At 70.4% G+C, this 221436-nt stretch carries 230 protein-coding genes, 4 tRNA genes, 4 pseudogenes and 1 CRISPR repeat array (1 of these 239 cut by a window edge); of the genes and pseudogenes, 148 read left to right on the top strand and 90 right to left on the bottom strand.

From position 1 onward, the window contains the following. Positions 1-91: 91 nt before the first annotated feature. The 4 genes from ACZ6BG_RS13700 to ACZ6BG_RS13685 form a co-directional block, all read right to left on the bottom strand. Complete coding sequence (locus ACZ6BG_RS13700; RefSeq protein WP_469000007.1) at positions 92-493, bottom strand: hypothetical protein; 402 nt, start codon at positions 491-493, stop codon at positions 92-94. A gap of 211 nt (positions 494-704) precedes the next feature. Next, on the bottom strand, positions 705-896 hold the full coding sequence (locus ACZ6BG_RS13695) for a hypothetical protein (RefSeq protein WP_468450424.1): 192 nt from the start codon (positions 894-896) through the stop codon (positions 705-707). After that, a complete protein-coding gene (locus tag ACZ6BG_RS13690) occupies positions 893-1414 on the bottom strand; it encodes a hypothetical protein (RefSeq protein WP_469000005.1) in 522 nt (173 codons plus the stop codon). Before ACZ6BG_RS13690 ends, ACZ6BG_RS13695 begins: the two co-directional genes overlap by 4 nt. Before the next feature lie 20 nt (positions 1415-1434). Next, complete coding sequence (locus tag ACZ6BG_RS13685) at positions 1435-1725, bottom strand: WhiB family transcriptional regulator (RefSeq protein WP_469000004.1); 291 nt, start codon at positions 1723-1725, stop codon at positions 1435-1437. 241 nt (positions 1726-1966) lie between these two features. Here ACZ6BG_RS13685 and ACZ6BG_RS13680 point away from each other — a divergent pair, with 241 nt between their 5' ends. Together ACZ6BG_RS13680 and ACZ6BG_RS13675 are read left to right on the top strand one after the other, a co-directional pair. Further along, complete coding sequence (locus ACZ6BG_RS13680; RefSeq protein WP_469000003.1) at positions 1967-2413, top strand: helix-turn-helix domain-containing protein; 447 nt, start codon at positions 1967-1969, stop codon at positions 2411-2413. A gap of 36 nt (positions 2414-2449) precedes the next feature. Then, complete coding sequence (locus ACZ6BG_RS13675; RefSeq protein WP_469000002.1) at positions 2450-2884, top strand: hypothetical protein; 435 nt, start codon at positions 2450-2452, stop codon at positions 2882-2884. A 275-nt stretch (positions 2885-3159) separates the two neighbouring features. Here the strand turns inward: ACZ6BG_RS13675 and ACZ6BG_RS13670 are convergent, their stop codons facing one another. The 5 genes from ACZ6BG_RS13670 to ACZ6BG_RS13650 form a co-directional block, all read right to left on the bottom strand. Then, positions 3160-4347: a lipase family protein gene (locus tag ACZ6BG_RS13670; RefSeq protein WP_469000001.1), complete on the bottom strand. Its 1188-nt coding sequence runs from the start codon at positions 4345-4347 to the stop codon at positions 3160-3162. 107 nt (positions 4348-4454) lie between these two features. After that, entirely contained in the window at positions 4455-5543 is a 1089-nt protein-coding gene (locus ACZ6BG_RS13665; protein ID WP_469000000.1) for an AraC family transcriptional regulator, read from the bottom strand. Between the two features lie 120 nt (positions 5544-5663). Continuing rightward, the gene (locus ACZ6BG_RS13660) at positions 5664-6197 is read right to left on the bottom strand and encodes a DUF6879 family protein (protein ID WP_468999998.1); all 534 of its coding nucleotides are present in this window, start codon (positions 6195-6197) and stop codon (positions 5664-5666) included. A gap of 45 nt (positions 6198-6242) precedes the next feature. Then, positions 6243-6440: a hypothetical protein gene (locus tag ACZ6BG_RS13655; RefSeq protein WP_468999997.1), complete on the bottom strand. Its 198-nt coding sequence runs from the start codon at positions 6438-6440 to the stop codon at positions 6243-6245. Continuing rightward, positions 6437-6910 (bottom strand): hypothetical protein, encoded by a 474-nt coding sequence (locus tag ACZ6BG_RS13650; RefSeq protein WP_468999996.1) that lies wholly within the window; start codon positions 6908-6910, stop codon positions 6437-6439. Before ACZ6BG_RS13650 ends, ACZ6BG_RS13655 begins: the two co-directional genes overlap by 4 nt. Before the next feature lie 223 nt (positions 6911-7133). Between ACZ6BG_RS13650 and ACZ6BG_RS13645 the strand changes: the two genes are divergently transcribed. The 3 genes from ACZ6BG_RS13645 to ACZ6BG_RS13635 all read left to right on the top strand — a co-directional run bounded on the left by ACZ6BG_RS13645 (position 7134) and on the right by ACZ6BG_RS13635 (position 10799). Further along, on the top strand, positions 7134-8252 hold the full coding sequence (locus ACZ6BG_RS13645) for a helix-turn-helix domain-containing protein (RefSeq protein ID WP_468999995.1): 1119 nt from the start codon (positions 7134-7136) through the stop codon (positions 8250-8252). Between the two features lie 11 nt (positions 8253-8263). Next, positions 8264-8845, top strand: coding sequence for an HD domain-containing protein (locus ACZ6BG_RS13640; RefSeq protein WP_468480334.1), 582 nt, complete (start codon positions 8264-8266; stop codon positions 8843-8845). A gap of 94 nt (positions 8846-8939) precedes the next feature. Continuing rightward, positions 8940-10799 (top strand): AMP-dependent synthetase/ligase, encoded by a 1860-nt coding sequence (locus tag ACZ6BG_RS13635; RefSeq protein ID WP_468999994.1) that lies wholly within the window; start codon positions 8940-8942, stop codon positions 10797-10799. Here the strand turns inward: ACZ6BG_RS13635 and ACZ6BG_RS13630 are convergent. After that, complete coding sequence (locus ACZ6BG_RS13630; RefSeq protein WP_468999993.1) at positions 10796-11380, bottom strand: winged helix-turn-helix transcriptional regulator; 585 nt, start codon at positions 11378-11380, stop codon at positions 10796-10798. The genes ACZ6BG_RS13635 and ACZ6BG_RS13630 overlap by 4 nt on opposite strands. An 86-nt stretch (positions 11381-11466) precedes the next feature. On the opposite strand from ACZ6BG_RS13630, the gene ACZ6BG_RS13625 reads away from it, so the two are divergent. After that, on the top strand, positions 11467-12165 hold the full coding sequence (locus ACZ6BG_RS13625; RefSeq protein ID WP_468999992.1) for an SDR family oxidoreductase: 699 nt from the start codon (positions 11467-11469) through the stop codon (positions 12163-12165). Positions 12166-12241: 76 nt separating this feature from the next. Next, complete coding sequence (locus ACZ6BG_RS13620; RefSeq protein ID WP_468999991.1) at positions 12242-12667, top strand: tautomerase family protein; 426 nt, start codon at positions 12242-12244, stop codon at positions 12665-12667. Positions 12668-12709: 42 nt separating this feature from the next. Here ACZ6BG_RS13620 and ACZ6BG_RS13615 read toward each other — a convergent pair whose 3' ends face one another. Both ACZ6BG_RS13615 and ACZ6BG_RS13610 read right to left on the bottom strand, forming a co-directional pair. Then, a complete protein-coding gene (locus ACZ6BG_RS13615) occupies positions 12710-13024 on the bottom strand; it encodes an AzlD domain-containing protein (RefSeq protein WP_468999989.1) in 315 nt (104 codons plus the stop codon). Positions 13025-13173: 149 nt separating this feature from the next. Beyond that, a pseudogene (locus ACZ6BG_RS13610) lies at positions 13174-13908 on the bottom strand (AzlC family ABC transporter permease); the annotation flags it as partial. Between the two features lie 176 nt (positions 13909-14084). Here ACZ6BG_RS13610 and ACZ6BG_RS13605 point away from each other — a divergent pair. Beyond that, a complete protein-coding gene (locus ACZ6BG_RS13605) occupies positions 14085-14690 on the top strand; it encodes a helix-turn-helix domain-containing protein (RefSeq protein ID WP_468999988.1) in 606 nt (201 codons plus the stop codon). A gap of 126 nt (positions 14691-14816) precedes the next feature. Here the strand turns inward: ACZ6BG_RS13605 and ACZ6BG_RS13600 are convergent, their stop codons facing one another. After that, positions 14817-15791, bottom strand: a complete 975-nt coding sequence (locus ACZ6BG_RS13600; RefSeq protein WP_468999987.1) for a MurR/RpiR family transcriptional regulator — start codon at positions 15789-15791, stop codon at positions 14817-14819. 124 nt (positions 15792-15915) lie between these two features. Between ACZ6BG_RS13600 and ACZ6BG_RS13595 the strand changes: the two genes are divergently transcribed. From ACZ6BG_RS13595 to ACZ6BG_RS13570, 6 genes are read left to right on the top strand one after another with little or no spacing between them, the layout of a single operon-like run. After that, on the top strand, positions 15916-17136 hold the full coding sequence (locus ACZ6BG_RS13595; protein WP_468999986.1) for a C45 family autoproteolytic acyltransferase/hydolase: 1221 nt from the start codon (positions 15916-15918) through the stop codon (positions 17134-17136). A gap of 50 nt (positions 17137-17186) precedes the next feature. Next, positions 17187-18836 carry an ABC transporter substrate-binding protein gene (locus tag ACZ6BG_RS13590; protein WP_469000296.1) on the top strand — a complete coding sequence of 550 codons (1650 nt, stop codon included), beginning with the start codon at positions 17187-17189 and terminating at the stop codon, positions 18834-18836. 5 nt (positions 18837-18841) lie between these two features. Further along, complete coding sequence (locus tag ACZ6BG_RS13585; RefSeq protein WP_380854383.1) at positions 18842-19801, top strand: ABC transporter permease; 960 nt, start codon at positions 18842-18844, stop codon at positions 19799-19801. Further along, positions 19798-20652, top strand: a complete 855-nt coding sequence (locus ACZ6BG_RS13580; RefSeq protein WP_468999985.1) for an ABC transporter permease — start codon at positions 19798-19800, stop codon at positions 20650-20652. Before ACZ6BG_RS13585 ends, ACZ6BG_RS13580 begins: the two co-directional genes overlap by 4 nt. A gap of 50 nt (positions 20653-20702) precedes the next feature. Continuing rightward, a complete protein-coding gene (locus ACZ6BG_RS13575) occupies positions 20703-21818 on the top strand; it encodes an ABC transporter ATP-binding protein (protein WP_469000292.1) in 1116 nt (371 codons plus the stop codon). Then, positions 21815-22630, top strand: coding sequence for an ABC transporter ATP-binding protein (locus ACZ6BG_RS13570; protein ID WP_468999984.1), 816 nt, complete (start codon positions 21815-21817; stop codon positions 22628-22630). Before ACZ6BG_RS13575 ends, ACZ6BG_RS13570 begins: the two co-directional genes overlap by 4 nt. Before the next feature lie 299 nt (positions 22631-22929). Here the strand turns inward: ACZ6BG_RS13570 and ACZ6BG_RS13565 are convergent, their stop codons facing one another. Continuing rightward, the gene (locus tag ACZ6BG_RS13565) at positions 22930-23133 is read right to left on the bottom strand and encodes a cold-shock protein (protein WP_052580872.1); all 204 of its coding nucleotides are present in this window, start codon (positions 23131-23133) and stop codon (positions 22930-22932) included. A gap of 376 nt (positions 23134-23509) precedes the next feature. Between ACZ6BG_RS13565 and ACZ6BG_RS13560 the strand changes: the two genes are divergently transcribed. Further along, positions 23510-24322, top strand: coding sequence for a menaquinone biosynthetic enzyme MqnA/MqnD family protein (locus ACZ6BG_RS13560; protein ID WP_469000290.1), 813 nt, complete (start codon positions 23510-23512; stop codon positions 24320-24322). A gap of 44 nt (positions 24323-24366) precedes the next feature. Here the strand turns inward: ACZ6BG_RS13560 and ACZ6BG_RS13555 are convergent, their stop codons facing one another. Next, positions 24367-25383: an alpha/beta hydrolase gene (locus ACZ6BG_RS13555; RefSeq protein ID WP_468999982.1), complete on the bottom strand. Its 1017-nt coding sequence runs from the start codon at positions 25381-25383 to the stop codon at positions 24367-24369. A gap of 223 nt (positions 25384-25606) precedes the next feature. Here ACZ6BG_RS13555 and ACZ6BG_RS13550 point away from each other — a divergent pair, with 223 nt between their 5' ends. Both ACZ6BG_RS13550 and ACZ6BG_RS13545 read left to right on the top strand, forming a co-directional pair. Continuing rightward, positions 25607-27412, top strand: coding sequence for a serine/threonine-protein kinase (locus tag ACZ6BG_RS13550; RefSeq protein WP_469000287.1), 1806 nt, complete (start codon positions 25607-25609; stop codon positions 27410-27412). A 147-nt stretch (positions 27413-27559) separates the two neighbouring features. After that, entirely contained in the window at positions 27560-27838 is a 279-nt protein-coding gene (locus ACZ6BG_RS13545; protein WP_051811534.1) for a WXG100 family type VII secretion target, read from the top strand. Positions 27839-27956: 118 nt separating this feature from the next. On the opposite strand, the gene ACZ6BG_RS13540 is transcribed toward ACZ6BG_RS13545, so the two are convergent. Both ACZ6BG_RS13540 and ACZ6BG_RS13535 read right to left on the bottom strand, forming a co-directional pair. Next, positions 27957-32408, bottom strand: a complete 4452-nt coding sequence (locus ACZ6BG_RS13540) for an FtsK/SpoIIIE domain-containing protein (RefSeq protein ID WP_468999981.1) — start codon at positions 32406-32408, stop codon at positions 27957-27959. A 125-nt stretch (positions 32409-32533) separates the two neighbouring features. Next, complete coding sequence (locus tag ACZ6BG_RS13535) at positions 32534-32791, bottom strand: hypothetical protein (protein WP_468450476.1); 258 nt, start codon at positions 32789-32791, stop codon at positions 32534-32536. Positions 32792-33063: 272 nt separating this feature from the next. Between ACZ6BG_RS13535 and ACZ6BG_RS13530 the strand changes: the two genes are divergently transcribed. The 6 genes from ACZ6BG_RS13530 (at position 33064) to ACZ6BG_RS13505 (ending at position 38863) form a co-directional block, all read left to right on the top strand. After that, positions 33064-33867 carry a hypothetical protein gene (locus ACZ6BG_RS13530; RefSeq protein ID WP_468999980.1) on the top strand — a complete coding sequence of 268 codons (804 nt, stop codon included), beginning with the start codon at positions 33064-33066 and terminating at the stop codon, positions 33865-33867. Between the two features lie 113 nt (positions 33868-33980). Beyond that, a complete protein-coding gene (locus ACZ6BG_RS13525) occupies positions 33981-35201 on the top strand; it encodes a mucin-2 (RefSeq protein WP_468999979.1) in 1221 nt (406 codons plus the stop codon). A gap of 77 nt (positions 35202-35278) precedes the next feature. Further along, positions 35279-35875, top strand: a complete 597-nt coding sequence (locus ACZ6BG_RS13520) for a hypothetical protein (RefSeq protein ID WP_468999978.1) — start codon at positions 35279-35281, stop codon at positions 35873-35875. 133 nt (positions 35876-36008) lie between these two features. Further along, positions 36009-36857, top strand: a complete 849-nt coding sequence (locus ACZ6BG_RS13515) for a hypothetical protein (RefSeq protein ID WP_468999977.1) — start codon at positions 36009-36011, stop codon at positions 36855-36857. Positions 36858-36893: 36 nt separating this feature from the next. After that, entirely contained in the window at positions 36894-38186 is a 1293-nt protein-coding gene (locus ACZ6BG_RS13510) for a PE-PGRS family protein (protein ID WP_468999976.1), read from the top strand. Between the two features lie 68 nt (positions 38187-38254). After that, positions 38255-38863, top strand: coding sequence for a hypothetical protein (locus ACZ6BG_RS13505; protein ID WP_468999975.1), 609 nt, complete (start codon positions 38255-38257; stop codon positions 38861-38863). Positions 38864-38945: 82 nt separating this feature from the next. Here the strand turns inward: ACZ6BG_RS13505 and ACZ6BG_RS13500 are convergent, their stop codons facing one another. Together ACZ6BG_RS13500 and ACZ6BG_RS13495 are read right to left on the bottom strand one after the other, a co-directional pair. After that, positions 38946-39260, bottom strand: coding sequence for a hypothetical protein (locus tag ACZ6BG_RS13500; protein WP_030363306.1), 315 nt, complete (start codon positions 39258-39260; stop codon positions 38946-38948). A gap of 148 nt (positions 39261-39408) precedes the next feature. Beyond that, entirely contained in the window at positions 39409-39945 is a 537-nt protein-coding gene (locus ACZ6BG_RS13495) for a hypothetical protein (protein WP_468999974.1), read from the bottom strand. A gap of 162 nt (positions 39946-40107) precedes the next feature. On the opposite strand from ACZ6BG_RS13495, the gene ACZ6BG_RS13490 reads away from it, so the two are divergent. Beyond that, positions 40108-40740, top strand: a complete 633-nt coding sequence (locus ACZ6BG_RS13490) for an AAA family ATPase (RefSeq protein ID WP_468999973.1) — start codon at positions 40108-40110, stop codon at positions 40738-40740. Positions 40741-40903: 163 nt separating this feature from the next. On the opposite strand, the gene ACZ6BG_RS13485 is transcribed toward ACZ6BG_RS13490, so the two are convergent. Continuing rightward, the gene (locus tag ACZ6BG_RS13485; RefSeq protein WP_468999972.1) at positions 40904-41836 is read right to left on the bottom strand and encodes a S1 family peptidase; all 933 of its coding nucleotides are present in this window, start codon (positions 41834-41836) and stop codon (positions 40904-40906) included. Between the two features lie 704 nt (positions 41837-42540). Here ACZ6BG_RS13485 and ACZ6BG_RS13480 point away from each other — a divergent pair. The 16 genes and pseudogenes from ACZ6BG_RS13480 to ACZ6BG_RS13405 all read left to right on the top strand — a co-directional run bounded on the left by ACZ6BG_RS13480 (position 42541) and on the right by ACZ6BG_RS13405 (position 58948). Further along, on the top strand, positions 42541-43272 hold the full coding sequence (locus ACZ6BG_RS13480; protein WP_468999971.1) for a hypothetical protein: 732 nt from the start codon (positions 42541-42543) through the stop codon (positions 43270-43272). 18 nt (positions 43273-43290) lie between these two features. Then, positions 43291-44142 (top strand): hypothetical protein, encoded by an 852-nt coding sequence (locus ACZ6BG_RS13475; RefSeq protein ID WP_468999970.1) that lies wholly within the window; start codon positions 43291-43293, stop codon positions 44140-44142. Then, a complete protein-coding gene (locus tag ACZ6BG_RS13470; RefSeq protein ID WP_030363315.1) occupies positions 44139-45446 on the top strand; it encodes a CpaF family protein in 1308 nt (435 codons plus the stop codon). Before ACZ6BG_RS13475 ends, ACZ6BG_RS13470 begins: the two co-directional genes overlap by 4 nt. 7 nt (positions 45447-45453) lie before the next feature. After that, positions 45454-46467, top strand: a complete 1014-nt coding sequence (locus tag ACZ6BG_RS13465) for a type II secretion system F family protein (protein ID WP_468450501.1) — start codon at positions 45454-45456, stop codon at positions 46465-46467. Then, the gene (locus ACZ6BG_RS13460; protein WP_468999969.1) at positions 46464-47393 is read left to right on the top strand and encodes a type II secretion system F family protein; all 930 of its coding nucleotides are present in this window, start codon (positions 46464-46466) and stop codon (positions 47391-47393) included. Before ACZ6BG_RS13465 ends, ACZ6BG_RS13460 begins: the two co-directional genes overlap by 4 nt. An 86-nt stretch (positions 47394-47479) precedes the next feature. Beyond that, entirely contained in the window at positions 47480-47731 is a 252-nt protein-coding gene (locus ACZ6BG_RS13455) for a hypothetical protein (protein WP_030363318.1), read from the top strand. 67 nt (positions 47732-47798) lie between these two features. Continuing rightward, positions 47799-48233: a TadE family protein gene (locus tag ACZ6BG_RS13450; RefSeq protein WP_469000285.1), complete on the top strand. Its 435-nt coding sequence runs from the start codon at positions 47799-47801 to the stop codon at positions 48231-48233. 56 nt (positions 48234-48289) lie between these two features. After that, positions 48290-48721 (top strand): TadE/TadG family type IV pilus assembly protein, encoded by a 432-nt coding sequence (locus tag ACZ6BG_RS13445; RefSeq protein WP_468999968.1) that lies wholly within the window; start codon positions 48290-48292, stop codon positions 48719-48721. Then, positions 48718-49185: a TadE/TadG family type IV pilus assembly protein gene (locus tag ACZ6BG_RS13440; protein WP_468999967.1), complete on the top strand. Its 468-nt coding sequence runs from the start codon at positions 48718-48720 to the stop codon at positions 49183-49185. Before ACZ6BG_RS13445 ends, ACZ6BG_RS13440 begins: the two co-directional genes overlap by 4 nt. 111 nt (positions 49186-49296) lie before the next feature. Continuing rightward, positions 49297-52332 carry a BTAD domain-containing putative transcriptional regulator gene (locus ACZ6BG_RS13435; protein WP_468999966.1) on the top strand — a complete coding sequence of 1012 codons (3036 nt, stop codon included), beginning with the start codon at positions 49297-49299 and terminating at the stop codon, positions 52330-52332. Positions 52333-52408: 76 nt separating this feature from the next. Continuing rightward, on the top strand, positions 52409-53140 hold the full coding sequence (locus ACZ6BG_RS13430; protein WP_468999965.1) for a prepilin peptidase: 732 nt from the start codon (positions 52409-52411) through the stop codon (positions 53138-53140). Between the two features lie 172 nt (positions 53141-53312). Further along, positions 53313-54512: a cyclic dehypoxanthinyl futalosine synthase gene (gene mqnC / locus ACZ6BG_RS13425; protein WP_468999964.1), complete on the top strand. Its 1200-nt coding sequence runs from the start codon at positions 53313-53315 to the stop codon at positions 54510-54512. 7 nt (positions 54513-54519) lie between these two features. Further along, on the top strand, positions 54520-55062 hold the full coding sequence (locus ACZ6BG_RS13420) for an imidazolonepropionase-like domain-containing protein (protein WP_468999963.1): 543 nt from the start codon (positions 54520-54522) through the stop codon (positions 55060-55062). A 167-nt stretch (positions 55063-55229) separates the two neighbouring features. Then, complete coding sequence (locus ACZ6BG_RS13415) at positions 55230-55925, top strand: demethylmenaquinone methyltransferase (RefSeq protein ID WP_468450517.1); 696 nt, start codon at positions 55230-55232, stop codon at positions 55923-55925. Positions 55926-56071: 146 nt separating this feature from the next. Continuing rightward, positions 56072-56140: pseudogene (locus ACZ6BG_RS13410) on the top strand (zinc-ribbon domain-containing protein); the annotation flags it as partial. Between the two features lie 138 nt (positions 56141-56278). Further along, positions 56279-58948 carry a hypothetical protein gene (locus ACZ6BG_RS13405; protein ID WP_469000313.1) on the top strand — a complete coding sequence of 890 codons (2670 nt, stop codon included), beginning with the start codon at positions 56279-56281 and terminating at the stop codon, positions 58946-58948. 79 nt (positions 58949-59027) lie between these two features. Here the strand turns inward: ACZ6BG_RS13405 and ACZ6BG_RS13400 are convergent, their stop codons facing one another. Then, complete coding sequence (locus ACZ6BG_RS13400; RefSeq protein ID WP_469000282.1) at positions 59028-59327, bottom strand: PASTA domain-containing protein; 300 nt, start codon at positions 59325-59327, stop codon at positions 59028-59030. Positions 59328-59512: 185 nt separating this feature from the next. Further along, entirely contained in the window at positions 59513-60037 is a 525-nt protein-coding gene (locus ACZ6BG_RS13395; RefSeq protein WP_469000280.1) for a GNAT family N-acetyltransferase, read from the bottom strand. Positions 60038-60188: 151 nt separating this feature from the next. Here ACZ6BG_RS13395 and ACZ6BG_RS13390 point away from each other — a divergent pair, with 151 nt between their 5' ends. Further along, positions 60189-61472 (top strand): geranylgeranyl reductase family protein, encoded by a 1284-nt coding sequence (locus ACZ6BG_RS13390; protein ID WP_468999962.1) that lies wholly within the window; start codon positions 60189-60191, stop codon positions 61470-61472. Between the two features lie 490 nt (positions 61473-61962). Further along, positions 61963-62236: direct repeats of the CRISPR family, unit length 29 nt; unit sequence GTGGTCCCCGCGCATGCGGGGGTGGTCCC. Between the two features lie 208 nt (positions 62237-62444). On the opposite strand, the gene tgmC is transcribed toward ACZ6BG_RS13390, so the two are convergent. The 24 genes from tgmC to ACZ6BG_RS13270 all read right to left on the bottom strand — a co-directional run bounded on the left by tgmC (position 62445) and on the right by ACZ6BG_RS13270 (position 81963). Next, a complete protein-coding gene (tgmC, locus tag ACZ6BG_RS13385; RefSeq protein WP_468999961.1) occupies positions 62445-63605 on the bottom strand; it encodes an ATP-grasp peptide maturase system methyltransferase in 1161 nt (386 codons plus the stop codon). Next, positions 63602-64567: an ATP-grasp ribosomal peptide maturase gene (gene tgmB / locus ACZ6BG_RS13380; RefSeq protein WP_468999960.1), complete on the bottom strand. Its 966-nt coding sequence runs from the start codon at positions 64565-64567 to the stop codon at positions 63602-63604. The genes tgmC and tgmB overlap by 4 nt, the downstream gene beginning before the upstream one ends. Before the next feature lies 1 nt (position 64568). Then, positions 64569-64835 (bottom strand): putative ATP-grasp-modified RiPP, encoded by a 267-nt coding sequence (gene tgmA, locus ACZ6BG_RS13375; RefSeq protein WP_468999959.1) that lies wholly within the window; start codon positions 64833-64835, stop codon positions 64569-64571. Between the two features lie 89 nt (positions 64836-64924). Then, positions 64925-65704: a hypothetical protein gene (locus ACZ6BG_RS13370; protein ID WP_468999958.1), complete on the bottom strand. Its 780-nt coding sequence runs from the start codon at positions 65702-65704 to the stop codon at positions 64925-64927. A gap of 202 nt (positions 65705-65906) precedes the next feature. After that, positions 65907-66095, bottom strand: coding sequence for a hypothetical protein (locus tag ACZ6BG_RS13365; protein WP_468999957.1), 189 nt, complete (start codon positions 66093-66095; stop codon positions 65907-65909). Between the two features lie 227 nt (positions 66096-66322). Continuing rightward, a complete protein-coding gene (locus tag ACZ6BG_RS13360) occupies positions 66323-66850 on the bottom strand; it encodes a hypothetical protein (RefSeq protein WP_468999956.1) in 528 nt (175 codons plus the stop codon). Next, a complete protein-coding gene (locus ACZ6BG_RS13355) occupies positions 66841-67077 on the bottom strand; it encodes a DUF7848 domain-containing protein (protein WP_468999955.1) in 237 nt (78 codons plus the stop codon). Before ACZ6BG_RS13355 ends, ACZ6BG_RS13360 begins: the two co-directional genes overlap by 10 nt. Continuing rightward, on the bottom strand, positions 67077-67217 hold the full coding sequence (locus ACZ6BG_RS13350) for a hypothetical protein (RefSeq protein WP_468999954.1): 141 nt from the start codon (positions 67215-67217) through the stop codon (positions 67077-67079). The genes ACZ6BG_RS13355 and ACZ6BG_RS13350 overlap by 1 nt, the downstream gene beginning before the upstream one ends. Positions 67218-67356: 139 nt before the next feature. Then, on the bottom strand, positions 67357-68541 hold the full coding sequence (locus ACZ6BG_RS13345) for a helix-turn-helix domain-containing protein (protein WP_468999953.1): 1185 nt from the start codon (positions 68539-68541) through the stop codon (positions 67357-67359). A 112-nt stretch (positions 68542-68653) separates the two neighbouring features. Next, positions 68654-68908 carry a hypothetical protein gene (locus ACZ6BG_RS13340; RefSeq protein WP_468999952.1) on the bottom strand — a complete coding sequence of 85 codons (255 nt, stop codon included), beginning with the start codon at positions 68906-68908 and terminating at the stop codon, positions 68654-68656. Next, on the bottom strand, positions 68905-69168 hold the full coding sequence (locus ACZ6BG_RS13335; protein WP_468999951.1) for a hypothetical protein: 264 nt from the start codon (positions 69166-69168) through the stop codon (positions 68905-68907). The genes ACZ6BG_RS13340 and ACZ6BG_RS13335 overlap by 4 nt, the downstream gene beginning before the upstream one ends. A gap of 83 nt (positions 69169-69251) precedes the next feature. Further along, positions 69252-70043: a peptidoglycan-binding protein gene (locus ACZ6BG_RS13330; protein ID WP_468999950.1), complete on the bottom strand. Its 792-nt coding sequence runs from the start codon at positions 70041-70043 to the stop codon at positions 69252-69254. Positions 70044-70113: 70 nt separating this feature from the next. Next, a complete protein-coding gene (locus ACZ6BG_RS13325; protein ID WP_468999949.1) occupies positions 70114-71709 on the bottom strand; it encodes a right-handed parallel beta-helix repeat-containing protein in 1596 nt (531 codons plus the stop codon). 46 nt (positions 71710-71755) lie between these two features. Beyond that, positions 71756-73918, bottom strand: coding sequence for a hypothetical protein (locus tag ACZ6BG_RS13320; protein WP_468999948.1), 2163 nt, complete (start codon positions 73916-73918; stop codon positions 71756-71758). Beyond that, positions 73915-75969 (bottom strand): phage tail protein, encoded by a 2055-nt coding sequence (locus ACZ6BG_RS13315; protein ID WP_468999947.1) that lies wholly within the window; start codon positions 75967-75969, stop codon positions 73915-73917. Before ACZ6BG_RS13315 ends, ACZ6BG_RS13320 begins: the two co-directional genes overlap by 4 nt. Before the next feature lie 1510 nt (positions 75970-77479). Next, a complete protein-coding gene (locus tag ACZ6BG_RS13310; RefSeq protein WP_468999946.1) occupies positions 77480-77953 on the bottom strand; it encodes a DUF7426 family protein in 474 nt (157 codons plus the stop codon). Next, entirely contained in the window at positions 77953-78504 is a 552-nt protein-coding gene (locus ACZ6BG_RS13305) for a phage tail tube protein (RefSeq protein WP_468999945.1), read from the bottom strand. The genes ACZ6BG_RS13310 and ACZ6BG_RS13305 overlap by 1 nt, the downstream gene beginning before the upstream one ends. 14 nt (positions 78505-78518) lie before the next feature. Beyond that, entirely contained in the window at positions 78519-78950 is a 432-nt protein-coding gene (locus ACZ6BG_RS13300; RefSeq protein ID WP_468999944.1) for a minor capsid protein, read from the bottom strand. Further along, positions 78947-79300 (bottom strand): hypothetical protein, encoded by a 354-nt coding sequence (locus ACZ6BG_RS13295; RefSeq protein ID WP_468999943.1) that lies wholly within the window; start codon positions 79298-79300, stop codon positions 78947-78949. The genes ACZ6BG_RS13300 and ACZ6BG_RS13295 overlap by 4 nt, the downstream gene beginning before the upstream one ends. Further along, positions 79297-79608 carry a hypothetical protein gene (locus ACZ6BG_RS13290; protein WP_468999942.1) on the bottom strand — a complete coding sequence of 104 codons (312 nt, stop codon included), beginning with the start codon at positions 79606-79608 and terminating at the stop codon, positions 79297-79299. The genes ACZ6BG_RS13295 and ACZ6BG_RS13290 overlap by 4 nt, the downstream gene beginning before the upstream one ends. 2 nt (positions 79609-79610) lie before the next feature. Continuing rightward, positions 79611-80009, bottom strand: a complete 399-nt coding sequence (locus tag ACZ6BG_RS13285) for a head-tail connector protein (protein WP_468999941.1) — start codon at positions 80007-80009, stop codon at positions 79611-79613. Positions 80010-80013: 4 nt separating this feature from the next. Next, complete coding sequence (locus ACZ6BG_RS13280) at positions 80014-80265, bottom strand: hypothetical protein (protein ID WP_468999940.1); 252 nt, start codon at positions 80263-80265, stop codon at positions 80014-80016. Then, complete coding sequence (locus ACZ6BG_RS13275) at positions 80262-81272, bottom strand: major capsid protein (protein ID WP_468999939.1); 1011 nt, start codon at positions 81270-81272, stop codon at positions 80262-80264. The genes ACZ6BG_RS13280 and ACZ6BG_RS13275 overlap by 4 nt, the downstream gene beginning before the upstream one ends. A gap of 19 nt (positions 81273-81291) precedes the next feature. After that, on the bottom strand, positions 81292-81963 hold the full coding sequence (locus ACZ6BG_RS13270) for a hypothetical protein (protein ID WP_468999938.1): 672 nt from the start codon (positions 81961-81963) through the stop codon (positions 81292-81294). A gap of 530 nt (positions 81964-82493) precedes the next feature. On the opposite strand from ACZ6BG_RS13270, the gene ACZ6BG_RS13265 reads away from it, so the two are divergent. Further along, positions 82494-83159: a hypothetical protein gene (locus ACZ6BG_RS13265; protein WP_468999937.1), complete on the top strand. Its 666-nt coding sequence runs from the start codon at positions 82494-82496 to the stop codon at positions 83157-83159. Positions 83160-83245: 86 nt separating this feature from the next. Here ACZ6BG_RS13265 and ACZ6BG_RS13260 read toward each other — a convergent pair whose 3' ends face one another. The 14 genes from ACZ6BG_RS13260 to ACZ6BG_RS13195 all read right to left on the bottom strand — a co-directional run bounded on the left by ACZ6BG_RS13260 (position 83246) and on the right by ACZ6BG_RS13195 (position 95149). Next, the gene (locus tag ACZ6BG_RS13260; protein ID WP_468999936.1) at positions 83246-83380 is read right to left on the bottom strand and encodes an Rmf/CrpP fold protein; all 135 of its coding nucleotides are present in this window, start codon (positions 83378-83380) and stop codon (positions 83246-83248) included. A 32-nt stretch (positions 83381-83412) separates the two neighbouring features. After that, complete coding sequence (locus ACZ6BG_RS13255) at positions 83413-85656, bottom strand: phage minor capsid protein (RefSeq protein WP_468999935.1); 2244 nt, start codon at positions 85654-85656, stop codon at positions 83413-83415. A gap of 462 nt (positions 85657-86118) precedes the next feature. Further along, positions 86119-87597 carry a phage portal protein gene (locus tag ACZ6BG_RS13250; protein ID WP_468999934.1) on the bottom strand — a complete coding sequence of 493 codons (1479 nt, stop codon included), beginning with the start codon at positions 87595-87597 and terminating at the stop codon, positions 86119-86121. Then, positions 87557-88000 (bottom strand): HNH endonuclease signature motif containing protein, encoded by a 444-nt coding sequence (locus ACZ6BG_RS13245; protein WP_468999933.1) that lies wholly within the window; start codon positions 87998-88000, stop codon positions 87557-87559. Before ACZ6BG_RS13245 ends, ACZ6BG_RS13250 begins: the two co-directional genes overlap by 41 nt. Positions 88001-88065: 65 nt before the next feature. Continuing rightward, complete coding sequence (locus tag ACZ6BG_RS13240) at positions 88066-89298, bottom strand: PBSX family phage terminase large subunit (protein ID WP_468999932.1); 1233 nt, start codon at positions 89296-89298, stop codon at positions 88066-88068. Beyond that, a complete protein-coding gene (locus ACZ6BG_RS13235) occupies positions 89298-89744 on the bottom strand; it encodes a helix-turn-helix domain-containing protein (RefSeq protein ID WP_468999931.1) in 447 nt (148 codons plus the stop codon). Before ACZ6BG_RS13235 ends, ACZ6BG_RS13240 begins: the two co-directional genes overlap by 1 nt. 239 nt (positions 89745-89983) lie before the next feature. After that, a complete protein-coding gene (locus tag ACZ6BG_RS13230; protein WP_468999930.1) occupies positions 89984-90769 on the bottom strand; it encodes a hypothetical protein in 786 nt (261 codons plus the stop codon). Continuing rightward, positions 90766-91617: a hypothetical protein gene (locus tag ACZ6BG_RS13225; protein ID WP_468999929.1), complete on the bottom strand. Its 852-nt coding sequence runs from the start codon at positions 91615-91617 to the stop codon at positions 90766-90768. The genes ACZ6BG_RS13230 and ACZ6BG_RS13225 overlap by 4 nt, the downstream gene beginning before the upstream one ends. Continuing rightward, positions 91607-92608 (bottom strand): DNA-methyltransferase, encoded by a 1002-nt coding sequence (locus ACZ6BG_RS13220; protein WP_468999928.1) that lies wholly within the window; start codon positions 92606-92608, stop codon positions 91607-91609. Before ACZ6BG_RS13220 ends, ACZ6BG_RS13225 begins: the two co-directional genes overlap by 11 nt. Continuing rightward, complete coding sequence (locus ACZ6BG_RS13215) at positions 92605-92859, bottom strand: hypothetical protein (RefSeq protein WP_468999927.1); 255 nt, start codon at positions 92857-92859, stop codon at positions 92605-92607. Before ACZ6BG_RS13215 ends, ACZ6BG_RS13220 begins: the two co-directional genes overlap by 4 nt. Further along, positions 92856-93662 (bottom strand): zinc finger domain-containing protein, encoded by an 807-nt coding sequence (locus tag ACZ6BG_RS13210; protein WP_468999926.1) that lies wholly within the window; start codon positions 93660-93662, stop codon positions 92856-92858. The genes ACZ6BG_RS13215 and ACZ6BG_RS13210 overlap by 4 nt, the downstream gene beginning before the upstream one ends. Further along, the gene (locus ACZ6BG_RS13205; RefSeq protein ID WP_468999925.1) at positions 93659-94066 is read right to left on the bottom strand and encodes a hypothetical protein; all 408 of its coding nucleotides are present in this window, start codon (positions 94064-94066) and stop codon (positions 93659-93661) included. The genes ACZ6BG_RS13210 and ACZ6BG_RS13205 overlap by 4 nt, the downstream gene beginning before the upstream one ends. A gap of 629 nt (positions 94067-94695) precedes the next feature. Beyond that, complete coding sequence (locus ACZ6BG_RS13200) at positions 94696-94983, bottom strand: hypothetical protein (protein WP_468999924.1); 288 nt, start codon at positions 94981-94983, stop codon at positions 94696-94698. A 13-nt stretch (positions 94984-94996) separates the two neighbouring features. Further along, a complete protein-coding gene (locus ACZ6BG_RS13195; protein WP_468999923.1) occupies positions 94997-95149 on the bottom strand; it encodes a hypothetical protein in 153 nt (50 codons plus the stop codon). A 166-nt stretch (positions 95150-95315) separates the two neighbouring features. On the opposite strand from ACZ6BG_RS13195, the gene ACZ6BG_RS13190 reads away from it, so the two are divergent. Further along, entirely contained in the window at positions 95316-95786 is a 471-nt protein-coding gene (locus ACZ6BG_RS13190) for a hypothetical protein (RefSeq protein ID WP_469000311.1), read from the top strand. Then, positions 95774-95938, top strand: a pseudogene (locus tag ACZ6BG_RS13185) (transposase family protein); the annotation flags it as partial. The gene ACZ6BG_RS13190 and the pseudogene ACZ6BG_RS13185, both read left to right, overlap by 13 nt. 8 nt (positions 95939-95946) lie before the next feature. Here the strand turns inward: ACZ6BG_RS13185 and ACZ6BG_RS13180 are convergent. The 3 genes from ACZ6BG_RS13180 to ACZ6BG_RS13170 all read right to left on the bottom strand — a co-directional run bounded on the left by ACZ6BG_RS13180 (position 95947) and on the right by ACZ6BG_RS13170 (position 98281). Beyond that, positions 95947-96399 (bottom strand): hypothetical protein, encoded by a 453-nt coding sequence (locus ACZ6BG_RS13180; RefSeq protein ID WP_469000307.1) that lies wholly within the window; start codon positions 96397-96399, stop codon positions 95947-95949. Positions 96400-96695: 296 nt separating this feature from the next. Then, on the bottom strand, positions 96696-97157 hold the full coding sequence (locus tag ACZ6BG_RS13175; RefSeq protein ID WP_468999922.1) for a hypothetical protein: 462 nt from the start codon (positions 97155-97157) through the stop codon (positions 96696-96698). A gap of 179 nt (positions 97158-97336) precedes the next feature. After that, entirely contained in the window at positions 97337-98281 is a 945-nt protein-coding gene (locus tag ACZ6BG_RS13170; RefSeq protein ID WP_468999921.1) for a LuxR C-terminal-related transcriptional regulator, read from the bottom strand. Between the two features lie 203 nt (positions 98282-98484). Between ACZ6BG_RS13170 and ACZ6BG_RS13165 the strand changes: the two genes are divergently transcribed. Next, complete coding sequence (locus ACZ6BG_RS13165; RefSeq protein ID WP_468999920.1) at positions 98485-98736, top strand: hypothetical protein; 252 nt, start codon at positions 98485-98487, stop codon at positions 98734-98736. 88 nt (positions 98737-98824) lie between these two features. Further along, the gene (locus ACZ6BG_RS13160; RefSeq protein ID WP_468999919.1) at positions 98825-98992 is read left to right on the top strand and encodes a hypothetical protein; all 168 of its coding nucleotides are present in this window, start codon (positions 98825-98827) and stop codon (positions 98990-98992) included. A gap of 95 nt (positions 98993-99087) precedes the next feature. Here ACZ6BG_RS13160 and ACZ6BG_RS13155 read toward each other — a convergent pair whose 3' ends face one another. Continuing rightward, the gene (locus ACZ6BG_RS13155) at positions 99088-100770 is read right to left on the bottom strand and encodes a recombinase family protein (protein ID WP_468999918.1); all 1683 of its coding nucleotides are present in this window, start codon (positions 100768-100770) and stop codon (positions 99088-99090) included. Positions 100771-100974: 204 nt separating this feature from the next. Next, entirely contained in the window at positions 100975-101811 is an 837-nt protein-coding gene (locus ACZ6BG_RS13150) for a C40 family peptidase (protein ID WP_468999917.1), read from the bottom strand. Between the two features lie 897 nt (positions 101812-102708). Between ACZ6BG_RS13150 and ACZ6BG_RS13145 the strand changes: the two genes are divergently transcribed. The 15 genes from ACZ6BG_RS13145 (at position 102709) to recQ (ending at position 121235) form a co-directional block, all read left to right on the top strand. Further along, positions 102709-103068, top strand: a complete 360-nt coding sequence (locus tag ACZ6BG_RS13145; protein ID WP_003992243.1) for an NADH-quinone oxidoreductase subunit A — start codon at positions 102709-102711, stop codon at positions 103066-103068. A gap of 13 nt (positions 103069-103081) precedes the next feature. Continuing rightward, positions 103082-103636: a NuoB/complex I 20 kDa subunit family protein gene (locus ACZ6BG_RS13140; RefSeq protein WP_016640165.1), complete on the top strand. Its 555-nt coding sequence runs from the start codon at positions 103082-103084 to the stop codon at positions 103634-103636. After that, entirely contained in the window at positions 103633-104364 is a 732-nt protein-coding gene (locus tag ACZ6BG_RS13135) for an NADH-quinone oxidoreductase subunit C (RefSeq protein ID WP_468999916.1), read from the top strand. Before ACZ6BG_RS13140 ends, ACZ6BG_RS13135 begins: the two co-directional genes overlap by 4 nt. A gap of 55 nt (positions 104365-104419) precedes the next feature. Further along, a complete protein-coding gene (locus ACZ6BG_RS13130) occupies positions 104420-105748 on the top strand; it encodes an NADH-quinone oxidoreductase subunit D (RefSeq protein ID WP_468999915.1) in 1329 nt (442 codons plus the stop codon). 32 nt (positions 105749-105780) lie between these two features. After that, positions 105781-106602, top strand: a complete 822-nt coding sequence (nuoE, locus tag ACZ6BG_RS13125; RefSeq protein WP_469000278.1) for an NADH-quinone oxidoreductase subunit NuoE — start codon at positions 105781-105783, stop codon at positions 106600-106602. Then, a complete protein-coding gene (nuoF, locus tag ACZ6BG_RS13120; protein WP_468999914.1) occupies positions 106602-107972 on the top strand; it encodes an NADH-quinone oxidoreductase subunit NuoF in 1371 nt (456 codons plus the stop codon). Before nuoE ends, nuoF begins: the two co-directional genes overlap by 1 nt. Further along, a complete protein-coding gene (locus ACZ6BG_RS13115) occupies positions 107969-110482 on the top strand; it encodes an NADH-quinone oxidoreductase subunit G (RefSeq protein WP_468999913.1) in 2514 nt (837 codons plus the stop codon). Before nuoF ends, ACZ6BG_RS13115 begins: the two co-directional genes overlap by 4 nt. Continuing rightward, on the top strand, positions 110482-111873 hold the full coding sequence (gene nuoH / locus ACZ6BG_RS13110; RefSeq protein ID WP_469000275.1) for an NADH-quinone oxidoreductase subunit NuoH: 1392 nt from the start codon (positions 110482-110484) through the stop codon (positions 111871-111873). Before ACZ6BG_RS13115 ends, nuoH begins: the two co-directional genes overlap by 1 nt. 10 nt (positions 111874-111883) lie before the next feature. Then, the gene (nuoI, locus tag ACZ6BG_RS13105) at positions 111884-112594 is read left to right on the top strand and encodes an NADH-quinone oxidoreductase subunit NuoI (protein ID WP_469000273.1); all 711 of its coding nucleotides are present in this window, start codon (positions 111884-111886) and stop codon (positions 112592-112594) included. Beyond that, positions 112591-113478: an NADH-quinone oxidoreductase subunit J gene (locus tag ACZ6BG_RS13100; RefSeq protein ID WP_468999912.1), complete on the top strand. Its 888-nt coding sequence runs from the start codon at positions 112591-112593 to the stop codon at positions 113476-113478. Before nuoI ends, ACZ6BG_RS13100 begins: the two co-directional genes overlap by 4 nt. Further along, a complete protein-coding gene (gene nuoK / locus ACZ6BG_RS13095) occupies positions 113475-113774 on the top strand; it encodes an NADH-quinone oxidoreductase subunit NuoK (protein WP_030359114.1) in 300 nt (99 codons plus the stop codon). Before ACZ6BG_RS13100 ends, nuoK (ACZ6BG_RS13095) begins: the two co-directional genes overlap by 4 nt. A 15-nt stretch (positions 113775-113789) precedes the next feature. Next, on the top strand, positions 113790-115691 hold the full coding sequence (gene nuoL, locus ACZ6BG_RS13090) for an NADH-quinone oxidoreductase subunit L (RefSeq protein ID WP_468999911.1): 1902 nt from the start codon (positions 113790-113792) through the stop codon (positions 115689-115691). Positions 115692-115696: 5 nt separating this feature from the next. Beyond that, complete coding sequence (locus ACZ6BG_RS13085) at positions 115697-117268, top strand: NADH-quinone oxidoreductase subunit M (RefSeq protein WP_468999910.1); 1572 nt, start codon at positions 115697-115699, stop codon at positions 117266-117268. Beyond that, positions 117265-118914 (top strand): NADH-quinone oxidoreductase subunit NuoN, encoded by a 1650-nt coding sequence (nuoN, locus tag ACZ6BG_RS13080; protein WP_468999909.1) that lies wholly within the window; start codon positions 117265-117267, stop codon positions 118912-118914. The genes ACZ6BG_RS13085 and nuoN overlap by 4 nt, the downstream gene beginning before the upstream one ends. A 305-nt stretch (positions 118915-119219) precedes the next feature. Continuing rightward, the gene (recQ, locus tag ACZ6BG_RS13075; RefSeq protein WP_468999908.1) at positions 119220-121235 is read left to right on the top strand and encodes a DNA helicase RecQ; all 2016 of its coding nucleotides are present in this window, start codon (positions 119220-119222) and stop codon (positions 121233-121235) included. A gap of 260 nt (positions 121236-121495) precedes the next feature. On the opposite strand, the gene fahA is transcribed toward recQ, so the two are convergent. Further along, complete coding sequence (fahA, locus tag ACZ6BG_RS13070) at positions 121496-122791, bottom strand: fumarylacetoacetase (protein ID WP_468999907.1); 1296 nt, start codon at positions 122789-122791, stop codon at positions 121496-121498. Between the two features lie 197 nt (positions 122792-122988). Between fahA and ACZ6BG_RS13065 the strand changes: the two genes are divergently transcribed. Next, positions 122989-124257 (top strand): carboxylate--amine ligase, encoded by a 1269-nt coding sequence (locus tag ACZ6BG_RS13065; protein WP_469000271.1) that lies wholly within the window; start codon positions 122989-122991, stop codon positions 124255-124257. Positions 124258-124308: 51 nt separating this feature from the next. Then, on the top strand, positions 124309-125526 hold the full coding sequence (locus tag ACZ6BG_RS13060; RefSeq protein ID WP_468999905.1) for an FAD-dependent oxidoreductase: 1218 nt from the start codon (positions 124309-124311) through the stop codon (positions 125524-125526). Positions 125527-125675: 149 nt separating this feature from the next. Here ACZ6BG_RS13060 and ACZ6BG_RS13055 read toward each other — a convergent pair whose 3' ends face one another. Next, positions 125676-126008, bottom strand: coding sequence for a hypothetical protein (locus ACZ6BG_RS13055; RefSeq protein WP_468999904.1), 333 nt, complete (start codon positions 126006-126008; stop codon positions 125676-125678). Positions 126009-126108: 100 nt separating this feature from the next. Beyond that, positions 126109-126705 (bottom strand): MarR family winged helix-turn-helix transcriptional regulator, encoded by a 597-nt coding sequence (locus ACZ6BG_RS13050; RefSeq protein ID WP_468999903.1) that lies wholly within the window; start codon positions 126703-126705, stop codon positions 126109-126111. A 97-nt stretch (positions 126706-126802) separates the two neighbouring features. Here ACZ6BG_RS13050 and ACZ6BG_RS13045 point away from each other — a divergent pair, with 97 nt between their 5' ends. From ACZ6BG_RS13045 to ACZ6BG_RS13015, 7 genes are all read left to right on the top strand, one after another. Continuing rightward, complete coding sequence (locus tag ACZ6BG_RS13045) at positions 126803-127939, top strand: questin oxidase family protein (RefSeq protein ID WP_468999902.1); 1137 nt, start codon at positions 126803-126805, stop codon at positions 127937-127939. A gap of 604 nt (positions 127940-128543) precedes the next feature. Then, positions 128544-129350, top strand: a complete 807-nt coding sequence (locus tag ACZ6BG_RS13040) for an HAD family hydrolase (RefSeq protein ID WP_468999901.1) — start codon at positions 128544-128546, stop codon at positions 129348-129350. 704 nt (positions 129351-130054) lie between these two features. Next, the gene (locus ACZ6BG_RS13035; RefSeq protein ID WP_380854288.1) at positions 130055-131065 is read left to right on the top strand and encodes a polyprenyl synthetase family protein; all 1011 of its coding nucleotides are present in this window, start codon (positions 130055-130057) and stop codon (positions 131063-131065) included. A 157-nt stretch (positions 131066-131222) separates the two neighbouring features. After that, entirely contained in the window at positions 131223-132269 is a 1047-nt protein-coding gene (locus tag ACZ6BG_RS13030; RefSeq protein ID WP_468999900.1) for a CHRD domain-containing protein, read from the top strand. 330 nt (positions 132270-132599) lie between these two features. After that, entirely contained in the window at positions 132600-133865 is a 1266-nt protein-coding gene (locus ACZ6BG_RS13025) for a LolA family protein (RefSeq protein ID WP_468999899.1), read from the top strand. Positions 133866-133987: 122 nt separating this feature from the next. Further along, positions 133988-134941, top strand: coding sequence for an ABC transporter ATP-binding protein (locus tag ACZ6BG_RS13020; RefSeq protein WP_468999898.1), 954 nt, complete (start codon positions 133988-133990; stop codon positions 134939-134941). Further along, a complete protein-coding gene (locus tag ACZ6BG_RS13015; protein ID WP_468999897.1) occupies positions 134928-135929 on the top strand; it encodes an ABC transporter permease in 1002 nt (333 codons plus the stop codon). The genes ACZ6BG_RS13020 and ACZ6BG_RS13015 overlap by 14 nt, the downstream gene beginning before the upstream one ends. A gap of 45 nt (positions 135930-135974) precedes the next feature. On the opposite strand, the gene ACZ6BG_RS13010 is transcribed toward ACZ6BG_RS13015, so the two are convergent. The 3 genes from ACZ6BG_RS13010 to ACZ6BG_RS13000 all read right to left on the bottom strand — a co-directional run bounded on the left by ACZ6BG_RS13010 (position 135975) and on the right by ACZ6BG_RS13000 (position 139292). Continuing rightward, positions 135975-136589, bottom strand: a complete 615-nt coding sequence (locus ACZ6BG_RS13010; RefSeq protein ID WP_468999896.1) for a flavodoxin family protein — start codon at positions 136587-136589, stop codon at positions 135975-135977. A gap of 96 nt (positions 136590-136685) precedes the next feature. After that, positions 136686-137648, bottom strand: a complete 963-nt coding sequence (locus ACZ6BG_RS13005; RefSeq protein ID WP_468999895.1) for a M28 family metallopeptidase — start codon at positions 137646-137648, stop codon at positions 136686-136688. Positions 137649-137816: 168 nt separating this feature from the next. Further along, the gene (locus ACZ6BG_RS13000) at positions 137817-139292 is read right to left on the bottom strand and encodes a hypothetical protein (RefSeq protein ID WP_468999894.1); all 1476 of its coding nucleotides are present in this window, start codon (positions 139290-139292) and stop codon (positions 137817-137819) included. A 164-nt stretch (positions 139293-139456) separates the two neighbouring features. Between ACZ6BG_RS13000 and ACZ6BG_RS12995 the strand changes: the two genes are divergently transcribed. After that, a complete protein-coding gene (locus tag ACZ6BG_RS12995; RefSeq protein WP_468999893.1) occupies positions 139457-140344 on the top strand; it encodes a TIGR03619 family F420-dependent LLM class oxidoreductase in 888 nt (295 codons plus the stop codon). A 116-nt stretch (positions 140345-140460) separates the two neighbouring features. Here ACZ6BG_RS12995 and ACZ6BG_RS12990 read toward each other — a convergent pair whose 3' ends face one another. After that, a complete protein-coding gene (locus ACZ6BG_RS12990) occupies positions 140461-141093 on the bottom strand; it encodes a GNAT family N-acetyltransferase (protein ID WP_468999892.1) in 633 nt (210 codons plus the stop codon). A 188-nt stretch (positions 141094-141281) separates the two neighbouring features. Here ACZ6BG_RS12990 and ACZ6BG_RS12985 point away from each other — a divergent pair, with 188 nt between their 5' ends. Further along, complete coding sequence (locus ACZ6BG_RS12985; RefSeq protein WP_468999891.1) at positions 141282-141773, top strand: allene oxide cyclase barrel-like domain-containing protein; 492 nt, start codon at positions 141282-141284, stop codon at positions 141771-141773. 219 nt (positions 141774-141992) lie between these two features. Here the strand turns inward: ACZ6BG_RS12985 and ACZ6BG_RS12980 are convergent, their stop codons facing one another. Next, positions 141993-143030 carry a helix-turn-helix domain-containing protein gene (locus tag ACZ6BG_RS12980; protein ID WP_468999890.1) on the bottom strand — a complete coding sequence of 346 codons (1038 nt, stop codon included), beginning with the start codon at positions 143028-143030 and terminating at the stop codon, positions 141993-141995. Between the two features lie 51 nt (positions 143031-143081). Between ACZ6BG_RS12980 and ACZ6BG_RS12975 the strand changes: the two genes are divergently transcribed. Continuing rightward, positions 143082-143510 (top strand): cupin domain-containing protein, encoded by a 429-nt coding sequence (locus ACZ6BG_RS12975; RefSeq protein WP_468999889.1) that lies wholly within the window; start codon positions 143082-143084, stop codon positions 143508-143510. Between the two features lie 55 nt (positions 143511-143565). Here the strand turns inward: ACZ6BG_RS12975 and ACZ6BG_RS12970 are convergent, their stop codons facing one another. Beyond that, on the bottom strand, positions 143566-144015 hold the full coding sequence (locus tag ACZ6BG_RS12970) for a VOC family protein (protein WP_468999888.1): 450 nt from the start codon (positions 144013-144015) through the stop codon (positions 143566-143568). A 111-nt stretch (positions 144016-144126) separates the two neighbouring features. Between ACZ6BG_RS12970 and ACZ6BG_RS12965 the strand changes: the two genes are divergently transcribed. Then, positions 144127-144714: a CGNR zinc finger domain-containing protein gene (locus tag ACZ6BG_RS12965; RefSeq protein ID WP_469000269.1), complete on the top strand. Its 588-nt coding sequence runs from the start codon at positions 144127-144129 to the stop codon at positions 144712-144714. Positions 144715-144752: 38 nt separating this feature from the next. Here ACZ6BG_RS12965 and ACZ6BG_RS12960 read toward each other — a convergent pair whose 3' ends face one another. Continuing rightward, positions 144753-145199: a winged helix-turn-helix transcriptional regulator gene (locus tag ACZ6BG_RS12960; RefSeq protein WP_468999887.1), complete on the bottom strand. Its 447-nt coding sequence runs from the start codon at positions 145197-145199 to the stop codon at positions 144753-144755. 103 nt (positions 145200-145302) lie between these two features. Between ACZ6BG_RS12960 and ACZ6BG_RS12955 the strand changes: the two genes are divergently transcribed. Beyond that, a complete protein-coding gene (locus ACZ6BG_RS12955; RefSeq protein WP_468999886.1) occupies positions 145303-146868 on the top strand; it encodes an MFS transporter in 1566 nt (521 codons plus the stop codon). Here the strand turns inward: ACZ6BG_RS12955 and ACZ6BG_RS12950 are convergent. Beyond that, positions 146808-147683 (bottom strand): AraC family transcriptional regulator, encoded by an 876-nt coding sequence (locus ACZ6BG_RS12950; RefSeq protein ID WP_468999885.1) that lies wholly within the window; start codon positions 147681-147683, stop codon positions 146808-146810. The genes ACZ6BG_RS12955 and ACZ6BG_RS12950 overlap by 61 nt on opposite strands. 167 nt (positions 147684-147850) lie before the next feature. Here ACZ6BG_RS12950 and ACZ6BG_RS12945 point away from each other — a divergent pair, with 167 nt between their 5' ends. Continuing rightward, entirely contained in the window at positions 147851-148702 is an 852-nt protein-coding gene (locus tag ACZ6BG_RS12945; RefSeq protein WP_468999884.1) for an NmrA family NAD(P)-binding protein, read from the top strand. Here ACZ6BG_RS12945 and rarD read toward each other — a convergent pair. Together rarD and ACZ6BG_RS12935 are read right to left on the bottom strand one after the other, a co-directional pair. Then, on the bottom strand, positions 148699-149643 hold the full coding sequence (gene rarD / locus ACZ6BG_RS12940; protein WP_469000267.1) for an EamA family transporter RarD: 945 nt from the start codon (positions 149641-149643) through the stop codon (positions 148699-148701). The two genes, ACZ6BG_RS12945 and rarD, sit on opposite strands and share 4 nt — an antisense overlap. A 204-nt stretch (positions 149644-149847) precedes the next feature. Continuing rightward, positions 149848-150708 carry an SDR family oxidoreductase gene (locus tag ACZ6BG_RS12935; RefSeq protein ID WP_468999883.1) on the bottom strand — a complete coding sequence of 287 codons (861 nt, stop codon included), beginning with the start codon at positions 150706-150708 and terminating at the stop codon, positions 149848-149850. Positions 150709-150818: 110 nt separating this feature from the next. Between ACZ6BG_RS12935 and ACZ6BG_RS12930 the strand changes: the two genes are divergently transcribed. Beyond that, positions 150819-151196, top strand: coding sequence for a winged helix-turn-helix transcriptional regulator (locus tag ACZ6BG_RS12930; protein ID WP_468999882.1), 378 nt, complete (start codon positions 150819-150821; stop codon positions 151194-151196). A gap of 83 nt (positions 151197-151279) precedes the next feature. Here the strand turns inward: ACZ6BG_RS12930 and ACZ6BG_RS12925 are convergent, their stop codons facing one another. The 5 genes from ACZ6BG_RS12925 to ACZ6BG_RS12905 all read right to left on the bottom strand — a co-directional run bounded on the left by ACZ6BG_RS12925 (position 151280) and on the right by ACZ6BG_RS12905 (position 158403). Next, complete coding sequence (locus ACZ6BG_RS12925; protein WP_468450599.1) at positions 151280-152362, bottom strand: 2-oxoacid:ferredoxin oxidoreductase subunit beta; 1083 nt, start codon at positions 152360-152362, stop codon at positions 151280-151282. After that, positions 152355-154289 carry a 2-oxoacid:acceptor oxidoreductase subunit alpha gene (locus ACZ6BG_RS12920; RefSeq protein WP_468999881.1) on the bottom strand — a complete coding sequence of 645 codons (1935 nt, stop codon included), beginning with the start codon at positions 154287-154289 and terminating at the stop codon, positions 152355-152357. The genes ACZ6BG_RS12925 and ACZ6BG_RS12920 overlap by 8 nt, the downstream gene beginning before the upstream one ends. A gap of 318 nt (positions 154290-154607) precedes the next feature. After that, positions 154608-155267 (bottom strand): LuxR C-terminal-related transcriptional regulator, encoded by a 660-nt coding sequence (locus ACZ6BG_RS12915; RefSeq protein ID WP_469000265.1) that lies wholly within the window; start codon positions 155265-155267, stop codon positions 154608-154610. Positions 155268-155649: 382 nt separating this feature from the next. After that, positions 155650-157044, bottom strand: coding sequence for a sensor histidine kinase (locus tag ACZ6BG_RS12910; RefSeq protein WP_468999880.1), 1395 nt, complete (start codon positions 157042-157044; stop codon positions 155650-155652). Between the two features lie 174 nt (positions 157045-157218). Beyond that, on the bottom strand, positions 157219-158403 hold the full coding sequence (locus tag ACZ6BG_RS12905) for a sensor histidine kinase (RefSeq protein WP_468999879.1): 1185 nt from the start codon (positions 158401-158403) through the stop codon (positions 157219-157221). Between the two features lie 260 nt (positions 158404-158663). On the opposite strand from ACZ6BG_RS12905, the gene ACZ6BG_RS12900 reads away from it, so the two are divergent. The 13 genes and pseudogenes from ACZ6BG_RS12900 to ACZ6BG_RS12840 all read left to right on the top strand — a co-directional run bounded on the left by ACZ6BG_RS12900 (position 158664) and on the right by ACZ6BG_RS12840 (position 170784). Beyond that, on the top strand, positions 158664-159065 hold the full coding sequence (locus tag ACZ6BG_RS12900) for an NADH-quinone oxidoreductase subunit A (protein WP_468999878.1): 402 nt from the start codon (positions 158664-158666) through the stop codon (positions 159063-159065). After that, on the top strand, positions 159056-159682 hold the full coding sequence (locus tag ACZ6BG_RS12895; protein ID WP_468999877.1) for an NADH-quinone oxidoreductase subunit B: 627 nt from the start codon (positions 159056-159058) through the stop codon (positions 159680-159682). The genes ACZ6BG_RS12900 and ACZ6BG_RS12895 overlap by 10 nt, the downstream gene beginning before the upstream one ends. Next, entirely contained in the window at positions 159679-160932 is a 1254-nt protein-coding gene (locus tag ACZ6BG_RS12890) for an NADH-quinone oxidoreductase subunit C (RefSeq protein ID WP_468999876.1), read from the top strand. The genes ACZ6BG_RS12895 and ACZ6BG_RS12890 overlap by 4 nt, the downstream gene beginning before the upstream one ends. Continuing rightward, positions 160929-161897, top strand: coding sequence for a complex I subunit 1/NuoH family protein (locus tag ACZ6BG_RS12885; protein WP_468450613.1), 969 nt, complete (start codon positions 160929-160931; stop codon positions 161895-161897). Before ACZ6BG_RS12890 ends, ACZ6BG_RS12885 begins: the two co-directional genes overlap by 4 nt. After that, the gene (locus tag ACZ6BG_RS12880) at positions 161897-162505 is read left to right on the top strand and encodes a NuoI/complex I 23 kDa subunit family protein (protein WP_468999875.1); all 609 of its coding nucleotides are present in this window, start codon (positions 161897-161899) and stop codon (positions 162503-162505) included. The genes ACZ6BG_RS12885 and ACZ6BG_RS12880 overlap by 1 nt, the downstream gene beginning before the upstream one ends. Then, a complete protein-coding gene (locus ACZ6BG_RS12875) occupies positions 162502-163146 on the top strand; it encodes an NADH-quinone oxidoreductase subunit J family protein (protein ID WP_468999874.1) in 645 nt (214 codons plus the stop codon). Before ACZ6BG_RS12880 ends, ACZ6BG_RS12875 begins: the two co-directional genes overlap by 4 nt. Beyond that, positions 163146-163559: an NADH-quinone oxidoreductase subunit NuoK gene (nuoK, locus tag ACZ6BG_RS12870; RefSeq protein WP_468999873.1), complete on the top strand. Its 414-nt coding sequence runs from the start codon at positions 163146-163148 to the stop codon at positions 163557-163559. The genes ACZ6BG_RS12875 and nuoK (ACZ6BG_RS12870) overlap by 1 nt, the downstream gene beginning before the upstream one ends. Next, positions 163556-165601, top strand: a complete 2046-nt coding sequence (locus ACZ6BG_RS12865; protein ID WP_468999872.1) for an NADH-quinone oxidoreductase subunit 5 family protein — start codon at positions 163556-163558, stop codon at positions 165599-165601. Before nuoK (ACZ6BG_RS12870) ends, ACZ6BG_RS12865 begins: the two co-directional genes overlap by 4 nt. A gap of 6 nt (positions 165602-165607) precedes the next feature. Next, complete coding sequence (locus ACZ6BG_RS12860) at positions 165608-167242, top strand: NADH-quinone oxidoreductase subunit M (protein WP_468999871.1); 1635 nt, start codon at positions 165608-165610, stop codon at positions 167240-167242. Continuing rightward, positions 167239-168777 carry an NADH-quinone oxidoreductase subunit N gene (locus ACZ6BG_RS12855; protein ID WP_468999870.1) on the top strand — a complete coding sequence of 513 codons (1539 nt, stop codon included), beginning with the start codon at positions 167239-167241 and terminating at the stop codon, positions 168775-168777. The genes ACZ6BG_RS12860 and ACZ6BG_RS12855 overlap by 4 nt, the downstream gene beginning before the upstream one ends. A gap of 173 nt (positions 168778-168950) precedes the next feature. Then, complete coding sequence (gene htpX, locus ACZ6BG_RS12850) at positions 168951-169814, top strand: zinc metalloprotease HtpX (RefSeq protein ID WP_030359066.1); 864 nt, start codon at positions 168951-168953, stop codon at positions 169812-169814. Then, positions 169811-170191, top strand: a pseudogene (locus ACZ6BG_RS12845) (YccF domain-containing protein); the annotation flags it as partial. The gene htpX and the pseudogene ACZ6BG_RS12845, both read left to right, overlap by 4 nt. A gap of 326 nt (positions 170192-170517) precedes the next feature. Further along, positions 170518-170784, top strand: coding sequence for a GlsB/YeaQ/YmgE family stress response membrane protein (locus tag ACZ6BG_RS12840; protein ID WP_030359052.1), 267 nt, complete (start codon positions 170518-170520; stop codon positions 170782-170784). Positions 170785-170876: 92 nt separating this feature from the next. Here the strand turns inward: ACZ6BG_RS12840 and ACZ6BG_RS12835 are convergent, their stop codons facing one another. After that, positions 170877-171365, bottom strand: a complete 489-nt coding sequence (locus tag ACZ6BG_RS12835) for a YajQ family cyclic di-GMP-binding protein (protein ID WP_030359047.1) — start codon at positions 171363-171365, stop codon at positions 170877-170879. A 203-nt stretch (positions 171366-171568) separates the two neighbouring features. Between ACZ6BG_RS12835 and ACZ6BG_RS12830 the strand changes: the two genes are divergently transcribed. Together ACZ6BG_RS12830 and ACZ6BG_RS12825 are read left to right on the top strand one after the other, a co-directional pair. Beyond that, positions 171569-171650 (top strand) — tRNA-Tyr (locus tag ACZ6BG_RS12830). Positions 171651-171767: 117 nt separating this feature from the next. Next, positions 171768-171992 carry a hypothetical protein gene (locus ACZ6BG_RS12825; protein ID WP_468999868.1) on the top strand — a complete coding sequence of 75 codons (225 nt, stop codon included), beginning with the start codon at positions 171768-171770 and terminating at the stop codon, positions 171990-171992. 26 nt (positions 171993-172018) lie between these two features. On the opposite strand, the gene ACZ6BG_RS12820 is transcribed toward ACZ6BG_RS12825, so the two are convergent. Together ACZ6BG_RS12820 and ACZ6BG_RS12815 are read right to left on the bottom strand one after the other, a co-directional pair. Continuing rightward, the gene (locus ACZ6BG_RS12820) at positions 172019-172675 is read right to left on the bottom strand and encodes an SDR family oxidoreductase (protein ID WP_468999867.1); all 657 of its coding nucleotides are present in this window, start codon (positions 172673-172675) and stop codon (positions 172019-172021) included. Positions 172676-172816: 141 nt separating this feature from the next. Next, positions 172817-174223, bottom strand: coding sequence for an amidohydrolase family protein (locus tag ACZ6BG_RS12815; protein ID WP_468999866.1), 1407 nt, complete (start codon positions 174221-174223; stop codon positions 172817-172819). 302 nt (positions 174224-174525) lie between these two features. Here ACZ6BG_RS12815 and ACZ6BG_RS12810 point away from each other — a divergent pair. The 6 genes from ACZ6BG_RS12810 to ACZ6BG_RS12785 all read left to right on the top strand — a co-directional run bounded on the left by ACZ6BG_RS12810 (position 174526) and on the right by ACZ6BG_RS12785 (position 176752). Further along, a tRNA-Thr gene (locus ACZ6BG_RS12810) sits at positions 174526-174598 on the top strand. 49 nt (positions 174599-174647) lie between these two features. Further along, a tRNA-Met gene (locus tag ACZ6BG_RS12805) sits at positions 174648-174720 on the top strand. 89 nt (positions 174721-174809) lie between these two features. Further along, a complete protein-coding gene (gene rpmG / locus ACZ6BG_RS12800) occupies positions 174810-174974 on the top strand; it encodes a 50S ribosomal protein L33 (RefSeq protein WP_003956487.1) in 165 nt (54 codons plus the stop codon). Positions 174975-175112: 138 nt separating this feature from the next. Then, positions 175113-175577, top strand: coding sequence for an FAS1-like dehydratase domain-containing protein (locus ACZ6BG_RS12795; protein ID WP_468450664.1), 465 nt, complete (start codon positions 175113-175115; stop codon positions 175575-175577). A gap of 2 nt (positions 175578-175579) precedes the next feature. Next, complete coding sequence (locus ACZ6BG_RS12790; protein WP_468450666.1) at positions 175580-176008, top strand: MaoC family dehydratase; 429 nt, start codon at positions 175580-175582, stop codon at positions 176006-176008. A 171-nt stretch (positions 176009-176179) separates the two neighbouring features. Then, positions 176180-176752, top strand: coding sequence for a TetR/AcrR family transcriptional regulator (locus ACZ6BG_RS12785; RefSeq protein ID WP_468999865.1), 573 nt, complete (start codon positions 176180-176182; stop codon positions 176750-176752). Here the strand turns inward: ACZ6BG_RS12785 and ACZ6BG_RS12780 are convergent. Continuing rightward, positions 176710-176841, bottom strand: coding sequence for a hypothetical protein (locus ACZ6BG_RS12780; RefSeq protein WP_468999864.1), 132 nt, complete (start codon positions 176839-176841; stop codon positions 176710-176712). The two genes, ACZ6BG_RS12785 and ACZ6BG_RS12780, sit on opposite strands and share 43 nt — an antisense overlap. Before the next feature lie 43 nt (positions 176842-176884). Here ACZ6BG_RS12780 and ACZ6BG_RS12775 point away from each other — a divergent pair, with 43 nt between their 5' ends. Both ACZ6BG_RS12775 and ACZ6BG_RS12770 read left to right on the top strand, forming a co-directional pair. Beyond that, complete coding sequence (locus ACZ6BG_RS12775) at positions 176885-178318, top strand: DHA2 family efflux MFS transporter permease subunit (protein ID WP_468999863.1); 1434 nt, start codon at positions 176885-176887, stop codon at positions 178316-178318. A 148-nt stretch (positions 178319-178466) separates the two neighbouring features. Further along, positions 178467-179528, top strand: coding sequence for a UDP-N-acetylmuramate dehydrogenase (locus ACZ6BG_RS12770; RefSeq protein WP_468999862.1), 1062 nt, complete (start codon positions 178467-178469; stop codon positions 179526-179528). Between the two features lie 27 nt (positions 179529-179555). On the opposite strand, the gene ACZ6BG_RS12765 is transcribed toward ACZ6BG_RS12770, so the two are convergent. Together ACZ6BG_RS12765 and ACZ6BG_RS12760 are read right to left on the bottom strand one after the other, a co-directional pair. Further along, entirely contained in the window at positions 179556-180575 is a 1020-nt protein-coding gene (locus tag ACZ6BG_RS12765; protein ID WP_468999861.1) for an adenosine deaminase, read from the bottom strand. A gap of 129 nt (positions 180576-180704) precedes the next feature. Next, complete coding sequence (locus tag ACZ6BG_RS12760) at positions 180705-181931, bottom strand: pyridoxal phosphate-dependent aminotransferase (protein WP_468999860.1); 1227 nt, start codon at positions 181929-181931, stop codon at positions 180705-180707. 193 nt (positions 181932-182124) lie between these two features. On the opposite strand from ACZ6BG_RS12760, the gene ACZ6BG_RS12755 reads away from it, so the two are divergent. The 48 genes from ACZ6BG_RS12755 (at position 182125) to truA (ending at position 220651) form a co-directional block, all read left to right on the top strand. After that, positions 182125-182197 (top strand) — tRNA-Trp (locus tag ACZ6BG_RS12755). A gap of 106 nt (positions 182198-182303) precedes the next feature. After that, the gene (gene secE / locus ACZ6BG_RS12750) at positions 182304-182591 is read left to right on the top strand and encodes a preprotein translocase subunit SecE (RefSeq protein ID WP_030359036.1); all 288 of its coding nucleotides are present in this window, start codon (positions 182304-182306) and stop codon (positions 182589-182591) included. A 77-nt stretch (positions 182592-182668) separates the two neighbouring features. Continuing rightward, positions 182669-183637 (top strand): transcription termination/antitermination protein NusG, encoded by a 969-nt coding sequence (nusG, locus tag ACZ6BG_RS12745; RefSeq protein WP_468999859.1) that lies wholly within the window; start codon positions 182669-182671, stop codon positions 183635-183637. Positions 183638-183903: 266 nt separating this feature from the next. Further along, entirely contained in the window at positions 183904-184431 is a 528-nt protein-coding gene (locus tag ACZ6BG_RS12740) for a hypothetical protein (RefSeq protein ID WP_468999858.1), read from the top strand. 214 nt (positions 184432-184645) lie between these two features. Then, entirely contained in the window at positions 184646-185080 is a 435-nt protein-coding gene (rplK, locus tag ACZ6BG_RS12735) for a 50S ribosomal protein L11 (protein ID WP_030359033.1), read from the top strand. 107 nt (positions 185081-185187) lie between these two features. Further along, a complete protein-coding gene (gene rplA / locus ACZ6BG_RS12730; protein WP_030359032.1) occupies positions 185188-185910 on the top strand; it encodes a 50S ribosomal protein L1 in 723 nt (240 codons plus the stop codon). Positions 185911-186130: 220 nt separating this feature from the next. Beyond that, positions 186131-187030 carry an SCO4651 family lipoprotein gene (locus ACZ6BG_RS12725; protein WP_468999857.1) on the top strand — a complete coding sequence of 300 codons (900 nt, stop codon included), beginning with the start codon at positions 186131-186133 and terminating at the stop codon, positions 187028-187030. Between the two features lie 128 nt (positions 187031-187158). Further along, entirely contained in the window at positions 187159-188016 is an 858-nt protein-coding gene (locus ACZ6BG_RS12720; protein WP_468450685.1) for an SCO4651 family lipoprotein, read from the top strand. A gap of 334 nt (positions 188017-188350) precedes the next feature. Next, entirely contained in the window at positions 188351-188878 is a 528-nt protein-coding gene (gene rplJ, locus ACZ6BG_RS12715) for a 50S ribosomal protein L10 (RefSeq protein ID WP_030359029.1), read from the top strand. Between the two features lie 111 nt (positions 188879-188989). Beyond that, entirely contained in the window at positions 188990-189379 is a 390-nt protein-coding gene (gene rplL / locus ACZ6BG_RS12710) for a 50S ribosomal protein L7/L12 (RefSeq protein WP_016645187.1), read from the top strand. Positions 189380-189978: 599 nt separating this feature from the next. Further along, positions 189979-193464 (top strand): DNA-directed RNA polymerase subunit beta, encoded by a 3486-nt coding sequence (gene rpoB / locus ACZ6BG_RS12705; protein ID WP_016645186.1) that lies wholly within the window; start codon positions 189979-189981, stop codon positions 193462-193464. Positions 193465-193558: 94 nt separating this feature from the next. Continuing rightward, positions 193559-197470, top strand: coding sequence for a DNA-directed RNA polymerase subunit beta' (locus tag ACZ6BG_RS12700; RefSeq protein WP_030359027.1), 3912 nt, complete (start codon positions 193559-193561; stop codon positions 197468-197470). A gap of 105 nt (positions 197471-197575) precedes the next feature. Then, positions 197576-198118, top strand: a complete 543-nt coding sequence (locus ACZ6BG_RS12695; RefSeq protein ID WP_468999856.1) for a DUF1707 and DUF4190 domain-containing protein — start codon at positions 197576-197578, stop codon at positions 198116-198118. 298 nt (positions 198119-198416) lie between these two features. Beyond that, positions 198417-198788 carry a 30S ribosomal protein S12 gene (gene rpsL / locus ACZ6BG_RS12690; protein ID WP_003948652.1) on the top strand — a complete coding sequence of 124 codons (372 nt, stop codon included), beginning with the start codon at positions 198417-198419 and terminating at the stop codon, positions 198786-198788. A 2-nt stretch (positions 198789-198790) separates the two neighbouring features. Beyond that, on the top strand, positions 198791-199261 hold the full coding sequence (gene rpsG / locus ACZ6BG_RS12685) for a 30S ribosomal protein S7 (protein WP_003974303.1): 471 nt from the start codon (positions 198791-198793) through the stop codon (positions 199259-199261). Positions 199262-199300: 39 nt separating this feature from the next. Then, complete coding sequence (gene fusA, locus ACZ6BG_RS12680; protein ID WP_468999855.1) at positions 199301-201427, top strand: elongation factor G; 2127 nt, start codon at positions 199301-199303, stop codon at positions 201425-201427. A 153-nt stretch (positions 201428-201580) separates the two neighbouring features. Then, the gene (tuf, locus tag ACZ6BG_RS12675; RefSeq protein WP_030359024.1) at positions 201581-202774 is read left to right on the top strand and encodes an elongation factor Tu; all 1194 of its coding nucleotides are present in this window, start codon (positions 201581-201583) and stop codon (positions 202772-202774) included. Positions 202775-203286: 512 nt separating this feature from the next. Then, entirely contained in the window at positions 203287-203595 is a 309-nt protein-coding gene (rpsJ, locus tag ACZ6BG_RS12670) for a 30S ribosomal protein S10 (protein ID WP_003948644.1), read from the top strand. A gap of 14 nt (positions 203596-203609) precedes the next feature. Beyond that, the gene (gene rplC, locus ACZ6BG_RS12665) at positions 203610-204254 is read left to right on the top strand and encodes a 50S ribosomal protein L3 (RefSeq protein ID WP_030359023.1); all 645 of its coding nucleotides are present in this window, start codon (positions 203610-203612) and stop codon (positions 204252-204254) included. A 7-nt stretch (positions 204255-204261) separates the two neighbouring features. Further along, on the top strand, positions 204262-204918 hold the full coding sequence (gene rplD, locus ACZ6BG_RS12660) for a 50S ribosomal protein L4 (RefSeq protein WP_468999854.1): 657 nt from the start codon (positions 204262-204264) through the stop codon (positions 204916-204918). After that, complete coding sequence (gene rplW, locus ACZ6BG_RS12655) at positions 204918-205334, top strand: 50S ribosomal protein L23 (RefSeq protein WP_468450707.1); 417 nt, start codon at positions 204918-204920, stop codon at positions 205332-205334. The genes rplD and rplW overlap by 1 nt, the downstream gene beginning before the upstream one ends. Before the next feature lie 39 nt (positions 205335-205373). Next, the gene (rplB, locus tag ACZ6BG_RS12650) at positions 205374-206210 is read left to right on the top strand and encodes a 50S ribosomal protein L2 (RefSeq protein ID WP_016645178.1); all 837 of its coding nucleotides are present in this window, start codon (positions 205374-205376) and stop codon (positions 206208-206210) included. Positions 206211-206222: 12 nt separating this feature from the next. After that, entirely contained in the window at positions 206223-206504 is a 282-nt protein-coding gene (gene rpsS / locus ACZ6BG_RS12645) for a 30S ribosomal protein S19 (protein ID WP_003992359.1), read from the top strand. A 41-nt stretch (positions 206505-206545) separates the two neighbouring features. Continuing rightward, the gene (gene rplV / locus ACZ6BG_RS12640) at positions 206546-206893 is read left to right on the top strand and encodes a 50S ribosomal protein L22 (protein WP_030359020.1); all 348 of its coding nucleotides are present in this window, start codon (positions 206546-206548) and stop codon (positions 206891-206893) included. Beyond that, positions 206893-207732, top strand: coding sequence for a 30S ribosomal protein S3 (gene rpsC / locus ACZ6BG_RS12635; protein WP_087885483.1), 840 nt, complete (start codon positions 206893-206895; stop codon positions 207730-207732). Before rplV ends, rpsC begins: the two co-directional genes overlap by 1 nt. A 5-nt stretch (positions 207733-207737) precedes the next feature. Continuing rightward, the gene (rplP, locus tag ACZ6BG_RS12630; protein WP_005313579.1) at positions 207738-208157 is read left to right on the top strand and encodes a 50S ribosomal protein L16; all 420 of its coding nucleotides are present in this window, start codon (positions 207738-207740) and stop codon (positions 208155-208157) included. Beyond that, the gene (rpmC, locus tag ACZ6BG_RS12625) at positions 208157-208381 is read left to right on the top strand and encodes a 50S ribosomal protein L29 (protein WP_010036720.1); all 225 of its coding nucleotides are present in this window, start codon (positions 208157-208159) and stop codon (positions 208379-208381) included. Before rplP ends, rpmC begins: the two co-directional genes overlap by 1 nt. Further along, positions 208381-208668 (top strand): 30S ribosomal protein S17, encoded by a 288-nt coding sequence (gene rpsQ / locus ACZ6BG_RS12620; RefSeq protein ID WP_030039759.1) that lies wholly within the window; start codon positions 208381-208383, stop codon positions 208666-208668. Before rpmC ends, rpsQ begins: the two co-directional genes overlap by 1 nt. Positions 208669-208805: 137 nt before the next feature. Next, positions 208806-209174, top strand: a complete 369-nt coding sequence (gene rplN / locus ACZ6BG_RS12615) for a 50S ribosomal protein L14 (protein ID WP_003974257.1) — start codon at positions 208806-208808, stop codon at positions 209172-209174. Positions 209175-209176: 2 nt separating this feature from the next. Continuing rightward, entirely contained in the window at positions 209177-209500 is a 324-nt protein-coding gene (rplX, locus tag ACZ6BG_RS12610; RefSeq protein ID WP_016645174.1) for a 50S ribosomal protein L24, read from the top strand. Next, positions 209500-210057: a 50S ribosomal protein L5 gene (rplE, locus tag ACZ6BG_RS12605; protein ID WP_030567269.1), complete on the top strand. Its 558-nt coding sequence runs from the start codon at positions 209500-209502 to the stop codon at positions 210055-210057. The genes rplX and rplE overlap by 1 nt, the downstream gene beginning before the upstream one ends. 5 nt (positions 210058-210062) lie before the next feature. After that, positions 210063-210248 (top strand): type Z 30S ribosomal protein S14, encoded by a 186-nt coding sequence (locus ACZ6BG_RS12600; RefSeq protein ID WP_003956452.1) that lies wholly within the window; start codon positions 210063-210065, stop codon positions 210246-210248. A 211-nt stretch (positions 210249-210459) separates the two neighbouring features. After that, positions 210460-210858, top strand: coding sequence for a 30S ribosomal protein S8 (gene rpsH, locus ACZ6BG_RS12595; protein WP_158989430.1), 399 nt, complete (start codon positions 210460-210462; stop codon positions 210856-210858). Positions 210859-210882: 24 nt separating this feature from the next. Next, positions 210883-211422: a 50S ribosomal protein L6 gene (gene rplF, locus ACZ6BG_RS12590; protein WP_030359016.1), complete on the top strand. Its 540-nt coding sequence runs from the start codon at positions 210883-210885 to the stop codon at positions 211420-211422. A gap of 3 nt (positions 211423-211425) precedes the next feature. Continuing rightward, complete coding sequence (gene rplR / locus ACZ6BG_RS12585) at positions 211426-211809, top strand: 50S ribosomal protein L18 (RefSeq protein WP_037664020.1); 384 nt, start codon at positions 211426-211428, stop codon at positions 211807-211809. Between the two features lie 38 nt (positions 211810-211847). Then, complete coding sequence (gene rpsE, locus ACZ6BG_RS12580) at positions 211848-212453, top strand: 30S ribosomal protein S5 (protein WP_005313527.1); 606 nt, start codon at positions 211848-211850, stop codon at positions 212451-212453. A gap of 2 nt (positions 212454-212455) precedes the next feature. Then, positions 212456-212638, top strand: a complete 183-nt coding sequence (rpmD, locus tag ACZ6BG_RS12575) for a 50S ribosomal protein L30 (RefSeq protein WP_005481207.1) — start codon at positions 212456-212458, stop codon at positions 212636-212638. A 2-nt stretch (positions 212639-212640) separates the two neighbouring features. Beyond that, entirely contained in the window at positions 212641-213096 is a 456-nt protein-coding gene (rplO, locus tag ACZ6BG_RS12570) for a 50S ribosomal protein L15 (protein ID WP_289946941.1), read from the top strand. Between the two features lie 252 nt (positions 213097-213348). Then, positions 213349-214662 carry a preprotein translocase subunit SecY gene (gene secY / locus ACZ6BG_RS12565; protein ID WP_468999852.1) on the top strand — a complete coding sequence of 438 codons (1314 nt, stop codon included), beginning with the start codon at positions 213349-213351 and terminating at the stop codon, positions 214660-214662. Then, complete coding sequence (locus ACZ6BG_RS12560) at positions 214662-215315, top strand: adenylate kinase (RefSeq protein ID WP_468450713.1); 654 nt, start codon at positions 214662-214664, stop codon at positions 215313-215315. Before secY ends, ACZ6BG_RS12560 begins: the two co-directional genes overlap by 1 nt. Before the next feature lie 98 nt (positions 215316-215413). Continuing rightward, on the top strand, positions 215414-216250 hold the full coding sequence (map, locus tag ACZ6BG_RS12555; protein ID WP_468999851.1) for a type I methionyl aminopeptidase: 837 nt from the start codon (positions 215414-215416) through the stop codon (positions 216248-216250). 219 nt (positions 216251-216469) lie between these two features. Then, positions 216470-216691: a translation initiation factor IF-1 gene (gene infA, locus ACZ6BG_RS12550; protein WP_003948620.1), complete on the top strand. Its 222-nt coding sequence runs from the start codon at positions 216470-216472 to the stop codon at positions 216689-216691. Positions 216692-216750: 59 nt separating this feature from the next. Beyond that, positions 216751-216864 carry a 50S ribosomal protein L36 gene (rpmJ, locus tag ACZ6BG_RS12545; RefSeq protein WP_003948619.1) on the top strand — a complete coding sequence of 38 codons (114 nt, stop codon included), beginning with the start codon at positions 216751-216753 and terminating at the stop codon, positions 216862-216864. A 220-nt stretch (positions 216865-217084) separates the two neighbouring features. After that, positions 217085-217465, top strand: a complete 381-nt coding sequence (gene rpsM, locus ACZ6BG_RS12540; RefSeq protein WP_030359010.1) for a 30S ribosomal protein S13 — start codon at positions 217085-217087, stop codon at positions 217463-217465. A gap of 65 nt (positions 217466-217530) precedes the next feature. Continuing rightward, entirely contained in the window at positions 217531-217935 is a 405-nt protein-coding gene (gene rpsK, locus ACZ6BG_RS12535; RefSeq protein WP_003948617.1) for a 30S ribosomal protein S11, read from the top strand. Between the two features lie 114 nt (positions 217936-218049). Continuing rightward, positions 218050-219072, top strand: a complete 1023-nt coding sequence (locus ACZ6BG_RS12530; RefSeq protein WP_016645160.1) for a DNA-directed RNA polymerase subunit alpha — start codon at positions 218050-218052, stop codon at positions 219070-219072. Between the two features lie 136 nt (positions 219073-219208). Next, on the top strand, positions 219209-219697 hold the full coding sequence (gene rplQ, locus ACZ6BG_RS12525; protein WP_380854178.1) for a 50S ribosomal protein L17: 489 nt from the start codon (positions 219209-219211) through the stop codon (positions 219695-219697). A gap of 87 nt (positions 219698-219784) precedes the next feature. Then, the gene (truA, locus tag ACZ6BG_RS12520; protein WP_468999850.1) at positions 219785-220651 is read left to right on the top strand and encodes a tRNA pseudouridine(38-40) synthase TruA; all 867 of its coding nucleotides are present in this window, start codon (positions 219785-219787) and stop codon (positions 220649-220651) included. Positions 220652-220672: 21 nt separating this feature from the next. Here truA and ACZ6BG_RS12515 read toward each other — a convergent pair whose 3' ends face one another. Further along, on the bottom strand, positions 220673-221436 hold the 3' portion of the coding sequence (locus ACZ6BG_RS12515; protein ID WP_468999849.1) for a hypothetical protein. The gene runs 85 nt beyond the window's last position; only the last 764 of its 849 coding nucleotides appear in the window; its start codon lies off the right edge, out of view — the gene reads right to left on this strand; it ends in the stop codon at positions 220673-220675.

Below are 221436 nucleotides of genomic sequence, written 5' to 3'. Positions count from 1 at the left end.
TGAACTCCTCGGGGTGATGGGTGGGTTGCGGGCATGACGAAGGCCCCGCCGGACGTCGACAGGGCCCATGGGTGAGCAAGGAGGTGCGGGGTCAGGCCAGGCGCAGCCTGAGCTGGACGGTGGCCAGATAGCGGTTGCCGCGCGGTCGGTTGAAGTCCGGCAGCCAGCGTGGTCCGTCGGACTCGGAGACGTCGGTGACGACCGCGGTGCCGTACGTCGTGCCGGACAGTTCCAGGACGCAGGCGCGGGCCGCGAGGGCCACCGCGTGCGCCGTCGTCTTGTCCGGGCCGTACACCTCCAGGTCGAGCAGCGGCTGGTCCAGGTGCTGGTCGTCGAGCCAGGCGCCGCCGACGCGGGAGACGAGGACGGCCTTCTCGGTGCCGTCGAAACCGGCGGGCGGACGGTTGTCGACCGTCGTACCGGCCAGCTCGGGGCGGTTCTTCAGGAAGTCGACGACCAGCCGTTCCGCGTCGGGGAAGGTCAGGACGCTCACATGGATGCTCCCTTCTCAAGGGTGCGGGGGCAGCAGAAAGCGGCAGGTCCGTCGCCCCGGGGTCGGGGCGCAGCTCTGCCGCTGCCTCAAGTGTGAAGGGTGCCGGTCACGTCCGCAACTCACGTACTGGGTAGTGGAGTTGGCGTAAACGCGCGAAGGCGGGGTCACCGGTCCGCACCGGTGACCCCGCCTCCAGCTGAAGAGCGACGAGCTACACGCCCCGCCCCCGAACCACCCGCTCCGCCGCGAACACATCCTCCAGGCGGTACAGATGCCGCCGCCCCTGCCGCCCCGCCGCCGCCAGATGCCCGAGCTGCACCCACTTCCGGATCGTCGCGGCCGCCACCTGCACCTCGGCCGCCGCCAACTCGCCCGTGACCAGGGCTCCTCCGTGTCCGCTCATCCGCCTGTCCCCTCCTCGCCCTCGAGTACGTGCCGGCACACGGGGTTCACGCACATCACGAGCGCCCGCTCTGGGAGGGCCCGCAGGGACACCGAGTCGCAGGCGGGGCAGCGGCCCGCGACGCGGACCAGTTGCTCGGGGTCGCCGAGGACGCGGGAGCAGCGGTGGACCATGCGGCGGGCCTCGTCGGTGACGTGCGCGGTGAGGTCCGCGTGTGCGGTGACGCGGTCGAGGAGCCCCGCGATGCGACGCAGGCGTACGGGTACGGGCGCGGGCGCCACCGGACGCAGGCCGAGCCGGTCCCGTACCGCCTCCTCCAACTCCACGACCCCGTCGGTGACATCACGGATCGCGTCCGAGACGCAGAGCCGCACGGGGGTGGAGGTGCCGCCGACGCGGGCGGCGCCGGGGCGTTCGCGCAGGGCGCTGCCGGGGCTCGGCGCGAGTTCGCCGAGGAGGTCGGGGAAGCGGCGGGCCAGTGCGCCGAGCCACACTGCCGGGCCGTCGCTGGCGGGCATGGGCGGAGGTGTGCGGCGGCTCACGCGGCAGTCACCTCGCGCCCGTTGCGCCATAACCGGCCGCCGCTGACCCCGTCGAACCAGGTGTGCGCGGGGTTCACCACGGCTTCGCACTCCTTACGGATGGGGCACTGGTTGCAGGCGCGCAATACCTCGGCCGCTTCGGAGGGGACGCGTGCGAATACGGAACGTTGCGGAAGTTGGGCGCAGGCGGCGGACCTGCGCCAGTCGAGCCGCTCGCCCGTGGGGGCGGAGTCGGGGGAGTCGTTCCAGGTCAGGGCGGGTGGCTGCGACGTTGTCCGAGCAGGCATGTGTAAGCCCTCCCAAGAGGTGGGAACAATCGTTCGAGTGTGGCGAACGAGCTCTCAGCGTTGCATGGTGCGTGTGCGCACGCAAGCGGATGCCGGTCGGAGTGGAGGGGTGCCGTGCCGTACCAACTGTCCTGTGCAGCAGGGCTGTTGACAGGATCTCCACGAATGCGTGCGAGCACGCACACACGAGGGTGCGTGCGCGCTCGGTACGCTGCCCTCGCTACGAGGGGAGAGCGATCACATGCGTTCGAGCGTGGGGGAGGGCGCGGGCCGCGGCCGCGGCGACGGACTTGACGAGTTCGCCGCGTGGGTCGAGGAGCTGATGCGCCGGCGCGGCTACGACATCGACAGTCCGCGGGGCGGCGGCAAGTCCAAACTTGCCGACGACGCGGGCGTGCACCGCGCGGGCGTCAGCCGCCTGTTGCAGCGGCAGAGCATGCCGGACCTGGAGACGATGCGTCGCCTGGCCGTCGTCCTCGACGTGCCGCTGCGCGACATGCTGATCCGGTCGGGGCGGCTCACGGAGGACGACCTTCCGCTGTCCGGAAACCGGCGGTACGACGGTGCGGCGGCTGAATCCCGGATGAGTCCCGAGGAGGCGGCCTGGAGAATGGAAGTTCCCGTGGAACAGCGGGAGTTGTTCGTGAGAGTGGTACGGCAGTTCCTGCCGGAGGGCGGCGGTACGTAGGACCGGACGGTCCGAGGGGGCACTGAGGAGGGGGAGATGGACAAGGCGGGGGACGGTCCGGCTGGGCCGGACGGCGCGGCGGAGCCCGGTCGGCGGCTCGTGGCCGAACTGTTGGCCGAGCTGAGCCGCAAGGTGGCCGACGTGGGTGCGGAGCACGTGCGCGTCGTCACCGACGAGGAGATCGAGTGCGAGCGCGCACGCTGGTTCCGCGAGGGCTGGCGGCACGCCGGGGCCGCGGGGTCCGCCCGCCACGAGGCGGGTGACCGCGTCGGGGGCGGCGGGCGCGAGTCCGCGCGGGGTGCGGGGCACCCCGATACGGAGGGGTTGTCGGGGCCGCCTGTCCGCGTGCCCGGGGTTCCGGGGGCGGCCAGGGCCCCGGGCGCGAGGGCTCGGGGTGTGCCGGGCGCCGACCCGGGTGACCCGGCCCGCCCCGCTCGCGTACCGCGCTTCCCGTACGCGGAAGACACCTGACGGCACCGGTCGGCGCCCGACCCGGCGCCGCCCCGTCCGGTTGCTGGACGCCGAAGGCCGGGCAGGCGCCGTTGCGGGCGCCCGCCCGGCCTGGGTGCCCCGGCGCCGACGCGGGCCGTGCCGTCGGCACCGCGCCGTCAGCGAGGGGCCGTCAGCGAGAAGCTCTCACCGAGACGCTGTCGGTGAGGGGCCATGAGTGAGGCGCCCTCAGCGGCGCCCTCGGCGAGGCGCCCCCGGCGGAGGCACCCCCAGCGAGGCACCTCAGCGACGCACCCTCAGCAGTTCCCCCGCACAGGCTTCCCCGCGAACCGTTCCGCCAGCCACTGCGCCGCCAGCGGCGACTGGGTGATGACGCCGGTGACGTGTTCGCCGAGCGGGACGGTGTGCCACTCCACGTTCGCCTTCCGTGCGCACCAGTCCTTGCGGACCTGGGCGCCGACGCCGTACGGGATCAGCTCGTCGGCGAGGGCGTGGTAGAGGTACACCGGCGCGTCGGGGGCGCGCGTGCCGACCTGGGACTCGCGCAGGCGCTGCTGCCAGTCCGGCTGGTCGAGGGGGTTCTTGACCGTCATGTCCTTGATCCGTTTGAACGAGCCGAGGAGCGCACCGTCCGCCACGCAGGTGTTGCGCAGCGCGCCGATCAGCGCCTTGCCCGCCGGGTTCAGGTACGACTCCAGCTTCAGCTCGGGGAACGCCGCGTTCTGGCCGATCGCCGCCATGAAGATCAGCCCCGAGCCGTACGAGCCGTCGTTGAAGGCGGCCACCTTCTGCAGGTCCCCGGGCACGCCGCCGGTCGCCGTGCCCTTGACCTTGAGGTCGGGAGCGTACGAGCCGTGCAGTTCGGCCGCCCACGAGGAGGCCTGGCCGCCCTGCGAGTAGCCCATGATGCCGACCGGCGAGTCCTTCGACAGGCCCGCCTCGGGCAGCCGAATCGCGGCGCGCGCGGCGTCGAGGACCGCCTGGCCCTCCGCCCTGCCCACCGTGTACGTGTGGTCGCCGGGCGTCCCGAGGCCCTCGTAGTCGGTCACGGCGACCGCCCAGCCGCGCAGGGTGAGCTGCTGGATGAGGTTCGCCTCCATCGTGGTGCCGCGGGGGAACCCGGCGCTCGGCGCGCAGTGGTCGCCGACGCCGACCGTGCCGACGGCGTACGTGATGAGCGGGCGCGGGCCGGTGCGGCCGTCCTGCGGCACGATGACCGTGCCGGAGACGGTGTTCGGGGCGCCCTTGGCGGTGGTCGAGCGGTAGTGGATCTTCCAGGCCTTGGTGTTGGTGGGCTGGCCGGGGAGGGGGTGGAAGGCGCTCGGCTCGGAGCTGACGATGTCGCCGGGGGCGGCGGCGACGCGGGCTTCGGTGTCCTTGGCCGTGTCCTCCGCGTGCGCGGTGGTCGTGAGGGTCGCGGCCGAGAGGCCTGCCGCGGCCATCAGGGCGAGGGCTCTGAAACCGGTGCGGGTGCGTACGTGCATGCGGCTCTCCCAACGGATCGTGGGGGACGGGAAGTTCCAGCGAACGGGACGACGTGCAGGCGTCGACCGTAGTGACTCGTGAGTAAGGTCTGTGCTGACGCGAAAGCTCAGCTTCGTTGACCTGGTGTATCAGCCCCGGCCGGGCGGGGCGGTGAACCCGCGCCGCGCGCCCCCGGCGCGTCGGCGCCGACGGCCCCGGGCGCCTCCGCCCGGTACGCCCCCGGCGTCGTCCCCGTCCACCTGCGGAACGCCCGGTGGAACGCCGTGTCCTCGGAGAACCCGAGCCGCGCCGCGAGCCGCGCGATCGGCTCGCGCCCCTCCGCGAGCCCCGCGATCGCCGCGTCCCGCCGCACCGCGTCCTTCAGCCGCTGGTACGACGTCGACTCCTGCGCGAGCCGGCGGCGCAGCGTCGCCGGGCTGACCGCGAGCCGCGCCGCGATCTCGCCGAGCGACGGCAGCCGCGGCGAGTCCCGCAGCGCCACGGCCAGCGCCCGCCGCACCTGCTCGGCGACCGTCGTCCCGTACTCCCGCCGCGACAGCAGGTCGAACGGCGCCCGCCGCAACATCGCCGCCAGCGCGTCCTCGTCCCGCACCAGCGGCGCGGCCAGCCAGTGCGGGGCGAGCCCGGCGCCGGTGCGCTCCGCGCCGAACCGGACGGGGCAGCCGAACAGCTCCTCGTACTCGTCCTTGTGCGGGGGCGGCGGATGCCCGAAGTCGGCCCAGCGCAGCTCGATGCGGCGGCCGATCAGCCAGCTGCACAGCCGGTGCCAGATGATGACCAGGCACTCGGCGAGGAAGAAGTCCTGGTCGAGGTCGTTGCGTACGGTGAAGACGACACCGTCGGCCGTGCGGGTCAGGGCGAGGTCCGGGCCGCCGGGGAACAGCCCGTAGAACGTCACCCCGCGCTCCATCGCCGCCCCCAGATCACGGCAGCCGAGCGCGGCGTAACACATCATCGCGAACGTCCCCGGCCTGCTCGGCGACGACCCGAGCCCCAGGAACTCGTCGTCCGTCGCCCGGTACAACTCCCGGAACAGCCAGGCGAATTGCGTCGCCGTGATGCGCGCCCGGTCGTCCCCGAGCAGCAGCGGTGGAATCTGCGCGGCCTGCAACAGCGGCACGGTGTCGACACCCGCGCGCTCGGCCCCGCGCAGCACGGCCCGCACATGGTGCACGGTGATCGTCCGCCTGGCCATGGCGTCGACGGTAGCTGGCGGGGACGTGGTCAAGAAGGGGACGGGGGCGTGCGGCGGGGGAGCTCGGGGGGTTGGCTGAATCTCAGTGGACCTCAGTGGACCTCAGTGAACTCACTGGACTCAGTGGATCTCGTACTGCTCGTGCGGGACGGCGCGGTCCCAGACGGCTTCGAACGCGTCCACGCATTGGTCGACGATGCCCGGTTCGGAGCGCAACTCCATGTCGGGGTCGGCCCAGTTTCCGTCACCGGTGAAGTGGTTGAACAGCACGCGCGTCCCGTCGAAGATCCACAGGTCCGCGCCCGGCAGCATCAAGTCGACGGCACGCGGGCGGGGCAGCCATCTGACCTGTTCCCCGGCTGCGACATTGACGACAGCCCCGGTGTGCTCGTAGCGGATGTAGTCGGTGACCGGTTCGGACACGATCCGCGCACGGCGCACGACCACGCCACGGGCGACCGCTCCGGAGATCATGTCCACCCAGGGCGCCCAGTACGCCGAGCCGGGATCGACGTCCCGGCGGCCGGTTCGCAGCCAGGAGCGGAAGTCCTCGGCCTCGTCGCCGACGGCGTACTGGTCACGCATCTCCAGGTGCACCGCCGAGTGCTGCGCGGCCTCGAGGAGTTCGTCGAAACTGAGCGTGTTCTGCGGCATCGCAGGCCTCCCTCAACCGCCCTGACCTTTCGGTCCTTTCACACCTCACCACACCCCTCCGGAGCGTGCCGCCCGATGGGCGCGCAGGGAAGCGCTCTGAGTCGCCTTCCATGCCCGGCGCATGCGGTTGCCGTCGTCGCAGTAGTGCGCCGTCCGGCAGGAGGGGCACCCCCACAGGTGGCCGAGGTAGCCCCGGTAGAGCTTCGTCGCCCGCTCGTCGAGGTCGGCCGTCGTGGGGTTCACGGCTCCACCGTCCGCAGCGGGTCGGCCGTCATGAGCAGGGCGCCCAGGTGCCCGGGGTCGCACAGGTCGCCGGGCGCCGACGGCGGGACCACCCAGCGGGTCAGCGTAGTGAGGGGGCGGCCGAGGCGGGGCACACCGAGGAGCGTGTTCGTGCCGAGCCGCTCCTCGGTCCCGTGCCACGGGGCGTCCGTGGCGATGAGGACGTAGTACGGGCCGTGGGTGCTGCGGACGTCGCGGATGACGGGGCCGTCGAGCCAGTCGCTCAGGAACGCCGCGACCGCCTGCGGCTCGCCGCTACCCACGGCCGCGTGCACGCGCTCGGCGGCCACGCGGATCGCGTCGAAGCGACGGCCGAGGGGGATCAGGGCGAGGCCTTGCTGCGCCCAGGCGAGGTGGACGAGGTCGGGGCGGGGGTCGGCTCCGGCGAGCCATGCGGCGATGGGCTGCCGGTTGCCTTGGGGTGGGGTCATCCGAATGCCTCCCCGGAAAGCAGCGGGCTGCCGCCGACGCGAGGGGTCGGCTTTCTCCCTTCCTCACGGTCGGGCGAGATGCGTTCTACGGCGTTCATGGCGTCACCAATCCCACTACTCTGAGTTGCCGGTCATCACTCCTTGACCGTAGGCAGCGGAGATCGTCGCCAGAAGTGACCGTAGGTACGGGTAAGTGCCCGCTGGACACGGGCGAGGGGGCGCCATGAAGCACCACGCGCGGTCAACCCTGACCGGTGGTCGGGGAACGCCCGAACGCACCCGTGCGGGCATCGTGTCGGGGTACGTCTTTCGCGTGATCCGCGAGCAGTTGGGGCACACGCAGGACGGCTTCGCCGAAGCCTTCGGGGTTTCCCCCGACACCATCGCGGGCTGGGAGTCGGGGCGCCGCCCGCTCACATCGGTGCCGGTCGGACAGATGCTCGTCCACCGGCACCGGCTGATGCACATGGGCACAGCCGCGAAGCTTCTGAGCGCCCTCGACCGGGCCATGGAGGCCGACGTCCTGCTGTCCAGCGCCCTCGACGACGAAGCGGCCGCCGACAGCAGTCCGCTGGGCGCCTGGGTCATGCAGCGCGACCTCATCGAGGTCCTGACGTGGCCGCTCAACGGCGTAGCGCCCGCACCCGTACGCAACCTCCCCGCGCCGCCGCGCCCCCGCCGAGGCCCCGTGCCGACGGCGCCGGAGCTCGCTCCCGAGGATCGCACTCGGTTCTTCACCCGCATGCGGCAGACGGCCGAACAGGCCCGGGGCGGCAGGGACTTCCTGCTCCGACGGCAGGCCTTGTACCTCGCTGGATTCGACCGGGCCACCGACACCTCCGAGTGGCTGGCCCACCAGCAGCGACTCGAACGACCGGGCGACTGGCTGAGCCGCTGGCTCAACTCCCGTTCTGTCGCCGCCTTCGAGGCCCGCCAGGGCGACCGGGACCGGATGGTGCATTTCATCACCCGTACCCTCGGCGACGACGACATGGCCGAGGCGGCGAACCTGAACTACTGGGCGTACTGGATCGGGGAGTCGACTCACATCCAGTTGTCGGACGACTTCATCGCCTCGCCCACGCCCGGCCCCTGGCAGGGCGACCGCCTTCTGGATCACCTGGTCCGCGGGCTCACTCCCCGACACGGGTTCTTCGACCTCAACGTCCACACGCTGTGGACACTCGTGGCCGTCCGTCCGAAGTTGCTGCGCACGCCATCGGCCACGAGTGCCGCCCTGCGCGAGCGACTCCCTGTGATGTTGGATGACTTGCAGCTCGCGCCGCAGGCTCGGCGTGAGCTGGAGGGCATTCGGTACGCAATCCGCCTCGCCGAGGCGTGAAAGGGGACACCGTGGCTGACCAGGACCTGAAAGAGGTCGCCCACTTCCTGTGGGAGGCGGGCACGCTGAAGTCCGCGCGCCGAACGGGCTGGTGGATGGCAGGCGTTCGGGACCCCGAGAGCGTGGCCGAGCACGCGTGGCGCACGTCCGTCATCGCCTCCGTCATCGCGACGCTGGAGGGCGCCGACGCGGCACGCGCGGCTCACATGGCGGTGTGGCACGACTCTCAGGAGACGCGCACGGGCGATGTGAACCACCTGGGCAAGAAGTACGCGGCCCCAGGAGACGCCGAGGCGGTGACCGCCGACCAGACGGCCGGGATGCCCGAGGTTCTGCGTACCGCTGTGCGCGCTCTGGTCGCCGAGTACGAGGCGAAGGAGACGCCCGAGGCCATCTGCGCGCGGGACGCCGACAAGCTGGAGTGCATGCTCCAGGGCCTGGAGTACAGGGGCCAGGGATACGCCGGCGCACAGCGGTGGATCGACAACAGCCGCGCCCGCATCGTCACGGAGTCCGGGCAACGGCTGGCTGACGAACTGCTGGCCCAGACGCCTCTCGACTGGCTCCGCGCGGCCATGGGCGAGAAGGGCTGACCCTGGGAGTACCCACACCCCTGAGCACCCCGGCCAACCCCGCTGACGTTTCGCGTCATCCCGCCCGCCCCCCCGTCCTCCCTAGCGTCGAGCCATGACTCCCCCTTCCGCGCCGCCGCAGGCCGAACGTCCCCGGACCCTGTCCGTCCTCGCGGAGTGGGCGGCCGACCGCCACGGCGGGCTGCCCGCGCTGCGGTTCAAGCGGGACGGCGACTGGCAGGAGGTCTCGTACGAGGGGCTGCGCGCCGCCGTACGTGATGTGGGCCTCGCCCTCCTCCGCCTCGGCGTCGCCCCCGGCGACCGCGTCGCCATCCTCGGCGAGACCCGCGCGGAGTGGACGTACGCCCACTTCGGCGCCTTCGCGGCGGGCGCCGTCGTCGTGCCCGTGTATCCGACGGCGGGCGACGACGAAGTGGCCTGGGTGCTCGGTGACTCCGGGGCCTCTGTGGTGCTCTGCGAGGACGCGGCGCAGGCCGCCAAGGTGGAGCGGCTGCGGGGGAAGCTGCCGGGGGTGCGGCGGGTGGTGGTGATGACGGGGGCGGAGGCGTATGCGGGGGCCGGAGTGACCGGCGGCGGCGGGCCCGGGGCGGCCGTCGGGTCCGGGGCGACCGTGGGGTCCGGGGCGGCCGTGGGCGCCGGGGCGACCGCCGACGCCGAGTCCGGGGCCGCCCTCCTGGAGCGGGCCGAAGCCCGCACCCCCGGCGACCCCGCCACCATCATCTACACCTCCGGCACCACCGGACCCCCCAAGGGCTGCGTCCTCACCCACGGCAACATCGGCGCCGTGCAGGACGCCTCCCTGCCGCTCATCGAGGGCGGCCCGGGCGACGCCACGTACCTCTACCTCCCCCTCGCCCATCTCCTCGCGCAGCTCATCGAGTTCACCACCCTCATCGAGGGCGGCACGCTCGTGTACTTCGGCGGCCGCGTCGAGGACGTCGTCGCCGAGCTCGCCGAGGCGCGGCCGACCCATCTGCCGTCCGTACCGCGCCTGTTCGAGAAGATCCACTCGGTGGTGCTGTCGCTCGCCGAGTCGCAGGAGGGCGGGCGCGAGCGCTTCGAGGAGGCGGTGCGGATCGGCGTACTCGCGGCCGAAGGGGCCCTGCCCGACGAACTGCGCGACGCGCACGAGGCCGCCGACAAGACCCTGTACGGGCCGGTCAGGCAGGCCCTCGGCGGGCGCGTGCGGTGGGCGCTGACCGGCGGCGCGCCGATCGCCCCGCACGTCCTGGACTTCCTGCGGGCCTGCGGCATCCGGGTCTTCGAGGGGTACGGGATGACCGAGTCCGGCGGCGTCATCAGCCTCAACCACCCGGCCGCCGTGCGGTACGGCACCGTGGGGCGGCCCATCGCGGGCTGCGAGGTGCGCATCGCGGACGACGGCGAAGTGCTCGCCCGCGGCGCCAACGTCTTCCCCGGCTACCACGCCGACGAGCCCGCCACCCGCGCCGCCCTCGACGACGACGGCTGGCTGCACACCGGCGATCTGGGCGCCCTCGACGAGGACGGCTATCTGCGCATCACCGGCCGCAAGAAGGACCTCATCATCACCTCGGCGGGCAAGAACCTCACCCCGTCCCTCACCGAACTCGCCATCCAGGCATCCCGGTTCGTCTCCCGCGCGGTGATGGTGGGCGACCGGCGGCCCCACCCTGTCGCCCTGATCACCCTCGACGCCGAGGAGGTCACGGGCTGGGCGTCCCGGTCGGGCCTGACCCTCACCGAGCCGGTGTCGGCCGACCCGCGGGTCCGCGCCCTCGTCCAGGAGGCGGTCGACGCGGCCAACGCCCGGGTGTCGCGCCCGGCGAGGATCCGCGCCTTCGCCGTCCTGGAGGAGGACTTCTCCGTGACGGACGGGCTCCTGACACCGAGCCTGAAGGTGCGGCGGCGGGCGGTGGTGGAGCGGTACGGGGCGGTGGTGGAGAGGTTGTACGAGGAGGGTCGGAACGCCTAGGGCCGGTCCGGGGGCGTGTCCGACGGCCGGTCCGACGGTCGGTTCGACGGCGTGCTCGGTGGCGTGTTCGGCGGGGGCCCGTCGGGCGCGCCCCGGCCGCGCCGCAGGGCCGGGTTCAGCCGGATCTCGATGTTGTCCGACGTCGTCTCCGGGACGGGCTCGGCGGTCACGCGTACCCCCATCGCTCGGCCGGTGTCGGTCTCGACGAACTCCAGGGGCGGGCGGCCGTCCTGCAGATGCTTGTCGCCCCACTGCATCAGCGACAGGAACACCGGCAGCAGGTCCTCGCCGGCCTCGGTCAGGCGGTACTCGTCGCGGGCCCGCCTGCCCGGCTCCCGATAGGGGACGCGCGCGACGACCTGCGCGGACTCCAGCTGCTTGAGCGCCCGCGACACCGCCGGGGCGGAGGTCCCGATCCGCGCCACGAAGTCCTCGAACCTGGTGGTGCCGTAGAAGCACTCGCGGACCGCCAGGAACACCGTCCGGGTGCTCAGCAGGCCGAGCACCCGCTCCGCCGAACACCCGTCGCCGATCGACCAGGCGTCCCGGTCGCGCAGCCGCTCCTCGAACTCCATCGCCATGCGCCCCATTGTAACTAACGCTTGCGTTATCCAGGGGTGCGTGCTTGCATCTCACTAACGACATCGTTAGTCAGGTGGAGGATGCTGTGGTTGCAGTAGCGGGCAAGGTGGCTGTGGTCACCGGCGGCCGACGTGGGCTCGGGGCGGCACTGGTGGACGAACTGCTGGCGCGCGGGGCGCGAAAGGTGTACTCCACCGCGCGCTCGGCGTACGTCGACGACCGCCCGGAGGTGGTGACCGCCGAACTGGAGGTCCGCTCCGCGGAGTCGGTCGCCGCCCTCGCGGAAGTCGCCGCCGACGCCGAGATCGTGTTCAACAACGCCGGGGTCCTGCTGCCGGCCGCGCTGCTGACGGGCGACATCGAGAACGCCACGAGGACCTTCGACGTCAACGTCTTCGGGCCGCTGCGGGTGGCGCGGGCGTTCGCGCCGATCCTCGCCGTCAACGGCGGGGGCGCGCTCGTCAACATGCACTCGGTGCTGTCCTGGCTGGCCGGAAGCGGCGCCTACGGAGCGTCCAAGGCCGCGGCGTGGTCGGTCACGAACTCGCTCCGGGTCGAACTGGCGGCCCAGCACACCCAGGTCGTGGGCGTGCACGCCGGATTCATCGACACCGAGATGGTCTCCGCCGTCGAACGGCCGAAGGCCTCGCCCGCCGAGATCGCCGCGCGGATCGTCGACGGCCTGGAGGCGGGGCGCGCGGAGGTGCTCGCCGACGACGTCACCGTCACGGTCAAAGCGGCGCTCTCCGGTCCTGTGGAGCACCTGACCTTCTCGGCCGCCTGACGTCCTGACGTCCTGCCGTTCTGGCGTCTTGCCGTCTTGCCGTCCCGTTCCCGTACGCGAGGAGTGCCGAACCGCCATGCCCCTGTGGACCATTCACCACACCCCCGGAACCTTCACCGACGACGAGAAGCACCAGCTCGCCGCCCGCGTCGCCGACCACTACGAAGCGGTCGGACTGCCCCGGTTCTACGTCGTCACGCTGTTCCACGAGACCCGGCCCGAGGACTTCTACGTCGGCGGGGAGCCCGCCCCGGCCGGGGTCCGCGTCACCATCGACCACATCGCCCGGCGCAACCCCGACCAGGAGGCCCGCCGCCGTACCGCCCAGTGGATCAGGGGCATGCTCCAGCCGCACCTCGAACGGCACCCGGGACTGCACTGGGAGTTCCACGCCGACGAGACCAGCGAGGACCTCTGGATGATCAACGGAATCGTGCCGCCCCCGGGGGGCTCCGACGCAGAGAAGAAGTGGGCGGAGCTGAATTCGGCGTCCGCGTACTGATCGGGTGGGGGGCTGCTGTCGCACGTCGTCCCTGGCGGGGTCCTAGGACAGCCCCACCAGCCGCAGCAAGGCCGTCGCCCCCGCCGCACCCATCACGACCAGCGCGAACGGCGCGCGCCGCCACGCAAGTACGCCCCCGACCAGCACCCCCAGCGGACGCGCCCAGCCCGCGAAGTCCTGCCCCTCGGTGAGCGCACCGGTGGCGAGCAGCGCGACGAGCAGCACGGTCGCGCCCACGGTCAGCAACTCCTGTACGCGGGCGGGAAGTTCGACGCGGCCGTGCAGGAGGGGTCCGGCCAGGCGGAAGGCGTAGGTTCCGGCGGCGAGGGCGAGGACGCAGGCGAGGTAGGCGTTCATGAGGGGGTTCCCGGGGAGGCGGGGGCGGGCTCGGGGGTGGGATCTTCGGGGGCCTGGGTCTTGGCCTGGGTCTTGGCCTGGGTCTGGGCCCGATCTGGATCCTGGGCCTGGGCCTGGGCCGGAGGCGCGGCCGTCTCCGGCGCCGCGGCCGCGGTAGTCGTCGCCTTGCCCGGCCGTCGCCGCATCGCCACCAGCCCGACCAGCGCGAGCAGCACCGGCGCCCCGGCGGGCAGGACCGGAGTCGCCGTCACCGCGATCACCGCGCCGAGCGCCCCGGCCCTGCGCGCGTTCCCGCTGTCCCGCACCGCGGGCATGACCAGCGCGAGCAGCACCGCGGGGAACGCCGCGTCGAGCCCGAACCGCCCGGTGTCGCCGAGCGCCGACCCGGCGAGCGCGCCCGCGAGCACGCTCACGTTCCACACGGCGAACAGGCCGAGCCCCGATATCCAGAACGCGGCCTTGCGGCTTCCGCGGTCCGGCTGGGCGAGGACGAATGCCGCCGTCTCGTCGGTGATCAGGTGCGCGCCCACGAGGCGGGCCGCCCAGGAGCGGCCCAGGCTGTCGGCGACGGCCAGGCTGAAGGCCGCCGTACGGGAGTTGAGCAGCAGCCCGGTGGCCGCCGCGGCCGCGGCGCCGCCGCCACCCGCCAGTACGGCGACGGCGCTGAACTGGGCGGAGCCCGCGTACACGAGCAGGGACATGGTGACCGGCACCCAGAGCGGCAGGCCGTCCGCGACGGCGATCGCGCCGAAGGAGATGCCGACGACGACGTCGGCGGCCCAGACGAGCGCGATGTCGCGCAGGACGCCCGGGGGCAGGTCGGAGAGGCGGACGAACCCCGTCGTTCGCTCTGAGGGGTCATCCGTTCGGTGTGGCGAACGCATGCCGCGTAGCATGTGCAGACGGCGAGGCGTTCGTCAAGTCGAACGATTGGTACCCTGTGCCGAACGAATCGATCGGAAGCCCGTATCGGAAGCCCGTATCGGAAGCCCGTATCGGGAGTCCGGGCCGGGAGTCCGGACCGGCAGCTCAGACCGGCAGCTCAGGGAGTGTGCAGCGCATGACCGACCTCGGCGACGGCGCCAGGGACCCCCGGCCGGGCGGCGCGCGCCCGCCCGCGGGCCTGCCCCGCGAGTGGATCGCCGCGTCCCTGCGCCGGGAGCGCACCCGCGCCGGACTCTCCCTCTCCGAGCTGGCCAAACGCGCCGGAATCGCCAAGTCCACGCTGTCCCAACTGGAGGCGGCGACGGGGAACCCGGGCATCGAGACGGTCTGGGCGCTCGCCGTCGCCCTCGGCGTGCCGTTCAGCGTGCTCGTCGAGTCGCCGGGCCCCGCCGTGACGGTGATCCGCGCGGGCGAGGGCCCGACGATACGGGCCGAGGAGGCCTCGTATGCGGGCACGCTCCTTTCGGCGGGCCCGTCCGGCGTGCGGCGCGACATCTATCACGGCGCCATGGAGCCCGGCTCCGTGCGCGAGTCCGAGCCGCACATCCCCGGCTCGGTGGAGCATCTGATCGTCAGCACGGGCCGGGTGCTCGCGGGCCCGTCCGGCGAGCGGGTGGAGCTGGGCCCCGGTGACTACATGTCGTACCGGGGCGACGTCCCGCACGCGTACGAGGCGCTGGTGCCCGGCACGACGTTCGTGCTGGTGATGCAGCACGTGTGAGGCGTCCGGCCGGGGTGCCCGGGGCCTGCGTCCCGCGAGTGCGTCCGGTGCCTTCGTCCCGTGGACGCGTCCAGCGCGCGGCCGGGCCCCGCGCCTGCGCCCCGCGGGCGCGTCCCGCGCCCGCGCTCAGCCCCTGCGCCGCTTGTGCCCCAGCAACTGCTCCCGCAGCGCGGTGAGTTGATGTGACGTGTCCACGGCCCGCGCCTCGTCCAGCGTCGTCAGCGCCAGCAACAGCACGTCCGCGACCACGAGAGCCGTGAGCGCCTCGGTCGTTATGCCGGTGGGCGTGTGCGGCGCCGTCAGGACCGCGTCCACCCGCCCCCCGAACACCTCCGCCAACTCGTCCGTCACCAGCACGATCCGGGCCCCGACCGCCCGAGCCCGGTCGATCAGGACGTCCAGCTCGGGAAGCGCCCTGCCCGGCTGGAAGATCACCACCGCGTCCCCCCGCCGCAGCGCGAGCAGGTCGTCGGCGAGCGCGAACCCGGTCGCCCCCACATGCCGGGCCCGCCGCCCGATGCGGCCGAGCGCCAACGCCAGGTGCCGCGCGGCCAGTTCGGACGCGGCGACCCCGAAGCAGTGGATCTCGCCCGCCTCGGCGAGCACCCCGACCGCCGTGCGCAGCGCCTCGTCCGGGGTGAGGCGGCGGGCGTGCTCGATGCGCTCCTGCGCCTCGTCGAACACCTCGTCCCAGATGCCGCCGAGGTCCCGCCCGACGTGCGCGATGCGCTGGGCGAGGCGCACCTCCGGGGCGACGCTGGAGGTGAAGTCCGCGGTGAGGTCGCGCTTGAGCGCGGGCAGGCCCGCGTACCCCAGGCGCTGGAGGGCGCGGACGACCGTGGCGTTGCTCGTCCCGCTGGCCGAGCCCAGCTCCTGCGCGGACGCGAAGAGCAGGGACTCGGCGGGCGCCCCCGCCAGATACTGCGCCACCGCGCGCTCCGACGCGGACAGCGTCTCCCACTGATCCCGCACGGCGGCCCGCAGCCGGGCCAGGCCGCCCGCGCCGCCGTCCCCGCCGGGCCCTGCCTCGCCCGCCCCTGCCGCGCCGCTCCCGCCGCCCGCGCCGCCGTCCTCGCCCTCCGGCATCCCTGAAATCTTCATTACAGCTATTGACTCCCGTGTGATGCCCGTTACTCTCCTGGACAACGCATTCCAAGGAGAGAGAGTTCCGTAACCGACGTTACAGGACGGCGGTCCCGGGGACCTCTCCGTCGCGAGGAGAAGCATGGCACCGCGCACCGCCCCCGCAGGCCCGACCGACCCGCTCGTGGCCGACCCGTCCAGAACGCTCCCGGTCGTCGAGATCGCCGGCACCCCCACCGCCCGCGGCCGCCAGTACGGCGAGGCGGTCCGCCCCCAGCTGCACGCGGCGCTCGCGTACTACGAGGCCGCGTTCGGCCAGTCGGCCGGGCTGACCTGGGACCAGGTGACGGCACGGGCCGCCCGCTGGCTGCGGCCCGTGCGGGAGTACGCGCCGGACCTGGCCGAGGAGATGGCCGGGATCGCCGAGGGCGCGGGCGTCGGCCTCCTCGACGTCCTCGCCCTGAACGCCCGCGGCGAGGTGATCTACGACCGCTCGTTCAAGGACATGGTCGGCAGCGCCGCGCCACAGGCCGCCGCCGAAGCCGCCGAAGTCCCCGACGGCTGCACATCCTTCGCCGCCTACGGCGAGGCCAGCGGCGACGGCCACGTCTACGCCGGGCAGAACTGGGACTGGCGCGCCGGAGTCGCCGACACCGTCGTGATGCTGAGGATCGTCCAGCCCCCGAAGCCCACCCTGATCATGCAGGTGGAGGCCGGCCAGATCGGCCGGCAGGGCGCCAACTCCGCCGGGATCGCGCTCAACGCCAACGGCCTCGGCGGCCGCTTCAGTGACGCGGTCGGCCTGCCGCAGACCGTCGTACGCCGTCGCGTCCTGGACCAGCACGCCATCACCGACGCCGTCGACGTGCTCTGCCGCGCCCGCGCCCACATCGCCTCGAACGCCCTCCTGACCTGCCGCGAAGGCTTCGCCATCGACCTGGAGACGACGCCCGCCGGGCACGGCTGGATGTATCCGACCGACGGACTCCTCGTGCACGGCAACCACTACCAGGCCGGTGTCCCCGCCGCCCTCGCCGCCGAGTACCGACCGATGTCCCCGGACTCGCTGATCCGCGTCCCGCGCGCGGAGCAGGGCCTGCGCGCCCTGCGCGCCGCCACCGGACCCGACGAGTCCCTGAAGATCATCAAGCAGGCCATGTCCGACCACCTGGGCCACCCCGAGTCGCTGTGCACCCACCCCGACCCGCGCCGCCCGCCCCTCAAGCACTGGGCCACCCTCGTCTCCTCCTGCGTGGACCTGACGACCGGCGACTACCGCGTCACCGCGGGCACCCCCTGCGACCGCGACTACCAGCACCTTCCGTGGAACCTCTACGACGGCCCGTACGGAGAAGCCAGATGACCACGAAGCGCCCGCAGCGGCCCTCGCGCCGGATGCGGCCCCCGCGCCCGATGCGGCCCCCGCGCCCGCGCGCCGTCGGCGCCGGGCTCGCCGCCCTGGCCCTGCTCGGCGCCGCGGGCTGCGCCGGAGCCGACACCTCCGCCCTCGGCGGCAAGCCCGCCGACGCCGCGAAGCTCAAGCTGTCCCCGACCACCCCGCCCGCCCGCGGCCAGCTCGACCGCGCCGACTGGCTCCTGGAGGACGAGCCCGACTCGCTCGACCTCGACACCCAGGGCACCAGCGCGGGCCGCGTCGTCCTCACCAACGTCTGCGAGCGGCTCTACCAGCTCCAGCCCGACATGAGCGTCAAGCCGTTCCTCGCCGAGAAGGCCCGCACGCCCGACGACCGCACCCTCGTCCTGACCGTCCGCGACGGCGTCACCTTCCACGACGGCTCGAAGCTCACCGCCGCCGACGTGCTGTGGAGCCTGAAGCGGCACGCCGACCCGGACATGGAACAGGCCGACGAGTTCGGCAACGTCCTGGCGATGAAGAAGACCGGGCCGCGCGAGATCACCGTCCGCTTCAAGGAGCCCGACGCCCTGTTCACCAAGGCGCTCGCCGGGGACGCTGGGATCGTCTGGAACCCCCGCCAAGTGCGGGCTGCGGGCAAGGAGTTCGGCACCCCGGGCCACGGCGACGCCTGCTCGGGTCCGTACCGCCTGAAGAGCTGGAAGTCCGGCGACTCGCTCACCATCGAGGCGTACGAAGGGTATTGGGGCAAGCAGCCGCTGACCCGCCGTGTCGACTTCCGCTGGGCCTCCGACAGCGCCCTCGTGAACGCCCTGAAGACGGGCGCCGCCGACGGCACGTACGCCGAGTCGCCCAACACCGCCGCCGCCCTGCGCACCACCAAGGGCCTCAAGCAGTACTACGGCCCTTCCACCGCCTCCCTCGTCCTCATCCCGACCGCCCGCGGCGGCCTCAAGGACCCGGCGATCCGGCGCGCCCTGTCCCTCGCCCTGGACCGCGAGGGCATCGCCAACTCCGGGTACGGCGGGCTCGTGCAGCCGTGGGCGTCGCCGGTCGGGGCGGGCGCCTGGGGGTACGAGAAGCGGCACTTCGCGGCCGCCCAGCGGAAGCTGACGGCGGTCGCGCCGGTCTCGCCCTCCTCCGACGACATCGCCGAGGCCCGGAAGCTGGTCAAGGAGGCGGGCGCCCCGGACGACCCGATCGTCATCGGCACCGACAGCAGCCAGGGCCGCACGGTCGTCGCCAACGCCACCCGCGCCGCCCTCCAGCGCATCGGCCTGAAGGCACAGATCAAGACGGTCCCGCCGGCCCAGTTCGAGGAGTTCTACAGCGACCCCGGCGCCCGCGCCGACATCGACGCCCTCGTCGGCGACTGGTACATCTCCAAGTCCGACCCCATGGGCTTCTACGACAACGGCCTGTCCGACTCCTCCAACAACTGGGTCGGCTTCAAGGACGCCACGTACGACCGTCTGACGCGCCGCGCCCTCGGCACGCTCGACGACGAGCGCCGGGCCCGGCTCACCACCGACATCCAGCGGCGGTTCGTGAACGCGGCCGTCTGGATCCCCGTGGCGCAGGTGCCGACCGCGCTCGTCCTCAGCGACGAGCTGACCGGACCGCCCGCGTCCCAGGCGTACCTCTACTACCCGTGGGCCGCCCAGCTCGGCCCGCGAAAGGCCGGGTGAGCCCCATGGCACTTCGCCTCGCACTCCGCGTCGGCCGCCGCGTCACCGGCGTGCTCGCGACGCTCCTCGCCGCCTCCTTCGTCATCTTCGCCGCCGTGTACGCGGCGCCGGGCGACCCCGCCGTGTTCCTCGCGGGCGGCCGCGACAAGCTGACACCGGAACGGCTCGCGCAGGTCCGCGCCGAGTACCACCTGGACGAGCCCCTGTTCGTCCAGTACGGCCGCTGGCTGTGGGACTGCGTCCACCTGGACCTCGGCCGCTCCTTCAAGTACAGCGACCAGGTCGCCGACCTGGTGGCCGCCCGCTTCCCCACCACCCTCCAACTCGTCCTGTACGCCACGGTCCTGTTCGTCGTCCTCGGCGTGGGCGCGGGCGTCCTCGCCGCCGTGAAGCGGTCCACGTGGGTGGACTCGGCGGTGGTGGGCGCGACGACGCTGGCCGCGTCGGTGCCGTCGTTCGTCGCGGCCATCGCGCTGGTGTCGTTCTTCGGGGTGCGGCTCGGCTGGTTCCCGGTGACCGGGAGCGGGTCCGGATTCCTGGACACGGTCCGCCATCTCACGCTGCCCGCCCTGTCGTTGGCGCTCGGCGCGCTCGCCCTCGTCAGCCGGGTCACCCGGCAGGCGATGGTGGACGCGGCGGCCTCCGACCACGTGGAGGCGGCCCGCGCCTCCGGCGTCCCCGAGCGGGACATCGTCCGCCGGCACGTCCTGCGCAACGCGCTCGGCCCCATCGTGACCATGTGCGGCCTGGTCATGGCGGGCATGCTCGCCGGAACCGTCGTCGTGGAGACCGCGTTCGGCCTCAGCGGCATCGGCTCGCTGCTCGTCGGAGCCATCAACACCCATGACTTCCCCGTCGCCCAGGCCGTCCTGCTCCTGATGGTCACCGGATACATCGTGGTCACGACGCTGGTGGACGCCGTCCACCCGCTGCTCGACCCCCGCGTCGAAGGAGCGGCCCGATGACCGCGATCCTCACCGAAACCCCCGCCCCGGCCCTCGCGGCCGTACGCGGACGCCGTCCCGTCGGCGTCCTCGTCGCGGGCACCCTCCTCGCCCTGGTTGTCATCGCGGCCGTGTGCGCCCCCCTCCTCGCGCCGTACGCCCCCGACACCATCGACCTCTCCTCCTCCCTCGTCGGCACCGGCCGCGACCACCTCCTCGGCACCGACTCCTCCGGCCAGGACCTGCTCTCCCGGGCCCTGTACGGAGCCCGCAGCAGCCTCATCGCCCCGCTCGCGCTGCTCGCCGTCGCCGGGGTCCTCGGCGTCACCCTCGGCGTGCTCGCCGCGTGGCGCGGCGGCTGGGTCGACGTCCTCGTCTCCCGCCTCACGGACGTGATGTACGCCTTCCCGGGCCTGCTGTTCACCGTCCTGATCATCGCGGTCTTCGGCGCGGGCATGACGACCTCCGTCCTCGCCCTAGGCCTCGCCTTCACGCCGACCGTCGCCAAGTACACGCGCTCCCTGGCCCTTTCGGAGGCCCGCAAGCCGTACATCGACGCCTACCGCGTCCAGGGCATGGGCGGCCCGCGCATCTGCGCCGCCCATGTCGTCCCGAACCTCGCCCGCGCGATCCTCGGCTACCTGGTCGTCCTCTTCGGCGAGGCCCTGATGTCCCTGGCGACCCTCTCCTACCTGGGCTTCGGCGCCCAACCCCCGTCCTCCGACTGGGGCTTGATGGTCCAGGAGGGGCAGGCCGCGATCGTCCAGGGCGCGATGCTGCCCGCACTCGTGCCCGGCACGGCCATCGCCCTGGTGGTCGTGTGCTTCAACGTCGTCGGCGTCTGGGCCGCCGACCGTCTGGGGAGGCAGTGATGAGCGAATTCCGTCCCGGGGGTACGTCCGCTCCGGTGGCCGAGGCCTCGATGGAACCCGGCGTCACGGTGGAGTCCGGCGCCTCGGCGGAGCCCAGTGCCCTGCTGGAGGTCGTGGACCTGACCCTGCGGCTGCCCGGCGCCGCCCGGCCTGTCCTCGACTCGGTGTCCCTGACCGTCGCGCCCGGCGAAGTCGTCGCCCTGGTGGGGGAGTCGGGCTCGGGCAAGTCGACGACGGCGAAGGCCGCACTCGGGCTCTTCCCCGCCGGGGCGGTGGCCTCCGGTTCCGTACGCTTCGACGGCACCGAAGTGCTCGGCCTCACCGGCGAACGGCTGCGCGCCCACCGCGCCGACGGTGTCGCCCTGGTCCACCAGGACCCGCGGGCCGCCCTCAACCCGGTGCGCCGCATCGGGGACTTCCTGGTCGAGCGCGGCGCCAGCAGGTCGGAGGCGGTCGAACTGCTCGCCTCCGTGGGGCTGCCGGACCCGGCCCGCCGGGTGCGGCAGCGGCCGCACGAGATGTCCGGCGGGATGCTCCAGCGCGTCGCCATCGCGGGCGCCCTCGCGGCCCGCCCGCGCCTTCTCCTCGCCGACGAGGCGACCAGCGCGCTCGACGTCACCACCCAGGCCGACATCCTCGCCCTGCTGCGCACCCTGCGCGCCGAGCACGGCCTCGGGCTCCTCTTCATCACCCACGACCTGCATCTGGCGGCCGCGTACAGCGACCGCGTGTACGTCATGTACGCGGGCCGCGTCGTCGAGTCCCGCACGGCCTCCGCCCTCTTCACCACCCCCGCCCACCCCTACACCCAAGGTCTCCTCACCTGCTCCCCGACCCTGGGCGACACCCTCACGCCCCTCCGCCCCATCCCGGGCCGCCCCCCGTCCCTCTCGGACACCTTCACGGGCTGCCCCTTCGTCACCCGCTGCCCCGAGTCCCACCCGACCTGCGAGACCTGGACACCGGAGCCGGTGCACCTGCCGGACGGCGGCATTGCGGCCTGCGCCCTCGTGAGCGCCGAGCCGGGTCCCGCTTCCGGCGCTGTGGGCCATCGTCCCGCTGGGCGAGTGGGGTCTCCTCTGAGCGAGCCGAGTCGAGAGCTCGGGGACGGGCGGGCACAGCCCCAGGCCGACGGCGCCGACACGGACAAGGTGAACCACGCATGAAGCCCCACCTGCTGGAAGCAGACAGCCTCAGCAAGACCTACCCCCTGCCGGGCGGCGGCTCCCACCGGGCGGCGGCCGATGTGACCTTCACCGTCCCCCCGGGCGGAGCCCTCGGTATCGTCGGCGAGTCCGGCTCCGGCAAGACGACGGTCGCCAGGATGCTCGTGGGCCTGGTCCGCCCGGACCACGGCACGATCACGGTGGCGGGCAGGGCGAGGGAGCCCCGCCCCCCGCGGGGCAGGGCGGCCCGCCTGGCCAGGGCGAGGGAGATCCAGATGGTCTTCCAGGACCCCTACGTCTCCCTGGACCCCCGGCTGACGGCGACCCAGTGCCTCCGGACGGCGCTGCGCCTGCACGACCGGGGCGAGGCGAAGGCGGCGGAGCTCCTGGACCGGGTGGGCCTCGGCCCGAGGGAGGCGGACGCCCGCCCGAGGGACCTGTCGGGCGGTCAGCGCCAGCGCCTGGCCATCGCGCGGGCCCTTGCGGTGGACCCCAGGATCCTCGTCCTGGACGAGGCGGTGGCGGCGCTCGACGTGTCGATCCAGGCCCAGATCCTCCAGCTCCTGGCGGAGATCAGGGCGGAGACGGGGGTGGCGCTGGTGTTCGTGAGCCATGACCTGGCGGTGGTGCGGCACGTGACGGACGAGGTCCTGGTGATGCGCCGGGGCAAGGTGGTGGAACGGGGACCGACACCCCGGGTCCTCTCGTCTCCCGAGGACCCGTACACCCGCCTCCTCCTGGCCTCCGTACCCACCGAAGGCTGGGACCCGACCACCGCGGCTCGCGCCCGCGCGTCCCTGGACCCGACATAGCCCTGGCAGCACGCCCCGCGCGGGCGGGGCACCTCACCCCCGATCGGCCTTCGGCCTCGTCCTCAAACGCCGGACGGGCTGAAAGATCCCCCGTCGGACGGGCGGCGTCCCAGCGCAACCAGGGACATCTCAGCCTGTCCGGCGCTTGAGGACGAGGCCGAAGGCCGATCCACGCCCAGCACGGCGCCCCCGCCAGAAAAGGCAGGAGCCCCGCTGCTCCCACGAACGTGGGAGCGCAGGGCTCCTTGGGTACTGCTTCCGTCCGGATCAAGCCTCCCTTGTGGGAGGCAAGCCGCCCCTTAGATGGGGGTGACGTTCTCCGCCTGCGGACCCTTCGGGCCCTGCGTGACGTCGAAGTTCACGGCCTGGTTCTCCTCGAGGGAGCGGAAACCGCTGGCGTTGATCGCGGAGTAGTGTACGAAGACGTCGGGGCCTCCGCCTTCCTGGGCGATGAAACCAAAGCCCTTTTCGGCGTTGAACCACTTCACGGTTCCGGTAGCCATAAGCCCTCCTTGGGCCAAAGGGTTGCCCTGCTCCAGAACCTGCGATTGTTGAAACAACTGCAAAAGTCTGAAAACGACGAGAGCCCGCGGGTCACATGCTCCGCAGGCTCTGTACTGCAAGGGAAACCAAACTGCAACTTGCGGTGAGCTTAGCACGCAGGCACCCGGAAGCAATAGGGATCAAGATCACGTCACCCGGAGGTTTGACGGGATCTTCAGCAGGGTTGACGGAGGGCGCTCCGGGCCCCCGGCGACAGCGCCGCGCCGCGACGGGTCTAGCCTCACCGATGTGGACAATTCTCCCGCTGACACCCCGGACGGGGGGCCCTCGGACGGGGCCGCCTCAGCCCGCACCGCGAGGCCGCGCGTCGGCCACATCCAGTTCCTGAACTGCCTGCCCCTGTACTGGGGCCTGGCCAGGACCGGCACCCTGCTCGACTTCGAGCTCACCAAGGACACCCCGGAGAAGCTCAGCGAGCAGCTGGTGCGCGGGGAGCTGGACGTCGCCCCGGTGACCCTGGTCGAGTTCCTGAAGAACGCCGACGACCTCGTCGCCTTCCCGGATCTGGCCGTGGGCTGCGACGGCCCGGTGATGTCCTGCGTGATCGTGTCGCAGGTGCCGCTGGACCGCCTGGACGGGGCGCGGGTCGCCCTCGGCTCCACCTCGCGCACGTCCGTGCGCCTCGCGCAGCTGCTGCTCGCGGAGAAGGTCGGCGTACGTCCCGACTACTACTCGTGCCCGCCCGACCTCGGCCTGATGATGCAGGAGGCGGACGCCGCTGTCCTCATCGGCGACGCGGCGCTGCGCGCGAACCTCATCGACGGCCCGCGGCTCGGCCTGGAGGTCCATGACCTGGGCCGGATGTGGAAGGACTGGACGGGCCTGCCGTTCGTCTTCGCGGTGTGGGCGGCGCGGCGCGACTACCTGGCGCGCGAGCCGGAGGTCGTACGGGAGGTGCATCAGGCGTTCCTGTCCTCGCGGGACCTGTCCCTGGACGAGGTCGCGAAGGTCTCGGAGCAGGCGGCGCGCTGGGAGGCGTTCGACGCGGGCGTGCTCGAGCGGTACTTCACGACGCTGGACTTCCGCTTCGGGGCGGCGCAGCTCGCGGGGGTGGCGGAGTTCGCGCGGCGCGTCGGGCCCTCGACCGGGTTCCCGGCGGACGTGAACGTGGAACTGCTGCGGCCGTAGGGCCGGTGGCGGCCCCGGGTGCGTGCGCCCCGGGGCCCGGCCGGTCAGGCGGCGGGCACGGGCGCCTTCATGTGCTTGCTGATCCACTGGATCGGCCCGTTCCCCATCCCGGGCACGTACGAGTGGGCGCTGTGGGTGCCGCCCTGGATGACGTTCAGGCGCGTCTTGACCGGGCCCTTCCCGTACTCCTTCATGAACGCCTCCAGGTTCGCCTGCCCCTTCTCCGCCGTCCCGACCTGGAAGGCGATGTCGACCTCGGGGCCGCCGCGCGCGATCAGGCGCCGGGCGAGCCGCTCCGGGTCGTTGGCGAGCCGCTCGGTCTCGTGGCCCCGCCACAGGGGCGAGTCGGGCACCGTGTCGGGGCCGCTCGCGATGACCGCCCGGAACCGGTCCGGGCGCTTGAGGACGGACTTCAGGCCCACGAATCCGCCCGAAGAGGAACCCATGAAGGCCCAGCCGTCACGCGAGTCGAAGGTGCGGAAATTCGCCTTCACGAAATCCGGTATGTCCTCCGTCATCCAGGTGCCCATTCGCGGCTGCCCCGGTATGTCACTTCCGTCGTAATAGAACTTGTCATCGGGATTGAGTACGGGCATCACGACGACGAACGGGAGGCTCTTTCCCTGGCGTGACCACTTGGCGATGGAGCTCTCCAGCTTGAGGTCCGTGCCCATCCAATAGTTATTGGGGTAGCCGGGGCCGCCGGGCAGCGCGATGAGCACCGGGAAGCCGCTGTGCGCGTACTTCGGGTCGAAGTATTGCTTGGGCGCCCAGACCCATACCTTTCCGGTGAACCCCGACTTCTTGCCGCGCAGGGTCGTCACACCGATCTTGGTGCCGTCTTCGAGGGTGCTTTCCGTGGTGAAGTCCGCGCGCGGCCCCGTCGGCATCCGGCTGCCGTCGGCCTTCGCCCGCCGGGCGGCGCCCGCGTCCCCGGACGAGGACGCCTTCGGGTTGTCGAACCTGACCGGCTCGGGCTTGTCGGACGAGCAGCCGGTGAGGGCGGCCGCGGCCAGTGCGGCGGCCATGAGGGCGGCGAGGCGGGTCGGGCGGCGGTTCATGGCGCTCCAGGGAGTCCGGACAGGCGTACAGGGGCAATCTGGTCATTTACGGATGGATAGATGGCGTGGGGGCGCGCTGCGTTCCCGTCCGCGCGCCCGTGTGCCCCACCGCATTACGCTGGCCGTCGACACGGGCACGCGGCGGACACCGGCGGACGCCGGGGCACACACCGGCGGGCGCCGTGTGGGCATGCGATCAGCGCGTCTGGGGGAGGCCTTCGCCATGCACCCGCTCGAAGCGGACGAACCCGCCGTCATCGGCCCCTACCGACTGCTCGGACGCCTCGGCGCCGGCGGCATGGGACGCGTCTATCTGGGCCGCAGCGCCGGCGGCCGCACCGTCGCCGTGAAGGTCGTCCACCCGCACTTCGCCCTCGACGAGGAGTTCCGCGCCCGCTTCCGGCGCGAGGTCGACGCGGCCCGGCGGGTCGGCGGCGACTGGACCGCCCCCGTCCTGGAGGCCGACCCGGAGGCGTCGGTGCCGTGGGTGGCGACGGCGTACGCGGCCGGGCCGTCCCTGACCGAGGCCGTGCGGGACGGCGGCGCGCTGCCCGAGCACTCGGTCCGCGTCCTCGGCGCGGGCCTCGCCGAAGCCCTCGCGCACGTCCACGGCCTCGGCCTGGTCCACCGCGACGTGAAGCCCTCCAACGTCCTGCTCACCATGGACGGGCCCCGCCTCATCGACTTCGGCATCGCCCGCGCCACCGACGGCACCGCGTCCCTCACCTCCACGGGCGTCTCCATCGGCTCGCCCGGCTACATGTCCCCGGAGCAGATCCTCGGCAAGGGCGTCACCGGCGCCGCCGACGTCTTCTCCCTCGGCGCCGTCCTCGTCTACGCGGCGACCGGCGGCACCCCCTTCCCCGGCGACTCCTCCGCCGCGCTGCTCTACAAGGTCGTCCACGAGGAGCCCGAACTCGGCGCCCTCACCGGCGACTTCCGCGACCTGGTGGCCGCCTGCCTCGCCAAGGACCCCGCCGCCCGTCCCACCCCCGCAGACCTGGCCCGCCACCTCGCCCCCGAGGGCGCGGCGCCGCTGGTGGCGGCGGGCTGGCTGCCCGGCGCCGTGGTGGAGCGGGTGAGCCGGAGCGCGGTGCGGCTGCTCGACCTGGAGGTGGACCACGCGGGGGGCGTGAACGGCTCGGGCGGAGCGGCGGTGCCGCCGTCGGGGCCGGTGCCGTTCACGGGGGCGAGCGCGGGGGCAGGGGCGGAGGCGGGGGTGTTCGGGCCGCCGGACGCGTCGTACGCGCCGGGAGGCCCCTCGACGCCGTCGGCGCCGCCGACGCCGTCGGGCCCTTCGGGCTCCCCGGCGCCGTCGGCCGCGTACGATCCGGGCCCTTCCGCGCTGTCCCCCGCGTACGAGCAGAAGAGCGCGTCGGCGCCGCACGGAGCCGGGACCCCCGCGACCACCGACACGGCCCCGTCCGACGCGCCGCCCTCCGGCGGGCTCTCGCTCTCCGTGGCGGCGACCTCGGCGCCCGCGCGGCCCGACGGCCGTGGACGCAGGGTGAGTTGCACGGTCGCGCTCGCGGTGGCCGGGGCGCTCGCGGCGGTCACGGTGGGGTCGGTGTTCGTGTTCAACCTGCTGCCGGGGGGCGACGGCGGCGCCAAGGACTCGGCGGGACGGCCGCCGAGCGCGACGGGGGACGCGGGCGACGACTCGCAGGTCGAGGGCGCAGTGCCCGCGCGCTACGTCGGCACGTGGCGCGGCAAGGCGTCGGCGCGCGACGGTCTCGTACCGCTCGGCACGTTCGAGGTGACCGTGCGCCAGGTGCCGAAGGCCGGGGACCGCGTCGGCGCGGTGACGCAGACGGACCTCATCGGCGACAAGTGCGTGGACAACCTGACCCTGAAGTCGGCCACACCCAGGGAACTCGTCGCCACCGGCGTCGGCGACAAGTCCAACCCGAAGCAGTGCTCCCAGGCCTCCCACACGGTGCGGTTGCGACCGGCCGGCTCCGGGCTGCGGTTCACCTCCGAGGACCCGAAGGCGGGGGATCCGGCTGCGCGGTTGGTCAAGGTCGGGTGACATATGTGCACCTGAAGGGCTATGGGGGATTAGTCGTTGGGTGGGAATTGCGGGGAACTCGGGGGCGGTAAACCTGGGATTGACAGGTGCGGTAGCGTCCCACGTGGCAGTTGAGATTCTTTACTTTCGTGATACGGGGAGGTACCGATGGCTGACGACATCGACCGCGGTGCAAAACTCGAGAAGCTCCAGAAGCTGTACGAGGCGTTCCAGAAGAAGGAGGGCGAGGTCCGTGACCTCATCCACCTCCTGGACGGTCAGGCCAACGACAGCCACGGCTTCTGGAAGGGTCCGGGCGCCGACCGGTTCCGCGACGACTGGCGTGAGTTCAAGCCGCAGCTGAACCGCCTCGCGGACTCGCTGGGCGACGCCTACAAGTCGGCCAAGAACAGCCACGACCGGATCGAGCAGGCGACGTCGGTCTGACGTCGCACACTCGCTCCGACGTGGCGCTCTGACGCCGCGGTACGCGCATGAGGGGGGCCACCGGCAACGGTGGCCCCCCTCACGTGCGTTGTGGGTCCCGAAGCGGGCGCCCCGTCGCTCAGGCGTCGAGGATCGCCTGTACCGGCATCATCTGCCCGCCGCGCACGAGGATGCCGCGGCCCGTGGGACCGCCGCCCGAGCCGGTCGGCACCCGGACGTTGAACAGTTCGCCGTCCGACGCGCTCTGCGGGGCCAGGATCAGGCCCTGGCGGGAGCGGCGCGCCTCGACCACGAAGCCGCGGTACTGCGAGCTGAGAGTGTCCGTGGCCCCCGCCGCGATGACCGCGATGCCGCCGTCCCTGCCGTTCTGCGCGACCTCCTCCAACGGCCGGTCCAGGGAGCCGTCGTAGAGCATGTCCGCGTCGTCGGCCACGACGGCGTACTTGCCGTCCGCGCGCTCGATCAGCTCCTTCAGGTCGCGTTCCGAGCTGTCGGCGGTCAGCACGCCGAGCACCCCGGCCTCGCCCTCCAGTGATCGCAACGGCGAACGGCGGGGCGTGACGAGGATCAGCGGCGTCCGGCTCGCGAGCAGGGTGCGCGCGGCCACGAGGAGCGCCGTGGAGCGGCCCGACTTGGGCGGTCCCGCGATCACGAAGCCGGGGCCCGACTCCTCCAGGTCGATGCCGATCGGCTCCAGTTCGTCGCCGCCCACGCAGAACAGCGCCCACAGCGGCGACGGCGGCACGAACGCCGGGTCGAGGGCGCGGGTCTGCTCCAGCGTGATGCGCATGGGCAGTTCGTCCACGCGCAGCGGGCGGCGGTCGCGCGGCGGCGTCGGGTGCCCGCGCTGTGCCTCCTGGGCGATCTCCCGCAACGCGGCGACCTGGGCCTGGCCGGAGGGGTCCGGGGCCAGGAGGGCGATCTGGCTCTCCTGGACGCCGTGGTCGGTCAGGCGCAGGGCGCGCCCGGACGGCATGTCCTTGGGCACCTCACGGGCCGAGAGGCCCGCCAGGGAGTACTCGTTGGCGTCCGTGAGCCGCAGGATCAGCTTGTCGGCGAACGACGGTGAGATCTGCCCGCTGAAGCCGCTGCGGTCGGCGGTCATGACGACCTTGACGCCGACCGCGGCGCCCTCCCGGAAGATCTTCACGATCATGTCGACGAGCTTGCCGTAGTCGATGCTCTCCAGGGCCGCGACATAGCCCTCCCAGTTGTCGACGAGCAGCACCATCCACGGCAGCCGGTCCGCGGGCGCGGCGGTGGCCCGCTGCTCGGCCGCGCTGGACAGGCCCTCCAGGGCGAGGAACTGCTGCCGCCGTGAGATCTCGGCGGAGAGCCGGTCGAGCAGGCGGCGCACCCGGTCGGGCTGGTCGCGGGTGACGATGGCGCCGCAGTGCGGCAGATTGGCCAGCGGGAGCAGCGCGTTGGCGCCGCAGTCGATGCCGTACATGTGCACGTCGGAGGGCGAGGTGTCGCGCGCCAGCGAACCGGCGAGGCTGCGCAGCGCCGTGGACCGGCCCGAGCGGGCGCCACCGGCCAGCATGATGTGCTCGCCGTGCACCAGGTCGAGCGCGAGGGGCGTGCGGCGCTGCTGCGCGGGCAGGTCGGTGAGGCCGATGCGGATGGGCGCCACCTCGTCGGCCGCGCGGGGCTCCTCCTCCGGTGCGTCCGGCAGGTCGCCCAGCCACAGCAGGTCGGGCAGCGGGGGCAGCCACGGGCTGCGCTGCTCGCCGAAGCCCATGAGCTCGGCGCCTTCGCGGATGGCGCCGACCAGCACGCTCAGGTCCGTGACCAGCGTGCCGTCGTCGTCGTTCGTGGCGAGCCGGGGCGCGGGGCGGCCGACGGAGGCCCAGTCCACGGGGAACGCGGTCGCCTTCGGCCGGTCGGAGTCGTTGCTGGGCCTGCGGCCACCGATGCGCGCCGACTGCACGGCCACCAGGGACTGCGCCCCGGACCGTACGTAGGCGCGGCCGGGCGTGGACTTGGCGATGGCGCCCGCGTCCGGCGCGTCGATCACGTCGGAGGACTCGCCGCCGTCGGTCACGCGCAGGGCGATGCGGAGGTTGGTGTTGGCGCGGATGTCGGCGCTCACCACACCGGCGGGCCGCTGGGTGGCCAGGATGAGGTGGACGCCGAGGGAGCGGCCGCGGCGTGCGATGTCGACGAGGCCCGCGATGAAGTCGGGGAGTTCGGCGACGAGGGACGCGAACTCGTCGATGATCAGGACGAGCCGGGGCATCGGCTCCAGGTCGGGGCGGATCTTGCGGGTGTCGTTGTAGTCCTCGAGGTCCTTGGTGCCCGTGTCGAAGAGGATCTCCTCGCGCCGCTTGAGTTCGGCGGCGAGCGAGGCCAGGGCGCGCTCGGTGAGGTGGGCGTCGAGGTCGCTGACCATGCCGACGGTGTGCGGCAGTTGGGCGCAGTCCTGGAAGGCGGAGCCGCCCTTGTAGTCGATGAGGACGAAGTTCAGGGCGTCGGGGCGGTTGGCGAGCGCGAGCGAGGCGATGATCGTCTGCAGCAGCTCGGACTTGCCCGCGCCGGTGGTGCCCGCGACCAGGGCGTGCGGCCCGTCCTTGCGGATGTCCAGGGTGAAGACGCCGTCGGCGGCGATGCCGATGGGCACCGATGTGGTGGAGCCGCCCTGCCGCCAGATGTCGGCGACGTCCGCGCCCGCCGGGTCCGGCATGCCGAGCAGCGACAGCAGGCGCGCCGCCGTCGGCAGGGCGGCGTCGGCGTCGTCCTGGCTGACGTCGCGCACCGGTGCCAGGGACCGCGTCACCAGCTCGCACCACGCGCCGGACACCTGGTCGGCCAGGACGTCCCCGATGTCCTCCAGGCCGCCGCCGCTGATCCGTACGTGGCTCGGCCGGTCCGGCAGGCCGATGACGGCCGCCTTGCACTCCTCCGGAAGCAGCCGGTCGTCCTCGTCGACGCAGATCGCGAAGATGCCGTGCTGAGGGCCCTCCTGGAGCAGCTGAGGTACGCCGGGCATCCGCCGCAGCAGCCGGGCCCCGTCCAGGACGACCAGCGTGAACGGGTCGGGGCGCAGCCGGTTGGACGCCCCGAAGTCCGACGAGCTGGCCTTGCGGCGCTCCAGCTCGGCCTGCAGTTCGTGGATGCGGCGGCCGACCAGCTCGGGCTCCGCGCCGACGAGGGACAGGCAGTCCTGGCCGCTCTGGGGCGCCGTGTGCGGCAGCCAGTGCGCCCAGTCCCAGGCGTCCTTGGCGTCGGGGGCGGCGGAGAGCACGACGAGGGAGAGGTCGCGCGGGCTGTGCAGGCCGGTGGCCTGGGCGAGGAGCCAGCGGGCGACGGCGAGGCCGATGCGGCGCTCACCGGCCACGCCGATCACGCCGAGCTCGGGCAGCGGCAGGACCACGGGGACGTCGGCGATGAGGGGCGGCTGCGGCGGGTCGTCGAAGCTGCTGCCCTTGGCGGCCCGCAGCTCGATCTCGGCCTGCTGCTCGGCGAGGCCGACCCGCAGTTGCAGCACGTCCGGGTCGACGAGGCGCCGCTCCCAGAGGCGGCGGCGGGGGCCGGTCGCGTACAGGAGGAGTTCCGCCGGGTCGGGGTGGGCGGCGCGGCGGGCCCGCTGGTCGGCCTTGCCGAGCTCGATCACCTGCGCGTCGAACTCGACGAGGGCGCGCCGGTACTCCTTCACTTCCTGCTTGTACTTCTTGCGCGTGTGGCGGGCCTCGCTGAACCAGTAGCCGAGCATCATCAGCGGGCTCATGGCGCAGAACAGCAGCGTGTAGACCTGTCTGGTCATGAAGTACATCGTCAGACCGAACAGGGCGGGGATGAAGGAAGTGATCAGCTGCAGCCGCGGCCCCTCGCCCTTGACCGGCTCGGCGGGCACGGTGAGCCTGGGGCGGTGCCGCAGCGGGGAGAAGCGGGGCGGGCGGTTGTAGGCGTAGCCGCCGTCGTCCGTCGGCGCCAGGTGCGCGTCCGGCGCCTCGGCCTCCGCCAGGACGAGCCGGGTGTCGCCGACGCGGATGAGCTGGCCCACGGGCCAGGGGCAGTCGGTGGCGACGGGCGAGTCGTCGAGGACGAGGGGCACGCCGTCCTGCGGGTGCAGCGTGACCTCGCCGCCGACGTTCACCGACAGGCGCAGGGCGAGGGCGGGGACGGACGGGTCGGCCACGGGGAGCGTGCAGGTGGGGGCGGAGCCGACGCTCACCGTGCCCGCCTGGACACGGGTGATGCGGCCGGTGTCAGGGCCGCCGCACACCCGCAGTTCGTACCGTCCCGCGGGCTCGCCGGCCCGCAGGAACGGGCCGATGGAGTCGTCCGTGGTGACGCGCACGCCGTCGCGCAGCGCGGAGGACGCGGGGGCCGCGGGGTCGTGCAGGGTCCCGTCCACCCACAGGCTCGGTATGCGCCCCGTCCCCGTCGCCTTGGGCGTGCCGGGCCCGACTCCGAGGGTCCCGGGGAAGCGCCCCGTGACCACATTGCTGGAGTCGGCCGCGACGGTCAGGCAGGCCGCGGCGTCGGCGACCGTCGCGTCCTCCTCGACCGCCAGGAACACGTCCTGCGCCGCCGCGCCCTCCCGCACGACGGTCACCATTACCCGCATACCGACAAATTCCTCTCGGCCTCAGCCCGCACTCACCACAAACACGACAAAGCCCCGCGAGAACTCCCGCGCGCCCTGAATCGCCCCTGCTTACCCTTGCATACGCCTACTCGCCCTTACTCGTCTTACTTGTCCTTCTTGGCGTCCTTGACGGCCTGGTCGCATTGCCGGGCCACTTCCCGCAGCGCCTCGGCGACGTTCTCGCATTTGGTCTTCCAGCCCCCCAAGTCGCCGCGCACATCGTCCGCGTGCGGCCCGGCCCACTGCTTCATCTGCTTCGTCGAGAAGTCGCGCGTGGCCTTCGGAAGGTCCTCGATATGATCCGCGAGGCTACGCAACTGCCCCGCCCTTTTGGCCTGTTCCTGCAGCTCTGGATCCGCCACCGCGGCTACCTCCCCGTTGGACTGCCGATACCGGTACGAGAGTACTCAGAGGGTCTCGACGGTGTCGAAGGGCAGGCGCGCGAAGGCATGCGGGCGGGAGTTCTCCGGGGAATTCGAGAGAGCACATGGAGTTGAGTTGCCTGCTTTGAGGGGCTTGGCCGCATATCGCCATTGGCGGAACTGCGACCCCTGTGGATAGCGTCAATCCGTCGGACGAGTCCGAAAACCGTAAGCCAGCGGTTCAGCGGTACAGAGGTTCAGAGGAGTAGAGAATGCCTGCGATGGATCCGGCCCGGCGGCGACTGCGCCTCGCGGACGCGCACATCAGTGTGCTTGGACTCCTGGTGGAGGAGGGTGAGGTTCCGGACGAGCTGGCGCAGGCGCGGGCGGAGTTGCGGGACGCGGGGATCCTGGACGCGGACGAGAAGATCTCGGCGGAGCTGTATCCGCTGGTGTCGACGCTGATGGAGCCGCACGTCATCGCCCGGGTGGAGACGACGGGCCCGCAGGGCGTGTCGACCAGCGGAGCGGTGGTCGGCAACGACTTCGTCTTCGCGCACGAGGGCTGGCCGGGCGAGGAGGAGTCGGAGTACGTACCGGTGGAGCCGGAGATGCTCGTCTTCGCGCTGTCCCGGATGGTCGACCTGCACAAGGACAACGCCGACGCCGCCGACGTCGGCGAGGAGATCGTCTCGACGATGGGCGTGCTCGACGCCGTCCTCGACCGGATGGAGTCCGAGGGGCACGAGGAGTACGAGGCCGTCGCGGAGGCCGTGCAGGCCCCGGTGCGCCTGGCCGAGGTCCTGTCGCACCTCAACTGCATGTGGCGGATGACCGTGGCCTGGCCCGGCGGCGAGGACGTCCCGGACGGCCTCGGCGTCTCCGCACTCGCCGTGTGGGACTGCGGCCTGGAGGGCTACTGGGTCCGGGAGGCACCGGCCGAGCCGGTCCGCGAGGGCCAGGTGGACGAGAGCAGCGAGCTGAAGGTGCGCCGCGTCACCGCCAAGGAGCTCTGGGAGCGGATCACGGACCTCCTGCCCGATCAGGATCAGCTCCTCGTCGACCCGGCCGCGTAGCGCCCGACGGTCGTCCGAATGGAAGCCGAAGCGGCCGTCCGCGGGGCAGTCGCCGAACCAGCGAACGCGATGCAGTCAGGTTGGACTCAGGGGGACAAGTGACGGACAGCTCCATGCGCTTGGCCAAGCCGGCGGATCTCGAGCAGTTGGCGAAGCTCATCGACGGCAAGGGCAACTTGCAGGACCGCCTCGACGAGGCCTTCACGCGCGCCTCGACGCTCGGCGTGCGGGACAAGCTCGCCCCGATCAACCCGATGACGTCCTGGGTGACGAAGACGGCCCCCGACCTGCGCAGGCGGGCGGCCATCATCAGGGCGGGGGACGGCGACCCGCTCGCCGCCGCCCTGTACGCGGGCTTCACGCAGGAGCAGCTGAAGGACGCGAACCTGCCGCCGGACATCATGCTCATCGCGAACGCCTCGGTGGCCAACGGCGGGAAGTTCGACCCCAGCTGGCTGAAGAAGGGGGAGCACGAGACCCTCAGCGACTGGGTCACCCGCATCAAGGGCGAGGCCGTCGCGAAGGTCACGGGCAACGAGAACCTGGGTGAGGTCGTCAGCGACTACATCGAGCTGACGGCGTTCGCCTCCACGGTCCCCGGGGCCTTCAAGGTGGCGGCCGCCGGCACGCTGGGCCTCTACAAGTACTTCAAGAAGGGCGAGTTCCTGAAGGCGCCCGGAACGACGCTCGCGCAGATCCTCAAGGGCAAGGCGCCGAGCTACATTCCGTCCGGCATCGCCCGGCAGGGCGCCGCGATCGGCGCCAGGACACCGTCGGCGATCCTCAACGTCCTGACGGGAGCCGACAACTACGCCGCCCTCGCCGGCAAGCAGTGGGCGTGGGAAGCGAGCCTGCTCAAGGTCGGGAAGAACGCGGCCGCCCTGAAGACGGCCACGGGCGGCAGCCGCCTCGCGGCCTTCGCCTCCGGTGCGAGCGCGGCGGCGAGGACCTCCGGCTGGTGGCGCGCCACCGGCATCGCCGGCAGCATCGCCGCCACCGGCATCGGCGCGTTCGACCTCGTCCAGCAGGGCAACCCGATCGAGGCCTTCAAGCGGGACAAGGCCGGGTACATCTCGGACGTCTCCGGCGTGGCCTTCAACGCCTCCCTCACCGCCGCCATGATCGCGCCCAACCCGGTGACCATCGGCGCCGCCGCGGTCACGGGTGTCGTCTACGGCGTCTCCTCCGTCATCGACAACTGGGACAAGGTCAAACAGTTCCCCGGCAAGGTCGCCGAGGCCGGGACCTGGGCGAAGAACAAGGTCGGTGAAGGGGTGAACAAGGTCAAGGAAGGCGGCAAGAAACTTTTGAAGTCACTCAATCCGTTCGGTTAGCGCGGCCACCCGGCCGCGGTGTCCGTACGCGGCCGGTGTTGAGCGGCCGCGGCGTGGAGAAGTGGGGAAGGTCGGGAATGGTGAGCGGCGGGTTTTCCTTCGAGCTGCGGCGCGGTGAGCCGACGGGCCAGGTCAGGCTCCGCGACCGGGTCTACTGGTGGACCGGCGAGGTCGGCAACCTGGGAGGCGTCGAGCTGGCCTACCCGGCGCGCGAGGTGGTGCCCGTGGCCGACCAGGGGTTGTACGTCGGCACGGCGGTACGCGGCGACAGCATCCCGCCGTCCACCTTCCAGGGCCTCGGCTACACCGTGCAGCCGCGCCTGGCCCGCGGCGTGCTGACCGTCGCGGGCCAGACCGCGACGTTCTCGCGCAGCGCGTGGAGCACCGACCGTCGGGGCCGGGCCCTGCGGATCGCGGCGCTCGGGCGGGAGTACACGTACCGCGAGGACCGGAACAAGAGACATCACACGCTGGAGCGCGCCGGCGCCTCCGTCGTGATGACGCGCTCCGGGTGGAAGAACCCGAAGACCATCTCCGGCACCACCGCCGGGGCGACGGACTCGGTGGACCTGAGCCTGGCGATCCTCTTCGAGGGCGTCTACACCCGCAACTTGTCGCTGGGCGGAGCGATGATCTCCGCCCCCGGGCGGATCTTCTCCCGCGTCGGTTCCTGAGCGCGCCCGCCCGTTCGGCAGGGGCCGCCCGGGGCGCGGGCGGCCCCCCGCCGCGCCCCGGCGACTCCACCCTCTCGACACCGCACCCACCCCGCCATCAGGGGCGGGACCCGCGCAAGCGAGACTGAGGGGCATGCCTTCACTCGACAGCTCCCGCGGCCGCTTCAAGTTCGCCGACCGCCACATCGCCGTCTTCGCCCACCTCCTGGAGAAGGAGACCCCGCCCGCCGAGCTGCACCACTCCCTCGGTGAGCTTCAGCAAATCGGCCTCGTGGGCGCCGAGGGCGAACTCTCCCCGCTGCTCATGGAGTTCCTCACCACCCTCGCCCGGCCGCTGGTGATGATCCAGGCCGAGGTCACCGGCCAGCACGGCACGCTCGTGCACGGTGTCGTCGTGGGGCAGGACGCCGTGTACTCCCACGACGCGTGGCCCGGCGACGAGGAGTCGGAGTACGTACCGATCGAGCCGAAGACCCTGGTGTGGGAGCTGGCCCGCAAGGTGAAGCTGCGCCGGGGCGAGCAGGACGAGTCGGCGTTCGCGGGCGTCACCGAGATCACCACGACGATGGGCGCGCTCGACGCGGTGTTCGCCGCGCTGGAGAGCGGCGCGAGCGACGACCTGGACGCGGCGAAGGCCACGGCCGTCTCCGCCCTGGCCGCGGCGAGCGACCTCACCGACCCCGAGCTGACCGCGCTCGTCGACCTCACCCTGTCCCTGGACTCGACCTGGCGCGTGACCACGGCCTGGGGCGACGAGCGCGCGCAGGCGGCGGGCGAGTCGGTGCGCAGCGTCGCCGTGTGGGACTGCGGCCCGCACGGGCACTGGCTGCGGGTGCAGCCGGAGGAGCCCGTCAAGGAGGGACAGGTCGGCCCCGAGAGCACGCTGCGGCTCGTCCGCTCCAGCGCCGGCGAGGTCTGGGACAAGCTCGCCGACCTGCTGCCGGACAAGGCGGAGCTGGTCGGCACCGGAGCGTCGGCCTAGCGCACACGGTCACGCACGTACTCAGGGGGATGAGAAATGCGGAACGTCAATCCGGATGACCTGGACCAGCTCGCCAAGCTCATGGACGGCAAGGGCGGCCTCGCGGACAAACTGGACGAGGCCTTCACCCGTGCCTCGACCCTGGGTGTCACCGACAAGCTGGGCCCCATCAAGCCCATGCGGTCCTGGGTCACCACGACCCCGCCCGACCTGCGCAAGCGCGCGACCCTCGTCCGCGGCGAGCAGCTCTTCGAACGCGGTCACCGGGAGACGTACAGCGACTGGCTGGCGCGGATCGAGGCGTACTACCTGGCCAAGGTGCCCGGGTTGAAGGAGTTCGGCGAGAAGGACATCGAGACGTTCATCAAGACCGCCATGGAGGTCACCGGCGCGGCCAAGATCGGCGGACTGACGCTGGCCGCAAGCCTCGGCATGGGCAACGTCTTCCTCAAGAACTCCTGGAAGCAGGGCCTGCTGCGGGCGGCCGTGGAGTCCTCCTGGCTGGGTAGAGGGTCCTTCCGCGCCGCCCTGCAGCGCCGCCTGCTGCAGATCCCCGCCGGTGAGCTGCGGTCGCTGTCGGCGCCGGGCAGCTGGCTGCCGGGACAGCTGGGCAACTTCTTCACCCGCAGCAGGCTCTACCAGCAGGCCAGCCGCGTTCCGTTCACGGCGGGGCTGCGCGCGGACCTGCTGTCGCGGGGCTGGGACGCGTTCCGCACCCTGCCCGGGGTGCGCTCACCGCTCGCCACCCGGGGCATCAACTTCCTGGTCGGCTCGGACGCGCTCGCGGCCCGGTACGGCGGGCTGACGCACTCCGGGGCGTTTGTGACACGCGCGGGGCAGGCCAGCCTGTTGCGGATCGGGCGTTCGGCCGCGTACTTCCAGCGGCTCAACAACGCCCGCCCCGCCGTCATCGCGGCGGGCAAGACGGCGTCCCCGTTCCTCAAGGGCCTCGGCGCGGCGAGCAAGGCGGGCGGTTTCCTGCGCGTCGCCGGTGTCGGCGCCAGCGCCCTGTCCACCGGCGTCAGCGCGGCCAACGTCTGGGCGCAGGGGAATCCCGTCGAGGCATTCAAGAAGAAGGGCGCCGGCTATGTCGCCGATGTGGCGGAGGTCGGCTTCAATGCGTCCTTGACGGCGGCGATGGTCGCGCCCAACCCGTTCACCATCGGCGCGACGGTGGTCACCGGCGTCGTCTACGGCGGGGCGAAGGTCGTCGAGCACTGGGACGACATCAAGGAAGGCGCGGGCAAGGCCAAGGACTGGGTCGGGGACAAGGCGAAGGACTTCGGAAAGAGCGTCGCGAAGTCAAAACTGAACCCCATGAACTGGTAGCCGTGCGAGCTGTCGCAGGCCCTTGCTCCACCGTCAGCCCTCTGCACCACAATCCACAATGAGGAATCATGTCGGACTTTCAATTCGAGCTGGAGTGGTACCGGGGCAAGAAGCTGCCCGGCCACGCCGAGAAGGTGCACGGGCTGACCGGGACGGTGGGCTCTTTCGGGGACGTCACCGTCGAGGTCGAGTGGCGCAAGCCCGGCCTCAAGGGCGGCAACCGGCAGTACGAGACGCGGTTGTACGGGGAGCGGATGCCCGACGTGGTGTTCCGGACGGTGGGGCCCGCACGGCCGAACCTGCGGAACGCCCGGTTCGACGTGGCCGGTGAGCGCGTGCCGCTCGACTTCAACGCGAAGGCGCTCCGGAACAAGGCGCGGGCGCTGCGGATGACGTGCCAGGGGCGGTCGTACACGTACGTGGTGACGGGCTTCGAGCGCGGGGCGGTGCTGAGTCGCCCCGGGGTGGAGATCACCATGACCCGCGGCAAGAACCCGCGGGGCAAGGGGAACGGCAGCTTCGGCGCCGTGACGGGCGAGGCGGAGGCGGACGCGCTCGACCTGGCCCTGGCGATCGCCTTCGAGCACATCGACACGCGTGAACTCACGGCGTCGGAGCGGGTGTCGGGGCTGCTCGGCAAGGTGCTGGACCCGCGGCCCGGAGAGTCCAGCTACTAGCCGGTGCCCGGGCCGGGCACCGGCTTCAGCGACGTGGCCGCACGCCAGTGGCCTCAGTGACGTGGCTTCACGCCGAAGGGCCTCAGCACAGCGGCAACCCGTCGAACTGCGCCGCGAGCCCCCGCTTGGTCTTGAACTTCTGCCCCGGCTTGAGGGTGTTGCAGCCGGAGTCCGGGGCGAAGGACCACCTGACCTTGACCCGCTTCGTCGACGAGCACTTGTTCGTGACGTACGCGGTCTGCGAGATGATCCCCTTGTCGACCTTGACCTTGACACACGAGGGGGCGGCGGCGCGGGCCTGCGCCGGTGCCGCGTGGGCCGTTCCGGTCATGGCGAGCACGGCGAGGCTGGTGGCCCCGACGGCTATGGACCGCTTTGCGAGCGAAAGCTTGCGCAACTCGATGTCTCCGATCGGTGAACGGGTCCCGGCCCGCCACCCGACCCTGTTCGGGACAGGGACGTCTGCGGCAGCGAACCGGCCTTGGCCCGCCAGACTCTACTGGCCGGATTCCAGCGACATCGAGCCACTCCTCAACAGCTGTGCATCAGTACTGCTGCGGTGGAGCGGCCGGGTGCAGCGGAGCGGACAGGGCCTGCAGGAATGCGGCGCGGTCGCGGGTGGCGACGGTCAGGAACTCACCGCGCCGGGTGGCGATGACCACGCTGTCCATGCCCATCGGCATGCCCCAGGCGCCGCCCATGAGCCGGGGGTTGGCGTGGCTGCCCCGGGCGTCGGGGGAGAGGGCGTTCGGGGTGTTCAGGGAGGTGGCGTAGCGCTGCGGGGCGCTGGGGAGCTGGCCCTGGGCGGCGGCGCGGACCGACGCCGGGTCGATGTCTGTCAGCGGCAGGCGCTCGCGGCCGACGCGCAGCGTGGTCGCGTCGATCTCGATGCGGTGGTAGATCCGCTTCGATATCGGTACGGCGAGACACGGCAGCAGCAACAGGAGGAACAGCCCGGAAACGCCGAGCCAGACGCCGAAGTCGTCGGGCAGGGTTTCCACCCCCATGTAGCCAATTCCGGCCAGATAGACACCGATGCACACACCGGACCAGGTCTTGGGGGATTTCTCGACGTACGTCATGTTCCATTCCTTGTCGGATCCGGCCGGGTGAGAGGCGCTACGGGCGATACGACGCTACTCAAACGGCCGACTGTTTCGCCAGAGCGAACGCTGTGAACGGCGTGAACGGCACGGCCGAGAGGTGACGGTCGGCCGACGCCGACGTGGGCGTACCGTCGCCCCATGCTTCTCTGGCTCAACGGCCCCTTCGGCGGCGGCAAGACGCAGACGGCGTTCGAGATCCAGCGGCGGCTGCCCGGGAGTGTGGTGTGCGACCCGGAGTACGTCGGGTTCGGGCTGCACCGGATGATGCCGCCCGCGCTGCGCGGGGACTTCCAGGATCTGCCGGTGTGGCGGCAGGCGGTGTACGACGTGCTCGATCTGACGCTGGCCAAGCACGAGGGGACCGTGATCGTTCCGATGACGGTCGTGGAGCCCGCGTACTTCCAGGAGACCGTCGGGCGCCTTCGTGAACGCGGTCACGACGTACGGCACTTCGCGCTGCTCGCCGACCGGCACACCGTCCTGAAGCGGCTGCGCGAGCGCGGTCTCGGGCATGTCGTGCGGGTCGTCGGCGGGCGGGACGCCCCGCTGCGGCGCGAGAGCTTCGCCGTCTCGAAGCTCGACCTGTGCCTGGAGCGGCTGCGGGAGCCGGAGTTCGCCGAGCAGATGTGGACGGATCACGTGTCCGTCGCCCGGAGCGCCGAGCGGATCGCCGCGTCGGCGGGACTCACCCTCGTACCGAACACGGACAGCGCCGTGCGGGGGCGGCTGCGGCGGGCGTGGACGGGCGTCAAGCACATGCGGTTCGACTGAGGGGGCGGGGAGGGCAGGGCAGGGCGGGGTGAGGCGCGGGTTTTCGCGCCGCGAGGGCCGGATTTCGCGTCGCGCCGTCGTCGCCGCCCGCTGGCTTGCGCGTCGCGCCGTCGCGGCCGCCCGCGGCTCACTGGAGACCGCGGGCGGCCACGACGTCACTTCGTCACCGGCGCCCCAGCGCCCGCTTCAGCCGCTTGCCGGACGGCGACTCGTCCAGCGTCTTCCACAGCTTCGCCGAACTGGTGGACGTGTAGACGCCGGGAGCGCCCTGGTCGCCGCAGCCGTCGCCGTAGGAGACCACGCCGATCTGGATCGGGTCCTGGCGGCCGGGCACGGTGCGGAAGATGGGGCCGCCGCTGTCGCCCTGGCAGGAGTCCTTGCCCTCGACGCCGGCGCAGAAGTTGACCTTCGAGCTGTAGCCGTTGTAGCTGACCTTGCACTCGTTGTGGGAGAGGATCGGCACCTTGACCTGGCGGAGCCGGTCCGGGGTGTGGGTCATCGCGGTGTCCGTGTTGCCCCAGCCCGCGACGGTCGCCTTCTGGCCGGGCCGCAGCAGCGAGTCGGTGCCCTGGGTGGGCAGCTTGACCGGGCTGATGCCGCGGACGGGCTTGTTCAGCTGGATGAAGGCGATGTCGTACGCCTCCTGCCCCTTGAGGTAGCGGGGGTGGACGACGATGCTGCCCCGGCTGCCGGTGCCCGTCGTCCTGGCGTTGCGTATCTGGCCCTGCCCGCTCTTGGAGAGGACGGTACGGCCGACGGCGACCTGCACGGTCTTCGCCTTGACCGGCTTGCCCGCGTCGTCGACGAGGCAGTGCGCGGCCGTCATGACGACGTCCGGCGCGATGAGGCTGCCGCCGCAGAACTGGCGGTCGAGGGCGCTGCCGGAGCCCTTCTCCAGGACGGCCACCATGAACGGGTAGGCGTCATTGGAGACTTCGGTGCCGCCGACGATGGCGTTGGCGGCGGGCGCGCTGGTCGCCACCAGGGCGAGGGCGGTCGCGGCCGTCGCGGAGGCGAGGGCGGCGCGGGCCGCGCGGCTGGTGCTGGTGGTGTCGTCGGCCGCGCGGGTGGGACGTGAGGGAAAGGAAAGTCTCATGGGGGTTGAATTTCTCTTTCGATGGATTTGTTGAGTTTTGCAGCGCCTTGTGGAGTCGGTGAGGACCCGCATACGTGGAGATTCGGGCGCCGCAGAAGGAGAGGGCGTCGCGCGAGGGTGGGTTCATCCCGGCGCACGGTTCTCCCGGCAATGGTTCGAGCAAGTCGGATAGTTCGGGCATGTCGCCCTGTCGACCGGCCTGTCCGGCAAATTTGTGCGGAGGTTCTGAGGAGGTGTGGCGATCGTCCGGTGCGGCCGCCCGTGCGCCACGGTGACCTGTGCTCGTCGGCTCATGTTCCGCTCTGTGCCCCGGGAACCACTCCCGTCCCTCCTGACGTCGTTCTGGTGCCTGACGGATAGGCGTTCGGGGTGCGGAGGGGTGGGCGGGGCGAAGGATTCCGTTGGCGGGATGTCGTCGCCCGAAAGGGTTGCGCGTAAAGCGAGTTGGTTCGCAATTGCATATCGGGATGCGTTGACGTACTCCCGGTGTGACGTCGGAACCAAGGGGCCCGCATTGCGCGTGAATAACGATGAACCGTGTGAGCTTCGCGATCCATAACGCGCCTTGAGGGGCTTATGTGCTGCTGATACGGTGCGATGGCTTGACACCGCGCCTGGGGCTGACGGGCCGATGGAACCCCGGCCGAGGCGTATGCGGGTGTCTCAAATGACGGATTTTTCTGGGTCGTACGGGGAGCGGTTGCGTGAAGATCCAAGAGCGTACGGGGGCGGGCAACAACCGTTCCGCCGTGTCGGCTCCGGCAGGCGTCGGTGAGCGCCTTCCCACTGCGCCTCGCGAGCGCAAACCGGCGCTGGCCGCTCTGGCCGTCCTGCTGATCCTGGTCGGCGCGCTCGGCGCCACGGTGCTCGTGCTGCGCGCGGGGGACCGGATCGAGGTCCTGAAGGTGACGAAGGACATCTCGGCCGGTGAGTCGGTCACGCGGGACAAGGTGGACACGGTCCTGGTCAACGAGGACTCCGGCCTGCACTACATCAAGGAGTCCCAGCTCGGCGCGCTGAAGAAGCTCAAGGCCAGGAGCACCATCTACAAGGGATCGGTCATCGTCGGCGAGATGTTCGACGACAAGGGCGGACTCCCCACCGGCAAGGCCTCGGTGGGCCTTGCCCTGAAGGAGGGCCAGTACCCCTCCACGCTGAAGCAGGGCGACAGGGTCGCCCTCTACCGCGTCGCCGCCAACGGCTCCTCCAGCTCCAACGACGACGACAAGGGCACCGGTGGCGGCAGCTCGTCCGGGCGCACCCCGCTGGTCGCGGACGCCCGCGTCGGCCTCGTGAACAGCAAGTCGGACGCCACCATCAGCACCGGCAACCTGAGCATCACCGTCCTCGTCGACAACGAGGACGTCGCCGCGGTCACCAGCGCCGCGTCGCTCGGTGAGGTCGCCGTGGCGGTTGTCCCCGGCACCGCCAACTAGAGGGCGGGCAACGGACACATGGCCCTCATCGCTCTCGCCGCCGACAAAGGCTCCCCCGGAGTCACCACCGCGGCCGTGGCGCTCGCGGCGGTGTGGCCCCGGCGGGTCCTGGTCGCGGAGACCGATCCCGCGGGCGGCGACCTCGTCTACCGCAGCGCCGCCGCGCACGGCGGCCCGCTCAACCCCAACACCGGCATGCTGTCCATCGCCGCGACCGCGCGCCGCGGCCTCGTACCGGACCAACTCTGGGACCACACCCAGCCGCTGTCCGGCGGCCTCGAAGTCCTCGTCGGCCTCGGCATCTCCGAGCAGGCCGCCGGGCTCGTCGGGATCTGGCCGACGCTCGGGCGCGCCTTCGCCCAGCTCGCCGACTCCCCGCAGGCCCCGGCCGACGTCATAGCCGACTGCGGCCGCGTCGCGGGGGACAGCCCGGCGATCGAGCTGTTCCCGCACGCCAACCTGGTCCTGCTGATCTCGCGTACGGAGCCGGAGGCCATCGCCCGCGTACGGGACCGGGCCGCCGCGCTGTCCGCGAAGCTGCACGGCGGCCCGCGCGGTGCCGCCACCCTCGCCACCCCGCTCATCGGCGTCGTCCTGATCGCCGACCCGGGCAACTCGGGCAAACTGGTGCACCAGGTCAACGAGATGCTGATGGCCGCGCAGACCGGCGCCCGCGTCGTCGGCACCCTCGCCGACGACCCGGCGGGCGCCGACCAGTTGGCCGGGCGCAAGCGCGGCCGGCTCGACAAGTCGATGCTGATCCGGTCGGCCCGCAAGGTGACCGTCGACCTGTACCAGCAGTACGGCGCGGCCTGGGCCAATCCGGCCGCAGGCCCGGCCGCGGGCCCGACGGCGGGTGCCGGGCGATGAGCGCCGTCGACCACCAGCTGGTGAAGCGGTTCCGGCAGGACGCCGGTGACCGCATCGCCGAGCAGCGCCGCCTCGACCAGGTCTCCGGCGTCACGCCGATGACCAGCGAGGACGAGCGGCAGTACGCCCGCGCCGTGATCGCGCAGATCCTGGAGGAGTACGCCCGCGGCGAGATCAACGCCGGGCGCACCCCGCTGGACGCCGAGACCGAGGAGCAGTACGCGGCCGCCGTGCACGCCGCGCTCTTCGGTGTCGGCCGCCTCCAGCCGCTCCTGGACGACCCCGAGGTCGAGAACATCGACATCAACGGCTGCGACCAGGTCTTCGTCGGGTACGCCGACGGGCGCGAGGCCAAGGCCGAGCCGGTCGCCGAGACCGACGAGGAACTGATCGAGCTCATCCAGATCCTCGGCGCCTACTCCGGTCTGTCGTCGCGGCCCTTCGACTCCGCCAACCCCCAGCTCGACCTGCGCCTGCCCGACGGCTCCCGACTCTCGGCCGTGATGGACGTGGCCCGGCGGCCCGCGCTCTCGATCCGGCGCGCGCGCATGGGCAAGGTGTTCATGTCCGACCTGGTCGGGAACGGGACGCTCACACCGGACGTCGCGCACTTCCTGGCCTGTGCCGTGCGGGCCCGCAAGAACATCATGATCGCCGGGGCCACGAACGCCGGGAAGACCACGCTCCTGCGCGCCCTCGCCAACGAGATCCCGCCGCACGAGCGCCTCATCACCGTCGAGCGCGCCCTGGAGCTCGGCCTCGACACCTTCGCCGATCTGCACCCCAACGTGGTGGCGTTCGAGGAGCGCCTTCCCAACTCCGAGGGGCAGGGCCAGATATCCATGGCGGAGCTGGTCCGCCGGTCGCTGCGCATGAACCCCTCCCGCGTCATCGTCGGTGAGGTCCTCGGCGACGAGATCGTGACGATGCTGAACGCGATGTCCCAGGGCAACGACGGCTCGCTCTCCACGATCCACGCCAACAGCTCCAGCGAGGTCTTCAACAGGATCTCGACGTACGCGCTCCAGGCCTCCGAGCGGCTGCCCATCGAGGCCAGCCAGATGCTCGTCGCGGGCGCCGTGAACTTCGTCGTCTTCATCCAGCGGCGCAACAACTACCAGACCGGCGGCAAGCTCCAGCGCATGGTGACCTCCGTCCGCGAGGTCAACGGCGTCGACGGGCGCGTGCTCTCCAGCGAGGTCTTCGCGGAGGCGCCGGACGGCCGGATCGTGCCGCACGCGCCGATCGCCTGCATGGACGACCTCGCCGCATTCGGCTACCGGCCCGCCGGGCAATGGGGGTGAGCACGACATGAACGCACTCGGCTCCATGGGCGGCGTGTTCTCGCTGCCCGTGCTTTACGGCCTCGCCTGCGGTGTCGCCGTCGGCGGCGGACTCGCGCTGCTGCTCGTCGCGATCCGCGGCCTGCCCGTCAAGGCGGCCCACGAGAAGCAGCGCGCCAGCCAGCGGATGAACGAGCTCGTCCGCTTCGTCGGGCAGCGCGGCTCCCTCGCCATCGGCGTCGGCCTCGTCGTGCTGCTGCTCACGCGCTGGGCGGTGGCCGGCATCGCGTCCGGCGTCCTCGTCTTCTTCTGGGACAAGCTGTTCGGCGGCGCCGCCGAGGAGCGGCTGCAGATGAAGCGGGTCGAGGCGCTCGCCGCCTGGACCGAGTCACTGCGCGACACCATCGCGGGCGCGGTCGGCCTCGAACAGGCCATCCCGGCGTCCGCGCGGGCGGCGGCCCCCGTGCTTCGGCCGCACCTCGACGCCCTCGTCGACCGGCTGCGGGCGCGCACCCCGCTGCCCGAGGCCCTACAGGTCCTCGCCGACGAGATCGACGACGCCTCGGCCGACATCATCGTCGCGGCGCTCATCCTCAACGCCAAGCTGCGCGGCCCCGGCCTGCGCCAGGTCCTCGGCGCGCTCGCCAAGTCGGCGCGCGAGGAGGTCGACATGCGCCAGCGCGTGATGGCGCAGCGCGCCTCGACCCGGCGCTCGGTGCAGATCGTCGTCGCCGTCTCCATCGCCTTCGTACTCGGACTCTCGATCTTCAACCGCGAGTTCGTGTCGCCGTACAGCACGCCCGTCGGCCAGCTCGTGCTCGCCTGCGTGTGCGGTCTGTTCGCGCTCGGCTTCTGGTGGCTGCGCAAGCTGTCGACGGTCGAGACGCCGGATCGTTTCCTCGTCCGCGACGAGCCGGGTGTGCAGTTCGTACGTCCCCGGGGACCGGGCGGCACGCCGCCCGGCGCCGTGGGCCCCGAGGGCGCGCCGGGACAGCAGCCGCTGCCGCCGCACGCCAACTCCACCGAGGGGGTACGCCGGTGAACCTGACCATGCCGATCGTCATCGGCGCGACGCTGGGCCTCGGCATCTTCGCCCTCGTCCGCGCCCTGATGCCGTCCAAGCGCAGCGCGGTCGCCACGGTCGCCCGGATCGACGCGATGCGGGCGCGCGGCGCGGCGTACGAGTCCTCGCACCGCACCGCGGACGCCGAGGACACCGGGCGCCTCGGCTCGCTGCGCGCCCGGGTCGGCGCGCGGGCCGCCGAGTTCTACGTCCAGCAGGGCTGGGAGCTGCGGTCGCTGCGGGCCGACCTGGCGGTGCTCGACCGGAGCTGGGAGAAGTTCCTGGCGACGAAGGTGCTGCTCGCGGCCGCCGGCATCTTCTTCGGCCCGTTCCTGTTCGCGATCATCTGGACCCTCGGCTTCGGCCGCAGCCCCATCATCCCGGTGTGGCTGGCGCTGATGTTCGGGGTGCTCTTCTTCTTCCTGCCGGACCTCGAAGTGCGGCGGGACGCCCAGGAGAAGCGGCGTGACCTGCGGCGCGTCATCGGCGCCTATCTGGACCTGGTCTCCATGAGCCTCGCGGGCGGCCGCGGCCTGCCCGAGGCGCTGATGGCGGCGGCCGAGGTGTCCGACGGCTGGGCGACGCAACGTATCCGCAACGCCCTGTCGGACGCCCGGATCACCGGCATCAGCCAGTGGCAGGCGCTCGGCTCGCTCGGTGAGCAGTTGGGCGTCGAAGAGCTCAAGGACCTCTCCGCGTCGCTCGCCCTGGTCGCGGACGACGGCGCGAAGGTACGCGAATCGCTCGCCTCCCGCGCCGAGACGATGCGCCACCGCGAGCTCGCCGAGATCGAGGGCAGCGCGGGCGAGAAGTCACAGTCGATGCTGGTGGCACAGCTGTTGCTGTGCGCGGGATTCCTGGTGTTCCTCATCTTTCCGGCGGCGATGCGCGTGTTCCAGGCCTGAACCCCTGAACCCCGCGACGGGGCAAAAGTCGATCCACAGACCCGTACATCCCCCCACACACCCTGTTTTCGAGAGGACAACTCACCATGAACGGACGGAACTTCAGCACCGGCATCCCGGCGGTCGACTTCCTCGTGACCTTCCTCCAGGGCCGCGTGCAGCGCGCCCGCTCCGGCGAGCTCGACCGCGGCGCGTCCGCGGTCGAGTGGGTGATCATCTCGGCGGTCGTCGTCGCGATCGTCGGCGTGGTCGCCGCGATCATCAACAACGCGCTCAAGGGCGGCGCCGACAAGGTCAGCGACTGCATCGAGGGCGCCGACGCCAGCAAGACCTGCTGACCGGACGGCTGCAGCGGACATGAAGGACGACGGGGGTGGGAGCGGGCGAGGGGTGAACCGCGACCGGATGCCGGGATTCGTGCGCCGAAGAGTGGAGGCCGCCTCCACCCGCGGCGAATCCGGCATGACCGCGATCGAGTTCGTGCTGCTCACCCCGGTCCTCTTCTTCCTGATCTTCGCGACGGTGCAGTTCGCGCTGTACTTCTTCGCGGACCACGTGGCCCAGGCCGCGGCCCAGGCGGGCGCGCGCAAGGCCCGCGCCACGGCCGACGGGAACCCGGGCGGCTGGCGGGGCGAGGCGACCGACGTCGTCGACGCCTACATCCGTCAGCTCGGCCCGAAGCTCGTCCTCGGCCCCGACGTGCGGACGCTCCAGCCGGAGCAGAACACGGTCGGCGTGGAGATCACGGCCGACGTGCCGTCGGTGTTCCCCGGGCTCGACCTGAAGGTGCACGCGCAGTCGTCGGGGCCGGTGGAACGGTTCGTCGAGGAGGAAGGGTGATGCGGGGGGTGCGAGTGCGGGTGCCTGTGCGGTGTGTGGGGCTCGGGAGGCGGGTCTTGGCCGCGGGCCGGCGGCTGTCGGGCGACCGGGGACTGTCGGGCGACCGCGGGCTCTCGACCGTCGAAGTCGTCATCCTGGCGCCGGTGATGATCCTCTTCATCCTGGTCCTGGTGGCCTTCGGGCAGCTCGTCGACGGCCGGGGGGCCATCGACGGGGCGGCCCGGGACGCCGCCCGCGCGGGCTCCATCCAGAAGGACCAGGGGACGGCGATGGCCGAGGCCCGCAAGGCGGCCAAGGCGGACCTGGAGGACGTCTGCTCGGGCCCCGTCCACGTCGTCCAGAAGAGCGCGGGCTTCCAGCCGGACACGCTCTTCACGGTCGAGGTGAGCTGCGAGGTGCGGGGCCTGGAGATGCTCGGCCTGGACATCCCGACGACGTTGGAGGCGAGCTTCAGCTCTCCGCTGGATCCGTACCGGAGGTCGGCGTGAACGCGGCATGCGCGCGGGTACGCGGCTGGGCCGGCGCCCGCCGATCCCGCCTGGACGACCGGGGCTCGGGCGCGGGCGCCGTCATCGTCTTCGCGCTGGTCTTCCTCACCCTGTCCGCGTTCGTGATCGACGGCGGCCTGTCCATCTCCAAGCGCGAACGCGCCGCCGACATCGCCGAGCAGGCCGCCCGGTACGCCGCGCAGGACCTCGACACCGAGGGCCTGTACGAGGGCGCGAAGGGCGCCCCCATCAACTACGAGAACTGCGACGCCCGGGTCAAGAAGTTCGCCCGGGAGATGGGGCTGACCGGCCCCGACGTGGCCGCGACCCACTGCGTCACCGCCACCGCCGAACAGGTCGAGGTCGAGGTCGAGATGACCTACAGCCCGGTCTTCACCGGGATGTTCTTCGGCGGCGACGTGACGGTGCACGGGCGTGCGGCGGCGGAGAACGAGATCGGTTAGGCGGCTGCCGAGAGTTATCCACAGCCCCTGCCAGGGCATCGGCACCTTCCGTAACATCGCCGAGTACGAACCCACTCGGCCCACACAAGGATCAGGACCAGGACACCCGCCATGGCGCGACGAACCACCCCAAGCTCGACGGGTCCGCGGAACCGGACGCCTCAGCCCCTGCCGGGGCGTCGGCGCTCGGCAGGGGACTTCGTCAAGGCGTTCCTCGCCTTCGTGGCCCTCGCCGCGCTGGTCGTCGGCGTGCCCGGCGCGCTCGCCTACTTCGTGGGCTGGCCGCTGCCCGGCGGGGCGCCGTCCCTCGACTGGCTCCAGCAGGAGATCACCGTCGGCACGTTCGTCAACGTGCTGACCGTGGTGGTCTGGCTGGCGTGGGCCCAGTTCACCGCGTGCGTCCTCGTGGAGGTGAAGGCGGCGCTGTCCGGCGTCGGGATGCCGGGGCGGGTGCCGGGGGCCGGGGCGAGCCAGGTGCTCGCGCGCCAGCTCGTCGCGGCGCTGCTGCTCGTGGGCGCCACGGCGGCCAGCTTCGCACCGGGGCTCTCGCAGTTCGGGCAGTCCCTGGAGGGCAACCAGAAGCCGGCCGCGGCCGCCGCGCAGCAGACGCCGGGTGTCCTCGGACAGGACCAGCAGTCCGCCGCGGCCGGCGCCGCGGGCGCCCTCGCCGAACAGGCGGGCCAGGCAGCGGCCCAGGCGGGCACGGGGCAGGACGGGGACACGAAGTTCTACCGGATCCAGCCCCCGGAGGGCCGCCACCACGACTCGCTCTGGGAGATAGCCGAGCGCCACCTGGGGGACGGGCGGCGGTACAAGGAGATCTACCAGCTCAACAAGGACCGTGAGCAGCCCGACGGTTCGCGGCTCTCCGAGGCCAGCCTGATCCGGCCCGGCTGGATCATGGAAATGCCTGCCGACGCGCACGGCGGCGAGCTGGTGCAGATGCCCGACGAGGCCCCCAAGGTGTCCGAGGAGGTCCGCGAGCAGATCTCGGACTACGCCAGGACCGGGGACCAGCGGCAGGGCGGCGGCGCGCAGGAGAGCGGCGGCGACCGGCAGGGCAGCGGCGACCGGCAGGGCGGCGGGGGTTCCGTCGACCAGGACACGGCGCACATCACGATCCCCGAGCAGCGGCCGGACGGCGGCGGGCGCGAGGACGGGAAGGACGGACAGGGCTCCCAAGGCGGCGAGGAGACCGGCCGGGAGAGCGGTACGCCCGCCGCGGCCGAGTCCGACGACTCCGGCTTCGGGCTGCCCGAAGCGCTCATCGGTGCGCCGCTGCTCGCCGCCGGACTGCTCGGCGCCCTCGGCCGCCGCCGACGGCACGCGCTGTGGCAGTCGGCGATGGGCGCCGTCGGCCTGCGCCGCGGCATGGAGCCGCCCACGCCGACCGGCTCCGCCGCCGACGCCCAGGACGCGCTGCTCGTCGGCGCCGACCCCGAGGGCGTCCGCCTGCTCGACCGGTCGCTGCGCGGGCTCGCCGCCGCGCTGACGGAGGAGTCCCGCCCACTGCCGACGGTGTACGCGGCCTGGCTCAGCAACGGCGATCTGCACCTCCAGCTCGCCCAGGCCTCCGGTCGGCCGCCCGCGCCCTGGCAGCTCGGCCAGGACGAGACGTTCTGGACGCTCGCCCGCGCGGACGCCGAGCGGTTCGGAGACGTGGACGCCGCCGCGCCCTACCCCGGTCTGGTCTGCCTCGGCACCATGGACGACTCGCGCCTGCTGCTCAACCTGGAGGCCGTGCCCGGCATCGTGTCGCTCGGCGGCACCCAGGCCGACCGGGCGGCCGTGTTCGCGTCCGTCGCCGCCGAACTGGCCACCAACGGCTGGTCGGACCGCATGACCATCACCCTCGTCGGCTTCGGCGAGGACCTCACGGCGCTCGCGCCGAACCGGCTGCGCCACCTCGAGGACGTCGAGGCGCTCATCGAGACGATGGAGGCCGAGACCCGGCAGCGGCGCGGCGCGCTCGGCGCGGCCGGGCACGACTCCGTGCTCACCGGCCGCACGGGCCCCGCCCAGCACACCCGCTGGGCCCCGCACCTGGTGCTGCTCGCGGACGGGCCGAGCCCCGAAGACGCCGTCAAGCTCGCCGAGCTGGCCGCCGACGCCAGCCGCCTCGGCATCGGCTACGTGGTCGGCTCCGACTCCGGCGAACTGCCCGGCGCCGCCTGGGAGATGAAGGTCACCGGCGAGGGCAGGCTGCTCGCGCCGCTGCTCGGCCTCGAACTGGAGGCCCAGCTCCTGCCGGACGCGCTGCGGCGCGCCGTCGTCGAGCTGTTCGTCGCGGCCGACCCGCGGCCCGAGGGCGGCGGCGACGGCTCCGACGGCGGGGCCGCGGCCCCGCCGCCGTTCCTCGTCGACGTCAGCGAGCAGGGGCGGCCCGCGGTGTACGCGCGCCTCGTCGGCAGCTACGAGATCATCGGCCTGGAGACGCCCGACGGTGAGCGCAGCCCGCTCCTGCACGAGGCGCTCGCGCTGCTTCTGCTCCACCGGGAAGGGGTGCACCCGCGTGTGCTCGCCTCCGCGCTGTGGCCGCGGGGTGTCACCGACGACGTGCGGGACGCCCTCGTCGACCGGCTGCGGGACTGGCTCGGCAGCGAGCCCGACGGTTCGCCGCGGCTGCGCGTCGACGCGACCGGGCGTCTCACCCTCGCCAAGTCGGTCGTGTCCGACCTGGACGTCCTGCGGTCGCTGTACCACGAGGCGACGCAGGGCCGGGGGTCCGGCAACCGCGCCGTGCGCGGGCGGATGCTCACCGACGCGCTCGTCCTCGTCCGGGGGCCGCTGCTCGCGGACCGGGCCGAGGGGCGGTACGGCTGGCTCACCCACGAGATCATCGACGCCCAACTGCCGTTGCTCGTCGCCGACATCGGGCTCGCCCTGTCGGAGTTCCACCTGGAGAAGGACCGTGCCGAGAAGGCCATCGAGGCGCTGAACGCGGCGCTCGGCTCCGCGCCGGGCGACGAGCGGCTCTGGAACGAACTGCTGCGGGCCACCCACGCCGTGGGCGACCCCGCGCGGCTCCAGGCCCTCGCCGTGGACCTCGTCGCCCGGAGCGGGGCCCGCGGGGTTCCTCCCCGGACGGAGGCCCTCCTCGACGAGTTGCTTCCGGGGTGGCGGGCAGGCCTCGCCTCGGCGGGGTGAGCCCGCCCGCGGCGCCGCGGCGACCCTCGCCACCGCCCCGCAGACCTCACGACCCGACCCCGAACCGGAGCGCACCGTGCAGCAGACCCTGATCGTCGTGGGGGCCGTCCTCTGGGGCGCCGCCGCGGGCCTGCTGTCGCCGCGCGCCGCGTACCGCTTCTCCGTCCCGCCGGGCGAGCCGTGGCAGACCCGCTGCCCGAGCGGCGAGCACGAGGTCAAGGGATGGCTCGGCCCCTGGCCGGACGGCTGCGGGAACGAGGGGTACCGCAAGGGACGCGCGCTGCTCCTCACCCTCGTCACCGCCGCGGCCTGCGCCGCCCTCGCCACGGCGACAGGACCTCGGCCGGAACTCGCCGTGTGGCTGCTCCTCACCCCGCCCGCCGTCGTCCTCGCGGCGGTCGACTTCGCCGTGATGCGCCTGCCGGACGTCCTGACCCTGCCGATGGGCGCGGCCTCCCTCGCCCTGCTCGGCGTCGCCGCGGCCCTGCCGGACCACGGCGGCTCCTGGACGACCGCGGCGCTCGGCGCGCTCATCCTGAGCGGCGGGTACTTCGTGCTGTTCCTGATCAATCCGAACGGCATGGCGTTCGGCGACGTGAAGCTCGCGGTGGCGCTGGGCGCGGTCCTCGGCTGGTACGGCTGGGGCGTCCTGCTGCTCGGCACGTTCGCGGGCTTCGTCTTCGCGGGCGTGTACGGCGGCTGGCTCGTCGCCGTGCGCAAGGCGGGGCGCAGGACGGCGATCGCGTTCGGCCCGTTCCTGCTGGGCGGCACCTTCGCCGGTCTGCTGCTCGGGGCGTACGCGGCCTAGCCTCCGCACCGCGCCCCACACGAGCCACGCGTACCGCACCCCGCCCGGCGCGAGCCGTCCACCCGCCGCCGCCCGGAGGCGCCCCGCTCCCCACCGCAAGAGGCCCAGGGGCCTGGCGTACGCTGAAGAGGATCTGTCCGCCCCATTTGGACCTTACGAAAGGGACGCCCCGGTGACCGAGAAGGCCGACCTTCAGTCCGTTCTCGACCGCGCCGCCGCCGGCGGACGGATCAGCGCCGAAGAGGCGCTCGACCTCTACCGCGACGCCCCGCTGCACGCGCTCGGCGCCGCCGCCGACGCCGTACGCCGCCGTCGCTACGCGGGCACCGAGCGCATCGCGACGTACATCATCGAGCGGAACATCAACTACACGAACGTCTGTGTGACGGCGTGCAAGTTCTGCGCCTTCTACGCCGCCCCGAAGGACACCAAGAAGGGCTGGACCCGCGACCTCGACGACATCCTGCGCCGCTGCGCGGAGACGGTCGAGCTGGGCGGCACGCAGATCATGTTCCAGGGCGGCCACCACCCGGACTTCGGCGTCGAGTACTACGAGCACCACTTCAGCGCCATCAAGAAGGACTTCCCGCAGCTGGTCATCCACTCCCTCGGCGCGTCCGAGGTCGAGCACATGGCCCGCATCTCCAAGGTCTCCGTCGAGGAGGCGATCCAGCGGATCAACGCCGCCGGGCTCGACTCCTTCGCGGGCGCCGGCGCCGAGCTGCTGCCCGAGCGCCCCCGCAAGGCCATCGCCCCGCTCAAGGAGTCCGGCGAGCGCTGGCTGGAGATCATGGAGACGGCGCACGGCCTCGGCGTCGAGTCGACGTCCACGATGCTCATGGGCACCGGCGAGACCAACGCCGAGCGCATCGAGCACCTGCGCATGATCCGCGACGTACAGGACCGCACGGGCGGCTTCCGCGCCTTCATCCCGTACACGTACCAGCCCGAGAACAACCACCTCAAGGGCCGCACGCAGGCCTCGATCTTCGAGTACCTGCGCATGATCGCCATCGCCCGGATCTTCCTCGACAACGTCGCGCACATCCAGGGCTCCTGGCTCACCACCGGCAAGGAGGCCGGCCAGCTCACCCTGCACTACGGCGCGGACGACCTCGGCTCGGTCATGCTGGAGGAGAACGTGGTCTCCTCCGCCGGCGCCAAGCACCGCTCCAACCTGGCCGAGATGATCGACATGATCCGTACGGCGGACCGCGTCCCGGCCCAGCGCGCCACGACGTACGAGCACCTCGTCGTCCACGACGACCCGGCGAACGACCCCGTCGACGACCGCGTCGCCTCGCACATCTCCTCCACCGCGATCGAGGGCGGCACGGCCCACCCGGAGCTCAAGCTCCTGGCCGCGAACTGACGCCGTCGTGCTGACGGTTCACCGGGTACGCGGGGTCGCGGCCGCCGCGGGCGACATCGTCATCGGACACGCCGTCGCCGTCGACGGCGCCCGGTTCGCGGCCGTCGGGCCGTACGAGGAACTCCTCGCGGCGTACGAAGGGCGGGCCCGCGTCCGCGACTGGGGCGACGGGATCCTGACCCCGGGCCGCTTCGAGCCGGACGCCGTCGCCCTCCTGGAGTCCACGTACTGGCCCGACCCCCGCGAGGCCGAGGCCCTGGGCACCGAGCCCCTGACCGGCGAGGCCCTCGCCGCCCTGGACATGCCGGAAACCCGCTGGGGCGCGAGCGCGAGGCGGGGCGTGCGGCGCCTGCTGGCGGAGGGCACCACCGCCCTCGCGGGCCCGTTCACGCACCCTGCGGTCCGCACAGCCGTGACCCGCTCCGGCCTGCGCACCCACCCGGTCGCGGCACCCACGGCCGGGGGAGACGCGGACTTCGCCGTGATGACCTCGGACGGCACCTGCCTGGCGACGTCGATCGGCGGCCGCCTGGTCCATCGGAGCCGCTGAGGCGCCGGTCGAGATGGCGCCCCCTAAGGGGCGCGGGGAACTGCGCGAGCAACCCGAACCAACCCGCACCCGTCAGAGCACCGCACACGGCAGACGCTTTCGCGGGAAGCCCGCCGCAGGCGAAGCCCACCCCCAGGGAAGAAGCCGGGCCTGACACAATGGGCCGGGTGACCCGAGCCTCCTTGGACAAGCAGCCGCACGAAGTCGCCTCGATGTTCGACGACGTGGCGGAACGGTACGACCTGACCAACGACGTGATCTCGCTCGGCCAGGCCAGGCTCTGGCGCAAGGCGGTCGCGCAGGCGGTCGACGCGCGCCCCGCGCAGAAGGTCCTCGACCTCGCCGCGGGCACTGCCACCTCCTCGCAGCCCTTCGCGCAGGCGGGCGCGTACGTCGTCCCGTGCGACTTCTCGCTCGGCATGCTGAGCGTCGGCAAGCAGCGCCACCCGTGGATGCCGTTCACCGCGGGCGACGCGATGAAGCTGCCCTTCAAGGACGACACCTTCGACGCCGTCACCATCTCCTTCGGCCTGCGCAACGTCCAGGACACCGGCGCCGCGCTGCGCGAGATGTACCGCGTGACCCGGCCCGGCGGACGCGTCGTCATCTGCGAGTTCTCCGAGCCCACGTGGGGCCCGTTCCGCACGGTCTACATCGAGTACTTGATGCGCGCGCTGCCGCCCGTCGCGCGCACGGTCTGCACCAACCCGGACGCGTACGTCTACCTCGCCGAGTCCATCCGCACCTGGCCCAACCAGCCCGAACTCGCGGCCCTGTTGCAGGACGCGGGCTGGTCGAAGGTGGCCTACCGGAACCTCACGGGCGGGGTGGTCGCGCTGCACCGGGGGTTCAAGCCGAACTAGCCTCCTCGCAGGAGAGTTGACGGGAACCGTTCGCCGGAGAAGATGTGTCAGTTGATATGTCCCGGCCACTTGCCGTGGTCGGGGCGTGACGGTCGGCACACGCCGATCACGTCCCCTGATATATCTCCCCATAACGGAGCGTCCCGATGGCGTCGAACTGCCCCGACTGCGGGGCTCCAGCTCCCGACGAGGCCCGCTTCTGCATGAGATGCGGGCGCGAACGCACACCGGTTCCCGCGGAGCCGGAGGACGCGGTGCCGGAGGATGCGGTGCCGGAGAACGCGGTGCCGTCCGAGGCTCCTCCCTCCGACGAAGCCGCCAGCACCGAGAAGCGCGTGAGCACAGAGAAGCGCGTGAGCACAGAGAAGGCCGCCAAGGCTCCCAGTACCGAGAAGGCCGCCAAGGCCGAGAAGGCCATCAGTACCGACAAGGCGCCCCCGGCCGACGCACCCGAAGTCCCCGCTCACCCCGCGACCCTGGTGGTTCCCCCAGCCCCTGAGTCGCCCGCGGCCCCCGCTCCCGCCACCCCGGCCGCACCTCCGGCCCCGGCCGCCACCCCCGCTCCCGCGGCCCCGCCGCACACCCCGCCTCCGGCCGTCGCGCCCCCGCTGGCCCCGCCTCCGCCCGCCCCGCCGCCAGGCCCCGCCGCGCCCTCGCCCGTGGGTGCCTTCATCGGGCGGGCCGTGCGCGGCGACTGGGCCGGGGCGGCGCAGGCCGCGCTCTGGCCGCTCGCGCTGTTGCTGATCACCGCCGCGGGGTGCGCCATCCCCACGTACGGCCAGGACAGCGACGACATCGTCGTCGGCTTCGCCGACCGGATGCGGATCTCGCTCGCGGCGGCGCTCCAGGCCGTGGGCGGCGACGTGACCCTGAGCGGCCGCGAGGAGCGGGGCTTCGACGGCTCCTCCTCGTCCTCCTCGTACCAGTCGTCGGAGTCCGCGATCGACGGCACCGTCTCGGTGCATCTGGTCCCGCTGACGGTCACGGCGTTGTTCGTCGTCGCGCTGCTCATCGGCGTACGCATCCTCCACAACCGGCTGCGGCACCGCGCCGCCGTGTACGGCACGGGTGGTCCCGGTACGACGGCGGGGCTCGAAGCGGCCGTCCGCGTGGGCGTGTTGACAGCTCTGGGCGTGCTGGTGCTCGGTCTCTTCGCGCAGCCGGAGATCCGGGACGTCGAGGTGTCGTCGGCTCCGTTCCTCGCCATGCTCGGCGCGCTCGGGCTCGCCCTCGTAGTGTCCGCCGGGGTCCTGCACCGCGACGACCTCGCGCACTGGCTGGCCGTGCGCCCCGGCGCGCAGTCGTTCGTGCGCGCCGCGGGTGTGGCCCTGCGCGCGCTCGCCATCGTGCTCGTTCTAGCCTCCGCCGTCGGCTACTTCGCCTTCACCCAGATCGATGATCTGTCGGACTCGTCCGACACACGCGACTCCGGCGTCTCGCCGTACCTCGTCGCGCTCCTGGTGCTGCCGAACCTCGGCATCGCGGCGCTCGGCGTCGGCTGGGGCGCGCCGCTGGAGGCGGAGGTGGACGGGAGGCGCTCGGCGTACGGCGACAACTCCGAGAGCCGCTCCTTCGCGCTCTCCGAGCTCGGTGACCTGTTCAACTCGGGCGCGGTCGTGGGTGTGTTGGCTCTCGGCCTGGCGTGCGCGCTGACGATCGGTGTGCTCGCCGCCCGCCGGTGCGCGGGCCGTGGCGAGCAGATCCTGGCCGGAGGGCTCTTCTTCGGCCTGTACCTGCTGCTCGCCGCGATCGGCGGCTTCGGCGTGGAGACGTCCGCGAAGGAGGTCGGGTACGGCGGCGACTCCGCCACCGCCGGTCTCGAAGGCGGCGTGAGCCTGCCGGACGTGCTGCTGTTCGGGCTGCTGTGGGTGGCCGGTGCGCTGGTCGTCGGGCCGCTGCTGGTGCGGATGGCCGGGCAGGGGGGTGGGGTGGGCGGGCCGCCGACTCCGCCTGGGCCGCCTGGTTCCGGTGGGTCGTCTGGTTCCGGTGGGCAGTTCGGCTCCGGTGGGTCGTCTGGTTCCGGTGGGCAGTTCGGCTCCGGTGGGCTCGGTGGTCCGGCCGGTGGTCCGGGGCCGGTGCCCGACCCGCACGCCGCGCCGACCCAGAGCGGCATCCCGGCCCAAGGGCCCCCGGCCCCGGGCGCCCCGCCGCACGGCACCCCGCCGCACGGCGCCGCCCCCACCCCGTACGACCCCCACGCCTTCCAACTCGGCCTCCCGGGGGCGCCCCGGCCCGGTTCCGGTGGGCCGCGCGGGCGGACCGGCGTCTGGGTGGCCACGCTCGTCGGCGCCCTCGTCATCGGCGGCGGCACCGCGGCCGGGCTGCTGATCTGGCAGGACGACGGCGGCGGCAAGGGCGACGCCAAGGGCAAGAACGAGAGCCCGGCCGTCAGCCGCACCGACGACACCGTCCCGTCGCCCAGCTCGGAGGAGCCCACCGGCGACACCGTCGGGCCCTCGACGCCCGATCCGACGACGGACACCGGCAGCACGGAGGGGACCACGGACGGGAGTTCGGCAGGGAGTACGGGCGGCGGCTCGGACGACAGCACCGACGACAGCCCCGTGCCCGCCGGTTCGGAGCGGGTGACCGACATGAAGGGCTTCTCGTTCGCCGTGCCCGACGGCTGGAGCCGTGAGCGCGGCGACAACCCGACCCAGATCACGTACGCGGGGCTGACCGGCCCGGAGAACTTCCAGATCGGCGTCATCGACAACGCCGACTACACCTCGTACGGAAACATGAAGGACATGGAGGAGCACGCCAAGAAGGACCCGGACAAGTCGGACTACCGGCGCCTCCGCCTGGAGGACACCACCTTCCAGGGGCGCCCGGCCGCGGTCTGGGAGTACACGTACACGGACCGGGCCGACCGCACGATCCACGCGATCGACCACAGCTACATCGCGGACAACGGCACCGAGTACGCCCTCCAGCTCTCCTGGCGCGAGGACTTCTGGCCCGCCGGGCACGGCGCGAAGACGCACCAGACGGCGCTGGACACCTGGCACCTCACCAGATAGGGCTCCGGCGCACGGAGCACCGGACAAGGCTCCGGCGCACGGAGATCGAGGCGGCGCGCGCCCCGTGGCGCGCGCCGCCTCAGCCGCTTCCGGGGCTTCCGACGCCCACCTCCGGCTGACCCGGCTCGTCCAGCTCCCGCCGCAACCCGCCACCGGGCGGGCCCGGGAGCCGCGGCTCGCGTACGCCCGCGCCGCCCCCGCCCTCGTGCGGCCCGAGGTCGAACCACACCGTCACGACGGCTCCGCGCGGGACCTCGGCGTCGGGCGGCGGGTGCTGGCGTACGACGTGGTCGAGGACCAGGTCGCGGAAGCCGGGCCGGTCCGGGGCCGTGAGCACCACGCCGTGCTCGGCGGCCGTCTCGCGCGCGTCCATCGCCATCAGCCCGACGAAGCGCGGTACGCGCACCGGCGGCCCGGCGGGCCCGGGTGTACTCAGCACAGGCGTCACCCCCCAGCGGTATGGGCAGGGTAACTCCGGCACGCGCGAGGGCAACCCCGGCCGACCCGCCATCCCTGCCGGGACGAGGGCAACCCCGGCCGAGGGCAACCCCGGCCGGGCGCGCGCTACAGCGAGAGCCGGTAGCAGTACGCCGTCACGCCCGTGCTGGGCGACGTGAACGTCTCCGCCCGCTCCATGCCGAGGCGCCGCGCGACCGCCATGGACCGCTCATTGCGTATGTCGATCATCGCGACCACCGACCGCACGCCCGCCGCCCGCACCCGCTCCAGGGTCGCTCGGGCCGCCGCGGTCGCGTAGCCGTGCCCCCACGCCGTGCGCGCGAGCCGCCAGCCGATCTCGATCTCGCCCGTCGGACCCCACTCCCGCGGCCACGGCATGGCACCGGCGAAGCCCACCGGATCGCCCTCGGGGTCGAGCAACGTCCACAGACAGAAGCCGAGTTCCGCGTCGTGTCTGCGCTGGCGCGCGGTCAGCTCCTCGTACGTGGACCGCTCCGAGCTCCAGCCGCCGACGTACCGCATGACCTCGGGGTCGTCGAAGAGGCGGTGCCAGACGAAGGCGTCCTCGTCGGTCGGGACGCGCAGCCGGACGGCCGGGCCCGGGGCGCGCGCGGCGCCCGCGTCGTTCAGGGGGCTCGCGTCGCCCCTGGGGCCCGCTTCGCTCACGTCGCTCACATCGCTCACAAGTGGCCCTTCGCCTGGTTGATCGGTACCGCCTCATAGACTGCCCATATCCCGTGCCGGTCGGCACACAGATTTCGAGCCTTGGGGAGAACCCGCCGTGACCGAGCCCCTCTCCGAACACACCGCTGACGTCATCGTCGTCGGGGCCGGGCCAGCCGGTTCGACCACGGCGTACTACCTGGCGAAGGCCGGCCTCGACGTGCTCCTCCTCGAAAAGACCGCGTTCCCGCGGGAGAAGGTCTGCGGTGACGGGCTCACGCCCCGCGCCACCAAGCAGCTCGTGTCGATGGGCATCGACATCTCCGAAGAGGCGGGCTGGCTGCGGAACAAAGGGCTCCGCATCATCGGGGGCGGCGTACGGCTCCAACTGGATTGGCCGGATCTCGCCTCTTACCCGGACTACGGCCTTGTCCGCAAACGCGACGACTTCGACGAGCAGCTCGCCCGGCAGGCGCAGAAGGCGGGCGCCCGGCTGCACGAGCGCTGCAACGTGGGCGCCCCGATCATCGACGACCGCACCGGCCGCATCACCGGCGTGCACGCCAAGCTCGGCGAGGACAAGACGCCGGTGACCTTCCACGCGCCGCTGGTCGTGGCCGCGGACGGCAACTCCACGCGCCTGTCGCTCGCGATGGGCCTGCACCGCCGCGAGGACCGCCCGATGGGCGTCGCCGTGCGCACGTACTTCACCTCGCCGCGCCACGACGACGACTATCTGGAGTCCTGGCTGGAGCTGTGGGACCGCCGCGGCGCCCAGGACCGGCTCCTGCCCGGCTACGGCTGGATCTTCGGCATGGGCGACGGTACGTCGAATGTCGGCCTCGGCGTCCTGAACACCTCGGCCGCCTTCAAGGAACTCGACTGGCGCGAGATCCTCAAGGCCTGGTGCGCCTCGATGCCCGAGGACTGGGGCTACACCCCCGAGAACATGACGATGCCCATCCGCGGCGCCGCCCTGCCGATGGCCTTCAACCGCCAGCCGCACTACACCCGCGGTCTGCTGCTCGTCGGCGACGCGGGCGGCCTCGTCAACCCGTTCAACGGCGAGGGCATCGCCTACGCCATGGAGTCCGGCCAGATCGCGGCCGACGTCATCGTGCAGGCCCACGCCCGCGCCACGCCCGCCCAGCGCGAACTGGCCCTCCAGGACTACCCGAAGACGCTCAAGGAGGTCTACGGCGGCTATTACACGCTCGGCCGCGCCTTCGTGAAGCTCATCGGCAACCCGAAGGTCATGAAGATCGCCACCCAGCGGGGCCTCACCCACCCGATGCTGATGAAGTTCACCCTGAAGATGCTGGCGAACCTCACGGACCCGCGGGGCGGCGACGCGATGGACCGCATCATCAACGGCCTCAGCAAGGTAGCTCCGCGTTCATGATGATTCAAGGCGGTCGCTCTCAGACCTGCTGATTCCGGCTTGATACACCTACGGGACGACCGTACCGCCCCGTGGGTGTATCGCTGGCTGCCCAGGCTCTGCTGTGCCGTTGTGCCGTGGCATCGACGGATGCGTGTTCGGCCCGGATGCATGATCCTGGACGTGTGTCCGTCCACCCGCCTGTGATCGTTCACCCACCGTCCCCCTCAGGAGGTCGGCGGGTGACCATTGGTGATCAGATCGTGGGTCTGGCGATGGGGCCGGACGACCTCTTGGAGTTCTTGCGTCGCGCAGGCCTGGACCCGGATGCGGTGGACTTGTCCGATCCGGCGTTGATCGAGTGGCGTGGGGGTGACTTGGGTGAGTGGGGGCCGGGGGCGATCGGGTGATGCTGCGCGTGCATGACAGAGGCGTTGGGGGAGGAATGTCCGTTTCTCTGCAAGTGGTCGAAAATCGCGGTTCGCTCGGCTAACGTGCCTGGTCAGTTCCGGTGGTCCCCGCGCATGCGGGGGTGGTCCCAACACGACACGCAACCACACACGTTCCCTGCTGTGGTCCCCGCGCATGCGGGGGTGGTCCCGGGAGCGGGAAGCCGAAGAGCCCTGCTGTCTCGTGGTCCCCGCGCATGCGGGGGTGGTCCCCAGTACGTGCGCGACAACCTGAACGCGACAGCGTGGTCCCCGCGCATGCGGGGGTGGTCCCGCCACCCCGTACCCGGTCGACCTGCACCCCGAGGTGGTCCCCGCGCACGCGGGGGTGGTCCCCCGAAGGACCCCTTCGACAAGCTCTTCGGCGAGTGGTCCCCGCGCATGCGGGGTATTCCGACGTTGATCGAATGGCGGGGCGGGGGACCTGATCACTGGGGGCCTGGGCGCGGTGCTTAGTGCCTGTGCTCGTCGCGGGTGGCGCCTGCTCCCCCCGCCGGGCGACAAGGGCGCCGACGGGTGGAGTGTGCGGGCAGTCGTGGGTCGTTCAGACGGGGAGTGTCCAGCTCGGCCCCTGCGGATTTCGGAGCCAGACGCGTTGGGCGTCTGGTGTGATGGTCAGCCCGAACTCGGACAGGTGCGGGGCGCCCGCGCCCTGCCATGTCTTGATGGCGTCCTCGACCTTGTCCCACAGCTTGAGCGGTCCGCGCTGGATCACGGTCCAGCCCTCGCCGTTGTCGGCCGTGCGGACCCGTGCCTGTGATCCGCTGGCTACGTCGAGCAGCACCTGTTCGGCTCCTGCGCCGAGGTGTTCCGCCGTGGGGGCGGCGAGCTGGGCGACGAATCGGCCGGTCCAGTCGTCGAGCAGGGCGGGGTCGATCCGGCTCGGGCGCTCGTCCCCCGGCAGCAGCTCGAAGGGTCCGTGCGGTGGGTGGTCGTGGGGGCGGGCGATCATGAATGAGGTGTAGCCGGGCAGGAAGCGGCCCTGTGCGTTCCCGCTTCCCTCGGCTGTGAGGTGGACGAGTCCGTACGCGGTGCCCCAGCCGGAGAGGGTGGTGAGCAGGGTGCCGCCGGGGGTGATCTGCTGGAGCAGGCCGTAGGGGATGTGGCGCATCGAGCAGAACGCGATCACGACGTCGTACGGGGCCTGTTCGGGGTGGCCGCGCAGGCCGTCGGCTGTGATGAGGGTGGGGGCGTAGCCCGCTTCGCCGAGGGCCTTGCGGGCGCGCTCTGCGGCGTCGGCGTCGGTCTCGATCGAGGTCACGTTGTTCTCGCCGGTGATCTCGCAGGCATAGGCGGTGGAGAGGCCCGTGCCGGTGCCGATGACGAGTACGCGTTTGCCCCGGGTGATGCCGGCCTGCTCGATCATCCACAGGATGACGCCGGGCAGGGTCGAGGACGAGGTCGGGCTGCCTCCGGTGACAGGGCCGGGGGCGTTCTCGGCGAGTACGCCGTCGATCTGGGTCACCCACGTCTGGTTCTGATACGTCAGGCGCAGCCACTCGTCGGCGGGAGTGTCGTCGCGGCGGGTCGGTGTCCAGATGGTGACGCCGGGCTGACTGCTCGGCTTGTAGATCGCGCTGCCGAGGAACAACTCGCGGGGGACGGTCTCGGCCGCGTGGTGCACCTGCGGGTCGTGCAACATGTCGTCGGCGACGAGTTCCTCGACGAGGCGGCGGCGTAGTTCGGCGGCGGTTTCCTGGGTCATGTGGTGTGGCCCTTCTGGAGGGTGTCGGCGAGTGCGCTCGTGATGGCGCGGGTCGTGCCCTTGTCGACGAACGCCCATTGCCCGTTGGGGTTGCATTCGAGGAACCACCATTGGCCCTGGGCGTCGAGGGCGAAGTCGAAAGCGCCGAAGTGGAGCCCGAACGTATGAAGGAAGGCCCGCGCGGTGTCGAGTACGGGGCCGGGGACAGCGATGGGGGAGCAGGTGATCAGGCTTTGGTCCTGGCGCCAGTCGAGGTGCGGGCCGTCGGTGTCGATCCGGCTCGCGAAGGCTTCGCCGCCGACCATGGCGAGGCGGACGTCGGCGATCTTCGGTACGCAGGCTTGGAAGAGGTGAGGGCAGAGTGCGATCGAGTCGTCCAGCTCGTCCGCCTGGACCGTGCGCACCCAGACGGTTCGGTTCCGGCCGTCGTCGCACGCGAGGTGTACTCGGTGCACGGGTTTGTAGATCACTGTCTTGTGCTGGGCGACGAACCGCGCGGCGTCCGACGGTACGTCTGTGATCAGCGTGTCGGGGAGCATGAAGCCCAAGCGGGCTGCGGTGGCGAGCTGAAGCGCCTTGTTCTCGGCATCGCGGTTTCGCGTGGGGTGGTTGACGTACAGGGCCCCTGGGAGTACGTGCAGCACCCCCATGTAGCCGCGCCGTGACTGCTCGATCGCGAACCGATGCTCGGGAGTCTCAGCCTCGTGCGGGGCGCTGAACGATGTCGGGCGACGCCAGAAGACGGCACGGACCCTCGACAGGTCGAGGTGCCGAGTCGCGGTGGTGACATCCCCAGTGAAGGCACCGCGTTCGATCCGGGCACTCATGGCGGCGGGGCCGGAGAAGTCGGCAGCAGGATCGAGCCGCACGGCCGGGACACCCCGGCCGTGCAGCTCTTCCAACACCAGATCTGCCGTGACGTCACCGAGCGCGGTGACGACGAGGACCGGTGCGTCGGCCATGTCAGTCCGAGTCGCTGTCTTCGGTGAGGTCTTCGTCAGAGGGCGGGGGCGGGTTCTTGCCTCCCCCGTCGGATGACGTCGCCGTCCGGTTGGCTGTGGTTGTCCCGGTGCCGTGGCCGTTTCCTTCGACGCGGTTTCCGCTCGCGTCGAGGTATCGGGTTGTCTGCGTGTCCGGATCAATTTCCGTGTGTGCATAGGGCACTTGGGTGACGTCGGGGTACAACGCCAGCCGCTGGACACCCCAAGGCGCCGCTGTGGGAGTGGGCACGTTCTTCCTCCGAGATTGATGGGTCGTCGGGTCGTGCGCTCCGTCCTCGCGTAGTGCGTGGAGGGAAGTCTGACGCAGGGACAGGTGCTCTAGGCGGGGCGTTGGCGGGTGGCGAGGGTGGGGGAGCCGGGGGCGCGGTGGGAGCGTTGGTGTTCGGGGTGGTCTGCGGGGGCTCCACGGGGTGGGTAAATGCTGGTGACGGCGGGTTTCGCGCTGTGCTCGCTGGGGGCTGTGGTGATGTTCCAGATCAGGCCGGAGCGGTCTTGCACGAAGTGGTGGCCCGGTGTGTTCTCCCAGCGTCCGTAGACGGTCGCTGCTTCGTCGGCCATGGCGTGAAAGGTGTGGGCGAAGGTCGCGGCGGCGATGTCCTGGCGGTCGAAGTGGTAGCGGCCGTAGAAGGCGACGGCGGTCGGCAGGAAGGTGAGGGGGAGGGCGGCGGCGCGGCGCAGGATGCCGCGCCATCCGTGCGGTGTGCCGGGCTCGGGCAGGGGCGGGCGGTTGTCGAAGTGGGGGAGCCAGGCGCGGGTTTCATGCGGAGGGTCGGTGAGTTTGGGGCATTGGTTGTCGGGGTGGCCTGCGTCGTAGTGCTGGACGATCTTGCCGGTGTTGTTCCAGAAGAAGGTGTGGCACTGGTCGTCGCTGAGCCGGTAGTAGCCGCCGGTGGTGTGGCGTTCCCACAGGCCGGTGGTTGCGAGGTCGTAGAGCATGGGGCGTAAGAGGCGTGGCGCGACGCAGAACTGCACGTCGTGGTGGTCGTGGAATTCGTGGGTGACGCGGCCGTGGATGGGGCTGTTGAAGGCCTGCTGCGGGGTCATGGGGGCGCCGATCAGCTCCCAGCGGGTGTACCTGGTGCCCTTGGAGCGCTTCAACGGAGGGTCTTCCTTCCGGGGAGGTGTGGGCCTGTGGGGGCCTGGCGGTGGGGCGGGAGGTCTGTGGCGAGGGGGCCCGAGGGGGTGTGGGGTGCGCAGTCCGGGCACGCGAACTGAGTTAAGGCCTGGCCGCTGGGGCTGGCGATGTCGCGTACGGGCACCGCGGCGGCGGACACGCGTCCGCATCTGCAACAGGTGGCGCTCATATCGCGACGGCGGTGATGTCGTAGTCGATGCCCATGCTGGCCAGGGCCGCGGCCGTCCGGCGCTCCCGCTGAAGGTGCCGTTCGCGTTGGACGTTTTCGCGGTGCGTGCGGTGTTCGTGGGCGAGGAGGTAGGGCCGGACGAGGGCGACCTCCTCGCCGGTGAGGTGGCCGCGCCGCTCCTGCACGTGTCGGGGCAGAGGTATGGAGGAGGTGGGGGCCGGTACCGGTGCGGATCGAGCTGCCAGAGACGCCGGGGGATGGCGCCTGGGGGTGCGGGGGCTGAACAGGGCTCTTAACGTGCGGGCGATAAGGTCGCGCATTGGGTCGTCAGCTCCTGTGTAGCTGGTGGCCTCGCCTCGGCGGCCGGTCCTACGCGGTCGCCGAGGCACTCTTTTTGGGTGGACCCGCACCCCTACTGCGGGGTGTCCGGCCGCGTGGGGAGGGCCGAGACAGGGCGTCCGCGGTAGGGGGCGGGGGCATAGGGCGCGCAGTCGTGGGGGCCGGCGCGGGTGAGGAGTGGGCGGGCCGAGAGGCTGTAGCAGCCGTGCCGGTCCATGACCGCGAGGCGGAAGACCGCGCCCTCGCCGAGGACGTCGAGCGCCTGGTCGTGCAGCTCGATGTCGTAGGGCCACGCGCGCAGCGGGGTGGCCGGGTCGGACGGGTCGTGCTCGACCACGCGTATGGCGCCGATCTTGTGGGGTCCTTGGAGCCACACCGTGTCGAGGGGAGGGTCGATGCGGTCGGCCAGACGCGGCGCCCACACGTCGAACCACCGCATCGCGAGACGCGGGGACGGAGCGACGTAGCCGTCGAGAACCCACTCCCGGGCCGCGGCGAGGGTGGCGGGACCTCCGCCGATCGTGACCTCGCACCACACCGCCACGGGCCGCACCAGCGGCGCGGGAGCCGTCGGCGGTACGACGGCGGGGTTCACAGCCACTGCCCGGGGCGCACGCGGTAGGGCAGTGTGACGTGTTCCCGGTAGTCGAGATGCGCGGGAAACTCACGAACGTGGTCCAAGACCCAGTCCTGCGGTGCGACGTGGTCCTCGCTGACCGGGCTCGTCGCACCACACACCATGCATTCCATGGACCGGGCGATCGGCTCGGCGTCCGGCTCCCGGTTCGGTGCGATGGTGTGCTCACGAGGGCGGTAGATGGTGCCCATCACTTCCGCTCCTTGCCACGCAGGACCACCTCGTGCGCGGCAAGCTGACGCTGCAACTCGGCGGAGCGGGCTAAGAGTTCGTCGGTGGAGGGCGGCGAGGTGCTGGGCGCGGCCTGCTCGGCCGAATCCTGGTCCGACATGCGGGGCCCCTCAACAGGTGAGCTGGGCGGTCATTAACGCCACTCCGTGGCCGGTGTGGCTGTCATCGCATGCTGGACCCACGTAAAAGCCCTGACTATCACGGGGTGTTGATAGTCAGGGCCAGAGGGTGACGGTTGGTTATGCTCCCAGCCAGGAGCCGTAAGAAAGGAAGCTGTCGGGTAGCTGGCGCTTCGCGGCTTCCAGCCCGGCGTACGTCTCGCGCACCGTGGGGTGATATCGCGCCTGTTGAGGTGCGGCCTTGCGGGAGGCCAAGAGGTTGGTGAACGCGGCGTCGATGTCGCCTGTCCACATCTGTGCACGAGCGAGCTCGGCGTAGTGGTGGCTGCGGCGCGAGGCCGGCCAGTCCTTCGGGAAGCGGACGGTGCGGCCTGATGTGACGGCATCTCCGTACTCGTCGAGTTCGGCGGCGACGCTCACCCGGTGTACGGCCACGTTGGTCGGACCGAAACTCAACCAGTGCACCTTGACGGCCTCGCCGGTCTGCCCGGCCATGCGCTCGGCCTCCGCCAAGTGCCCGTCTGCGCGGCCCTTATCGTGTGCTCGACCGGCCATAACGGCTGCACCCAGATGCAGTTGCCCGGTGACGACGTCGCGTTCGCGGCCTGGGTCTGCCTGTTCCAGGATGCTCAGCCCCATGTCCACGAGGCGTTCACCGGTGCGGAATTGTCCCTCGCGTAGGTACGTCAGGGCGCGCATGTAGCGGTACATGCCGCCGAATACGGCGTCCGAGGCGCGGTGGGCCGCCCAATCCATTCGGGATAGGGCGATTGCGGCGAGGTCGGCGAAGCCTAGCTTCGTCGCAACGTCGTAGGCCGTGCGGTAGGTGCTCGCAAGGAGCAACCAGCCTTCGGACGTGGCGGAGCTGTGCGCTGCGGTGGTGACCTCCTGAATCAGCCCTGACACCCGACTCGCAACGTGCTTGATCTCCCCGGCGCGGACCGCAACGAGGAGCTCCTCGGCATCGTCTGCGAGGAGTTGGTGCGGTCGTGGATGGATGTCCGGGTCCGGTCCTAGGTCGTAGACGTCAAGTGCCTCGCGAATGGGGCGTATCAAGACGTCCAGCTCATCGGCTCGCAGCTCGGTCATGTACGGCTGGCCGGTGATGGTGGAGACGTCCACACGCATTGCGCGGGCCACGCTGGCAATGACGTGAGGACTGGCAGCGATTACGCCCTGCTCGGTCTTCGTGAGGGTGCTGTATGGCACCTGAGAGAGGTCTGACAGAGCGCGTTGGGTGAGGTGGCGCTCTAGTCGCAGACGCTTGATGCGAGTGCCGGTGTGGTCATGAGGTAGAGCGTGCATGCTGGCTGGCTCCTGTCTGACTCGACGCTTGAACGGTACCCGTTCGGCTTCGCAGAAGGCTTGCCAGCACAGCGAAAAGCCCCCTCCGCCCTGAGGCGGAGGGGGCAAGAGTTCAGTGGAGGAGTTGCCAGGCGGTCAGGGACAGGCTGATGACGGCGACGAGTGCGGTGAGAGAGGGGAGCGGCCAGCGGTTCCGCTCCAGGGCCTCGACGCGGGTGTCGAGGTCGTCGAGGGCGCGGTCGGTCTGTTCGCCGCGTTGCACGAGGAGGGCGAGGGAGCCGTCGACGCGGGCGAACCCCTCGGCCATGGTCCCGCGCAGTCGCTCCAGCTCGACCGCAACGGACGGGCCCGGCGAAGGGTCGCTCACCGGCTCCCCCCTCGCGTGCGGTCGAGGCCGAGCAACTCGTCGTCGCGGTGTGGAACCGCGCGCAGCCACCGGGGCAGTAGGTTCTCGACCACCGGCAGGGCCATCACACGCGTGATGCCACCGGCGACGGCAAGCGCGACACCGATGCCGGCTGCGGTCTGGGGGATGCCTGCGGCCTCGATGATGAGCGGGAGTCCGGCGGCGAGGGCGAGCACGGTCTGCACCACCGTGCGGATGGTGCGGCGAGCGGCGTCGGTCATGGGGGTACCTCATTCCGTAGAAGGTGAAGGGGGGAAGTGGGCCGCCCGCGGGCGGCGAGCGGCCCGTCGGGCGACGGCAGGAGTCAGGCCTTGGGGACCTTGAGGGCGGCCCACTGCTGCGGGCCGGGCCACCCGTCGCAGTACTCGGGGGCGTCGCCGAGCTTGCGCTGCCACTTCCGGAAGGAGGCGCGGTCGGCGGCGGTCCACCGGGGTCCGGGACCTTCGGCGTAGGCGGAGCAGCCTTCGGCGACCAGGCGGTGGCCCATGGCGGTGACGATCGGCGAGCGCGGACTCGTCTTGAACCACTTCTCGCCGGGGAACGGCTCGAACTGCCGTGGGGGCTCCGGGTTGCTGCCGCCGGGGCGCGGGGCGCCCTGCTTGACCCACGCGTACAGGGGTCCGCCGGGGCATGCGGTCGGGTAACCGTCGCGGTGGCCCTTGATCTCGCGTCCGGCGTCGCCGCTGGAGCGCAGCCACTCGACGGCGTCGCGCAGTCCGGCGAGTTGGGCGTCGGTCGGCTTGGTCAGGCCGGAGTTGCCGAGCATGGCGCACACCGCGTAGTGCGCCGAGTTCAGCGTGGCGTTGCCGTTGGCGCCAGTCTTCTTGTGGGTGCCGCGTCCCTCGTACACGTAGCCGTGCGGGCAGACGAGGGCGTTGTACGCGATGTCGGAGTAGTTCTCCTGGGTGTTGGCGAGGTGGCTTGCCTGAAGGGCGCGCATCCGGGCCGCGCACTGCTTGTGGTTCTCCGGGCGCGCGAGGGACGCGGGGACGGACGTCCCTTCGTAATGGATCTTCACGCCGCGCGTGCTGCGTATGTAGGTCAGGTCGTAACGGGAGGGTCGGGCGCGCCACTGGGCACGCGTGACGAACTTCAAGGGCACTCCTTGGAGCAGGCATGAAAGAGCCCCCGGGCGCGGCGCGCGGGGGCGTACGGACGGTGCGGGTTCAGGTGAGGTCGGCGGCCGACGTGCTCGGCGATGTCGAGCTGTCGTTCATGGCGGCGTTGCCGGTCCATGTGGAGCCGCGGAAGTCGTTGCCGTAGCGGTGCACGAAGGTCACGCCCGCTTCGGCAGAGAAAGCGTGGATGGCCTCGGCGCCGCTGCCGTAGGGCCTCACCTTGTTGCCGGTGACGGTGACCGACGATGCGGGTGACGAGATCCGGATGCCGTAGTACGTGGCGTTCTTCGCCCGGCCGGGCGCGCGGACGTAGTTGGTCTTGAGGTGGATGTCGTTGCCGTCCGAGACGAGTAGCCCGGTCTGGCCGATCTCGCGGACCTGGTTGGCGGTTGCGCTGGAGTGGTCGCAGCGGGTCAGGGCGATGCCGTTGGCGTCTATGCCCCACGCCTGGTTGCCGGTCACGGTCAGGTTGCCGCTGTCACCGGCGGATATGCCCGTGCCGGTGACGTTGGTGATCACGTTGGGGCCGATGGTGGCGCGGCTGGTGCGCTGGACGCGGATGCCGTTCTGTCCCTTGGCGTTGCCGTCGAGCGTGTTGCCGGTGACGGTCAGGTTCAGGATCAGGCCGGAGGTTTCGCCGAGTGCGGTGATCACGTCGTCGTAGCCGGTGCCGCCGCGGAAGGTGTTGCCGGTGACGGACAGATTCCTCATGTCCTGCGAGGCGTTGGTCTGCGTGCCGTCGGGCAGCTTGGTGTCTTCCTTGTCGGTGAGGATGACCGTGCGGAGCCGTACTCCGGAGCCGCACCCCTGGAACGTGCAGGCGGTGACGTTGGAGTCTTCCCAGTTGTAGGCCGAGACTGCGTACTGCGGGATGTCCTCGAACGTGCACCCAATGATCTTGATGCGGCGGTGCCACCGGGTGATCGTCGCCGAGTGCGAGCCGATCCCGCGCGGCCATGCCGTCGTGCCCGCGGTGCCGGACGCCCCGAAGTAGCAGTTACGGATGGTGATGTCTTCGGCGGCCGCGTGATCGTATGGGCCGAAGCCACCGAACACTCCGCTGCTCTTGGCCAAGTCGACCTGCACAGCCTCGCTGAAATCCCGCTGGCCAGTGTCGACGTACCCGAGGAAGCGGCAGGTGTCGATGGTGCCGCGCTTGGTCGAGTTGAGCTCGATGGCGTGGTACCCGGCAACGTCACGGATTTCGAGGTCGCGGATGGTGATGTCGCGGGCGTGGCCGATGCTGATGCACATGGCGGGCGCCTTCAACCCGGGGGCGGAGCCCTGGCAGTCCCAGATGCCGCCCTCCACCACGATGTTGCCGTGCCCGGTGTACCCGCCGAAACCTTGCCCCGGGTCACCGTTGATCAGCATCGTCTCGGCGATGCCGCGCACGAACCTGGCGCCCGGCAGCAGCGTCAGCCTTGTGTTGCGGTAGATGCGCAGGGGGAGGCTGGCGAGCAGGTACGTGCCGGGTGGCACCACGATCCATCCTCCGCCGAGCAACTTCGCTGCGGTCAGGGCGGCTTGGATGCCGGGGGCGTCGTCGACCGTGCCGGACCCGGTTGCCCCGTACGAGGTGACGGTCAGCGACTCCGACAGCCGCTCCAGCATGTATTGCAGGCGCCCGGCGGTGACCTGCATGCCGGGCACCCACTGATCGATGGGCGTGGACAGGGGCGACTTCCCTTCACAAGGCGACGAGCGCGGGGCGGGCGAGCTGCACGGCGGCGCCCGCGCGGTGGGGCAGTGCGACGTCGTTGGTCGCGCGGGTCACGGTGAGGACCTGCTCGCCGGGGCGTGCCCCCGGGCCAACTGCGGTGATGTCGAGTTGTTCGCCGCCGATGCGGACCGGAATCGGGTACAGGGCCGGGGCGGTGGCGCTGGTGGGCCAGGGCGGGCCCGCGGCGGTGCGCACGGTGATCTGTGTGGTGGTGGTGTCGGCGTCGGCGGTGAGCTCGACGGCGTCGGGCCCGGCGGTGGCGTACTCGGCGTGGTCGGTGGTGGCGACCAGCCACGGCCCGCCGGGCGAGCACGAGAACTCGATCTCCCAGGCGCGCGGGGCGAGCACTTCGGTGTAGCCCTCGACGATGAGCTCGACGCGCTCGGGCGGGAGCCATGGGGGCGGGTGGGTGATGGTGAGGCGGTCGCCGACGTCGACCGTGGCCACCGGTCCGACGAGGTGCGGTGCCTCGTGCAGGGCGACGGACACGGCCGGGTAGCGGGGTGCGTCCCAGGTGCCGCGGTGCAGCCGCCACCACGCCATGGGCGCGCATTGCACGTCGTCGGCGAGGGCCAAGGAGACCTGTTCGGCGTACCGGCCGATGCCCTGCGGCGGTGGCTGCACCGAGAGAGGGCCGTCCTCGCGCACCGCGCGGGCGAAGCTGCCTCCGGTGCGCTGCACGGTGATGTCGTTACGCGTGGCCTGATCGTCGTCGACGGGTTCGAGGGGAGCCTCGACCTCGCGCTCGGCGTAGTCCAGGGTGAGCGCGACGGGCTGTGTGTAGTGGGTGGCGCGGGTTCGGTAGGCCAGGCCGAGACGCTCGCGCGGCTCGTAGAGGCGGCCGTCGTCGGCGTCGGCGACCTCCTGCCACAGGTCGAGGAGCGCGGCGACGCGCTGCGCGCCCACACGTGTGGCAAGGGCGCCGGTCCGGCCGGTGGAGTCGAGCGGGATCTGTTCCTCGCGGGCGAGGCGCTCAAGGCGCGCTCCCGCGCCCTCACCTGCCCACGCGATCATGGCTGACCCGGTGTTGGCGTAGGCGTTGAGGCGGGTGGCGAGGACGACGTGGCCGACCGCGAGCTCGCCGGAGGCGTCGCCGCCCATGCTGATGTGGGTGATTCGGCCGGACGCGCCGCTCACGGTCGTGCCCGACCACTGCGGTACACCGCCCCCGCCGGTCATCGACCAGGTGTCGACGTCGAGGTAGTACAGGCGCCACCCGGTGGAGATGCCGCGGTCTTCGAGGTCGAGTCCGAGCGTGAGGCGGCGTCCGGCGAGGGTGTCGCCGCCACCGACCAGGCGCACCAACTCGACGCCCCCAAGCGTCCGGCCGTACAGGCTCAGTCGTTGGTCGGGGCGCAGGGTGATGGTCCAGCGGGCGACGAGCCCGGTCGAGGCCACCGTGCACAGCGGGATCTCATGCTCGGGCGGCGTCTGGGGGATGACCACGACCACGCGGAGCGCGGTCTCGGTGGTGAGCTTGTAGCGGGGCACGGTGGCGGTGAGCGCGCCCTCGCCGAGGGTGGGCAGCGCATCGGAGGCTGCATACCCGCTGTAGGCGGCCGGACGTACCCCGGGGACGCTGATGCGCATCGGGGCGGCGCCGGGCAGAGCGGAAGCGAACTCCGAGGCTTCTGCCCCGTCTTCGAGCGGCCAGTACGCCACGATGCTCGTGCGCGAGGGGTGGGTGAATTCGCGGCGCATCGACGAGTGCAGGGGTGCGGCGCCTTGGCCCAGGCGGCGCAGGATGCCGGCCGCTTGTACGGGCACGGTGACGTCGTGCGGGGTGCCCCAGCGCATGGGCCATGCCGGGACCTCGCCCACGAAGCGGATCAGGCGCGGGCTCGCGGGGTCGGGCTGGATGGAGACGCGTACGGGGGTGTTGCGGCCCAGGAGCCCGTATAGGTCTGAGCGGGGATTGCGGGGCGAGTAGCGGCCCGACCTGTTGTCGAGGACGAAGGAGCACGTTGACGCGTCGGTGCGGGCGCCTTCGTCCGGGCGCCCGCGCGTGATCGTGATCGGCGACTGGGTGAACACGTGCGCGGTGATGTCCACCCACGCGGCGCCGAGCAGCAGTTCGACGCGCGCGCCGAGCGCGGAGTCGGGGAACGCCACAGGCTCACCCCCGCTCATGTGCCGAAGGCTGTCTGTACGCTGCCGCGGCCGTCGACGCGGACCATGCGGCGGATGACCCTCTTGAACTCGGCGTCGGCGCCGGTGACGTCGAGGACCAGGCGCCCGCCGTCGGCTCCCCCTGCTGTACGCGGTGCGGTGGCTGCGTAGGCGGCGGCGGTGGCCTGTCCGGGGGTGGGGGTGGCGACGAGGGTGCGCATGGTGCGGTCGATGGCGGGGGCGCCTGCCTCGATGCCCTCGACGATGCCCGCGGGAATCCAGCGCCCGACTTCATCCGCCATGAGGCGTGAGGGGCTTCCGATCCGCAGGGCCCGGGCGACCGGGCCGGGGATGACGGATTTCGCCCATCCGGTGATCGTGCTCTTCAGCCACCCGCCCATGGAGCGGATGCCGGCCCATAGACCGCGCACGACGTCGCGGCCGTGCCCGCGGAGCAGTCCGCCGAGGGAGCCGATTCCGGCGGCGATGCTCCGGGGGAAACCGCGCGCCCACGCCAGGAAGGCGGTCGCCTGTTGCCCGGCGGCCGAGCGGAAGGCACCGAAGCCTCGGGAGGCTGCGCCGCGGAGCGTGCCGGGCAGGCCAGCGAGCGCGGACGCGGTACGGCTCGGCAGTCCGCCGAGCCACGACGTCAAGCTGCTGATCTTCTCGGTGGCGGTGTCCTTGACTCCGCCGAACCAGGCGGCGGCTTTGCCCGGCAAGCTGCCGAACCACGCGAGCGTGGTGTCGATGGCGGCGACCGCCGCACTCGCCGCGGACCGGATGAGCCCCCACGCGGCCGACCACGCCTGTTGGAACCAGTCGGTTTTGGTCGCGATGATCACGATGGCCGCGACGAGGGCGACAATCCCGGCGATGATCCAGAACACCGGCGAGGCATACATGGACGCGTTCAAGGTCCACTGAGATGCGGTCCAGATCCTGTTGCGGACGGCGACGACGGTCTGCGCGATGGCCCAGGCCTTCGAGGCCACGGTCACCGCGCCGATCGCCACCGCAAGCGCGGTCAGGACCGGGGTGGGGGTGGCGCTGACGATCTGCGCCAGGACGAGCGCGATCTGCGTTCCCACGCCGATGAGCGGGCCGAGCGCGACGAGCAGATCAAGGGAGGCCCCGGCGAGACTGCCGAGGGTTTCGCCGCCCTCGTCCGCCAGATTGAGGAAGTGCTCGAACCCCTCGGACCCGGCAAGGCTGCTGCCCCAGTTGGCGAACGCCCCGGACATGTCCACCAGTCCGCCAGTGATCCCGGCGGAGGCAGGCAGGAAGGCTTGCAGCAAGCCACCGAAGCCCACGCCGAGGTTCTTGACGACGGCCAGCAGGTCCCGCAGTGCGGGCCCGGAAGCCGCGGCCGTGTCCGTGGCCCACTCCTTGAAGCGGGCAGACTCGACCCCTTCCTCGACGTCGTCGAGGAAAGACGAGAACGCCCCAGACGCGGCCTCGACGAACGGGGTCAAGGTCGGGAGCAGACCACGCAGGGTCGTGATGCCCTTGGTGACGACGGGCATCGTGGTGGCGCTGAGCGCGTCCGACCACTGCTGATAGTCCGACTTCAGGCCGAGGAACGCGCGCGCCGTCTGCTGTGTGGCGGGCGGTAGTTCGGCGAGCGCCGCGGTGTAGGCGGCCTGTTTCTCGGCGGCATCGGCCGCGCCCTCGGCCGCCGCCTTCTCGGCTTCCTCGGCGAGCTTGGCGACCTCCTGTACGCCATCCATCTGCGGCCCGACCGCAGCGGAGAAGGCTTTGACGGCCAGCCCTGCGGCGGCGGCGCCCGCGGCCAGCCCGCCGAGCGCGGCCGTGGCCGCGGCGACCGCGGGCACGGCCGCGCCGAGCACTCCGAAGCCAACTGCAGCACGCAGCGCACCGGAGCGGACGCCGTCGCCGAGCTCGCCGCCCATGGCCGCACCCTGGGCGGCAAAACGCCCCCGAAGATCCCGAAGCCATCCGCTGGCAGACCTGGCGAGGTCACTGAGACCGGCCTCGGTCCGGGCGATCCCGCGCCGCGCGCCGGAGTCGTCGAGGTTGATGACTCCGAACAGTTCGCCGATACGCAAGACCACGGGCGCCCACCTCCCGTCGGGTGTCAGGACGTGGGCGCAGTAATTCCTACATGCGGTCCTAGCAGAGTGGCGCGTGGAGAGATTGGCCCCGATTTACGGGGGTGAAGCTTCCCCTTATGAGTTATCTCAGATCGTTGCCGACTCTAAGAATATAGGAGTATGCAGTGACAGGGCGAGGTGCGGTAGAGAGTGTGGCGGCCGCAGCGGAAGCAGCGAGCAAGGCGCCTATAAGGTCGCCTTGCTTCGCAGTCCATGTTGCACCAATGGCAGCCAGGCCAGTCGCGACAGATGTCCGTCGGAGCCACTGACGTGTGGCTCGTTTCAGCCCTTCCTCCTCTTCCTGAATCTGCCGAGAGCGCTCTCGAACCTCTTGTTGAAAGTGCGAGTCGGAGAGGTTGCCGTGCATATGGACTAGTTCGCGCAAGCCCTTGGCGTAAGCGCGAAATTCTGTCCTGTGCTGAGCTCGGAAATCTAGTACTTCGTCGAGAGGGACGGTGGATAAATCTGCGCCAGCCCCACGTAAATCCGAGGTTATTATCTGGCCGGGACGAAAAGGTCTGTTAGTGCTAGGTGGGTGTTCAAATGGGCGGCTAAGAGAGCAGTGAAGCCATCTGGAGGCTTCCGAGTGCCCTGAATCGGAAACTGGCGAGAGTGTAATTTCGCCAAGCGACTGAATGTCGCTTTGGAGAGCTTTACAGTAGGCCATGAAGATCAAGAGTCGGGCGGTTGGCTCGACGTCGTAAAGTCGCGAATCTATCCAGAACCGATCTGCGTCATAGGTGTGGCGCGAGGCGATTCCTCGTCTGATCAGCATCTGAGTTAGCCGATCTGCTTCGGTTCCCGAATTCACCCCCCAGTTGAAATGCCCGATCTCGCTATATCCGGCATCTGGGTCCGGTATGAAAGTTTCTAGGATTCGATAAAGATCTTCCGATAGATTGCGGGCTGTGGACGGCTGGAGCGCTGTTTCTGGCGGCAGATTTACCAGAAGTCGCTTTTCGTGTAGCGGCTGCGCGAGATCGGGGCTCATGCGTATAAGCCGCTCTGCGATGTCGTGAGGCAGTGATAGTGCGACGCCGTCAAAGAATAGAAGCATCGATTTCATGAAATTAGATGAATTCGAAGGCCATAGCCAGCCGTGTGGATAGTAGGCATATTCTTTGGAGGCGTCTCGCTGTAATCCCAAGGTGTCCTCCGTGGAATTTGCGAAGCCCGTCGATAGCCGGAGTTGATCTGGGGTTTCTGCCTTAGATTCTATGGTCTCGATGCGTCTTCGTGTTAGGGTTCAGCAAAGTATCTTGCTCGGGAACTAGTGCACGGGGCTACCGGTCGGTGCTCGGTGCGAGGTGGCGGGCGAGTCGGGAGTCGGCCGACAGCAGACCGAGGACGCGCACGCGGAGCCATCGCCAGGAGCGGGAGCGCATCATGTGCGGGTCGCCGAGATCGATTCCGTATGTCTCGTGCAGGTCCGCCTCGATCAGCGGCCATTCGTCGAGGAGTTGAGCCCAGGTCAGCGACGGCGCTTGCGCGCGCGGGGCCGTGCCGGGCGGGTACTCGTACCACTCGTAGAGCCCTGAGGCTGCGTCGTATTCGCCCCGTCCGAGCGGCGCTGCTGCCGGTTGGGCGGGGTCAGGCGGTTTGGGTCGCCGCCCGCGGACCAGACGCGTTCAGCCGTCGCCTTGTCGTGGACGATCCACGTGATGACGGTCTGCGCGGCTGCCTTGAGGGCGGGGAAGTTGACGTTGTCGGCCCGCATCGTGTCGTAGGCGGTTCCGAGCAGGTCGCGGTACAGGGCCTCTTCGTCGGCGTCGCCGAGGAGTTCGGTATCGACGTCGGCACCGTTGGCGACCTTGGCGGCGGCCCGCATGAGGCGCTGCACGCGCACCCCGGTGTCGGCCGACGGCGGAGGAATGGTGTAGCTGCGGTTGCCGATCGGCAGCACAAGAGGTTCGTTCAGGAACTCGTCGATGGCTTCACATGCCACTACGCGGCCCTCCTCGTCTTGTCCGTGGTCGGCGGCTCGTCGGCTGTCGGGGCGAGCGTGCCGCCGGAGGGCGGGGCAACGGGGTTGGCGATCTTCCGACGCGGCCCCTTACCGGTCAGCGTGGCCTTGACGGTGTCGAGGTCGTCCGGGGCTCCGCCTTCCGGCTCCCAGGTGACCAGGGCGAACCCCTCGTACGCCTCGTCGCGGCCCTCGCGGTCGAAGTAGCGCACGTGCACGCGGGAGGCCGCACCGAACGACTCGGACGCGAGCCGCAGCCGCTCTTGGGCGGGGTTGAAGACGCGGGTTTCGGGGTGGCAGCGGTGGGCGAGCTTGGTCTCGATGGACCATGCGAGCTCGGTCACCGTGGAGTCGGCCCACCCCTCGTCGTCGTAAGTGGTGCTTTTCTGCTGCGTCGGCTCGACCTTCGGCGCGAACTCCAGAACGCCCGGGATGAGGGTCCACGCCGGTGTGGTGGTACCGGTGTTGAGTTCGAGCCGGTAGCGCCTGGCCAAGGCGGTCTCGGTCTCAGCCGGTGGTGTGGGCGTACTCAAGGGGGAGGGTCCTCCTATTCGAGGCGTGAGTGCGGCCGGTGGCCGCGAACGCGGTAGTTGCTGGTGCGCTCAAAGCGGCCGACGGGATCGGCGCCGAGCGAGGCGGCAGAGACGCGGTGCGCGAGCGTGATCCGGACCGTGGCGAGGGCGAGGTGCCGCAACCCGTGCAGGACGGCGAACACCTGCTCGTCGAGGGCAGCGGCCTCGCGCGGATCGGTCCCGGCGCGGGTGCGCACCTGCACGGCGAACGCGGTGTCGGTCAGGGCGGGGGATTCCTCGGCGGCGTAGACGGTCAGGCAGATGACGCGGTCGGGCTGCTCGGGCATGACGGTGTCGGTGAGCGCGGTCTCGCCCGCCGCGTACACCCCATCGGGCCGGTAGGCGGCGACCTGGTGCTCGGCGAGCAGCCGCGCGAGACCGTCGACGACTTCGGCGACGGCGCTCACCGGAGCGCGCGCCGTACCTGCGCGGCGATGATCGCCTTGACCGTGGCGGCCTCGTCCGCCATCGGGCGTTCGAGGTACTTCGCGGACCGTCCGGGCGCGTGCCGGTAGGTGAGCTCTTCGTGCTGCCGGATCGCGTACGGGGTGTCGAAGGAGACGGCGGAGGTCAGGTCGGCCTCGTCGACGGATGCGGTCCCGGAGCGTTCCAGGGTGGCCTCGTCGAGGGGGACGAGCTTGCGTGCCTCGGCGAGGACGTGCTCGGCGGCGAGCCGCAGTCCGCGCACGGCACCCTCGCGGGTGGCGCGCAGGGCCGCGTCGCCGCTGAACGTGAGGCGGGTGCGCTGGGGGCTCATTCGCACATCACCTCCGTGCAGGCCGGGACCGGCAGGCCGGGCGCGGTGTGGTGCGCGACCGTGATGGCGGTCGTGGTGCGCCCGGTGGGCAGGGTGAGGCGGGAGCCGGGCGGGCACACGAGGCCGGGCTTGGCGATCACCTGTGCGGTCGAGGTGACGTGGCGCCCGTCCGGGGCGCGGACTTGGCGCACGGTCTCGGCGACGAGCGCGGGCACATCGGCAACGGCCGGCCCGAACCTTTTGCCGTACGCGGAGTCGCCGAGATACGGCTCGACGACGACACGGTGCCGCAGCAGAAACCGCGGCACGCTCACCACGCGATCACCCGCCCCGGGGTGAGTCCGGCCCGGCGCAGCGCGCGCACGGCCCGCGGGGCGAGCTCAGCCTCGCCGGTGGCCGACGAGGTCCTGCTGCGCCCGGACAGGGACACAGGGCCGATCGAGACGGAGTCCCAGACCCCGCCCGCTCCGGTCCCGTCGTCCCCACTGGTGATCCAGTACTCGACCTGCGCGCAGACGGCATCGCTGAGTGCGGCGGCGATGCGCGGGTCAGTGGGGTTGCCGTCGTCGTCGCCCTGATAGACGGCGGTCAGCAGTGCCGAGTCGAGGTCCTCGCCCGCGCGGGCGAGCAGCCGCACGGCGTCCGCTGGGGCGGGGGTGCCGAGCCATGCGGCGAGCTGTTCGGGGGTGGCGTAGGGGCGGCGGACCAACGGCTCACCCCCTCTTGGAGCGGGCAGCAGAGCGGCCCGCCGGTTTGTCCGGTGGGCCGTCGGGAACCTCCTGCACGATGGTCGGCGGCGGGTCGTCGCCGAGTGGCTCAATGCGGTATCCGGCGCCTTGGCAGTAGCCGATGACGGCCGGGTCGCTGGTGGTGGCGGTGCCGTCGACGAACAGCAGCCCGCCCGGCCCATCGCCGGTGTAGTCCTCGATGGGAGCGGTAATGCGCATCGTGTTCACGAGCATCACGCGCTCTTGATGTTGCGGAAGACACCGGCCGCCTTCGTCGCCTTGAGTACCGGGGCGAGCGGACCCATTTCGACTTCGCCCGTCTTCACAGCGCCCGCCTGGCCGAACTCGGGCAGCCACGTGGACACCAGCGGGGCGCCCCCGCCGACACTCGCCCCGTGGAACCCATCGAGCCCGTACCGCACGGCGTACAGGTCACCGAGTCCGGTCACGTTCCCGCCGCTACCGGCGCCGTCCGGGTCGCGGGTGACGAGGCCGATCACGTCGGTGTTGCTTCCCGCCTTGCTCTTGAGGTCGGTCAACGGGATGCCGTTGTAGGCGACCACGGGGCGGCCGAACGCATCGGTCGTGCGGTCGAGTTGGTCGCACCAGGCGGCGATGCGCTTGAACAGCGCGAGCGTCTTGCGGTTGCCGTAGATGACATCCGGGGTGTCGTCGAGGGTGGCGAGCCAGTTGTCGATGTGCGTCTGCGCGACGAGCGCGGCGGCCTTGTCGTTGATCGCCGTCCAGTCGACGAATCCGGCGGGGACGCCGTTGTTCAGCGGCAGGTACTCGGTCGAGCTCCCGGTGAGGATCTTCGACAATCCGTCGAACCCGTTGGTCTCGACGGCCTTGTCGCCGTTGATCACGGCGTCGGCGAACTTGGCGCGGCTCGCCTTGATGAGCTGCTGCATGTTCAGCGTCACCGCGCCCGAGGCGGCCGGGCCGATACGCGAGATCACCCGGTCGATGCGGAAGCTGCCGCCAAGCGGCGTGAGCTCGGTGTCGTAACGCCGGGTCTCCACCTCGGCCGGGGCGTACTCGGTGTTCAGCGCACGGAACTCCGCGGTGCGCTGCGTGATCAGGCGCCGGTACCCGTACGTCAGAGTGTCGCCGCCGGTCGGGGAAACGACGTTGTCGAAGGTGAGGCGGTCGAGGATGTCGCTCGACTTCCGGAACTCGTCGATCACGTTCACGTCGACGTCGTCCTGCGCGTTGTTGCGCGCCTCGGTAAGGGATGTGGGCAAAGCGTTTCTCCTAGGTCGTTCAGGCGCCGCTCATGTGGGCGGCGACGGCGTCGTGCAGGGTGGCGGCGCGGCGCTCGCCCGCAGGGGCGCCGTTGAACTCGGCTCCACCACGGGTCGGTTGTGCGGCGGGGCGGTACAGGTCGGGGTCGGTGTCCACGGCCGCTTTGATCGCGGTGGCGAGCTGTTCGTCGAACTTCCCGTCGCCTGGGTCGAGGGCGGCGAGGGCGGCGGCGAAGCTGCGGGAGTTGAGCAGCCGGTCGGCCCGCGCGCCCTGTGCTGCTGCGGCCTTGTAGGCGGCGAGCTCGACCTGCGCGGCGCGCAGATCGGCGGCGGCCTGGCCGAGTTGCTTGTCGCGGTCGGCGACCGAGGCGGCGAGCGCGGCCGGGTCCTGCCCGCCCTGCTCGGCGCCCGGGTTGAGCGCCTTGTTCACCGCGTCGAGTGCGGCGCGCAGTTGGTCGCGCTCGGCGGCGGCCTCGTCCGCGCGCTTGGTGACGTCGGCGAGCTGCTGCTCGGCGGCGGGCGGCTCCGGGGGACCGGCAGGCGGGGCGCCGGGGGCGGTGCCCGGGTCGCCGCCCTCGCCCGAGCCGCCCTGGATAGGCCAGATCGGGCGGCCGTCGCGCCGATAGCCGAGGGCACGCAGCCCATTGCGGGGGTGGGTGGGCAGGGAGTTGACGAGGGAGCGTTCAGGCATGGTTGGTTGTCCCTTCGAGGCAGGGATAAAAGGGATTTGAGTTATTTCGAGTTAGCTGAGTGAGGGCTTTTTTTCGCCAGTAAAGTGTCGAGGTTGACGTGGTCTCTAATGCGCAGTAAAAAGACCTAAAAGGCACATTCGGGTTGAGGGGGGAGTGATCAATGGTGAGTAGAATTTCCGCAGCTCAGGAAGGGCCCCTTTGGGATCTGGCGGTCCAACGCGGAACGGTGGACCCTGAGTTTCGCAAGAAACTTGTAGAGCGGCCTGGCGAGGCACTGCAAGAACTGGGGATCTCGGTCGAAGGGCTCGAAATCACCGTCCACGAATGGGATGAACGCACGCGAATCCTCGTACTTCCCCCGCTCGTGCCAGGGGTAGAAGAAGCGGCGGAGGCTCCTCGGGAGCCCTTATCGCCAATCGGTGAGAATCCACCCTCGGCCCCAATGGTCGGAATCGCTGCTTGCGCTCTTTCTGATCCCAGCGATGACCGCGTCAACTATGGCCTCGAAGTGCCAGTTGGAGGCTGAGTGATGGCGCAGTTGACGAACAACGTCTGGGGTGTCGTCCTCATACTCGAGCACGAGGATGTAGCGGCCGCAGTTGAAACCTCCAACCGGGGCGGCGATTTATCTGCTCTATTGGCAAGCAAGGTGCCAGGAATACCGGCACTCGTGCTAGCCGTCGTCGCAGCTTACCTTCGCGGTCAAGCTGCCCTTATGCAGCAACTCGACAGGGGTAACGGCGTCTATCTGACTATGCCCTACTTTGCCCCGGGCCTCGTGGTTCCCACCACGCGTCCTGTTCAAGCAATCGGGCTGCCGGCGGACTGGGCGACTCGCCCTTCTGGAGATTTCAAGACCGAAGATTCGGCCGACCTGATCTCCTACACGATCACCCCCAACGCCATCGGCGCTGACGCTATTGAATTCGTGCTGACTTCTGACAGCTCGGCTATGTGGCGGAAGACTCTCGTGATTCGAGACGGGCTGGGCTCGCAATGGGACGTGACAATTGACCCCAGTCAAGGAAACTTTACAGCGCAAAACGGCTTGTGGTCCGATCAAGTGAAGAACAATCAGCAATTCTCGCTGTGGAAGGCCAAGCAGTTCAGGATAATGGTCTGGGTTCTTGATTTCGGGAACCTGGATAATCTTCAGCCGGGGAGTCGAGTGACTTTCAAGTGGCTGCGAGACTGAACGCGGGTTTAGGGGTAAGTGCTCGGCATGTTTTCGTGAATATGCTGCGCGCTTGCCCCGTCGCTGTCTTAGCGTTCCTGTTGTTGTCATTGTTGATCTTCGCTCGCGACGTAGCCACGTATCCAGGCGAGGCGTAGCAGGCAGTCGGTGGGGTGTGGGCAGTCGGTCGACGGGCGGCCGCTCGATGCGGCCTCGCGGCCTGCTTGCTCGGCGTTGAGCATGTCCTCACGGAATCCCAACGCGCCCCCCTTTCCTAGCGTTTGCGGCGCTGGTCGTGGACGGCGTGCCGGGCGGTCTCGGCCGCGTCGCTGCGCACCCCGGTGACCTGCTCGGTGAACTCGGCGAGAGTGATTCTCGGGCTCACCTCGTCCCAGAACCTGATCAAGTCCTCGGACGCGCGGGCGTAGGCGACGTGTGCGGGGCCGGAGAACAGGCTGTACGGGTCGATGCCTGCGGCGGTGGCCTTCTTGTTCAGGAGGAATCCGCGGGTGTAGTCCTCGGCGGCGAGCAACTGCAAGTGCACGTGCTCGCGATACATCTCGCGTATCTCCTCGCGGGAGTAGGCGAGTTTGGCCTCGCGCTCGGCGAGCTCCTTCTCGTACGCCCAGCGTTCGGCGGCGGACATGTCCTCGGTGCCGTCCGGGCCCTCGGTGACGTCGGCCCCGTAGGCGCCCCACTGGTCGGGGTCCTCGGGCTGTGGATCGCTCAGGCGCGCGGGCCGCATGGCCTCGTCGAGGGCGGTCCGGTTGGCGAGGTAGTCGGCGACGCTCGCCCCGGTGGCCATGACGGGCGGGACGACCGGGTACCGGCGGTCGAGCTCGGCCGCCAGGCGGGCGGCCTCATCCGGGCGCGCGTACCGGATCGCCCACGCAAGCACCTCGTCGCCGAAGGGCGAAATATCCGGGGCGAGCTGCCCGCTGGGGAAGACGGCGGCGAGCAGTTGGCGGCGGTCCGCCTCGGCGGCGAGTGCGGCGAACTCCGCGGGGCCGGTGGCGGTACGGGCGCGGTGCGCGAGCTGTTCGTCGGACAGGCCGACGAGGTCGGGCCGGACCCCGGGCAGCGCGGCGGCGACGTCGCGCCGGTCCATCTCCGCCGTGACGCGCAGCACCTGCTCGTCGCCGAGACGAGCCAGGACGCGCGCGAGCTCACGATCCGAGAAGGGCGTCAGGTCCTCGGCGAGTTGCCCGCCGGGGCGGATGCGGTCGAGCAGCGCCTGCTCGTCGCGCCGGTCGAGCTCGGCCGCAGCCCGGTCAAGGTCGCGTCCGTCGAGCAGACCGGTACCGACCGCGTCGGCGACCTGCTGCTCGCTCATCTCCCCCGGGGTGCGCTCGTCGCCCGCCCGTAGGCGCGCGGCCTCGACCGCGGCGGCGGGCGGCGCGGGGCGGCCGTAGGGGAGGTTCCCGGCGCCGATGGCCTCGCGTTCGCGCTTGCGGCGTAGCTCGGGATGGGCGGCCAGGTGGTCGCGCATCTTGGACTGCCACAGGCGCACGCGGGCGTCGGCCGCGCGTTTGGCGGCCGGGTCGACCGCGGCGGCACTGCGGACCTTCCATCGTCGGATGGCGCGCTCGATCGCCCGCTGTCGCTGCGTGGCCTCGTACCCGTCGAGGTCCTGCGCCTGCTCGACGGGCAGCACGGTCACACCAGGCAGGTACGCGCTGATGCTGTGGCGGCAGTTGGGGTGTTGCAGTCCGGCGAGCCGTGCCTCGTCGAGCGATCCGGCGATGCGCACGCGTATGGTGCGGCCGTCCTCGACGGCGTGCTCGGCCTCGATCGTGCGGGCACCGTCGGGACCGTCGAGGGCGAGAATCGTGCCTTCCCAGCGTTTGCAGAGCGGGCACTCGTGTGGGGCGTCGGAGACGACCACGAGGTCGAGGTCGGCGGCGCGCAGCCGGTCGGCGTGCGCTTCGACGGCGGCACGACCGGTGCTCGTGCGCACCGCCATTTCGGCGTAGGTGGTCATCGACCATGTACGGCCCGCCTTGTCGGTGAAGCTGCCGATGCCCCGGTCGGTGAACTGCTGCACCGCGCGCTGCGTCGCCTGCCTGCGAGTGTCGATGCCGAGCAGCGGCGTGCCGGAGACAGCAGCGACCACCTTCCGGTAGACGTCCTCCACGGCCCGGAGAATCCCGCGGTGCGTAGCGGTGACGAGCTGCACCGCCTCGGCCGCGAGCCGGTCAACGCTGCGCGTGTTCGGGGTGGCGTCGGCGGCGCGCCGGGCGTCGGCATCCGACAAGGCGCCGAGCTCAGCGAGCCCCGCCCGCGTCCCCACGTCGTACGCCTCGGTGACTGCCTGGAAAACGGCGAGCTCCATAGCGCTCGCGAGGGCGTCGACAACCGACTGCGCCGCGCGCCGCAAGGGCTGCACCGCGGCGAGCTTGGCCACGGCCCACCCCGGGGCGTCGAACCCGTCGGCCAACTGCCGGGCGATCAGTTCGAGCAGCCGCAGCTCGGCGTCGGCGTACAAGTCCCGCACGCCAGAGGAAAGGCTCTCCGCCATTCCAGGGTGAATCGGCACGCTCACCCCCGCCAGATATTTCGGCTAAATGCCGAAAAGCCTGCAAGTGGGGGTTAGATAAGAATGCATGACGTGAGTCACATTGGAATCCGGTGATCCGGCGTCCCGAATCCGTCACGCTGGTGGAGCGGGCTTAAGGGGGAGGGTCGGGCAGGGCCTGTGAGCTGCGCGTTTATCAAGGAATGGCGTTGATGAAAGTACACATTGAAATAACAATACGCAATACCCTGAGGCTGTGTGTACCCGGGTACCCGGGGCCCTCCATGTGTGATGTCGAGTAACGTCCCGGGGCTATGGAGCAAGTGCAGATCTTCTCTGGCCCGTTATTCGCGTATGCCCTACTGCTGGCCATGCTGATGGCTGTAGCGCTGGTGCACCCTGACCCGGAGGTGAGGGCGCGGGCGGAACAGCTCCTAGCGCTACTCTTCGGCGCGCGGTGACGACCTATGCGAGGGCACCGGTCTGCATGGGGTCGGGCACGGTGCGCCCGGTCTCGGCGAGGATGCGGTCGGCCTCTTCGCGCACGGCGGTGTCGTCCCACTCCGGGTGAAGGGCACGGACACGGGTCTCAGCGCTGATGGCCTCGGCCTGAGTCAGCAGGGCGAGGGTCTGCGCGGTGCTCGCCGGGTCCTCGCTCACCACCGGGGCGAACTCGATGCGGGGCCGCTCGGGGATCACGCTCGGGGTGTAGAGGCGCCGGTCGAGCATGAGCAGGGCGTGCAGCATGTCGGCCAGGGCGGGTGTCCAGTAGCGCACCTTCTTGGCGCGGGTGGTGAGACTGCGGCGCTCACGGGCTTTGATCTCGGTGGCGGTGACGGCGGCGCCCTGGTCGCCAAGCCCGAAGGTCTGAGCCGAGTATCCGGCGCTGCGGATCGCTTGCCGGGTGATGGCCTCGGCGGTCTGAGTGTGCTCGGCGACCCTGATCTCGAACTGCGACAGGGTGATGCCCGCGCCCTGTTCGGTCGGGGGGATGGAGAGGGCCTGCCAGATTTCCCGGTCGTCGTCGAAGCTCGCGCCGCGGCCCGGTCCGTGATCGCGCAGGTACGCCTCGGGCACGAGCAGGCGTGCGCGGGCGAGGCGGAGATCGCGTATCCACGAGGTCCATGTCGTATCGAGCGCGTCGAACAGGTCATACAGCGGGGCGGCGTAGTCCGAGCGTCCGAACGGGCTGCCGCGGTGGCGCCGGTTCGGCCGGATGTTGGGGACGTAGGCCGCGGTCAGCAGGCTGATACCGGTCTCGATGGTGTCGCCCTGGGGGCTGAGGGAGTGGGCGAGGTCGGCGACGTCGGGGTGCTCGGTGAGCGGCACGCGCTCGCCGAGGCGGTCCGGCCCGCCCTGGTAGAGGGCGTGCTCGATGCGGCCGGGGGCGTGTCGTTCGAGGTGGCGCCATACGGTGGCGGAGTCCGAGGCGAGCTCGTGCCAGAACGTCACCGCGGCGAGGCGCCCCCAGCGCCATTCCGGCACGGCGGCATCGGCGTGCATGACGGTGAGCAACGGCCGGTCGGCCAGCGCCCGGTCCCAGGTCGCTCGGAGGTAGACCCCGCCGAGTGCCGAGGCGACCTCGGCCGCCTCGATCAACGTGTTGGCGATGCCGTCGGTCTCGGTGAGATCGTCGAGCCGCGCCTGCGTGCCGGTGTCGGCGACGGTGAACGTGGGCGGCTCGCTGAACAGCAAGTCGGCCGAAGCGGTCGCGATGTCGCCCGCAAGCGGAATGTGCAGAGGGGTCTCGCGCGCGCCCTGCTGCGCATGACGGTTGCGCCCCCACAGGCGGCGTCGCCCGTCCTTGCGCAGTGCGTTGTCGTGGTAGACCGTAGCGAGCTTCTTGTGATCGCCGGAGTACCACGCATCATCGACTGTGATCTCGGCATACGGTGCGGCGAGTTTAGGCGGTGGCCACGGGGCGCCGTTGGCAGGCAGGGGCACGCTTCACCCCCCGCCTGCGGTCGGCGCGGCATGTGCGGCAGTTGCGGGCGCCGTTCGGGGCGACGTAGGTGTTCGCCGCATCGAAGGCATGGCCGCGCAGACAGTGCGTGCGCCGCGCGTTGCGCGCGGCCGGACCCTCGCCGCGCAGGACGTTGGTCCGCGTGGTGACGGGTTCGAGGTGATCGGGGTTCACACAGGCCCGGTTGCGGCACAGGTGATCAAGTACGAGTCCATCGGGGATCGGGCCGCGCACGGCCTCATAGGCGACGCGGTGCGCGTGCAGCGGGCGGCGGGCGATCCGGACCTGGCCGTAGCCGTTGGGCTTGATGTGCCCGGTCCATTCCCAGCAACCCCGGTCGGCGGCACGGACCTTGTCGAGGAACCGGTCGACCCAACTACGCATGGCGCCCCCTCGGTCATGGCGGAGCCCGGGGCCCCGGCGGGGCGGCCGGGGCGGTGATAGGTCGGTTACGTGTGGGTGGCGAGTAGCGGGCGCCACTCCTGCGCGGTGGAGTGGACGGCGTAGCGCAGCGCGTCGAGTGAGTGGTCGTCCTTCTTGACGGGCTTGTCTTCGCCGCGCGCGGCGGCGGTGTCATCCCACACGTAGCCGGGCAGTTCCTCGCGCAGGGCGGTGCACGAGCGGTGGATGCGCAGCAGGCCGGAGTCGAGGGCGACCGATACCGAGCGGATGCCGTCGAGGACGGTGTTGCTCGCGCCGGCCACCCCGGGGTGTCCGTCGGTCCACATCTGCACCAGGAAGCTCGCGGCCGAGGGGTCAATGAACGTCCACTCCGGCGTGATGTCCTGCTCAGCGAGCCACGCGCGCACGGCGCGGGAGTAGGCGGCATCCGTCATCTGCCGGTGTGCCTTGCGCGCGTTGTGGCGCCACTCGCCCGTGACGTACAGGCGGTCGTCGTCGCCGAGGCCGAGCAGGAGCGCCGAGAAGGGCGCGGTGGTCCCGTAGTCGATGCCGCACCAGTAGCGGCGCATCGGGGGCAGCTCGTCGACGACGTGCTGCTGCTCGTCGTAGCAGTCGTAGATCGCGCCCTCGGCGACGACCCACTCGCCCAGGATCATGCGGCGGCGCCACAGGCCGGTGAACTCCGTGGCCAGCGCGGCGACGTACTGCTCGGAAAGGCTCGGGTTGTCGGCGAGCTTAAAGTGAAACGCGGCGAGGTCGAGCTCGTGCGCGCGGTCGAGGTAGTCGGTCCGTAGCCAGTGTTTCGGCGAGTCCGGGTTCGTGGACCCGAGCAACATGGCACCGGGGACAGAGAGGCGGGCGAGGAGTTGCCGGAAGAATTCCGGCGGGAGCAGGGTGACCTCGTCGCAGTAGGCGAGGGCTGCGGTCATGCCGCGCAGCCGTCCCTCGGCGCGCGCGTCCGAGGCACCGACGAGATGCACCACGCGCCCGAGGATGGTCGCGGTGGTGGCGCCGCGGGTGTGGTGCACTTCGGAGGCGACGTTGCCGAACAGCGACGGATCGGCGAGGACGTCGAGGCAGTTCCGCTCGATGGTCTGCAAGCTGCGCCCGCAGATGACGACGAGGCCCGAGGCGGGCGCGCGCCGCAGGGCGAGCAGGAAGCGCACAAGGCTCGCGATCGTCTTGCCCGACCGCACCGAGCCGTGCCAGATGTTGATCCGGGCCGTGGCACGGCGGATCGAGCCGAGTTGCTTGTCGGACAGCGGCAGGGGGCCGGTCATCAACCCCCCTCGCCATCACCCCCGCTCTGCCCGAGCAGGGCGTCGGCGAGGCGGTCGAGCATCGAGCCGCCACTCGTACCCGTGCCGATGTGACGGGCGAGCTCGGCGACACGGGCGTGCACGTCGGTCAGGGCACGGGCGGCGGTGGCGTGGTCGCGGGCATCGCGTGCCGACTCGGCCCCGGTCGTCTTGGCGACTTGTCCGAGGGCGCCGTCGAGGGCATCGTCGGCGAGCTGCTCGCGCCGTACGGCAGCGTCCGCCCGATGGGCTTCGGTGGCCGCAGCAACGCGGGCGCCACCGGAGAAGGTGAGACCGAGCTCGTTCGCGATCTTTGAGACGCTCGCGGCGCCGCGCCCGATGGTGCGCGCGATCTGGTTGCGGCTCTTGCCCTCGCCGTGCAGGCGCCGCACCGCTTCGCGGTCGCGGTCGGTGATCGGCTCGGCCACGCGCTCACCTCCGGACTGCGGGCATGCGTACGCCCCGCCGCGGGGGGGGGCGGGGCGTACGAGTTGAGGGGCCGAAGTTTCCGGGCACGCCGGAGGCGCCTCCAACATTAGGTCACGAATTGATAACGGCGCAACCTGTCTGGCGGGTCACCAAGACGGTTCCTCGGGTGGACCAGATCAGCAAGGGCGAGTAGCCGTGCGGCCCGAGCTGTACCCCGGGCCGCACACCTCGCCACTCCCTACGCCGCGGCGGCGAGATCCACCCCGAGCGCGACGACCAGGGCGGGCAGATCAACCCACGCCCACACGCGCCGCCCCCGCTCGTCGACCGGGACGGGCGCGGTGCACTCCGGCCCGGTCGAGCAGGTCACCCTCGGCTCGGTGTCCGGCCCGGTATGCAACTCAAGGTCGCCGCCGCACCACGGGCACGCCCGATCCGGCACCAGGGTGCTGCGGGTGTCGAGGCCGAGGGTGCGCAGCAGGCGGCCCTCTGCGATCCGAGCCGTGCGCCTCGCCTCGTGCAGCAGGTACGAGGGCAGAGGAGCGAACGGCGGGGCAGCGAGGGTCCCGTCGAGCTGCTGCTCGGGGGTGGTGTCCTCGTCGAGCACGCGGCCCTCGACCCACACGCACGCGAAGTGCAGACCATGCGCCCTCGACCCATGGGCGCGCCGGATGTCGGCGGTGCCCGGGTCGGGGAACTCCCAGCGCCGCGCGTCACGACTGCTCGGTGCGGTGTTCTGGACGGCGGCGGCGAGGGTGTCGGCGAGGTCGAACACCTGCCGCTCGATGGCGATTCCGGTGTCGAGGGCGTCGAGGTTGGGCGGAGCGGGGTGTTCGCGCAGTACGAGCGGCGCACGGTCCTCGACGACGAGCTGCTCGTCGGCGGCGCGCATGGTGTGGGCGAGCTGCCGCGGGGGCCACACGTCGGCGGGCGGGGTCTCGATGGCGAGCAGCAGCTCGGCCCACTGCTCCCGGATGGTGCGCAGGGCGGCGACGGTCTCATGCACCGTGCGGGCGTAGGTCATCGGCGCCCCTCTGCGTCGAGGTCCTGCTCGGCCTCGCCGGTGCACGCGTGTCGTATGTCCTCGACGAGCTGCTGCTCGCTGACGGGCAGACGGGCGGCGAGGGCGTCGACGAGCTGCTCGACGTGGGCGAGGCGGGCGGCGTACAGGTCGCGGTCGGTCTCGGTCTCCACGAGGCACTCGTCGGCGGCGGCCACGGTGCGGCGGAGTCGCTGCGCGGCGACCTGCTGTCCCCCGGCGCTGCGCTGGAACGTGTCGCATTCGGTGACCTCGGCTTCGACTGCGCCGCGCAGGGCTGCGGAGTCCGCGGGGGTGAGCATGCCTCGATCGGCGCGGGCGAGCAGCTCGCGCAGGTGGTCACGGCGTGCGGTGCGCTCGGTCTCGCGTGCGGCACGGCGGTTGCGGCGTGAGTCACGGTGGGCGGGCGCGGTGGTCATCAGGCAGGCTCCCTTGCGTGGGGTGACAGGGATTGGGCACGTACGGCGGCGGTGCCGACGGGGGGCGGGGACGACGAGGGCGAGGTCGTCACGACGCCAGGGGTCATGGGCGAGCCAGGGGTAACCGGCAGACAGGACAAGCACGGTCCCTTCGGGCTCGTCGGCCGCCAGACGGCACACGTCGCACAAGCACGTCGGGTCGTACGCGGCGGGCGCGGCGGGGTACGCCTCGGTCTCGTACCGGGGCCGGGCCAAGCCGGGCGGGCTCGGGACGATCGCGGCGAGGATCACGTCACCAGCGCGGACCTCCCGCGCGCGCAGGATGCGGGCCGCGCCCGGATCGGTGCCCGTGGGCGCGTACTCGGCGTCGTCCGGCCGCAGGGTGACGAGGACCGGGAAGAACTCAACTTGCACGCCGCGCCCCCGGGGTGGAGCCCTTGTCGAGGCCGTCGGGAAACGGCAGCACGCCTTGCGCGAAGCGGGAGCGGGACAGGTCGAGGTAGGCCGGGTTGAGGTCGATGCCGACGAAGCGGTGCCCAAGCTGCCGCGCAGCCACGCCTGTCGTGCCACTGCCGCTGAAAGGGTCGAGCACGACACCGCCGGGCTTGCACCCGGCCTTGATGCACCGCAGGGGCAGATCGATGGGGAACACCGCCCCGTGCGCCTGCGGGTTGGGGCGCGTGGCGATCGTCCACACGTCCCCCGGGTTGCGCCCCTTGGCGCCGTCCGGCGTCCACGGGGCGGCGCCGCTCGTCGGTTTGTTCGCCCCCTTCCGCGCCCGCCGCGACGGCGCCCGGTCGCCGGTGTACGGCTCGCGGATCGCGTCGAGGTCGAACCAGTACCGCGGACCCTTGCTGAACATGAACACGTGCTCATGACGGCCCGAGAGACGGTCGGTGACGTTCTCCGGCATCGCGTTGGGCTTGACCCAGATCACGTCATTGCGCAGCGTCCACGGCGCGGCCAACTGCACAGCGAGTGCCACGCGCCACGGAAGCCCCAACAGGGCTTTGGTCGGCATGCCCTTGACGCGCCTTCGCTGCGCCGGACGGCCGGTCTCTTGCTTGCGCTGCCCGCTCATGCCGGGCCCGTGCCAGCGTTCGTTGAAGCCAGTGTTCGGGGTGCCGCGGCCGGTGCTGTAGGAGTCGCCGAGGTTCAGCCACAGTGTGCCGTCGTCGGCGAGCACGCGGTGCGCCTCGGCGAACACGGCGGCGAGGGTGGCGACGTACGCCTCGGGACTCTCCTCCAAGCCGTACTGCCCCGGTACGTCGTAGTCCCGAAGGCCGTAGTACGGCGGCGACGTCACGATGCAGTCGGCCACGCCGGTCGTCATGGTGGCGAGCACGTCGAGGGCGTCGCCCTGGTGCAGGGTCACGGTGTCGTCCGCGTAGTGGGCGGCGGTCATCGGGCGGTGCCTCCGTTCACCTGGGCACGGCGGGCGCGGCGGGCGCGGCGGACGACGAAGCGCCGAGCGGCGCGGGTCTCCCGCGCGCGAGGCGCGACCGGTCGCGCGAGCCTGTCGGTCTTGATCTCCCACCCGTCCGTGCTCAGTCGGTCGGTGAGGGACTGCGCAGTGCGCGCGGCGACGTCGGGGTGAACGTCGAGTTCCTCGGTCAGGTGGGCGGCGAGGGCGTCTCGCGCGGCGGCGGGGGTCATCGGTGCTGTCCTCCCGTCATGTGACGGGCGCGGCGCTCGCGTGGGGCGGGTGGCTGGCACATGAGGCGGGCGAGGCGGACCTGCTCGGCCTCGGCCTGCTCGTCCTGGTCGCCGAGTTGGGCGACGACGGCCTCGATCCGGGAAGGGTGCACGCCGCTGATCTCGCGGTGTCGTCGGTAGCCGCTGCGGCAGCGGGTGCCGGCATCGGCGCGGCAGTGCGGGCACTTGGCGCCGAGCGGGTCGGGCAGCCCCTCGGCGACGAGGGCCTCGCGCCGGGCCTGCGCGGGCCGGAAGGCGGCGAGGTCCCGGGCGACGTGCTCGGGTATGTACCGGCCTGGCCCGGTGCCGACACCGGCGACGAGCGCGGCGAGACGTTTCTGCTCACCGGTGTTGATCTCGGCGTGGTACTGGGCGGGCGGGGCGTGCCCGGTTGCGACGGCAGCCCGGGTGCCGAGGAGTTCCTCGCGCCATGCCTGCGGGTCGTCGGGGTCGGCCGCGGGGACCGGGTCGGTGTGCCGGTTCATGAGCGCGGAGCGGTGCGGAGCCCATGCGGCGAGCAGGTCGTGCGGCTCTACGGGCCGGTACTGCGCGCTGTGGTCAGAGCCGTGCCGTTCGTAGTAGTGCTGGACGGCGCGCGCGGCGTCCCAACCGGTCGTGCCCAAGGTGGCGGGGACATCGGCGAGGGCGGACGTCCACTCGCTGATGGTGCGGGCGGCCTGTTGCGGGTCAGCCAGAGCGCGGCGCACACGGGAGTCGAGACGCCCGGCAAAGGCGAGGAGGGCAGTCAACTGGGCGTCGATCACTGGGCGTTCTCCTTCTGCGCGTGCAGCAGGGCCAGTCCCGCCGCGAGATGGTCGGTGTAGGCAGCGGGCGCGCTGCTGCGGAGTGGTACGACGTTCGGGCTGGGGCGGGCGGCCGGAGTGCGGTCGAGGTCGCCCCAGACCTTGAGCCAGTAGCGGGCCGGTTTGGCCTCGGTACCGGGGGTGGTGCGGCGGGCGGCGAGGTCGACGAGGGACTCGACGCCGTGCTGCTGCACGAGCCGGTAGACGTCGCGCTGTTCGCCGAGGCCGAGCGTCCAGCGGACGTGGATTCCAGCGGCGGCGAGGGCGTCGCCGAGCGGGTGCAGCTCGGGTGTCAGCGGGGACCGGGTCGCGCGTGGCTGCTGTTCTGCTTGATGCTTGCGTTCATATGCGTTCTGGGGTCTCAAATCGCTACCCCTGGGGGTCTCGTTTCGCGACCCCTCCGGTCTCAGATCGCTACCCCCCGGGGTCTCGTTCTCGGACCGGTCCGGATTTGCTACCGGTCGCGGTTTCGGACCCCCATACGGGGGCGTATCGGACTCCGCTCGAACGTGCCCAACGGCGTGCGGCAGCTTGTAGACGGTCTCGCCGCGCGGCCCCCGACTGTCCTCGGAGACCTTGAGCTCGCCCGAGATGACCAGCCGGTCGACGGCACGGATCACGGACGAGCGGGCCGCTCCGGTGCGCTGCACGAGCATGGTCGTGCCCGCGTAGGCGGTGCACTGCCTATCCGGGCACTTGTCCGCGATGGCGAGCAACACCATGCGGGCGGTGCCGCGGGCGGTTGACCGCGTCCATACCCAATCCATGGCGTCGAGGCTCAACAGTCCTTCTCCTTACGGGCATTGGCGACCCTGGAGGCTCGGGCCGGTGGGCGAGGGCGGCGGGGGAGTGCAGCGGGCAGCGATGGCCGATCACGTAGCGGCGCACACAGTCGAGGGCGCGGCAGTAGCGGCCGGTGCCGCCGTCCCAGTGCCCGCACAGGACAGGGGCGGCGGCTCCGTGGCTCACTGCTTGTGTGCTCGCTGCGCGGTGGTCACTTCGCATCGCCCACGTACCGGGCGTAGACCAGGTGCTCCTTCCGCTTCTCCCTGCCCTTGCCGACGAGGACCGTGCACGCGACGGCCTCGAACGAACCCGCGGGCGCGTATGCAGCGAGCCGCGCAGACTTGATGGCCTGCGCTGCGGACGAGGCGCGGCTGATCGATTCCGGCCTGCGCACTACGCCCCACACGAGGGGCCGCTCGCGCAGCTCGTCAGCGATGCGGGCGTGCTTGGTGTTCTTGTGCTGGGGCGGCGGCCCGATGAACTCAATGTCGCTCACGTGCTGAACTCCCTCATGCTGCGGTCGCCCGCTGCCCGGCCTTGTCGGCGCGGGCGCGGTGGATGTGCGGGGCGAGGACTCGGCGGACGAGGTCGAGCTGCTCGGGCGTCGGCTCCGGCCACTCGTCGGCATCGGGCGACGTGATGTGTGGCACTCGGTCGGCCATGGCTCCCCCTTCCATGTGTGCGAGAACTCGAACAGCTACAGGCGCAGACAGCCCACTTATAGGCCGTACGTCTGTTTCTGTTCTCGAACGCGATCAACCGTAAGTGGGGTAGATGCGCACGTCAATGCACATCTTGGGGTGTTCAGTACAGGTGATGGCTGGTTAGATGAGCCTGTTTGTGTTTCTCGACGAGAACAGGAGCGGGAACGTGACGGAGCCGGAAGAGGGCGCCGGAACTCCCTTCGCCGATCTTGTGCGCGAGGCGCTCAGGCCCAAGGGGATGACCTTCCGGAAGCTGGCCGCGGGCGCAGTGGACTCCGCGAGCGGACACACGATCTCGCCGTCGACAGTCTGGAAGGTGGCCGACGGCCAGCCGATCCGGATCGAGCGCAAGGTCGTGCGCGCTTTCGCCGCAGGCCTAGGGCTGCCGCTGCGCACGGTGCAGCTCGCCGTCGCCGAGGAATACATCGGCCTCGTCGCGGACGACCCGCTGAACGCCTCGACTTCACAGGCGACGGTCGTGGTCGCGCACGTCCCGGGCCTGGCGGCGGAGGACATGCCGAAGGTGGGGGAACTGCTCAAGCGCTTTGCGTCCGGGGAGGGGCCGGCGCCAGAGGAGACGTCCCGCGGTGCCTAAGGCTGTCCCGTAGCGGCTGGCGGGTACGCCGTCGGAGCCGGCCGTGGAGTTTGCCGCTCGCGGACCGGGTGCTGCTGGGCATGGTGTACTGGCGCGCCGGCCTGGCCCTGCGTCAACTCGCCCCGCTCTTGGGGATCGCGAAGTCGGCGGCTGGCGGACGTCACCGGGAGCGGGTGTACGTCTGCTTTGGCCTGATCCCGTCGGTGCGCCGCAGCTTGTTCTCGCCCACCAGGGTCAGCGTCGAGGGGCTGCCCGCCGTGCAGTGTCTATCCGGTTTTGAGGCCACTGTAGAGCCGCTCAGTCGGACGCTGCCAAGCATGACGGAGTCCAGCCGTGCTTTGAACACACAGTGGTACCAGTCTCCCGTTTCCGTCGGTCCGTCCGCCGTCATGGTCACCACTGTGTCGCCCGCGTATCCCTGCCGAATCACCATCGTCCGGGTGCTGAGGCCGCCGTCACCTTCGACCGGCATCTCCCAGGTACCGAGGTACTTCTCCGGCACCACGCCCGCCGGGCTGGTGGCCGGGGGCTGCTCCTCCACGGACGAGTCCTCGTGGTGGACGTAGGCGCCAAAGGCAATGGCTATGACGGCAGCGGCCGTAGCGGTGGCCAAGACGAGTCCACGGCGTGGCCGTTCTCTGGCCGGAGGCCTTTCGGGCGCGCTGAGTATCGCCAACGGGGGCAGCGCGGACAGTGGGCTGCCGCCCGCACTTTCCGCTTCCGCCCTCTGCGCCGGAGCCTCGGCTTTCGCGGCTGGAGGCAGGCGGTATGCGCGGACGCCGATGACCGCGGCGGCGGCCCTGCGCGCCAACGTGAGGTCTTCCGCAAGGGGCAGGGTGCGAGCGTGGCTCGGGCGCCGGTCGACTCCGATCGTGGCCGCGGCGGCCCGACGGAGCAGCGTGGGCCGAGTCATTCGGCGCCCCTCGGGCCTGCGGCCGGACGCCGGGGGCCGGCCTGCTCGTTCGGCGGCGCGGTCGCCGGTGGCTGGGTGCCTTGCGGCTGGGGGTCCTGCGGTGCGTTGGAGCCACCGATGACGACCTCCGCCAGCCGGGTGTGCTTGAGCTGGACGAGGATCAAGGGCGCCGACGCCCCGACGGCGAACGTCGCGAAGCCCCCACTTACCTGGCCCCAGGCCGTCATGAACGCCGCCACTCCGGCCCCCAGCACGATGTGCACTACGGCCGCGATGCTCTGGCCCGCGATGTCGTAGAACGCACCGAACGAGGGAGGCGTATCCTCGGCCTCGTGCTCCTCGGAGAGCCGGAACTCCTGCCGTCGCAGGAGCCATTCGGACATGCAGTCGTATGCGTGCACGATGCCGCGCACTGCTCCGCCGGCCGCGCCGATCAGAAGCAGAGTCGCAGTGTCCACGTGTCCTCAGCCCATGCAGAGAGACTTAGACGGTCAATATAAAAGCTACGGACCTCCTCACTGCATGAGAAGAGGAGCGCCCAAGCCAGGCGGTCTAGGGCCTGCTCCCGGAGTTCTGCTGCCAGGCATGCCTGACGTCCGTCAGCGCCACGACAGCCACATCGGTTACGTGACAACCGCTAGTCGAGTTCTCGCTCAGCGCTCGCGGTCGGCGAACCCCACCAGGCCATGAGCTGATACACCGTCTTCAACTCCAGCCGCCTGCACAGGCGGCGCAAATGCGTGTTGACCGTCTTGGTGCTGTAGCCGAGCAGCGATGCCGCCTGCTGCTGATCATGACCACCTTGGAGCATGCGTAGGATGGTGCGCTGAATCTGCGTCGTCACCGTGCCCGACTCAGGCGCATCGGTGTACCACTCTTCGGCCCGCGTCCACTCCAGCTCGACATAATCGGCGATGAAGGCGCAGATGGCCGGTGAGCGCACGACATACCCACCCTCAACGACCGCTCGGCCCTCGGCGTGGTCGGCGATGACGGCGAACTTCCTGTCCATGACCACGCAGCGCATGAACATCTGCGCCCGGGTGCGGTAGCCGCCGCCGAGCGGGGACATGACGTCGACCCTCTGCCGTACGGCCGGGTTGCTGCGCGCGCTCACGTGGTACAGCGTCCGCATCGTGACGCCGCGCCTCAGAGCGTCAGCGTCGCGGTACATGCTCTTCTCCAGCACTGTGCGTGGGCGCTCCCCGGGCTGCGCGGCCAGGATCTCGGTAGCGGCGGCGTCGACCGCCGTGGCGATGGCCTCGTTGACGGCGTCCACGCCGTCCAGCCACTGAACGGCCCTGTCCCCTCGCGGTTCTTCGCGCGGGTTCATCGACCGCAGGTCGGCCAGCAAGGCGGGTATCTCGGCGATCCGGGCGACGGACTGCCCGAGCGCATCGCTCTCCGTCTTCAGCAACCGCCGGGCGACACGCCCCACGGGCACCAGCAGGTAGCGGCCCTCTTGCAGAGGCTCACGGATGACCAGGCCCACGGCGAGCAGCTTGTCGAGCTCGGGCGTGCGCCGGTCGACGAGCCCCCCGTCGGCGATGTGCCGGTACAGGTCGCGTTCGCGTTCGGACATTGCGAGAGAGTCGTGAAGGGCATGTGCAGTCGAAGTGACCACCGGATTGTCCACTTTTAACCCTTCGCCTTCTTGAACTTCCGGTCTTGCACCAGGCAGTTCACTTGAACGTTGACCCATTGGTCATGGAGCGTAACCCTTCGTAGGCGCATATGACGCACGACTGTTCGATAGGCAACATCAAACCGAAGGGGAGGCCAAGCATGGTCCGTACCAAGAGATTCCGGAAGCTCCTCGCACCCCTACTTCTCGCCGCTGCACTTGCAACCGGCTACTCCCTCACAACCTCCGACGAGCCGAGCCACCGCGTCCGCGCCGACACCTCTTGGGGCACCACCACCGACGACACTTCCTGGGGCTCCCCCGGTTCCGACGTAGATCCGGCCGCAAGCACTGCCACCCCCCAGACCGTCGAACGCGCCCCGCAGGTCAGCGGCGACACCTCGTGGGGCTGAGCAGCCACCACACCGCATCAAGCACGCCATGAACGCGCACGCCCCTCCACCGAGGCGCACCGCGCAAGGGGGGGCGAACGTGATCACCGTGATTCGAACCCGCCTCGACGACGGCGCACCCGCAGTCGTACGAGCAACCGCTGAAGACCTCACCATCGCTCTGGACGACCGGCACATCACCCCCCACGGTGCCGAAGCTCTGGAACTCGCGCTCAACGGCCTGGCCGGCCCCGGCGCACAGCAGCCCCTCACGTAGCCGTGACGGCACACCCGTCCGTGGGCATCAGGCAGTGCCGTACAACTCGCGAGGGCCGCGCGGTCGGTTCCGCGCGGCCCTCGTGACTTGTGGTGTTACGCCGCAGAAGGCAGACGCGGAACCACGGTTACATGCTCCTCGACCGGGATGTGTCCTCCTCGTGGGGCTTTTCTCAAGCGAACATCGAGTAGGGTCTCGGCGATGAGTCGCCGCTGAGCAATGGGCACCTCAGCCCACGCTGCGGCAACTTCCTCGGGCGTCGTGGCAACCAAGTCCCGCACCATTGAAGGGGCCTTCAACGACTTGGCCGCCTTCTCGGCTTCGTCGATCTTCGGCAGCAGCCCCGCCTCGATCACAGCAAGTGTCTCCGCAGACGTCTTGCCATCGATTGCACTCTTGCGAAACTCCTGCAAACGCCCTCGCAACAACGTGACCTCGGCGTCTGCCTCTGCTGCCTGCTTCATCAGTTCGTCATCACCCTTGGTGTAGGCCTCGACGAACTGCGGCGACGACAGCCACTCGAACAGCTTCCGCTCTACGTACTCATCTATCGGCGCAGTCGTAGCGGAGACGTGATAGCCCTTGCCCCCGAACTTGCCCTCGACCTTCGGCTGCATGCAGCGGTAATAGGGCCCGTATTCATTACGCCCTGAACCAACCTCGACGGAGCACACGTCACAGACCATGCTCCCTGAAAGCCAGTTCACGGCACGCCCTGGCCGCGAGTTGTGCGGCTTCCCCTTGCGCTCCTTGATGATCGCCAGGCAACGTGCATGGGTGGACTTCTTCACGATCTTCGGCCAAACACCTTCGGCCGTCGCCTTACCGTGATGGGTGCGGACACCGATGTAGCGCGGGTGGCTGGCGTAGTCCACGATCGTCGCCGCGTGCCACCGGGCGAGCAGCAGGGGCTCTTGCCGCTCATTGAAGTCCTGCGAAATGGAGAGCTGTGCCTCGCCTTCCTTGAGGCGCTGCTGCACCTCAGACTGCAAGTGGGCATGCTCCTTGATCCGCTGAACCCAGGCGGCATGTATTGAGGCATTCTCGGGCAAATCTTCACGCCACTCGGCCAGGCGCCCGATGTGCTCTTTGCGCCACTGCCGAGCAGGGGGCGTCACGCCCCGCAGGTTGAAGTCGCGCGCGATGACGGAGTAGGCGTCACCTGCCGCAACCCGCTTGCACAACTCACCAATGACCTTGGCCTCGGTCGGCTCAACCTCGATCCGCAGTAGGGCGCGGGTCCGTGGGTCGTAGACACGTCGGTACCCGTACCCTTCCTGTCCATGAGGGCGCCCGTTTGCAGCGTTGGCTCGCAACGTCCGTAGGACGTTGTTCCTCATCTCCTCGACTTCGTTCTCGCCGAGCAGAGCATGCAGGCCGGTTTGGAGGCGATCGTCCTTATTGGTCAGGTCGTAGACCTTGCCGCCGTAGCACCACAGCACCCCATTGGTGGCGCAGGCGTCGCGGAGTCGCGCGTACACGGCTAGGTCGCGCTGAAGGCGAGTGGATGCCCAGGCGAACACGATGTCGAGACGCTTTTTATTGATCCACTCGATCATGCTCTCGAACTCTTCGCGCTCCTGGGCGCGGTAGATCGAGGCGGAACGGTCGTCGTCGACGAACTCCTTGACGATGGGGACCCCAAGACGATCCGCGTCGGCCTGCCCGGCGTCGAGCTGCTCGCGTACGGATCGGCCTTGGCTCTTCGTCTTACCGCGGTACGCACTCTTCCGTGCGTAGAGCCCTCCCCTTAGCCCCTTCAAGCTCTCCAAGTTCATCGGCACCCCCTAGTTCCCTCAGTATGTCCCTAACTAGGAAGAACCAAGGTAGCCCCCAAGGCCTGACCCGGCCCCTCTGGGCCCCGCGTGGACGCGCGTGGGGCCCGGGAGCCCTTGGCCCCACCGGTGCCGCACGTCGAAGGGCCGGAACCCCGCTGGGGGTTCCGGCCCTTCGCGCGTACGTCGTGGACGTACGCGAAAGCGTCAGAGGACGCGCACCGCTCCCGAAGCCGGGTAGCCCGACAGGTCCTGGATCACGACGCCCTTGCTGGGGTTCGCGGCGTCCAGGTACTGGCCGTTGCCGATGTAGACACCGACGTGGTACGCGGAGCCCGCGCCGCCCCAGTAAAGGATGTCGCCCACCTGGATGTTGGAGAGCGAGACCGGGGTGCCGGCCGTCGACTGCGCCTGGGAGACGCGCGGCAGGTCGACGCCGACCTGCTTGAACGCGGCCTGGACGAGGCTGGAGCAGTCCCACGCGTTGGGGCCCGAGGCACCCATGACGTACGCGTCGCCGAGCTGCGCCTTCAGGAAGCTGATGACGGTCGAGACGCTGCCGCTGGAGGGCGCGGAGGCGTTGGAGGACGACGAGCCCGCGGACGAGCCGCCGGAGGAGGGCGCGGAGGACGTGCTGAGCTGGGTGCGCTCGGAGTCCCGCGCGGCGCGCTCCTGCGCGGCCTTGCGCTTGGCCTCGGCGTCGGCCTTCTTCTTGGCCTCCGCCTTCTTCTTGGCCTCGGCCTGGTCCTTGGCCGCCTGCTTGGCGGCCTTCACCGCTGCGGCGTCCTGCTGGGCGCGAGCCTCGTAGCTGTCGGCGGTCTGGGCCGTCGCGTCAGCGGACTGGGCGATCTGCGCGGACAGATCGGCGGTCAGGGTGGGCAGCTCGATGGTCTCGGTCACCGGCTCGGCGGCGTTCGCCGTACCAGCGGCGGCGGCCACTGCCAGGGTGCTGAGGACGCCACCGGCAACTCCGGCGCGCAGAGCCATCTTCGACGCGCTGCGGCGGGGCTTCCGGTGGCTGGGTATGTGAGCGGTGTGGGACATGAGAACAACCGCTATCAGGGACACCCGGTTCCCTTCAAGAAACGTGTGCTGCGCCACAGTTGCCCGGCGCGCGACCGAATCCCGGGCGTGTCGCATCTTATTGACGCCGTAACGGGCAATGCGGACAGTGGTGATCACGCCTGTGATCATGGGTTTTCCGCGTTACGTCCGAATTGCCCCTGGGATACCACCCCCTACGTCGGTTGGCCAAGCCCGGTTGTTTGGCCGGTAGTTCGTGTGTGGCGCAGGTCACCTCGGGTGGCTCGATGAACCTCCCCGAGACCTCGCCGAGACCGGCCTGAGATCTTCCGCTCGCGCATCGGTGCCATCGGCCCCTCTCGCGCGCACGTGCACGCGTGCGGGGTGCAAGGTGCACGCGTGCCGGGTGGAGAAGGTGCATGCGTGCCGGATGAAGCGCGTGCGTGCGTACGTGGTGAAGCTGATGTCGGCGCCCTCGCGCGCGCGGGTGACGCGGTGCCCGACTCGTGAATCGATGCACACGTCCACACCCGTCCACATCTCTGCCGCCAAAGTGTGAACGCGCTCCTCTATCAAGCGCTCGTGTCCAGCGCCAATTTGCCTGTAGCGGCCATCTCTTGATAGTGCAACCCCGCCTCGACCAGGCCTTACGCGTCAGGATGTCACCTCTGGTGATCACTCAGGCGCTTCGCGTGCGAAGATCACCGCTCATCCGACTTCATGATCCTTCGTCAGGTGGTGGAGATCACAAAGCCGTTGTCGTACCCCGTGTCGCAGATCACAGACCGGCAGGCATAAGATGCGGGGCAGTTGGGCTTGTGACCTGCTTCACATGTGAGCGATCTTCGCGTGCGAGTGATCTTCGCGAGTCCGATGCAACCGCCAGCAGTCAGTGCCGACTGAGAGGAGCGAGGAGCGGTGAACGCCTATGCGCCCATCCTCGTACTGGGAGCCCTCGGGGCAGGCTTTGCGATCTTCTCCGTGGTCATGGCCACGCTTATCGGTCCAAAGCGGTACAACCGCGCGAAGCTCGAGGCCTACGAATGCGGGATCGAGCCGACCCCCACGCCGGCCGGCGGCGGGCGCTTCCCCATCAAGTACTACCTGACGGCGATGCTCTTCATCGTCTTCGACATCGAGATCGTCTTTCTCTATCCCTGGGCCGTCACCTTCGACGCCCTGGGGATCTTCGGGCTCGTGGAGATGCTGCTCTTCGTGCTCACCGTCTTCGTCGCCTACGCGTACGTCTGGCGGCGCGGCGGCCTGGAATGGGACTGAGGAGCCACTGAGCATGGGACTCGAAGAGAAACTCCCGAGCGGATTCCTGCTGACCACCGTCGAGCAGGCCGCCGGGTGGGTGCGCAAGTCATCCGTCTTCCCCGCCACGTTCGGCCTCGCGTGCTGCGCCATCGAGATGATGACGACCGGCGCCGGGCGCTACGACCTGGCGCGCTTCGGCATGGAGGTCTTCCGCGGCTCGCCGCGGCAGGCGGACCTGATGATCGTGGCCGGGCGCGTGAGCCAGAAGATGGCGCCCGTCCTGCGCCAGGTCTACGACCAGATGCCGAACCCCAAGTGGGTCATCTCCATGGGGGTCTGCGCCTCGTCGGGCGGGATGTTCAACAACTACGCGATCGTGCAGGGCGTGGACCACGTCGTCCCGGTCGACATCTATTTGCCCGGCTGTCCGCCCCGGCCCGAGATGCTGATGGACGCGATCCTCAAGCTGCACCAGAAGATCCAGACCTCCAAGCTCGGCGTGAACGCCGAGGAAGCGGCCCGCGAGGCGGAGGAGGCGGCTCTCAAGGCCCTCCCCACCATTGAGATGAAGGGTCTGCTGCGGTGAGCGACGCGCACGTGAACGGCACCGGTGAGCACCCCGAGGGCGCGGTGCCCGCCCCCCGTGAGACCTCCGGCGACGTCATCGGCGTCCGCAGGGGCATGTTCGGCGCCGACAACGGCGGCGACACCTCCGGGTACGGCGGCCTCGTCCGCACCATCACGCTGCCCGGCGCCTCCTCGCGCCCCTACGGCGGCTGGTTCGACGAGGTGGCCGACGAACTCGAAGGCGCCCTGGAGGAACAGGGGCTCGTCCCCGAGAACGCCATCGAGAAGACGGTCGTCGACCGCGGCGAGCTGACCTTCCACATCGCCCGCGAGCACCTCCTGCGGGTCGCGCGGACCCTGCGCGACGACCCGGCGCTGCGCTTCGAGCTGTGCACCGGCGTCAGCGGCGTGCACTTCCTCGAGGACAAGGGCCGCGAGCTGCACGCCGTCTACCACCTGCGCTCGATCACCCACAACCGCCTGATCCGCATCGAGGTCAGCGCCCCGGACGCCGATCCGCACGTCCCCTCACTGGTCGCCGTCTATCCGACGAACGACTGGCACGAGCGCGAGACGTACGACTTCTTCGGGCTGATCTTCGACGGCCACCCGGCCCTCACGCGGATCATGATGCCGGACGACTGGCAGGGCTTCCCCCAGCGCAAGGACTACCCACTCGGCGGCATCCCCGTCGAATACAAGGGCGCCCAGATCCCGGCTCCGGACCAGCGGAGGTCGTACTCGTGACTGCCCACCCGTCTCCCGGCCACCACCCCTCAACGACTCCCTCCGGGAGGCCCCTGTGACGCACTCAGCTCCCCACGCAACCCCTCGCGCCACGACGGAAGGCACCGTCTACACCGTCACCGGCGGCGACTGGGACGAGGTCGTCCAGTCCGCGGCCAGGGCCGACGACGAGCGCATCATCGTCAACATGGGTCCGCAGCACCCCTCCACACACGGCGTGCTCCGGCTCATCCTGGAGATCGAGGGCGAGACGGTCTCCGAGGCCCGCTGCGGCATCGGCTATCTGCACACGGGCATCGAGAAGAACCTGGAGTACCGCACCTGGACCCAGGGCACCACGTTCGTCACGCGCATGGACTATCTGACGCCGTTCTTCAACGAGACGGCGTACTGCCTGGGCGTGGAGAAGCTGCTCGGCATCGAGGACCAGATCCCCGACCGCGCCACGATCCTCCGAGTGCTCCTGATGGAGCTGAACCGGATGTCCTCGCACCTGGTCTGCATCGCCACCGGCGGCATGGAGCTCGGCGCGACGACGATCATGATCTACGGCTTCCGCGATCGTGAACTCATTCTCGACATCTACGAGCTGATCACCGGCCTGCGCATGAACCACGCGTACATCCGGCCCGGCGGACTCGCCCAGGACCTGCCGCCCGGCGCGGTGGACCAGATCCGCGAGTTCGTGAAGAAGATGCACAAGAACCTTCCGGAGTACGACAAGCTCGCCACCGGAAACCCCATCTTCAAGGCCCGCATGCAGGACGTCGGCTATCTCGACCTGGCCGGCTGCATGGCCCTCGGCGCCACCGGCCCGGTCCTGCGCTCGGCCGGCCTCCCGCACGACCTGCGCAAGGCCGAGCCCTACTGCGGCTACGAGACGTACGACTTCGACGTCCCCACCGCCGACACCTGCGACTCCTACGGGCGCTTCCTGATCCGCCTGGAGGAGATGCGCCAGTCGCTGCGCATCATCGAGCAGTGTCTGGACCGCCTGGAGCCGGGCCCGGTCATGGTCGCCGACAAGAAGATCGCCTGGCCCGCCCAGCTGGCCCTCGGCCCCGACGGCCTCGGCAACTCGCTCGACCACATCAAGAAGATCATGGGCACCTCCATGGAGGCCCTGATCCACCACTTCAAGCTGGTGACGGAGGGCTTCCGGGTACCCCCGGGACAGGCCTACGCCGCCGTGGAATCGCCCAAGGGCGAACTGGGCGTGCACGTCGTCTCCGACGGCGGCACCCGCCCCTACCGGGTCCACTTCCGCGACCCGTCCTTCACCAATCTGCAGGCCATGGCGGCGATGTGCGAGGGCGGCCAGGTCGCCGACGTCATCGTCGCCGTCGCGTCCATCGACCCCGTGATGGGAGGCGTCGACCGGTGACCACCAGTTCCCAAGAGGGCGTCAGCCTGGGCATGCCCCAACTGCCCCCGCCGGACTACCCGGACGATGTCCGCGCCCGCCTCGAAGCGGACGCGCGCGAGGTCATCTCCCGCTACCCGGACTCCCGCTCGGCGCTCCTTCCGCTGCTGCACCTGGTGCAGTCGGAGGAAGGCCATGTGACCCGCACCGGCATGCAGTTCTGCGCGGACATGCTGGACCTGACCACCGCGGAGGTGACGGCGGTCGCGACCTTCTACACCATGTACCGCCGGGGGCCCTCCGGTGACTACCAGGTCGGCGTCTGCACCAACACGCTGTGCGCGGTCATGGGCGGCGACGCCATCTTCGAGGCCCTCCAGGAGCACCTGGGCGTCGGCAACGGCGGGACCACCGACGACGGCAAGGTGACGCTCGAGCACATCGAGTGCAACGCCGCCTGCGACTTCGCCCCCGTGGTGATGGTCAACTGGGAGTTCTTCGACAACCAGACCCCGGGCAGCGCCAAGCGCCTCGTCGACGACCTGCGCTCCGGCGCCCGGGTCGAGCCGACCCGCGGCGCCCCCCTGTGCACCTTCAAGGAGACGGCCCGGATCCTCGCGGGCTTCCCCGACGAGCGCCCCGGCGCCGTCGAGGCGACCGGCGGCGCGGGCCCCGCCTCGCTGATCGGACTGCGCCTGGCCAAGGGCGAGGCGCTCCCCGCGCGCGTGGTCCACCCGCGTGCGGGCGGACCGGAGAGCACCCAGCCGCACGACCCGTCTCCCAGCGAGCACCTCAGCTCGCACGACGCGCCGCAAGAGACCTCGGCATCCGACCCGGCCCACCCGGCCGGACCGAGCGCCGAGGAGGGGGAGTGATGACGTTGGCCGCCGAGATCGACAACGAGACCAGCCCGGAGAAGCTGCTCGCGCCCGTCCTCTCCGCCTTCTGGGACGAGGACAAGTCCTGGACGCTGGACACCTACCGCCGCCACGACGGCTACGAGGGGCTGCGCAAGGCCCTCGCCATGGCCCCGGACGACCTGATCGCCTATGTGAAGGACTCGGGCCTGCGCGGCCGCGGCGGCGCGGGCTTCCCCACCGGAATGAAGTGGCAGTTCATTCCGCAGGGCGACGGCAAACCGCACTATCTAGTTGTCAACGCCGACGAGTCGGAGCCGGGGACCTGCAAGGACATCCCGCTCCTCTTCGCGAACCCGCACAGCCTCATCGAGGGCATCGTGATCGCCTGCTACGCGATCCGTTCTTCGCATGCGTTCATCTATCTGCGGGGTGAAGTCGTCCCCGTGCTGCGGCGGCTGCACGAGGCCGTCCGTGAGGCCTACGCGGCGGGCTATCTCGGCAAGAACGTCCTCGGCAGCGGACTCGACCTCGAACTCACCGTGCACGCGGGCGCGGGCGCGTACATCTGTGGTGAGGAGACCGCGCTGCTCGACTCGCTCGAAGGCCGCCGTGGCCAGCCGCGACTCCGTCCCCCTTTCCCTGCGGTCGCGGGCCTCTACGCATGCCCCACTGTTGTCAACAACGTCGAGTCCATCGCGTCGGTTCCCGCGATCCTGAATCGCGGAAAAGACTGGTTCAAGTCGATGGGCAGTGAGAAGTCGCCCGGCTTCACGCTCTATTCGCTCAGCGGGCACGTCACCTCGCCCGGCCAGTACGAGGCACCGCTCGGCATCACGCTGCGCCAGCTCCTCGACATGAGCGGCGGCATGCGCCCCGGCCACCGCCTCAAGTTCTGGACGCCCGGCGGCTCTTCGACGCCGATGTTCACCGACGAGCACCTCGACGTGCCGCTCGACTACGAGGGCGTGGGCGCCGCCGGATCCATGCTCGGCACCAAGGCCCTGCAGTGCTTCGACGAGACGACCTGCGTGGTGCGGGCCGTGACGCGCTGGACCGAGTTCTACGCCCACGAGTCCTGCGGCAAGTGCACGCCGTGCCGCGAAGGGACGTACTGGCTCGTGCAGTTGCTGCGCGACATCGAGGCGGGCAAGGGCGTCATGTCCGACCTCGACAAGCTGAACGACATCGCCGACAACATCAACGGCAAGTCCTTCTGCGCCCTCGGTGACGGCGCCGCCTCGCCGATCTTCTCCTCGCTGCAGTACTTCCGCGAGGAGTACGAGCAGCACATCACCGGCCGGGGCTGCCCCTTCGACCCCGCCAAGTCCACGCTCTGGGCCGACCGGAGCGGCCGGTCCGACACCCACACGGAGGTGAACGCATGACAGTGACCACCAATAGCGCTCCCTCCGGGGGCGGGGAAGCGGCCGTTCCGCCGGAGGACCTGGTCTCGCTGACGATCGACGGCATCGAGATCAGCGTCCCCAAGGGCACCCTGGTGATCCGCGCCGCCGAACTCCTCGGCATCGAGATCCCGCGCTTCTGCGACCACCCGCTGCTCGACCCCGCCGGTGCCTGCCGCCAGTGCATCGTCGAGGTCGAGGGCCAGCGCAAGCCGATGGCCTCCTGCACCATCACCTGCACCGACGGCATGGTGGTGAAGTCGCAGCTGACGTCGCCGGTCGCCGAAAAGGCGCAGCGCGGTGTGATGGAGCTGCTGCTCATCAACCACCCGCTGGACTGCCCGGTCTGCGACAAGGGCGGCGAGTGCCCGCTGCAGAACCAGGCCATGCAGGTCGGCGACCCGGACTCGCGTTTCGAGGGCAAGAAGCGCACGTACGAGAAGCCCGTGCCGATCTCCACACAGGTGCTGCTCGACCGTGAGCGGTGCGTGCTGTGCGCGCGCTGCACCCGCTTCTCCAACCAGATCGCGGGCGACCCGATGATCGAGCTGATCGAGCGCGGCGCGCTCCAGCAGGTCGGCACGGGCGACGGTGACCCCTTCGAGTCGTACTTCTCCGGGAACACCATCCAGATCTGCCCGGTGGGCGCGCTCACCTCGCACGCGTACCGCTTCCGGTCGCGCCCCTTCGACCTGGTGTCGTCGCCGTCGGTGTGCGAGCACTGCGCGGGCGGCTGCGCGACGCGGACGGACCACCGGCGCGGCAAGGTCATGCGGCGGCTCGCGCAGGACGACCCCGAGGTCAACGAGGAGTGGATCTGCGACAAGGGGCGCTTCGGCTTCCGGTACGCGCAGAAGCCGGACCGGCTGACGACGCCACTGGTGCGGGACGCCGACTCCGGGCAACTGGTACCGGCTTCGTGGCCCGAGGCGCTGGAGACGGCTGCCAAGGGGCTCGCCGCCGCCCGCGGGCGGGCCGGAGTGCTGACCGGCGGACGGCTGACCGTGGAGGACGCCTACGCGTACAGCAAGTACGCGCGCGTGGCGCTCGGTACGAACGACATCGACTTCCGCGCGCGGGTGCACAGCAGTGAGGAGGCCGACTTCCTCGCGGCGCGTGTCGCCGGGCGCGGCCGGGACCTCGACGGCACCGGCGTCACGTACAGCACGCTGGGGAAGGCCCCGGCCGTGCTGCTCGTCGGGATGGAGTCCGAGGAGGAGGCGCCCGGCGTCTTCCTGCGGCTGCGCAAGGCCTGGCGCAAGCACGGCCAGCGCACCTTCTCGCTCGCCACGTACGCCACCCGCGGCCTGGAGAAGGCCGGTGGCACGCTGCTGCCGGCCGCGCCAGGTACCGAGACCGAGTGGCTGGACGCGCTCGCCGCGGGCGTGGGCCTGGCGGACGACGGCGCGAAGGCCGCCGAGGCGCTGCGCTCCGAAGGCGCCGTGATCGTGGTCGGGGAGCGGCTCGCGGCGGTGCAGGGCGGGCTCACCGCCGCCGTGCGGGCCGCGTCCGCGACCGGCGCCCAGTTGGTGTGGATTCCGCGCCGCGCGGGCGAGCGCGGGGCCATCGAGGCGGGCGCCGTCCCGTCGCTGCTTCCGGGCGGCCGCCCGGCCACCGACCCGCGCGCGCGGGACGAGGTCGCGGGGGCCTGGGGTGTCGCCGAACTCCCGCACCGCTACGGCCGGGACACCGGCCAGATCATCGAGGCCGCCGCGACCGGCGAACTGGGCGCGTTGCTCGTCGCGGGCGTGGACGTCGCCGACCTGCCCGACCCGGCACGCGCGCGTGCCGCACTCGACGAGGTCGGCTTCCTGGTCTCCCTGGAGCTGCGGCCGAGCGAGGTGACGGAACGTGCCGACGTGGTCCTTCCGGTGGCCGCCGTCGCCGAGAAGCCGGGCACGTTCCTCAACTGGGAGGGCAGGGCCCGGCTTTTCGAGGCCGCGCTGAAGCCGGACCAGATGACCCGCAAGTCGTCCCCGGCGGACGCCCGTGTCCTGCACATGCTGGCCGACGCGGGCGACATCCACCTGGGCCTGCCCGATCTGCTGACCATTCGGCGCGAGCTGGACCGACTCGGTGGCTGGGACGGGCCGCACGCCACCGAGCCGCTGGAGACCGGCGCCCAGCCGCCCCGGCCCGCCGCCGGTGAGGCCGTCCTCGCCGGTCACCGGCTGCTGCTCGACCAGGGCCGCCTCCAGGAGGGCGACGACGCGCTCGCCGGGACGCGGCACGCCGCGGTGGCCCGGCTCTCGGCGGCCACCGCGGCCGAGATCGGCGTCAAGGGCGGCGACACGCTCACCGTCACCGGTCCGGCGGGCGCGACCACGCTGCCGCTCCTTGTCACCCAGATGCCCGACCGGGTGGTCTGGCTTCCGCTGAACTCGACCGGGGGAGGCGTCATTTCGGACACCGGCGCCCGCCCGGGCGATCTGGTCCGCGTCGGCCCGGCCGGCCTGGTGGCCCCCGCCGAGGCCACGGAGGTGACGTCGTGATGCTTCAGGCAGTGCACACCGCGCAGGCATCGGTGCCGCTCGCGGCCGAGGACCTGTCGATGTTCGGCAGGGACCCCTGGTGGCTGATCGGCCTCAAGGCCGTCTTCTGCTTCGCGTTCCTGATGCTGACGGTGCTGTTCTCCATCGTGTGGGAGCGCAAGGTCGTGGCCTGGATGCAGCTGCGCATCGGCCCGAACCGGCACGGCCCCTGGGGCATGCTGCAGTCCCTCGCGGACGGCATCAAGCTGATGCTCAAGGAAGACCTGATCGTCAAGCGCGCGGACAAGGTGGTCTACGTCCTCGCGCCGGTGGTCGCCGCCATCCCCGCCTTCATGGCGATCGCGGTGATCCCCTTCGGGCCCGCGGGCAACGAAGTGTCGATCTTCGGGCACCGCACCACGATGCAGCTCACCGACCTGCCGATCGCGATGCTCTACATCCTCGCGGTCGCCTCGGTCGGCATCTACGGCATCGTCCTCGCGGGCTGGAGCTCCGGTTCGACGTACCCGCTGCTCGGCGGTCTCCGCTCGTGCGCGCAGATGATCTCCTACGAGATCGCGATGGGCGCCGCGTTCGCCTCCGTCTTCCTGTACTCCGGGTCGATGTCGACGTCGCGGATCGTCGAGGCGCAGGAGGGCCGCTGGTACGTCCTGCTGCTCCCGGTGTCGTTCCTGATCTACATCGTGACGATGATCGGTGAGACCAACCGCGCTCCGTTCGACATGCCGGAGTCCGAGGGCGACCTCGTCGGCGGCTTCAACACCGAGTACTCGTCGATCAAGTTCGCGATGTTCATGCTCGCCGAGTACATCAACATGGTCACCGTCTCGGCCGTGTCCGTGACGCTCTTCCTGGGCGGCTGGCGGGCCCCATGGCCCATCAGCACCTTCTGGGAGGGCGCGAACCACGGCTGGTGGCCGATGGCCTGGTTCGTGCTCAAGGTCCAGCTGTTGCTGTTCTTCTTCATCTGGCTGCGCGGCACGCTGCCCCGTGTCCGCTACGACCAGCTGATGAAGCTCGGCTGGAAGGTCCTCATCCCGGTGTCGGTGGTGTGGCTGATGCTCGTCGCCACGGTGCGGGCGCTGCGCAACGAGGACTACGACTTCAGCGAGATCGCGCTCTACGTAGGCGGCGGAGTGCTCGCCCTGTTGTTGCTCTCCGTACTCGTGGACATCTTCCGCGACAAGCGCGAGAAGCAGGAGGCGGCTCAGACGTCCGAGTCCGAGGCGTCCGGTGCCTTCGACCCGATGGCCGGGGGATTCCCGGTGCCGCCGCTGCCCGGACAGACCCTGCCACCGGTGCCGCGCCGACGCTCGCGCCAGGAGCGGGAGTTGATTGTCAGTGGTGGGCCCGATACTCAAAGTGACGGAAAGGAGGCGTCCGATGGCTGAGCAGTCGAACATGCCGGACCGGCCGAAGCGCTCGCAGCTGCCCGAGCAGCAGCAGGCGGCCGACCCGCAGCAGTCGAACCAGTCCAACCAGGGGTTCCAGAACCCCGTCGCGGGCTTCGGCGTGACCTTCAAGGCCATGTTCAAGAAGCGGCTGACCGAGCAGTATCCGGAGCAGCAGAAGACCACCGCACCCCGGTTCCACGGCCGGCACCAGCTCAACCGCCATCCGGACGGCCTGGAGAAATGCGTCGGCTGCGAGCTGTGCGCCTGGGCCTGCCCCGCGGACGCCATCTACGTGGAGGGCGCGGACAACACGGAAGAGGAACGCTACTCCCCGGGCGAGCGGTACGGCCGCGTCTACCAGATCAACTACGCCCGCTGCATCCTCTGCGGCCTGTGCATCGAGGCGTGCCCCACGCGCGCGCTGACGATGACGAACGAATTCGAGCTCGCCGACAGCAGCCGCGAGAACCTGATCTACACCAAGGAGCAGTTGCTCGCCGGCCTCGAAGAGGACATGGTCGACTCGCCGCACGCGATCTACCCCGGCATGGACGAGGGCGACTACTACCGCGGTCTGGTCACCCAGGCCGCGCCGGGCACGGTGCCCCAAGTGGCCGTCTCCAAGGGCGAGAAGCCCGCCCCCGAGGACGAGGCCTTCGAGGGATCCGGTTCCGGCGAAGGGGCCGGGGCCTCGCGCGAGCAGGGGGTGGACGCATGACCGCCCTCGCGGCCTACACCACCTCCACCGGCGAGGCCTTCCAGTTCTGGGTGCTCGGCACGGTCGCCGTGATCGGCGCGCTGTGCACGATCCTGATGCGCAAGGCGGTGCACAGCGCGCTCTGCCTCGCCGGGACCATGATCATCCTCGCGGTGTTCTACCTGGCCAACGGCGCGTACTTCCTGGGCATCGTGCAGATCATCGTCTACACAGGCGCGATCATGATGCTGTTCCTCTTCGTGGTCATGCTCGTCGGCGTCACCGCCGCCGACTCCCTGAAGGAGACCATCAAGGGCCAGCGCTGGCTGGCCGCCCTGTGCGGATTCGGCTTCGCCATCCTGCTGTTCGCGGGCATCGGCAACGCCTCCCTGAAGGACTTCAACGGCCTGGCGAAGGCCAACGAGGGCGGCAACGTGGAGGGCCTCGCCTCCCTCATCTTCACGAAGTACGTCTTCGCCTTCGAGATCACCGGCGCCCTGCTGATCACGGCGACGGTCGGCGCGATGGTCCTCACCCACCGTGAGCGCACGGAGCGCGCCAAGACGCAGCGCGAGCGCGCCGAGGAGCGCGTGCGCGAGGGCAAGCACCTGCCGCCGCTCCCGGCCCCGGGTGTGTACGCACGGCACAACGCGGTGGACATCGCGGGCCTGCTCCCGGACGGCACTCCTTCGGAGCTCACGGTCAACCAGACGCTGCGTGAGCGCGGCCAGATCCGCGACGTCTCCTCCGAGGCGCTGAACGACCTGCGGGCCCTGGAGCAGCGTGCCTCGGACCGCCTGGAGCGGCCAGGACCGCTCCGTACGGACAGCGGCAGGGCCGGCGAGTCCGCGTCCGATCCTGTCGCCGCCGCGGCGGGCGAGCAGACCGAGGAGGCGTCGAAGTGAATCCGGTCAACTACCTGTATCTGGCGGCCCTGCTGTTCGCCATCGGCGCCACCGGCGTGCTGATCCGGCGGAACGTGATCGTCGTCTTCATGTGCGTCGAGTTGATGCTGAACGCCTGCAACCTCGCGTTCGTCGCCTTCGCCCGGCTGCACGGCAACTTGGACGGCCAGATCATCGCCTTCTTCACGATGGTCGTCGCGGCGGCGGAGGTCGTGGTCGGGCTCGCGATCATCGTGTCGCTGTTCCGCTCCCGTCACTCGGCCTCGGTCGACGACGCCAGCCTGATGAAGCTGTAAGGGGTCGCTAGAACCGTGAACACAGAGAACTTGATTGCGCTGCTTGTGGCGGCGCCTCTGCTCGGAGCGGCCGTACTGCTGTGCGGCGGGCGCCGCCTCGACCGGGTGGGCCACTGGCTCGGCACGGCGCTCGCGGCCGTCTCCTTCGTGATCGGGCTTGTGCTCTTCACCGACATGCTGGGCAAGGGGGCCGAGGACCGGTCCCTGCGCCAGCACCTGTTCAGCTGGATCCCCGTCGAGGGCTTCCAGGCGGACGTCGCCTTCCAACTGGACCAGCTGTCGGTGACGTTCGTCCTGCTGATCTCCGGCGTGGGCACCCTGATCCACCTGTACTCGATCGGGTACATGGAGCACGACGAGCGGCGCCGCCGCTTCTTCGGCTATCTGAACCTGTTCCTCGCGGCGATGCTCCTGCTGGTCCTCGCCGACAACTACCTGCTCCTGTACGTCGGCTGGGAGGGCGTGGGCCTCGCCTCGTACCTCCTGATCGGCTTCTGGCAGCACAAGCCCAGCGCGGCCACGGCGGCCAAGAAGGCCTTCCTGGTCAACCGCGTCGGCGACATGGGCCTGTCGATCGCCATCATGCTGATGTTCACCACCTTCGGGACGTTCGCCTTCGAGCCCGTCCTGGGGGCCGCCGAGGAGACGAGCGAGGGCAAGCTGACGGCGATCGGCCTGATGCTGCTGCTCGCGGCCTGCGGCAAGTCCGCGCAGGTGCCGCTGCAGTCCTGGCTCGGGGACGCGATGGAGGGCCCGACCCCGGTCTCGGCCCTGATCCACGCGGCGACGATGGTGACCGCCGGTGTGTACCTGATCGTGCGCTCCGGAGAGATCTTCAACGGCGCGCCGGACGCGCAGTTGGCGGTCACCGTCGTGGGCGCCGTGACGCTCCTCTTCGGTGCGATCGTCGGTTGCGCGAAGGACGACATCAAGAAGGCCCTGGCCGGGTCGACGATGTCCCAGATCGGCTACATGATCCTGGCCGCGGGCCTCGGCCCCATCGGCTATGTCTTCGCGATCATGCACCTGGTGACGCACGGCTTCTTCAAGGCCGGGCTCTTCCTCGGCGCCGGTTCGGTCATGCACGGCATGAACGACGAGGTGGACATGCGGAAGTACGGCGGCCTCCGGAAGTACATGCCGGTGACCTTCGTGACCTTCGGTCTCGGCTATCTCGCCATCATCGGCTTCCCCGGCCTGTCCGGCTTCTTCTCCAAGGACAAGATCATCGAGGCGGCGTTCGCCAAGGGCGGCACGGAGGGCTGGATCCTCGGCTCCGTGGCGCTGCTCGGCGCGGCCATCACGGCGTACTACATGACGCGCGTGATGCTGCTGACCTTCTTCGGAGAGAAGCGCTGGCAGCCCGACGCCGACGGCAAGCACCCGCACCCGCACGAGTCCCCGAAGTCCATGACGATCCCGATGATCCTGCTCGCCTTCGGCTCGGTGTTCGCCGGTGGCTTCTTCAGCATCGGCGACCGCTTCATGCACTGGCTGGAGCCGGTCACGCACCACGACCACGGCGACTCCCCGCTGAGCGCCGCCACGGTCACGGGCGCCACGATGGTGGTCCTGGTGATCGGTGTCACCCTGGCCTGGTTCCAGTACGGCCGCAGGCCGGTCCCGGTGGTCGCCCCGCGCGGCTCGCTGCTCACCCGCGCGGCCCGCCGCGACCTGCTCCAGGACGACTTCAACCACGTGGTCCTGGTGCGCGGCGGCGAGCACCTCACGCGCTCCCTGGTGTACGTCGACCACACCCTGGTGGACGGCGTGGTCAATGGCACGGCGGCCTCGGTCGGCGGGCTCTCCGGACGGCTGCGCAAGCTGCAGAACGGCTACGCCCGCAGCTACGCGGTCTCGATGTTCGGCGGCGCGGCGGTCCTCATCGCCGCGACCCTGCTGATGAGGGCGGTCTGATACCGATGTCGTTTCCTCTGCTGACAGCGACGGCCGCGCTTCCCGCGGTCGGCGCGATCGCCACGGCGGCCGTCCCGGCCGCCCGGCGGACCGCCGCCAAGTGGCTCGCGCTGTTCTTCTCGCTGGCCACACTCGTGCTGGCCGTCGTGGTCGCCGTCCGGTTCGACCCGGACGGTGACCGCTATCAACTGACCGAATCGCGCGCCTGGATCAAGGACTTCGGGGTGCGGTACGAGCTGGGCGTCGACGGCATCGGCGTCGCCTTGATCGCGCTCACCGCCCTCCTGATCCCCTTCATCATCCTGGCGGGCTGGCACGACGCGGATCCCCTGGAGACGAAGTCGTCGCGCTGGCGGCCGACTCAGGGCTTCTTCGCCCTGATCCTGGCCGTCGAGGCGATGGTGATCATCTCCTTCGAGGCCACCGACGTCTTCCTCTTCTACATCTTCTTCGAAGCCATGCTCATCCCGATGTACTTCCTCATCGGCGGCTTCGGAGACCGCGCCCACGCGGGCAGCGACGAGAACGCCTCTGCACAGCGCTCGTACGCGGCCGTGAAGTTCCTGCTCTACAACCTGGTCGGCGGCCTCATCATGCTGGCCGCCGTGATCGGGCTCTACGTAGTCGCCGGAAACTTCTCGCTCCAGGAGATCGCCGAAGCGCGGGCCAACGGCTCGCTGGACATGGCGACCAACACCGAGCGGCTGCTGTTCCTCGGTTTCTTCTTCGCCTTCGCGGTGAAGGCCCCGCTGTGGCCGCTGCACACCTGGCTGCCGAACGCGATGGGCGAGGCCACGGCCCCGGTCGCCGTGCTGATCACGGCGGTGGTCGACAAGGTCGGCACGTTCGCGATGCTGCGCTTCTGCCTCCAGCTTTTCCCGGAGGCGAGCAAGTGGGCGACGCCCGTCATCCTCGTCCTCGCGCTGGTGAGCATCGTCTACGGAGCGCTGCTCGCCGTCGGCCAGCGCGACATCAAGCGCCTGGTGGCGTACGCGTCGATCTCGCACTTCGGGTTCATCATCCTCGGCATCTTCGCGATGACGTCCCAGGGGCAGTCCGGCGCGACGCTCTACATGGTCAACCACGGTCTCTCCACGGCCGCCCTGATGCTGGTCGCCGGCTTCCTGATCTCGCGCCGCGGCTCGCGTCTGATCGCGGACTACGGAGGAGTGCAGAAGGTCGCTCCGGTGCTCGCGGGCACCTTCCTGATCGGCGGTCTGGCCACGCTGTCGCTGCCGGGGCTCGCGCCGTTCGTGAGTGAGTTCCTGGTCCTGGTGGGCACGTTCGCGCGCTATCCGGCGGTCGGGATCATCGCGACCTTCGGCATCGTGCTGGCCGCGCTCTACACCCTCGTGCTCTACCAGCGGACGATGACGGGCCCGGTGAAGCCGGAAGTCGCGTCGATGCCCGACCTGAAGGTGCGCGAACTGGCCGTGGTGGCCCCGCTGATCGCCCTCCTGATCGTCCTCGGTGTCTATCCGAAGCCGGTCACGGAGCTGGTTAACCCCGCGGTCAAGCACACCATGTCCGACGTCCAGAAGAAGGACCCCAAGCCCGAAGTGGAGGCCGCCAAGTGAGTGCGACAGCCGTCCACAGCCTGTGGACAACGGCGGCCGAGCCGATCGACAAGATCGACGCGCCGAACATCGAGTACGGCCAGCTGGCACCGACCCTGATCGTCATCGGTGCCGCCGTCATCGGAGTGCTCATCGAAGCCTTCGTGCCGCGCAAGTCCCGTTACTACGCCCAGCTGTTCGTGTCCGTCGTCGCCCTCGCCGCCGCCTTCGCCGCGGTCGTCGCCCTCGCGGCCGGGGGCTACGGCACCACGAAGGCCCGCATCGCGGCGATGGGCGCCATCGCCGTCGACGGTCCCGCGCTCTTCCTCCAGGGCACCATTCTCCTCGCCGGTCTGGTCGCGATCTTCACCTTCGCGGAGCGCAGGCTCGACCCGGTGGCGCACGGCAACCGCGTCGACTCCTTCGTGGCGCAGGCCGGAGCCGTGCCCGGCAGCGCGGGCGAACAGGCCGCAACCAAGGCCGGGTTCGCCACCACCGAGGTGTTCCCGCTGGCGCTGTTCGCCATCGGCGGCATGCTGGTCTTCCCCTCGGCGAACGACCTGCTGACGTTCTTCATCGCGCTGGAAGTCTTCTCGCTGCCGCTGTACCTGCTGTGCGCCCTGGCGCGCCGCAAGCGGCTCATGTCGCAGGAAGCGGCCGTCAAGTACTTCCTCCTCGGCGCCTTCGCCTCCGCGTTCACGCTGTTCGGCATCGCGCTGATCTACGGCTACGCGGGCTCGGTGTCGTACGGCACGGTCGCCAAGGTCGTCGACGGCACGATCACCACGGTCGACCCCGCCCTCGCGGGCACCATGGGCAACGACGCGCTGCTCCTCATCGGCTCCGCGATGATCGTGATGGGCCTGCTCTTCAAGGTCGGCGCGGTGCCGTTCCACATGTGGACACCCGACGTCTACCAGGGCGCGCCCACGCCGGTGACGGGCTTCATGGCGGCGGCGACGAAGGTGGCCGCGTTCGGCGCGCTCCTGCGGCTGCTTTACGTCGTGCTCCCTGGCCTGCGCTGGGACTGGCGGCCGGTGATGTACGGCGTCGCCGTGATCACGATGCTGGGCGGTGCGATCGTCGCGATCACCCAGACCGACATCAAGCGGCTCCTCGCGTACTCGTCGATCGCGCACGCGGGCTTCATCCTCGCGGGTGTCATCGCGACCACGGAGGACGGCGTCTCGTCGGTGCTGTTCTACCTGGGCGCGTACTCCTTCGTGACGATCGGCGCGTTCGCGGTGGTCACGCTGGTGCGGGACGCGGGCGGCGAGGCGACACACCTGTCGAAGTGGGCGGGGCTCGGCCGCCGCTCACCACTGGTCGCCGCGGTGTTCGCCGTCTTCCTCCTCGCCTTCGCGGGCATCCCGCTGACCTCCGGGTTCTCCGGGAAGTTCGCGGTGTTCAAGGCGGCCGCCGAGGGCGGCGCTGGCGCGCTGGTCGTGGTCGGTGTGATCTCGTCCGCGATCGCGGCGTTCTTCTACATCCGCGTGATCGTCCTGATGTTCTTCAGCGAGCCGAAGGCGGACGGCCCGACGGTCGCCGTGCCGTCGCCGCTGACGATGACGGCGATCGGGGTCGGCGTGGCGGTGACGCTGGTGCTCGGTGTGGCGCCGCAGTACTTCCTCGATCTCGCCAGCCAGTCGGGAGTCTTCGTCCGGTAGGCGGGGCTTCGGCTCCGTCCGCCTCGTGTACGTGCCGCCCGGTGTCCCGCAAGCTCGCGGGAGCCGGGCGGTGGCGTGTGCGGGGCCTGGCGGGGCACGGGCCTGGCGGACGGGCGTCTGGCGGGGCGACGCGGGCTGCCGGGCGGCGCGGCGGCGGGGGCGGCGCATTCCTCACACCGCGCCGCCCGGCCTGTGGATAACTTCGTGGGCTGTCGGCGCGGCCCCCTATCGTGGACGCAGTGGTGGAAGCACGCGGTGGTCGAGGCGTGACGTACGGGGGCTGGGCGATGTATGGGATCGGTGGCATGACTGAGATGGACGAGGGCGCGAGTCGGTTCGCGGAGCCGGACCCGTTCGACGACCCCTTCGGGGCCCCGGAGGAGGACCCGTTCGGCGACCCCGGCGAGGATCCGTTCGCGGACGCGCACCTGGGCGCCGGACCGGGCGCGGGCCCCGGTGCGGGCTCAGGCCCGGTCGCCACGGGCAACGCGCTGGAGACACTGCACCGCGTCTTCGGGTACGACTCCTTCCGCGGCGAGCAGGAAGCGATCATCGACCATGTGGTCGCGGGCGGCGACGCCGTCGTCCTCATGCCGACCGGCGGCGGCAAGTCCCTGTGCTACCAGATCCCGGCCCTGGTCCGCCCCGGCACCGGCGTCGTGGTCTCCCCGCTCATCGCGCTGATGCAGGACCAGGTGGACGCGCTCAGGGCGCTCGGGGTGCGGGCCGGGTTCATGAACTCGACGCAGGACTTCGACGAGCGTCGGGTGGTGGAGGCGGAACTGCTCGCGGGCGAGCTCGACGTGCTCTACCTGGCACCGGAGCGGCTGCGGCTGGACACCACCCTCGACCTGCTCTCGCGGGCCACGATCTCCGTCTTCGCCATCGACGAGGCGCACTGCGTCGCCCAGTGGGGCCACGACTTCCGCCCCGACTACCTGGCCCTGTCCGTCCTCGGTGAGCGCTGGCCGGACGTGCCCCGCATCGCCCTGACGGCGACGGCGACGGACGCCACCCACCGCGAGATCACGCAGCGCCTGTCCATGCCGGACGCCAAGCACTTCGTGGCGAGCTTCGACCGGCCGAACATCCAGTACCGGATCGTGCCGAAGGCGGACCCGAAGAAGCAGCTCCTGACGTTCCTGAAGGAGGAGCACGACGGCGACGCGGGCATCGTCTACTGCCTCTCGCGCAACGGCGTGGAGCGGACCGCCGAGTTCCTGAGCGCGCACGGCGTGCGGGCGGTGCCGTATCACGCCGGTCTGGACGGCGGGACGCGTGCGCTGCACCAGTCGCGGTTCCTGCGCGAGGACGGCCTGGTGGTGGTCGCCACGATCGCCTTCGGCATGGGCATCGACAAGCCCGACGTCCGCTTCGTCGCCCACCTCGACCTGCCCAAGTCGGTCGAGGGGTACTACCAGGAGACGGGCCGCGCGGGCCGCGACGGCATGCCCTCCACGGCCTGGATGGCGTACGGCCTCCAGGACGTCGTCCAGCAGCGCAAGCTCATCCAGGGCAGCGAGGGAGACGAGGCGTTCCGGCGCCGGGCCGCCGCGCACCTGGACGCCATGCTGGCGCTGTGCGAGACGGCCCAGTGCCGCCGCGCCCAGCTCCTGACCTACTTCGGCCAGGACCCCACCGCCCAGTCCTGCGGGAACTGCGACACCTGCCTCACCCCGCCGGAGACCTGGGACGGGACGGTGGCCGCGCAGAAGCTCCTGTCGACCGTCGTGCGGCTCCAGCGGGAGCGCGGCCAGAAGTTCGGCGCCGGCCAGATCATCGACATCCTCCTGGGCCGTCGAACCGCCAAGATCATCCAGTTCGACCACGACCAGCTGTCCGTCTTCGGTATCGGTGGGGAGCTCGCCGAGGGCGAATGGCGGGGTGTGGTCCGGCAGTTGCTCGCCCAGGGGCTGCTCGCGGTCGAGGGGGAGTACGGCACGTTGGTGCTGACCGAGGCGAGCGGCTCCGTGCTCGGGCGGCAGCGGGAGGTGCCCCTGCGCAAGGAGCCCAAGAAGCCCGCTGCCGCGGTGCGCTCCGGGGGCAAGGGCGAGCGCAAGGCACGGGCCGCCGCCGCGGTGGCCGAGCTGGCGCCCGAGGCCGTGCCCGTTTTCGAGGCGCTGCGGGCCTGGCGGGCGGCGCAGGCTCGGGAGCTCGGGGTGCCTGCCTATGTGATCTTCCATGACGCGACGTTGCGGGAGATCGCCACGGTGCGGCCCGCCTCCGTCGGGGAGCTGGGGGGCATCGGCGGGGTCGGTGAGAAGAAGCTCGCCACGTATGGGGAGGGTGTGCTGGAGGTGGTGGCGGGGGTGGGGGAGTAGGGCCTCGCGGGTGCGCCCCAGTCCCGCCCCTTTCCCGAAACCGGGGGCTCCGCCCCCAGGCCCCCGCTCCTCAATCGCCGGAGGGGCTGTATATCTCGCCGGTGCGGCAGGGTTTCAGCCCGTCATGGGAGTACCCCCTGCTCCTTAAGAGCTTGGGGGAGTTCGAGGACGAGGCGCGGAGCGCCGACAACGGGGTCCGGGGCGGAGCCCCGGGTTCGGGAAGGGGTGGGGTTGGGGAGCCCCCGGCAAGGCCCCCAGCCTCAGCCTCGCGCAGCCGCGATGCGCCCCGTGACCTCGCCCAGGCCCACCCGGGTCCCCCCGGGGCCGGGGGCCCACGCGGTCATCGTGACGACGTCGCCGTCCTCCAGGAACGTCCGCTTGCCGTCGGGGAGTTCGAGCGGATCACGTCCGTTCCAGGTCAGCTCGATGAGGGAGCCGAACTGTTCGGGGGAGGGCCCACTGACGGTGCCGGAGCCATAGAGGTCGCCGGTGCGCAGGGAGGCGCCGTTGACGGTCATGTGGGTGAGCTGCTGGGCGGCGGTCCAGTAGACGGTGGAGAAGGGGGGTTCGGAGATGACGTGGCCGTTGAGGGAGACGGTGATGCGGAGGTCGTAGCCGCCGGGCTCGTCCGCGACGGACTCGGCGGAGTCGTCGAGGTAGGGGAGCAGGGGCTCGGTGCGCGCGGGCGGGGCGACGCGGGCGGCGTCCAGGGCCTCCAGGGGCGTGATCCAGGCCGAGACGGAGGTGGCGAAGGACTTGCCGAGGAAGGGGCCGAGGGGGACGTACTCCCAGGCCTGGAGGTCGCGGGCGGACCAGTCGTTGAGGAGGCAGAGGCCGAAGACGTGCTCGCGGAAGTCCGTGAGGGGCACGGGGGTCCCGAGCGTGGACGGCGCGCCGACGACGAAGCCGACCTCGGCTTCGATGTCGAGCTTGGTGGACGGGCCGAAGACGGGCGCGGTGTCGGCGGGCGTCTTGCGCTGACCGGTGGGCCGCACCACGTCCGTGCCGGAGACCACGACGGTGCCGGACCGGCCGTGGTAACCGATGGGCAGGTGCTTCCAGTTGGGGGTGAGCGGTGTGGGCGCGTCCGGGCGGAACATCCGGCCCAGGTTCGACGCGTGGTGCTCGGAGGCGTAGAAGTCGACGTAGTCCGCGACCTCGAAGGGCAGGTGCAGGGTGACGTCGGAGAGGGGGTGGAGCAGCGGTCGGACGGTGTCGCGGTGGGCGGGGACCGTCACCCAGGCGGTGAGGGCGCGGCGGACGTCGCTCCAGGTGCGGCGGCCGGCGGCGAGCAGCGGGCCCAGGGTGGGCTGGGCGAGCAGCGAGACATAGGGCGAGCCGAGGGCGGCGGCGGCCGCGCCCGCGTCCAGGACGTACGAGCCGACACGGACGCCGACCCGACGGCCGTCCGAGGCGGCGGAACCGGGCGCTGATCCGGGCGCCGACCCGGATGCGGAGTCCGTGGCGGACCCGGCCGGAGAGAAGACTCCGTACGGAAGATTGTGCGGGCCGAAGGGGTCGCCCTCGGGGAGGTCGAGCGGGTTCTGCTCGGACATGCGTGCCTGCCTCGCTTTCCAATCTGAGTGCTCCACACGTTACGTGGGAAGCCTCGCCGGGGGCAGTGTCTAAAGAGTTCGCAATGTCCGGATAAACCAGGAGTGGAATGACCCATTCCTGCATAGCTTCCTTTGGGGGACACGGACAGGGGTGGGTCCGGTTCGGCGCAAACGGACACGTGGGGGGACCCGTGACCATGGCAAGCGGCGGCGTCGGGTTAAGGCCGGACCGTGAAGTGCCCGGACTGATAGTCAAGTTCGGCGACTATCCGTTGCACCACGGCGGTGTGGGCGCGATCCGCAGCCTGGGGCGGCTCGGCATCCCCATGTACGCGATCACCGAGGACCGGCACACGCCCGCGGCCGCGTCCCGCTACCTCACCCGTGCGTTCCCGTGGCCGACCACCGGCGTCGAGGATCCCGCGTATCTGGTGGAGGGGCTGCTGCGCATCGGGCGGCGGATCGGCAGGCCGACGGTGCTGATCCCGACGGACGAGGAAGCGGCGGTGCTGATCGCCGAGCACCAGCGGGAGTTGAGGGACGCGGACTTCGGGGGGTTCCTGGTCCCGCCGGTGGCGCCCGCGCTGCCGCGGCGCCTCGCCAGCAAGCAGGGGCTGCACGAGCTGTGCGTGGAGCACGGCCTGTCGTCGCCCGCCTCGGTGTGCCCGCAGAGTCAGGAGGACGTGGAGAAGTTCGCCGCGACGGCCCGGTTCCCGGTCGTGGCCAAGAACAGAGAGGCGTTCCGGCGCCGTGAGCAACCCGCCGTGAACGGCACCACTCGCATCAACACGCCCGAGGGACTGCTGAAGCTGGCCTGCGGCTGGGGCGAGCGGCCCGGCGTGATCCTCCAGGAGTATCTGCCGCGCGAGCAGGCCGAGGACTGGGTCGTGCACGCGTACTTCGACGCGGACTCCACCCCGCTCGCCCTGTTCACCGGCGTGAAGGTCCGCTCCTGGCCGCCGCACGCGGGGATGACGGCGATGGCGTACGTCGTCGACAACCCGGAACTCGCGGACCTCGCCGCGCGTTTCATCAAGGAGATCGGATTCACCGGCGTCATCGACCTCGACCTCCGCTTCGACCGCCGCGACGGTCAGTACAAACTGCTCGACTTCAACCCACGCATGGGCGCCCAGTTCCGCCTCTTCGAGAGCGAGTCGGGGATCGATGTCGTCAGGGCGATGCATCTGCATCTGACCGGCCGTCCCGTCCCCGAGGGGGAGCAGCGCGCGGGACACCGCTATGTCGTGGAGAACATCGACCTGCCCGCCTATCTCGCCTACCGCCGCAGCGGCTATGTGACACCGCACGCGCCGTCCCGTGCCAGCGGCACGGAGCTGGCCTGGCTCGCGGCGGACGACATGCTGCCGGTCTTCACCATGCTCGCGCGCTTCGTACGGCCAGGAGCGAAGCATCTGTTCCAGCTGTGGCGGACCAATCGCCGCGGCGGCACGACCACGAAGTGACGGTGCGCCGTGCGACGGCACGGCGCACACAACGTCCTGGGGAGGGACTTCGTGAACCAATCAGTGCAACCCGTCGCCGTCATCGGAGCGGGCCCCTACGGTCTGTCCACAGCGGCGCATCTGAGGGCCCGGGGCATCCCGGTGCGTGTGTTCGGCGAGCCGATGGTGAGCTGGCAGGCGCACATGCCCGCGGGAATGCTCCTCAAGTCGACACCCGTGGCGTCGAACATCGACGCCCCGCAGCCCGGCCACACCCTCGTCGACTACTGCGACGCGGCGGGCCTGCCCCGGCTGATCACGGACGAGGACATCATCCCCGTCGAGACGTTCGTCGGGTACGGCCAGTGGTTCCAGCAGAAGATCGTGCCCGACCTGGAGCGGGTTCGGGTGGTCTCCGTCGACCCCCGGCCGGCCGGGGGCTTCGAGTTGAAGCTCGACTCCGGGGAGCAGTGCACCGCCCGCGCGGTCGTCGTCGCCACCGGCCTGTCCGGCCTGTCGAGGCTGCCGTTCGAGCTGGCCGCGGCCGTGCCGGACGGCCCCTCGCCCGCGGGCCCCGTCTCGCACAGCGCCCAGCACCACGACCTCACGCGGTACGCGGACCAGGACCTGCTCGTCGTCGGTGCCGGGCAGTCCGCCCTGGAGACGGCGGTGCTCGCGGCGGAAGCGGGCGCGCGGGTGCGCGTGGTGGCGCGCGGGCGGCGCTCGGTGGCGTTCGGCGGGCCGCCCTGGGAGCAGCCGAAGCTGCGCCCGGAGTCCCCTTTCGGCCGCGCCTGGTCGCTGTACGCGTTGAGCTACTACGCCGGGGGGTACCGCCACCTTCCTGCCACCGCCCGGCACTTCCTCACCCGCCGTGTCCTCGGCCCGCTCGGCGCCTGGTGGCTGCGGGAGCGGTTCGAGCGGAAGGTCGAGGCGCGCGAGGTGCGGCGCATCGTGACGGCGGGCACCCGCGACGGCCGCCCCGTCCTCAGCGTCGAGACCCTGGGCGGCCGGGCCCGGGAGCTGGCGGCCGACCACGTCATCGCCGCGACGGGCTATCGCGTGGACCTCGCCGCCCTCAGCTTCCTCGGCCACGGCCTGCGCGCCCGCATCGCCACCAGCCGCGGCACGCCCAAGCTGGGCGCGGGCTATGTCTCCTCGGTCCCCGGCCTGTACTTCACGGGCATGCTCGCCGGGTCGTCGTACGGACCGGTGATGCGGTTCGTGTGCGGCACGGAGTTCGCCTCGCCGCGGCTCGCCCGGCATCTGGCGGCGGCTCACCAGGGGGCGTGAGGGAGGCCCCGGCGCGCAGGGCTCGGCGGTCGACCATCACCGTCCGGGCTCGGTGCCCGACCATCACCGCCGGGCTCGGTGCCCGGCCAGCACTGGACGACTGACATCCGGGCTGTCCGGGCTCAGCGCCCGACCATCGCCACCCGGCCTCAGCGCTCGATCACCGGCATGGGCGCGGGCTGGGCGTCGCGCATGCGCTCCGGCGTCCAGTACTCCGCCGCGGCGGTCCCGCCGTGCTCGACCTCGCTGCTCGTGGTGTCCGAGTTCGTGGTGTCCGGCCCCTTGCCGGGCGTCTTGCCGGGCGTCGCGGGGGACTCCTCGCCGGTCTTCGTGTCCGACACCGCGGCCCCCGCGCCCGGGCGTGACTCCCGGCCGGTGCTGTCCGAGTCCGCGGCCGATGCCTGCCAGGTGAGCAGCGCTGTGAGCAGCGCGGCGGAGGCGGTGGCGGTGAGGGCGAGCTTGCGGGCCGGACGGAAAGTCATGTCGTTCCTTCGTGCCAGGTGACGTACGGAGGCCTTCCCGCGTACGGAAGACCGGCTTGCCCCTGTGCGACGTGCGCGCGGCGCGAACGGTTCCCCGCCGCTACTGCTGCACCTCCCGCACCCAGGCCCGCAGCCCGGCCATGAACCCCTCCCGCTGCTCGGCCGGGAGCCCCGCGAGGGCGCGGAGCAGCGGCTCGCCCCGGCGGGCCACGAACGACTCGAGGAGCGGGCGGTACTCCTCGGCGAGGGACACAAGGACCCGGCGGCGGTTCGTCTCGTCCGGGGCACGCGTGACGATGCCCGCCCGCGCGAGGCCGCCGACCAGTTCGCTCGCCGTCGGCAGGGACACCTGGAGCCGGTCGGCGATGCCGCTGACGGTCAACGGCCCGTCGGCCGCCAGGAGCTGGGGCAGCACCGCGCCATGACGTGGGGTCAGGCCATGGCTGTCCATGGCCTCGCGCAGCGGCTCCGGCATCAGCGCGCTCACCGCCGCCCCCCGGAAGTACGGCTCGAGCAGCGGCACGAGTCCCACGATCCGGATCTCGACGGAGGTGAGGGGGTGGGCGGATCCGGCCCCCGGCTTCGCCGGTTCCCGCCGCTCCGCTCCCTGCCGCTCCGCTCCCTGCCGCTCCGCTCCCTGCCGCTCCGCTCCCTGCCGCTCCGGTTCCCGCTTCTCCGGTCCTTGCGCGCTCTGCATTCCGCGAGTGTAGTTGGTTTGGATACTCGAACTGTTTGGGTATCCAAAGTGTTACGAGCCCTGTGGGGACCACGAGCTTTCTGAAGGTGAGCGAGACATGCCGTCGATCAGCTACTACGAAGCCGTCAATGACGCGTTGGAACGACTTGAGGACCTCGGGTACGAGCGCGGTGTGGGCGTAGACCTCGCCAACCACGGGCCCATGGGCGCAGAGGCCGTCGCGGTGCTCGGGCGCGGCGACGAGGTGGCCCGCTGGATCGGGCGCTATCGCCGCGCGCTCGACCACCACGAGCCGCCCGCCGCGCGCTTCGCCCTCGATCCCGCCGACGAGGCGTCGTGGCGGCCGGCGCTGGGTGATTTCGGTCGTGCGGGGGACTGGGAGCGACTGTTCGCGCGTGAACTCGCCACAGCGCCCTGGCGGGACGTCCTCGCCCGCTGGTGGCCGCGCCTGCTCCCCGGCCTCTTCGCAGGTCTGACGCACGGCCTCATCCGGACGGCGCACGCGGTGCGCGGTCTCTCCGTCGCCGGGGAGGCGCCGACGCGGCTGCAACTCGACGAGCTGGCCAGGGGCCTGGCGTACTGGGCAGCCCGGCACCGGGCGCTGCCCGGAAGCCCCGCCCTGCGCGGCTCCCACTCCGTCCCGGCGGCCGTCGCCGCGCTGCCCCGGGTGCCACAGGACGGCCCGCGCGGACCGTCCGTCGCCCTCGGCCGCATCGATGCCATCGAACGACTCCCCGGGTACACGGAGTCGTTGGAGTGGCTGGCGCCGCACCCGGCGTCCCGCCTGCTCAGCGACATGACGCTGCAGTTCGCGGACGTGTATCTGGGCCACCCCGAGGTCTTCCCGGTGCCCCTCGTCCACGGCCTCACCGCACCCGCCGCCACCCGCCTCGTGCTGCCGCACCTGCCACAGGAGTTGTACGAGCCGACGCTCGCCCGGCTGTGGCAGGTCCAGTCGGCCTTCCTCCTCGCCTTCACCACCGACCGGCGGGACGAGGAGTCGACGGCCTGGCGGGCCGAGACGGACGACCTGCCCCCGCTCGACGAACTCGGCGCCCGGGCCGTCGAGCACGGCGACGAGCACGTCATCAAGTTCACGGAAGCCTGCCTGCGGGAGTACGCGCTGCGGCCCGACCCCCGCTATCCGGCGGCGGCGCACGCGGCCCAGCGCCGCATACCTCGGCTTGACGCGGGCGGGGGCGTGGCGGGGGTGTCGGCGGGGAGGGCGGACTAGTCGGCGGGAGTGAGCCCATCGGCGGGGTGAGCCCAGGGGAGGCGATGGTGAGCGAGAAGTGGCGGTGAGGCGAGAGGGGGCGTCGAGGCGGGCAGGGGCGAGTCGGTGAGAGGGGTGGCGGGCCAAGGCGCGGCGGCACCCAGCGCGGACTGCCCGCCCGCGTGGGGGAGTTCGGGCCCGGCGTGAAGGTGTGCGCGCGGCCGTGGGCCGGTGCGGCGCGAATCGGGTGATGCGGGGCCTGTCCGGGTGGGGCTGGTGCGGGCCGGTGCAGGCCGGGTGGGAGCCGGTGCGAGCCGGTCCCGGTGGGGTCCGGTGTGGGCCGGTCCGGGGCGGTCCGGGTGGGGCCGGTGCGAGTTGGTCCGAGCCGCTCCAGGTGGGGCCGGTGTGGGGCCGGTCCGGCTAGGGGCGATCCCGGGCCGCCTCGTTCCGGTGAACCGGGGGCGGGCCGACAGGGCCAGCGCGCAGATGCGCTCCGGGCGCGTGTCACCGGGCGTATCCGGGCCCACACCCCGGTGTCTGCCGGGAGTGCGCCGGGCGCACCCGAACCGTCACAGCTCCTGCCACACGGCTTACCGACCGGCGTCAGATCCGTATTCTTCGGATCATGGCCGTTCCCCTCGCATATGCCCTCATCGCCACTGACCTCGACGGAACCTTGCTGCGCTGCGACGACACGGTGTCCGACCGGTCGCGCAGGGCGCTGGCCGCCGCGAGCGAGGGCGGCGCACGGCACCTCGTTGTCACCGGACGCCCCGCGCCCCGCGTGCGCCCGCTCCTGGAGGAGCTCGGCTGCGACGGGCTCGCGGTGTGCGGACAGGGTGCCCAGCTGTACGACGCCGGGAGCGGCCGCATGGTGTGGTCGGTGACGCTGGACCGGGAGCTGGCCGAGGCCGCGCTCGGGAAGATCGAGGCCGAGGTCGGGCAGGTCTTCGCGGCGGTCGACCAGGACGGCGTCGACGGCCTGACGCTGATCGAGCCGGGCTACGAGATGCCGCACCCGACGCTGCCCGCCGTGCGGGTGCCCCGGCGCGATGTGCTGTGGGAGGAGCCGATCAGCAAGGTGCTCCTTCGGCATCCGGCGCTGGCGGACGACGAGTTGGCGGAGGTGGCCCGGGGCGCGGTGGGGTCGCTCGCGACCGTGACGATGTCCGGGCCCGGCACCGTGGAGCTCCAGCCGTGCGGAGTCACCAAGGCGACGGGTCTTGCCCTCGCGGCGGAGCGGCTGGGGCTGACTGCCGCCGACACGATCGCCTTCGGGGACATGCCGAACGACATCCCCATGTTCGTGTGGGCCGCGCACGGGGTGGCCATGGCCAACGCCCACCATGAACTCAAGGCGGTGGCGGACGAGTTGACCGCGTCCAACGAGGAGGATGGGATCGCGGTGGTGCTGGAGCGGCTGTTGGGGTGAGGGCGGTCGCGTGGCCCGCGCGGTGCCGCGTCCCGGCCTCCGGGGTCCTGTGTCCCGGCCTCCGGGGCTCTGTATCGCGGCCTCCGGGGTCCTGTGCCCCGGTCTCCTGGGTGCCGCGCACCGGCGGTCCCCGGGCCCCGTACCCGCCGGTCTCCAGGCCCCCTGTCCCGGCCGCCTCGCCCGCCCCCGGCCCTCGCCCGCCCCCCACCCCCGGGCCCTCGCCCACCCGAGCCCTTGGCCCCCGCCCACCCCGGGCCCCTGGCCGCCGCCCCCGTCCGGACCATGGCCGGAAACGTACACACGCCGGATCTCTGGCCGGATGTCGTCAGCGCCCTCCGGCGGGGTCCGGGGCCGGGTGGGTGGGGCGCGCCGGTGCCGCACCGGCGGTCAGCCCCGGCTCGGCTCGGGGGCCGACGGCGTGCCGGGAGTGAGACGAGGGGCGGGACGGGTGGTGGTCGGGCGTCCGATGGGGGGAGGCATCACTCCCTTCATGTGGGGCACATCGTTCTCTGTGGAGTATTTCGGTCATTCCATGTCTATCGGGCACGCTGGTCTCCTCTGCTCGGGCAGGCGCTCGCTGTGATCGAAAGGCGACCGGATACGCTGACTTGAGTGATGGCAGCGACACATCGACAAACCGTGTCATCGACGAATGATCGACCGAGTGATCGACTTGTGATCGTCAGCAGACAGGAGAACCCCTCGTGACCGTCGTCGGGCCCTTCGGGCTGAGCGTGCGGGACCAGGCTCTCGAAGCCGATGTCCAGGCCGGGTTGGCGGCTGTCGAGGAAGGCCTGCTCGAGGCCACCAAGAGCGAGGTCCCCTTCATCACCGAGGCCGCGCAGCATCTCGTGCGCGCGGGTGGCAAACGTTTTCGGCCACTCCTGGTGATGCTCACGGCGCAGTTCGGCGACCCGTACGCCCCCGGTGTGGTGCCGTCCGCCGTGGTCGTGGAGCTGACGCACCTCGCGACGCTGTACCACGACGACGTGATGGATGAGGCCGATGTGCGCCGCGGGGTGGCCAGCGCCAACCAGCGCTGGGGCAACTCCGTCGCGGTCCTCACCGGCGACTTCCTGTTCGCGCGCGCGTCCCACACGCTGGCCGACCTCGGCCCCGAGGCCGTCCGGGTCCAGGCCGAGGCGTTCGAGCGGCTCGTCACCGGGCAGATCCTGGAGACGGCGGGACCCTCGGACGGGCGTGACCCCGTCGATCACTACCTCGAAGTGCTCGCGGGCAAGACCGGCTCGCTGGTCGCGGTCGCCTGCCGGTTCGGCGCGATGATGTCGGGGGCCGACGAGACGGTCGTGGACGTGCTCACGCAGTACGGGGAGCGGCTCGGGGTCGCCTTCCAGCTCGCCGACGACGTCCTGGACATCGCGTCCGAGTCCACCGAGTCCGGGAAGACGCCCGGCACCGATCTGCGGGAGGGAATCCCCACCCTGCCGGTGCTTCGGCTGCGGGAGCGGGTCGCGCGGCTCGGGCTCGCGGAGGATGTCGCGCTGTGCGAGCTGCTCGACTCCGACCTCACGGATGACGCGCGGCACGCCGAGGCGTTGGCCCGGCTGCGGGTGCATCCGGCTCTTGAGCTGGCCCGGCGGGACACGGTGCGGTACGCCGAGGAGGCGCGGGCCGCGCTGGCCCCGCTGCCCGAGTGCGACGCCAAGGCCTCGCTGGTCGAGCTCTGCGACCTGGTGGTCCACCGCGCGGGGTGAGGCTCGGGGCCCCGTCCCCTGCCGCGCCGGGTGGCGTGTGACGCAGGTCACGTGAAAATGCTCAGCCTGGATTGAGTCCAGGCTGAGATCCGTTCCGTACTCATGCCCAGAAGCTGACGCAGGGGGCGTCGGCTGAGGAACGGGGAGATTTCACGTCATGGGCACAATCAGTACTTCCACGAAGGACCGCGCTTCCACGAAGAACCGTCGCCGCGCCCTGCTCGTCACCGGTGTCGCGGTCGCCGCGGCCGCCGGGGTGGCAGCCGCCGTCCTGCCCGCGACGGCGGACAGCGGGAGCGGGTCCCAGGGCTCCAAGAGCGCCGCGCACGGCACCTCGCACGGCGGCGATGCCGTCGAGGTGCGGAGCGGCACCGCGAGCCGCGGCGGCGCCCTCTTCGTGGCCAGCATGAACGGGGCCAACGAGGTGCCCGTGCAGGGCGGCCCCGCCGTCGGGGACAAGGACGGCGCGGCCCTGCAGTTCGTGAAGGTCAAGGGCGACAAGGTCAGCGTCACCGTCAAGTGGCGCGGCACCGCCAAGCCGACCGCGCTCCACATCCACCAGGGCGCCAAGGGCACCAACGGCGGCATCAAGGTCGACTTCACCAAGCTGCTCGCCAAGGCCGAGCACCAGCGCGTGACCGGCACGGTCAAGGTCACGGACGCCGCCCTGCTCGAGCAGCTCAAGGCGGACCCGAACGGCTTCTACGCCAACCTGCACACCGCCGAGTTCCCCGGCGGAGCCGTCCGCGGCCAGCTCCACAAGGTCACCGCGAACGTCTCCCTGGACGCGGCCGCGCGCAGCTTCCAGGCGTCCGTGGTCAAGGGCAAGCAGATCTACGAGTGCAAGAAGGCCGAGGACGGCTCGGGCGGCTTCACCTTCCAGCAGCGCGACGTCCGCGCGACCCTCGGCGGCCACATCGCCCACGACTTCGTCGCGCCGAACTCCGGCACCCCGCGCTGGGTCGCGCCGGACCGCAGCGGCGTCACCGGCAAGCTCATATCCAGGACGCCCAACGGCGCGAAGAACATCGCCGAACTCGACCTGGAGGCCAAGCAGGTCGGCAAGGAGCGCGGGCTGCTCGCCGGTACGACCGAGATCCTGCGCCTGAACACGGTGGGCGGCGTCCAGCCGTCCGGCGGCTGCGCCGAGGGCAAGGTCGTGGCGGTGCCGTACGGCGCCGACTACGTCTTCGTACAGCGCTGAGACCTGCGGAGACGGGCTCAGGGGCAGATCCGGGCCATGTGACGTACGTGTGCGGAACTCCCCCCGTGACGCACGGTCGTCACCATCCCGGGCGGTGCCTCCCCCTACGGGACGGGGGAGGCACCGCCCTTTTTTGTCATCCCAGAGCAGTACGCGGAGTTGCTCCCGGGGTCTGACGCTTCCGCGTGGCCGATTTGGTCGGATGGAGACAGACGAAGACAGGTACCGACAACCACATCCTGACCAATTCGGGTGAGAATGGCGGCGCGGGGTGGACGAGTGCACGCGAGGAACGAATCGCCGCCGCCGACGACGGAGGTAAGGCACACAATGGCACCGTACGAACCGGAGCAGGACACCACCGAGGCAGACGAGCTCAGCGCGGGCCGCCGCAAGGCCGTGCGCTATGTCGTCCCGCTCGCGGTGGCGGGGGTGGCCGCGGCGACCATCGGGCTCGTCCCGGCACTCGCCACCTCGGGTGACCCGGATCTGCCGGACATCACCGCACAGGAACTCATCGAGAAGATCGCCGCGTCGGACACCGAGCAGCTCTCCGGCACCGTGAAGATCAGCACCGACCTGGGCCTGCCGTCGTTCGGCTCCGGCATGACCGGCGGTTTCGCGCCGGGCGCCGGGGGTGGCGGCGGGGACGACGAGGGCGGCAAGGGCGGCAAGAGCGCCGCCGACCCGAGCGCCAAGCTGATGGAACTGGCCTCCGGCACGCACACCCTGCGGATCGCGGCCGACGGCCCCGACAAGCAGAAGCTGTCGGTCCTCGACGACGCCGCCGAGTACAGCCTGATCCACAACGGCGACGACGTCTGGGCGTACGACAGCGCGTCGAACGAGGCGTACCACTCCAAGGACGGCGGCAAGGCCGGCGCCCGCCCGGGCAAGGGCGACAGGGGCGACCGGAAGGACCTGCCGAAGGAACTTCCCGCCACGCCCAAGGAGTTCGCCGAGCAGGCGCTGAAGGCGGCCGACAAGTCCTCGACGTCCGTGAAGGTCGACGGCAGCGCGCAGGTCGCGGGCCGGGACGCCTACCGCCTGGTCCTGAAGCCGAAGGACTCCGGTTCGACGGTCGGCCAGATCACCATCGCGGTGGACGAGAAGACGGGTACGCCGCTGAAGTTCACGCTGTCCCCGGCCGGCGGCGGCGCCGCGGTCGTCGACGCGGGCTTCACGAAGGTCGACTTCGCCAAGCCGTCGGCGTCCACGTTCGACTTCAAGCCGCCGAAGGGCACGAAGGTCACGCGGGCGGACGACGAGGCCAAGAAGCCCGGGCACCCCGGCGGGGACGTCAAGGGCGAGGGCCCCGAGGGCCTGAACGTCATCGGCGACGGCTGGACGTCCATCGCCGAGCTGAAGCTGCCGGGCGGCCAGGGCCTGCCGACGTCGGCCGCCGGTTCCGACGAGGTGCCGCAGGAGGCGGCGAAGTTCCTGGACTCCCTCGGCGACAAGGTGAACGGCGACTTCGGCTCGGGCACGGTCTTCAAGACCCGCCTGATCAACGCGCTCGTCACCGACGACGGCAAGGTGTACGTCGGCGCGGTCACGAAGGACGCACTGGTCAAGGCGGCGAACGCGGCGCAGTAGGGCCGGGAGCCGTGAGCACACGCACATGAGCACGTGAGAGCGGGCGGCGGTTGGGAGGTACCGGACCGGTACCTCCCAACCGCCGCCCATCGTTCAGCCCATCGTTCAACGGGAGGAAGCCGGTGCCGAGCACCAACGGCGGGGCCAGGGGCAGCGTGATCGAGACGTCCGGGCTGACCAAGCGGTACGGCAAGCACCTCGCCGTGGACGGCCTCGACCTCAGCGTCCCGGGCGGCAGCGTCTTCGGCTTCCTTGGCCCCAACGGCTCCGGCAAGACCACGACGATCCGGATGCTGATGGGCCTGATCGAGCCGACTTCCGGCCGCGCCAAGGTCCTCGGCCGCCCCATGCCGTTCGAGACCCGCAGGGTGCTTCCGCACGTGGGCGCGCTCATCGAGGGCCCCGCGCTGTACGGCTTCCTGTCGGGCCGCGACAACCTCCTGCGGTACGACTCCGCCGACCCGACCGCCGACCCCCGCACCCGCCGGGCGCGCGCCGACGCGGCCCTGGACCGGGTCGGCCTGACCGCCGCCGCGGGCAAGAAGGCCAAGGCGTACTCGCTCGGCATGAAGCAGCGCCTCGGCCTGGCCGCCGCCCTGTTGCAGCCGCGCGAGCTGCTCGTCCTCGACGAGCCGACGAACGGGCTCGACCCGCAGGGCATGCGGGAGATCCGCTCCCTGGTGCGGGAGCTGGCGTCCGACGGCACCACCGTCTTCCTCTCCTCGCACCTCCTGGACGAGATCGAGCAGGTCTGCACGCACGCGGCGGTGATGGCCCAGGGCCGTCTGATCACGCAGGGCCCGGTCGCCGAACTCGCGGCGGGCGCGCGCGGACGGCTCACGGTGACGACCCCGGACACCGGTGACGCGGCCCGCGTCCTGAAGGAACTCGGCGTGGCCGACCTGGTCGTCACCGAGGACCGCGTCACGGGCGAGCCACCCGGCACGGACCTCGCCGACGTGAACGCCGCACTGGTCGAGGCGGGCGTCCGCGTCCGTGGATTCGGCGTCGAACGTGCCTCCCTGGAGGACGCGTTCGTCGCGCTGACGGGAGAGGGATTCGATGTCGCGGGCTGAAGTGACGGCCGGGGCGGACGGAGCCGACGGGGTGAGGCCCGCGACGGCGGGGGCCAAGGGCGCAGGACAGCCGGGCGGCCCGCGTCCCACGAAGGCGCACCACCTTGCCGAGGGGCGACCCGCCGGCCCGCGCCCCGTGCGCCTCGCCTGGACCCTCGGCCTGTTCCGCAGCGAGCTGGCCATCACCTTCCGCCGCTGGCGCACTCTCGCGCTGCTCGCGGTGCTGGCCGCCGTGCCCGTGCTCGTGGGCATCGCCGTGAAGATCGAGACGAGCGACGGCGGCTCCGTCGGCGGCGGCGGGCCGGACGGGGGCGGCGGGCCCGCGTTCATCGCGCAGGTCACCAACAACGGCCTGTTCCTGGTGTTCACGGCGCTCGCCGCGACCCTGCCGTTCTTCCTGCCGATGGCGATCGGCGTCGTCGCGGGCGACGCCATCGCGGGCGAGGCGAGCGCGGGGACGCTGCGCTACCTCCTGGTGGCGCCCGCGGGCCGCACCCGCCTGCTGCTCGCCAAGTACGCCACCGCGCTGACGTTCTGCCTCGTCGCGACGCTGGTGGTGGCGGCGTCCGCGCTGGCGGTGGGGGCGCTGCTGTTCCCCCTCGGGGAGGTCACGACGATCTCCGGGACGCGGATCGGCTTCGGTGACGGGCTGCTGCGGGCCCTGCTGATCGCACTGGTCGTGGCCGCCTCACTGATCGGGGTCTCGGCGCTCGGCCTGTTCGTGTCGACGATGACGAGCAGCGGCATCGCCGCCATGGCGACGACCGTGGGCCTGCTCATCACCGTCCAGATCGTCGACCAGATCCCGCAGTTGCACGCGATCCACCCGTATCTGTTCTCGCACTACTGGCTGTCCTTCGCCGACCTGATGCGCGACCCGGTCTACTGGGACGACCTGGTGAAGAACCTCGGCCTCCAGGCGCTGTACGCCGGGGTGTTCGGCTCGGCGGCCTGGGCGCGGTTCGGGGCGAAGGACATCGCTTCCTAGGGCCGACCGGCGGACAGGCCCTGGGCCCCTGGCCTCCGCGCGAGGTCACTCCTCCTCGTACGAGGACTCGCCGAACGGGAACCGGGCCAGCGGGATGTCCTCCTGGGCGAAGAACGTCTTGGCGCGCGCCAGGGCCTCGGTGTCGTTCAGGACGTGCCCGGGGCGGGTGCCGTTGCCGAGCAGGACGCCGCCGAAGCGCATCGGGAAGAACGCGGCGGTGTTGCGCAACGTGCCGACCAGCGGGTCCGCGGCCGCCTCGTTGCGGTCCGCGAGCGCCGTCACGCCCCACAGCGTCCGGCCCGCCAGGGTTGCCTTGAAGTCCAGCTCGGGGACCTCCAGCCAGGCGTCCCAGTAGTCCAGGTAGCGCTTGACGGTGGCCGACACCGAGTACCAGTAGAGCGGCGACGCGATGACGATGTCCGTGGCGGCGAGGGTGGCGTCCAGGAGCAGCGCCTCGGTGTCGCCCTCCGGACGGGGCCGGGCGCGCGGGACGTTGTCGTCGTGCCGCAGGTCCTGGAAGTCCGGGAGCGGGTGGTCGGCGAGGTCGATCCAGCGCTGCTCGACGTCCGACGGCAGCTGTTCGGCGGCCTTGCGGGCCAGGATCTCGGTGTTGCCCCGCGGGCGGGCGCTGCCGTGGACGAAGAGGAACGAGCGGGTCATGGGTGCCCCCTGGGCGCATATGCTTGCGTACGAGGAATGCTTGCGTGCGCACTATATGCACACGCAAGCATTCTCGTCCAGGGAGGCAGGGGGAGGCTAGGAGGACAGCCCCCACACCGCGTACGCGACGGCGTCACTGTTGCGGTCGATCGCCGTGTTGTTGATGTTCGCCGTGGTGTCGCACGACGAGTGGTAGCAGCGGTCGAACGCCTGGCCCGCCGTGCCGCCCCACTTCTGGGCCTGGGCCGAGGACTTGGCGGTGCTCGCGCCGGAGAAGATGCCGCCGACCGGGATGCCCGCGTTCTTGAACGGCGCGTGGTCGGAGCGGCCGTCGCCCTCGCGGTCCGGCTCGGTGCTGACGTTCAGGCCCGCGTAGTACGTCTTGAAGGTCCGCTCGATGGTGGGGTCGTCGTCGTACACGAAGTAGCCCGGGTTCGGCGAGCCGATCATGTCGAAGTTCAGATAGCGCTTGATCTTCGTGCGCTCGGCCGACGGCAGGCCGCGGACGTAGTTCGAGGAGCCGATCAGGCCCAGCTCCTCGGCGCCCCACCAGGCGAACCGCAGGTGCTTGGCGGGCTTGTACTGCTCACGGGACACCGCGAGCGCGGTCTCCAGGACGGCGGCCGAGCCGGACGCGTTGTCGTTGATGCCCGCGCCGCGGCTGACGCTGTCGAGGTGCGAACCGGCCATGACGATCTGGTTGGCGTCGCCGCCGGGCCAGTCGGCGATCAGGTTGTAGCCGACGCGGCCGCTGGTGGTGAACTGCTGCACGGTGGTGGTGAATCCGGCGGCGTCCAGCTTGCCCTTGATGTAGTCGATCGAGGCCTTGTAGCCCGCGCTGCCGTGCGACCGGTTGCCGCCGTTGGCGGAGGCGATCGACTGCAGTTGCGAGAGGTGGGCCTTGACGTTGGCCACGGGGATGTCCGGGGCGGCCGCGCGCGGTGGCGCGGTCGTGCCCGTGGATCCGGTGGCCGCGGTGGATATCGCGCTGGTCGTCAGAAGTGCGGCGGCGGCTATGACGGCCGCGGCCGCGCTGCGTCCGGTGACGGAGAGTCTCATGTGGGGGGCTCCGGCTTTCCGTGAGTTGAATTCCGAATGAGCCTGGAGTGCCCGATGGTGGAGTGGTGTTGAGTTCACGTCAAGAGCGGGATCCGGACGGGGTGTTCCGCATACCGGTTCGCCGACTCACCGCGCCGGGCCCCCAATCCCCGCCCGCGCGCCGGAAGTTCACAGGTCAGGCGGTACGAGAACGCGCCAGCCGCGGGCGTACGTGTCCGGCACCGCGACCCGCTCCCAGTCCCTGGCCCAGGCCGGCGCCGGATGCTGCCGAAGCACCAGCACGCCGGGCCGTCGTCGGTCCCCGGGCCGCCGCTCGTTCGCGCGCGGGGCGGGCTCGCAGCCGGCCACGTACGCCAGCGGGATCACCGACGTGTTGCCGCCGAGCAGACAGGGCGGCCGCACCCCCCGCTCGCGCACGACCGCGGCCACCCGCGCCCAGTCCTCCCGCGCCTCCGACTGGATCCGGGAGGTGGAGCTGACGAGGGAGCCCTGCATGGCCAGATGCCCGGCGACGAGCCCCGCGAGCACGCCCCCGGCGAGCGCGGGCCGCCGCGCCGCCCGGGCCCACCGCACCGCCGCGAGCACCCCGAGCCCCGCGGGCACCGCGAGCAGCGCGTGGGTCGGCAGCAGGAACCGGGGCGCGGTGTACGGCACCACGAGGACGTAGGGCAGCGCCGCGCACAGCCCCACGGCCAGGGCGAGCTGCCCGGCCGTGGCCGTCTGCCGCAACCGCCGCGCCGACCACAGCCCGAGGGGCACGAACGCGGCGAGCAGCACCCACCAGGTCAGTGAGGGCACCCGCACCCCGTCGCCCTCGCACGGACGGCACAGCAGGGGCCCGTCGATCGCCGTGAACTGGTGAAGGAGCGAGTCCGTGAACCGCAGCCCGCCCTGCACTTCGCTCGCGTCGCTGAGCCGTTCGCGTACGCCACCGAAGCGAACGTACGCCTCGATCGCCCACGGCAGCAGACCCGCCCCGAGGCCGCCGAGCACGGCGAGCGCCCGGCCGCGCGAGCGCCACAGCGGCACCAGGACGGCGGCGGCGAGCAGCGGCGCGGCCACGGAGACGCCGTCGTTGGGCCGCATCAGGGTGGCGACGAGGATTCCGGCGGCGATGCCCGCGTACGTGCGCGGTCCGGGGCGGCGGCGCAGGAAGAGGCCGACGGCGCCCGCCGCGCCCATGGCCGTGTAGTGGTTCGGCATGGCGGCGTCGGCGTAGAACACGGCCGTCCACAGGCTGCCGTACAGCGCGGCCGCGACCCCCGCCACGTACGGCAGCCGCGGCACGGACCGCAGCCACGGCCGGAAGCCCAGGTACAGGGCGGCCGTCGCGAGCGCCGTCAGCCACATCCGCAGCAGTACGACCGAGTCGCTCCAGGAGGCGACGGGCGCGAGCAGCACGGGCACGCCCCGGGTGCGGGGCGCGCTGAACGGCACGCCGGGCGCGTGGTCGGGGGCGTAGGGGCCGAAGCGGCTCGCATAGACGAGTTCGTCCCAGCCGAGCCGCAGGTCGAGGGGGACCAGGGCCAGGGAGGCGAGCGCGAAGAGGGCGCACACGGCGACGAGCAGCCGGTGGGCCACCTGTTCGCGGTCGCGATGGACGGGGCGGTGGCGCTGCGGTTTCCACTGCTCGACGACGGACACAGGACCACGGTAGGAAACGGGGGCGCGGTGGCGGCAGTACGCGTGCCGCCGGGCGTGGCGCGGGGCGGTCCCGTGTGGCGCGATGACGCCGGTGCGGCGGGCGTGGCGCGGCTCACGGCGTGGGCTGTTCGGGCGAAGGACCCCTGCGCCGCCAGGATGAGCCCATGCACATAGGTATCGCGCTGCCGCAGTACGGAACCCACGCCCGCGCCGAGGTCATCGCCTCCTTCGCGCGGGACGCGGAGGCCGCCGGGTTCGACTCGCTCTGGGTCGGTGACCGCTCGCTGACCCCGGTCGAGCCCAGTGACCTCTACCCCGGGCACACCCCGGACCACCCGTATCCGGCCGAGTACAAGACCTTCCTCGACCCGCTCGTCGTGCTCACCGTCGCCGCCACCGCGACCACCCGGGTCCGGCTCGGCACGAGCACCCTCAACGCCCCCTGGTATCCGCCCCTGTTGCTGGCGCGCTCGCTCACCTCCCTGGACCAGGTCAGCGGCGGCCGCCTGGACGTCGGCATCGGCATCGGCTGGCTGCGGGACGAATACACGGCCGTGAACGCCGACTTCGGCAAGCGCGGGGCCCGCCTGGAGGAGATCCTCGACGTCCTGGAGGGGATCTGGGCGCAGGAGGTCTTCGGGCACAAGGGCGAGCACTGGGAGATCCCGCGCTCGTACGTCGGGCTCCGCCCCGCGCAGCCTGCCGGACCGCCGCTCTACCTGGGCGGGTTCAGCCCGGCCGCGATGGCGCGGGTCGGCCGCAGGGCCGCCGGGTGGGTCGGCGTCTCGCTGCCCGCCGAGGCGCAGGCGGGGCTGTGGGGGATCGCGCGGCGCGCCGCCGAGGACGCGGGCCGGGACCCGGACGCGCTGCGCCGCCAGATCCGGCACAACCCGAGGCCCGGGGCGACGGGCGAGGAGATCGCCGCCGTGCTGCGCGGAGTGCGGGACACGGGGGCGGAGAGCTGCTTCGTGGACCTCCAGCAGTGCGTGCGGGAGCCGGAGGAGGCGCTGGAGCTGGGAAGCGCGGTGCTTGAGCGGGTGCGGCGGGCTTAGGGGGCTGCCGCACTGGCCTGGCCCTCGTACCGGCCTCCGGTGGGACGGCCCCGTACCGGCCCCCCCGCGGTGAGGCCCCGTACCGGCCCGGTCTCGCGGCCGGTACGGGGGAGTCCTCAGGCCGCCGCGGGGCGGCGCATCGCCCACAGGGTCGGGCCGCCGCCCGGCAGCTCGACCTCGCCGAGCACGGTGAAGCCGAAGTGCTCGTAGACCGGGAGGTTGGTCGGCTTGGACGACTCCAGGTAGACCGGCAGGCCGTCCGCGTCGGCCTTGGCGAGGCCCGAGCGGAGCAGGGCGGAGCCGTGGCCCTTGCCCTGGGCGGCGGGGTCGGCGCCGACGACGGCCAGGTACCAGTGCGGCTCCTTGGGGCCGTGCTCGGCGGCGAGCTCGACGGCCTCGCGGAACAGCGGCGCGCGGTCGCCCAGGATCTCCGTCAGCTCCTGGATGGTCTCCGCGCCCGGAACGGCCTTGTCCTGCGCGCCCGGCGGCACCCAGAACGAGGCGGCCGACTCGGTGCGCTCGCAGACGCCGTGGCGGCCGTACTGCCGGGTGAAGATCGTGGCGAAGTAGCGGCCGAGACCCGCCTCGCGCGTGGCCTCGTCCGGGAAGAACCAGCGCATCATCGGGTCGTCGTCGAAGGCGAGCGTCAGGGTGCGGCTGATCGCGGCGGCGTCGTCGAGCGTCGCGGGCCGCGGGGAGTTGGCCGCACCGGCCGCATTCGTTGTATTGGTCATCGACATGCGGCTCATTGTGCACTCGGTGATCTTCGGTGCTCTGGCCAGGGGTATCTCTTCGCGTCTCGTTCGACGCCCGGTGTTGAACGACACCATGCCGCCAGCGCTATGACGTCATGGCGATGTTGGTCTTGGACGGCTCAACTCGCTGGTCATAGCGTCGAGTTGTTCGTACACGCAGATCGCCATGAGGAGTTTCCAGCATGGGGAAGAACAGTAACCGGCCCCTGTTCAAGAGAATCGCCGCCCTGTCGCTGGCCACCGTGGCGGTCGGCGTCTTCGCCGCGGGGGGCGCGAATGCCGATGCCTCGAAGAAGAGCCGGGTCGAGGTCATCGAACTCCAGCTCAAGGACCTTGAGTACGAGTCCGTCGATCTCGGCGACCCGGGGCCGAGCCTGGGCGACATGAGCGTCTACTGCGCCACCGCGGTGGAGAACGGCCGCGACGTCGGACGGGGGGCCGGGACGTCGCAGGTCGTGAACGTCGGCGGTGGGAAAGTCACGTCGCAGGCCGTGATCACGATAGAGCTCAAGCGTGGCTCTCTGACGATGCAGTCGCTGCGGCCGGACGAGGCGAGTTCGCTCGACATGGCCATCACCGGCGGCACGGGCGCTTTCAAGGACGCCCGGGGCAGTGTTCGCTACTGGGACATCAACACGCCGAAGGAGAGGCTGCGCGCCGAGATCCTGCACTGACGGAGAACCGGATCACCGTGCCCGCAGCCCCCGCACCGCCAGATCGACCACCGCCGTGAAGGCGTCATCGAGTGCGAACGGTTCGACGACGCCTACGACCGCACCGAGAGTGCTCTGACCCTCGTGTCACCGGCAGGCCCCGTCGCCGAGTTCCTCCTCTGCGTCGACCAGGACCGCGCCCGGTGCCGCTGGGACGGAGCAGCAGGTTGAGACTCAAGCTCAGGGGCCGAAGCGGCGGCGGTACGCCGAGGGGCTGAGGCCCGTCTCGCGGCGCAGCCGGGCCCGCAGGTTGGCCGCCGTGCCGAGGCCGCTGCGGTGGGCGACCACGTCGAGCCGCTCCTCGCCGCGCTCGATGAGGCGGCACGCGAACGCGGTGCGCTCGCCGTTCAGCCAGGCCAGCGGGGTCGTGCCGAGCTGCGCGCGGAAGCGCCGGTGCAGCGTCGCCGGGCTGACGGCGGCGCGCGCGGCGAGGTCGGGGACCGTGAGGGGTTCGCCGAGCCGCTCCTGGGCCCAGGCGAGCAGTGGCGCGAGCGACTCGTCGGGTACGTCGGGGACGGGGCGCTCCACGAACTGGCGCTGGCCGCCGTCCCGGTGGGCGGCGAAGACCAGGCGCCGCGACACGGAGTTGGCGACCTCGGCGCCGAAGTCGCGGCGCACGATGTGCAGCCCGAGGTCGAGCGCGGCGGCGCTGCCCGCGGCGGTGAGGATGTCGCCGTCGTCGACGAAGAGGACGTCGGGTTCGAGCCGGACGGCGGGGAAGCGGCGCCGGAAGTCGTCCGCCCACTGCCAGTGCGCGGTGGCCGGGCGCCCGTCCAGGACCCCGGCCTCGGCCAGCGTGAAGGCGCCGCTGCAGAAGCCGACGAGGCGGGCGCCGCGCGCGTGCGCCCGGCGGACGGCGGCGAGGACGGCGGGGCGGCGGGGGACCTCGGTGTCGGGGCGGTTCGGCACGATCAGGGTGTCGGCGGTGTCGGCGGCGTCGAGGGCGGCGACCTCGGTGAGGGTGAAGAAGCCGTCCCGCATCAGGGTGCGCGGCTCGGGCGAGCAGAGCGTGAACTCGTACAGCTCACGGCCGAGTTCGGGCCTGCGCAGGCCGAAGATCTCGGAGGCGCAGCCGAGCTCGAAGGGGTTGGAGTTCTCGTCGACGATGACGACGACGCGGTGGGGGCGGTCGTCGGAGGGGGCGGCGGCGTGGGCCGGGCGGGCTTCGGCGCGGGGCGGGCCGCCCGCCTCAGCCCCATGAGAGTTTCCTTGCGCCATATGCGATTTCTAGCACTCGTGACGGCCCCGGCCAAGGCCCACGATGAGTCCATGACCCACGAGTCCATGACCCACGAAACCGCCGCCCACAGCCGCGAGCCGATCGACCTGCATGACGCCCTGGCCTCCTTCGACGCGCTGTGGAGCCCCCGCGTCGTCACCCGCGTCAACGACTACGACGTCCGCGTCGCCAAGGTCGAGGGCGAGTACCTCTGGCACGTCCACGAGGACACCGACGAGTTCTTCCTGGTCGTGGAGGGCGAGCTGGACATCGCCCTGCGCGACGCCGCGGGCGAGCGCACCGTCACGCTGCCCCGGGGCTCCGTCTTCACCGTCCCGCGCGGCACGGAGCACAAGCCGATCGCCCGCACCCGCGCCTCGATCCTGCTGTTCGAGCCCACGGGCACGCTGACGGTGGGGGACCGGCACGAGGAGGTCCCGGACTACGTGGACGCGACGACGGGGCACGCGCTGGGCTGACAGCGGGCCACGCCGGCCGCCCCGCCGTCCCCCGACTCCCGCGCCCCCTCCCGCCCTACTGCAGGCAGAACTCATTGCCCTCCGGGTCGGCCATCACCACCCACTCGCCCCCCTGCTCCTGGACGTGCCGCAGCGCGGTCGCGCCGAGCGCCTCCAGGCGGGCCTGCTCCTTCTCGCGGGTGCCGGGCGCGGCGTGCACGTCCACGTGCAGCCGGTTCTTGCCGGACTTCGCCTCCGGGACGCGCTGGAAGAGCAGCCGCCGCCCGAGGCCCGTGCCGGTGTCCTCGTCGTACGGATCGTCCGGATGCCGTACGGCGATGAGATCGCGGAAGCTGCGGCGCCCCCGGAAGTCGACGGTCTCCGCCTCCGTCACGGCGCCGAAACCGAGCAGTCGCTCGATCAGGGCGCTGTTGTCCTCGACCTCGTACCCCAGCGTCTCGCCCCAGAAGGCGGCCTGGGCGTGCGGGTCCTGTGCGTCGATCACGAGTTTCCAATGCAGGGTCATGCCCTCATGGTAACCACTTATACTGGTTACGTGGTGGACGAGAAGCGAGAAAGCCGGGAAACCCGAGAGAGCACGGAGGCGGGCGGGGAGGGGCGGCCGCCGGGCGTGATCATGCGGCCGCCGGACGGGCAGGTCTACCGCTTCGACCCGGGGGCGCTCTGCCTGGAGCTGCTCGCGACGGGCGGCCCCGGCGAGTTCGCCCGCTTCGAGACGCTGCGCGAGCCGTCGGACCTGGCCGCGTGGGCGGCCGCGAGCCGCCTCGGCGGGTGCCCGGAACTGACCGTCACGGAGGCGGAGTTGGCGTCGGTCAGGGACCTGCGCGACGCGCTGTTCCTGTTCACGGCCGACCACGCCCACGGCCGCCCCTGGAACCCCCGCCACCTCGCGGCGCTCAACGCCGCCGCGGCCGAGCCCCCGCTCACGGCCCGCATCGAACCGGACGGCACCCGCGCCTGGACCCCCGGCGCCACCGGAACCCAGCTCCTCGCGACGGTCGCCCGCGACGCCGTCGACCTCTTCACCGGCCCGTACGCCCCGCGCGTACGCGAATGCGCCGCCCACAACTGCTTCCTGCTCTTCGTGGACACCTCACGCCCGGGGCGGCGGCGCTGGTGCGCGATGGAGCGCTGCGGGAACAGGGCGAAGGCGCGCACGCACCGCGCGACGCGCGCCGCCGCGGCGGACCCGGACAAGCCCTAGGGGAGCCCGGCCGCCGCGTTCCTCAGGTCCACAGGCCCTTAGGGGAGCCTCGACTCCTCCTCCGCCTCCCGCTCGTCGTACGCCGTCCGCGCCGCCGCGATCTCCCCCTGGTGCTGTTCCGTCCACGTCACCAGTGACTGGATCGTGTGGTGCAACGTGCCGCCGAGGGGCGTGAGTTCGTACTCGACGCGCGGCGGGACCACCGGATGCACCGTGCGGAGCACCAGGCCGTCGCGCTCCAGTTGGCGCAGGGTGACCGTCAGCATGCGCTGGCTGATGCCGTCGATCTCGCGGCGGAGTTCCGTGAAGCGCAGGCGGCGGCGGTCCAGGAGCGCGATCACGAGGAGCGACCACTTGTCGGCGACGCGGTCGAGGATCTGCCGGACCTGGCAGTCCTCGCGGGTGTCCCACTGGAAGGGATCGGCGTCCCCGTAGTCCACGGTGCCTTTGGAGTTACTCGGTGACTTCAAAGTGCCTTCTTCCATACCTGTCGATGGTGCCCCACGATTCCCTTGGTTACAAGAAGGAACCGGCCGTCGGTTGAGTAACCGACACCCGAGGCCGACACCCCGAGACCAAGGAGTCCTCATGGGCGCCCGCGCCTGGGCACTGCTGCTCGTGCTCTGCGGAACGATCTTTCTGGAGGGCATCGACATCGCGATGGTCGCGATCGCGATCCCCTCGATCAGGTCCGACCTGGGCCTGTCGACCGGGATGGCGGCCTGGGTCGTCAGCGCCTACGTCCTCGGCTACGCGGGCTTCACCCTGCTCGGCGGCAGGGCGGCCGACCTGCTCGGCAGGCGGCGGATGTTCCTCACCTGGCTCGGGATCTTCATGCTCTTCTCGGGCCTCGGCGGCTTCGCGACCGAGGGGTGGATGCTGGTCGTCGCGCGCTTCGTCACCGGCGTGGCCGCGGCGTTCATGACGCCCGCCGCGATGTCGATCATCACCACCTCGTACGCGGAGGGCCCCGATCGCGACAAGGCGCTCCTTGTCTTCGCCGGGACCTCGGCGGGCGGCTTCTCGCTCGGCCTGGTCGTCGGCGGGCTGCTCACCGAACTCGGCTGGCAGTGGGTGTTCTTCACGCCGGTGTTCTTCGCGGCCGCGGTCCTCGCCGCGGCGCTCCGGCTCATCCCGGCGGAGCCGCCCCGCACCGGTACCGGCCCCTCGCGCCGATTCGACCTGCCGGGCGCCGCGGCGGCGGCCGGGGCCATGCTGCTGCTCGCCTTCGGTGTCGTACGGCTCGAACACGGCTTCGCGGACTGGCCGTTGACGGTCGCCGCGGCGGCCGCGGGGCTGCTGCTCGTCGGGGCGTTCGTACGGGTAGAGCGGCGCACGGCGGACCCGCTGGTGCGCCTCGGGATCTTCCGTACGGGGTCCGTGGTGCGGGCCGGGCTCGGGGCGCTGCTCTACCTCGGGGCCTTCATGGGCTTCCAGTTCGTCCTGACGCTCTACCTCCAGGACCTGCGCGGCTGGTCGTCCTGGCAGACCGCCGTCGCGATGATCGTCCTCGGCTGCGACGTGATCCTCTCGCCGACGCTCACCCCGCGCCTGGTCCGGCGGTTCGGCAACGCGCGCGTGATCCTCGGCGGCTTCCTGACGGCCACCGTGGGGTACGGACTCTTCCTGCCGGTCGGCGCGGACTGGCCGTACCTCGCGATGTTCCCGACCCTGCTGCTCGCGGGCACCGGCTTCGCCCTCACCCTCGGCCCGCAGATGATCGCGGCGACGGACGGGGTCGCCGAGCGGGAGCAGGGCCTGGCCAGCGGACTGCTCCAGACCGCCACGCAGTTCGGCGCGGCGATCGGCATCTCGGCCGTGACCGCTGTCCACGGCCTGGTCTCCGGGGGCGCGCACGCGGGCTCGGGCGGGGGAGCGGACACCGGGGCGGACCTGGCGGCGTTCCGCTGGGCGCTGGTGGTGCCGGTGGTCATGGCGGCGCTGGGTGTGGTCGTGGCGATGGTCGGGGTGCGGACGAGTCGGGGTGGCGGGCGGACCGGCCGAAGTGGCGGGCGGACCAGCCGGGGTGGTGGGCGGGGCGCCGTCGCCCGGCCCGCCGCTGCTCAGGCCGCTCGGCCCGCCGCTCAGCCCGCTCAGCCCGCCGCCCTGAGCGCCCCCGAGTCCCCCCGACGCGCCGTCAGGGAGGCCCGGTAGCCGCTCGGCGTGACCCCGCGGATCCGCTTGAAGGCGTCGCTGAAGCCGAACCCGTCGGCGTACCCCACCCGCGCGGCCACCGCCGCGACCGTGGCGCCCGGCTCCGCGAGGAGGTCGGCGGCGAGGGCCATGCGCCACTCGGTGAGGTACGCCATCGGGGGCACTCCCACCAGGTCGGCGAAGTTCCGGGCGAAGGCCGCGCGGGACACCCGGGCGCACCCGGCGAGGGATGCCACCGTCCAGGCCCGGCCGGGGTCGTCGTGCATGGCGCGCAGGGCCGGGCCCACCACGTCGTCGCCGAGCGCCCGGTACCAGGCGGGCGGCCGTGCCTCGGGCAGGTCGAACCATTCCCGCAGGGTGCAGGCGAGCAGCCAGTCGAGCATCCGGTCCATCACGTACTGGCGGCCCGGCCGGTCGGCGGCCACCTCCTCGGCGATCAGCTCGATGATCGTCAGGCACTCCTCCCCGCCCGGCACGACGAGCAGCGGCGGCAGCGCGGTGAGCAGCCGCCGCCCGCCGGCCCCGTCCCACTGGTAGGCGCCGGTGACCAGCTCGGTCTCGCCGCTGTCGGCGGCGGCGACGCTGTACGGCGCGGACGTGCTGACGGCGGCGGACCCGGCCGTGACCGTCCTCGGGCCGCCGACCCCGCAGACTCCGGGTCCCGGTGTCACCCGGGCCTCGCCCCGCAACACCATCACCAGCGTCAGCGCGGCGGGCTCCGGCGGCTCCGACTCCCACGGCCCGCTCAGGACCGTACGACTGAACCGTGCGCCGTCGGCGCGGATGCCACGCAGCAGATCCCCCAGAGCGTCCATGCGGTCCACCGTAATCGCAGTGCCGCGGCGGCGGGACGGGCTGCCGTGCCCGTGGGGCGGGGGCCGGCGGCCGCCGGACGGGCTCCCGCGGTCGTGTGAGACGGACGCCTATGGGGCCAAGACGCGCGCCCATGTCACCAGGAACGGCACGGAGGTTGGCTTGCCGCATGACGACAACACCTCACTCCGACCGCACCGAACCCCTCCTCCTCGTCCTCGGCGCCACCGGCAAGACCGGCCGCCGCGTCGTGCCCCGGCTGCGCGCCGCGGGCCACACCGTGCGCGCGGTGTCCCGCTCCGGCGAGACCCGCTTCGACTGGCACGACCGGACCACCTGGGCCCCGGTCCTGTCCGGCGTGACCGGCCTCTACCTGATCGCGCCGGAGGACCCGGACCCCGTCGACGACTTCGTGGCACAGGCCGTGGCGGCGGGCGTGCGCCGCTTCGTGGTCCTGTCCGGGCGCGGCGCCGACGTGTCCGGCGAGTCGTTCCTGCCGGGCATGGCGCGGGCCGAGCGGGCCGTCGCGGACGCGGGCGTCGACTGGACGGTGGTCCGGGCCAACAACTTCGCGCAGAACTTCTCCGAGGACTTCTTCCACGCGCCGCTCCTCGCCGGCCGCCTGGCCCTGCCGGTCGGCGAGACGGTGGAGCCGTTCGTCGACGTGGAGGACATCGCGGACGTCGTGGTGGCGCTGCTCACCGAGGACGGCCACACGCACCGCGTGTACGAACTCTCGGGCCCGCGCGCGCTCACCTACGGCGCGGCGGTCGCGGAGATCGCGGAGGCGTCGGGCCGCCCGATGCGCTACGAGGCGATCACGGCGGAGCAGTTCCTGGCGGAGCTGACCGCCGACGGCGTGCCCGCGGCCGCCGCCCAGGAGTTCACCGACCTCTTCACGTTCGTCGCCGAGGGCCACCTCTCCTCGCTGGCGACCGGCGTACGGGACGTGCTCGGCCGTGAGCCGAAGGACTTCAGCGCGTACGTGAAGTCGGCTGCCGCGGCGGGGGCCTGGAGCTAGCGGGAGGCGGCCGAGGCGGTCGAGCCGGTCGCGTCGGCCGAGCCGGTCGCGTCGACCGGGGCCGTCGCGGCGGCCGACGCGACCTGGGTGGCCAGCGCGGCCGCCCGCACCGCGTTGCGCCGCGCGGTGCGAAGCCCGTCGAAGGTCAGCAGCACCAGCGCCAGCCACACCAGCGCGAACCCGGCCCACCGCTCGGGCGGCATCGCCTCGTGGAAGTACAGGATGCCGAGCAGGAACTGGAAGACGGGCGCCAGGTACTGGAGCAGCCCGAGCGTGGACAGCGGCACCCGGATCGCGGCGGCGCCGAAGCAGACCAGCGGCGCGGCCGTCACCACACCCGTGGCGGCGAGCAGCGCGGCGTGCCCGAAGCCCTCGCCGGCGAACGTGGCCTCGCCCCGCGAGCCGAGCCACACCACGAAGGCGAGCGCGGGCAGGAACTGCACGGCGGTCTCGGCGGCGAGCGACTCCAGGCCGCCGAGGTTGACCTTCTTCTTGACCAGGCCGTACGTGGCGAAGGAGAAGGCGAGCACGAGGGAGATCCACGGCGGGCGGCCGTAGCCGAAGCCGAGGACGAGGACGGCGGCGAGGCCGACGCCGACGGCCGTCCACTGCACCGGGCGCAGCCGCTCGCCGAGCAGCAGGACGCCGATCGCGATGGTGACCAGGGGGTTGATGAAGTAGCCGAGGGAGGCCTCGACGACATGGCCGGAGTTCACGGCCCAGATGTAGACGCCCCAGTTGAGGGTGATCACGGCCGCGGCCACCGTCACCAGGCCCAGCTTGCGCGGCTGGCGCAGCAGTTCACCGGCCCAGGCCCAGCGGCGCACGACGAGCAGGGCGACGCCGACCACGATCAGGGACCAGGCCATGCGGTGGGCCAGGATCTCGCCCGCGCCCGCGGGCTTGAGCAGCGGCCAGAACAGCGGCACGAGGCCCCACATGCCGTACGCGGCGAAGCCGTTGAGCAGCCCTATTCGTGCCTCGGCCTTCGCCTGCGCTGGGGTCACGGCTCCTCCTTCGTGCGGGGCAGGCGCTCGCTGCCGAGCACGAAGGTAGCGCCCCCGGGGCACGGCTGTCATGTCCGTATCGCAATACGGTCATGACAGCCTGCCCGCGGGGTGAACCGGGAGTGGTCCTGGTGGGGTTCAGCCCTTGAGCGCCGCCGCGATCGCCTCGCCCATCGGCGTCGTCGGCCGCCCGATCAGCCGGGCCAGATCGCCGCTGCCGCCGACGAGCAGACCGCGCCCGATCGCCGCGTCCACGTCCACGAGGATCGCGGCGATCGGCTCCGGCATCCCGGCGCCGGTCAGCACGGCGAGGTGCTCGGCGGGGGAGACCTCCTTGTACGTGACGGGCCTGCCGGAGTGCGCGGCGACCTCGGCGGCGTACTCGGCGAAGCTCCACGCGGTGTCCCCGCTCAGCTCGTACGCGGCGCCCTCGTGGCCCTCGCCGGTCAGCACCGCGACGGCCGCCGCGGCGTAGTCGGCGCGGGCCGCCGAGGCCACCCGGCCCGCGCCCGCGCTGCCGATGACGGTGTCGTGGGCGAGCACCGGAGCCAGGTGCTCCGTGTAGTTCTCGTGGTACCAGCCGTTGCGCAGGAACGTGTACGGAAGGCCGGAGTCGAGCACCGCCTGCTCGGTGACCTTGTGCTCGGCGGCCAGGTCGAAGTCGGCGTCGGGCCCGCCGAGCACGCCCGTGTAGACGAGGTGGGCGACCCCGGCGGCGCGCGCCGCGTCGATCACGGCGCGGTGCTGCGGCACCCGCCGGCCGACCTCGCTGCCGGAGATCAGGAGCACCTTGTCGCCCGCGGCGAAGACCCCGGCGAGCGTCTCGGGCGCGCTGTAGTCGGCGACGCGCAGCTCCACGCCGCGCGCGGCCAGGTCGGCGGCCTTCTCCTTGTCCCGTACGACGGCCGCGATCCGGTCGGCGGGCACGCCCGCGTCCAGCAGGCCCGCGACGACGAGGCGGCCGAGGTGGCCGGTGGCTCCGGTGACGACGATGCTCATGGCGAAATCTCCTATTTACCCTGGTCAGGGTCGTTGCGATGCGGTATGCCACTCACTCTAGCTCCGGCACTAACTATCCGTAAGTACCCACTTTGAAGTAAGGTACTGGCATGGCCGTAAGTACCAGCATCCGCAACGCCCAGGGCGAGCAGATGTGCCCGCACCGCCTCGTCCTCGAGCACGTCACCAGCCGTTGGGGCGTCCTCGTCCTGATCGCCCTCGCGGAGCGGTCGTACCGCTTCAGTGAGCTGCGCCGCGAGATCGGCCGCGTCAGCGAGAAGATGCTGACCCAGACCCTCCAGACCCTGGAGCGCGACGGCCTGGTGCACCGCGACGCCAAGCCGGTCATCCCGCCCCGCGTCGACTACTCCCTCACCGAGATGGGCCACGAGGCGGCCGCGCTGGTGCGCGCGCTCGGGGGGTGGGCGGAGCAGCGCATGGACGACGTGCTCGTGGCGCGCGAGGAGTACGACGCGGCGCGGTCCTGAACGCCGAAGCGGCCCGGTCCTTGGATCAGGACCGGGCCGCTTCGGTGTTCGGAACCGGGCGCTCGCGCGCCGAACGGGCGGGGCTAGCCGACGACCGTCCAGGTGTCGCCACCGGCGAGCAGCGCCCCGAGGTCGCCCTTGCCGCGCTGCTCGATGGCCGCGTCGAGCTGGTCGGCCATCAGCGTGTCGTACACCGGCCGGTCCACGCTGCGGAAGACGCCGATGGGCGTGTGGTGCAGCGTGTCGGGGTCGGCGAGGCGGGACAGCGCGAAGGCCGTGGTCGGGGACGCGGAGTGGGCGTCGTGGACCAGGATCTGCGACTGGTTCTCCTCCGTCACCGCGACGACCTTCAGATCGCCCGTGGCCGGGTCCCGCACGACGCCCTTGGAGCCTTCGGTGCCGAAGCGGATCGGCGCGCCGTGCTCCAGGCGGATCACGGCCTCCTCGGCCTGCTGCTTGTCCTTCAGGACCTCGAAGGCGCCGTCGTTGAAGATGTTGCAGTTCTGGTAGATCTCCACCAGCGCCGTGCCCGGGTGGTCGGCGGCCTGGCGAAGCACCTCGGTGAGGTGCTTGCGGTCGGAGTCCACCGTCCGCGCCACGAAGGACGCCTCCGCGCCGATCGCCAGGGACACCGGGTTGAAGGGCGCGTCGAGCGAGCCCATCGGCGTCGACTTGGTGATCTTGCCGACCTCGGAGGTCGGGGAGTACTGCCCCTTGGTGAGGCCGTAGATCCGGTTGTTGAACAGCAGGATCTTCAGGTTCACGTTGCGGCGCAGCGCGTGGATGAGGTGGTTGCCGCCGATGGACAGCGCGTCGCCGTCACCCGTGACGACCCAGACCGACAGGTCGCGCCTGCTGGAGGCGAGGCCCGTCGCGATGGCCGGGGCGCGGCCGTGGATGGAGTGCATCCCGTACGTGTTCATGTAGTACGGGAAGCGGGACGAGCAGCCGATGCCGGAGACGAAGACGATGTTCTCCTTGGCCAGGCCGAGCTCGGGCATGAAGCCCTGCACGGCGGCCAGGACCGCGTAGTCACCGCAGCCGGGGCACCAGCGCACTTCCTGGTCGGACTTGAAGTCCTTCATGGACTGCTTGCCCTCGGCCTTGGGCACGAGCTTCAGAAGCGTCTCGGAACCTGTGGGCCCCTCGAGCGTGGTGTCAGCCATCGATGGCCTCCTTGAGAGCCGTGGCGAGCTGCTCGGCCTTGAACGGCATGCCGTTGACCTGGTTGTACGAGACCGCGTCCACCAGGTATCGGGCGCGGACGAGCGTGGCGAGCTGACCGAGGTTCATCTCGGGGATCACCACCTTGTCGTAACGCTTCAGGACCTCGCCCAGGTTCCTCGGGAACGGGTTGAGGTGGCGCAGATGCGCCTGCGCGACGCTCTGCCCGGCGGCGCGCAGCCGGCGTACCGCAGCCGTGATCGGCCCGTACGTCGAGCCCCAGCCGAGGACGAGCAGCCGGGCGTCGCCGCTCGCGTCGTCGACCTCCAGGTCGGGCACCTCGATGCCGTCCACCTTGGCCTGCCGGGTGCGGACCATGAAGTCGTGGTTGGCCGGGTCGTAGGAGATGTTGCCCGTGCCGTCCTGCTTCTCGATGCCGCCGATGCGGTGTTCGAGGCCCGGCGTGCCCGGGATCGCCCACGGCCGGGCGAGGGTCTTCGGGTCGCGCAGATAAGGCCAGAAGACGTCGGTGCCGTCCTCCAGGGTGTGGTTGGGGCCGGAGGCGAACTGCACGCGCAGGTCGGGCAGTTCGTCGGTGTCCGGCACGCGCCACGGTTCGGAGCCGTTGGCCAGATAGCCGTCGGACAGCAGGAAGACCGGCGTGCGGTACGTGACGGCGATCCGGGCCGCCTCGATGGTCGCGTCGAAGCAGTCCGCCGGGGTGCGCGGGGCGACGACGGGCACCGGGGCCTCGCCGTTGCGGCCGTACATCGCCTGCAGCAGGTCCGCCTGCTCGGTCTTGGTCGGCAGGCCCGTGGACGGGCCGCCGCGCTGGATGTCGACGATCAGGAGCGGCAGCTCCAGGGACACCGCGAGGCCGATGGTCTCCGACTTCAGCGCCACACCGGGGCCGGAGGTCGTGGTCACGGCCAGCGAGCCGCCGAACGCCGCGCCGAGCGCCGCGCCGATGCCCGCGATCTCGTCCTCGGCCTGGAAGGTCCGCACGCCGAAGTTCTTGTGCTTGCTCAGCTCGTGCAGGATGTCCGAGGCCGGCGTGATCGGGTACGAGCCCAGGTACAGCGGCAGGTCCGCCTGGCGCGCGGCCGCGATCAGGCCGTACGACAGGGCCAGGTTGCCCGAGATGTTGCGGTACGTGCCCGTGGGGAACGCCTTGGCCGCGGGCGCCACCTCGTAGCTGACCGCGAAGTCCTCGGTCGTCTCGCCGAAGTTCCAGCCCGCGCGGAACGCGGCGATGTTCGCGGCCGCGATCTCCGGCTTCTTGGCGAACTTGGTCTTCAGGAACTTCTCGGTGCCCTCGGTCGGCCGGTGGTACATCCACGAGAGCAGCCCGAGCGCGAACATGTTCTTCGACCGCCCCGCGTCCTTCCGCGAGAGGTCGAACTCCTTCAGCGCCTCGACCGTCAGCGTGGTCAGCGGCACCGGGTGCACCTGGAAGCCGTCCAGCGAGCCGTCCTCCAGCGGCGAGGTCTCGTACCCCACCTTCTGCATGGCCCGCTTCGTGAACTCGTCCGTGTTCACGATCACCTCGGCGCCGCGCGGCACGTCGCCGATGTTCGCCTTCAGGGCCGCCGGGTTCATCGCGACCAGCACGTTCGGCGCGTCGCCCGGGGTGAGGATGTCGTGGTCCGCGAAGTGCAGCTGGAACGACGACACACCGGGCAGCGTCCCGGCGGGGGCGCGGATCTCGGCGGGGAAGTTCGGCAGCGTCGACAGGTCGTTGCCGAAGGATGCCGTCTCGGAGGTGAACCGGTCACCCGTGAGCTGCATGCCGTCACCGGAGTCACCCGCGAACCGAATGATCACCCGGTCGAGACGGCGCACGTCCTTCTCGCTCGCAGCGGCCTTGCGCTGCTCCCCTACGACGGCTTCGTCGGCCTGCTCGGCCGGGCTACTGACCTGGCTGGTCACTGAACTGGACCTCCCTCGAGGCGGCTGTGCGGGAGCGGCAGGCCGCCCTGCCCTCCCATCGCCCACCCTACGTCTGTAAGGGTCACCTTCTTAGGGCCGCTCGCATGGTGGACGCACCTTTGAGACGGCTGGATGCCCTGGTTTGTCATGCTGTGACTCGCCCCCCGGCCTTTCATGAAGACGCTCTCCGCTCATCCTTTGGTTCTAGGACCGTGCTGCGGTGGTGCGGTGTCGCTGTGCGTGACCTTGTCCCGGTGGCGGGACGAAGGGCCCCTCGGTTCAGGAGCCGGGATCAGGAGCCCGGTGCAGGAGCTGGGGTCAGGAATTGAGATAGGTCAGGACCGCGAGTACCCGCCGATGGTCCCCGTCACTGGGCGAGAGCCCGAGCTTCAGAAAAATGTTGCTGACGTGCTTCTCGACCGCCCCGTCGCTCACGACCAGCTGGCGCGCGATGGCCGAGTTGGTCCGCCCCTCCGCCATCAGACCGAGGACCTCCCGCTCGCGCGGGGTGAGCCCCGCGAGGACGTCCTGCTTGCGGCTGCGCCCGAGCAACTGCGCCACGACCTCCGGGTCGAGCGCGGTGCCGCCCTGGGCGACGCGCACGACCGCGTCCACGAACTCCCGGACCTCGGCGACCCGGTCCTTGAGCAGATAGCCCACGCCCCGGCTCGACCCGGCGAGCAGCTCCGTCGCGTACTGCTCCTCCACGTACTGCGAGAGCACGAGCACGCCGAGCCCCGGATGACGCTGGCGCAGCAGCACCGCCGCGCGCACCCCTTCGTCGGTGTGCGTCGGCGGCATCCGCACGTCCGCGACCACCACGTCCGGCAGCGTGCCCTGTGCCGCCAGCTCCGTGATCGTCTTGATCAGCGCCTCCGCGTCACCGACCCCCGCGACGACGTCGTGCCCGCGGTCGGTCAACAACCGGGTCAGGCCCTCCCTGAGCAGCACTGAATCCTCGGCGATGACCACCCGCACCTTGTCCTCCACGATGTTCTGGACCCCCACAGCCTGTCCCCGCCCCATTGACAGGCTCCAGCATCCCAGCATTCGGACGAGCCCGCGCCGGGCTGAGGTGAAGAGTGTCGTACGACTCCGAGAAGGGCTCCGCCAAAAGCCGGGGGCGACCGATCAGCCCGTCCGGCGTTTGAGGACGAGGCCGAAGGCCGATCGGCGCAGGCTGTCCCACCCGCACGATCGGCCTGCTCCGGCAATTCTCAGCCCGTCCGGCGTTTGAGGACGAGGCGCGAAGCGCCGGTCGGGGGCGGACTGTCCCACCCGAAGGGGACACCCACCCCCGCGGTCCAGGGGCGAAGCCCCGGTTTCGGGAAGGGGCGGGCCTGGGGCGCCCCGCGAGGGCTCAGCCCCGCCAGGGCAACTCGGCCGTGATCAACGTAGGCCCGCCCACGGGCGACTCGACCACCAGAATCCCGTCCACCGCGTCAAGCCGCTCAGCGAGCCCCGCGAGCCCCGACCCGGCGGAGACATCGGCCCCACCCCGCCCGTCATCGCCGACCTGCAACATCAGCCGATCCTCGACCTTCCACACATCCACAGAGGCCCGCCCCGCCCCACTGTGCTTGCTGATGTTCTGCAGCAGCTCGGACACGGTGAAGTAGGCGATCCCCTCGATCGCGGCGGCGGGCCGCGCCGCCAGGTCCACCTCGACCTCCACCGGCACGGTGCACCGCGCGGACAGCGCGGACAGCGCGGCGTCGAGCCCCCGGTCGGTGAGGACGGCGGGATGGATCCCCCGCGCCAGATCCCGCAGCTCCTGCAGCGCGACCTTCACCTCGCCGTGCGCCTCGTCCACCATCCGCGCCGCCGCCTCCGGGTCCTCGGCCAGCTTCTCCTTGGCGAGGCCGAGGTCCATGGCGAGGGCGACGAGTCGCGCCTGCGCGCCGTCGTGCAGGTCCCGCTCGATGCGCCGCAGGTCCGCCGCGGCGGTGTCCACGACGACCCCCCGGTCCGACTCCAGCTCGACGACACGTGACACCAGGCGCGAGGGGCCGAGGAGGCCGAGGACGAGCAGCCGGTCGACGGTGGTCAGGGCGCGGACGATCCAGGGCGTGGCCAGCGTGACGAGAAGGCCCGTACCGGCGGTGAGGCCGATTTCAAAGGGGTTGTCCAGGTATATCCGGTGGCCGTCGTCGCCGTAGAGCTGGATCCCGTCCTGCCCTCCGTAGACCGGGAACAGCCAGAACCACAGCGGGTACGTCAGCATCGCCCAGCCGTACGTCCAGAAGAGCGCCGTCACCACGAACGAGAACATCGCCCAGGGCATGTGAAGGAGCGAGTACAGGACGTGCCGCCAGGAGACACCGCTCTTGAGGACGGCCCCCATCCATGCCATGGCGCCCTTGTCCCGGGGCTTCAGCGGGTGCGGGTCCTTGACGTCCACGCCGAGCAGCGTCCGGGCCCGGATCCGCTCCAGGGCGCCGAAGCCGCGGCAGGCCATGAGCCCCAGGGCGAGCACGGGGATGCCGACGAACGTGATGAGCAGCCCCACCCCGACCGACAGCATCGTGATCGCGAAGATGAAGCCGATGATGCTGATCGGGAACGACAGGAGCACGTACAGGAGTTCGCGCCAGGTGCGCCCCTCCAGCGGTGCGCGCAGGGCGACCGGGAGGCGGTGCAGCCGGCCCTCGCCGCGCCCGTCGCCCCGGTGGCTGCCGTGGCTGCCGTGGCCGCGGTGGCCCTCGACGTCGGCTTCCATGACGTGTCCGTACCCCTGTCCGTAATCCGTGGCCATCAATGTCATCCGTTCTGCTCGGCCCCGCGCGGGTTCTTGCCCGCTCCGCGTGAGCTTCCCCTTGTCGTACCCCCAGAGTGCGCTCCGGCGCCCGGTTGCGACCATGGAGTGGGTCGGCGTCTTGAGCGGGGGGTTTTCCCTACCTCGCGGGGGTGCGCGGCACCCTGAGGGCCCTCAGCCCTCGCTCCGGTCGCGCCACGGCAGCTCCGCCGTGATCGTCGTCGGTCCGCCTGTCGGCGAGTTGATGACGAACAGGCCGTCCACCGCGCCGAGCCGGTCCGCGAGGCCCGCCATGCCGCTGCCGCCGTCCAGGCTCGCGCCGCCGCGGCCGTCGTCCCACACCTGTATCAGCAGGCGCTGCTCGGAGCGCCACACCTCGACGCTCGCGGTCCGCGCCCCGCTGTGCTTGCTCACGTTCTGCAGGAGTTCGGAGACGGTGAAGTACGCGATGCCCTCGATCGCGGCCGCCGGGCGCGTCGGCAGGTCGGCCGTCACCTTCACCGGCACCGTGCACCGGGAGGCGACCGACGAAAGGGCGGCGTCGAGGCCGCGGTCGGTGAGGACGGCCGGGTGGATGCCGCGCGCCAGGTCCCGCAGCTCCTGGAGGGCCAGCTTCACCTCGCCGTGCGCCTCGCCGACCATCGCCGCCGCTGCTTCCGGGTCCTCGAGGAGCTTCTCCTTGGCGAGGCCGAGCCCCATGGCGAGGGCGACGAGCCGCGCCTGCGCGCCGTCGTGCAGGTCCCGCTCGATGCGCCGCAGGTCGGCCGCGGCGGTGTCCACCACGACTCCGCGGTCCGACTCCAGCTCGGCGATGCGCCGCTCCAGTTCGTCGGAGCGCGACAGCAGGCCCCGCACCATCGCCCGGTCGGCGTTGGCGAGCAGCCGCGCGATGAACGGCAGCACCGGCCACAGCACGAACACGCCGACGGACATGACGGTGAACGTCACCAGGGCCCACGGCAGCCGGATGAAGCAGTACAGCATCGTGCGCCAGCCCACCGGGTCCTTGAGGGTGGACCAGAGCCAGGTGAGGAAGCTGCCGTCGCGCCGTGACGGCGACGGCATCGGGCTCGGCTCCTCGATTCGCACGCCGAGAAGCAGCCGCGCCCGCCAGCGCTCCGCCTTGCCGAGCAGGCGCGCGCCGAACAGCGCGAACGCGAGCAGCGGCAGACCGATCACCGTGACCGACAGCGCGCCGCCGATGCCCAGCGCCGCCACCACGTACACGAAACCGGCGATCCCGATCGGCAGGTTCACCAGGAGATGCACGATCTCCTTCCAAGTGTGCACGTCATAGGCGAAACGGGCAGGCGGTGGGCCCTGTGACGGGGCTTCCGAGGTCGTGGTGCTCGCGGTCATACCGCAAAGGGTGCCCGGCTCGCCGCGCTCGCGCCATGAGGGGGACCGCCGGATCGCACTGTGGATAACCCCACCTCGCCAGTGCTTGGCCATGACGGTCTGCTTACCGCGTCTTTAGCAGGCCCTAGACTCCCGTGCGTACAGATCGTCGAACGGACGTGACGGCAAGCTGCTTCGTGGACCCGGTGTGACGGCGAATCGGCGAGACACGGGTGAGACGTGAGCGATACACGCGTGAGTTTCGGGAGTGAGGGGCTGAGGTGCCAGTGACGACGCACCACACGGACGTCGCGGCGAGCTACTTCGAGTCGTACTCCGTCGTCGGGCTGCTCGCCGTCGTGGGCGTGCTGTTCGTCGCCGTGGCCTTCGGCGCGGGCCGGCTCCTGCGGCCGGTCGTGCCGACCCCGGAGAAACTGCTCACCTACGAATGCGGCGTCGACCCGGTCGGCGACGGCTGGGCCCACACCCAGGTCCGCTACTACGTCTACGCGTTCCTCTACGTCATCTTCGCCGTCGACTCGATCTTCCTCTTCCCGTGGGCGACGGTCTTCGCCGCGCCCGGATACGGCGCCGCGACCCTCGTCGAGATGTTCATCTTCCTCGGCTTCCTGGCCGTGGGCCTGCTGTACGCATACAAGAAGGGCGTCCTCGCATGGACGTGAACCAGCAGCCCGCGGCGGAGCCCGTGCTCCTCCCGGAGCCGAAGCGCCTTGGCGTCCTGTCCCGCCTCGCCCCCGAGCCGATGAAGGTGGTCCTCAACTGGGGCCGCCGCTACAGCCTGTGGGTCTTCAACTTCGGCCTCGCCTGCTGCGCCATCGAGTTCATCGCGGCGTCCATGGCCCGGCACGACTTCATCCGCCTCGGCGTGATCCCGTTCGCGCCCGGCCCGCGCCAGGCCGACCTGATGGTCGTCTCCGGCACGGTCACCGACAAGATGGCGCCCGCGGTGAAGCGTCTGTACGAGCAGATGCCCGAGCCCAAGTACGTGATCTCCTTCGGCGCCTGCTCCAACTGCGGCGGCCCCTACTGGGACTCGTACTCCGTCACCAAGGGCGTCGACCAGATCATCCCCGTCGACGTGTACGTCCCCGGCTGCCCGCCGCGCCCGGAGGCGCTGCTCCAGGGCATCCTCAAGCTCCAGGAGAAGATCGCCCGCGAGTCGCTCGGCGAGCGCTACGGAGCGAACGGGACGCGGCCGTCCACGACGGCGCTGCGAAGCGGCCTGGTCGCGCCGCCCGCGCCGGGCGCCGCGCCGGTGACGGGGGAGGACGCCGGATGACCGGCTGGCTGCCTGCTCCCGTCGAGGAGCTGTTCGGCGCGGAGGCGAGCGCCGAGGAGTCGTACGAGGTCCTGACGGTGGACGTGCCCGTGGCCTCCTGGCTCGACGCCCTGCGGACCGCCCGCGACGACCTCGGCTGCACCTACTTCGACTGGCTCAGCGCCGTCGACGAACCGGGCACCGGCTTCCGCGTGTCCGCCCACGTCGTCGCCCTTGCCCCGGTGCGGAGGCTGCTCGTCCGCACGACCGTGCCGCACGAAGCCCCTGCCCTGCCGACCGCCGTCGACGTCTACGCGGGCGCGGCCTGGCACGAGCGCGAGACCCACGAGATGTTCGGCGTCGGCTTCGACGGCCACCCCCATCTCGTACCGCTGCTGCTGCCCGAGGGCTTCGAGGGCCATCCGCTGCGCAAGGACTTCGTGCTGGCGGCGCGGGTGGCGAAGGCGTGGCCCGGGGCGAAGGAGCCGGGGGAGTCCGCGGCGGGAGCTGCGCACGGTGGGCCCAAGCGGCGTCAGATGCTGCCGCCGGGCGTGCCCGACCCCAACGAGTGGGGCCCGCTGAAGGGGCAGCTTCCGGCCGCTCCCGCACGGCCCGCGCGCGGGGCGGGGCGGGCCGCGGGGGAGCGCCCGGCTCGGCGCACGCGGACCGCGGGCGAGGGGTCCGCAAGCCAGGCGGAGGCGGCTCCGGCACGGCGGGCACGCAGTGTCTCGCAAGGGTCGGCTTCGCAGCGGGCGGAGGGTGCCGCGGGGGAGGCTGCGGCTCCGGTGACCCCGGCCGGCCCGGCGACCCCGGCCGACTCGACGGCCCCTGCTGCTCCGGCGACTCCGGCCGCGGAACCTGCGGAGCCCCCGAAGGCGAAGGACGAGGCCCCCTGGCACAACGCCCGCCCGGCCTTCGACGAGACCGAACCGGAAGCCGCGCAGCCCTCGAAACGAGAGGCTCCGGGAGCACCGAAGACTCCGGGAGCACCGGAGGCTCCGGAAGCATCGAAGACTCCGGAAGCACCGAAGGCTCCGGAAGCATCGAAGACTCCGGAAGCACCGAAGACTCCGGAAGCACCGAAGACTCCGGAAGCACCGAAGACTCCGGGAGCACCGGAGGCGCCGGAAGCACCGAAGACTCCCGGCGCCGCAAAGGCTGCTGAGGCCGCGGAGGCTCCCGAAGCCCCCGAAGCCCCCGAAGCCCCCGAAGCCCCCGCCGAGCCCACCGCCCCCGACGACCCTGACAACCGCCCAGGAGGCCCGCAGTGAACGACGCCCTCGACGTCACGCTGCGACTCCTCGTCGTCTTCGTCGTCTTCCTGACGTTTCCCCTGATCATCGGCCAGACCGAGCACAAGGTGATGGCCCACATGCAGGGCCGCCTCGGCCCCATGTACGCGGGCGGCTTCCACGGCTGGGCCCAGCTCGTCGCCGACGGCGTCAAGTTCGCCCAGAAGGAAGACATCGTCCCGGCCGACGCCGACCGCCGGGTCTTCCAGCTCGCCCCGGCCGTGGCCCTGCTGCCGTATCTGCTCGTGCTGCTCGCCATCCCGATCGGCCCCGGTGAGGGCGCAGTCGGGCAGGTCGTCGACGCGGGCATCTTCTTCGTACTCGCCGTCATGGGCGTCGGCGTCCTCGGCTCCCTGATGGCGGGCTGGGCGTCGGCCAACAAGTTCTCCCTCCTCGGCGGCCTGCGCACCGCGGCCCAGCTCCTCGCGTACGAGCTGCCGATGCTGCTCGCCGCCGCGTCCGTGGCGATGGCCGCGGGCACGGTCTCGCTGCCCGGCATCGTGGACGCCTTCGAGTGGTGGTGGCTGCCCTGGCAGATCGTCGGCGCGATCGTCTTCTTCGTCGCCGGACTCGCCGAACTCCAGCGCCCGCCCTTCGACATGCCGGTCGCCGACTCCGAGATCATCTTCGGCGCGTACACCGAGTACACCGGCCTGCGCTTCGCCCTCTTCCTGCTCGCCGAGTACGCCGGGATCGTCGTCCTGTGCGGCCTGACCACCGTCCTGTTCCTCGGCGGCTGGCACGGGCCGTGGGGCGCCGACGGGCTCGGCTGGGTGTGGACGCTCCTGAAGACCGCCGTCCTCGCGTTCATCGTGATCTGGCTGCGCGTCACCTACCCCCGCCTCCGTGAGGACCAGCTCCAGAAGCTCGCCTGGGTCCTCCTCGTCCCGCTCGCCCTCGCGCAGATCGCGCTCACCGGAATCGTGAAGGTGGCGATCAACTGATGCCCCCGGTCCCCGGTTCAGGCCTCGCCAAGGGCCTCGCCGTCACCCTCCGCACGATGACGAGGAAGACCGTCACCGAGCAGTACCCCGAAGTGCAGCCCGAACTGCCGCCCCGTACCCGCGGCGTCATCGGCCTGTTCGAGGAGAACTGCACGGTCTGCATGCTGTGCGCCCGCGAGTGCCCGGACTGGTGCATCTACATCGACTCCCACAAGGAGACGGTCCCGGCCGCCGCCCCCGGCGGCCGCGAGCGCAGCCGCAACGTCCTCGACCGCTTCGCCATCGACTTCTCCCTCTGCATGTACTGCGGCATCTGCATCGAGGTGTGCCCCTTCGACGCGCTGTTCTGGTCCCCGGAGTTCGAGTACGCCGAGACCGACATCCACGAACTCACCCACGAGCGCGACAAGCTCCGCGAGTGGATGTGGACCGTCCCCGCCCCGCCCGCGCTCGACCCGGGAGCCGAGGAGCCGAAGGAACTCGCCGCCGCCCGCAAGGCCGCCGAGAAGCTGGCCGCCGAGGCCGCGAAGCCGGCCGCCGAGCCGGAGACCGAGGCGGCCCCCGAGCCGAAGCCGGCCCCCGAGGCCAGGCCGGAGGGGGACGCGTGAACCTCCACATCGCCGCCGACGCCCCCCAGGGCTTCCTCTCCCCGACCGGCGTCGAGATCGCCTTCGTGCTCGTCGGGCTCGTCACCCTGGGCGCCGCGATCATCACCGTCACCACCCGCCAGCTCGTGCACGCCGCGCTCTGGCTGGTCGTCGCGCTCGGCGGCCTCGCCGTCGAGTACCTGCTTCTGACCGCCGAGTTCATCGCCTGGGTCCAGGTCCTCATCTACGTCGGTTCCGTCGTCGTCCTCCTCCTCTTCGGCCTGATGCTCACCAGGGCGCCCATCGGCCGCTCCCCGGACGCCGACTCGGGCAACCGGCCCGTCGCGCTCGCCGTCGCCCTCGCCGCGGCCGGCGCCCTGGTCTGGGTCGTCGTGGACGCCTTCCGCACCCAGTGGATCGAGCTCGACAAGCCCCAGGGCACCACCGACGTCACCGGCTCGATCCTGTTCCGGCACTGGGTTCTGCCCTTCGAGGCGCTCTCGGTCCTGCTCCTCGCCGCCCTCGTCGGCGCGATCGTGCTGTCCCGCAAGTCCAAGGACGAGCAGGACGACAACGGCCGCCAGAACCGACACGGCCCCAAGGCCCCTGAGGCACCGGCCGACCAGAAGGACCAGAAGGACCAGAAGGAGAGGACCCGCTGATGCACCTCGCCTATCCCGCCGTCCTCGCCGTCCTCCTCTTCTGCGTAGGCCTGTACGGAGTGCTCGCCCGCCGCAACGCGATCCTGGTCCTGATGTCCGTCGAGCTGATGCTCAACGCCGTCAACCTCAACCTCGTCGCCTTCGACGTCTGGCTGCGCGACGCCCTGCACTCCGGCCAGGCCCTGACCCTGTTCACCATCGCCATCGCCGCCGCCGAGATCGGCATCGGCCTCGCGATCGTCCTCGCCGTCTACCGCAACCGCGGCACCTCCGCCGTCGACGACCTCCGCGACACCGCCGAACTGCCCGACGGCGGCGACGGCGATGACTACGGCGACTCCGAAGGCGCCGCCGCCGAGGAACCCGACGAGCCCGCCCCCGGGGCGTCGCAGAAGGCTGAGGCCACCGCGTGACCACGACCACCCTCGCCGTCCTCGTCCCCCTCCTGCCGTTCCTCGGCGCCGTCGCCGGACTGCTGCTCGGCCGCACGGTGCCCGGCCTCGTCCGTCCCCTCGCGGTGCTGCCCGCCCTGACGTCGCTCGGGCTCGCCGCCGTCGTGGCCGTGCGCCAAGGCGGCGACGCGGCCGTGGACGCGGCCACCCAGCTCACGCCCACCGGCTCGGTCCCCATCGACCTCGCCCTGCACATCGACGGCTTCGCGGCCCTCGTCGCCGTCCTCGTCGGCGTCGTCGCCTCCTGCGTGCAGATCTACTCGACGGCCTACCTGCACGGCGACCCGCGCTACCCCTCGTACGCCGCCCTGGTCTCCCTCTTCACCTCCGCGATGCTGCTCGTCGTCTACTCCGGCGACCTGATGGTGCTCCTGGTCGGCTGGGAGATCATGGGCATCTGCTCGTACTTCCTCGTCGGCCACTACTGGGAGACGCCCGAGGCGCGCGCGGCCTCCCTGAAGGCCTTCCTGGTCACCAAGCTCGGCGACGTCCCCTTCCTGATCGGCCTGTTCGCCCTCGCCGTGGACGCGGACTCGTTCCGGATCACGAAGATCCTGGCCACCGTCGCGAACGGCGACCTCGACCACCCCACCCTCATCGCCCTGCTGCTCCTCGCGGGCGTCGCGGGCAAGTCCGCGCAGTTCCCGCTGCACACCTGGCTGCCCGACGCGATGGCGGGCCCGACGCCCGTCTCCGCGCTCATCCACGCCGCGACGATGGTCGCCGCCGGCGTCTACTTCATCGCCCGGCTCCTCCCGGTCTTCGCCGCCTCGGCCGCCGCCCTGGTCGTCCTCGCCGTCATGGCCGCCGTGACCATGGCCGGCTCGGCCCTCGCCGCGCTCGCCCAGGACGACATCAAGCGCGTCCTCGCGTACTCGACGATCGGCCAGCTCGGCTACATGACCGGCGCCCTCGCCGTCGGCGACCGCGGTGCCGCCGTCTTCCACCTCCTGTCGCACGGCGCCTTCAAGGCGCTCCTGTTCCTCGCCGCGGGCGTGATCATCCACGCCGCGGGCACCAACTCGCTCGCCGCCATGTCCCGCATGAAGGACCTGCGTGACCGCGTCCCCGACGCCTACTGGACGATGACCGTGGCGCTCCTCGCGCTCGCCGCGATCCCGCCCTTCAGCGGCTTCTTCTCCAAGGAGGCCGTCCTCGGCGCCGCCGAGCACACGGCCACCGGCCACGCCGAGTCCGCCCCCGCCGCGGCGGGCTGGATCGTCCTCGTCGCGGGCCTGGTCGCGGCCCTCCTGACCGCCGCGTACGCGACCCGCCTGTGGCTGCTCGCCTTCCGCTCACCCGTCGCCCACCGCCCTTCCGACGAGGCGCTGCGCGCCGCCCCGTCTGATGGGGGAGCGGAGGCACCGGACCACGGCAGGCAGCCGGTCGCCATGACCGCCGTGCTCTGGGTGCTCGCCGTTCCGTCGCTGGCCTTCGGCGTGACCGTCGGTGTCCTCCCGGACTGGTTCGACGGCCACAAGCTCGCCCCGACCCTCACCACCTCCGTCCTCGGCACGGGCGTCGCCCTCGTCGGCGCCCTGGTCACGTACGGCGCGTGGCGGCACACCACCGCGCTCGCCGCCCGCGTCCCGATCGGCGCGGTCGCCGCGCACCCCGACGCCGACGCGGGCCAGGTCGAGGCGGAGGCCATCGCGGCCCACGCTCCGGCGTACGGAGACGTCGCGAGCGCCCCCGACCCGGCGGACCCGGGCCGCCTCCTGCTCGGCCCGCTGCACCGCCACGCCGCCGTCGGCTTCCACCTCGACGCCCTCTACGCGGCCCTGTTCGTCCGCCCCGTCCAGGCCGGCGCCCGGCTCGTCCGCTTCCTCGACCGCGAGGTCGTCGACACGTACGTACGCGGCGCGGGCACCGCACCCCGCTGGCTCGGCGCGGCCGTCCGCCGCGCGCAGACCGGCAACGTGCAGACCTATCTGAGCGCGCTGCTCGCGGGCACCGTCGTCCTGGCGGTCGCCGCCGTCCTCGTCGCCACCGCCGGAGCGTGAGCAGCCGTGATCGGTATCAGTGAGTCAGTGATGCAGTTCCTTCTCGCGTTGATCGTCGTCGGCCCGCTCATCGGCGCCGTGGCCGCGCTCCTCCCGGCCCCGCCCGGGCTGAAGGGGAAGTCCCCGGACCAGGCCGTGCTGCGCCACGGCGTGACCGTGACCGGCGCGGTCCTGCTCGCCGCGATCGTCCTCGCGCTCGGCTTCGACCACGACCATCCGTCGAAGATGCAGGCCACGACGGACATCAGCTGGATCCCCGCACTCGACGTGCGCATCCATCTCGGCATCGACGGCATCTCCCTCCCCCTTCTGGTCCTGACCGCGCTGCTGACCTTCCTCTGCGCGCTGTACTCCTACTTCAAAATGCCGACCGGGCCGTCCCCCAAGGCATTCGTGGCGCTGATCCTCGTCCTGGAGTCCGGCACCCTCGCGACCTTCGCCGTCCTCGATCTGCTGCTGTTCTTCCTCGCGTTCGAGATGGTCCTCATCCCGATGTACTTCCTCATCGCCCGCTGGGGCGGCGCCCAACGCACGCAGGCCGCCTGGAAGTTCATCCTCTACACGCTGCTCGGCTCCGTCGTCATGCTGCTCGGCCTGCTCCTCATCGGGCTGAGGGCGGGCACATTCGACATGGTGGCACTCGCCACTGACAACGACCGGCAGTTGAGTACATCCGTGCAGGTCATCGCCGTTCTGGCGATCGGGATCGGGCTCGCGGTCAAGACGCCGATGTGGCCGCTGCACAGCTGGCTCCCCGACGCCCACACCGCCGCGCCCACCGTCGGCTCGGTCCTGCTGGCCGGTGTCCTGCTGAAGATGGGTACGTACGGGTTCGTCCGGATCCTGCTGCCGATCGCGCCCGACGGAATGGAGACGTTCGCGCCCTATCTCGCCGCGTTCGCCGTCGTCGGGATCATCTACGGATCCCTCGCCTGCCTCGCCCTCGCCAGGCCCGGCGCGAAGGGCGACCTCAAGCGCCTCATCGCGTACTCCTCCGTCGGCCACATGGGCTTCGTGCTCCTCGGCATCTCGACCATGACGCCGACCGGCGTGAACGGCGCGCTCTTCGCCAACATCGCCCACGGCCTCATCACCGGCCTGCTGTTCTTCCTGGTCGGCGCGCTCAAGGACCGCACGGGCACGAGCGACCTCGACGCCCTCTCCCTCCCGTCACCCGGCCACCGCCCCTCAACGAGCGGCTCCGCCGCGCAGGACTCCTCCCAGTCCGGCGCCGCCCTGTACGGCAAGGCGCCGCGCCTCGGCGGCCTGCTCGCCTTCGGCGCCGTCGCCTCGCTCGGACTGCCGGGACTCGCCGGGTTCTGGGGCGAGATGCTCGCCCTGTTCGGCGCGTTCAAACCCGCCGACGACCTCAGCCGCCCCGCCTTCCTCACGTTCATGGCCATCGCCGCGTTCGGCACCCTGCTCACGGCTGCGTACATGCTCATCGTCGTACGCCGCGTCTGCATGGGCCCGATGTCCGCGACCCAGGAGGCACCGCGGCTCACCGACGTCCAGGGCTACGAGTTCGCCGCCTGGACCCCGCTCGTCGCCCTCACCGTCCTCGCCGGCCTCTGGCCCGCGGCCCTCCTCGGCCTCACCGACCCGGCCGTCCAGCAGCTCCTCGCAGGAGGCAAGTCGTGATCGCCGCCGAATCCACCGCGAGCCTCATCCAGTCCGTCGACTGGGTGGCCGTCGCGCCGCCCACGATCGTGGCGGTCGTCGGCCTCGCGGTCCTCGTCGCCGACCTGTTCCTGAGCGAGCGCAACAAGCACCTGCTCGGCTGGGTCTCCCTCGCGGGCCTGACCGCGGCGGGTCTCCTCCTGCTGCCCCTCACCGACTCGCACCGTTCGACGTTCTGCCTCAGCGGCCCGCGCGCCACCGCCTGCAGCTACACGGTCGACGAGTTCACCCTCGTCATCCAACTCCTCGTCATCGGCGGCGCGCTGCTCACCGCCCTGCTTTCGATGACCGCCCTCAAGGACGCGCGGAACGCCGACAAGGAACTCCCCGAAGGGGAGTACTGGTTCCTGCTGCTCTCCTCGGCCGCGGGCGCCGCCCTGCTGCCCGCCTCCCGCGACCTCGCGACACTCGTCGTCGCCCTGGAGGTCGCCTCCCTGCCCGCCTTCGCTCTCGTCGGCCTCAAGCGCGGCGACAAGCGGTCCTCCGAGGCGGCCCTGAAGTTCTTCCTCTCCTCGGTGACCGCGACCGCCGTGACCCTCCTGGGCGTCAGCTTCGTGTACGCCGCGACGGGCACCATGCACCTCACCGAGGTGGGCGAGAAGCTCGGGAAAGTCGACGGACAACTGGACACGCTCGCGCAGACCGGCGTCGTCCTGACCCTGGTCGGCTTCGCCTTCAAGGTGGCCGCCGTCCCCTTCCACTTCTGGGTGCCCGACACCTACGTAGGCGCGCCGTTGCCCGTCGCCGCCTACCTCTCCGTCGTCGGCAAGGCCGTCGGCTTCACCGGCCTGATCCTCGTCACGGTCGTCGCCTTCCCGGAGTACGCCGACGTCTGGGGGCCCGCACTCGCCGGGCTCGCCGCCCTCACCATGACCGTCGGCAACGTCGCCGCCCTGCGTCAGCAGTCCACGCGCGCGTACAGCGCGGTCCGGCTGCTCGCCTGGTCCTCGGTCGGCCAGGCGGGCTACCTCCTGGTGCCGATCGCGGCCGCCGGGTACGCCGACCGCCACTCCGACGTCCTGGAGACCACCGGCGCGACCGTCGCGTACGCCCTGATGTACGCCGCCGTGAACCTCGGAGCGTTCGCCGTCGCCGCCCTGGTCGGCCGCACGCAGAAGCTGAACCGTGTCAGCGACTACCGGGGCCTGTACGCCAAGAGCCCCCTGTCGGCCCTGGTCCTCGCCTTCTTCCTGCTCTGCCTGGCCGGTCTGCCGCCGGGCATCATCGGCCTGTTCGCGAAGGTCACCGTGTTCTCCACGGCGGTCGACGCGGGCCTGGGCTGGCTCGCCGTCGTCATGGCGGCCAACGTGGTGATCGCGCTCTACTACTACCTCCAGTGGACGGCGCTGCTGTTCCGCGCCCCCGAGGGCGAGCCCGCCAAGCACCACGTCCCGGCCCCCCTGACCGCTGCCATCGCGGTCACCGCCGTGCTCGGCGTCGCCCTCTCCGGGGCACCCCAGCTCGTCCTCCAGTTCGCGGAACACGGCGTGCGCTGAGCCCGGACGTACGGCCCGGACCGCCGCCGTCACCCGCGCGGCCCACACCGCTCCTGAGCGCACAAGGGAACTAGCACCCTCCGCCTGGCGTTGACCAGTAAGGGAGGGTCCACTGAACAGTGGAAGCACCAGCAAGCAGAGGGTTCCCCCGCGCACCACCAGGAGGGCGTACCGTGCACCGCCGGACCAACGGGCTGAAGACCGCCGTACTCCTCGGGGGACTGTCCGCACTCATCATCGTCATCGGCAGCTTCTTCGGGCGTATGGGCCTGATCGTCGCGCTCTTCGTGGCGGTCGGCACGAACGCGTACGCGTACTGGAACAGCGACAAGCTGGCCCTGCGCGCGATGCGGGCACGCCCGGTGAGCGAGTTCGAGGCCCCCGAGCTGTACCGCATGGTGCGCGAGCTCTCGACGCAGGCGCGGCAGCCCATGCCCCGGCTCTACATCTCACCGACCGAGGCGCCGAACGCCTTCGCGACCGGCCGCAACCCACGCAACGCCGCCGTCTGCTGCACGGACGGCATCCTGCGCATCCTCACCCCGCGCGAACTGCGCGGCGTGATCGGCCACGAACTGAGCCATGTCTACAACCGCGACATCCTGATCTCCTCGGTCGCGGGGGCACTCGCCTCCGTCATCATGTTTCTGGTCAACTTCGCCTGGCTGATTCCGATCGGACGCTCGAACGACAACGAAGGACCCGGCATCTTCGGGATGCTGTTGATCATGCTGCTCGGCCCGCTCGCCGCGTCCATCATCCAGCTCGCCATCAGCCGTTCCAGGGAGTACGAGGCCGACGCGTCCGGCGCGCAACTCACCGGCGACCCACTGGCTCTGGCCAGTGCCCTGCGCAAACTCGACGCCGGTACGAAGCAGTTGCCGCTTCCGCCGGAGCCCCGGCTCGAAACGGCGAGCCATATGATGATTGCCAATCCGTTCCGGCCCGGCCAGGGCATGTCGAAGCTGTTCTCCACCCACCCGCCGATGGCGGAGCGCATCGCCCGGCTCGAGCAGATGGCAGGTCGTCAGCAGTGAAGACAGTTCTGAACGTCATTTGGCTCATCCTGTGCGGCCTGTGGATGTGCTTGTTCTATCTGTTCGCGGGCGTGCTGCTGTGCATCACGATCATCGGCATTCCGTTCGGCCTCGCGTCGTTCCGCATCGGCCTGTTCGCGCTGTGGCCCTTCGGGCGCAAGGCGGTCGAGCGCGGGGACGCGGGCGCGCCCTCGCTGATCGGCAACATCCTCTGGCTGATCCTCGCGGGCTGGTGGCTCGCCCTCGGCCACGTCTTCACCGGCCTGCTGCTCTGCGTCACGATCATCGGCATCCCGCTGGGCCTCGCCAACTTCAAGATGATCCCCATCTCGCTGCTGCCCCTCGGCCGCGACATCGTGCCCACGGACGAGCCGTTCACGGCCGCCGGCCCGATCGGCGCTCCCGCCCGCGCGGGCGCCGGACCGTCCCCGTACGGCGCTCCGGGCGGCCAGCCGCCGTCCGGATCCCTGCCGCCCGGCCGGGACTGACCAAAGCCCACCGCACCGCACCCCACCCGCACCCCACAGCCGCCGCCCTGCCGCGCCCGCTGCGCTCCCGCACGCCCCGCGCCTCCGCTGTGTCCTGCGCCGCATCCAGCGGGCACCCGGGAACCGCGCACGCCCCTCACCACGTCCTTCAGGACAACACTCCACGAAAAGGTACGAAGAGCCACTCGCACGCCAGCACGAAAAGGCAGGTCACCATGGGCATCATCAGCTGGATCGTTCTCGGGCTGCTCGCCGGTGCCACCGCCAAGCTCCTGCTCCCGGGCCGCGATCCGGGCGGCTTCATCGGTACGACGCTGATCGGCGTCGCGGGAGCCTTCGTGGGCGGCTGGATCTCCGCGCGCTTCCTCGACCGCCCGATAGCCGACCACTTCTTCGACGGCGCGACCTGGGCCGCGGCCATCGGCGGCTCCCTCGTCCTTCTGATCGCCTACCGCATCCTCTTCGGCCACTCACGCCGCTGACGACGGCACAGACTGCAGCCAGCAGCAAGGGCGGGCACCCGATCCGGGTGCCCGCCCTCCGTCGTACGTCGGCGAGCCGAACGGCCCACGAACTACCGATAGTTCACGAACTGCAGGGCGAAGTCGAAGTCCTGGCCCTTCAGGAGCGCCTGCACGGCCTGCAGGTCGTCACGGCTCTTGGAGCTGACGCGCAGCTCCTCGCCCTGGACCTGCGCCTTGACGCCCTTCGGGCCCTCGTCGCGAATGATCTTCGCCACCTTCTTCGCGTTCTCCTGGGAGATGCCCTCCTGGATCGTGGCGAAGATCTTGTACTCCTTGCCGGACAGCTGCGGCTCGCCCGCGTCCAGCGCCTTCAGGGAGATGCCACGCTTGATCAGCTTGGACTGGAAGACGTCGAGGATCGCGTTGACCCGGTCCTCCGAGTTGGCCTCCATCAAGATCTTCTCGCCGGACCAGGAGATCGAAGCACCGACGTTCTTGAAGTCGTAGCGCTGCGAGATCTCCTTGCCCGTCTGGTTGAGGGCGTTGTCGACCTCCTGCCGCTCGACCTTCGAGACGATGTCGAAACTGGAGTCGGCCATGTCCTGTGGCTCCTTGTATCGGGGTCTGCGTACTCAGCGGGTACACGGCCTTCTAGTCGCCGACCGCATCCGTAAAGCCTAGCCACTGCCTCCCCGCCGGGTGCCGATCAATCGGGTGGCGAAGCACCCCCGGTCATCAGGTATCGTTTACGTCGTTGCCACGGAGCACCGCGAGAGCGGCCAGCCCCGGAGCAGCATCCCCTGGCGGTGTGCCCGAGCGGCCAAAGGGAGCAGACTGTAAATCTGCCGGCTTCGCCTTCCCAGGTTCGAATCCTGGCGCCGCCACATGAAGGAAACCCCCTTCGTCCTGCGACAACGCAGGCACGGAGGGGGTTCTTCGTTTTTCTGGTTCCGGGGCCGGTTGCCGCAGGTCCGGGCTTCGGCGTGGGCACACTGGGACGTATGTCGTCGTCCAGTTCGTCCCGTCGCAGACACTGCCCCGTGTGCCGTCGTGAAATCGCGGTCGTGGGAGGGAGGTTCGCCCGCCACGATCCGCCCGGGCCGCGTGGCACCGGGGATCTCGTCTCGTGCCCCGGGTCCCGGCAGCACGCCCACCTCGGCGCCGCGCAGCCCGCGCTCGACGGGTACGTGGTGCCGGAGTTCCCGGGGCAGCTGCCGCTGTTCTGACGCTTCGGACAGGACAGCGGCGCGCGTCAGTTGCCCGCGACCGACTTCGCCGCCACCGAGACCGGTGTCGAGCCGCTGATGAGTTCGAGGGTGAGCCCCGCCGTCGCCGGGGTCTCCAGGAGCTCCGCGAGCACCGCGGCCACGTCGTCGCGCGGGATCGGGCCCCGGCCGGTCGAGGCCTCCAGGCGTACGAGACCCGTGCCGGCGTCGTCCGTCAGCATGCCGGGACGCAGGACCGTCCAGTCCAGGGCGGTGCGGCCGCGTACGTACGCGTCGGCCTCGCCCTTGGCCCGCAGATAGGCGTCGAAGATCTCGTCGCCGGGGTGGTCGGGGTCCGCGCCCATCGACGACACCACGATGTACCGGCGGGCCCCGGCGCGCTCGGCGGCGTCCGCGAACAGGACGGCGGCGTCACGGTCCACCGTGTTCTTGCGGTCCGCCCCGCTGCCGGGCCCCGCGCCCGCCGCGAACACCGCCGCGTCCGCGCCCTCCAGATGCCGGGCGACCTCCTCCACGGACGTCGACTCCAGGTCGCACAGCACCGGTTCGGCGCCGGCGTCCCGGAGATCGGCCTCGTGGGCCGGGTTGCGGATGAGCCCTGCGGCTTCGTCACCGCGCGCGGCGAGCAGTCGCTCAAGCCGCAGCGCGATCTGACCATGACCTCCAGCGATGACAATGCGCATGCTCCCGACCGTACGGCAGCCCGCGTGTGATCGCGGCTGGAACGTCCCGCACCAGGCCACATGCCGTACGGGCCACCCCCTGGAGACGTACGGACCACTCAGAGGCGCACGGCCCACCGCACAGCCTCACCACCCGCCCCCTCACGAGACCACCCCACCCTCCTTCCCCCGCCCCTGCCGCGGCAGATCGAGCGCCACCGCGGCCGCCGAGTCGCAGTACTCCCGCACCGCGCTGGTCCGCGCCACCACGCGCCCCCGGTGCACCACGATGCGGCTGTACGCCAGCGACAGCGCCCCGGCGAGGGTGTCGCCGCGCACGGCGAGGAGTTCCGCGGGGAACCCCGCCTCCACCCTGACCCCGGGCAGCCCCATCGCCGCCCGCGCCGCCGAACTCACCGCGTCGTAGGCCTCCTCGGGGCGCAGCCCCTGCCGGGACGCGAGGAGGTACGCCGCCTCCAGCGGATCCCCGCGGCCCACCGGGTTCGCCGCGTCCCGCAGCGCCCCGCTGCCCGCCGCGACCCGCACCCCGGCGGCCCGCAACAGCCGCACCGGGACCGCCCCGCCGTCCGGCACCCCCGCGGACGCGGCCGCCCGCGCCCCGTGCCCCGCGCCCCCGCAGTCGCCCTGCGGCAGGCACACCACCGTCACACCGGCCGCCGCCAACTGCTCCGCGGTCCGCGCCGCCACGTCGGACGGCAGCCGCCCGAGGCCGCCGCACGGCCCGATCGCCACCCCGGGCCGCAGCCCCCCGGCCGCTGCCGCGAGCCGCGCCAGACGGGCCGGATCCCCGCCGTCCGTATGCAGGTCGACCGCGCAGCCGTGCTCCGCCGCCAGGTCGAGGACCGCCTCCGCGTACCCCGTCGGATCGGGGTCCAGATCCGGGCAACCGCCCACTACGGAGGCGCCCATTTTCACCGCGTCCCGCAGCATCGCCATCCCGTCGGCGCCCGCCATCCCGGTCAGCAGCCGCGGCACCGCCACTACGGAGAGGTCGGTAAGGCCGCGCAGCGAGCGCCGCGCCTGGAGCACCGCCTGCAGCGAGTCCAGGCCCTGGACGTCACCGATCCGCACATGCGAGCGCAGCGCCGTCGCCCCGTGCCCGAGCTGCAGCAGCGCCGCCTCGGTGGCGCGCCGCTGCACGTCCTGGACGTCCCCCGGGACCGGGCCGTCCGCGAGCGCGCTCAGCGCCGTGTCGCTGTGCGCGTGCGGCTCCGCCGCCGCGGGCAGCAGGAGGTAGCCGCTCAGGTCCACGCGCCCCGCGTGCGCGGCCAGACTGCCCGCCGTACCGACAGCCTCGATACGGCCCTCAGCGAGCCGTACGTCCACGGTCCTGCCGTCCGTCAGCCGCGCCCCGCTAAGCAGCAGCGCGGCGGGCGCGGCGGGTGCCGGGGAGGGCGAGGGGGCGGACGACGGGGAGGGTGAGGGCGAGGGCGACGGTGCCGGGGGGCCCGCGGCGTTCCGGGCGTCGTGGGCGTCCTGGGGGCCGGGGGACTCCCGGGGGCCGGGGGAGTCGGGCGAAGAGGGCTGCTGCGGCTGGCTGTCGGGCATCGCGCTCCTGGTGCTCGGGGGCGGCTGCGGGCGGCTCGAGGCGTGCCGGGACGCGACCCGAGGGCGCGCGTGGACGGCGGCGTCGAGGCACGCAAGATCACGCAGCGCGGGTCGAGCCTAGGGCGGTGGGGAGCCCGCTTCGCGGAGGAGCGCAATAGTCGTACTGCTGTGGTGCGAGGGCCTGGTGGCCCCTGGTGAGGCGGGTGAGGCGGCCTTTTGTGGGCCTGCGCCATGCCCCCGGACGGCCCTGGCGAAACGGATTTGGGCGATCGGCGGGCGAGCGTGTAATGTCTTCATCGCTCGCCCCAATAGCTCAGTCGGTAGAGCGTCTCCATGGTAAGGAGAAGGTCTGCGGTTCGATTCCGCATTGGGGCTCTGATGTGTGAGGTTCCTCGCTTCCGGGCGAGGGGCCGAAGCGCATCGCAGCGGTGTAGCTCAGTCGGTAGAGCAAGCGGCTCATAATCGCTGTGTCACCGGTTCAAGTCCGGTCACCGCTACCCTTCAGTAGCCGATTGTGGGGTCGGTCCTTCGATCGGCTACTCTTTTATGCGTTCATCCGTCCATCCGTCCGTCAAGGAGCACTCACGTGGCTGCCACCGACGTCCGCCCGAAGATCACGCTGGCCTGCGTGGAGTGCAAGGAGCGGAACTACATCACCAAGAAGAACCGGCGTAACAACCCGGACCGACTGGAGATGAAGAAGCACTGCCCGCGTTGCAACTCGCACACCGCGCACCGCGAAACGCGATAAAAACAGGCTAGTACTCGAGGCCGCCCCCGATCACTCGGGGGCGGCCTCGAGTCATTTCCGGACCCATCCCGCCCGCCGCACCGGCGGCGGCCCCGTCCGGCCCCTACCGAGAACCCAGCTGCCAGGAGGTGCCGAGCCATGGCGCTCGACCAGTCCTTCGTGGGGCGGTCCTACCCGCCCACCGACCCCTATGAGGTCGGCCGCGAGAAGATCCGCGAATTCGCGGTCGCGGTGGGTGACGCCAATCCCGCGTACGCCGACCCGGAAGCCGCCAAGGCGCTCGGCCACCCCGATGTGCTCGCCCCGCCGACCTTCGTGTTCGCGATCACGTTCAAGGCCGCGGGCAAGGTCATCGAGGACCCGCAGCTGGGCCTCGACTACAGCCGAGTCGTGCACGGCGACCAGAAGTTCGCGTACACGCGTCCCGTGTACGCGGGCGACCGGCTCACGGTGACCTCGACCATCGAGAACATCAAGTCGCTCGCCGGCAACGACATCCTGGACATCCGCGGCGAGGTCCACGACGAGGCCGGGGAGCACGTCGTGACCGCCTGGACCAAGCTCGTCGCGCGCGCGGCGGAGCCCGCCGCAGAGGGGGCGTGACCATGACCGCGAAGATCGCATACGACGACGTCGAGGTCGGCACCGAACTCCCGGCCCAGACCTTCCCGGTGACACGCGCCACACTCGTGCGGTACGCGGGCGCCTCCGGCGACTTCAACCCGATCCACTGGAACGAGAAGTTCGCGGTCGAGGTCGGCCTTCCCGACGTCATCGCGCACGGCATGTTCACGATGGCCGAGGCCATCCGCGTCGTGACGGACTGGGCGGGTGACCCGGCCGCCGTCGTCGAGTACGGCGTGCGCTTCACCAAGCCCGTCGTGGTCCCGAACGACGACAAGGGCGCCACGATCGAGGTCAGCGCGAAGGTCGCCGCGAAGCTCGACGACCAGCAGGTGCGGGTCGATCTGCTGGCCAAGAGCGGCGACCAGAAGGTGCTCGGCATGTCCCGGGCGGTCGTGCGGCTGGCCTGAGGGTCTGACTGTTCGGCCGACGGCACGGCCGCGAGTCGCGTAGTAGTAGCAGTAGTAAGGGGCGCCCGCCATTGCGGACGCCCCTTACTCGTGCCCCCGGAGGGTCACCCCTCGGCACCCCCGCAAGGCCACCCCTTGACTTGGTTAGTGATTGGACACTAACTTATTCGCATGGTCAGGATGAGCGCAGAGGAGAGGCGCGAGAGCGTCATCCGCGCGGCGATGAGCGAATTCGCCCGCGGTGGGTATCACGGGACGTCGACCGAGGCGATCGCCAAGCGCGTCGGAGTCTCGCAGCCCTATCTCTTCCGGCTCTTCCCGAGCAAGAAGGCGATCTTCCTGGCGGCGTCGGCGCGCTGCCTGGAGGACACCCGCAAGGTCTTCGCGAAGGCGGGCGAGGGGCTGCACGGCGAAGAGGCCCTGCACGCCATGGCCATCGCGTACTCGAAGCTCATCGCCGACGACCCCGACAAGCTCCAGATGCAGCTCCAGACGTACGTCGCCGTGGCGGCCGCCGAGGCCGCCGGGGACCACGAGTTCGGCGAGATGGTGCGCGCCGGATGGATGGAGATCTGGGAGGCCGCGCATCTGCCGCTCGGGGCGGACGTGGATGGGACGACGCAGTTCATGGCCTACGGGATGCTGATCAACGTCCTGTCGGCCATGGGGTTCCCCGCCGACCACCGGGTCTGGGAAGGGTTCTACATGTCGGCCCAGCCCCAGGAGAGGTCCGTGCAGTCGTAGTAGCCGCAGTGGCTGTCGTGGCAGCCGTAGCAGCTGTAGTGGCCGTGGCCCGGGATTCGCGCCTCGTCATGACCATGAAAGTTAGTCATCAATTACTAACCTGACATCCGACACTCACCGTCCGGGGGAGACATGTCACAGCAAGCAGCATCCCGCGGGGGAACCGTCTGGGCCCTCGTCATCACCAGCGTCGCCGGTTTCATGGCGGCCCTCGACAACCTCGTCGTCACCATGGCGCTGCCCTCCATCCGCAAGGATCTGGGCGGCGCCCTTGAAGACCTCGAATGGACGGTGAGCGCCTACACCCTCACCTTCGCCGTGCTGCTGATGTTCGGTGCGGCCCTGGGGGACAGGTTCGGGCGCCGCAAGCTCTTCGGCGTCGGCCTCGCGATCTTCACCGGTGCCTCCGCCGCCGCGGCCCTCGCGCCCGGCATCAACGAACTGATCGCCGCCCGCGCGGTACAGGGCGTCGGCGCCGCGATCATGATGCCGCTCACCCTGACGCTGCTCACGGCCGCCGTACCGGCCGCCAAGCGCGGCATGGCGTTCGGGATCTGGGGCGCCGTCAACGGCCTCGCGGTCGCCAGCGGGCCGCTCATCGGGGGCGCGCTCACCGAGCACGTCTCCTGGCAGTGGATCTTCTGGCTGAACGTCCCGCTGGGCCTGGCCCTGCTGCCGCTCGCCCGCATACGTCTCGCCGAGTCCTACGGCACCGGCGCCCCGCTCGACTTCCCCGGCACCCTGCTCGCCAGCGGCGGCCTCTTCGGGATCGTGTACGCCCTGATCCGCGGCAACATCGACGGCTGGACCAGCGCGCCCGTTCTGACCGGTCTGATCGCGGGCACCGCGCTGCTCGGAGGCTTCGTGCGCCACGGCATCCGCGCCAAGAACCCGATGCTGCCGATGCGGCTCTTCCGGAGCCGGGCGTTCTCCGCGATCAACGCGGCCAGCCTGCTGATGTTCGTCGGCATGTTCGGCTCGATCTTCCTGCTCAGCCAGTTCCTCCAGGGCGTGCTCGGGTACTCGCCGACCGAGGCGGGGCTGCGGCTGCTGCCCTGGACCGGCATGCCGATGATCGTCGCGCCGATCGCGGGCTATCTGTCCGACCGCATCGGGGGCCGGCCGATCGTCACCGCGGGACTCGCCCTCCAGGCCGTCGGGCTCGGCTGGTTCGCCCTCGTCCTGTCTCCCGACGTGTCGTACGCCGCCCAGCTGCCCGCCCTGATCATCAGCGGGGTCGGCATGGCGCTGTACTTCGCCCCGGCCGCCAGCCTGGTCATGGCCAGCGTCCGGCCGTCCGAGCAGGGCATCGCCTCCGGGGCGAACAACGCGCTGCGCGAGGTGGGCGGGGCGCTCGGTGTCGCCTTGATGGCCTCCGTGTTCTCCGCGCAGGGCGGGTACGAGTCGCCGGTGGCGTTCGTGGACGGGCTCGAGCCCGCGTTGTGGGTGGGGGCCGGGGTGGTGGCGCTCGGGGCGGTGGCCGCGGGCCTGCTTCCCCGGCGGGGGGCGGCCGCCGTGGTCGCCGGACCTCCCGTGGCCGAGGAGCGGGTGCCTGTGTCCGTGTGACGGGGGTTCCCATGGGGCTGCGCCCCTTTCCCCCTTGTTGGCCCTTCGGGCCTCGTCCTCAAGCGCCGGACGGGCTGACAGCAGCTCGTCCGGCGCCTCACGTGCTGCCCGGCCCCGCCCGAGCGCTGCCGCCACGGCCCGTACCCTTGTGCCTGTGCAGGTACTCCACGACGCCCCCCTCGCCCCGCTCACCACCTTCCGGCTCGGTGGGCCCGCTGCTCGGCTGATCACCGCGACGACCGACGCCGAGGTGATCGCCGCCGTTCGCGAAGCCGACGACTCCGGGACCCCGCTGCTGATCGTCGGTGGGGGGTCGAACCTGGTCATCGGCGACAAGGGGTTCGACGGCACCGCCCTGCGCATCGCCACCACCGGCTTCGCCCTGGACGGCACCCGCCTCGAGCTCGCGGCCGGTGAGGTCTGGACGGACGCCGTGGCGCGCACCGTCGACGCGGGCCTCGCGGGCATCGAGTGCCTGGCCGGTATCCCCGGCTCCGCGGGCGCGACGCCGATCCAGAACGTGGGCGCGTACGGCCAGGAGGTCTCCTCGACGATCACCGAAGTGGTCGCGTACGACCGGAAGGACCGCGAGACGGTCACCATCGCGAACGCGGACTGCGACTTCTCGTACCGCCACAGCCGTTTCAAGGCCGATCCCGACCGCTTCGTGGTCCTGCGTGTGCGCTTCCAGCTGGAGGACGCGGGCGGGATGAGCGCCCCGATCGCCTATCCGGAGACGGCCCGCACGCTGGGCGTCGAGGCCGGGGACCGGGTGCCCGCCGCCGTGGCGCGCGAGACCGTCCTGAAGCTGCGCGCGGGCAAAGGCATGGTGCTCGACCCCGAGGACCACGACAGCTGGTCGGCCGGGTCGTTCTTCACCAACCCGATCCTCACGGACGAGCAGTTCGCCGTCTTCCACGCGCGCGTGGCGGAGCGGCTCGGCCCGGACACCGCACCGCCCGCGTTCCCGGCGGGCGAAGGGCGCGTGAAGACCTCCGCGGCCTGGCTCATCGACAAGGCCGGCTTCACCAAGGGCTACGGCCAGGGCCCGGCCCGCATCTCCACCAAGCACACCCTGGCCCTCACCAACCGCGGCGACGCCACCACGGAGGACCTGCTGGCCCTGGCCCGCGAGGTCGTCGCGGGCGTCCGGGACGCCTTCGGCATCACGCTGGTCAACGAGCCGGTGACAGTGGGCGTCAGCCTGTAGAGCCGCGCCAGGACGACCAGAGCCGCGTCAGGACGCCAGCCACTCCTCGATCCCCGCGAGCAGCTTCTCCTGTACGTCCGCGGGCGCCGCCGACCCCCGCACCGACTGCCGCGCCAGCTCGGCCAGTTCGGCGTCGCCGAAGCCGTGGTGCTGCCGCGCGATCTCGTACTGCGCGGCCAGGCGCGAGCCGAAGAGCAGCGGGTCGTCGGCGCCGAGCGCCATCGGCACCCCGGCGTCGTACAGCGTCCGCAGCGGCACGTCCTCGGGTTTCTCGTAGACACCGAGGGCCACGTTGGACGCCGGGCACACCTCGCAGGTCACGCCCCGCTCCGCGAGCCGCTTCAGGAGCCGCGGGTCCTCGGCCGCCCGCACACCGTGCCCGATGCGCCGCGCGTGCAGGTCGTCGAGGCAGTCCCGCACCGAAGCGGGCCCGTTCAGCTCGCCGCCGTGCGGGGCCGCGAGCAGCCCGCCGTCGCGGGCGATGGCGAAGGCGCGGTCGAAGTCCCGCGCCATGCCCCGCCGTTCGTCGTTGGAGAGCCCGAAGCCGACGACGCCCCGGCCGGTGAACCGCACCGCGAGCCGGGCCAGCGTGCGCGCGTCCAGGGGGTGCTTCATGCGGTTCGCGGCGACCAGGACGCGCATCCCGAGCCCGGTCTCGCGCGAGGCCTTGTCGACGGCGTCCAGGATGATCTCCAGGGCCGGGATGAGCCCGCCGAGCCGGGGCGCGTACGACGTCGGGTCGACCTGGATCTCCAGCCACCCCGACCCGTCCTTGATGTCCTCCTCGGCCGCTTCCCGCACCAGGCGCTGGATGTCCTCGGGCTCGCGCAGACAGGACCGCGCCATGTCGTAGAGCCGCTGGAAGCGGAACCAGCCCCGCTCGTCGGTCGCCCGCAGCTTCGGCGGCGTCCCCCCGGTCAGGGCCTCCGGCAGGTGGACCCCGTACTTGTCGGCGAGCTCAAGCAGCGTCGAGGGCCGCATCGACCCGGTGAAGTGCAGGTGCAGATGGGCCTTCGGCAGCTCTCTTACGTCTCGTACGCGCTCCATTCCAGGATCTTGCCGTACGGGTGGGGTGCCCCGGTAGCGGCTTTCCTCATTCGTGGTCCGCCCTGAACAAAGAAACGGACCCCAGCGCGCCATATGGCGCGCTGGGGTCCGCTCGGCGGCGCGGACCGCTCAGTCGCGCGCTTCCGCCAGCAGCTTCTGGATCCGCGAGACACCCTCGACCAGGTCCTCGTCACCCAAGGCGTACGAGAGCCGCAGGTAGCCCGGCGTCCCGAAGGCCTCGCCCGGGACCACCGCGACCTCGGCCTCCTCCAGGATCAGCGCGGCCAGCTCGACGGTGTTCTGCGGGCGCTTGCCGCGGATCTCCTTGCCGATCAGGGCCTTCACCGAGGGGTACGCGTAGAAGGCGCCCTCGGGCTCCGGGCACAGGACGCCGTCGATCTCGTTCAGCATCCGCACGATCGTGCGGCGGCGCCGGTCGAAGGCCTCGCGCATCTTGTCGACGGCCGTCAGATCGCCCGAGACGGCGGCGATGGCGGCGGCCTGTGCGACGTTGGAGACGTTGGACGTGGCGTGCGACTGGAGGTTCGTCGCGGCCTTGACGACGTCCTTCGGGCCGATGATCCACCCCACGCGCCATCCGGTCATGGCGTACGTCTTCGCGACGCCGTTGACGACCACGCACTTGTCGCGCAACTCGGGCAGCAGCGCGGGCAGGGACGTGAACTCGGCGTCTCCGTAGACGAGGTGTTCGTAGATCTCGTCCGTCATGACCCACAGGCCGTGCTCCAGGGCCCAGCGGCCGATGGCCTCCGCGTCCTCGCGGCTGTAGACGGCGCCGGTCGGGTTCGACGGGGACACGAAGAGCACGACCTTCGTGTTCTCGGTGCGCGCGGCCTCCAACTGCTCCACGGAGACGCGGTAGCCGGTGGTCTCGTCGGCGACGACGTCGACCGGGACGCCGCCCGCGAGGCGGATCGACTCCGGGTACGTCGTCCAGTACGGCGCCGGGACGATGACCTCGTCGCCCGGGTCGAGGATCGCGGCGAACGCCTCGTAGATGGCCTGCTTGCCGCCGTTGGTCACCAGGATCTCGGAGACCTCGGGCTCGTAACCGGAGTCGCGCAGCGTCTTCGCGGCGATCGCGGCCTTCAGCTCGGGCAGGCCGCCCGCGGGCGTGTAGCGGTGGTACTTCGGGTTCTTGCAGGCCTCGACGGCCGCTTCGACGATGTAGTCCGGGGTCGGGAAGTCCGGCTCGCCCGCGCCGAAACCGATCACCGGGCGCCCGGCGGCCTTGAGGGCCTTGGCCTTGGCGTCGACGGCGAGGGTCGCGGACTCGGAGATCGCGCCGACTCGGGCGGAGACCCGGCGCTCGGTGGGAGGAGTGACAGCGCTCATGCGCCCATCGTTCCAGACCCGAAACAGCCCCGACACACGGGTTTCCAGGACTGTCCGATCCGGAGCCGGATCCCATCGTGTTCGACGGGGCGCCCCGGACCACGTACACTCACTGGTCGTTGGCCCTCACCGGCCGCACCTTCCAAGAGCACTCGGTGCACATGGTCGGATGCTGTAGGTTGGGGGAAATCAAAGGGTCGTAGCTCAATTGGTAGAGCACTGGTCTCCAAAACCAGCGGTTGGGGGTTCAAGTCCCTCCGGCCCTGCTACACACACCTTCGCCAGGATGTGTGCGCATGTACGTACTGCAATGCACCGCCGTGCGGCTCAACCGGGCGCGGCACGGCCACGACCCGGAATCAGGTGAGACGAGTGACGGACGCCGTGGGCTCCATCGACATGCCTGATGCCCAGGACGAGGCGCCGGACTCCAAGAAGAAGGCGCGCAAGGGCGGCAAGCGAGGCAAGAAGGGTCCGCTGGCCAGGCTGGCGCTCTTCTACCGCCAGATCGTTGCCGAGCTCCGCAAGGTCGTCTGGCCGACGCGCAGCCAGCTCACGACGTACACCACGGTCGTGATCGTCTTCGTCGTCATCATGATCGGTCTGGTGACCGTGATTGACTATGGGTTCAGCAACCTCATCAAGTACATCTTCGGCTGAGCCGAGAGCGAAGGGCGCCGCACCAGGCGCCCCTTTCGCGTGTTCCACCCCCTTGTATCCAGGAAGAAGCAGCCACCGTGTCTGACCCGAACCTGAACGACGCCGTTGAGCCTCGCGCAGAGCACGCGGAGTCCGTGGAGTCCGCGGAGGACCAGCTCGACATCGTCGAGGCGGCGGACGCCGAGGACCCGGACCAGGCCGAGGCTGCCGACGTCGCCGCGGGCGAGCCCGCCGAGGAGGCGGCCCTGCACGTGGAGTCCGACGAGGAAGCGGCGGCCGGTGGCATCGACGTCGCCGAGACCGACGAGGACGCCGACGCGGCCGAGGCCGTCGCCGACGAGGAGTCCGACGAGTCCGACGAGGACACTGCCTCCGACGAGGACACCGAGGACGTCGAGGACGCGGCCCCCGCCGAGGAAGCGGAGCCGGTCGACCCGATCGCCGCCCTGCGCGAGGAGCTCCGCGGCCTGCCCGGCGAGTGGTACGTCATCCACACCTACGCCGGTTACGAGAACCGCGTGAAGACCAACCTCGAGCAGCGCGCCGTCTCGCTCAACGTCGAGGACTTCATCTTCCAGGCCGAGGTGCCGCAGGAAGAGGTCGCCCAGATCAAGAACGGCGAGCGCAAGACCATCCGTCAGAACAAGCTCCCCGGCTACGTCCTGGTGCGCATGGACCTGACGAACGAGTCCTGGGGCGTCGTCCGCAACACCCCCGGTGTCACAGGCTTCGTCGGCAACGCCTACGACCCGTACCCGCTGACGCTGGACGAGATCGTCAAGATGCTCGCCCCGGAGGCCGAGGAGAAGGCCGCCCGCGAGGCCGCCGAGGCCGAGGGCAAGCCCGCCCCGCAGCGCAAGGTCGAGGTCCAGGTCCTGGACTTCGAGGTCGGCGACTCGGTCACCGTCACCGACGGCCCGTTCGCCACGCTGCAGGCCACGATCAACGAGATCAACGCCGACTCGAAGAAGGTCAAGGGCCTCGTCGAGATCTTCGGCCGCGAGACCCCGGTCGAGCTGAGCTTCGACCAGATCCAGAAGAACTAGCTCGAAGATCTTCGTACAGGGCCCCTGACCGGCGGGAAACCGCTGGTCGGGGGCTTTGTCATGGCCATCGACGAACAAATGTGTTCCACGCCACAACCATCGGGTGCCCCGGGCTGTCTCACTTGTAGACGGAAACGCCCGGTCCCTTCCTCCACGACACCTCAGCACGCTTATGGGGATCTCTGTCGCCATGAGCGGCGATTTGTGGTGCTCTGCTGCGGTATGGCATCCGGGCTCCTGCACCGACGAGCAAGGGGGACCACCTGATGCGTGCCCGCAAGACTGCGATTGCTGCCTCCGCCTGTGCCTTCGTCCTGCTCGGCGCCGGCTCGGCGCTGGCCGGAACCGGCCCCGCGCCCGCGCCCGACGCCAGGAAGGCGGCGCCCCAGTCGACCGCGCCCTCGGCGGACGGCAACCCGCGGAGCCTCAAGGCCCAGGCGGCCGGGGTCTGTTCCGACGCCTACCAGATCGGCACCACCGCGTACATCGACCGGAAGGGAGCGCGCGCCGCGTCGGTGAAGCAGTTCTACTCGCCCAGCTGCAAGAAGAACTACGGCTACGTCTGGGTGTGGAAGAGCTTCCGCGACAAGGTGAAGGACTACGACGTCAGCACCGGTGTGTACAGCTACTCCCGGGACGAGGTCGTCGGCCAGGACTGGTGGAACAAGACCAACGTCCAGGAGTTCTGGTCGCTGCCCGCCGACACCGCCCAGGAGTGCACCGCCGCGATCGGCGAGCTGCGCGCTCCCGGCGACCCGCTCCCGGGCCACGCCATGACGTCCAAGCGCTGCTGAGCGCACCCGCTGCCCGGTGGTCGCAGCCGGGTGCCGAGGGCCGCGGGCCCCGCCCTCCCGGGGGTGGGGCCCATGGTCTGCTCAGATACCGGTTTGGGCCCCGCCGAGATACCCGTTATCGTAGTGCGGTATGCCTCCATCCGGATGATCGCGACTATCGATGATCATCGCCACGGATGCGGCTCAACACTCTCACTAGGACCCGGAGAGAGCAATGCCTCCCAAGAAGAAGAAGGTCACGGGGCTCATCAAGCTCCAGATCCAGGCCGGTGCCGCCAACCCGGCGCCGCCGGTCGGCCCCGCGCTGGGCCAGCACGGCGTGAACATCATGGAGTTCTGCAAGGCGTACAACGCCGCGACCGAGTCGCAGCGTGGCTGGGTGATCCCGGTGGAGATCACGGTCTACGAGGACCGTTCCTTCACCTTCATCACCAAGACGCCGCCGGCCGCCAAGATGATCCTCAAGGCCGCGGGCGTGGAGAAGGGCTCCGGCGAGCCGCACAAGACCAAGGTCGCCAAGATCACCCAGGCGCAGGTCCGCGAGATCGCCACCACCAAGATGCCCGACCTCAACGCGAACGACCTGGACGCCGCGTCGAAGATCATCGCCGGCACCGCCCGTTCCATGGGCATCACGGTCGAGGGCTGATCCCAGCTCCCCGCGACGGAGTCGCACGGTCGACCCCGTGACCTCAAGTGGCAGGGCCAGGCGCTGGCCCGGACCACGAACTCCAAACCTGAACCTCAGGAGTAGAAGTGAAGCGCAGCAAGACTCTCCGCGCTGCGGACGCCAAGATCGACCGGGAGAAGCTGTACGCCCCGCTCGAGGCCGTCCGTCTCGCCAAGGAGACCTCCGCGACCAAGTTCGACGGCACCGTCGAGGTCGCCATGCGTCTGGGCGTCGACCCGCGCAAGGCCGACCAGATGGTCCGTGGCACCGTGAACCTCCCGCACGGCACCGGCAAGACCGCCCGGGTCCTGGTCTTCGCGACCGGTGACCGTGCTGCGGCCGCGGAAGCCGCTGGGGCCGACATCGTCGGCGCCGACGAGCTGATCGACGAGGTCGCGAAGGGCCGCCTGGACTTCGACGCCGTCGTCGCCACCCCGGACCTCATGGGCAAGGTCGGCCGCCTCGGCCGCGTGCTCGGTCCGCGTGGTCTGATGCCGAACCCGAAGACCGGCACCGTCACCCCCGACGTCGTGAAGGCTGTCAACGACATCAAGGGCGGCAAGATCGAGTTCCGCGTCGACAAGCACTCGAACCTGCACTTCATCATCGGCAAGGTGTCCTTCGACGACACCAAGCTGGTGGAGAACTACGCCGCGGCCCTGGAGGAGATCCTCCGTCTGAAGCCGTCGGCCGCCAAGGGCCGGTACATCAAGAAGGCCGCCGTCACCACCACGATGGGCCCCGGCATTCCGCTGGACTCCAACCGCACCCGCAACCTCCTCGTCGAGGAGGACCCGGCCGCCGTCTGAAGCTGACGGCAGCCGCGCCTGGCGCGAATGTGACGGGCCCCGCAACCATTTCCGGTGCGGGGCCCGTCCCGTTTTTCGGGTACATGCCCGGGGGACGGGCGGTGCCGGTGCGCGCGCTGCGGTGCGCACGGACCGCGTACGGAGATGGACACGGGAGACACGCGGACGAGCGGGCTGCGCTAGCGTGCTGGCTCTCCATGGACGCAAGGGGTGGGACGACATGAACAGCACGACTGTGCGACGCCTGGCGCTGGCGGTCGCGGCCGCGGCGGCCCTGACCGGCGGGGTCACGGCCTGCGGCTCCTCGGACGACTCGGGGGACTCCGACAATGCCAAGGGGTCCGGCAAGGGCGGCCTGAGCGTCAGCCCCATAGCCGCGCTGCGCACCATCGAGAACACCACCGACAAGGCGGATTCGGCCAAGGTGGAGTCCGAGACCACCATGGGCTCCGTGATGTCGATGAAGGCCAAGGGCGCCCTCGGCTGGGCCGACGGTCTCACCGGCAACATGACCATCACGTACACCGGTGGCCAGATGGCGGAGACGATGCGCCAGGCCGGCACCACGTCGATGGAGGCCCGCTATCTGCCCGAGGCCTACTACGCGAAGATGGGCGAGCGGTTCGCCGCCCAGGCCGACGGCAAGCACTGGGTGAAGTACGCCTACGACGACCTGGAGCGGATAGGCGGCGGCTCGGGCGCGTACATGAAGGACGCGATGCAGAACAGCACGCCGCACCAGTCGGTGAAGATGCTGCTCGCCTCCGGTGACGTGAAGAAGGTCGGCGAGGAGAAGGTGCGCGGCGTGGACACCACGCACTACTCCGGCACCGTGAACGTCGCCGAGCTGGCGGAGAAGAGCTCCGGCCTGAGCGAGTCCCAACTCGCCGACATGAAGAAGCAGTTGGAGCAGGCCGGGATCACGACCGAGACCATCGACATCTGGGTCAACGACGAGAACCTGCTCGTGAAGAAGACCGAGCGCGGCCAGATGAAGACGGGCCAGCTCTCCGCCACCGCGTACTACAGCGACTACGGCACCGAGGTCTCCGCCGAGGAGCCCCCGGCCGGTGACACGGCGGACTTCAAGGACCTGATGAACAGGCAGCCGAGCATGTAGGACCGCCACGGCCCCGCCCCGCACCACTGGTGCGCCCAGCCGCCCGGGAACCCGGAGGAAGGCCCCGCCTACCTTCGGGTAATCTCGGCCGGGCAATAAGTGGATCAAATGTTCCTAGGGGTGGGGTCATGAGCATTTCCGTACGTACGGGACGTAAGAGAACCGCGGGCGCCGCGCTCGCCGCCGTGCTGCTCGCCGGTGGCGCGGTCAGCTGCGGGTCGGAGAAGTCCGACAAGGCGGGGGGCGACATGGCGCCCGCGGCGGCCGTGAAGAAGGCCGCGGCCAAGAGCGAGGACCTGACCTCGTTCACCTTCCGCATGGACGGCAAGGTCCCGGGCGACGGCCGGGTCAAGGCGGAGGCGGCTATGAGCACCAAGCCGCTCGCCATGCGGATGGAGATGAGCGCGACCGACAAGGGTGTCCCGCAGAAGGCGGAGATCCGGCTCGTCGGCGGCGGCCTCTACCTCGGCGGCGGCAAGGAAGCCGCCAAGGAGATGGACGGCAAGAGCTGGATCAAGTTCCCCGCCAAGGGCCTGGGTAAGGGCACGGACAAGCCCGGCGGCACCTCGCTCTCCGCCCAGGCAGACAACAACCCGGCCGACCAGTCCACGCTCCTCACCGGCTCCGACGACCTGAAGAAGGTCGGCACCGAGAAGGTCGAGGGCGTCGAGACCACCCACTACACGGGCACGGTCACGATGGACCGGCTGCGCGAGCTCATGAAGGACGAGGACGCGGCCACCAAGAAGCGTCGGGAGAAGAGCTTCAAGCAGTACGAGGACATGGGCGTCGAGAAGCTCACGATGGACATGTGGATCGACGGCGAGGACCACACCAAGCAGTTCCGCGCCCGCGGCAAGGGCGACAAGGGACCCCTCGACATGACCATCACCTTCATCGACTACAACAAGAAGGTGACCATCACGGCCCCGCCGGCGAGCCAGGTCATGGACATCGCCAAGGAGATGAAGGGCGCCCAGGGCTGATCCCCGGCCGGCCCGGGCCGACCCGATTTGCCTGACGCGGATCCGTTCGCGTACTCTTCCACAGAAGCCAAAGACCGCTGGTCGTTGCCGTGCGCTCGCAAGAGGGCGCGGTGGCCGAAGGATCCGCTGAAGCTGCGGACGACCCGCGTAGGTGACTGTGGAAGTGCTCCCGGACGGTTCTCCGTCAGGTCGAGCTCACGCCCCGTGCGCCTGCGCCGGGGCGTTTCGTTTTGTGCAGAACCCCTTCCTGTGTGCCTGATTCAGGCGGTCCGGCGACACGTGGCTGATCGAAAGGTCAGTCGAGGATCATCACCCCGGAAGGAGGCCGAGGCTCATGGCGACGTCCGACAAGGTCGCAGCCGTCGAGGAGATCACGCAGAAGCTGCGCGACTCCAACGCTGCTGTTGTCACTTCTTACACCGGACTGTCCGTGGCGCAGCTCAAGGAGCTTCGCCGTTCTCTCGGCGAGAACGCTCAGTACCGTGTGGTGAAGAACACGCTGACCAAGATCGCGGCCAACGAGGCCGGGATCCAGCTGGACGAGCACCTCAAGGGCTCGACGGCTGTCGCCTTCGTGACCGGTGACCCGGTCGAGGCGGCGAAGGGTCTTCGTGACTTCGCCAAGGACAACCCCTCTCTCGTCATCAAGGGCGGTGTCCTTGACGGCAAGGCGCTGACCGCCGACGAGATCAAGAAGCTTGCGGACCTCGAGTCCCGCGAGGTTCTGCTCAGCAAGCTGGCGGGTGCCATGAAGGGCAAGCAGTCCCAGGCTGCCTCTGTCTTCCAGGCGCTCCCGTCGAAGCTCGTCCGCACCGTGGACGCGCTTCGCGCCAAGCAGGCCGAGCAGGGCGGTGCCGAGTAATTCGGCTCGCACAGTGACCGCCGCCTGAGGCGACGGTCGTATGCGGGCCACTAGTACGCCCGCCTCTCATGTACATCCGGCACCCGCCGAATTAGTGGAAGGACCGCCATCATGGCGAAGCTCAGCCAGGACGACCTGCTCGCTCAGTTCGAAGAGATGACCCTCATCGAGCTCTCCGAGTTCGTGAAGGCCTTCGAGGAGAAGTTCGACGTCACCGCCGCCGCTGCCGCGCCGGTCGTCGTCGCCGGTGGTGCCGCTGGTGGCGCCGCCGCCGAGGCCGCCGAGGAGCAGGACGAGTTCGACGTCATCCTCACCGGCGCCGGCGACAAGAAGATCCAGGTCATCAAGGTCGTGCGCGAGCTGACCTCCCTGGGTCTGAAGGAGGCCAAGGACCTCGTCGACGGCACCCCGAAGCCGGTCCTCGAGAAGGTCGCCAAGGACGCCGCGGAGAAGGCCGCCGAGGCCCTCAAGGGCGCCGGCGCCTCCGTCGAGGTCAAGTAACACCTCGCCGCGCGCCCACGGGCGCGTGGCACGGAGTCTTCCGACTCTTCCGTGTGGTCGCGGCCCCAGGGCTGTAACGCACACACACCGAACGGCGATCACCCATGTGGGTGGTCGCCTTTCGGCGTTCCCGGGCACGCGTGCGGCGGCTGCCTTGCACTGGCGGTCGCGGCGAGTATGGTGATCTTCGTTGTGCCTGGCGACAGGCCGTGACGGCGACGACGCCAGGCCTCGTCCGGGCATGGGGGCCTTGACGAACCGCACGCAGCGCGCAATTCTCAGGACGCGTCGTCACAACGATCCGCATCCGAGGCATGGATCGGCGACGAAGAGGGCAGTATCGATGTGCGTTGAGGACGTGGCTTGCCGCAGGTGTTGAGAACAACGAGGGTCTCCAGAAACCGGGACTGGACATCAGTGGGCCAGGTGGCTACACTGACCCTTTGCGCTGCCTGTTAGCTGCCTCCTGCCCGTCACCAGGGGCATGCCCATGCTTGAGCACCGTGGACTGAAACCGCCCTGACCTGGGATTTCCGTCTCTCTGCCAGCTTGGGACCGGTACGCGCGTAGTGAGTCCGAGCCCTCGGAAGGACCCCCTCTTGGCCGCCTCGCGCACTGCCTCGACCGCGAATACGAACAACGGCGCCAGCACCGCCCCGCTGCGCATCTCCTTTGCAAAGATCAAGGAGCCCCTCGAGGTTCCGAACCTTCTTGCGCTGCAGACCGAAAGCTTTGACTGGCTGCTCGGCAACGACGCGTGGAAGGCTCGTGTCGAGGCGGCTCTGGAAAGCGGACAGGACGTCCCCACCAAGTCCGGTCTGGAGGAGATCTTCGAGGAGATCTCCCCGATCGAGGACTTCTCCGGGTCGATGTCCCTGACCTTCCGCGACCACCGTTTCGAGCCCCCGAAGAACTCCATCGACGAGTGCAAGGAGCGCGACTTCACGTTCGCCGCCCCGCTCTTCGTCACCGCCGAGTTCACCAACAACGAGACCGGTGAGATCAAGTCCCAGACGGTCTTCATGGGCGACTTCCCGCTCATGACGAACAAGGGCACCTTCGTCATCAACGGCACCGAGCGTGTCGTGGTGTCGCAGCTGGTCCGTTCGCCCGGCGTCTACTTCGACTCCTCCATCGACAAGACGTCCGACAAGGACATCTTCTCCGCCAAGATCATCCCGTCCCGGGGTGCCTGGCTCGAGATGGAGATCGACAAGCGCGACATGGTCGGTGTCCGCATCGACCGCAAGCGCAAGCAGTCGGTCACCGTGCTCCTGAAGGCTCTCGGCTGGACCACCGAGCAGATCCTCGAGGAGTTCGGCGAGTACGAGTCCATGCGCGCCACCCTGGAGAAGGACCACACCCAGGGCCAGGACGACGCGCTGCTCGACATCTACCGCAAGCTCCGTCCGGGCGAGCCGCCGACCCGTGAGGCCGCCCAGACGCTGCTCGAGAACCTGTACTTCAACCCGAAGCGCTACGACCTCGCGAAGGTCGGCCGCTACAAGGTCAACAAGAAGCTGGGTGCGGACGCGCCGCTCGACGCGGGCGTCCTGACGGTCGAGGACATCATCGCCTCGATCAAGTACCTGGTGAAGCTGCACGCCGGTGAGACCGAGACCGTCGGTGACAGCGGTGTGGGCATCGTCGTCGAGACCGACGACATCGACCACTTCGGCAACCGCCGCCTGCGCAACGTCGGCGAGCTCATCCAGAACCAGGTCCGCACGGGTCTGGCTCGTATGGAGCGCGTCGTGCGTGAGCGCATGACGACGCAGGACGTCGAAGCGATCACGCCGCAGACGCTGATCAACATCCGGCCGGTCGTCGCCTCCATCAAGGAGTTCTTCGGCACCAGCCAGCTGTCGCAGTTCATGGACCAGAACAACCCGCTGTCGGGTCTCACCCACAAGCGCCGCCTGTCGGCTCTTGGCCCGGGTGGTCTCTCCCGTGAGCGGGCCGGCTTCGAGGTCCGAGACGTGCACCCGTCGCACTACGGCCGCATGTGCCCGATCGAGACGCCCGAAGGCCCGAACATCGGCCTGATCGGCTCGCTCGCGTCCTACGGCCGTGTGAACGCGTTCGGCTTCGTCGAGACCCCGTACCGTCGGGTCGCCGACGACCAGGTCACCGACGAGGTGGACTACCTGACGGCCGACGAGGAGGACCGCTTCGTCATCGCCCAGGCCAACGCGCCGCTGACCGACGACATGCGGTTCGCCGAGAACCGCGTCCTGGTCCGCCGCCGTGGTGGCGAGGTCGACTACGTCGCCGGTTCCGACGTGGACTACATGGACGTCTCGCCGCGCCAGATGGTGTCGGTCGCGACGGCCATGATCCCCTTCCTCGAGCACGACGACGCCAACCGTGCCCTCATGGGCGCGAACATGATGCGTCAGGCCGTGCCGCTGATCACCGCCGAGGCCCCCCTCGTCGGCACCGGCATGGAGTACCGCTGCGCGGTCGACGCCGGTGACGTGATCAAGGCTGAGAAGGCGGGTGTGGTCCAGGAGGTCTCCGCGGACTACGTCACCGTCACCAACGACGACGGCACGTACACCACGTACCGAGTCGCCAAGTTCTCCCGCTCCAACCAGGGCACCTCGGTGAACCAGAAGGTTGTCGTCGAGGAGGGTGCCCGCGTCATCGAGGGCCAGGTCCTCGCCGACGGTCCGGCCACCGAAGAGGGCGAGATGGCCCTCGGCAAGAACCTGCTCGTGGCGTTCATGCCGTGGGAGGGTCACAACTACGAGGACGCGATCATCCTGTCGCAGCGCCTCGTGCAGGACGACGTCCTCTCCTCGATCCACATCGAGGAGCACGAGGTCGACGCCCGTGACACCAAGCTCGGCCCCGAGGAGATCACCCGGGACATCCCGAACGTCTCCGAGGAGGTCCTCGCCGACCTCGACGAGCGCGGCATCATCCGTATCGGTGCCGAGGTCGTCGCCGGCGACATCCTCGTCGGCAAGGTCACGCCCAAGGGTGAGACCGAGCTGACGCCGGAGGAGCGCCTGCTCCGCGCGATCTTCGGTGAGAAGGCCCGCGAGGTCCGTGACACCTCCCTGAAGGTCCCGCACGGCGAGATCGGCAAGGTCATCGGCGTCCGCGTCTTCGACCGCGAGGAGGGCGACGAGCTTCCCCCCGGTGTGAACCAGCTGGTGCGCGTGTACGTGGCGCAGAAGCGCAAGATCACCGACGGTGACAAGCTCGCCGGCCGTCACGGCAACAAGGGCGTCATCTCGAAGATCCTGCCCATCGAGGACATGCCGTTCCTCGAGGACGGAACTCCGGTCGACATCATCCTCAACCCGCTGGGTGTCCCGTCCCGAATGAACCCGGGACAGGTCCTGGAGATCCACCTCGGCTGGCTCGCCAGCCGCGGCTGGGACGTCTCCGGGCTCGGGGACGAGTGGGCGCAGCGCCTGCAGGCGATCGGCGCCGACTCGGTCGCCCCGGGCACCAACGTCGCGACCCCGGTCTTCGACGGCGCCCGCGAGGACGAGCTGGCCGGTCTGCTCCAGCACACGATCCCGAACCGCGACGGCGAGCGCATGGTGCTCCCCTCCGGCAAGGCGCGCCTGTTCGACGGCCGCTCCGGCGAGCCGTTCCCGGACCCGATCTCGGTCGGGTACATGTACATCCTCAAGCTGCACCACCTGGTCGACGACAAGCTGCACGCGCGCTCGACCGGTCCGTACTCGATGATCACCCAGCAGCCGCTGGGTGGTAAGGCTCAGTTCGGTGGCCAGCGCTTCGGAGAGATGGAGGTGTGGGCCCTTGAGGCATACGGCGCCGCCTACGCCCTCCAGGAGCTGCTGACGATCAAGTCCGACGACGTGACCGGCCGCGTGAAGGTCTACGAGGCCATCGTCAAGGGCGAGAACATCCCCGAGCCCGGCATTCCCGAGTCCTTCAAGGTGCTCATCAAGGAAATGCAGTCGCTCTGCCTCAACGTGGAGGTGCTGTCCTCGGACGGCATGTCCATCGAGATGCGCGACACGGATGAGGACGTCTTCCGCGCGGCGGAGGAGCTCGGTATCGACCTGTCCCGGCGCGAGCCGAGCAGCGTCGAAGAGGTCTGACGGGAGTCCGGCGGGCTCAAGCATGAGCCCGCCGGCCCCAGGACCCCCGTTTCAGACCCCTAAGACTTACAACCCTGAGAGGGATTGACGCATAGTGCTCGACGTCAACTTCTTCGATGAGCTCCGGATCGGTCTGGCCACCGCTGACGACATCCGTCAGTGGAGCCACGGCGAGGTCAAGAAGCCCGAGACCATCAACTACCGCACCCTCAAGCCCGAAAAGGACGGACTCTTCTGCGAGAAGATCTTCGGTCCGACCCGGGACTGGGAGTGCTACTGCGGCAAGTACAAGCGCGTCCGCTTCAAGGGCATCATCTGTGAGCGCTGCGGCGTCGAGGTCACTCGCGCCAAGGTGCGCCGTGAGCGGATGGGCCACATCGAGCTTGCCGCTCCCGTCACGCACATCTGGTACTTCAAGGGCGTCCCGTCGCGCCTCGGCTACCTCCTCGACCTCGCGCCGAAGGACCTCGAGAAGGTCATCTACTTCGCCGCGTACATGATCACGTTCGTGGACGAGGAGCGCCGCACCCGCGACCTGCCCTCCCTGGAGGCGCACGTCTCCGTGGAGCGCCAGCAGATCGAGAACCGCCGTGACGCGGACCTCGAGGCCCGCGCCAAGAAGCTCGAGACCGACCTGGCCGAGCTCGAGGCCGAGGGCGCCAAGGCCGACGTGCGCCGCAAGGTGCGCGAAGGTGCCGAGCGCGAGATGAAGCAGCTGCGCGACCGTGCGCAGCGCGAGATCGACCGTCTCGACGAGGTGTGGAACCGCTTCAAGAACCTCAAGGTCCAGGACCTCGAGGGCGACGAGCTGCTCTACCGCGAGCTGCGTGACCGCTTCGGCACGTACTTCGACGGCTCGATGGGTGCCGCGGCGCTGCAGAAGCGCCTGGAGTCCTTCGACCTCGACGAGGAGGCCGAGCGCCTCCGCGAGATCATCCGCACCGGCAAGGGCCAGAAGAAGACCCGTGCGCTCAAGCGCCTCAAGGTCGTCTCCGCGTTCCTGCAGACCAGCAACAGCCCCAAGGGCATGGTTCTGGACTGCGTGCCGGTCATCCCGCCGGACCTGCGTCCGATGGTGCAGCTGGACGGTGGCCGCTTCGCGACCTCCGACCTGAACGACCTGTACCGCCGCGTGATCAACCGCAACAACCGCCTGAAGCGCCTTCTCGACCTCGGTGCGCCCGAGATCATCGTGAACAACGAGAAGCGCATGCTCCAGGAGGCCGTCGACGCGCTGTTCGACAACGGCCGTCGCGGTCGCCCGGTCACCGGTCCCGGCAACCGTCCCCTGAAGTCCCTCAGCGACATGCTGAAGGGCAAGCAGGGTCGATTCCGTCAGAACCTTCTCGGTAAGCGCGTGGACTACTCCGCGCGTTCCGTGATCGTCGTCGGTCCGCAGCTGAAGCTGCACCAGTGCGGTCTGCCCAAGGCCATGGCCCTGGAGCTCTTCAAGCCGTTCGTGATGAAGCGCCTGGTCGACCTGAACCACGCGCAGAACATCAAGAGCGCCAAGCGGATGGTCGAGCGCGGCCGCACGGTCGTGTACGACGTCCTCGAAGAGGTCATCGCCGAGCACCCGGTTCTCCTGAACCGTGCGCCCACGCTGCACCGCCTCGGCATCCAGGCCTTCGAGCCGCAGCTGGTCGAGGGCAAGGCCATCCAGATCCACCCGCTCGTCTGCACCGCGTTCAACGCGGACTTCGACGGTGACCAGATGGCCGTGCACCTGCCGCTCTCCGCGGAGGCGCAGGCCGAGGCCCGCATCCTGATGCTGTCCTCGAACAACATCCTCAAGCCCGCCGACGGCCGCCCCGTCACCATGCCCACCCAGGACATGGTGCTCGGCCTCTTCTTCCTCACCACGGACGAGGAGGAGCGCGAGGTCAAGGGCGAGGGCCGGTCCTTCGGCTCCACGGCCGAGGCGATCATGGCGTTCGACGCCAAGGAGCTCTCGCTCCAGGCGAAGGTCGACATCCGCTTCCCGGTGGGCACCTTCCCGCCCCGCGGCTGGACCCCGCCGGTCGACGAGGACGGCGACGACGCCCTCGGCGGCGCGTACCAGCAGGGCGACAGCTTCCGCCTGCGGACGACCCTGGGCCGCGCGCTCTTCAACGAGCTGCTGCCCGAGGACTACCCGTTCGTCGACTACTCGGTGGGCAAGAAGCAGCTCTCCGAGATCGTCAACGACCTGGCCGAGCGCTACCCCAAGGTCATCGTGGCGGCGACGCTCGACAACCTGAAGGCGGCGGGCTTCTACTGGGCGACCCGTTCCGGTGTCACCGTGGCCATCTCCGACGTCGTGGTCCCCGAGGCCAAGAAGGCGATCGTCGCGGGCTACGAGGCGCAGGACGAGAAGGTCCAGAAGCAGTACGAGCGCGGTCTGATCACCAAGGAAGAGCGCACGCAGGAGCTCATCGCGATCTGGACCAAGGCGACCAACGAGGTCGCCGAGGCGATGAACGCGAACTTCCCCAAGACCAACCCCATCTTCATGATGGTTGACTCGGGTGCCCGAGGAAACATGATGCAGATGCGGCAGATCGCCGGTATGCGTGGTCTGGTGTCGAACGCGAAGAACGAGACCATCCCGCGTCCGATCAAGGCCTCGTTCCGCGAGGGCCTCTCCGTGCTCGAGTACTTCATCTCGACGCACGGTGCCCGTAAGGGTCTTGCGGACACCGCCCTTCGTACCGCCGACTCCGGTTACCTCACCCGTCGTCTGGTCGACGTCTCCCAGGACGTCATCATTCGCGAGGAGGACTGTGGCACCGAGCGCGGTCTGAAGCTGAAGATCGCGGTCCGTGGCGAGGACGGCGTGCTCCGCAAGACGGAGAACGTCGAGACGTCCGTGTACGCCCGCATGCTGGCCGAGGACGTCGTCATCGACGGCAAGGTCATCGCGCCGGCCAACGTCGACCTCGGTGACGTGCTCATCGACGCCCTGGTCGCCAACGGCGTCGAGGAGGTCAAGACCCGCTCGGTCCTGACCTGTGAGTCCGCGGTCGGCACCTGTGCCTTCTGCTACGGCCGTTCGCTCGCCACCGGCAAGCTGGTCGACATCGGTGAGGCGGTCGGCATCATCGCCGCCCAGTCCATCGGTGAGCCCGGCACGCAGCTGACGATGCGTACGTTCCACACCGGTGGTGTGGCCGGTGACGACATCACCCAGGGTCTGCCCCGTGTCGTCGAGCTCTTCGAGGCCCGTACGCCGAAGGGTGTCGCGCCGATCTCCGAGGCCGCGGGCCGCGTCCGCATCGAGGAGACCGAGAAGACCAAGAAGCTCGTCGTCACCCCGGACGACGGCAGCGACGAGACGGCGTTCCCGATCTCGAAGCGTGCCCGTCTCCTGGTGGGCGAGGGCGACCACGTCGAGGTGGGCCAGAAGCTCACCGTGGGTGCCACCAACCCGCACGACGTGCTCCGGATCCTCGGCCAGCGCGCCGTCCAGGTCCACCTGGTCGGAGAGGTCCAGAAGGTCTACAACTCGCAGGGCGTGTCGATCCACGACAAGCACATCGAGATCATCATCCGGCAGATGCTGCGCCGTGTGACGATCATCGAGTCCGGCGACGCCGAGCTGCTGCCCGGCGAGCTCGTGGAGCGCTCGAAGTTCGAGACCGAGAACCGTCGTGTGGTCACCGAGGGCGGTCACCCCGCCTCCGGCCGTCCGCAGCTGATGGGTATCACCAAGGCCTCGCTGGCGACGGAGTCCTGGCTGTCGGCCGCCTCCTTCCAGGAGACGACCCGAGTCCTGACGGATGCGGCGATCAACGCCAAGTCCGACAGCCTCATCGGCCTCAAGGAGAACGTCATCATCGGTAAGCTCATCCCGGCCGGTACGGGTCTTTCCCGCTACCGCAACATCCGGGTCGAGCCGACCGAGGAGGCCAAGGCCGCGATGTACTCGGCCGTCGGCTACGACGACATCGACTACTCGCCCTTCGGGACGGGTTCGGGTCAGGCCGTGCCGCTGGAGGACTACGACTACGGTCCCTACAACCAGTAGGCGCGCACAGCACCATCCGCAGGGCGGTCACCCGACGAGGTCGGGTGGCCGCCCTGCGGCGCGTTGGCGCATCATGGAGTCAGACAACTTCCGGGGGAGGCGCGCGTGACGAATCCGTCGTGGCAGCCGGGGCCGTGGCCGCCGAAACAGGGGCTGCCCGCGCAGATGGGTCAGCCGGGCCAGCCGTCGATGCTCGCCGGGCACTCCGACCGCGAGCGCGCGGTCGACGTGCTGCGCGCGGGCTTCGCCGAGGGGCGGCTCCAGCAGGACGAGTACGAGCGGCGGGTGGGCCGCGCCTATGAGGCCCGGACGGTGGGGGAGCTGGGCCTGCTGGTCGCCGACCTGCCGCAGGGTCCGATCGGGTTCCAGCAGCCCGTGGCGCAGCAGGTGCCGGCCACCTTCATGCCCGTGGCGCCGCCCACGAACGGCAAGGCCACGGCGGCGCTCGTCTGCGGGATCGGCACCTTCTTCACCGTCGGTCTGACGGCCGTGCCCGCGGTCGTCCTGGGCCACATGGCCCGCTCGGAGATCCGCCACACACGCGAGGGCGGCGACGGCATGGCGGTGGCGGGCCTGGTCCTGGGCTGGCTGGCCATCGCGGGGTGGACGCTGCTGTTGCTGCTGATCGTGTCGGCGTCTTCGGGCTGACGGGGAGCCGGGGGACAGAGCAAACCGTTCACACCGCCCGCGGTGACCGGCGTGTCCGGGGTCCGGGGTATTTGTTTTGACCGCAGCCAATGAGGTAGGTACGCTCAGACCTTGTGCCTGGGGTGTGCCCGGGCTCGTGTGCGTGTCTTCAGCCGCACGGCGAGCTCGATACCGGCCGCCGCAATCTGCGCTCTCTCCGCCTTCAGCGGGAGTCTGCAGCATTCGACACACCCGACCGCGTGGGTCGGCGACGTTCCAGGTTAGCTTTACTATTCGGCACACAGAAACCGGAGAAGTAGTGCCTACGATCCAGCAGCTGGTCCGCAAGGGCCGGCAGGACAAGGTCGAGAAGAACAAGACGCCCGCACTCGAGGGTTCCCCTCAGCGTCGTGGCGTCTGCACGCGTGTGTTCACGACCACCCCGAAGAAGCCGAACTCGGCCCTGCGTAAGGTCGCGCGTGTGCGTCTGACCAGCGGGATCGAGGTCACTGCTTACATTCCGGGTGAGGGACACAACCTGCAGGAGCACTCCATCGTGCTCGTGCGCGGCGGCCGTGTGAAGGACCTGCCCGGTGTTCGCTACAAGATCATCCGGGGTTCCCTCGACACCCAGGGTGTCAAGAACCGCAAGCAGGCCCGCAGCCGCTACGGCGCCAAGAAGGAGAAGTAAGAATGCCTCGTAAGGGCCCCGCCCCGAAGCGCCCGGTCATCATCGACCCGGTCTACGGCTCTCCTCTGGTGACCTCCCTCATCAACAAGGTGCTGCTGAACGGCAAGCGCTCCACCGCCGAGCGCATCGTCTACGGCGCCATGGAGGGTCTGCGTGAGAAGACGGGCAACGACCCGGTCATCACGCTGAAGCGCGCGCTCGAGAACATCAAGCCGACCCTCGAGGTCAAGTCCCGCCGCGTCGGTGGCGCCACCTACCAGGTGCCGATCGAGGTCAAGCCCGGTCGCGCCAACACGCTGGCCCTGCGCTGGCTGGTGGGTTACTCCCGCGCCCGTCGCGAGAAGACCATGACCGAGCGTCTGCTCAACGAGCTCCTCGACGCCTCCAACGGCCTCGGTGCCGCTGTGAAGAAGCGCGAGGACACCCACAAGATGGCCGAGTCCAACAAGGCCTTCGCGCACTACCGCTGGTAGTCGCTACCCACATCGAGACCGAGAGAAGACTGAGCCGATATGGCTACCACTTCACTTGACCTGGCCAAGGTGCGCAACATCGGCATCATGGCTCACATCGACGCGGGCAAGACGACGACCACCGAGCGGATCCTGTTCTACACCGGTGTCTCGTACAAGATCGGTGAGGTCCACGACGGCGCCGCCACGATGGACTGGATGGAGCAGGAGCAGGAGCGTGGCATCACGATCACCTCTGCTGCCACCACCTGCCACTGGCCGCTGAACGACGTCGACCACACGATCAACATCATTGACACCCCCGGGCACGTCGACTTCACGGTCGAGGTGGAGCGTTCGCTCCGCGTGCTCGACGGTGCTGTCACGGTGTTCGACGGTGTCGCCGGCGTTGAGCCCCAGTCCGAGACCGTGTGGCGTCAGGCGGACCGCTACGGCGTCCCGCGCATCTGCTTCGTCAACAAGCTCGACCGCACGGGTGCCGAGTTCCACCGCTGCGTCGACATGATCGTCGACCGCCTCGGTGCGACCCCGATCGTCATGCAGCTGCCCATCGGCGCGGAGGCTGACTTCAAGGGCGTCGTCGACCTCGTCACGATGAAGGCCTTCGTCTGGTCCGCCGAGACCAAGATGGGCGAGGCCTACGACATCGTCGACATCCCGGAGACGCACACCGAGGCTGCCGAGGAGTACCGCGGCAAGCTGCTCGAGGCCGTCGCCGAGAACGACGAGCAGATGATGGAGCTGTACCTGGAGGGCCAGGAGCCCACCGAGGAGCAGCTGTACGCGGCCATCCGTCGCATCACCATCGCCTCCGGCAAGGGCGGGGACACCACGGTGACCCCGGTCTTCTGCGGCACCGCGTTCAAGAACAAGGGCGTCCAGCCCCTGCTCGACGCCGTCGTGCGCTACCTCCCCTCCCCCCTGGACGTCGAGGCCATCGAGGGCCACGACGTGAAGGACCCGGAGGAGGTCGTCAAGCGCAAGCCGTCCGACGACGAGCCGCTGTCGGCCCTCGCGTTCAAGATCGCGAGCGACCCGCACCTCGGCAAGCTCACCTTCGTCCGGATCTACTCCGGTCGCCTGGACTCCGGCACCGCGGTGCTGAACTCCGTCAAGGGCAAGAAGGAGCGCATCGGCAAGATCTACCGCATGCACGCGAACAAGCGTGAGGAGATCGAGTCGGTGGGCGCCGGTGACATCGTCGCCGTCATGGGTCTGAAGCAGACCACCACGGGCGAGACGCTCTGTGACGACAAGGCCCCGGTCATCCTGGAGTCCATGGACTTCCCGGCCCCGGTCATCCAGGTCGCCATCGAGCCGAAGTCCAAGGGTGACCAGGAGAAGCTGGGTGTCGCCATCCAGCGTCTCTCGGAGGAGGACCCCTCCTTCCAGGTTCACTCGGACGAGGAGACCGGCCAGACCATCATCGGTGGTATGGGCGAGCTTCACCTCGAGGTGCTCGTCGACCGCATGAAGCGCGAGTTCCGCGTCGAGGCGAACGTCGGCAAGCCGCAGGTCGCGTACCGCGAGACGATCCGTCGGGCCGTCGAGCGCGTGGACTACACCCACAAGAAGCAGACCGGTGGTACCGGTCAGTTCGCCAAGGTGCAGATCGCGATCGAGCCCATCGTCGACGGCGACGCCTCGTACGAGTTCGTGAACAAGGTCACCGGTGGCCGCATCCCCCGGGAGTACATCCCGTCGGTGGACGCGGGTGCGCAGGAGGCCATGCAGTTCGGCATCCTGGCGGGCTACGAGATGACGGGCGTCCGCGTCACGCTTCTCGACGGCGCCTACCACGAGGTCGACTCCTCCGAGCTCGCCTTCAAGATCGCCGGTTCGCAGGCCTTCAAGGAGGCCGCGCGGCAGGCCAAGCCCGTGCTGCTCGAGCCGATGATGGCCGTCGAGGTCACCACGCCCGAGGACTACATGGGTGACGTCATCGGCGACATCAACTCCCGCCGTGGCCAGATCCAGGCCATGGAGGAGCGCAGCGGCGCTCGCGTCGTGAAGGGCCTCGTGCCCCTCTCGGAGATGTTCGGCTACGTCGGAGACCTCCGCAGCAAGACGTCGGGTCGCGCAAGCTACTCAATGCAGTTCGACTCCTACGCCGAGGTTCCGCGGAACGTCGCCGAGGAGATCATCGCGAAGGCCAAGGGCGAGTAACTCACTCGAGTTCACGCTTTAGGCTTGACTCCGGAGTCTCTTGGGGCATTCCGCCGCAACAGCGGAGGAATGCCCCGGGGCCCGGGCTTTCCAGCAAAGATCACCTGGCGCCGATGAAGCAAGGCGTACAGAACCACTCCACAGGAGGACCCAGTGGCGAAGGCGAAGTTCGAGCGGACTAAGCCGCACGTCAACATCGGCACCATCGGTCACATCGACCACGGTAAGACGACCCTCACGGCCGCCATTACCAAGGTGCTGCACGACGCGTACCCCGACCTGAACGAGGCCTCGGCCTTCGACCAGATCGACAAGGCTCCCGAGGAGCGCCAGCGCGGTATCACGATCTCGATCGCGCACGTCGAGTACCAGACCGAGGCGCGTCACTACGCTCACGTCGACTGCCCCGGTCACGCGGACTACATCAAGAACATGATCACGGGTGCGGCGCAGATGGACGGCGCCATCCTCGTGGTCGCCGCGACCGACGGCCCGATGCCGCAGACCAAGGAGCACGTGCTCCTGGCCCGCCAGGTCGGCGTTCCGTACATCGTCGTCGCCCTGAACAAGGCCGACATGGTGGACGACGAGGAGATCCTGGAGCTCGTCGAGCTCGAGGTCCGTGAGCTGCTCTCCGAGTACGAGTTCCCGGGCGACGACGTCCCGGTCGTCAAGGTCTCGGCGCTCAAGGCGCTCGAGGGCGACGCCGAGTGGGGCAAGTCCGTCCTCGACCTGATGAAGGCCGTCGACGAGTCCATCCCGCAGCCCGAGCGTGACGTCGACAAGCCGTTCCTGATGCCGATCGAGGACGTCTTCACGATCACCGGTCGTGGCACCGTCGTCACCGGTCGTATCGAGCGTGGTGTCCTCAAGGTCAACGAGACCGTCGACATCATCGGCATCAAGACCGAGAAGACCACCACCACGGTCACCGGCATCGAGATGTTCCGCAAGCTGCTCGACGAGGGCCAGGCCGGTGAGAACGTCGGTCTGCTCCTCCGTGGCATCAAGCGCGAGGACGTCGAGCGCGGCCAGGTCATCATCAAGCCGGGCTCGGTCACCCCGCACACCGAGTTCGAGGCGCAGGCGTACATCCTGTCGAAGGACGAGGGTGGCCGTCACACCCCGTTCTTCAACAACTACCGCCCGCAGTTCTACTTCCGTACGACGGACGTGACCGGCGTCGTGACCCTCCCCGAGGGCACCGAGATGGTCATGCCGGGTGACAACACCGAGATGAAGGTGGAGCTCATCCAGCCCGTCGCCATGGAGGAGGGCCTGAAGTTCGCCATCCGTGAGGGTGGCCGGACCGTCGGCGCCGGCCAGGTCACCAAGATCACCAAGTAAGTACTCCTTGCTTGTTGGTCGGGGAGACCCGGCTGCTCTGAACTGAGCGCAGCGAGAGGCCCCGTTCGCCGTTACGGCGGGCGGGGCCTCTTGTCGTGTCAGGGGGAGTCCGGGGCGGGCGCGCCGCTTGACAAGCGGCCCGATTGGCCTTCGTCGTCCCACGTATGGCACACTGTTCAGGTTGCTCGGTTGAGTGCCGATGCTGCGCGCCTCCCGCCGGGAGGACTGGAAGCGAGTCCCACGGTACTCGTCGCCATATCTGTCGTAAGGCAGCACTGTGGCGGACGTACGGGAATCTTCCGGGAAGTGCAGTGAGGTGGCTCGACCAGGCGCCCGGTGGGTTTCTTCCCCCGGACCCGCGGTCATCAGGGCCGCAGCCCCTAGCAGGGAATTCCTTCGGGAGATCTGTGTGAGCGGGACTGCGACACGCCCGACCGCGTGGGTCGGATGGAAGTAGAAAACAGGGCCTTCCGGGGGCCAGAGCGTTCGAGACAAAGGACTACTAAGTAGCCATGGCGGGACAGAAGATCCGCATCCGGCTCAAGGCCTACGACCACGAGGTCATCGACTCTTCGGCGAAGAAGATCGTCGAGACGGTGACGCGCACTGGTGCGTCGGTCGCGGGCCCGGTGCCGCTGCCCACTGAGAAGAACGTGTACTGCGTCATCAAGTCGCCGCACAAGTACAAGGACTCGCGCGAGCACTTCGAGATGCGCACGCACAAGCGCCTGATCGACATCCTCGACCCGACGCCCAAGACCGTTGACTCGCTGATGCGCCTGGACCTTCCGGCCGGCGTTGACATCGAGATCAAGCTCTGAGAGGCACGGAAGAGATGACCAAGCAGATCAAGGGCATCCTGGGCGAGAAGCTCGGCATGACCCAGGTCTGGGACGAGAACAACCGTGTCGTCCCGGTGACCGTGGTCAAGGCCGGGCCCTGCGTCGTTACCCAGGTCCGTACGAATGACTCCGACGGCTACGAGTCGGTCCAGATCGCCTTCGGCGAGATCGACCCGCGCAAGGTGAACAAGCCCCTCAAGGGCCACTTCGCCAAGGCCGACGTGACCCCCCGTCGCCACCTCGTCGAGATCCGTACCGCTGACGCCAGCGAGTACACCCTCGGCCAGGAGCTGACCGCTGAGACCTTCGAGTCCGGCGTCAAGGTCGACGTGACCGGCAAGAGCAAGGGCAAGGGCTTCGCCGGTGTCATGAAGCGCCACAACTTCGGTGGCCTCGGCTCCAGCCACGGCACCCAGCGCAAGCACCGCTCGCCCGGTTCCATCGGTGGCTGCGCCACCCCGGGCCGTGTGTTCAAGGGCCTCCGCATGGCGGGCCGCATGGGCAACGAGCGGGTCACCACCCAGAACCTGACCGTTCACGCCGTTGACGCGGAGAAGGGCCTGCTCCTCATCAAGGGAGCGGTTCCCGGTCCGAACGGCGGCCTCGTCCTGGTCCGTACCGCGGCCAAGGGGGCTTGAGGAACCGATGAGCACCATTGACATCCTTTCGCCGGCAGGCGACAAGGCCGGGACCGTCGAGCTCCCCGCGGAGATCTTCGACGTCGAGAAGATCAGCATCCCGCTGATCCACCAGGTCGTTGTCGCCCAGCTGGCCGCTGCCCGTCAGGGCACGCACAAGACCAAGACCCGTGGCGAAGTCCGCGGTGGTGGCAAGAAGCCGTACCGCCAGAAGGGCACCGGCCGCGCCCGTCAGGGCTCGACCCGCGCCCCGCAGTTCGCCGGCGGTGGCGTCGTCCACGGCCCCGTGCCGCGTGACTACTCGCAGCGGACCCCGAAGAAGATGAAGGCCGCGGCCCTGCGCCACGCCCTCACCGACCGGGCCCGCAACGCTCGCATCCACGTCGTCTCCGGCGTGATCGAGGGCGAGACGCCTTCCACCAAGGCCGCGAAGAGCCTGCTCGGCAAGATCAGTGAGCGCAAGAACGTGCTCCTGGTCATCGAGCGCTCGGACGAGGCAGCGCTGCTGTCCGCCCGCAACCTGCCCCAGGTCCACATCCTGGAGCCGGGCCAGCTCAACACGTACGACGTTCTCGTCTCGGACGACGTGGTCTTCACCCAGGCCGCGCTGGAGTCCTTCGTGTCTGGCCCCAAGGCCGCTGACACCGAAGGGAGCGAGGCCTGATGGCTATCCGTCACCCCGCTATCGCCTCGAAGGCGGCCAAGGCCGCCAAGGCCGCGCGCGTCGCCAAGGCGCGTCGCCACGCCGCCGAGGGCAAGAACACCGTTGAGACGCCGCTGAGCAAGAGCTTCACGGACCCCCGTGACGTCCTCGTCAAGCCGGTCGTCTCGGAGAAGAGCTACGCGCTGCTCGACGAGGGCAAGTACACCTTCGTCGTCGCGCCGGGCGCCAACAAGACCCAGATCAAGCAGGCCGTCGAGGCGGTCTTCTCGGTCAAGGTCACCGGCGTCAACACGCTCAACCGCCAGGGCAAGCGCAAGCGCACCCGCACCGGTTTCGGCAAGCGTGCCGACTCCAAGCGCGCGATCGTGACCCTCGCTGAGGGCGACCGTATCGACATCTTCGGCCAGGCCTCCTAACGGAGCGCCCTGGTCCGAATATCGGACGAGGACTGAGAAATGGGAATCCGCAAGTACAAGCCGACGACGCCGGGCCGCCGTGGCTCCTCCGTCGCCGACTTCGTCGAGGTCACGCGGTCCACGCCGGAGAAGTCGCTGGTCCGCCCGCTGCACAGCAAGGGCGGCCGTAACAACGCCGGTCGTGTGACCGTTCGCCACCAGGGTGGCGGACACAAGCGCGCCTACCGCGTGATCGACTTCCGTCGTCACGACAAGGACGGCGTGCCGGCGAAGGTCGCGCACATCGAGTACGACCCGAACCGCACCGCGCGCATCGCGCTGCTGCACTACGCAGACGGCGAGAAGCGCTACATCATCGCTCCGCGCGGCCTGTCGCAGGGTGACCGGATTGAGAACGGCCCTGGCGCCGACATCAAGCCCGGCAACAACCTCGCGCTCCGCAACATCCCGGTCGGTACCACGATCCACGCGATCGAGCTCCGTCCGGGCGGCGGCGCCAAGTTCGCCCGCTCCGCGGGTGCCTCCGTGCAGCTGCTGGCGAAGGAGGGCTCGATGGCCCACCTTCGTATGCCGTCCGGTGAGATCCGCCTGGTCGACGTGCGCTGCCGCGCCACGGTCGGCGAGGTCGGCAACGCCGAGCAGTCGAACATCAACTGGGGCAAGGCCGGCCGCATGCGCTGGAAGGGCGTCCGCCCGACCGTGCGTGGTGTCGTCATGAACCCGGTTGACCACCCCCACGGTGGTGGCGAGGGCAAGACCTCGGGTGGTCGTCACCCGGTGTCGCCCTGGGGCAAGAAGGAAATGCGTACTCGTGATCGCAACAAGGCGAGCAACAAGTACATCGTCCGCCGCCGCAAGACGAACAAGAAGCGCTAAGGACGGGTTGAGATGCCTCGTAGTCTGAAGAAGGGGCCCTTCGTCGACGACCACCTGATCAAGAAGGTGGACGCCCAGAACGAAGCCGGCACCAAAAACGTCATCAAGACCTGGTCCCGACGCTCGATGATCGTGCCGGCCATGCTTGGCCACACGCTCGCGGTGCACAACGGCAAGACCCACATCCCGGTGTTCGTCACCGAGTCGATGGTCGGCCACAAGCTCGGCGAGTTCTCGCCGACCCGCACCTTCCGCGGCCACGTCAAGGACGACCGCAAGTCGAAGCGCCGCTAAGCGGGGTGTGAACGACTGTGACTAACACCGAAGGGACAACCATGGAAGCCAGGGCCCAGGCGCGGTACATCCGCGTCACGCCCATGAAGGCCCGCCGCGTGGTGGACCTCATCCGTGGCATGGACGCCACGGAGGCTCAGGCGGTCCTGCGTTTCGCCCCGCAGGCCGCGAGCGTGCCGGTTGGCAAGGTGCTGGACAGCGCCATCGCCAACGCTGCACACAACTACGACCACACGGACGCCTCGTCGCTGTTCATCAGCGAGGCGTTCGTCGATGAGGGCCCGACCCTGAAGCGGTTCCGTCCGCGCGCCCAGGGCCGTGCCTACCGGATCCGTAAGCGGACCAGCCACATCACCGTGGTCGTCAGCAGCAAGGAAGGAACCCGGTAATGGGCCAGAAGGTAAACCCGCACGGGTTCCGGCTCGGTGTCACGACGGACTTCAAGTCCCGTTGGTACGCCGACAAGCTGTACAAGGACTACGTCAAGGAAGACGTCGCCATCCGTCGGATGATGACGTCCGGCATGGAGCGCGCCGGCATCTCGAAGGTTGAGATCGAGCGCACCCGTGACCGCGTGCGGGTGGACATCCACACCGCTCGTCCCGGCATCGTGATCGGCCGCCGTGGCGCCGAGGCCGACCGCATCCGCGGTGACCTCGAGAAGCTCACGGGCAAGCAGGTCCAGCTGAACATCCTCGAGGTCAAGAACCCCGAGACGGACGCTCAGCTCGTGGCCCAGGCCGTCGCGGAGCAGCTGTCCTCCCGCGTCTCCTTCCGTCGCGCCATGCGCAAGAGCATGCAGTCGGCGATGAAGGCGGGCGCCAAGGGCATCAAGATCCAGTGTGGTGGCCGTCTCGGCGGCGCCGAGATGTCCCGCTCGGAGTTCTACCGCGAGGGCCGCGTGCCCCTGCACACGCTCCGCGCGAACGTGGACTACGGCTTCTTCGAGGCCAAGACGACCTTCGGCCGCATCGGCGTGAAGGTCTGGATCTACAAGGGCGACGTCAAGAACATCGCCGAGGTCCGCGCCGAGAACGCCGCTGCCCGCGCCGGCAACCGCCCGGCCCGTGGTGGCAACGACCGCCCGGCCCGTGGTGGCCGTGGTGGCGAGCGTGGCGGTCGCGGTCGCAAGCCGCAGCAGCAGTCCGCGCCGGCTGCCGAGGCCCCCAAGGCCGAGGCTCCCGCCGCCGCTGCCGCTCCGGCTGAGAGCACCGGAACGGAGGCCTGACCGACATGCTGATCCCCCGTAGGGTCAAGCACCGCAAGCAGCACCACCCCAAGCGCCGCGGCATGGCCAAGGGTGGTACGACGGTTGCGTTCGGCGAGTACGGCATCCAGGCCATGACTCCGGCGTACGTGACCAACCGCCAGATCGAGGCGGCTCGTATCGCGATGACCCGCCACATCAAGCGTGGCGGCAAGGTCTGGATCAACATCTACCCGGACCGCCCGCTGACGAAGAAGCCCGCCGAGACCCGCATGGGTTCCGGTAAGGGTTCGCCCGAGTGGTGGGTCGCCAACGTGCACCCGGGCCGGGTCATGTTCGAGCTGTCCTACCCGAACGAGAAGATTGCGCGTGAGGCTCTGACTCGTGCGGCTCACAAGCTGCCGATGAAGTGCCGGATCGTCAAGCGCGAGGCAGGTGAAGCGTGATGTCGGCCGGTACCAAGGCGTCCGAGCTCCGCGAGCTGGGCAACGAGGAGCTCCTCAACAAGCTCCGCGAGGCCAAGGAAGAGCTGTTCAACCTCCGCTTCCAGGCGGCGACGGGTCAGCTCGAGAACCACGGTCGGCTCAAGGCCGTCCGCAAGGACATCGCGCGGATCTACACCCTGATGCGTGAGCGCGAGCTGGGCATCGAGACGGTGGAGAGCGCCTGATGAGCGAGAGCAACGTGACTGAAGAGACCAAGGCCGCGCGCGGCTTCCGCAAGACCCGTGAGGGTCTGGTCGTCAGCGACAAGATGGACAAGACCGTCGTCGTCGCCGTCGAGGACCGCGTCAAGCACGCGCTGTACGGCAAGGTCATCCGCCGTACGAACAAGCTCAAGGCGCACGACGAGCAGAACGCTGCCGGCGTCGGCGACCGCGTCCTCCTGATGGAGACGCGTCCGCTGTCGGCGACCAAGCGCTGGCGCGTCGTCGAGATCCTCGAGAAGGCCAAGTAGGTAATTCCCGCAAGGGAGTTCCCAATAGTTCCGTCCGAGGGGGTTTCCCCTCGGATCAGTTCCGCCAGGCTCGGCAGGGGCCGACCTCGTAAGAGCGAAGCCCCTGCCGGGAACCGGCAGACAAACAGGAGATAGACGTGATCCAGCAGGAGTCGCGACTTCGCGTCGCCGACAACACGGGTGCGAAGGAAATCCTCACCATCCGTGTTCTCGGTGGCTCGGGTCGCCGCTACGCGGGCATCGGTGACGTCATCGTCGCCACCGTCAAGGACGCGATCCCCGGTGGCAACGTGAAGAAGGGTGACGTCGTCAAGGCGGTCATCGTTCGCACCGTCAAGGAGCGCCGCCGTCCGGACGGCTCGTACATCCGCTTCGACGAGAACGCCGCCGTCATTCTGAAGAACGACGGCGACCCTCGCGGCACCCGCATCTTCGGCCCGGTCGGCCGTGAGCTGCGCGAGAAGAAGTTCATGAAGATCATCTCGCTCGCGCCGGAGGTGCTGTAAGCATGAAGATCAAGAAGGGCGACCTGGTCCAGGTCATCACCGGTAAGGACAAGGGCAAGCAGGGCAAGGTCATTGCCGCTTACCCGCGCGACGAGCGCGTCCTGGTCGAGGGTGTCAACCGGGTCAAGAAGCACACGAAGGCCGGCCCGACCGCCAGCGGCTCGCAGGCCGGCGGCATCGTGACCACCGAGGCCCCCGTCCACGTCTCCAACGTCCAGCTGGTCGTGGAGAAGGACGGCAACAAGGTCGTCACGCGTGTCGGTTACCGCTTCGACGACGAGGGCAACAAGATCCGCGTTGCCAAGCGGACGGGTGAGGACATCTGATGACGACCACCACCACTCCGCGTCTCAAGACGAAGTACCGCGACGAGATCAAGTCGAAGCTGCAGGAAGAGTTCTCCTACGAGAACGTCATGCAGATCCCCGGCCTCGTCAAGATCGTGGTGAACATGGGTGTCGGCGACGCCGCCCGTGACTCCAAGCTCATGGACGGTGCCGTCCGTGACCTGACCACGATCACCGGTCAGAAGCCGGCCATCACCAAGGCCCGCAAGTCCATCGCGCAGTTCAAGCTGCGTGAGGGTCAGCCGATCGGTGCCCACGTCACGCTCCGTGGCGACCGCATGTGGGAGTTCCTGGACCGCACCCTGTCGCTCGCGCTGCCGCGCATCCGCGACTTCCGCGGTCTGTCCCCCAAGCAGTTCGACGGCCGTGGCAACTACACCTTCGGTCTCACGGAGCAGGTCATGTTCCACGAGATCGACCAGGACAAGATCGACCGTGTCCGGGGTATGGACATCACCGTGGTCACCACGGCGACCAACGACGCTGAGGGCCGGGCGCTCCTTCGTCACCTCGGCTTCCCGTTCAAGGAGGCGTAAGCGAGATGGCGAAGAAGGCTCTGATTGCCAAGGCTGCTCGTAAGCCCAAGTTCGGTGTGCGTGCGTACACCCGCTGCCAGCGCTGCGGCCGTCCGCACTCCGTGTACCGCAAGTTCGGCCTGTGCCGCGTGTGCCTTCGTGAGATGGCTCACCGTGGCGAGCTGCCGGGCGTGACCAAGAGCTCCTGGTAGTCCCCTAGTTGGGATTACCGGACGCTCTCGGTAAGCAATGAGGTTGGTGGGTGGCCCACCACACATGCCTTAGGCTTGTGTGGTTGGGCGCCTGCCGCCCTCGTACGACTTACTACGCCGTAGGTCCCCGTGCCGCACCCGTCCCGCCACTGAGTGGGGAGAGGGATGGCGCATACAGGAAACCCCGGCGAGAGAGGCCGAAGGCCAATTCATGACCATGACTGATCCGATCGCAGACATGCTTACGCGTCTGCGGAACGCGAACTCGGCATACCACGACTCCGTGTCGATGCCGCACAGCAAGATCAAGTCGCACATCGCGGAGATCCTCCAGCAGGAGGGCTTCATCACGGGCTGGAAGGTCGAGGACGCCGAGGTCGGCAAGAACCTCGTTCTCGAGCTCAAGTTCGGTCCGAACCGTGAGCGCTCCATCGCGGGCATCAAGCGGATCTCGAAGCCGGGTCTGCGCGTGTACGCGAAGTCCACCAACCTGCCGAAGGTGCTCGGCGGCCTGGGCGTGGCGATCATCTCCACGTCGCACGGTCTGCTCACCGGCCAGCAGGCGGGCAAGAAGGGCGTGGGTGGGGAAGTCCTCGCCTACGTCTGGTAGCGGAAGGGAACGGAGGAAACAGCTATGTCGCGTATTGGCAAGCTCCCCATCACGGTTCCCGCCGGCGTGGACGTCACCATCGACGGGCAGACGGTCTCGGTGAAGGGCCCCAAGGGCACCCTGAACCACACCGTTGTCGCGCCGATCGAGATCGCTAAGGGCGAGGACGGCGTTCTGAACGTCACCCGTCCCAACGACGAGCGTCAGAACAAGGCCCTTCACGGCCTGTCCCGCACGCTGGTGGCGAACATGATCACCGGTGTGACCCAGGGTTACGTGAAGAAGCTCGAGATCAGCGGTGTCGGTTACCGCGTCCTGGCGAAGGGCTCCAACCTGGAGTTCTCGCTCGGCTACAGCCACCCGATCCTGATCGAGGCGCCCGAGGGCATCTCGTTCAAGGTCGAGTCGCCGACCAAGTTCTCGGTCGAGGGCATCGACAAGCAGAAGGTCGGCGAGGTTGCGGCCAACATCCGCAAGCTGCGCAAGCCTGACCCGTACAAGGCCAAGGGCGTCAAGTACGAGGGCGAAGTCATCCGCCGCAAGGTCGGAAAGGCGGGTAAGTAAGCCATGGCATACGGTGTCAAGATTGCTAAGGGCGACGCTTACAAGCGTGCTGCCATCAAGCGCCGTCACATTCGTATCCGGAAGCACATCTCCGGTACGGCCGAGCGTCCGCGCCTGGTCGTGACGCGCTCCAACCGCAACATCGTCGCCCAGGTGATCGACGACGTGAAGGGTCACACCCTCGCGTCGGCGTCCACCCTGGACGCTTCGATCCGCGGTGGCGAGGGCGACAAGTCCGCGCAGGCCAAGCAGGTCGGCGCCCTGGTCGCCGAGCGCGCCAAGGCCGCCGGCGTCGAGGCTGTCGTGTTCGACCGTGGTGGTAACCAGTACGCCGGGCGCATCGCCGCCCTGGCGGACGCCGCCCGCGAAGCCGGGCTCAAGTTCTGAGCCGCTTCCGTAGCTAGCGGAAAGAGAGAGGTAATCCAATGGCTGGACCCCAGCGCCGTGGAAGCGGTGCCGGTGGCGGCGAGCGGCGGGACCGGAAGGGCCGTGACGGTGGCGCTGCCGCCGCCGAGAAGACCGCATACGTTGAGCGCGTTGTCGCGATCAACCGCGTCGCCAAGGTTGTGAAGGGTGGTCGTCGCTTCAGCTTCACCGCGCTCGTCGTGGTGGGTGACGGTGACGGCACCGTGGGTGTCGGTTACGGCAAGGCCAAGGAGGTGCCGGCCGCCATCGCCAAGGGTGTTGAGGAGGCCAAGAAGCACTTCTTCAAGGTCCCCCGTATCCAGGGCACCATCCCGCACCCCATCCAGGGTGAGAAGGCCGCGGGCGTCGTCCTGCTGAAGCCTGCTTCCCCCGGTACCGGTGTTATCGCCGGTGGCCCGGTGCGTGCCGTGCTCGAGTGCGCCGGCGTTCACGACATCCTGTCGAAGTCCCTGGGCTCCGACAACGCGATCAACATCGTGCACGCGACCGTGGCGGCCCTCAAGGGCCTGCAGCGTCCCGAGGAGATCGCGGCTCGCCGCGGTCTGCCCCTCGAGGACGTCGCCCCCGCGGCTCTCCTGCGTGCGCGTGCGGGAGCGGGTGCGTAATCATGGCTCAGCTCAAGATCACGCAGACGAAGTCGTACATCGGTAGCAAGCAGAACCACCGCGACACCCTGCGCTCCCTTGGTCTCAAGGGCATCAACACGCAGGTCGTCAAGGAGGATCGTCCCGAGTTCCGCGGCATGGTGCACACCGTCCGCCACCTCGTGACGGTCGAGGAGGTCGACTGATCATGGCGGAGAACAACCCGCTCAAGATCCACAACCTCCGTCCCGCCCCCGGTGCCAAGACCGCGAAGACCCGTGTCGGTCGTGGTGAGGCGTCGAAGGGTAAGACGGCCGGTCGTGGTACCAAGGGCACCAAGGCCCGTTACCAGGTTCCGGAGCGCTTCGAGGGCGGGCAGATGCCCCTCCACATGCGCCTCCCGAAGCTCAAGGGCTTCAAGAACCCGTTCAAGACCGAGTTCCAGGTCGTCAACCTGGACAAGCTCGCTTCCCTCTACCCCGAGGGTGGCGAGGTCACGGTGGCCGACCTGGTCGCCAAGGGCGCCGTTCGCAAGAACAGCCTTGTCAAGGTCCTCGGCCAGGGTGAGATCACCGTGGCGCTGCAGGTGACGGTTGACGCCGTCTCCGGCTCCGCCAAGGAGAAGATCACCGCCGCCGGCGGTACCGTCACCGAGCTCGTCTGAATTTCCCAGGCGTCTCGATGACTTGAGCGATCCCGACCGGGGATGCCCCACAAAAGGGGCATCCCCGGTTGGTCGTTCCAAGGGGGGCACGGTCGCCGGTAAGGTGGCGTGCACTGTTACTTTCCGCGCGGTCTGTCCTCGCGACAGGGCGTGCGGTTCTTGCCTGTTTTACTCGCTGCAAGTTACGTACTTATCCGTCGGACTCACCACCGTCACCTCTGACGCAGTAGCGCGGGGGTCGCAGGAGGCACCGTGCTCACCGCGTTCGCCCGGGCGTTCAAGACGCCCGACCTGCGCAAGAAGCTGCTCTTTACGCTCGGCATCATCGTGATCTACCGGCTCGGTACGCACGTACCGATTCCGGGCATCGACTACAAGAACGTCCAGACCTGTATCGACGCGGCCAATGCCAACCAGGGCCTGTTCGGTCTGGTCAACATGTTCAGCGGTGGCGCGCTTCTTCAGATCACGATCTTCGCGCTCGGCATCATGCCGTACATCACGGCGAGCATCATTCTGCAGCTGTTGACCGTGGTGATCCCGCGTCTGGAAGCCCTCAAGAAGGAGGGCCAGGCGGGCACGGCCAAGATCACGCAGTACACGCGCTATCTGACCATCGCGCTCGCCATCCTGCAGGGCACCGGCCTCGTCGCCACCGCCCGCACCGGCACGCTGTTCAGCGGCTGCCCGGTCGCCAGCGAGATCGTCCCCGACCAGTCGATCTTCGTGACCATCACGATGGTGCTCACCATGACCGCGGGCACCGCGTGCGTGATGTGGCTCGGTGAGCTCATCACCGACCGCGGCATCGGCAACGGCATGTCGATCCTGATGTTCATCTCGATCGCCGCGACCTTCCCCGCCGCCCTGTGGGGCATCAAGAAGTCGGGCGACCTGGCCGGTGGCTGGATCGAGTTCGGCACCGTGATCCTGGTCGGTCTGTTCATGGTCGGCCTGGTCGTCTTCGTCGAGCAGGCACAGCGCCGCATCCCGGTGCAGTACGCGAAGCGCATGATCGGGCGCAGGTCCTACGGCGGTACGTCGACGTACATCCCGTTGAAGGTCAACCAGGCGGGCATCATCCCTGTGATCTTCGCCTCGTCACTGCTCTACATCCCGGCTCTCGTCGCCCAGTTCGCGGGTGGCCAATCGAGCTGGAAGACGTGGATCGAGCAGAACCTGACCAAGGGTGACCACCCGATTTACATCGTCACCTACTTCGTCCTGATCGTCTTCTTCGCCTTCTTCTACGTGGCGATCTCCTTCAACCCGGAGGAAGTCGCGGACAACATGAAGAAGTATGGTGGCTTCATCCCGGGCATCCGGGCTGGCCGACCGACCGCTGAGTACCTGAGTTACGTACTCAACCGGATCACCTGGCCGGGCTCGCTGTATCTGGGTCTGATCGCTCTTGTGCCAACGATGGCGTTGGTGGGCTTCCAGGCGAACCAGAACTTCCCGTTCGGCGGGACGAGCATCCTCATCATCGTGGGTGTGGGTCTGGAGACCGTGAAGCAGATCGAGAGCCAGCTCCAGCAGCGCAACTACGAAGGGTTCCTCCGCTGATGCGTATCGTCCTAGTCGGGCCGCCCGGTGCCGGCAAGGGAACGCAGGCCGCGTTCCTTGCCAAGAACCTGTCGATCCCGCACATCTCCACGGGCGACCTCTTCAGGGCCAACATCAGCCAGCAGACCGAGCTCGGCAAGCTGGCCAAGTCCTACATGGACGCCGGAAACCTGGTCCCCGACGAGGTCACCATCGGGATGGCCAAGGACCGGATGGCGCAGCCCGACGCGGAGAACGGCTTCCTCCTCGACGGCTTCCCGCGGAACGTGTCGCAGGCCGAGGCGCTCGATGTGGCCCTCAAGGCCGACGACGTGAAGCTCGACGCCGTCCTGGACCTCGAGGTCCCCGAGGACGAGGTCGTCAAGCGGATCGCGGGCCGGCGCATCTGCCGCAAGGACTCAAGCCACGTCTTCCACGTGACGTACTCCCAGCCGAAGCAGGAAGGCGTCTGCGACGTCTGCGGCGGCGAGCTGTACCAGCGCGAGGACGACAGCGAGGACACCGTCCGCAAGCGCCTCGAGGTCTACCACACGCAGACCGAGCCGATCATCGACTACTACCGGACCCAGGGTCTGGTCGTCACGATCTCCGCGCTCGGCAAGGTGGACGAGGTCACGAAGCGCGCCATGGCCGCCCTCCAGGGCGACGCCTAGTCATCAGCACGTCGCTTCGGCCGCGGTGCCCGTCCCGGGCGTCGCGGCCGTAGTGTTGTGTACCCAACGGTTGTAGGAACACGGAGAGCGGAAGCCCGATGGTGCAGATCAAGACTCCCGAGCAGATCGCGAAGATGCGGGCGGCGGGGCTTGTCGTCGCCGCCATCCACCAGGCGACGCGTGCCGCCGCGGTCCCGGGGGCGACCACCAAGGACCTGGACGACGTGGCCCGCAAGGTCCTCGCCGAGCACGACGCCAAGTCGAACTTCCTCGGGTACGGCGGCTTCCCCGCGACCATCTGCACCTCCAAGAACGAGGTCGTCGTCCACGGCATCCCGAGTGAGGACGTGGTCCTCCAGGACGGCGACATCATCTCGATCGACGCGGGCGCGATCATCGACGGCTGGCACGGCGACGCGGCCTTCACCGCCTTCGTGGGCAGTGGGCACGCGCCGGAGCTGGTCGAGCTCTCCCGGGTGACCGAGGAGTCGATGTGGGCCGGGATCGCGGCCATGAAGCAGGGCAACCGGCTCGTCGACATCTCCCGCGCCATCGAGACCTACATCCGCCGCCAGCCCCGCCCGGCCCGCGGAAAGTACGGCATCGTCGAGGACTACGGCGGCCACGGCATCGGCACCGAGATGCACATGGACCCGCACCTCCTGAACTACGTGGAGCGCCGCCGCGGCCGCGGCCCCAAGCTGGTCCCCGGCCTGTGCCTGGCCATCGAGCCGATGGTGTCCCTCGGCACCGCCAAGACCGAGGTCCTCGAGGACGACTGGACCGTCATCACGACGGACGGCACCTGGTCCTCGCACTGGGAGCACTCGGTCGCGCTGACGGAGGAGGGCCCGCTGGTCCTCACCGCCCCCGACGGCGGCAAGGCGAAGCTGGCGGAGTACGGGATCACGGCGGCGCCGGATCCGCTGGGCTGAGCCCCGCCCGACGCCGGCCCGAGGCCGCCCCCGTCCGCCGGTTACGCCGTGCCGGGCCCCTGACCGCGCCCTTGCTTAAGGATCTTCGTTGGCGGGCAGTCATACCCGATTCGTCTTTCCGAGTGCACTGACGTAGACTGACGCGTCGGCTCTCGTGCATTCGCATGTCTGCGTAACGCTCACGGAGTCGATCAAGGTAGTCGATTCGAAGGGCGAAGCGTGGCCAAGAAGCAAGGTGCCATCGAGATCGAAGGCACTGTCGTCGAGTCTCTTCCGAACGCCATGTTCAAGGTGGAGCTCCAGAACGGCCACCAGGTCCTGGCACACATCAGCGGCAAGATGCGCATGCACTACATCCGCATCCTCCCTGACGACCGGGTCGTGGTGGAGCTGTCTCCGTACGACCTGACGCGTGGCCGGATCGTCTACCGGTACAAGTAGATCTTGCCCGCATCCCGCTTCGGCGGGGTGGTGGCACTGACCCGGAGAACCTCACACCCATGAAGGTCAAGCCGAGCGTCAAGAAGATCTGCGACAAGTGCAGGGTGATCCGCCGTCACGGCCGGGTCATGATCATTTGCGACAACCCGCGCCACAAGCAGCGCCAGGGCTGACGCACGTACTGCACTCGCAGATTTTCGCGCGACGCACGTAACAGCACATGTGCAGGACCCGTCCCTCTTCAGATCCATCAGCGGTAATGGAGGGCGACACCCCCGGTCGGAGGCCGGGGACCCAGTTCGTACCGACTCTTCCCGGTGAATTTCCACCGGAGGGGAACGGCGGTTGGGAGCGGTTCTGCTGAAGACCTCCGAGTATTAACAGGAGCCATGAATGGCACGCGTTGAAGGCGTTGACCTCCCGCGCGACAAGCGCATCGAGGTCGCGCTCACCTACGTGTTCGGCATCGGCCGGACGCTGTCCCAGCAGACGCTGGACGCCACTGGTATCGACCGCAACACCCGCGTTCGCGACCTGTCCGAAGAGGACCTGGTCAAGATCCGCGAGTACGTGGACCAGAACATCAAGACCGAGGGTGACCTCCGTCGCGAGATCCAGGCCGACATCCGCCGCAAGGTCGAGATCGGCTGCTACCAGGGCCTGCGTCACCGCCGTGGCCTGCCCGTCCGCGGTCAGCGCACCAGCACCAACGCTCGCACCCGCAAGGGCCCGCGTCGCGCCATCGCCGGCAAGAAGAAGCCGGGCAAGAAGTAGTCCTCGCTCAGCGGTCTATCGACAGCTGACGCTGCAGGACCGACCACCTCCCGTAGGAGTAATAGATGCCCCCCAAGGGTCGTCAGGGCGCTGCCAAGAAGGTGCGCCGCAAGGAAAAGAAGAACGTCGCTCACGGGCACGCCCACATCAAGAGCACGTTCAACAACACGATCGTGTCCATCACGGACCCGACCGGCAACGTGATCTCCTGGGCCTCCGCCGGCCACGTCGGCTTCAAGGGCTCGCGCAAGTCCACGCCGTTCGCCGCGCAGATGGCTGCCGAGTCGGCTGCCCGTCGCGCGCAGGAGCACGGCATGCGCAAGGTCGACGTCTTCGTCAAGGGTCCCGGCTCCGGCCGTGAGACCGCGATCCGCTCCCTCCAGGCCACGGGCCTCGAGGTCGGTTCGATCCAGGACGTCACCCCCACGCCGCACAACGGCTGCCGTCCGCCCAAGCGCCGCCGCGTCTGACGCACGGTTGTCTTAGGTTTTCGGGCGGTACGGCTCTCCGGAGCCGTGCCGCCCGTACCCTTGTACTACTCAGGGCATCAAATAGTGGGTGCCCCTGACTGAAGGAATCACTTCATGCTGATCGCTCAGCGTCCCTCGTTGACCGAAGAGGTCGTCGACGAGTTCCGCTCCCGGTTCGTCATCGAGCCGCTGGAGCCGGGCTTCGGCTACACCCTCGGCAACTCCCTGCGCCGGACCCTGCTCTCCTCGATCCCGGGTGCGGCGGTCACGTCCATCCGCATCGACGGTGTCCTGCACGAGTTCACCACCGTGCCGGGCGTCAAGGAAGACGTCACCGACCTCATCCTGAACATCAAGCAGCTGGTCGTCTCCTCGGAGCACGACGAGCCGGTCGTGATGTACCTGCGCAAGCAGGGACCGGGTCTGGTCACCGCCGCCGACATCGCGCCCCCGGCCGGTGTCGAGGTGCACAACCCCGACCTCGTCCTCGCCACGCTCAACGGCAAGGGCAAGCTGGAGATGGAGCTGACCGTCGAGCGCGGTCGCGGCTACGTCTCCGCCGTGCAGAACAAGCAGGTCGGCCAGGAGATCGGCCGGATCCCGGTCGACTCGATCTACTCGCCCGTCCTCAAGGTGACCTACAAGGTCGAGGCCACCCGAGTCGAGCAGCGCACCGACTTCGACAAGCTGATCGTCGACGTCGAGACCAAGCAGGCCATGCGGCCGCGTGACGCCATGGCGTCCGCCGGCAAGACGCTGGTCGAGCTGTTCGGTCTGGCCCGTGAGCTCAACATCGACGCCGAGGGCATCGACATGGGTCCGTCCCCGACGGACGCCGCGCTCGCCGCCGATCTGGCGCTGCCGATCGAGGAGCTGGAGCTCACCGTTCGGTCGTACAACTGCCTCAAGCGCGAGGGCATCCACTCGGTGGGCGAGCTCGTCGCCCGCTCCGAGGCGGACCTGCTCGACATTCGCAACTTCGGTGCGAAGTCGATCGACGAGGTCAAGATGAAGCTCAACGGGATGGGCCTGGCCCTCAAGGACAGCCCGCCCGGATTCGACCCGACCGCCGCCGCCGACGCCTTCGGCGCCGACGACGACGCGGACGCCGGGTTCGTCGAGACCGAGCAGTACTGAGAGCTCGGACCCGACGGTTCGATTGTGACTGCGGGACCGCTGTGGCTGGTCGCGCAGTTCCCCGCGCCCCTTATGGGGCGCGGTCCACTGACCCCGGTACCTGATACGGCCGGGGCAGACATCAAGGAGTAACACCATGCCGAAGCCCGCCAAGGGTGCCCGTCTGGGCGGCAGCGCCGCGCACGAGAAGCTTCTGCTGGCGAACCTCGCCAAGCAGCTCTTCGAGCACGGCCGCATCACCACCACCGAGGCCAAGGCCCGTCGTCTGCGTCCCTACGCGGAGCGTCTGGTCACCAAGGCGAAGAAGGGCGACCTTCACAACCGCCGCCAGGTCCTCCAGGTCATCACCGACAAGAGCATCGTGCACACGCTCTTCACGGAGATCGGCCCGCGCTACGAGAACCGCCCGGGTGGCTACACCCGTATCACCAAGATCGGTAACCGCCGTGGCGACAACGCGCCCATGGCCGTCATCGAGCTGGTGGAGGCCCTGACCGTGGCCCAGCAGGCCACCGGTGAGGCCGAGGCGGCCACCAAGCGTGCCGTCAAGGAAGACGCCCTCAAGAAGGACGCGCCCGTCGAGGACGCGCCGGTTGAGGCCGCCGAGGAGTCCAAGGACGCCTGAGGCTCTGCCTTGCTGTGAGCGGGTCCGCCCCTTGGGGCGGGCCCGCTTTCGCGTTCCCGAGAGGAACAGCCCTGAGAGGATCTGTGTGTGAGTGAGGAAGTGGAGCCCGGCTTCGTCCGGGTACGGCTCGACCTGAGCTACGACGGCCGGGACTTCTCCGGGTGGGCCAAGCAGCGTGATGGCCAGCGCACCGTCCAGGGCGAGATCGAGAGCGCCCTGCGTACGGTCACGCGGTCCCAGGAGACGTACGAGCTGACGGTGGCCGGGCGGACCGACAGCGGGGTGCACGCGCGGGGCCAGGTCGCCCACGTCGACCTGCCGGAGGGCGTGTGGGCGGAGCACCGGGAGAAGCTGCTGCGGCGGCTCGCCGGGCGGCTGCCGCACGATGTCCGGGTGTGGCGGGTCGAGCAGGCCCCTGCCGGGTTCAACGCGCGGTTCTCGGCGATCTGGCGGCGGTACGCGTACCGGGTGACCGATCACCCCGGGGGCGTCGACCCGCTGCTGCGCGGGCACGTGCTGTGGCACGACTGGACGCTCGACGTCGACGCCATGAACGCCGCCGCGAAGGCGCTGCTCGGGGAGCACGACTTCGCCGCGTACTGCAAGCGGCGCGAGGGCGCCACGACCATTCGTACGCTCCAGGAGCTGCGCTGGGAGCGGCGTCCGGACGGGATCATCGAGGCGACCGTGAAGGCCGACGCCTTCTGCCACAACATGGTGCGGTCGCTGGTCGGCGCGATGCTGTTCGTGGGGGACGGGCACCGGCCCGCGGACTGGCCCGGCAAGGTGCTCGCCGCCGGGGTGCGGGACTCCGCCGTGCATGTGGTGCGGCCGCACGGGCTGACCCTCGAAGAGGTCGGCTACCCGGCCGACGAACTGCTCGCGGCGCGGAGCGCGCAGGCGCGGAACAAGCGGACGCTGCCCGGGGCCGCGGGCTCGGCGGGGTGCTGCTGAGGGCCCCCGCGGCGGGCGGGACTACTCCGGGTTGTTCGCCGCCGCCGAGGCCTGGGCCTCGCCGCGGCGGTTGATCTGGTGGAACGTGAAGCGTGCGAGGTCGTCGCCGACCTCGTACGCCGAGCGCTCCTTCTTCGTGACGTCCTTGCCGTTCAGGAAGCCGGTCGTCGTGAAGTACGCGTAGCGCCCGTACGCGTTGTACGTGCCGCGGCAGACCGTCGTACGGCAGAAGCCGGACACGCCCTTGCCGGGCAGGGACGTGATCAGGCCCTTGTCGGCCTGCCGCTTGACCTTCTTGGCCTGTGCCTCGGTGTCGAAGACGGCGACGCCGACGGTGACCGCGATGCCCTTGCGGGCGTAGGTGGCGCGCAGCACCTCGGTGCACTTGTTCTTCGTCAGGATGGTGGCCAGAACCGGCTGGGCGACGGAGGCGCACTTCTTGGTGCTCGCCGTCGCGCCCTTCTTGTAGACCCGCTCCCCGGAGGTCAGCTTCGTGCCCGGGAAGAAGGACTCCGGGCCGAGCGGGGCCTTGTCCTTCTTCGCGCTGGAGATGTAGTCCTTCGGGTCCGGCGGGGGCGGGGGCGTGGTCGCCTCGAAGGACGGCTCGGCGGAGTCGCTGGCGCCGGGGATGTCCGCGCTGGTGGGCAGCTCGCTCGCGGGCTTGTTCGAGGCCGTGGCGTCGTCGCTGTTCGCGGAGACGACCGCGACGGCGACGGCCGCGGCGACGCCGATCGTGGCGAGCGCGCCGCCGCCGATCAGCAGCCACTTGCGGCGGCGGGCACGTG

It is taken from the genome of Streptomyces sp. NPDC041205 (assembly GCF_055591765.1).
Note: the sequence above shows the minus strand (reverse complement) of the source record. Positions and strands in the feature narration are given on the sequence as shown.

Bases quoted from the DNA above. Each gene is read 5' to 3' on its own strand.
- ACZ6BG_RS13590 (WP_469000296.1), top strand. From the start codon at position 17,187: ATGCGGCCCCCGCGCCCGCGCGCCGTCGGCGCCGGGCTCGCCGCCCTG.
- rplQ (WP_380854178.1), top strand. From the start codon at position 219,209: ATGCCGAAGCCCGCCAAGGGTGCCCGTCTGGGCGGCAGCGCCGCGCAC.
- fahA (WP_468999907.1), bottom strand. From the start codon at position 122,791: ATGTCCGAGCAGAACCCGCTCGACCTCCCCGAGGGCGACCCCTTCGGC.
- ACZ6BG_RS12785 (WP_468999865.1), top strand. From the start codon at position 176,180: ATGGTCAGGATGAGCGCAGAGGAGAGGCGCGAGAGCGTCATCCGCGCG.
- rpsQ (WP_030039759.1), top strand. From the start codon at position 208,381: ATGAGCGAGAGCAACGTGACTGAAGAGACCAAGGCCGCGCGCGGCTTC.
- rpmD (WP_005481207.1), top strand. From the start codon at position 212,456: ATGGCTCAGCTCAAGATCACGCAGACGAAGTCGTACATCGGTAGCAAG.
- nuoI (WP_469000273.1), top strand. From the start codon at position 111,884: ATGCCGGACCGGCCGAAGCGCTCGCAGCTGCCCGAGCAGCAGCAGGCG.
- ACZ6BG_RS12880 (WP_468999875.1), top strand. From the start codon at position 161,897: ATGCCCCCGGTCCCCGGTTCAGGCCTCGCCAAGGGCCTCGCCGTCACC.
- ACZ6BG_RS12960 (WP_468999887.1), bottom strand. From the start codon at position 145,199: ATGGAAGAAGGCACTTTGAAGTCACCGAGTAACTCCAAAGGCACCGTG.
- ACZ6BG_RS12905 (WP_468999879.1), bottom strand. From the start codon at position 158,403: ATGACCGCGAGCACCACGACCTCGGAAGCCCCGTCACAGGGCCCACCG.
- rarD (WP_469000267.1), bottom strand. From the start codon at position 149,643: ATGTGGGGCCTCGTGCCGCTGTTCTGGCCGCTGCTCAAGCCCGCGGGC.
- rpmJ (WP_003948619.1), top strand. From the start codon at position 216,751: ATGAAGGTCAAGCCGAGCGTCAAGAAGATCTGCGACAAGTGCAGGGTG.
- ACZ6BG_RS12925 (WP_468450599.1), bottom strand. From the start codon at position 152,362: ATGGCTGACACCACGCTCGAGGGGCCCACAGGTTCCGAGACGCTTCTG.
- rpsC (WP_087885483.1), top strand. From the start codon at position 206,893: ATGGGCCAGAAGGTAAACCCGCACGGGTTCCGGCTCGGTGTCACGACG.
- ACZ6BG_RS12560 (WP_468450713.1), top strand. From the start codon at position 214,662: ATGCGTATCGTCCTAGTCGGGCCGCCCGGTGCCGGCAAGGGAACGCAG.
- ACZ6BG_RS13470 (WP_030363315.1), top strand. From the start codon at position 44,139: ATGAGCGCCGTCGACCACCAGCTGGTGAAGCGGTTCCGGCAGGACGCC.
- ACZ6BG_RS13585 (WP_380854383.1), top strand. From the start codon at position 18,842: ATGGCACTTCGCCTCGCACTCCGCGTCGGCCGCCGCGTCACCGGCGTG.
- ACZ6BG_RS13580 (WP_468999985.1), top strand. From the start codon at position 19,798: ATGACCGCGATCCTCACCGAAACCCCCGCCCCGGCCCTCGCGGCCGTA.
- ACZ6BG_RS13465 (WP_468450501.1), top strand. From the start codon at position 45,454: ATGAACGCACTCGGCTCCATGGGCGGCGTGTTCTCGCTGCCCGTGCTT.
- ACZ6BG_RS12790 (WP_468450666.1), top strand. From the start codon at position 175,580: ATGACCGCGAAGATCGCATACGACGACGTCGAGGTCGGCACCGAACTC.
- ACZ6BG_RS13165 (WP_468999920.1), top strand. From the start codon at position 98,485: ATGGTCCGTACCAAGAGATTCCGGAAGCTCCTCGCACCCCTACTTCTC.
- rplV (WP_030359020.1), top strand. From the start codon at position 206,546: ATGGAAGCCAGGGCCCAGGCGCGGTACATCCGCGTCACGCCCATGAAG.
- rplB (WP_016645178.1), top strand. From the start codon at position 205,374: ATGGGAATCCGCAAGTACAAGCCGACGACGCCGGGCCGCCGTGGCTCC.
- ACZ6BG_RS13195 (WP_468999923.1), bottom strand. From the start codon at position 95,149: ATGGCCGACCGAGTGCCACACATCACGTCGCCCGATGCCGACGAGTGG.
- recQ (WP_468999908.1), top strand. From the start codon at position 119,220: ATGACTGAGATGGACGAGGGCGCGAGTCGGTTCGCGGAGCCGGACCCG.
- rplX (WP_016645174.1), top strand. From the start codon at position 209,177: ATGAAGATCAAGAAGGGCGACCTGGTCCAGGTCATCACCGGTAAGGAC.
- ACZ6BG_RS13455 (WP_030363318.1), top strand. From the start codon at position 47,480: ATGAACGGACGGAACTTCAGCACCGGCATCCCGGCGGTCGACTTCCTC.
- ACZ6BG_RS12970 (WP_468999888.1), bottom strand. From the start codon at position 144,015: ATGACCCTGCATTGGAAACTCGTGATCGACGCACAGGACCCGCACGCC.
- ACZ6BG_RS13335 (WP_468999951.1), bottom strand. From the start codon at position 69,168: ATGACCGACGCCGCTCGCCGCACCATCCGCACGGTGGTGCAGACCGTG.
- ACZ6BG_RS13690 (WP_469000005.1), bottom strand. From the start codon at position 1,414: ATGCCCGCCAGCGACGGCCCGGCAGTGTGGCTCGGCGCACTGGCCCGC.
- ACZ6BG_RS13485 (WP_468999972.1), bottom strand. From the start codon at position 41,836: ATGAGACTTTCCTTTCCCTCACGTCCCACCCGCGCGGCCGACGACACC.
- ACZ6BG_RS12990 (WP_468999892.1), bottom strand. From the start codon at position 141,093: ATGAGCCGCATGTCGATGACCAATACAACGAATGCGGCCGGTGCGGCC.
- ACZ6BG_RS13600 (WP_468999987.1), bottom strand. From the start codon at position 15,791: ATGAAGATTTCAGGGATGCCGGAGGGCGAGGACGGCGGCGCGGGCGGC.
- ACZ6BG_RS13230 (WP_468999930.1), bottom strand. From the start codon at position 90,769: ATGACCTACGCCCGCACGGTGCATGAGACCGTCGCCGCCCTGCGCACC.
- nuoF (WP_468999914.1), top strand. From the start codon at position 106,602: ATGACGTTGGCCGCCGAGATCGACAACGAGACCAGCCCGGAGAAGCTG.
- ACZ6BG_RS12975 (WP_468999889.1), top strand. From the start codon at position 143,082: ATGACCCACGAGTCCATGACCCACGAAACCGCCGCCCACAGCCGCGAG.
- ACZ6BG_RS13565 (WP_052580872.1), bottom strand. From the start codon at position 23,133: ATGGCTACCGGAACCGTGAAGTGGTTCAACGCCGAAAAGGGCTTTGGT.
- ACZ6BG_RS12965 (WP_469000269.1), top strand. From the start codon at position 144,127: ATGCGGCCGCCGGACGGGCAGGTCTACCGCTTCGACCCGGGGGCGCTC.
- tgmC (WP_468999961.1), bottom strand. From the start codon at position 63,605: ATGACCCAGGAAACCGCCGCCGAACTACGCCGCCGCCTCGTCGAGGAA.
- rplF (WP_030359016.1), top strand. From the start codon at position 210,883: ATGTCGCGTATTGGCAAGCTCCCCATCACGGTTCCCGCCGGCGTGGAC.
- ACZ6BG_RS13685 (WP_469000004.1), bottom strand. From the start codon at position 1,725: ATGCCTGCTCGGACAACGTCGCAGCCACCCGCCCTGACCTGGAACGAC.
- ACZ6BG_RS13680 (WP_469000003.1), top strand. From the start codon at position 1,967: ATGCGTTCGAGCGTGGGGGAGGGCGCGGGCCGCGGCCGCGGCGACGGA.
- rplR (WP_037664020.1), top strand. From the start codon at position 211,426: ATGGCATACGGTGTCAAGATTGCTAAGGGCGACGCTTACAAGCGTGCT.
- rpsJ (WP_003948644.1), top strand. From the start codon at position 203,287: ATGGCGGGACAGAAGATCCGCATCCGGCTCAAGGCCTACGACCACGAG.
- ACZ6BG_RS13510 (WP_468999976.1), top strand. From the start codon at position 36,894: ATGCGGAACGTCAATCCGGATGACCTGGACCAGCTCGCCAAGCTCATG.
- ACZ6BG_RS13570 (WP_468999984.1), top strand. From the start codon at position 21,815: ATGAAGCCCCACCTGCTGGAAGCAGACAGCCTCAGCAAGACCTACCCC.
- ACZ6BG_RS12760 (WP_468999860.1), bottom strand. From the start codon at position 181,931: ATGAGCGCTGTCACTCCTCCCACCGAGCGCCGGGTCTCCGCCCGAGTC.
- ACZ6BG_RS13635 (WP_468999994.1), top strand. From the start codon at position 8,940: ATGACTCCCCCTTCCGCGCCGCCGCAGGCCGAACGTCCCCGGACCCTG.
- ACZ6BG_RS13675 (WP_469000002.1), top strand. From the start codon at position 2,450: ATGGACAAGGCGGGGGACGGTCCGGCTGGGCCGGACGGCGCGGCGGAG.
- map (WP_468999851.1), top strand. From the start codon at position 215,414: ATGGTGCAGATCAAGACTCCCGAGCAGATCGCGAAGATGCGGGCGGCG.
- tgmB (WP_468999960.1), bottom strand. From the start codon at position 64,567: ATGGCCGACGCACCGGTCCTCGTCGTCACCGCGCTCGGTGACGTCACG.
- ACZ6BG_RS13115 (WP_468999913.1), top strand. From the start codon at position 107,969: ATGACAGTGACCACCAATAGCGCTCCCTCCGGGGGCGGGGAAGCGGCC.
- ACZ6BG_RS12720 (WP_468450685.1), top strand. From the start codon at position 187,159: ATGAGCATTTCCGTACGTACGGGACGTAAGAGAACCGCGGGCGCCGCG.
- ACZ6BG_RS13345 (WP_468999953.1), bottom strand. From the start codon at position 68,541: ATGCACGCTCTACCTCATGACCACACCGGCACTCGCATCAAGCGTCTG.
- ACZ6BG_RS12765 (WP_468999861.1), bottom strand. From the start codon at position 180,575: ATGGAGCGCGTACGAGACGTAAGAGAGCTGCCGAAGGCCCATCTGCAC.
- rpsE (WP_005313527.1), top strand. From the start codon at position 211,848: ATGGCTGGACCCCAGCGCCGTGGAAGCGGTGCCGGTGGCGGCGAGCGG.
- rpsG (WP_003974303.1), top strand. From the start codon at position 198,791: ATGCCTCGTAAGGGCCCCGCCCCGAAGCGCCCGGTCATCATCGACCCG.
- ACZ6BG_RS12600 (WP_003956452.1), top strand. From the start codon at position 210,063: ATGGCGAAGAAGGCTCTGATTGCCAAGGCTGCTCGTAAGCCCAAGTTC.
- ACZ6BG_RS13045 (WP_468999902.1), top strand. From the start codon at position 126,803: ATGCCGTCGATCAGCTACTACGAAGCCGTCAATGACGCGTTGGAACGA.
- ACZ6BG_RS12820 (WP_468999867.1), bottom strand. From the start codon at position 172,675: ATGCGCATTGTCATCGCTGGAGGTCATGGTCAGATCGCGCTGCGGCTT.
- ACZ6BG_RS13660 (WP_468999998.1), bottom strand. From the start codon at position 6,197: ATGCCGCAGAACACGCTCAGTTTCGACGAACTCCTCGAGGCCGCGCAG.
- ACZ6BG_RS13615 (WP_468999989.1), bottom strand. From the start codon at position 13,024: ATGAACGCCTACCTCGCCTGCGTCCTCGCCCTCGCCGCCGGAACCTAC.
- ACZ6BG_RS12530 (WP_016645160.1), top strand. From the start codon at position 218,050: ATGCTGATCGCTCAGCGTCCCTCGTTGACCGAAGAGGTCGTCGACGAG.
- ACZ6BG_RS12775 (WP_468999863.1), top strand. From the start codon at position 176,885: ATGTCACAGCAAGCAGCATCCCGCGGGGGAACCGTCTGGGCCCTCGTC.
- ACZ6BG_RS13435 (WP_468999966.1), top strand. From the start codon at position 49,297: ATGGCGCGACGAACCACCCCAAGCTCGACGGGTCCGCGGAACCGGACG.
- ACZ6BG_RS12825 (WP_468999868.1), top strand. From the start codon at position 171,768: ATGTCGTCGTCCAGTTCGTCCCGTCGCAGACACTGCCCCGTGTGCCGT.
- ACZ6BG_RS12980 (WP_468999890.1), bottom strand. From the start codon at position 143,030: ATGGCGCAAGGAAACTCTCATGGGGCTGAGGCGGGCGGCCCGCCCCGC.
- ACZ6BG_RS12930 (WP_468999882.1), top strand. From the start codon at position 150,819: ATGGCCGTAAGTACCAGCATCCGCAACGCCCAGGGCGAGCAGATGTGC.
- ACZ6BG_RS13645 (WP_468999995.1), top strand. From the start codon at position 7,134: ATGAAGCACCACGCGCGGTCAACCCTGACCGGTGGTCGGGGAACGCCC.
- ACZ6BG_RS13040 (WP_468999901.1), top strand. From the start codon at position 128,544: ATGGCCGTTCCCCTCGCATATGCCCTCATCGCCACTGACCTCGACGGA.
- ACZ6BG_RS12815 (WP_468999866.1), bottom strand. From the start codon at position 174,223: ATGCCCGACAGCCAGCCGCAGCAGCCCTCTTCGCCCGACTCCCCCGGC.
- ACZ6BG_RS13490 (WP_468999973.1), top strand. From the start codon at position 40,108: ATGCTTCTCTGGCTCAACGGCCCCTTCGGCGGCGGCAAGACGCAGACG.
- ACZ6BG_RS13265 (WP_468999937.1), top strand. From the start codon at position 82,494: ATGGCGCAGTTGACGAACAACGTCTGGGGTGTCGTCCTCATACTCGAG.
- ACZ6BG_RS13595 (WP_468999986.1), top strand. From the start codon at position 15,916: ATGGCACCGCGCACCGCCCCCGCAGGCCCGACCGACCCGCTCGTGGCC.
- ACZ6BG_RS12945 (WP_468999884.1), top strand. From the start codon at position 147,851: ATGACGACAACACCTCACTCCGACCGCACCGAACCCCTCCTCCTCGTC.
- rplO (WP_289946941.1), top strand. From the start codon at position 212,641: ATGGCGGAGAACAACCCGCTCAAGATCCACAACCTCCGTCCCGCCCCC.
- rplL (WP_016645187.1), top strand. From the start codon at position 188,990: ATGGCGAAGCTCAGCCAGGACGACCTGCTCGCTCAGTTCGAAGAGATG.
- rplW (WP_468450707.1), top strand. From the start codon at position 204,918: ATGGCTATCCGTCACCCCGCTATCGCCTCGAAGGCGGCCAAGGCCGCC.
- ACZ6BG_RS13170 (WP_468999921.1), bottom strand. From the start codon at position 98,281: ATGTCCGAACGCGAACGCGACCTGTACCGGCACATCGCCGACGGGGGG.
- ACZ6BG_RS13350 (WP_468999954.1), bottom strand. From the start codon at position 67,217: ATGTCGGACCAGGATTCGGCCGAGCAGGCCGCGCCCAGCACCTCGCCG.
- ACZ6BG_RS13450 (WP_469000285.1), top strand. From the start codon at position 47,799: ATGCCGGGATTCGTGCGCCGAAGAGTGGAGGCCGCCTCCACCCGCGGC.
- nuoE (WP_469000278.1), top strand. From the start codon at position 105,781: ATGCCCCAACTGCCCCCGCCGGACTACCCGGACGATGTCCGCGCCCGC.
- rplD (WP_468999854.1), top strand. From the start codon at position 204,262: ATGAGCACCATTGACATCCTTTCGCCGGCAGGCGACAAGGCCGGGACC.
- nuoH (WP_469000275.1), top strand. From the start codon at position 110,482: ATGCTTCAGGCAGTGCACACCGCGCAGGCATCGGTGCCGCTCGCGGCC.
- nuoK (WP_468999873.1), top strand. From the start codon at position 163,146: ATGCACCTCGCCTATCCCGCCGTCCTCGCCGTCCTCCTCTTCTGCGTA.
- fusA (WP_468999855.1), top strand. From the start codon at position 199,301: ATGGCTACCACTTCACTTGACCTGGCCAAGGTGCGCAACATCGGCATC.
- ACZ6BG_RS13670 (WP_469000001.1), bottom strand. From the start codon at position 4,347: ATGCACGTACGCACCCGCACCGGTTTCAGAGCCCTCGCCCTGATGGCC.
- ACZ6BG_RS13400 (WP_469000282.1), bottom strand. From the start codon at position 59,327: ATGGCGATGGACGCGCGCGAGACGGCCGCCGAGCACGGCGTGGTGCTC.
- ACZ6BG_RS12955 (WP_468999886.1), top strand. From the start codon at position 145,303: ATGGGCGCCCGCGCCTGGGCACTGCTGCTCGTGCTCTGCGGAACGATC.
- ACZ6BG_RS13220 (WP_468999928.1), bottom strand. From the start codon at position 92,608: ATGACCGCCGCCCACTACGCGGACGACACCGTGACCCTGCACCAGGGC.
- ACZ6BG_RS13325 (WP_468999949.1), bottom strand. From the start codon at position 71,709: ATGCAGGTCACCGCCGGGCGCCTGCAATACATGCTGGAGCGGCTGTCG.
- rpsK (WP_003948617.1), top strand. From the start codon at position 217,531: ATGCCCCCCAAGGGTCGTCAGGGCGCTGCCAAGAAGGTGCGCCGCAAG.
- ACZ6BG_RS13540 (WP_468999981.1), bottom strand. From the start codon at position 32,408: ATGCGGGTAATGGTGACCGTCGTGCGGGAGGGCGCGGCGGCGCAGGAC.
- ACZ6BG_RS12725 (WP_468999857.1), top strand. From the start codon at position 186,131: ATGAACAGCACGACTGTGCGACGCCTGGCGCTGGCGGTCGCGGCCGCG.
- ACZ6BG_RS13055 (WP_468999904.1), bottom strand. From the start codon at position 126,008: ATGACTTTCCGTCCGGCCCGCAAGCTCGCCCTCACCGCCACCGCCTCC.
- ACZ6BG_RS13515 (WP_468999977.1), top strand. From the start codon at position 36,009: ATGCCTTCACTCGACAGCTCCCGCGGCCGCTTCAAGTTCGCCGACCGC.
- ACZ6BG_RS12950 (WP_468999885.1), bottom strand. From the start codon at position 147,683: ATGGACGCTCTGGGGGATCTGCTGCGTGGCATCCGCGCCGACGGCGCA.
- ACZ6BG_RS13260 (WP_468999936.1), bottom strand. From the start codon at position 83,380: ATGCTCAACGCCGAGCAAGCAGGCCGCGAGGCCGCATCGAGCGGCCGC.
- ACZ6BG_RS13245 (WP_468999933.1), bottom strand. From the start codon at position 88,000: ATGCGTAGTTGGGTCGACCGGTTCCTCGACAAGGTCCGTGCCGCCGAC.
- ACZ6BG_RS13495 (WP_468999974.1), bottom strand. From the start codon at position 39,945: ATGACGTACGTCGAGAAATCCCCCAAGACCTGGTCCGGTGTGTGCATC.
- rpsH (WP_158989430.1), top strand. From the start codon at position 210,460: ATGACCATGACTGATCCGATCGCAGACATGCTTACGCGTCTGCGGAAC.
- ACZ6BG_RS13190 (WP_469000311.1), top strand. From the start codon at position 95,316: ATGAGCCTGTTTGTGTTTCTCGACGAGAACAGGAGCGGGAACGTGACG.
- rplE (WP_030567269.1), top strand. From the start codon at position 209,500: ATGACGACCACCACCACTCCGCGTCTCAAGACGAAGTACCGCGACGAG.
- ACZ6BG_RS12835 (WP_030359047.1), bottom strand. From the start codon at position 171,365: ATGGCCGACTCCAGTTTCGACATCGTCTCGAAGGTCGAGCGGCAGGAG.
- ACZ6BG_RS13545 (WP_051811534.1), top strand. From the start codon at position 27,560: ATGGCTGACGACATCGACCGCGGTGCAAAACTCGAGAAGCTCCAGAAG.
- ACZ6BG_RS13320 (WP_468999948.1), bottom strand. From the start codon at position 73,918: ATGAGCGGGGGTGAGCCTGTGGCGTTCCCCGACTCCGCGCTCGGCGCG.
- ACZ6BG_RS13630 (WP_468999993.1), bottom strand. From the start codon at position 11,380: ATGGCGATGGAGTTCGAGGAGCGGCTGCGCGACCGGGACGCCTGGTCG.
- ACZ6BG_RS13505 (WP_468999975.1), top strand. From the start codon at position 38,255: ATGTCGGACTTTCAATTCGAGCTGGAGTGGTACCGGGGCAAGAAGCTG.
- ACZ6BG_RS12890 (WP_468999876.1), top strand. From the start codon at position 159,679: ATGACCGGCTGGCTGCCTGCTCCCGTCGAGGAGCTGTTCGGCGCGGAG.
- ACZ6BG_RS13065 (WP_469000271.1), top strand. From the start codon at position 122,989: ATGGCAAGCGGCGGCGTCGGGTTAAGGCCGGACCGTGAAGTGCCCGGA.
- ACZ6BG_RS13525 (WP_468999979.1), top strand. From the start codon at position 33,981: ATGCGCTTGGCCAAGCCGGCGGATCTCGAGCAGTTGGCGAAGCTCATC.
- ACZ6BG_RS13665 (WP_469000000.1), bottom strand. From the start codon at position 5,543: ATGGCCAGGCGGACGATCACCGTGCACCATGTGCGGGCCGTGCTGCGC.
- ACZ6BG_RS13030 (WP_468999900.1), top strand. From the start codon at position 131,223: ATGGGCACAATCAGTACTTCCACGAAGGACCGCGCTTCCACGAAGAAC.
- ACZ6BG_RS13015 (WP_468999897.1), top strand. From the start codon at position 134,928: ATGTCGCGGGCTGAAGTGACGGCCGGGGCGGACGGAGCCGACGGGGTG.
- ACZ6BG_RS12795 (WP_468450664.1), top strand. From the start codon at position 175,113: ATGGCGCTCGACCAGTCCTTCGTGGGGCGGTCCTACCCGCCCACCGAC.
- ACZ6BG_RS13355 (WP_468999955.1), bottom strand. From the start codon at position 67,077: ATGGGCACCATCTACCGCCCTCGTGAGCACACCATCGCACCGAACCGG.
- ACZ6BG_RS12840 (WP_030359052.1), top strand. From the start codon at position 170,518: ATGGGCATCATCAGCTGGATCGTTCTCGGGCTGCTCGCCGGTGCCACC.
- rplP (WP_005313579.1), top strand. From the start codon at position 207,738: ATGCTGATCCCCCGTAGGGTCAAGCACCGCAAGCAGCACCACCCCAAG.
- rplK (WP_030359033.1), top strand. From the start codon at position 184,646: ATGCCTCCCAAGAAGAAGAAGGTCACGGGGCTCATCAAGCTCCAGATC.
- ACZ6BG_RS13050 (WP_468999903.1), bottom strand. From the start codon at position 126,705: ATGCAGAGCGCGCAAGGACCGGAGAAGCGGGAACCGGAGCGGCAGGGA.
- ACZ6BG_RS13100 (WP_468999912.1), top strand. From the start codon at position 112,591: ATGACCGCCCTCGCGGCCTACACCACCTCCACCGGCGAGGCCTTCCAG.
- ACZ6BG_RS13475 (WP_468999970.1), top strand. From the start codon at position 43,291: ATGGCCCTCATCGCTCTCGCCGCCGACAAAGGCTCCCCCGGAGTCACC.
- ACZ6BG_RS13005 (WP_468999895.1), bottom strand. From the start codon at position 137,648: ATGAGACTCTCCGTCACCGGACGCAGCGCGGCCGCGGCCGTCATAGCC.
- rpsS (WP_003992359.1), top strand. From the start codon at position 206,223: ATGCCTCGTAGTCTGAAGAAGGGGCCCTTCGTCGACGACCACCTGATC.
- rplC (WP_030359023.1), top strand. From the start codon at position 203,610: ATGACCAAGCAGATCAAGGGCATCCTGGGCGAGAAGCTCGGCATGACC.
- ACZ6BG_RS13530 (WP_468999980.1), top strand. From the start codon at position 33,064: ATGCCTGCGATGGATCCGGCCCGGCGGCGACTGCGCCTCGCGGACGCG.
- ACZ6BG_RS13010 (WP_468999896.1), bottom strand. From the start codon at position 136,589: ATGACCCGCTCGTTCCTCTTCGTCCACGGCAGCGCCCGCCCGCGGGGC.
- ACZ6BG_RS12985 (WP_468999891.1), top strand. From the start codon at position 141,282: ATGGGGAAGAACAGTAACCGGCCCCTGTTCAAGAGAATCGCCGCCCTG.
- ACZ6BG_RS13255 (WP_468999935.1), bottom strand. From the start codon at position 85,656: ATGGCGGAGAGCCTTTCCTCTGGCGTGCGGGACTTGTACGCCGACGCC.
- ACZ6BG_RS13520 (WP_468999978.1), top strand. From the start codon at position 35,279: ATGGTGAGCGGCGGGTTTTCCTTCGAGCTGCGGCGCGGTGAGCCGACG.
- ACZ6BG_RS12740 (WP_468999858.1), top strand. From the start codon at position 183,904: ATGCGTGCCCGCAAGACTGCGATTGCTGCCTCCGCCTGTGCCTTCGTC.
- ACZ6BG_RS13555 (WP_468999982.1), bottom strand. From the start codon at position 25,383: ATGAACCGCCGCCCGACCCGCCTCGCCGCCCTCATGGCCGCCGCACTG.
- ACZ6BG_RS13240 (WP_468999932.1), bottom strand. From the start codon at position 89,298: ATGACCGGCCCCCTGCCGCTGTCCGACAAGCAACTCGGCTCGATCCGC.
- ACZ6BG_RS12895 (WP_468999877.1), top strand. From the start codon at position 159,056: ATGGACGTGAACCAGCAGCCCGCGGCGGAGCCCGTGCTCCTCCCGGAG.
- rplJ (WP_030359029.1), top strand. From the start codon at position 188,351: ATGGCGACGTCCGACAAGGTCGCAGCCGTCGAGGAGATCACGCAGAAG.
- ACZ6BG_RS12780 (WP_468999864.1), bottom strand. From the start codon at position 176,841: ATGACTAACTTTCATGGTCATGACGAGGCGCGAATCCCGGGCCACGGC.
- ACZ6BG_RS13695 (WP_468450424.1), bottom strand. From the start codon at position 896: ATGAGCGGACACGGAGGAGCCCTGGTCACGGGCGAGTTGGCGGCGGCC.
- ACZ6BG_RS13150 (WP_468999917.1), bottom strand. From the start codon at position 101,811: ATGTCCCACACCGCTCACATACCCAGCCACCGGAAGCCCCGCCGCAGC.
- ACZ6BG_RS12935 (WP_468999883.1), bottom strand. From the start codon at position 150,708: ATGAGCATCGTCGTCACCGGAGCCACCGGCCACCTCGGCCGCCTCGTC.
- ACZ6BG_RS13155 (WP_468999918.1), bottom strand. From the start codon at position 100,770: ATGAACTTGGAGAGCTTGAAGGGGCTAAGGGGAGGGCTCTACGCACGG.
- ACZ6BG_RS13295 (WP_468999943.1), bottom strand. From the start codon at position 79,300: ATGAGCCCCCAGCGCACCCGCCTCACGTTCAGCGGCGACGCGGCCCTG.
- ACZ6BG_RS13620 (WP_468999991.1), top strand. From the start codon at position 12,242: ATGCCCCTGTGGACCATTCACCACACCCCCGGAACCTTCACCGACGAC.
- ACZ6BG_RS12995 (WP_468999893.1), top strand. From the start codon at position 139,457: ATGCACATAGGTATCGCGCTGCCGCAGTACGGAACCCACGCCCGCGCC.
- ACZ6BG_RS13605 (WP_468999988.1), top strand. From the start codon at position 14,085: ATGACCGACCTCGGCGACGGCGCCAGGGACCCCCGGCCGGGCGGCGCG.
- ACZ6BG_RS13575 (WP_469000292.1), top strand. From the start codon at position 20,703: ATGGAACCCGGCGTCACGGTGGAGTCCGGCGCCTCGGCGGAGCCCAGT.
- ACZ6BG_RS12910 (WP_468999880.1), bottom strand. From the start codon at position 157,044: ATGGCCACGGATTACGGACAGGGGTACGGACACGTCATGGAAGCCGAC.
- ACZ6BG_RS13085 (WP_468999910.1), top strand. From the start codon at position 115,697: ATGTCGTTTCCTCTGCTGACAGCGACGGCCGCGCTTCCCGCGGTCGGC.
- rpsM (WP_030359010.1), top strand. From the start codon at position 217,085: ATGGCACGCGTTGAAGGCGTTGACCTCCCGCGCGACAAGCGCATCGAG.
- rpmC (WP_010036720.1), top strand. From the start codon at position 208,157: ATGTCGGCCGGTACCAAGGCGTCCGAGCTCCGCGAGCTGGGCAACGAG.
- ACZ6BG_RS13215 (WP_468999927.1), bottom strand. From the start codon at position 92,859: ATGACCCCCGCCGCCGCGCGAGACGCCCTCGCCGCCCACCTGACCGAG.
- ACZ6BG_RS13650 (WP_468999996.1), bottom strand. From the start codon at position 6,910: ATGACCCCACCCCAAGGCAACCGGCAGCCCATCGCCGCATGGCTCGCC.
- ACZ6BG_RS13140 (WP_016640165.1), top strand. From the start codon at position 103,082: ATGGGACTCGAAGAGAAACTCCCGAGCGGATTCCTGCTGACCACCGTC.
- ACZ6BG_RS13270 (WP_468999938.1), bottom strand. From the start codon at position 81,963: ATGCCTGAACGCTCCCTCGTCAACTCCCTGCCCACCCACCCCCGCAAT.
- ACZ6BG_RS13550 (WP_469000287.1), top strand. From the start codon at position 25,607: ATGCACCCGCTCGAAGCGGACGAACCCGCCGTCATCGGCCCCTACCGA.
- ACZ6BG_RS13025 (WP_468999899.1), top strand. From the start codon at position 132,600: ATGGCACCGTACGAACCGGAGCAGGACACCACCGAGGCAGACGAGCTC.